We start from the raw sequence: 223,963 nt of genomic DNA on the forward strand, positions 1-223,963 counted from the left end.
TTTCGTCATAACGCGCCTCGACCTTGTTCCATTCCGACAGCGCTCCGTCCTGCACAGTCACACCGTGTTTGGCAAATTCACCATACCCCGGAGTGATCTGGCATTTCGAGCAAATACCACGCCCACCGCAGACCGAATCCAGGTCAACGCCCAGCTGTCGCGCAGCTGTCAGAACAGGCGTGCCCACCGGAAAATGCCCGCGTTTGCCCGAAGGCGTGAAGACAACAAGAGGATCAGTGTCGGGCATCTTCGATTCCTATCAGCCGTGTTTCGCCGGAACATAAGCTATCGCGACGGATGAAACAGCCTGCAACCGTCAGAAAATGTCGGCCTAGCGTCATCCATCGCATTGCCCCGCGCCGCCAATCCGCCTATCACCGCGCAAGACTGAGGGAGACGGATAATGGCGAACGCGGCCATCCTACCCAACCACATGAAACTGGGCTTGCGTCCTGCGCGGCTGGCACTGGATGATCTGATCTGGCCAATGGGCCAGCCATCAGAGTTGCGCGGCGGACAACTGGGCGATCTTAGCCGCGAGGATCACCTGATCTGTTTCCCGCGCTCCACGCTGCATATGCGCCCCAGCTTCGGTACGCGCGCGCAGGTTTCCATCATGGTACTGGAACCCGGGGCCATCCATGCCCGCCATCTGACACGGTTGCGAAGCAGTTATCGCCGCTTCCACCGCGTGCTGACTGCCAATAGGACCCTTTTGGATGCAATCCCCAACGGAATCTTCTTTCCATTTGGCGGCACATGGGTGGAAAACTGGCGTGACCTAAAAATCGAAAAGTCGCAAATGTGCTCACTCATTGCCTCGGCCAAACGCTCGGAAACCGGCCATGTGCTGCGGCATGAAATGGCTGACTGGATCGCAACCGAGGGACACGCGATTGACGTGATGGGTGGGGGTTATGCGCCTTTCAAGCGCAAATCGGACGGTCTGGCCCCCTATCGCTATTCGCTGGTGATCGAGAACGTTCAGGAACCGAATTACTTTACCGAAAAACTGGTGGATGCGATCCTCTGTCAGTGCGTGCCGATCTATTGGGGTTGTCCCAACATTGCCAACTTTATCGACCCTGCCGCGATGATCATTACGAACTCTATCCAAGAAATGCAGGACGCAGTGCGTAACATGTCTAAGGCAGATTATGCCGCCCGACTGCCCACCCTGCTGTCTCAACAAGAGAAGGCAGCACATTGGGGTGATGTTTACACCCGTGCGGCCTGGGCAGTTTTGGACCCCGCTTCGGGCCAAATGCCATAGCGCGTTGCCATAAGCGTAGCGCATCGTTGATTTGCCGCGGCCCGGTTGTGCCCCTCCGTGACCTGATCTTGCAGCCCATAAGCGTCGTCATAGGCAGGCGTGATGGCACTTCTTGCCAATGGCGCTTCACGAATGCCGATGCCCTTGGCAGCCAAATGCGCAGAGAGCCAGATATCATCGACAGATCGCGCTACTGGATCAGATGGGGGCTGTGCATCCGCAAGCCAATCCGGATCGACCAGCACTCCGGCAAAGCCCTGCGCGATATCGCAAAACCCGTCGGCACTGGGCGAAACACGACACAAACGATCCACATCAAAGCCCTGGCCGGTCACGGCCTCTCCGTTTTGCTGAGACTTCAACAGATGCGCCGCCCATCCAGGAGCCATCAGCCAGTCGTCGTCGCAATAGATCAGCGTGTCGAACCGCCCCTTCAGGTGCTGTGCCGCCACGATCGCTTTTGAGCCTGGCCCATGATCCGTGTTGCTCTCCAAAATGCTCACACACTTGGGCAGCGCGGGCAGGTCGAAGGCTCCGGGAAAGCGCTCATATTGTTTGGGAACAGAAAGGAAAACCTCCGATGGCGCAGGCCGTTGCTTGAGAAGCGCATCCAACACTGGCCACAGTCGGTCGAAGCGTGGCGGAATCGAGGTGAGAGAGATCGCATAGGGCACCATTCGCAATCCACCTTAACCAGAATATCCAGAACTGACTCACAAAACGACAAAGCGGGCCACCCGGAAGGCAGCCCGCGATGTTGGCCCCATCATAGCGGGTCTAGTTTTCTTTCGGTGTCGGGTTAGCCCCACCAAACCGACGGCGCAGGTTTTGCATCAACGGTTTGTAGGCCTTTGGTGTGAACGCATAGGTGATCTGGCTGCGCAGCGTTGGTTGCATATCGTCATGCACACCCAGCGGGCCATCGCATGGGCCCGGCAGATAATATGTACCAAAAGCCTGATCAAAAACGCAGAAGAACTCGCCGAAGTTTTTGTCAAAGGCCTTTTCTTCTGCCGAATGATGCCAGCGATGCATCGCGGGCGACACCAGGAATTTACCGAACCAACCATAGGTCCACGGCACATCCGCGTGAATAAAATAGCCATAAAGACCACGCATCATTCCGTTGAACAGGATGGCGTAGACCGGAAAGCCCATCAGCAGCATGGCACCAATCCCAATTCCACGCATGGTTAACAGGTTAATCGGGTGCCAGCGTGCCGAAGTCAGCCAAGTCACTTCGGTGTCTGAATGATGCACGGCATGGGCCGGCCAGAACAACTTGGTATGATCCAGGCGATGACGCCAGTAATGAAAGAAATCTCCTAAGAACACTGCCAGGAACAGAACCACCACCATCGGCACACCGTCCCAGAACTCAGGCGTAATCAGGAAAAGGTTGTTACCTGTCAGAAACCCATGAATAGCGGTCACGTAGATGGCCACAAAGGGCGAAGAGAATAGGATGTTGAAGGCTTGGATCTTTATATTCAAAATCGTTTCCGGCAACGCGCGCAGAAAATCGTTAATGCTGTCGCGACCTTTGACGATATAGGCCAGACATATAAAGAACAGCGTCGGCACCATCATCACTTTGAGTGCGCCGTAAAGATTCAGCGCGCTCTCGATAAGTAGGTTTGAAATCCAATCCATTATCTTGTCCCTCTTTCGCGGTCTGCACCAGCCGATACGATTGTTTCGTTAGTGGTGACATTGTTTTGGGGCCGAAATAGGGCTGGGATCAGGTGAATTGCAGCAAAAAGGGCCCGAAGCGTTAAGCTTCGGACCCTCTTACTTTTAGCATTGATGTGGAATTTGATCAGCCAGCGATCAAACCCATCTGCTCAAGCTTAAGGATCACCTGATGGGCGCAGTTGTCCACTTCGACATTCTCGGTTTCAACGCGCAACTCAGGGGCCTCGGGAACATCGTAAGGGTCTGAAATCCCAGTGAATTCCTTGATCTTGCCTTCCCGCGCCAGCTTGTACAACCCTTTGCGGTCGCGGCGTTCACATTCCTCGATGCTGGTCGCCACATGCACTTCGATAAAGGCTCCGAACGCTTCGATATCCTCGCGCACGGCCCGCCGGGTGGTGGCATAAGGCGCAATCGGCGCACAAATAGCGATGCCACCATTCTTGGTGATCTCTGAAGCCACATAGCCGATCCGGCGGATGTTCAAATCGCGGTGTTCTTTACTGAACCCAAGTTCCGAAGACAGGTTCTTGCGCACGATATCCCCGTCCAGCAAAGTCACCGGACGGCCACCCATCTCCATCAGCTTGACCATCAGGGCGTTGGCAATGGTTGACTTTCCCGAGCCAGAGAAGCCAGTGAAAAACACGGTGAACCCCTGGTTTGACCGTGGCGGGCGCGTCCTGCGCAGCTCGGTCACAACCTCGGGGAAGCTGAACCATTCGGGAATTTCCAGGCCTTCCTGCAAACGACGGCGCAATTCGGTACCGCTGATGTTCAGGATGGTGACATTGTCCTTGTCCTTGATCTCGTCATTCGGCTCGTATTGCGCACGTTCCTGCACATAGACCATGTGTTTGAAATCGACCATTTCACAGCCGATTTCCGATTGGTATTCGCGGAACAGATCCTGCGCATCATAGGGTCCGTAGAAATCTTCACCTGCCGAGTTCTTACCCGGACCGGCGTGATCGCGGCCGACGATGAAATGCGTGCAGCCATGATTGGCGCGGATCAACCCGTGCCACACCGCCTCGCGCGGGCCTGCCATGCGCATCGCTAGGTTCAGGAGGCTCATCGTTGTGGTCGAGCCCGGATATTTGTCCAGCACCGCCTCGTAGCAGCGCACGCGTGTGAAGTGATCGACATCGCCCGGTTTGGTCATGCCGACGACCGGATGGATCAAAAGGTTGGCCTGTGCTTCGCGGGCGGCACGGAAGGTCAGCTCTTGGTGCGCGCGGTGCAGCGGGTTACGGGTCTGGAAGGCCACAACCTTGCGCCAGCCCAGCTTGCGGAAATAGGCGCGCAACTCGTTCGGGGTGTCGCGACGACCGCGGAAATCATAATGCACCGGTTGCTGAATGCCTGTGACCGGGCCGCCCAGATAGACCTCGCCCGCCGTGTTGTGCAGATAGTTCACTGCCGGATGCGCATCGTCATCCGCCCCAAACACCTTTTTGGCCTCATTGGCTTTGTTGGGCGTCCAGCGATCCGTCACGGTCATGGTGGCAAGGATCACCCCTTCCTGATCGCGCAGGGCAATGTCCTGTCCCAGTTCCAGCCCTTCGGCAAATTCGGCGCTGACATCCAGCGTGACGGGCATCGGCCACAGCGTGCCATCGGCCAGACGCATGTTGTCCACAACGCCGTTATAGTCCTCTTCGCTCAGGAACCCTTTCAACGGGTTGAATCCGCCATTCATCAGCAGTTCCAGATCGCAAATCTGGCGCGGAGTCAGATCGTGGCTGACCAGATCGGCGGCTTCCACCTTCAGCTTTTGCGCGCTGTCATACGAGACATAGAGTTCGGGGATGGGGGCAAGATTATTCTGCACGAGTTTGGTCCTGTGTTTGAGCGGCTCAAGTCCGCTGGTGGTTCCTGTAAGTTCTGCATGAAGCGCGTCATATTCGGCAAATTTACGCGCGAGGAATTGATCGGTAAGCCGGTTCTTTTCAGCCGCACCCTTGGTGGTGATTGCATAGGCAAACCGTTGGCGTTTGTCGGGTCCGGCGCGGTCGCTGATCTTGACCAACCCCGACTCGGTCGCGCGGCGTAAAAGCGCATTCAGGCGACCCAGCGAAATCCCGATAGCAGTCGCTGTTGCACGTTGAGACGCCTCCGGCGCCAGATCTAACTGGCGCAACAAGCGGAAAAGCTGATCCTGCTCATCAAGATTCGGTTTTGCTTCCGGTGCAATCATCACTGGCGACTCAAAGTGTGTTCACTCGTGAACAAATGTCATGTCTCGCACGGTCTGAAAAGCCCCAAACGGCCAAGATCTCAAACCGTTGCACGCAGGTCACGTCAGAAATTAGGCCACTCCAGGCAATGTCGGTAACGCGGACGAAGCGGACGTTCGGACCAGCCGCGCGATGGCCAGACCGCGGGATGGCGATCCAACGTTTATTTGACACGCTTTATGCCTGCCAAATCCGCAAAAGATCAAAACGATGCGCCTTACTCACCAAATCGCCAGCCCTTGCGGGCGGTCGGGCTGTCGCGCGGCGGCCTGCGGCCTTGATACCGCGCGGTGGGATGACCGCAAAGGGCTCAAAGCCGCCCTTGGGCAACTGCGGTTTCAGCCTTCTTGCTCAGCCAAAAACTTCTCGGCATCCAGCGCCGCCATACAACCCATTCCGGCGCTGGTGACCGCCTGGCGATACGTATGATCGGTGAGATCACCCGCAGCAAAAAGGCCCGGGATCGAGGTTCGGGTACTGCCTGCCTCGACCTGCACATATTCACCGTGATGCATCTCGACCTTGCCTTTCACCAACTCGTTGGCAGGCGCATGGCCGATAGCAATAAAGACGCCCTTGCAGGGAACTTCTTGTGTCTCGCCGGTCTTGGAATGCTTCACCCGCACGCCGGTAACGCCCTTGGGATTGTCATCGCCTAGCACCTCGTCCAACTCGTGGAACCACAGCGGCTCGATCTTGGGGTGCTTCAGAAGCCGGTTCTGCAAAATCTTCTCGGCGCGCAACTCGTCCCGGCGGTGGATCAGGGTGACTTTCGATGCAAAATTGGTCAGGAACAGCGCCTCTTCCACGGCCGTGTTGCCGCCGCCCACCACAACGATCTCTTCGCCGCGATAAAAGAAGCCATCACAGGTGGCACAGGCGCTGACACCAAAGCCTTTGAACGCTTCTTCCGATGGCAAACCCAGCCATTTGGCGCGCGCGCCGGTGGCAAGGATCACCGCATCGGCGGTATAGACCGTTCCGCTGTCGCCCTTGGCGACGAACAGGCGGCTGTCGGTGTCCAGTTCGGAGATAATATCACCAATGATCTCACAGCCCATCGCCTTGGCGTGCGCCTCCATCCGCACCATCAGGTCAGGGCCCTGCACCTCGGTATCGCCGGGCCAGTTTTCGACCTCTGTGGTCGTGGTCAACTGGCCGCCCGGCTCGATCCCCTGCACCAGAATGGGGCTTAGCATCGCCCGGCTGGCATAGATGCCCGCAGTATATCCAGCGGGGCCTGATCCAATGATCAGCACTTTGGTGTGGCGGGTTTCGGCCATGGTGCGGTGTCCTTTGTCAGCAGCAATCCGGGACACATATATCTGCGCATCCCGGGGCTTGAAACCCCCGCAATCCGGCATTGCACGCACAACATGCAGCTTTTTGGTGATGAAACGATGTTGCGCTGTAACGAAATATTATTGCGCACGTTCAGCCATTGGTATAACAATCGCGAAATCACAGCCGCTTCCCACGGAGAGTCCCATGGCCACGTCCCGTTTGGACGAGATTGATCGCAAGATACTGGCCGAATTACAGGCCGATGGCCGCATGACCAATGTCGAGTTGGCCAAGCGTGTGGGCATCTCCGCACCGCCCTGCCTGCGTCGTGTGCGAACGCTTGAGGATGCAGGCTATATCCGCGGATATCATGCCGATGTCGATCCCCGCGAGTTGGGGTTCGAGGTGCAAGTCTTTGCCATGGTCGGGCTGCAAAGCCAGGCCGAGGTTGACCTGTCGGCCTTCGAGGCGCTGTGCGACAGCTGGCCACTGGTCCGCGAATGTCACATGCTGAATGGCGAAGTGGATTTCATTCTCAAATGCGTCGCGCCCGATCTGTCGACATTCCAGACCTTCCTGACCGAGCAACTAACCGCCGCTGACAACGTGATCAGCGTCAAGACCTCGCTGGTGATCCGCGGTGCGAAGGATGATCCCGGCGTGCCCTTCGACGTGCTTGAAGAGCGGCTGAGCCAGCTGGCTTAAGCCAGTTCCAGTCCTGCCGGCGACACCAAGGGTTCACGCAGATATGTCATGGCGCCGAAATCCTCGGGGCGGGTGATATGCGGGAACATCGACAGGAACAGTGACAACATGTTCTGCCCCATGTTGCGTTCGAACCCGATGCCGGGGTGAAAGCTTTCCATTTCCAGCCCGTTGACCAGAACCGTTGCGTGTTTGCGCAGGCACAGATGGTACACCATCACCGGGCTGGGCGGGACAATGTCAATGACCTGCACACCATCTGACAGGTGGCGCACCGGCACCAGCATATCAGGTCCATCACCTACGCCCTTACGCAAAATCCGCGCGCCCGGGCCGGCCATCAAATCACGCTCGGGGCGGGTAAAGCCGAAGGCATTCGACATGATCCGGGTCATCCGCGCATCATGGGCCGATGTCTCGGTGGCCTGCGGGACCAAACGCATCGCGCCGATCCACTGTATCGGCTGACTGCCGTGTTCACGGGTGATCAGCTTCATCCCAGGTTCCAGGTCTTCGACCGCAATCGGACCACGCGTGGTGGTGACCAGGCTGCCATGCGCGAAGGCAGAGTAAGCTGCCTCGAATGCCGGAACCGCCGGACCGATGTGATCACCGCGCCGAATCGAGCCATCTGATCGCTGATGAATAACTTCGAACTTGCGCATGACCAATGGCATACGCTCGCCACCGGATTTGCGGAACGGCCGTTGCTCGCGCGTCTGAAATGAAGAACGGACAGTTGGCAGGTCATCAAGACCCAGTTGGGAGCGAAGAACAGACATCGTGCGTCACCTTTTACGGATCGTCACAACCGCGTCGGCCCCCACCGACAACGACAGAAGGACTGTCATGAGCGTAATTGCTGATCAATACCTGCAGATTGCCCGGGATTTGGTCAAGAACTTATTGTCATTGTTCCATGGCCCGATGCAATGCGCCCCAATACCGCTACATTGTACCACGCCACGAAACCAACCTGACACAATTGCGCCCCATTTCCCGAATCAAAATGGGTCACTCCGGTGTGGAGTGACCCATATGAACTGATACTTTGGAAGTACTGATACTAGGCGGTAGGGGGGGCGACCGCCTTAGGCGCTTTTGCGCATGACCGGGGCTTGTTGCCGGTTGATGCGGCGATTACCGCGTTGAAACGGAAGGACCACTGTCTCGGACTTGCTGGCCTCGATTACCGATGTCATCCAACGCTTTTTCATGTCTCGTTCCTCGTCTTTTATTATCTGCCCGATAGCTCGGACCTGTGTTGCTCTGACACTTAATATGACCCGTCTTTCGGGCATTGTTTTGACAGGGAAGAATGAATTTGAAGTTTATTCCCACTTTGTTTAGCCCGATTTGGGCAATGACTGTATTCGCGCCAAATTGGCTAAAAATAAGTGTATTGAGCAAGGTTTTGCGAACAAAGCCGGTGAAATTCACCCGATTGTTTCCTTAATTGAGGCAATCGCGTGGCAAGTTCGGCCCAAAACCTGCCGCGATTCAGGGACGAATGACCGAAATCAGCCGCCCATAATCAGCTTCACCCGCATGGGTCGCCCGACGGTAGGAAAAGAACCGTTCAGGATCGCCGTAAGTGCAATGGCGCGTCCAAATCGCATCCTCGACACCTGCCCGCCGCAACCGGTGCAGCCCGAAACCCGGCAGGTCAAAAAGATATCGATCTCCGCTGCCATTTACAAAGAACCGGCTGTTATCCGGATCATCCGCCATGAAATCATCCAGAAACTCCGGGCCGACCTCGTAATTGGCCTGGCTGATCGAGGGGCCGATCACGGCGCTGATCTGTGCACGCTTGGCTCCCAAGGCCTCCATTGCATCCAATGTCGCCTCAAGCACCCCGTCGCGTGCGCCCCGCCATCCGGCATGGGCGGCGCCCACGACGCCTGCCTCGGCATCGGCAAACAAAACCGGCTGGCAGTCGGCCGTCAGAATCGCCAGCGCCACACCCGGGGTCGATGTGACCATGGCATCCGCCTTAGGGCGTTCGGTAAGTGGCCCATCAACCACAACAACATCAGGCGAATGTACCTGATGTACGGTGATCAAATGCGCCGGCGGCACCTCCATCGCACCAGCCACACGAGCGCGGTTGATCGAAACCACTTCGGCCTGGTCGCTGGATCCGGCGCCACAATTCAACCCGCCGAACACACCCGAAGAGGCCCCGCCCTTGCGGGTGAAAAACCCGTGCCGAAACGGCATCAGGCTGTCAGAGGTCAGAATTTCCAGTGTCATGGCAGCGCGCTCAGGCCTCCAAACCCGGGGGTGGGTGCCCTCCTTCGGGATAAAGGCCAAGCACCTTGAACAGCGTCCCCATTTCACCCGGGTGGGTCAAGCGGTGATGTGCCGCGATGTGTTGATCCAGCGCATCACCTTGCAGATGTTCGGCCAAAGCCTGTGCCCGCGCCGTAATCCCCAAACGCTCCAGAAACACACCCTGCGGGGTCAATCGGCTATAGGCCGAGGGGGTGGCCAGAGCCAGTGCCTCGAAATCCACATGTGCGGTCAGATCGGCCTGACCGGGCTCGGCCAGAGGATCGGTGCTTTGATGGCCCTGCACCGCCTGAAACGTATCGCCCTGTGCACGCCAATCGCCGTAATCCACGATAAGCGCCGCGCCGCCATGCGTTTTGATACGCGCGCCAAGCGCCTCGGCCACCATCGTTGCCACCGGGCTGAATTCGACAACATCGCCGTCTTTCGTATCCTCCAGCCGATGCTCCAATATCGGCAGCGGCATGGGCCCACTCAAACCGAAGCTGAGCGTGTCGTCCTTCACTCCGATCAATCGTTCGCGCCACTTCGGCCCATCACGCACCACCTGCCGGATGGGCAACGCATCGAAAAACTCGTTCGCCACCAGAAACAGTGGCAGATCAGGCAAGCTTTCGACCGTGTCATGCCAGGCCACTTCAGTGCCTCTCAGAGTCGCCTCCTGCACATCACGCAAATGCGGCGAGACCTCGACCAGATGCACCTGCGCCGCCGCGTGGAACTCTGGCACGGTTTTCGTCGCGCGCAGCATATCGGCCATCAATGTGCCGCGGCCTGGCCCCAACTCGGCCAGGGCAAACGGTGACGGCGCCCCCTGATCGAGCCAGCTTTGTGCGAGAGACAGGCCCAACAGTTCGCCAAACATCTGGCTGATCTCGGGGGCTGTGGTAAAATCTCCGGCTGCGCCCAACGGATCGCGGGTTGCGTAATAGCCATGTTCAGGATGCATCAGGCAGATGCCCATGTATTCCGCCAGAGTCATTGGGCCACCGGTCACGATCCGCGCCGTCAGATCATCCTTGAGGTTCATGCAGCCCTCTGCGCGCGCAGTACAAAGAACAGTCCCAACGCAATCATCGGCAGAGACAGGATTTGCCCCATGGTCAGCCCCCAGTCGCCGAGTTGCAGCGCATAACCCAGCGGATTGCCCGGACCGGTGAATTGCGAATCCGGCTGGCGCACGAATTCGACAGCAAACCGGGCCAGCCCATAGCCGGTTAAAAACACGCCCATGATCCGCCCTGGCGCTTTGAGTGAGTCGCGGCGATACACCATGACCAGCAGAACAATCCCCAACACCAACCCTTCCAGCGTCGCCTGATAGAGTTGTGACGGATGCCGCGCCACCTCGGCCCCGGTGTAGAACCACTCGCCCAGCACCTCGCAGCCCTGATAGGCCGCGTCACGACACATGGTGGGGAATTTCACAGCCCATGGCACGTCCGTCGCCCGCCCCCACAGCTCGGCATTGATGAAATTTGCAATCCGGCCAAGGAACAGCCCGGCAGGCACCGCCAAGGCCAGTGAATCACCCATGGACAGTTTGGAAATGCCGTCGCGCCGGGCAAAGATCCAGGCGGCAATGATCACGCCCAGAAGGCCACCGTGAAAGGCCATCCCACCATCCCAGACCCGCAATATGGCCATCGGATCCTGCAGATAGCGGCTGGGATTATAGAACAGCACAAAGCCCAGACGCCCGCCGACGATGATCCCGATGATGATCCAGGTCAGCAGATCCTCGACCTGCTTTTCGTTCATCGGGCTTTGGTTGTCTGGCCACAGCGCAGGGCGGCGCACCGCCGCCACGATCAACCGCCAGCCAATGAGAATGCCGACGATGTAAGCCAATGCGTACCAGCGCAGAGCAAACTCCATGCCAAAAAGCGGTATCGAGAAAATCTCGGGCGAAATCTCGGGGAAGGGGATCAGGGCCTGCATATGCGTCTCTCTGCCTCTGCTCTACGGGCAAAGTCAACCTTGAGACCGCCCGCATTCCACCCCATATAAGGAGGAACTGGCGAAACCGGAGACCCCTATGCAAACCCGTAACAAAGTTCTCGACGATATCTCGCAGCTGATGACCAATGCGATGGGCGTGGCACAGGGTGCCAAGACCGAGGCCGAAACCGCGATGAGTTCAATGATCGACCGCTGGTTGGCGGATCGCGATTTTGTGACGCGCGAAGAATTCGACGCCGTGCGCGCCATGGCCCAGAAGGCCCGCGAAGAGAACGAGGCGCTCAAGGCCCGGCTGGATGCGCTGGAAGCCAAAGGCAGCTAAGCGGCTTACTCGTCGGGCGTGAACTTCAGGATGTCGCCCGGCTGACACTCCAGATACTCGCAGATCGCGTTCAGTGTCGAAAACCGAACGCCCTTGATCTTGCCGGATTTGATCAGCGACAGGTTGGTTTCAGACAGCCCGATGGCCGCAGCCAATTCGCGCGAAGAGGTCTTGCGCCGCACCAACATCAGATCAAGCGTGACTTCGATGGCCATGGTCCGCCCTCCTTACAGGAAATGCTGCACTTCATCTTCGGCCGCCCAGGCGCGCTGCATGGTGCGCCCGATCGCCAGAACGGCGGTGCCGATGATGAAGAACAGAATATCCAGATCCAGAGGATCCCAGCCAAAATCGAACCCCTCTGTGTTGTTCAGATGAAGCACGATCAGGTGCTGCACGGCCCCCGACAGCACATTGTAGCCCAGCCAGAACCCAATCAACCCCAGCCCAAGCCGCTTTAGGTTTTGCGCCAATTGACGAAAATCCTGGTCAGGACCTCCGCTGAGAATGCGCCACACACCAATGTAAGCCACCCCCAGGCTAGCCAGGGCCGCGGCACTGATCACAAGCCCGGCAACCAGCGCCCAAGCCGGTGGAGAGCCGGGCTGTATGGGAAAATCGTAGAACTCCCAGATATCATTGTGCCATCCAAGAAGCTGCCCAAGCCAAATTCCGCCGATGGCCAGAATGTAATAGCTCAGGCTCAATATCATCGCAGCTTTTGCAAATAAATTCAGCACGTTACCGGACTCCACTTGCCAGTTTGTCTTTAGTGATTTCATTAAAAGATATAGCCTTTTTCATTAATTATTTTACCTGAAACATAAAACTATTGTTGAATAAATTAAATATGCACCCTAATTGCCACACCACCCGAGACTGGGAACGATATTTGAAAAAGGAACCAAGATGTATTCTGTTGCTAAAATCGCCGGCGTTTCGATGCTGGGTCTCTTTGCCGCTGGCTGTTCGAACACCCCTTACGAACCCATCGTGGACGGCCCGCGCGGCGCGACCTATCAAAACGATCTTGCGCAATGCCGAACTCTGTCCACTCAAAAGCCAAAAACCCATGAAGGCGCGACAGCGGGCGCGGTGATTGGCGGGCTTGCCGGAGCGGAGGACGATGTCGAGGGCGTTGTTGCCGGGGCCGTGATCGGCGGACTGATTGGATCGGCAGCGGACAAATCCGAGTTGACGGATGAGCGCGATGTCATCGTCTTCAACTGTATGCGCGGCCGGGGCCACAATGTTGTGGGGTGATCCAGACAGGGCACAGCGTGACCTGCACATGGTCGCGCTGGCGCTTTTGATTGTCCTTGGCTACCTGGCCTGAGCCATCCGTGCCGAGATCACCCTGAGTGCAGCGCCACATACAGTCAAAACCTCGGATCACACGTCTTTCTAAACAGGATCGGCCGGCCATCGTTCGGGCAGTTCTGGCCATGGATCAGGGAATTGCCAATTCAACAGACAAAGCCGCTAAGTATCGTTATCAGGGGCAAGCCATCCACAAGTTATTGCGGTTATCCACAATAAATAGCTTTACAGGTTCTCCGAATAGCCCCACCATATCTAGTATGGGCGGTGGGACTAGCCCCCGTTCCTAGAGCAGGCACCTAGTGTTTGGGGCCGGGCAAGGCCCCCGCGCTATAGCAAAAAAGAGGTGGCGGCATGGCATTGTCCGAGCAGTTTTATCAAGAAGACCTTCATCCCATTGATATCGTTGAACATCTGGCCGAGCATCACGAGTGGGATTTTGATCGTATCGCCGATGATCAAATCGCCATGGCGGTCGAGGGGCAGTGGCGCACCTATTCCATCACCCTGGCTTGGTCCGGCTATGACGAGACCCTGCGCATGGTCTGTACCTTTGAAATGGAACCCCCCGAGGATAAATTGCCCGCGCTCTATCACATCCTCAACGATGTGAACGATCAATGCTGGGCGGGGGCCTTCACCTATTGGAAAGAACAGCGGCTGATGGTTTACCGCTATGGTCTGGTCATGACCGGCGGTCAGGGCGCAAGCCCCGAACAGATCGACACACTGATCAACGCCGCCGTGATGAGCGCCGAGCGGTACTACCCGGCCTTCCAACTGGTAGTCTGGGGAGATCGCACTCCGCAGGATGCCTTGCAAGTGGCCATCGCAGAAGCTTACGGGCGCGCATAACCAACCGGGTTTGATCCAAGGGAATGCCTTCGGCATACAGGTTTTGATTGGGGTCCGCCCCTAGCCCCGGGATGTTTTTGACACGAAGAAACTGGGCCATCGCGCAAAACATCGCCGGTTGGCTTATCCCCCATTGCCCCTTATCGCCCGCCCCCGTATCTGTTGAAAAAACAACAAGAGGGGGACATCATGGACATGACACATGTCGCGCAGAACGGATTGGTTCTGCTGGGCTGTGGCAAGATGGGATCGGCCATGTTGCAAGGCTGGTTGGAAGGTGGTTTGCCTGCCAGTTCAGTCCGGGTGATTGACCCTAAACCGTCGACCTGGCTGCAAGGCACCGGGGTGACCATCAACGCAGACTTGCCCGATCATCCCGCAATCGTCCTGATTGCCGTAAAACCTCAGATGATGGGCGATGCCCTGCCCAGTATTGCCGCCATGGGGGGAGGACAGACCTTGTTTGTCTCCGTCGCGGCAGGCACGCCAATCGCCGCCTTCGAGGCTGCATTCGGCGATGACAGCCCGATCATTCGCGCCATGCCCAACACCCCGGCTGCCGTCGCAAAAGGGATCACCGCCATCGTCGGCAACACGCAGGCCACGCCAGAGCATTTGGATTTGGCAGAAACGTTACTGTCTGCCGTCGGCCAGGTCGTGCGGCTTGAGAGCGAAGAACAAATGGATGCTGTCACAGGCGTCTCGGGCTCGGGGCCAGCCTATGTCTTTCACATGATCGAATGTCTGGCCGCCGCGGGCGAGGCCGAAGGGCTGGCCCCCGATCTTGCGATGCAACTGGCCAAGGCGACCGTGGCCGGGGCCGGTGCCCTGGCCGAAACCGCCGACGAAGCCCCTGATCAACTGCGCGTCAATGTCACCAGTCCCAATGGCACCACGCAGGCCGGGCTTGAGGTGCTGATGGACGCTGCGAACGGGCTACCACCGCTGATGAGGGCCACTGTCGCCGCTGCCACCAACCGCTCGAAGGAGCTTCGCAATGGCTGAGGAAATCGCTTTTGACGACTTCCTGAAGGTCGACATCCGCGTGGGCCGCGTGGTGCGGGCAGAACCTTTTCCAGAGGCACGCAAACCGGCAATCAAGCTGTGGGTGGATTTCGGCGACGAGATTGGCGAGCGGAAATCAAGCGCCCAGTTGACCGCCCATTACACGCCCGAATCCCTGATCGGTCGTCAGGTCTTGGGCGTGGTCAACTTCCCACCGCGTCAGATCGGGCCGGTGCGTTCGGAAGTTCTGGTACTGGGCCTGGCGGATGAAGATGGTGGCATCGTTCTGATTGGCCCGGACCAGCCAGTGCCCAATGGCGAAAGGATGTGCTGAGATGCGCGTGCTGATGACGCGACGCTATCCGGATCGGGTGGTCTCAGAAGCTCAAATTCACTTTGAGGTCGAAATCCGCGAAGACACCGTACCCCTGAAACCCGGCCAGATGCGCGGCGCACTGGCGCTTTATGATGGCATCATGCCGACGCTGGGTGATGCGTTTGATGCCGAGGTTTTTGACGGGGCCGAAAACCCACGCTGCAAGGTGCTGGCCAATTTTGGGGTGGGGTATAATCACATTGATACCGCGGCAGCTCGGGCCGCTGGCGTGACTGTCACCAATACCCCCGGTGCGGTCACCGATGCGACCGCCGATATCGCCCTGACCCTGATCCTGATGAGCGCGCGGCGCGCAGGCGAAGGCGAACGGCTGGTGCGTGCGGGGGATTGGAAAGGCTGGGAGCCGACCCAGATGCTGGGCCTGCATGTGACCGGGAAAACCGTCGGCATCGTCGGGATGGGCCGCATCGGGCAGGCCGTTGCGCAACGCTGTCACATGGGGTTTGGCATGAAGGTGGCCTATTTCAACCGCTCGGCCAAAGAACTGCCATTTGAGGCACATCGCTGTGACACGCTGAACGAATTGGCGAACATGGCCGATATCGTGGTGATCGCCCTGCCCGGCGGATCCGAAACCAAACATGCCATCGCCGCGCCGTTCTTTCACGCCATGCGCCCCCACGCCCATGTCATCAACATCGCGCGCGGTGATGTGGTGAACGAAGTGGCCCTGATCACTGCTCTTGAGCGCGGCGAAATCGCGGGCGCAGGCCTTGATGTTTACGAGCATGAACCAAAGGTGCCCGAAGCCTTGCGTGCGATGGAAAACGTCACGCTTCTGCCGCATTTGGGAACGGCAGCATTGGAAGTTCGTGAGAAGATGGGACTCATGGCAGTTGCGAACCTGCGCGCCGCGCTGAGTGGGGAAACACCGCCCAATCTGGTAAACTGACCAAGAAACCCAAGGATAACATTGCCCATGACAGCCCAAACTGCAGGACTGATCTGGGCGCTGGCCTTCGTTGTGCTGGAGGCAGCGCAATTCGTGTTCTTTGGCGGCACGTTCCAGAGGATGGACTCGTTCCTTTTCGGGTTCCTTGTCCTGGGTTTGACGGTGATCACCTTTGTCGGGGCCGCGATCCTGCGCAGCCCGGGTCAGGTACGGGCCGCCTTTGCCAATCCGTGGCTTTTGTTCAGGATCAATGCGATCGCGACTCTCGGCTGGATCGCCTATCTTGGCTCGGTTCAGCTGATCGAGCCGGCAGTGGCCTATACGATTGGTGCGGGCGTGATGCCCCTGACCGCCGTGGCCCTGCATTATCTGGGCTGGTCCGAGGGCGAAGCGTTGCGCAACCGGCTTGAAATTCTCGGAAACATCCTGATCGGGTTGGCCATTCTGAGCCTGATCCTTGTCACGCTCATGGACTTGTCCGGCTTTGTGCGTGGCGGCATAGGAGCCGCCCTGCTTGGTGTTGCACTGGCGATTGCCGATGGTGTCCTCTTCACGTTGCTGCTGGTCTATTGCCAACGGATGGACCGTAAGGGCGTTGGGCCTTCGGCCCTGTTTGGCATGCGGTTCATGCTTTATGTTCTGACTGCAGGTGTTCTGGCCGCAACACGGGTCAATCCCGCGCCTGTGCCGGAGGTCAGCGAGATGATCTGGATCATTGTAGCGGGTTATGCGCTGATCGTTCCGCCGCTTTATGCGCTGCAACGAGCCGTAGCACTGATCAGCACGCTGACACTGGGCACACTCACGGCAACCGGCCCATTTGTGATTTTCCTGCTGCAAATCTTCGAGGGGCGGGTTGCACAATCGGGGCCAACATTGATCGGACTATGCCTGTTCTTCGCAGGCGCTATTGTGGCGGCGACCGGTGCCACCAGGGCCGCAATACGCGCAAGCTGACCTGCTATTGCCGCATCGTTACGCTTGACGAAGCCGCCAGCTTGGGATGATCTGGTTGAACCCTTATCCGGAGCGCGCCCATGCACACCCCCGCCATCACCGGCACCGGTGTTTTCACGCCAGAGCAAGTCATCACCAATGACGAGTTAGTCGAGACCTTCAATGCCTATGCCGAGCAATTCAATGCGAACAATGCCGAGGCAATTGCCGCAGGAGAGGTCGAGGTTAAGGAGACGTCGTCATCGGAGTTCATCGTCCACGCCTCGGGGATCGAACAACGATACGTGATGAACAAATCCGGCGTACTGGACCCAAATGTGATGCACCCCCATCTGCGCCCACGCGGCAATGACGAGCCGGGGATCATGGCGGAAATGGCGTTGGATGCCTGTGGCAAGGCGCTGGCGCAGGCCGGGCGCGAGGCGGGTGAGATTGACCTGATCATCTGTGCTGCCTCAAACCACGAACGCCCCTATCCGGCGATTGCCATCGAAATCCAGCAGCTCTTGGGCTCTGGCGGCTTTGCTTTTGACATGAATGTCGCCTGTTCTTCGGCGACATTTGGCATTCAGGCGGCGGCGGACATGGTACGGGCCGGGTCGGCTAAACGGGCGCTGGTGGTCAGTCCCGAAATCTGTTCGGGCCACCTGGAATGGCGCGACCGGGACTGTCACTTCATATTCGGCGATGTCTGCACCGCTGTGGTGATCGAACGCAGCGATGACGCACAAGGTACCCATTTCCTGATCCATTCAACCCGCTGCGCCACGCAGTTTTCCAACAATATCCGCAACAATAACGGCTTCCTGCGCCGCACGCGCGAGGGCCACATGGATGACCGGCGCGATATGCTGTTCGTGCAGGAAGGGCGCAAGGTGTTCAAAGAGGTGCTGCCGCTGGTCTCAAAACACATCTCCGCGCATCTTGAGGAAGCGGGCATTAGCGCGGACAATCTCAAACGCCTCTGGCTGCATCAGGCCAATAAAACAATGAATGATTTCATTGGCCGCAAGGTCATGGGTCGGGTGCCCGAGCCAGAAGAACAGCCCAACATTTTGCAGGATTATGCCAATACGTCCTCGGCCGGATCGATCATCGCATTTTGCAAGTATTCCGACGATCTGGTGCCCGGTGACACCGGGCTGATCTGTTCCTTTGGAGCAGGATATTCCGTGGGCTCGGTGCTGGTTGAACGCGCCTGACGAAAACGGCAGGAAACCCCTTGCCTAAAGCGTGATCCCGGCGTATACGCCACTCTTCACCGCCCGACCGGCCCAAGTGGCATGCCGAGTCGCGCGCAATCGACCGAACCTTTAGAGGAGCCGGAAATGCCCAAGATGAAGACCAAATCGAGCTGCAAAAAGCGGTTCAAAGTGACGGCCAAGGGCCGCGTGGTGGCCGCTCAGGCCGGCAAGCAGCATGGCATGATCAAGCGTACCAACAAATTCAACCGTAACGCCCGTGGCACCACCACGCTGAGCAAAGCCGACGAAGGTATCATCAAACCGATGATGCCTTACGCACGCTAAGGAGGGATTGAGATATGGCACGTGTAAAAGGTGGAACCGTCACCCACGCCCGTCACCGCAAAGTCGTCAAGGCCGCCAAAGGCTATTACGGCCGCCGCAAAAGCACCTTCAAGGTTGCCACGCAGGCCGTCGACAAGGCCAACCAATACGCCACGCGCGACCGCCGCAATCGCAAGCGGAACTTCCGCGCGCTGTGGATTCAACGGATCAACGCCGCTGTGCGCGCGCATGACGAGGCGCTGACATATTCGCGCTTCATCAACGGTCTGGGCCTTGCCGGGATCGAAGTGGACCGCAAAGTCCTGGCCGATCTGGCCGTGCACGAACCTGCCGCCTTCGGCGCAATCGTGGAACAGGCCAAAGGCGCCCTGGCCCAGTAAGCCAGCCGTAAGTCAATGAGATTTGAAGACCGCTCGATGGCGACATCGGGTGGTTTTTTTTGTTGCTTCCGGGCTGCGCTATGCCACATCGAAACAGTGGGGCGATCCGGAAATGAGCGAAGACAAGTCCGCTTCGGACACCGGTTTGCAAAAGTAGTACCCTTGCGCAAACCGGCATCCAAGCCGGCGCAATGTCTCGACATCGCCATCGGTTTCCAAGCCCTCTGCGATGATATCCACGCCAAGATCCTGACCCAGCGTGACAAGCATTTTCACGATGCTGCGTGAGACCGGGTTATCATGGGCATCGGCTACAAACGCACGGTCGATTTTCAAAGACGTGATCGGTAAAGACTTGAGATAGGCAAGATTGGAATACCCCGTTCCGAAATCATCAATCGAGATTCCGCAGCCCAGCGCCCGAAGCTGTTTGAAATTCTTGTCCGCGATATCAAAGTCGGGGATCAGCGCCGTTTCAGTCACTTCAAGCTTTACATGCTTCGGCTCGATGTTGTTGGCATCCAGCAAGAAGGCCAGGAATTCGACGAACCCATGTCGGCCAATGTCCTGACCCGATACATTGACCGAGGCGAAAAGCTGTTCAGGCGCACCGTCCAACGCCCGAAGACGCTGAAGCGTCGCGCAGGCCTCGACCACCGCGAACTCTGTGATCAGCTTGATCGACCCGGTTGTTTCGGCAACATCAATGAAACGATCCGGGGGCACATCGCCAAACTGTGGGTGTGTCCAGCGCATCAAGGCCTCAAACCCAACGATACCGCCATCCAAAAGCCGAACAATTGGTTGGTAAACCAATGAAAACTGCCCATCAGCGACACCCTTAACAATATCTGTTTCCAGCCTGAACTGCTCAATCAACTGGTCAGAGTTACGCAGTGTGCTTTCGGCAATAGGCACCTGTTCGGACGGGCCGGTGGTTTGTTTGACAAAAGTCGTCGTGAAGTGGATCGACGTTTCAATACAGGCGCGCAGGACGGGATCCAACTTCTCAAACCGGTTCAAGATCTGTTCAGCAGAAATGCGATAGACCGTACAGGGTGTCAGCGCCTCAACCGTCACTGCCCGGGGTTGACCGGTGAGAATGGACAACTCACCAATAATGGATCCCGCGCCCCGTCGCTCCACATCGGTGCGCTTGCCGACAAGTTTACTGTAAAGAATGACCTCGCCACATTCTATGACATAGGCATAGTCGTTGGCATCGCCTTCGCGATACAACAGATCGCCCGGAGACAGCTGAATTTCGACGACGGATGTCATTCCTGGATGTCCTGTCCGTGGGGCCCTGGGCATGCGCTGCCCCACATTCTTGCCCGAAAGAGTTTCGAAACCGCTGCGCGGCGAAGGGCATTTTGAGAACAATTTTAATTGAGTTTTCAGCATACTTTTAACCGTGATCGCTCTGCCAGCTGCGCAACAATTCCCCGGTTCTGCCCTTTTTTGTCCACAAATCACCGTCAATTTCGAAGCTCAGGATCCAGACAAAGCCATATGATCCGACAGGAGAGCAGAATATGAGCACCCAAGTGAATCAAGCCGACCCCGCCCAGCAAAGCCTGAGCGAAAAGGCCCGCCGCCTTCTGGCCGCCCATGACCGCGAAGTATCGCAGATGACTCGTGAAATAGTGCGTGAGCCCAGCGGCCAGACCTACAGGATGGCTGGATAACTCCGATCATCACCCGCGCGGAAACGATGTTTATCCGCCGCGCGAAATAGACTATTCCTGATCTGTCCCAGCTGAATGGGCCGGATGACTCATGGATCACAAAGCCTTCATCGCCGCTCTGTCGAAAGAGCGTCTTGCAAGCCTGAACACACTCAGCGACGCCGCAGGCCTGCGCCATTTGGCAGGCCATGCAGGCCTTATTATCATTTTTGGAGTCTGGATCGCACAGGGCTGGTGGCTATGGCCTTTGGCCGTGGTCGCGCAAGGCATCTGCATTTGCTTTCTGTTCACACTGCAACACGAAACAACACATAAAACACCGTTCGCCACCGTTTGGCTGAACGAATGGGTCGGCCGGATCACGGGGTTATTGATCCTCCAGCCGTTTGAATGGTTCCGCTATTTTCACCTGGCCCATCATCGATACACCAACATACCGGACAAAGACCCCGAACTGATCAGCGGCGCCAAACCGGAAACCTGGCGTGCCTACATCACACATGTCACGGGCCTGCCATATTGGTGGGGGATGGCCGCTCAGACCGTTCGCAATGCGCTAGGCCGCGATCCGGGCGGTTACATTCCCGACCGCGCCCGCGCCCGCGTGATCAACGAAGCGCGATGGATGTTAACGCTTTATGGGTTGGCCGCGTTTAGCCTGCTGTTCTCTCCGCTGTTGTTCTGGGTCTGGCTGCTGCCTTGCCTTTTGGGTCAGCCATTCCTGAGGCTGTATCTTTTGGCCGAGCATGGCCGCTGTGCCTTTGTGGCCAATATGTTTGAGAACACCCGCACAACCCTGACCAACCGTGTGATCCGGTTTCTGGCGTGGAACATGCCTTATCATATCGAGCATCACAGCCTGCCAATGGTGCCCTTCCATCGCCTGCCCGACCTGCACGCCGACATGCAAGGGCATCACGGCGTGCTGGCCAATGGCTATGGCGAATTCACCAGGGACTATACCGCCACCCTGAGGTAAGGACAGAGAACCTGTTATCGTTGCGCCTGCAGCACGGTTGCGCAATGGCGCCCGGCAGGGGGTTGGCCGATATGGTGAGGGTTTCTGATCAGGACCCACATCGTTGCATATCCCGGTGCCTTGGCCCGAGAATAAGAACACCCATCCGGCGTAGTGTACCACTGACCCTGATAGCTTTCCGATGGGGCGGCAGGGGCGGTGCGCTTGGAGACACCAATCGCATCTGCTTGCGTAGCAGCAAACGCCAAAGCAACAGCAGGTAGAACCAGCAGTTTCTTGATCATATGCATCTGAAAGATCCTTTCGGGCTGAGAATGATTGCCCTCAAAAATCGCCAAAGCTCCGGGCTTTGGAGCGGCACAATTGCGGCGTCATGGTGGGGTTTGGTTCGGGTTTGACTCAAAGGCCAAAATACCCTGTCTCTTGCAATCACCACCCCACCCCGCTAGCACAGCCGCAACCACATTCGAGGACGCATCATGGACGATCTGCGCGACAAATATATCCGCCTGATTGGCGAGGCTGGCGACGAGGCCACGTTGGAAGACCTGCGCGTACAGGCCGTGGGCAAGAAGGGCGAAGTTAGCTTGCAGATGCGCGAGCTGGGCAAGATGACGCCCGAGGAACGCCAGGTCGCAGGCCCGGCGCTGAACGCTTTGAAGGACGAGATCAATTCGGCGCTGGCCGCCAAGAAAGCCGCCCTTGCTGATGCCGCGCTGGACGAACGCCTGCGCACCGAATGGCTGGACGTGACCTTGCCGGGTCGTCCCCGTCGCGCGGGCACGATCCACCCTGTGTCCCAGGTCTCCGAAGAGGTCACCGCGATCTTCGCCGATATGGGATTCTCGGTTGCCGAAGGCCCGCAGATCGAAAGTGACTGGTATAATTTCGACGCGCTGAATATCCCGTCGCACCACCCCGCGCGGGCCGAGATGGACACATTCTACACCCACCGCGCCGCGGATGATGACCGCCCGCCGCATGTGCTGCGCACCCATACCTCGCCCGTACAAATCCGTACCATGCAGGCCCATGGCGCGCCCTTGCGGGTGATCGCGCCGGGCCGTGTTTACCGCGCGGATTACGACCAGACCCATACGCCGATGTTCCATCAGGTCGAAGGGCTGGCGATTGACCGAGATATCTCGATGGCGAACCTGAAGTGGTGTCTTGAGGAATTCGTTAAAGCGTTCTTCGAGGTGGATGACGTCGAATTGCGCTTCCGCGCCTCGCATTTCCCCTTCACCGAACCCTCGGCCGAGGTTGATATCCGCTGTTCCTGGGAGGGCGGCACGCTGAAGATTGGCGAGGGCGATGACTGGCTGGAAATCCTTGGCTCCGGCATGGTCCACCCCAAGGTGCTGGAAGCGGGCAATATCGACCCCGACGAATGGCAAGGCTTTGCCTTTGGCGTCGGGATCGACCGGATTGCCATGCTGAAATACGGCATCCCCGACCTGCGCGCCTTCTTCGATTCCGACCTGCGCTGGCTGCGCCACTACGGCTTTGCTGGGCTGGACGTGCCGACACTGCATGGTGGGTTGAGTAGGTGAATACATACTTAAAGGTAATTGCCGCGATCGGGTGGACCGCGATTTGTCTGGTATTGGCCGATATAGCAGTGTCATCGTTGGCGAGAGTGTATTCGGGACAATCATTCGGGTCTGCTATCACACTTGAATTAAGCAATATCTTAGGATCTGGCGATATGCGCTATGGGTACCGCTTCTACACCATCGTTTTGGGACTTGGGTTTCTAGCGAAGACGCGCTTGATCCGGAATCTGATGGTCAAGTCGATAAAAGGTGAATAGCAAGTGTAGGGTGGGATTTCACCCTACCACCATTGCGCCAAGCGCTTGCAAAGTATGACGAGGTGCAATCCCGCCCTACTAACCTATTCGTGACATGACATCCCGGCCTTGTTTCGTATGGTCCGGCACATGATGATACGCCTGCTACTCTTCCTCGGCCTTCTAGCCCTTCCCGCATTGGCGGCCCCGGACTGCCACGCCGAAATCCCCTGCCCATTGGGGGACCGATCATACCATGTCAAAGAGCCGGATGAGTGGGATGGCAAAAGCCCGCTGCCGGTGCTGTTGCATTTCCACGGTTGGGCACGGCAGGGCGATCTGATCGTTAAGCACTCGCGGATTTCCGGGGCCACGCGGCGACGGGGTGTTTTGCTTTTGGCCCCGAACGGACAAAACAAAACCTGGAACTTCTGGACACAAGGCAGCGCCGACACGGGTTTCGCCGCACGTGTGATCGAAGACGCCGCCAAACGATACCCGATTGACCGCGCGCGTATCTATGTCTCGGGTTATTCCTTCGGGTCGGCCATGGCGTGGCGCTATGCGTGCGACAATGGCGACGGGGTTGCCGCCCTTCTGGCCGTATCCGGAACGCTGCAACAATCCGAAATCTGCGCCACCGCGCCGGACGAAATCCGCCATGTGCATGGGACCCGTGACAACGTCATGGACTTCCCCTTTGGTCCCGATGGCGATACCACGCACCCTGTGCGCCTGTGGCGGGATCGGCTGGGCTGTGGGGCTGGCAAGACGGATGGCACCTGGCAGGTCACCAAATATGATGTATTTGATCGCACGGTCTGGGACGATTGCGCCGAAGGGCGCGTGGTGCTGGATGTGCACGCGCGCGGCCATTTCATCCCCCGCGGCTGGATCGCACAACAGCTGGATGAACTGCTTGGGAACACCCCGTAGAACACAGCATGCACCACCTGTAGTAAATATCCACATTCAAACCGTCCAAGCCTTCCCCCGGGGTGCGGCATGCGTTAAAGCCCCTTTGACCTATGAATAAACGGATTTGGTGCCATGAAATTCACACTGTCCTGGCTGAAAGACCATCTGGAAACCAACGCCTCGGTGGATGAGATCACCGAGGCGCTGACCGACCTTGGGTTGGAAGTGGAAGAGGTTCAGGACCCAGCCGCGCGCCTGTCCGAATTTACCATCGGCAAGGTCACCCATGCCGAGCAGCATCCCGATGCAGACCGGCTGCGCGTCTGTCAGGTTTTGACCGACGAGGGCAGCCTGCAGATCATCTGTGGCGCGCCCAATGCCCGCACGGGAATTACCGTGGTTGTGGCCAAACCGGGCGTCTATGTCCCCGGCATCGACACCACCATCGGTGTTGGCAAAATCCGCGGCGTCGAAAGCTATGGCATGATGTGTTCCGAGCGTGAAATGGAACTCAGCGAGGAACACGACGGCATTATCGAGCTGCCTTCTGGTGAAGTGGGTGAGCGGTTCATCGATTGGCTGGCCGAGAACGATCCCACCAAGGTGGACCCGGTGATCGAGATCGCCATCACGCCGAACCGCCCCGATGCTCTGGGTGTGCGCGGTATTGCCCTTGATCTGGCCGCGCGGGGTTTGGGCACGATGAAACCTGCCAAGGAAGCAAAGGTCGAAGGGCAGTTCCCCTGCCCGATCAACGTGACCATTGACGAAGATACCCGTGAAAACGGCTGTTTCGTCTTTGCCGGACGCCTGATCCGCAATGTCAAAAACGGCCCCTCTCCCGAGTGGCTGCAAACCCGCCTGCGCGCCATCGGGCTGCGGCCAATCTCGGCGCTGGTCGATATCACCAATTTCTTCACCTATGACCGCAACCGCCCCTTGCACGTCTTTGACGCCGACAAGGTCACCGGCAATCTGCGGGTGCACCGCGCCAAGGGTGGCGAGACATTGATGGGTCTGGACGAGAAGGAGTACACCTTCTTGGACGGGCAGGTCGTGATCTCGGATGATAACGGCATTGAGAGTATCGCAGGTATCATGGGTGGTCTGGAAACAGGCTGCACCGAGGCGACCACTAATGTGTTCCTTGAGGCGGCTGTCTGGGATCATATCCAGATCGCCCATACCGGTCGTGCGCTGAAAATCAACTCGGACGCGCGCTATCGCAACGAACGCGGCATCGACCCGGAATTCAACATGCCCGCGCATGAGTTGGCGACGCAAATGATCCTCGATCTTTGCGGTGGTGAACCCTCCGACGTGGTCGTCGCAGGCGAAGTGCCGGACGTGTCGCGCGCCTATCAGCTTGATCCCGCCCGCGTGCAATCGCTGGTGGGCATGGATATTCCCGAGACCGAGCAACGTCAGACCCTGACCGCGCTGGGCTTCCGCATGGAAGGGTACATGGCACACGTGCCGTCTTGGCGGCCCGATGTTCAGGGTCAGGCCGATCTGGTCGAGGAAGTCGCGCGGATCGCATCGCTGACCAAGCTCAAAGGCCGCCCGATGACCCGCACTACCGATGGGGTGCCCCAACCGATCCTCTCGCCCGCGCAAAAGCGCGAACAGATCGCGCGACGTACCGCTGCGGCGTTGGGATATAATGAATGCGTCACCTACAGCTTTATTGATCGCGCCAGCGCCACGCTGTTTGGCGGCGGTGATGATGCCACGATGCTGGCCAATCCGATCAGTTCGGAAATGAGCCATATGCGCCCCGCCCTGCTGCCCGGCCTGTTGCAAGCTGCGGCGCGCAATCAGGCGCGCGGGTTCATGGACCTTGCCCTGTTCGAGCTGGGCCATGCCTTCCACGGCGGTGAACCGGAAGAACAGCATGTGCAAATCTCCGGCCTTCTGGTCGGGCGCACCGGACCCAAGGATGTGCACGGGGCAAGCCGCGCGGTGGATGTCTACGACGTCAAGGCCGACGCCGAGGCGGTACTGGCCGCGATCGGCGCGCCTGCCAAAGTACAAATCCTGCGCGGCGCGCGCGAATGGTGGCATCCGGGCCGTCACGGCATGATCTGTCTGGGGCCCAAAAAGGTGCTGGGCGTGTTTGGCGAATTGCACCCCAAGGTGCTGAACGCGATGGATGTCAAAGGGCCTGCCATGGCGTTTACCCTGTTCCCTGCCGAAATCCCACTGCCTCGCAATGCCTCGGCCAATCGCGGGGCTCTGGGCTTGAACGACCTGCAAGCGGTCGAGCGGGACTTTGCCTTTGTCGTCGATACGGATGTCGAGGCGCTGACCCTGATCAACGCCGCCGCCGGGGCCGACAAGACCCTGATCGACGAGGTGCGTGTCTTTGATGAATTCATCGGCGGCAGCCTGGGAGAGGGCAAGAAATCGCTGGCCATCACTGTGCGCTTGCAACCCACCGATGCCACGCTGAAAGATGCCGATATCGAAGCGGTCTCGGCCAAGATCGTCGAGAAGGTCACCAAAGCGACCGGCGGCACCCTGCGCGGGTGAGCAATGTCAGCATCACCTTGCGGTCAGCCCAGCCCGAAGAGGCCCCGGCCCTGACCGCCTGCATTGATGCGGCCTATCAATCGTATCGGGATGCAGGGATCGATTTACCCCCCGTGGCGGACGGCATTGCCGAGGATATCCGGGATAACCACGTCTGGTTGGTTGAAGATGCACAAGGTATTGCGGGCGGCGCGATCCTTCTTGCCGGACCCGAGGGTGCAAAGCTGGCCAATATCGCCGTACATCCCAACCGCGTGGGCCAAGGTATCGGCAAGGTGCTGATGAACCACGTGCTGAATGCCGCCAAGGCTCTGGGTCATTCGCAGATCACTTTGGTCACCCACCGCCTTATGCCGGACAATATTGCTTTGTATCAGCATCTTGGCTGGGCGATCACTGATCGGACCGACGACAAAGTGACGATGAGCCGCGGCCTGTAAACCCGGCAGAAGCTGCTTTAAGCATTACATATGCAGCGCGGCCCTCTATCGTTAGTTGTGATTTCCAAAGGTAGGATGCCATGAACCTATCGACCAGCATCTGCGCAACAGTCATCATCTGGCTGGCCTCAGCCGTTCAGGTAGCCGGCTGGTGCCTTAAGCCCGTTGAAGGCGGTGAACCCCAAGGTGTTGAAATAGAACAACCCTATCGGATGGTCCGTGAGGCGCTGACCATTCCCGGCTATCCGTGGCTGATCCTCAAGCCGACAAACCGCTTTCCCCTGCACACCATCCGCAACGGACGGTTCGAAGAACTGGGTGCTGAGTACCCTTACGCACAACTATGGTCCTACCGGGACCACTATGTACTCAGCGATGGGACAGTTTGGGGCGTTCGTTCTGCGAAAAACAGCATCTATGTGCTGCACCCCGGTCAGTCCGAATTCGAGCCAACCGGGATCGACGGGTTTCTGACCCACGTATTTGACCCCAACCGCGAACGGCTTTTGCTGCTCTACGAACATCAGGGACTGATGGAATGGGACGGGCAGAATCTGATCCCGTCGCCTCTGGCGGGGGAACCTCTTGGACTGAACGACTTGCTGCCGCGATACGTCCCCGACCTCGGGATGTACGTCGCGGGAACAGACGGATGGCTCTACACTCTCACGGGGACACCACCACACATATGGAAAAAACTGGATGTCGTCCAACGCCTAAAATCACGCGACGTCTACAGCGTCCGCGCCACCGATTTTCGTGTCTCGCATGACGCGGGGCTGGCTGTCTTTGCTCACAATGGCACAAACCATATCTACGATATTTCGGATGGCTGGACACTGAGACGCATGAACCAGTACCATATATACGGGAGCCTATTTGTGCCAGAGACCGGCCCGTTTTTGCAGCTTGCCCGCAATTCCGCCGGAGAAAGACTCATGTTTATAACGCATGACGGGTTCGTTGATGTCGATCAGGATCTGGCGGTAACCCCCATACCCGAAACCGGGCTGAGGATTACGGGGCATAGGCGCTCAATTAAAACAGAGCAGCAAACTCTTCCTTTCGTGCGGATGGGCCAAACCATAAGATATTATGGCAATGGTCATTTCTACGCCGTTCCTCAGGATACAACGGCCGCGCTGAATGTCACTAGCACCAACTGGTACAAGGTCGCGGGCAGCTTCTTTGCGATTACATCCAATGGCCATTACCGCCTGAACTCAGACCTGACCGTAACTCGCCTGCTCGCCACCAAAGAGACGCCCTCCTACCAACTCGAAAGCCCTGTGCACAGCGCCACCTTCAATGGCGTGTTTCTACAAGGTCATGGGCTGGACCTGTGGCATGTCGATGGCGACACGGTCGAAATGGTTCAGGCCGCCGATGGCAGTCAATTGAACCGTTACATCTCGGACATACCCGGTACAAATTCCGGGCTTATTCTGCGCGACGATGGGTTGCATCTGCTGAGCCGCTCCTGTGCTGACTAAGCCATGTCTTGCACATTGCAATGCTGACAAAATACTCTGACGTGAAACAAACTTATCAAGGAGCGCCCGCATGACCCTGTCCATCTACCTCTCCGGCGAAATTCACACCGATTGGCGCGACCAGATCATCGAAGGGGCGCGGGGACTGAACGTCAGCTTCACAGCCCCGGTCACCGATCACGCCGCCTCGGACGATTGCGGTGTGGCGATCCTGGGTGAAGAGTCCGACAAGTTCTGGCATGATCGCAAAGGGGCTATGGTTAATGCTATCCGCACCCGCAAGGGAATCGAAGAGGCGGACGTGGTCGTCGTGCGCTTTGGCGACAAGTACAAACAATGGAATGCCGCCTTTGATGCCGGCTATGCCAGCGCGCTGGGCAAATCCCTGATCATCCTGCAACCGCCCGAACATGATCATGCCCTCAAGGAAGTGAACGCCGCGGCCCTCGCCATGGCCCGCACCCCCGAGCAGGTGGTGCAGATACTGCGCTATGTGCTGGAGGGCACGCTGCCGGGGTGACGCCGCGTCGCACTTGGGCACGCTGAGCGATCCACGCTAAACATGAGGCAGCAAGGATGGCCTGCCCATGGAGTATGACTATATCATCGCCGGTGGCGGCTCGGCCGGATGCGTTCTGGCTACGCGGCTGAGCGAAGACCCTGACACGACCGTCTGTCTGGTCGAAGCCGGAGGGGGAGGCGACAGCATCCTGATCCGCGCACCTGCCATGGTCGCTTCGATGGTCTCGGGCTTGCCGCCAATCAACAACTGGGCGCTGCATACGGTACCACAGCCGGGCCTGAACGGGCGGCGGGGCTATCAACCACGCGGCAAAGCATTGGGCGGATCATCCGCCATCAATGCGATGCTCTATGTGCGTGGTCACCGGCGCGACTACGATGAATGGGCCGATCTGGGTTGTGAGGGTTGGGATTGGGACAGTGTGCTGCCGTGGTTCAAACGCACCGAACGCAATATGCGGGGCGCGGATGATCTGCATGGCGGCAACGGTCCGTTGCAGGTGGGTGATCAATCCAAACCGCGCGACATTTCACATGCGTTTATCGAGGCCGCCAAGGCGCTGCAAATCCCCGCCAACGACGACTTCAACGGCCCCCGACAGGAAGGCGCAGGGCTGTACCAGGTTACGCAGTTTTTCGATGGCCCCAGGCGCGGCGAACGGTGCTCGGCGGCTGCGGCCTATCTTTTTCCTGTGCTCAACCGCCCCAACCTGACCGTCCTGACCCGCGCCCGGGCGCTAAAGATTACCTTCGACGGCAGCCGTGCTACCGGTCTTGTGGTCCGGCATCGGCGCCGCACCATGCATCTTGGAGCGCGCGGGGAAGTGATTATCTCTGGCGGTGCGTTTGGATCGCCGCATTTGCTGAAACTCTCGGGCGTCGGCCCGGCGGACGAGCTGCGCGCCCATGGGATCGACCCGGTGCATGACCTGCCAGGTGTGGGCGAAAACCTGCAGGATCATCTGGATCACATCCTGTCCGACACCTCGAAACGCGATGATGTGGTCGCATTGCACCCCAAGGGCTTGATCCAACTCGGGCGTGCTGCAGTCAAGTGGCGCAAAAGTGGCAAGGGGCATTTTGCCTCTCCCTTTGCTGAGGCGGGCGTTTTCTTGCGGTCCGCGCCCGGATTGGACAGGCCCGATCTGCAAATCCATTTCGTGATCGGTATCCTGGATCAACACATGCGAAGGCCGCATTTCAAATACGGCTATTCGGCCCATGTCTGTGCGCTGCGCCCGCACAGCCGGGGACGGGTCACACTGGCCTCGGCCAATCCGCGCCATGCGCCTCTGATCGACCCGCAGTTCCTGTCTGATCCACGCGACCTGAAGACCCTGATGGCAGGCACACGGATCATGGAACAGATTATGGCCGGCAAGGCATTTGATCCCTGGCGCGGTCGCCGCCTTTATCCTCACGATGGAAGCGATGCCGCGCTTGAAGCCGATATCCGCGCCCGCGCCGATACGATCTATCACCCGGTGGGCACCTGCCGAATGGGCGCGGATGACATGGCTGTGGTCGACCCCGATGCGCGGGTGCATGGGCTAACCGGCCTCAGGGTGATTGATGCCTCGATCATGCCGCGCCTGATTGGTGGAAATACCAATGCGCCCACCATGATGATGGCCGAGAAGCTGGCACATTCCATCCGGAAGACATAGTTCGGGGGGAAATCCGCCGAACGTTCCCATGAAAAATCTACGCTGATTTGATAAAGCCGTGCTAGACCGTTGCTGCGGACGCGGACAGGCCGCATGTGACACTGTGAAAAGGGACAGAAATGATACAAGAATTTAAGGATTTCATTGCCAAGGGCAATGTCATGGACATGGCCGTCGGGATCATCATCGGCGCGGCCTTTACCGCCATTGTCAGCTCGCTCGTGGCTGACCTGATCAATCCTGTGATCAGCCTCTTCATGGGTGGCACAGATTTCTCATCACTCTTTGTCATCCTGGGAGATGGTGAATTTGCCTCGCTCGCCGCTGCGGAAGAAGCTGGCGCAGCCGTCTTTGCCTATGGGCGCTTCATCATGGCGGTCATCAACTTCCTGATCATCGCATGGGTGGTGTTTCTGCTGGTCAAAGCTGTGAACAAGACTAAGAAGGTCGAAGAAGAGGCCCCGGCAGAAGACCCCGGACCGACCGAGCTGGATATCCTGATGGAAATCCGCGACGGGCTGAATAAGTAAGCTTCATCGCATGGTTGCTGAAAGGCCCGTCGGATCTCGGCGGGCCTTTTTATGTCAGACACTGGGCAGCACAAAACGAGCCGCCTTAGAACACCATGCCCGGCAGCCATGTGGCCAGTTGCGGAACCGCCCATATCGTGGCGATCCCAAGTATCTGGAGGACAATGAACGGAGCAACGCCCGCATAAATCATACCAGTGGTGACTTCCGGTGGGGCGGCCCCCCGCAGGTAGAACAAAGAAAACCCGAACGGTGGGGTTAAAAAGGAGGTCTGCAAATTGATCGCGATCAGGATCGCCAGCCAGACCGGGTCATGGCCCATCAGGATCAGCACCGGGGCCAGCAGCGGCAGCAAGATGACCGTGATCTCGACAAAGTCGAGGAAGAACCCAAGGACAAAGATCAGCAGCATGGAAAAGATCAAGGCACCGGTGGCCCCGCCCGGCATGGACTGCAAAATCTCGGCGACATGATCCTCGCCACCCAAACCGACGAAAACGAGACTGAACACCGAGGCCATCAGAATCGTCGCAAAAATCATCGCCGTAACGGTCATCGTTGTGGTCACTGCCCCTGCCAACACATCCTTGCGGTGCAGTTTTGCAAGTGAGGCAAAGATTGCCCAGAACCCAATCAGCATAAGCCCGCCGTAAATGGCCCCCAGCGCCCAGGCGCCGATCCCTGCATCCGAGCGCTGCAAACGCACCGGGGCAATCCCGGCAGCCACCGCCAGAACGAACAACGCACCTGCGCCCGCAATGATCAACCGCCGGTCCACGCCCTGACGCGCACCCGCCATCAGGATTGCACCCACAGCCCCGACCGAAGCCGCTTCGGTCGGCGTGGCGATCCCCCCGAGGATTGCGCCCAGCACCGCAACGATCAACAGAACCGGTGGCACGATCGCGCCCGCCACTTCACTGAAATGGGGACGCCCGTCTGGGGTTGGTGCGGGCGGCATGTCATCGGGGCGAATGAGGCCCCGGATCAGAACATAGAGGATGTATATCGCCACCAACGTTAGCCCCGGGATCAGGGCACCTGCAAAAATCTGACCCACTGAAATGGTCTCGACCGAGAATTTGCCCTGCTCGTACTGCGCCTGTTGATAGGCGCTGGACATGACATCGCTGAGGATGATCAGCAGTGTCGAGGGCGGGATGATCTGCCCCAAGGTGCCAGCGGTGCAGACCAGCCCCGAGGCCAGACGCGGATCATACCCAGTGCGCAGCATCGTCGGCAGCGCGATCAGTCCCATGGCGATGACAGTGGCACCGACAATACCGGTTGAGGCTGCCAGAAGTGCGCCGACGAGGATGACCGATATGCCCAATCCTCCGCGCAATTGGCCAAAAAGCCGGCCCATCGTATCGAGCAAATCCTCGGCAATGCGGCTGCGCTCCAGCACCACACCCATAGTGACAAAAAGCGGAATCGCGATCAGGACGTCATTAGTCAGCACGCCGAACACCCGCTGACCCAATGCACCAAGCAACCCGAGGTTCATCACCCCCGTGGCCCAGCCGAGATAGGCAAAAAACACGGCTGTCCCTGCAATCGCGAATGACACAGGGAACCCCAGCAGGATCACCCCCATCAGCGCGGCAAACATCATCAAGTCAAGATATTCGGCGATCATGCGCGCAGCCTTAGAAGGTTGCGCAGAAGGCAGGCCAGCGATTGGATCACCAGAAGGATGCAAAAGGCAGGGATCAGGGTTTTCAGCAGGAAGACAGCCGGAATACCGCCCACGGAAATTGCCCCTTCATAAATTGCCCAGGCATTGCGCACGGACGGGAAGGACCAATAAAGCAGCACCAGCATGGAAGGGATCAGCAGGACAATATGACCAAAGACGTCGATCCACGCTTTGCCTAAATCTCCGGCTTTCGCTTGAAAAATATCGACCCTGACATGGTCATCCACCAGCAGGGTATAGCCCGCGCCCAGCATGAACAGACTGGCATGCATGTATAGGACGGACTCGTTTAGCGCGATGGAACTAAAGCCAAAAACATAGCGCAGCAGGACAATGCCAAACTGCACCAACACCATGATCAGGGCCAGCCACCGGACGGTACGCCCGACGGTGCGGTTGATCACATCAAGCCGGTCGGCCAGCCGCTCCATAAACCTGCCCCCTGAACAAAGCGGCCCGGCATTGTGACCGGGCCGCTTGTTATCTTAGTAACCCAGCACCTTGGCGCGGGCGTTCATCTGACCATTGTCAGCATAAACCATATAGCGACCAATTGAATCGCGATAGGCAAGGAAGCTTTCGGTGATGCGTTGGGTCAACTCATCACTGTCCTCGCGCAGTTTGCCAATCACGGTATCGGCGGCCTTGCCCATTTCCATCACGATGCTTTCGGGCAGTTCGCGGACCATCACGCCTTCATTTGCCACCAGCTCGGCCAAAGCGCGGGCATGCTTGGTCTCATATTCGGTCCAAACATCGTTATAGAGGCTGGAACAGGCCGTTTTGACCACCAGTTTCAGATCGTCAGGCAGGGCATTATAGGCCTCTGCATTCACACCACATTCTTCGGCCGAAGACGGCTCGCCGATGCCTGGCCAGTAATAGTTCTTGGCGATCTGGTGATACCCCAACGCACTGTCCGTCCACGGCCCGATGAACTCGCCCGCGTCCAACGCACCCGATTGCAGAGCCTGGAACATCGCAGGGCCGGACATTGCCTGCACGGCCATGCCGATTTCGGCGCACATCTCCGAGGCCAGACCAGTCGAGCGATACTTCATCCCCTTCAGGTCATCGACCGAGTTGATTTCATCCCGGAACCAGCCAAACCATTGCGGGCCGGAATTGCCACACAGGAACGGCTTGATACCAAAGCGGCCATACATTTCATCGTAAAGCTCCTGACCGCCGCCATGGACCATCCAGCCCACTTGCTCATCCGCGCGCAGACCAAAGGGCTGTGATCCAAACAGCAGAATGCCTTTTGACTTTGATCCCCAGTAGGCAGGCACCGCATGATAAAGATGCGCAGTGCCCTCGGAAACGGCATCAAACACACCGCGGCCGGGGACGATTTCACCGGCGGCAAACAGTTTCACCTGCAAGCGCCCGCCGGACAAGGTGGTGATTCTATCAGCCAATGTTTGTGCGGCCACACCCGGCCCGGGCAGGTTTTTCGGCCAGGCGGTGACCATGGTCCATTCCGTCACATCCTGCGCAATTGCAGGACTGGCCAATGCCGTTGCAGCGGTCCCAACGGCCCCTGCCTTCATGAAATCACGTCTTTTCATCTTATCTTTCTCCTTCTGTTTAATACCGTAGGGTGGGGTTCACCCCACCATCCTTCATCCCAAAATACCGGGCAGTTTCAGCCCATGTTCCACCGCACAATCCTTGGCGATATCATAGCCTGCATCGGCATGGCGCATCACCCCCGTCGCCGGATCATTCCACAACACACGTTCCAGTCGGCGCGCGGCATCATCCGTGCCATCGGCACAGATCACCATGCCCGAATGCTGCGAAAATCCCATGCCGACACCGCCACCGTGATGCAGGCTGACCCATGTCGCTCCGCTGGCGCAATTCAGCAAAGCATTCAACAACGGCCAATCCGACACCGCATCGCTTCCATCCTTCATGGCTTCGGTTTCCCGGTTGGGTGAGGCGACCGAGCCGCTATCCAGATGATCGCGCCCAATCACAACAGGCGCTTTTAATTCACCACTACGCACCATTTCGTTAAAGGCAAGACCTGCGCGATGCCGGTCCCCCAACCCGATCCAGCAGATGCGCGCGGGCAGGCCCTGAAACGCGATGCGGTCCTGTGCCATGTCCAGCCATTGATGCAGGTGGGTATCGTCGGGGAACAGCTCTTTCATCTTGGCGTCGGTTTTGTAGATATCCTCGGGGTCGCCAGACAGGGCGCACCAGCGGAACGGCCCGACACCGCGACAAAACAGCGGCCGAATGTAAGCGGGCACAAAACCCGGGAAGGCAAAGGCGTTTTCCAAACCTTCTTCCAAGGCCACCTGCCGGATGTTGTTGCCGTAATCCAGTGTCGGGACACCGGCATTCCAGAAATCCACCATAGCGGCCACATGGACCTTCATGCTGGCCCGGGCGGCCTTTTCCACGCCCTTCGGATCGCTCTCTTGTTTGGCGCGCCATTCGGCGACGCTCCAGCCTTGGGGCAAATAGCCATGCACCGGGTCATGGGCGCTGGTCTGGTCGGTGACGATGTCAGGATGCACGCCGCGTTTGACCAGCTCGGGGAATACATCGGCCGCGTTGCCAATCAGGCCCACAGATTTGGCTTCGCCCGCCTTGGTCCAGCGGTCGATCATCTCGAGCGCCTCGTCCAGCGAATGAGTGATCTCGTCCAGATAACGGGTGCGCTTGCGGAACTCGGCGCGGGTTTCATCGCATTCCACCGCCAGACAGCAGGCCCCGGCCATGACCGCCGCCAAAGGCTGCGCACCGCCCATACCGCCCAAACCCCCGGTTAGAATCCAGCGCCCCGTCAGGTTGCCGTCGTAATGCTGTCGTCCAGCCTCCACAAAGGTTTCATAGGTGCCCTGCACGATGCCTTGCGTGCCGATATAAATCCATGACCCAGCCGTCATCTGACCGTACATCATCAGGCCCTTCTTATCGAGCTCGCTAAAGTGATCCCAATTGGCCCAATGTGGCACCAGATTGCTGTTGGCTATCAGCACGCGCGGCGCATCTGTATGCGTCTTGAAAACCCCTACAGGTTTGCCCGATTGCACCAGCAATGTTTCGTCCTCTTCCAGCCCTTTCAGGCTGTCGACGATGCGATCAAAATCTTCCCATGTGCGCGTCGCCCGCCCAATGCCGCCATAAACGACCAACTCATGCGGATTCTCGGCCACATCCGGGTGCAGGTTGTTCATCAGCATCCGCATCGGCGCCTCGGTCACCCAGCTTTTCGCGGTGATCTCGGACCCGGTGTCTGGGTATACATCACGAATGTTATGGCGTGGATCGGTCATGTCAGATCTCCGTTGCGTGCGATTGCATCAATCGCTGTCAGTATCTCTTTCAGATGCACGCGCAGCCGGTCGGCGCGGTCGTGCAGATAGGGCCAGGGCGAGGCCTCTTCCATGTAGGTGGATTGCGCCAGCTCCATCTGGATCGCGTGCCATCCCTGCTCGGGGCGCCCATAATGGCGGGTCGTCCAACCGCCTTTGAAGCGTCCATCGGTGATGGATGTGTATCCTTCGGCAGTTTGACAAATATCTTCGACTGCCTTGGCAATCATCGGTGCGCAGGTCGTACCGCCGTTGGTGCCGATATTGAAATCTGGTAAGGTGCCGTCGAACAGAAACCCAATACGTGATCGTATGGAATGGCAGTCATACAAGATCGCAACACCGTGCCGCTTTTGGACGCGGGCCATCTCGGCCTCTAACGCGGCATGGTAGGGCGCATGAAACAGTTCCCGGCGATGCTCGATCTCGCCGCCGGATGGTGCCTGCCCCCAGATGTCGTCGCCTTCAAAGTCAGTCAGAGGGACTAACCCGGTGGTGTTCTGACCTGGATACAGGCTGGCCCCCGAAGGATCACGATTGGCGTCAATCACGTAGCGATGAAACGTAGCGCGTACAGTTGTCGCGCCGGGCAACAACCCGTCATAAAGCTTGTGAATATTCCAGTCCGTGTCTGCCAGTGCCCGCCCGCGCGCGTTGAGTTTTGAGCGCACATCAGCCGGAACATGCGTACCCGTATGTGGCAGGCCCAGGATAACCGGACTGTCGCCGCGATGGATTTCAACAGGGTCCGTCATAGCACCATCTCTAATCCTGAGGCGTTGACCAAATCACCGTCGCGTATCAATGCGGCAGCGGCGGTCAGATCGGGGGCCAGATAACGATCGGCATCCAGCGCAGGCACGTCCTGACGCAGCCGGGCCATGGCCGCTTGCAAGGGTGCGCTGGTCTGCAGCGGTGCACGGAACCCGATACCTTGTGCGCCGCAAATCGCCTCGACCCCCAGAATGGTGTTCAGGTTGGTGTTCATCCGCGCCAGCCGTCGCGCCGCGTGGGCCGCCATGCTGACATGGTCTTCCTGATTGGCAGAGGTTGGTGTGCTGTCAGTGGTACACGGATTGGCCAGATGCTTGTTCTCGCTCATCAAGGCCGCGGTTGTGACCTCGGCAATCATCAACCCGGAATTCAGGCCCGGCGTCGGGGTCAGGAAGGGGGGCAGATCAAAGCTGAGCGTTGGATCGACCATCAACGCCACGCGCCGCTGGGCAATCGCGCCAATCTCGGCAATGGCCACGGCAATCTGATCAGCGGCAAACCCAACCGGTTCGGCGTGGAAGTTCCCCCCCGAAACGATGCGCCCTTCGTCTACCAGAACCAAAGGGTTGTCGGTTACCGCATTTGCTTCGATCTCAAGCACTTCGCCAGCGCGACGTAACAGATCCATCGCTGCACCCGTGACTTGCGCCTGACAGCGGATGCAATAGGGATCCTGCACACGGGTGTCGCCATCGCGGTGGCTTTCGCGGATTTCGCTGCCCTCCATCAGGGTGCGTTGTGCGCGGGCCGCATCAATCTGCCCGCGATGCCCCCGCAACGTATGGATCGCATCGACCAATGGTGCCGTTGATCCCATGATCGCATCGGTGGACAGGGACGCGGTCACGACAGACGCTTGCGCGTTGCGCCAAGCACCCCAAAGACCAACCAGCGCGCAGGCCGTCGAGAACTGGGTGCCGTTGATCAGGGCCAGACCTTCTTTCGGGCTCAGCACAATCGGGGACAGGCCAGCCTTCTTTAATGCCTCGGCCCCGCCCATTCTGACGCCTTCGAACTGCGCTTCGCCCTCGCCCATCATCGCGGCGGCCATATGCGCCAGCGGTGCCAGATCGCCAGACGCCCCGACCGACCCCTGATCCGGCACCACAGGCGTCACGCCACGATCTAACATGCCCTCAATCAGCTCAATGGTTGCCCATTGCACGCCCGAGGCCCCCCGGCCAAGCGACAGCAGTTTCAGCACCATCATCAACCGCGTGGTCGGTATGTCCAATGCCTCGCCCACACCACAGCAATGCGACAGGATGAGGTTGCGCTGCAACTGCTCCGTATCTTCCGCAGGTATCTTGACGCTGGCCAGTTTGCCGAAACCAGTATTCACACCATAAACGGCCTCATCACCCTCGGCAGCACGGCGAACCAGATCAGCCGCCGCCTCGACCGCAGGCCGCACGGACCGGTCCAGCATCACCGCATGTTCACCACGCCAGATCACCTCAAGCTGGCCTAGAGTGGCAGCGCCGGGTGTCAACACGTCGCTCATCCTGCACCTCCGAAAATCCGTTTTTTCAGGGGGTTGTACCCAATGCGGTAGGCCAGTTCGGCAGGTGTTTCGACATCCCATACCGCCAGATCGCCGCGTTTCCCGACCTTGATGACGCCGGTATCGTCCAAGCCGAGGGCGCGGGCAGCGTTGCGCGTGACGCCTGCCAAAGCCTCTTCCGGCGTCATGCGAAATAGCGTGCAGCCCATGTTCATTGTCAGCAAAAGCGAGGCCATCGGAGACGAGCCCGGGTTGCAATCGGTCGCCAAGGCCATCGGCACGCCGTGATCGCGAAACGCCTGAATTGGCGGCATCTGCATTTCTCGCAATGTGTAAAAGGCACCCGGCAGGATCACCGCGACACTGCCCGACTTGGCCAAGGCCCGCGCATCCTCCTCGGTGGCATACTCCACATGATCCGCAGACAGCGCACCATATTTCGCAGCCAGCTGCGTGCCGCCGATATTACTCAGCTGTTCGGCATGCAGTTTGACAGGCAACCCAAGCTCTTTGGCCTTTGCGAAAACCGGCTCAATCTCGTCAACAGAAAAGGCAATGCCTTCGCAAAACCCGTCCACCGCGTCCACCAAACCTTCGGCCATAGCCGCCTCAAGCGCGGGGATGCAGACCTGTTGGATATACTCCATCGCACGGCCCGCATAATCAGCAGGCACCGCATGGGCACCAAGAAAGCTGGTTTTGATCCGGACAGGACGAACACCTTCAATCGCCCGCGCGGCGCGCAGCATTTTCAGCTCGGTGTCGATATCCAACCCGTAGCCCGATTTCACTTCGATCACGCTGACACCCTCGGCCAATAGCGCATCGACAAAGCGCAGCGCGCCTTGCAACAGCTGATCCTCGCTGGCCTCGCGCGTGGCGCTGACTGTCGAGACGATCCCGCCCCCCGCGCGCGCCACCTCTTCATAGCTGGCCCCGTTCAGGCGCATTTCGAATTCGCCCGCGCGATGGCCGCCATGCACGATATGCGTGTGGCAGTCGATCAAGGCGGGGGTAATCAGCCGCCCTTCCATATTTTCAGATGGGCCGTCCGGGGCGTTGGCATCGGTCCCGACCCAGGCTATCTGCCCGTCTTCAATCAACACAGCCCCGTTGGGGATCAACCCATAGGGCGCATCCCCCGCCATCGTGGCAAGTGTCGCATTTCGCAGCAGCATAGGTTCACATTCAACTTGATTTCCCGAGTCGTGTTTGAGAATATGTCTAGACATAATAATCTGTCAATATGGGAAACGCTGCCAATGGAAACGCTCTGGTCCCCCCACGCTTTGCTGCCTGACGGTTGGGCGCGCGATGTGACGGTGACGATTGATGCCGCAGGGCAAATTGCATCGGTTACACCTGATACCGAATGCACAGGTCAACGCGTTGGCATTCTGCTTCCGGCCCCTGCAAATGCCCACTCCCACGCGTTTCAACGCGCCATGGCCGGCCTGACCGAACGGCGCGGACCAGACCCCAGCGATACGTTCTGGACATGGCGGCAGCTGATGTACCGATTCCTGGATCAGCTGACCCCCGAACAGGTGCAGGCCATCGCCGCCCTGGTTCAGATGGAAATGCTGGAGGCCGGATATGCCACCAATGTCGAGTTTCATTATCTCCATCATCAGCCGGGCGGTGTGCCCTATGACACCCTATCGGAAATGGCGCAGCGCATCGTGGAAGCGACAAAACAAACCGGCATCGGCCTGACCCTGCTGCCAGTGCAATACCAGTTTGGTGGTTGCGATAAATCCGGCCTTGGGCCGGGGCAGATCCGTTTTGGCAATGATCCTGATCGTTTTGCCAAGCTGGTCGAGGAAAGCCACGCGGCGCTGTCGGCCTTGCCCGAAGATGCGAGGCTTGGTGTTGCGCCTCATTCCCTGCGCGCCGTTGCGTCCGAGGATATTGCCCAAGCCCATACGCTGGCGAATGGCGGGCCGATCCATCTGCATCTGGCCGAGCAGGTCAAAGAGGTGGAAGAGGTGCAGGCCGCATGGGGTGCGCGCCCCGTGGAATGGTTGCTGGCCAATGCCGAGGTGAACAACCAATGGTGCCTGATCCACTGCACCCAGATGGAGCCACATGAAACCAAGGCGCTCGCCCAGACCGGCGCAGTCGCAGGCCTGTGCCCGATCACGGAAAGTAGCCTGGGCGATGGGATTTTTGACGGTGTACGGTGGCTGGATCACAGCGGTCAGATCGCCATCGGATCGGATTCCAATATCCGTATCTCGCTATCCGAAGAGCTACGTACGCTGGATTATTCGCAACGCCTGCGGGATCGATCCCGTGCCGCCCTTGCCACGCCTGAGTTCTCGACCGGTCGCAGGCTGTTTGACGCCATCTGCGAAGGGGGCGCTCAGGCGGCTGGGCGGCACTCGGGGCAGATTGCGCCCGGCCACTGGGCCGACCTGATGACGTTGGACGACGGGCACATTGATCTGGACGGGCAGTCCGGTGATACCCTGCTGGATACCTATATTTTCGCCGGTGATGACCGCATGGTCCGCGATGTCTGGTCCGCCGGTCGCCACCTTGTTCAGAACGGTCGCCATATCGCCCGTGATCAGATCACCACAGCCTATTCAGAGGCCATGAAACCCCTTCGGGACCTCGCATGACCCAGCCACAGATCAACACCTGGCAGGCCATTCAGGCCGAAGTGTTGCGCCGCATTCATGCCCGTGAATGGGTTCCGGGGCAGACCATACCGGGCGAGGTTGATCTGGCCCGCGAATTTGGTTGCGCCCGCGCCACCGTGAACCGTGCGATGCAGGCGCTGGCCGATGCCGGCATCCTTGAACGCCGCCGCAAGGCCGGCACACGCGTGGCCCTACACCCGGTCAGCAAGGTAACGGTCGATATTCCGGTGATCCGTCAGGAGATCGAGGAGCGCGGCGCGACCTATGGGTATCACCTGATCAGCCGCAAACCCGGCACGCATCCTCTGTTGGGTGCGCAGGCGTTGCATGTCACGGCCCTGCATCTGGCTGACGGCGCCCCGCTGGTGTTTGAAGATCGCTGGATCAATCTTGCCGTAGCCCCGGAAGCGGCCCACCAGAGCTTTGAAGAGATCAGCGCCAACGAATGGCTGATCACCCATGCACCCTATACCAAGGGTGATATCGCCTTTGCCGCCGCCACGGCCACCAAAGGCCTGGCAGACCGTCTGAACACCGCCGAAGGTGCTGCGATCTTTGTGATCGACCGGACCACTTGGGATCATGACAATGCCATCACCATCGTGCGCCTGTCCTATGCGCCGGGCTATCAGATCCGCACCGTGATCGGCGGAACGATCTAACCCAGCTGCCCGGCAAAAAACGCCTCAGGGCTGTCGACCTCGATCAATCGCTTACGTTCAATCTGCCAGAACCGCGTGCCAACGTTTCGCACGAATGTGCGGTCATGGCTGACCAGCAGGGCAGTGGCATCATGCTCCAACAGCTCGTATTCCAGCGCCTCCTGACCTTCGATATCCAGATGGTTTGTCGGTTCATCCAGAATATAGAAATTGGGGTTCAGCAGACGCAAAAGCAGCATCGCCAGACGGCTTTTCTGTCCACCGGACAGAACCGATATCGCCTGTTCCTGCACACCAATCCGCACCCCGGCCCCGGCCAGCAAGGCACGAGCGCGTTGATCGCCCACCTCCGAACTGCGCGTGACCGCGTCCATGGGCGAGCGGAAGTGATCCAACTGGCTGAGCGCCTGATCCGATACGGCAGGCATCACCGACGGCGCAACACGGATCGTCGGATGCACCCCTTCCAGCGCCGCAATCACCTGTGACAGCAGTCGGGTCTTGCCGGTGCCGTTTGCGCCCAGCACCACCACGCGATCCCCGGGATTGATCCACAAAGCCTCGGTGCGAAACAGGGGCGTTCCGTCAGGCATCGTAATCTCCGACGGCTCAATTGTCACAAACGCCTTGGCGTGCGCCCCGGAATTGACCAGCTTGATCTTCCCGGCCGAGCGGTCCTGAAACGCCGGGCGCGCGGTTTCTTCGATCTTGTCAGCGCGGTCCTTCAGTTTCTTGGTCTTCTTTAACAGCAGATCAGAGCCCGAGTTGATCCCGATATTCTTCAGCTTGGCAGCCTGGCGGCGCAGTTGATTGGCCTTGGCGACCTCGTTTTCAAACTGACGGGCGGCGGCGATATCAATCTCGTCCAGCGCATCGCGGGCCGCCGAATACGGCAGGGCAAACATATGCGAGGTCTCGGCGCGCAGAAAAAACGTGCGATTGGTGACGGCATCCAGAAAGGCGCGATCGTGGCTGACCACCAGCAGGGGCGTCCCGCGAGCAACCGTTTTCAGCCAATTCTGCAGGATGCCAATCCGACCCAGATCAAGATGGTTGGTCGGTTCATCCATCAGCAAGACATCCGGCTCGGACACCCAAATGCACGCCAGCAGAGTGATGCGCTGCCAGCCGCCGGACAAAGCGTGCAACGGTCTTTGCCAAAGTTCATTCGGGACGTGCAGATCCTCTAACGCGATATCAACCCGCCAGCTTTCGGTTTCGGCCTGTTCTGCATCCAGACCAGAAAGAACGGCATCATAGAGGGACAACTCCAAAAGCGCCTCTGGAACAGCTTGAGACACCAACCCAACGCGCAAGCCGCGCGCGGTGGTGATCTCGCCATGAGTTGTTTCAGCCTGCCCGGCGATAGCCGCCAGCAGGGTGGATTTGCCCCGCCCATTGGCCGCAACCACACCAATGCGGTCGCCTTTGTCGAGGGTCAGGTTAAGGTTGGAAAACAGCGGCTCGGCAAGGGTTATGCCAAGATTGCGCAGGTTGATTAAAGTCATATGTCACATCTTTCAGGCCAGTGTGCACAGCCATATCAGGCTGCCATCAGGGCAGATCGTCGTGACAGAAGTGTTTCGGGAAACGCTTTGGAATGTCCTTCGATCAGCCCCACAAACGCATTTGTGAGGCATGAACAGGGCCACGGGTTCGGTCGTGATAGCGAAATATATACATGCGACCCCTCCCTTGGATGATGTGGTCCAAGAACAGCTTAGGCGGTCTTTGCCCGGGGATCAATCATGCCCTCTCGGCCAGCAGGGCAGCCAATCCGGTACGATAGTCAGGATAAAGCAACTCGACTCCCAGTTCTTCTTTGATTCGTGTGTTGTCCACCCGCTTGGACTCGGCATAGAAACTGCGCGCCATGGGCGTCATTTCGGCCTCCTCAAAGGGAACATCCGGCGGAACCGGCAAACCCAGAAGCTCGGCCGCATGGGCGATCACGTCTTCAGGCGGAGCGGGGTCATTGTCGCAGACATTATAGGCACGGCCTGGATTTGGCCGGTTGATCGATGCCTCAAGCACCTGGGCAATATCCGCGACATGAATGCGGCTGAAAATCTGATTTTCCTTGATGATCCGTCGCGCTTTGCCGCTTTTGACCTTCTGAAAAGGGCCGCGCCCTGGACCGTAGATTCCGGCCAGCCGGAAGATATGCAGGGGCAACCCGTCAATGGCACCCCATTGACCTTCGGCCACCACCCGCGCCTGACCGCGTGGCATGCCGGCCCGCAACGGCGTATCTTCCGTTACCCAGCCACCCTGATGATCGCCGTAAACACCCGTTGTTGACAGGTAACCAGCCCATTTCAAACGCGGGGCCAGGTCTTCGATTTCGGCCCGAAACAGGCGCAGAACCGGATCGCCCTCGTCGTCCGGCCCTGCAGAAATCAGAAGATGAGTGGCCTCGGCAAACGCCGGTTCGAACTCGCCATCTGACCACAGAATCGGGATCACCCCCTCGTCCCTGAACAAGTCGAGCTTTTCGGAGTTTCGGGTGGTTCCATAGACGGTCCAGCCCTGCGGGATCAGACGCCTCGCCAAAGCGCGTGCAGAATAGCCATGACCGAAAGAGAGGAGTGTATTGCTCATACCCCTTTTTGCGACGCGTTTTACTTGGTGTACATCTGTTTCTTGAAAGCGCGGGTGCGCTCCGTCGCCGCGGCGGTCCCATCGTGATAGGTGCCGAACCACTTATCAAACGGGATTTCCGAGGTGCCATAATTGCATTCGAAATACCGGTGATGCAGCTGGTGGAAGAAATCCCCGGCGCGTGCGGCAGGCCGATCCTTCGGGATCAGCTTTTCAAAGCCGCAATGCGAAAACACCGGGCTGATCTGTTGAAAATAGACATGGAACAGCACATGCAGCGGGTGTGATGCCACGATCAGGTGGACGAAATAGGTTGTGAAATAGAGGAAGTTTTCAAACCAGTGGTTCGAAATGCCCGACCACGGCCCCACATTGACATTGCGGTGATGCACGGCATGGACGTGTTTATAAAGCTTGGGGTGATGTTCCAGCCGATGCACCCAATAGAAATGCAGGCCTGACCACATCGGAATGAAGGCCATCCAGACAATGAACCACACAGGCGCGCTGGCCCATGTGATCGTCGGGGCCCAACCGTTGGCCATCGCCCAGAAGATGCCCCATTGATAGATCGTGGCCACGGTCATCGCGCTGCCAAGGGTCCACCAGATATTGTCCCAAACCTGATTGTTGAAGGTGAAGACACCGTTGTTGCGGGTCAGATCACGGCGGTCGAACTTGGTCTTCATGTCCTGCCCACGCCGGATGTAAAGCCACCAATGCAAGCCCCCTGCGACAAGGATCTGGGGCACCATGTTCAGCAGCCAGATGGTGATCATCCAGCCCGGCTGAAACGTCGTCATCTGATCCAGCCCGGGGAAGAATAGCACGTAGGCAATCACGGCGATCATGAACGGCACGGACAGCGCTGTGATCTGCAACCAGGCACCGCGATACCAGGACAATACGGCCCCGGGCCGGGGTGGCCAACTGAATAGGGGGTTCAGACCAATCAGCCCTTCCGGGCGATGGTTCCAGCGGTCTGATTCCGGATCATATGATATGTCGCTCATCGCTACGTCCCTTGCTTGCGCCTGCCTCAGCTGGCGTAGTCCGAACCTTCGTCATCCAGAATGGCCATCAGTTCGGACAGGTGGCGATCGGATTGGCCTGGATAGTCTTCAAGCTCATCCGCTGTCTTTTGGGCGATCTCATCCGAAAGAACGCGCAGCGGCTGTCCGGTCCAGAGCGCCTTGATGTAAGTCTCCGCAGCGCGCTCGAAGTAGTACATTCGGTTGAAAGTCTCAGCCACGGTCTGACCGATCACCATGATGCCGTGATTACCCATGACCAAGACGGTTTTGGACGGATCAGACAAGGTGGAACAGCATCGCTCGGCCTCTTCCTCAAACGCTAGCCCGCCAAAGTGATCATCGACTGCGACGCGGTTGTAAAAGGTCGCCGTGTTCTGGTCGATCGGAGGCAGCGTGCTGTCGGCCAACGAGGCCAGAACAGTGGAGTAAATCGGGTGTACGTGCATCGCACAGCGCGCATGTGGACACATCCGGTGCAACGCCCCGTGCAAACCCCAGGCCGTGGGATCGGGCGCATCGGGGCGATCCAGTGTCTCGGGGTCATTGGCATCCAGCAGCAACAGGTCAGAGGCTTTGATCCGGCTGAAATGCGCCTGATTGGGGTTCATCAGGAACTGTGTGCCATCTTCATTCACAGCAAGGCTGAAATGGTTCGCCACCGCTTCGTGCATATTCAACCGTTCCGTCCAGCGGAAACTGGCGGCCATTTCGACCCGCTGGGTCCAGTGATCCATATTGGGCTGCAGTTTGGCGACAGACATGACGGTTCCTCCTCTTGGCATTTCAAAATCTGCCTCATGACGGGTCCTCTTTACCAACGAAAAAATCGTAGTTATGCCATAAGTATTGCTAATGGATAGGTTATGATATGCCCAAACCTCTGCCCCCACTGAACTGGTTACGCGCGTTTGAAGCGGCCGCGCGGCACCTGTCTTTCACCGGGGCTGCAGGCGAATTGAACATGACCCAAAGCGCCGTCAGTCAGCAGATCAAATCCCTTGAGGGGCATATGGGCCGCGCCCTATTTCATCGCCGCCCCCGCACGCTGGCCCTGACTGAGACAGGATCAGCCTATCTGCCCATCGTGCGCGATGCGTTTCGCACCCTTTCGCGCGGCACAATGGCCGTGACGGGATCAGGCGAAAACATCGTACAGATTTACACCAACATGAGCTTTGGCACCTTCTGGCTGGCCCCGCGTCTGGGCCGGTTTTATGCGCGTCATCCCGATGTCCGGCTGAACATCATCGCCGAACAATGGGAACCACAGGAAGGCATCGTGTCGGGCGCCGATGTGGAAATCCGCTATTCCGTGCGTCCGTTCGAGGGGGTCGCCGCCGAAAAGCTGTCGCAGGATTACTACTATCCGGTCGCCCATCCAGATTGGGCCGGAACAATTGATGATCTGGCAACGGAGACTCTGTTTGACGTCTCAAACCTGCTCAGCACATGGTCAGCCTGGGCCGAAGATTACGGACTCGATTGGCCTGATCCGCCCATCACCTATGGCACCACCTACGCAATTTCGCTGAACGCCGCTGTGGCAGGGGCGGGACTGTGCATGGCCCATGATACGATTGCCGGGCGGTTGATTGCCGAGGGCCGGGTGAAACCCCTTTTCGATCACCGCGCCAAAATGCAGGAAGCGTATTACCTGATCACCGCGCCCCATATAGCTGACGTCCCCGGCGGCGAGGCGTTCGTGACCTGGCTAAAAGAAGAAGTGGCTTTGGATCAAAGCGGGCGTGACGCCACCCAAGCATAGCCGTTTTCGCACAAAATATAGGTCTCACGCAGGCCGTGGGGCTTGTCGGTCGGGGCCTGCAGTATATGCGCACCAAGGGCCTCGGCCCGTTTGGCTGCGGCATCGGGATCTGTCTCGTAAAGGCGGAACTCCGCCCCTGCCCCGCGCGCGCCGGCCTTGGGCAACAGCCCCAAGAGCGGGTTGGCCCCATAGGTTGGATCGCTGTGCAGCTGAAAGACCTCGCCATGATAGGTCATGATCGCGAAATCTTCGTTGACCCGGTGCGCCTCCATCTCGAATACCTCTGTCAGAAACGCCGCCAGCGCCTTAACATCGCGCACCAGAATGTTCAAACCGATCCCGCGCAGTGATGCGCCGAAGTCTTCCGCGCTGACCGTTTCAAAATCCATAAGCCATATCCCGTCTGCCACGCTTGCATCAGCTTGAATGCCGCTGTCCGGCGTGTCAACGTGACTGCATCCATGAGGCCGCGCAATGAACAGGATACGACCGTGACAGATACCGAAATTCGCTCGCCTGACCACCCCGGCCCGCAGGAATTTAGCGACGCCAAGGCGGCGGTGACCCATCTGATCCTGCTTTATGAGCAAGCTGTGACATTTCTCTGCGCCGAATTCGCCGAGGCCATGCAGGGCCGCAGTACCCCGACCACTCGCATCCGTGCCTACTACCCCGAGGTGCGCATCACCACGACCAGCTTTGCCAGCGTCGACAGCCGCCTCAGCTTTGGCCATGTGGCCGAACCGGGCACCCATGCGACCACGATTACCCGGCCCGACCTGTTCCGCAATTATCTGGAACAGCAAATCGACCTCTTATTGTGCAATCACGGCGTGCCGGTCTGCGTGCAGGTCTCGGATACGCCGATGCCAGTGCATTTCGCAGTAGCCAATGATCCGGGCATCTCGGTGCCCCAGGAGGGTGCGACCGATTTCACCCTGCGCGATGTGTTCGACGTGCCCGATCTGCGCACCACCAATGATGACATCGTCAACGGCACCAACACGCCTGCCCCTGACGGTGCCGAACCGCTGGCACCGTTCACCGCTCAGCGGGTGGACTATTCGCTGGCCCGTCTGGCCCATTACACCGCCACCGATCCAGAGCATTTTCAGAACCACATCTTGTTCACCAACTACCAGTTCTACGTGTCCGAGTTTGAAGCTTATGCCCGCAAGATGCTGGCCGATCCCGAAAGCGGCTATACCGAATTTGTCGCCACCGGCAACGCGACGATCTCAGATGCCGAAGCCGTGCTGGATACCCCAGCGAAACTGCCGCAAATGCCGACCTATCACCTGAAACGCGCTGATCGTTCAGGCATCACCCTGGTCAATATCGGGGTGGGGCCCTCAAACGCCAAAACCGCAACAGATCACATCGCCGTGCTGCGCCCACACGCATGGCTGATGGTTGGCCATTGTGCGGGCTTGCGCAATTCACAATCACTGGGCGACTTCGTGCTGGCCCATGCCTATCTGCGCGAGGATGGCGTGCTGGATGATGATCTGCCGGTCTGGGTGCCGATCCCGGCGCTGGCCGAGATACAGATCGCGTTGGAACAGGCCGTAGCAGAGGAAACACAGCTGGAAGGCTACGAGCTGAAACGCGTAATGCGCACCGGCACCGTGGCCAGTTTCGACGATCGCAATTGGGAGCTTCGAGAGCATTCCGGTCCAGTCCAGCGGCTTAGCCAATCACGGGCCATCGCACTGGATATGGAAAGCGCGACGATTGCCGCTAATGGCTTTCGCTTCCGGGTTCCCTATGGCACTTTGCTTTGTGTCAGTGACAAACCGCTGCATGGCGAGTTAAAGCTGCCCGGAATGGCCAGCGACTTTTACAAAGCCCAGGTTTCACGGCATCTGATGATCGGGATCCATGCCATGGAACGACTCAGTGAAATGCCTCTGGAACGTATCCATAGCCGGAAATTACGCAGTTTTGACGAGACTGCCTTCCTCTAACCCGGCGTAAACCGGCACAAAATACATTAAATCGCCCATTGTCATGCCGCTATTTGTTGTGTTTACACACAATATAGCGTTAAATTACTGGCGTGAGGCCCTATTCGCGGGCAGTTTAAGGAGACCACAAAATGGCAAAACCGATGACCAAGACCCAACTCGTGGCCGCACTGGCCGAAGAAATGGGCAGCGACAAGAAATCTGCAAGCGGCGCGCTGGACGCGGTAATTGCAATCATCACGCGCGAAGTTTCGGCAGGCGGTGCAGTCACCCTGCCCGGCGTTGGCAAAATCTATTGCCGTGAACGCCCCGAGCGTATGGTGCGCAACCCTGCCACAGGCGAGCAGATTCACAAGGATGCCGACAAAGTGGTGAAGATGACCATCGCGAAGGCCCTCAAGGACAGCGTGAACGGCTGATCTTGTAATCCTTCAGAGTTTCGGAAAGGGTCGCCTTCGGGCGGCCCTTTTCATTTTTGGAGATAAGGCATGGATACCCGGGCGATCACGATGGGTCTGGCCTTTGCGGTCATGTGGTCCAGCGCGTTCACCTCGGCGCGGATCATCGTGGCCTCGGCCCCGCCTTTGACCGCATTGTCGATCCGGTTCCTGATCTCGGGCCTTTTGGGTGTACTGATCGCGCGGATGCTGCGCCAAAGCTGGAAGCTGACCCCGGCCCAATGGCAGGCGACCATCATCTTCGGAATTTGCCAGAACGCGCTTTATCTGGGCCTGAACTTCGTGGCCATGCAAACCATCGAGGCATCTCTGGCCGCCATCATCGCCTCGACCATGCCGCTGTTGGTGGCGCTGGCGGGTTGGATCCTCTTTGGCGAACGCGTTGCCCCCTTGGGCATCATTGGGTTGATCGCCGGGGTTGTGGGTGTGGCCGTCATCATGGGCGCGCGTCTTCAGGGTGGTGTGGACATGTATGGGCTTGGCCTGTGTGTGATCGGGGTGATCGCGCTGACCTTTGCCACCTTGGCCGTCCGCGGGGCGACGTCCGGAGGAAATTTCTTGATGGTCGTCGGCCTGCAGATGCTGGTGGGCAGCGCGGTGTTAAGCGTCGCGGCGCTTGCCACTGAAACCATAGAAGTGACGTGGAGCTGGCAGCTTGTCGCGGCCTTTGCCTATACCACGTTGATCCCAGGGTTGGCGGCCACCTTGGTGTGGTTCCTGCTGGTGCAGAGGATCGGAGCAACACGCGCCGCCACTTTCCACTTTCTCAATCCATTCTTCGGGGTGGCCATCGCAGCCCTCATTCTCAGCGAGACCTTACGCCTGAACGATGTGATTGGCGTAGTGGTGATCATGGCTGGTATCCTGGCGGTGCAACTGTCGAAACAGCGGGTAAATAGCAACGCTTCCAACTCACCAAAGTAGCCAAATACTCTGATGTCCGGTATGAGCCCTTGGTGGTCGTCGCTGTTAAGCACCAAGCCGGTTAACAGCCGCGCAGCGGCCCGGCCAGCGTCAGCCCTGGGCTGGCGATTACTCTGACGCAGGCGCTGCGTTCGTTCTGTGGACGTATTTGGCAGCCATAAAGCGCCCTCAAGCAAATGGTGGGTCGCCACCCCAGGGCTGACGCTGGCCTGCTGTGGCTGGCACATAGCGAAGGTCCGCTTCGTCCCGCAAAGCGGCGAGTCCGCTGCCACCGTTGTTTGGGAATGATCCAGTTTAACCGATCACACCGCGCGGCCCGTCGCCCACCTGCCCACGATGCAGCAACAGGTGATCCAGAATCACACAAGCCATCATTGCCTCGCCCACAGGCACGGCGCGAATGCCGACGCACGGATCGTGGCGGCCCTTGGTGACCACCTCGGTCGGGCTGCCATCCAGGCGGATCGACTTGCGCGGGGTGAGGATGGATGAGGTGGGTTTGACCGCAAAGCGTACAACAACATCCTGCCCGGTTGAGATACCGCCCAGGATACCGCCCGAATGGTTCGACGAATACTCGGGGCCGTCCGGACCCATGAAAATCTCATCGGCGTTTTCGGTACCTTTCAGTCGGGCAGCGGCCATGCCTTCGCCCACTTCCACACCCTTCACCGCGTTGATCGACATCATCGCGGCGGCCAGATCGGTGTCCAGCTTGCCATAGACCGGCGCGCCAAGGCCGGGCGGCACATTGCGCGCCACCACCTCAATCTCGGCCCCGACCGAGTTATGATCCTTGCGCAGCTTTTGCAGATACGCCTCCCATTCGGGCGCGGCCTTGGCATCTGGCACCCAGAAATCGTTGCCGTCAATCGCGTCCCAATCGAAACGCTCACGATCAATCTCCATCTCGCCCATGCGGGTCATATAGCCCTTGATCTCGATCCCCGGCGCCAGCGTGTTCAGCGCGGCACGGGCCAACCCACCAGCGGCCACACGCGCAGCCGTCTCGCGGGCCGAGCTGCGCCCGCCGCCGCGATAGTCGCGAGTCCCGTATTTCAGGTGATAGGTGATGTCTGCGTGGCCGGGGCGGAAGGTCTGGGAAATCTCGCCATAGTCACGGCTGCGCTGATCGGTGTTCTCGATCATCAGTTGCACAGGCGTGCCCGTCGTCTGCCCCTCAAACACACCCGACAGGATTTGCACCGCGTCCGGTTCATTGCGCTGGGTCATGTTCTTGTTCTGACCGGGGCGGCGCTTGTCCAGCCATTGCTGCAGGAACGCCTCGTCCACCGCCACACCCGGAGGGCAGCCATCGACCGTCGCCCCCAAGGCCGGTCCGTGGCTTTCACCCCAAGTGGTGACGCGGAAAAGATGTCCGTAACTGTTGACGCTCATGACTGCGGCTCCTTTGGCGGCTGGTCTAGCGGCGCATCCCGTCCGCCTCAAGAGAATTCATTGTAACCGGCGGCTCACGCTGCCATCCTGCATGGCACAATGCCAAAGAACATTCTCTTCATAATGTGCGATCAATTGCGGTTCGATTACCTCGGCTGCACCGGGCATCCGCATATCAGGACGCCGCATATTGATGCGCTGGCAGCACGCGGCGTGCGGTTTAACCGCGCATATGTGCAATCGCCCATCTGCGGCCCCTCGCGGATGAGCTTTTACACCGGGCGCTATGTGCGCAGCCATGGATCGAACTGGAATGGTGTGCCCTTGCGGGTGGGCGAATGGACGCTGGGCGATCATCTGAACGATCTGGGAATGCGCACCGTGCTGTGCGGCAAAACCCATATGAACGCCGACACCGAAGGGATGAAGCGGCTGGGGCTTGATCCCACCTCTGGTATCGGTGCGCGGGTGGCCGAATGCGGGTTCGAGGTGTGGGATCGTCTGGATGGCGTCCATCCCAAAGGCGCACCCCCACCCTCACACTACAACGACCATCTGACCGGGCTGGGCTATGACGGGCCAAACCCGTGGGAGCAATGGGCCAATTCAGCGGACGGAGACGATGGAGAAATCCTGTCAGGCTGGCTGATGGAACATGCCGGCAAACCCGCCCGGATTGATGAGCAGGACAGCGAAACGCCCTACACCACCAGCCGCGCGATCGAGTTTATCAACCAGGCCGGCGATCAACCCTGGTGCTTGCATCTGAGCTACATCAAGCCGCACTGGCCCTATATTGTGCCCGCGCCTTATCATGACATGTACGGCCCCGAGCATGTGATTCCGGTGCAGCGCAATGAGGCGGAACAGTATGACCCACATCCGGTTTTGGCTGCCTATCACCAGCACCGTTTCTCTCAGGTCTTTGCCCGCGACGGGGTGCGAGAACATGTGATCCCGGCCTATATGGGCCTGATCACGCAGCTGGATGATCAGATCGGGCGGCTGATCGGATATCTCGACAGCACGGGCCTGAGCAATGAGACGCTGATCGTCTTTACCTCGGATCACGGCGATTATCTGGGCGATCACTGGTTGGGCGAGAAAGAGCTGTTTCACGACCCTTCGGTACGCATTCCAATGATCGTGGTGGATCCATCGGCCGACGCGGACAGCACGCGCGGAACGGTGAATGATGCACTTGTGGAAGCGATTGATCTGCTACCGACTTTTCTGGAGGCGGCAGGCGGTGAGGCAAAACCGCATGCGCTGGAAGGACAGTCCTTACTACCGTTGATCCGAGGGCAGGATACACCATGGCGACATCATGTGATCAGTGAGTACGACTATTCCGGTCGCCGCGCGCGGACCCTATTGGATCACCCAATGGACGATTGCCGCCTGATCATGGTGCATGACGGGCGCTGGAAATACATCCATGCCGAGGGCTTTCGCCCGATGCTCTACGATTTACAGACCGATCCGCACGAGTTTACTGATCTGGGAAATGACCCGGCCTATGAGGATACGCGCGACCGTCTGGAAGCCGTGATGCACCGCTGGACCCGCCACCCGCGCAACCGCACCACCATCACCGATGCCGAGTTCCAGCGCAAAGCGCAGAGCGAGTTACGGGGCGGTTTTTACATCGGCTTTTGGGATCAGACGGATATCGCCGATGCCGAGGCGGATGGGTTTAGCGGGAATTGATCGCTTAGGCCTCGTGACGATTGCTGAACAATTCCAACTGGAACCGGGCGCGCACACCAATATCAAGGAACGGGCGCGGGGGCAGGATGTCGGGCTCTCCCAAGGACTGCATATCCGCGATTAGGGGGTTGTCACGCTCACACGCCATATCCGCCGCCAGAATGCCGCTGAACGTGCCCTTGGTCACACCCACCGCGTTTTGACACACAGCCGACCAGATGTTAGGTGCCAACTGCCCAAAGCCCGGTGCGCCATTGCGCGACAGACACACATAGCCTGTCCACGTATGCTCCATATCCACGCCCTTGATGGTGGGGAAGCGATCCTCAAACAACGCCTTGTGATGCGCCCTGATCTTCGCCTGCGCCTCGGCACTGGTGCGTTGGGACGGGCAGTAGTTCAAACCCTGCCGCAGCAGGATACGATGATCGTCGGTATAGCGCATGGTGATCCCGGCAAAGGCATTCACCGGCGTCAGTCCCCAGCTTTCAGTGACGCCGTAGGCCACGCGTTCCTCCTCGGTCAGGGGTCGGGTCAGCGTGGCATAGGCGGCCAGATGCAGGAACTTGCGGTTGTAAAACCCGAACTGCTCGGAAAACCCGTTGGCGGCCATGATCATCCTGGGCGCACGCACCGATCCGCCGGGTGTCGTCATGTGGATGCCATTCTCAAAAACCACCTCGGTCACGGGGGAGTTCTCAAAGATCGTCACGTTCTCAGGCAACGTATCGGCCAAGCCGCGCACCAGGGCGGCGGGGTTCATCAACACACAATGCGGCGTGTAAACGGCCGCAGTGAAATGCGGTGATCCCAGCTTGTAGCGCAGCGCGTCGCCCTCGAACCACTCATAGGGTTCGTTCAACGCCTCAAGCTCTTCACGGAAGGGCTCAAGCACGTCCCTAGTGCCGCGCGGCGACACGGCGGTATGGTACTTGCCTGCGCGCTTCCAGTCGCATTTCACATCATGTGTGGTCACAACTTCCTCAAGATGATCCAGCGCCATGCGTGCCAACCGCATGAACCGGTGCGAGCCTTCCAGCTCATCCAGTGACGACCCCACGTTATGCGGCAAGTCGATGCCAAAGCCCGAGTTGCGCCCCGATGCATTCTCACCACTCTCGCCTGCCTCGATCAGAACAATCTGCTGATCCGGGCAATTCTCGGCCAGACGGCGCGCCGCGGCCAACCCGGCATATCCCCCGCCCAGCACCAGCCAGTCGACAGTGATATCGCCTTTGACCGGGGCATGCGCTTGGCGTGGCGGCAGAATGGCACTCCACCCGTTGGTTTTGTCATCCTTGGGAAGACGGTTGATTTTCATGGCTCAGCCCTCCGCCCAGTTGGTCGGTTGGATCGCGTAAAACACCAGCGCATCCTCGGCAACATAGGTCAACTCGGTTCCCGAGGGCAGCCAGATACACTCCCGCGGCCCGGCTGTCAGATCACCCTGAGCAGTGCGGACCGTCACCTCGCCATCCAGCACCAAAAGCACCTCGTCATATTTCACCGTCCAGGGAATTTCCGCATTGGTGAAATGTCCAAACCCCGTGCCTAAAAGCGAGCCATCCCCGGCACCCGACACCTCGGTCACCTTCGCCATATGGCCGTATTCAAAGCGCGGCGTAAATTCCAGATCGTCAAACCGGGTGACGCGGGCGGGGGCAAGATCGGCCATGTCGCTGGCTCCTGTTGAGAGGCGTTGACGGACAACATACACCTCTGTATGTTTCCATTCAACCCTGTATGGAAAATGCCCTCATGTCCCTTCTCTCTTTGCAAGGAAAACCCAACGCACCGTCACGCCTCAGCGCGTCAGACTGGGTGCGCGCCGGCTTGGACATGCTGTCGGATCAGGGAATCGATGCGGTGCAGATCACGGCGCTATCCCGCACACTCAACGTGACGCGCGGCAGTTTCTATTGGCATTTTGAAAACCGCGAGGACCTTCTTGATGCGCTGTTGGCCGAATGGCGTGCGCGCAATACCGGCGTGATGGTCGAGGCGATTGCCGACACCGAAAACCTTGATCTGGGTATTCTGGCGCTGTTTGAGGTCTGGGTGGATCACAGCCGGTTTGATCCGAAACTGGATCAGGCCATCCGCGATTGGGCCCGCCATGACGAGGCCCTGCACAAAGCGGTCAACGCCGAAGACGCCGCCCGCATCGCAGCCATTGCCGCCTTCTTTGAACGTCACGATTACGACCCGAGCGAAGCGTTCATTCGCGCCCGCGTCATCTATTTCACGCAGATCAGTTATTACGCCATGCGCGTCGAAGAAAGCGAAAGCTTTGCCGAGCGCATGGGATATCTGGCCGATTACTTCCGCGTCTACACCGGGCGCGAGATCAACAAGGACATCGCCGATGCCTACCGCGCGGCCAATCTGAACGGAGACCGTCAATGAACAAGCAACGCGTCGGTGGACGTCGGGGACGTGCCGCAAAACGGCAAAGCGAGGCGGTCAAACAATTCGATATTGCCTGGCGGCAGTGGAAGAACCCCTATCATCCGGTCGAACAGTTTAGCGCCGATCAGATCGAGGCGATTCATAACGCGTCGATGCGGGTGCTGTCGGATGTTGGCATCAAGGTGCTCAGCGACGAGGCGCGCGCGCTGTATCTGGGTGCGGGCATGACCGATGGGGGTGATGAGATCATCCGCTTTGATCCCGATGCGCTGATGGAGTTGATCGGTAAAGCGCCCTCTGAGGTGACGTTGAAGGGCCGGGGGGAGAACCGCGAAGTCACCGTGGGTGGGCGCAATGTGGGCATCTGCACCACCGGTGGCACGCCCAATTTCTCGGATATGCAACATGGCCGCCGCCCCGGCACCTTGGCCGCGCTGGATGATTTCTGTCGCGTCGCGCAGGCCTTTGACGTGATCCACATGATCGGACCCTTTGTCGAGGCACAGGATATCCCGCCCAATCTGCGCCACTACGCGATGACAAAATCGGTTCTGACCCTGACTGAGAAAGTGCCGTTTGTGTTCTTCCGCGGTACCGAGGCGGTGGCCGATGCCTACGAGATGCTGCGCATCGTGCATGGGCTCAGCCACGAGGCGTTTGCCAACACGCCGGTCAGCTATTCGGTGGCCAACTCCAACTCGCCCCTGATGCTGGATCTGCTGATGTGCCGGGGCATCATCGATGCGGCCAAGGCTGGGCAGATGATGGTGCTGACGCCCTTTACCTTGGCCGGGGCCATGGCACCTGTCACGGTGCAAGGGGCCTTGGTGCAACAAAACGCCGAGGCGCTTGCCGGGATCGCCCTGTCCCAGATCGTACGCCCCGGCGCGCCGGTTTGCTATGGTAGCTTTACCTCCAACGTCGACATGAAGTCAGGTGCACCGGCCTTCGGGACTCCTGAATATGTTAAGGCCGCCTTTGCCTCGGGACAATTGGCGCGGCGCTATGGACTGCCATTGCGATCGTCGGGCGTGACCGCCTCAAACGCACCGGATGCGCAAGCGGCCTATGAGACACAGATGTCACTTTGGGGCGCATTGATGGGCGGCACCAACCTGTTGCTGCATGGCGCGGGCTGGCTGGAAGGCGGGCTGACCGCCTCGGCCGAGAAATTCATCATTGATGTCGAGATGCTGCAGATGTTTGCCGAGCTGTTCAAACCGCTGGAAATCAGTGAGGACACGCTGGGCGTTGATGCGATCACGGATGTTGGCCATGGCGGGCATTTCTTTGGTACGCAGCATACCCTGGACCGGTTCGAAACGGCCTTTTATTCACCGCTTCTGTCGGATTGGAGCAATTTCGAGAACTGGACAGATCGCGGCTCGGTCGATGCCACACAGCGCGCCAGTCGGATATTTGCCGAAACTGTCGAAGCGCACGAACCTCCTCCCGTTGAGCCCGCGCGGCTCGAGGAAATGGAGGCGTTTATCGTCCGGCGCACAGCCGAGGGCGGCGCGGATATCGATCGGTAAGATCGGCCCAAACGCTCACCCTTCGTTTTGCAATCCGTCCCGCAGTTTGAACAAAAGCGTCTGAAGGCGGGTCAACTCGTCCAGTGACAGGCCGGTCCCGTCGATCATGCACCGCGTGATCGACGGCGCGGCCTTGCGCAACGCCCTACCGCTGGGGGTCAGGTGAATCGTTACGGCACGCCGGTCTGTCTTGCTGGGGGTCCGGGTGACATGGCCCAAGGCCTCAAGCCGTTTGACCAAGGGGGTGACAGTGTTGGTCTCCATCCGCATCAGCCGGGCCAGATCATTGATCCTCTGACCGTCCTTCTCCCACAGAAGGGTCAGGGTGATATATTGCGGATAGGTCAGGCCAAGTGCTTTCAAATGCGGGGTATAGGCCCGGTTCACGGCGTGTGATGCCGTATAGACCGCAAAACAGAACATCTCTTCTGCGCGGGTGGGAAGATCCTCGTCTATCACGTCAAAGCCTCAATTACATCGTGTGCGATATAATTTTGTTGACATGGCGCCTCTGATCAATCAAGCATGAATTTATATCGCACACGATATAAATAGGAGGAAGCGATGTCCTGGCTACCCAGCTTACAAACCCAAACCCCTGAAGAGGGGTACGAACTTGCCATCAAACTGTCCCGTATGGCGGTAAAGATCACCCAACCGGATGATGCGGCCCGTAGCCGCATGCGACCCGATTATGCGAATTCGGCAGATAGCCTGACGATGGTGTCCCATGTTGTGGCGGTCAATTTCCAGACCGTGTCACAGGCCAACAATTACTGGCGCGACTAAGCCACCAGACAGAAAAACGCCCCGTCGGATAACGAGGCGTTTTCAATTCAGGTTGTTAGCTTTTGACCACCATTTGCGGTGAGATCACGTCGATCCCCAGCGCCTTGCCAACCGCATAGTAAGTCAGCTGCCCGGCATGAACGTTCAACCCGTTCAGCAGATGTTCGTCATCGGCACAGGCCTGTTTCCAGCCCTTATCGGCCAGCGCCAGCATGAACGGCATGGTCGCATTTCCCAAGGCAAGGGTCGAGGTACGGGCAACCGCACCCGGCATATTGGCCACGCAGTAATGCATGATCCCGTCGACCTCATAGATCGGATCGGCATGGGTGGTGGCCTTGGAGGTTTCAAAGCAGCCACCTTGGTCAATCGCCACGTCCACAAGAACGGCACCAGGCTTCATGGAGGCAAATTGCTCACGACGCACCAGTTTGGGCGCTTCGGCTCCGGGGATCAGAACCGCGCCGATGATCATGTCGGCCTGAGTCAGATGCTCGGCCAACAGACCAGCCGAGGAATAGCCGGTGTTGAACTGCTGCCCAAAAACATCATCCAGATAGCGCAGGCGCGGCAACGAGCGATCCAGTACGGTCACATCCGCCCCCATCCCCGCGGCAATCTTGGCCGCATGGGTGCCAACAACGCCGCCGCCGATCACCAGCACCTTGGCCGGACCAACACCGGGCACACCGCCCATCAAAACACCCCGACCGCCATTGGCCTTTTGCAGCGTGTAGGCTCCGACCTGCGGCGCCAGACGCCCGGCCACTTCCGACATCGGGGCCAGCAAGGGCAGGCCGCCATTGCGGTCCGTCACGGTTTCATAGGCAATTGCTGTACAGCCAGATTCGATCAGATCGTGGGTCTGATCCGGATCGGGAGCAAGGTGCAGATAAGTGAACAACAGCTGACCTTCGCGCAGCATCTTGCGCTCGACCGCCTGAGGCTCTTTCACCTTCACGATCATGTCAGCCGTGGCGAAAATCTCCTCGGCGGTGTCAATGATCACGGCCCCAGCCGCCACATAATCGGCATCGGTAAAGCCCGCGCCATTGCCGGCACCGGCCTGAATGATCACGTCATGACCATGGGCCACCGCCTCTTGCGCTGCGTTGGGCGTCATGCCAACGCGAAATTCTTGTGGTTTGATCTCTGTCGGGCATCCGATTTTCATGGCGTGTCTCCTCCGCTCCCAATTGCTCACAGAATGTCGCACATCCCACGCAATAGGCTTGAAATATCCCTCGCCAATCCGATAGAAATATGAATAATCTTCGAACATATAGCCAGTAGTTCGAATAGGCTTTCATACATGTCACTTGATTCGATGGATCGTCGCCTTCTCTCGACCCTGCAAAAACGCGGGCGGATTTCCAATGCCGAATTGGCCGAAGCCGTGAACCTGTCCGCTAGCGCCTGTCACCGCCGTGTGCAACGGCTGGAGGCTGATGGTTATATCCAAGGCTATGTCGCCCTGCTCGACCCGCGCAAGATGGGTGTGCCCGCCACGGTATTTGTTGAGATAACCCTGTCCACCCAGGCCGATGATGTGCTGGAGGCCTTTGAGACCGCAGTTTCCCGAATTCCCGACGTGCTTGAGTGTCATCTGACAGCGGGCAAAGCAGATTACATCCTGAAAATCGTCGCCGAGGATACTGAAGACTTCGCCCGTATCCACCGTCAATACCTGACGCGACTTCCCGGCGTTGCCCAAATGCAAAGCAGCTTCACCCTGCGCACAGTGTTCCGCACCACCGCGCTGCCTGTCTAAGAAAAAACCCCGGTGTTTCCACCGGGGCCTACTGGGTACGCGCTCCGTGAGTGATGGCGCACCATAGTCAACTCGTCACCGCAAACTACGTTCACTACCAATTATGATTGGTTCGACTATCGCGTTTGTTCCTGACGCGGTCATGGGGAAAAACAGCCCGTTTGTCCCGTATGGAAAACCTTACCTTTTGGCGGGATTCGAAAGTGACGTTACGTCACGAAAAAGGCCCCGAAGTCTCCTCCGGGGCCTTTTCCAATTCAATGTGAGCCAGATGCTCAGTCGTCAGCCTTCTCTTCTTTCTTGGCCTCTTCGCCGGTCTCCTGATCGACAACCTTCATCGACAGGCGCACCTTGCCGCGATCATCAAAGCCCAGCAGTTTGACCCAGACCTCCTGACCTTCCTTCAACACATCCGACGGATGGTTCAGGCGGCGGTTTTCGATCTGGCTGACATGAACCAGCCCGTCGCGCTTGCCGAAGAAGTTCACAAAGGCACCAAAGTCTACGATCTTAACAACCGTGCCTTTATAGACCTTGCCTTCTTCCGGCTCGGCAACGATCGAATGGATCATGTCATATGCTTTCTGGATGGCTTCGCCGTTAGGCGAGGCAATCTTGATGATACCATCGTCGTTGATGTCGACCTTGGCACCCGACACTTCGACGATCTCGCGGATCACCTTGCCGCCCGAGCCGATCACTTCACGGATCTTGTCGGTGGGCACCTGCATGGTTTCAATGCGCGGCGCGTGGACCGAGAAATCGCCTGCTTCGGTCAGGGCGTTGGCCATCTCACCCAGGATATGCAAACGGCCTGCCTTGGCTTGTGCCAGCGCCTTCTGCATGATCTCGGGGGTGATGCCTGCGACTTTGATGTCCATCTGCAGCGAGGTGATGCCGTTTTCGGTACCCGCAACCTTGAAGTCCATATCGCCCAGGTGGTCTTCGTCACCCAGAATGTCGGTCAGAACCGCATAGGATCCGTCTTCTTCCAGAATCAGACCCATGGCGACACCGGCCACCGGTGCTTTCAGCGGAACACCCGCGTCCATCATCGACAGCGAACCGCCACAGACAGATGCCATCGAGGACGAACCGTTGGATTCAGTGATCTCGGAGACAACACGGATCGTGTAGGGGAAGTCGGTTGCCGCAGGCAAAACCGCCTGAAGCGCGCGCCATGCCAGCTTGCCGTGACCAATCTCGCGGCGTCCCGGAGGGCCCACGCGACCAGCTTCACCCACCGAATAGGGGGGGAAGTTGTAATGCAGCAGGAAGTTGGATTTGAAGTTTCCGTGCAATGCGTCGATGAATTGCTCATCATCGCCGGTGCCCAAAGTGGTCACAACCAGACCCTGGGTTTCGCCACGGGTGAACAGGGCCGAACCATGTGTCCGCGGCAGAAGACCGGTTTCCGAAACGATCGGACGAACAGTGTCCAGATCACGCCCATCAATCCGTTTGCCGGTTTTCACAACGTCGCCACGCAGAATGCCAGCTTCCAGCTTTTTCATCGCCGAGCTGAGGTTGGGGTCTTCCAACTGCTCTTCGGTCAGCGCCTCCTGGATCGCAACGCGGGCTTCGCTGACCGCAGTGGTGCGCTCTTGCTTGTCGGTAATCGCAAAGGCGGCGCGCATCTGCTCTTCGCCTGCCGCTTTCACAGCCCCGTACAGATCGCTGTAATCGGGCGGTTGGAAGTCAAACGGCTCTTTGGCGCATTCTTCGGCCAGTTCGATGATCAGGTCGATCACCGGCTGGATCTGCTCATGCGCAAAGTTCACCGCACCCAGCATTTCCTCTTCGGTCAGCTCGTAGGCCTCGGATTCAACCATCATGACGGCGTCTTTGGTACCAGCCACAACCAGATCAAGACGCTGATCGGGGTTGTTGCGCAGCTCGTGCATGTCATCGACGGTCGGGTTCAGAACGTAATCGCCATCTTCATAGCCAACACGGCAGGCGGCAATCGGGCCCATGAACGGCGCGCCCGAAATGGTCAGCGCGGCAGAGGTCGCGATCATTGCAACCATGTCCGGGTCATTGACTAGGTCGTGGCTGAGAACCGTACACATCACCAGTATTTCGTGCTTGAAACCGGGCACGAACAGCGGGCGGATCGGACGGTCGATCAGGCGCGCGGTCAGGGTTTCTTTTTCGGTCGGGCGCGCTTCGCGCTTGAAGAAGCCGCCGGGCACTTTACCGGCCGCATAGTATTTCTCTTGGTAGTGAACCGTCAGGGGGAAGAAATCCAACCCCGGCTTTGGTTTCTTGGCATAGGTGACGTTGGCCATAACGCTGGTTTCGCCCAGTGTCACGATGACCGAGCCATCTGCCTGACGGGCAACCTTGCCTGTTTCCAGTGTCAGCGTTTCTTCGCCCCACTGAATGGATTTTTTCACTTCATTAAACATATATCGTTTCCTAGCTGGAAGCACTCTTGGGCGTATCCCAAGTCTTCCGTTTCATTGGCGGCCCCATTGCCGCCGACCCCTCTATCCTGTCGTCATGCGCCGGGGTCTAGGGCGTCACGTTTCAGATGGGCGCGGCTTACAGGAGTTTCGATGCGATTGGAAGCAAAGATAGTTGCACCTGCGTAGTGGTGAAGCAAAATGGCCGGGTTCAGATCCAGATTTGTCCAAACTCAGTCGGTCACCGACTTCTCGACACGGCGGCTGGCGCGGCTATCGGCGCCCTCACCCAGCATCGGCTCACCCAGTTGGCCGCGAATCCAATCCTGAAACAGGAACACCTCGTATTCCTCCTGCATAAGAACCCCCCGCTGAAAGCCACCGGCCCGCAGCCCCGCCTGATTAAGCTCAGATGCGGCGCCATCCTGGTCGAGCACCAGTGTCGCGAAATCAGTGATCCGCGCCATGTCGAAATCGGGTTGGGCCAGCATGTCAGGATGGAACAGCCAGTCGGTGGACAGTTCCATCTCTGTGGCCGAGACAGGCGTGATCTTCACGCTGCGCACATAGTCGACATGATGGGCAATAAAGACCGACGGCACCACCGTGACATAACGCTGTCCACTGGCGGCGTCCTCGTCTGTCAGCCCAGGCAACCGCCCTTGCGCCTGACCGTCCATAGACCAGCTTTCGGCGCCTTCGCGCAGCCCCCCTGAGATATGCGGCGCGGTCTCGCGCGCCGTGGCCGCCCAACCGGGATCATCCCGGCGCGCCATGATGGCCCGGCCATAGATTGGCACAAGACTGGAAAGCTCAGGATGAATGTTCGGACAGTGAAGGCATTCGTTGAAATTCTCCCAGAAGATCTTCCAGTTACAGTTCAGGCGCTTGGTGTAGGTGTGCCCGACCACGAGCTCTTGCAGCGGCCAATTGGAAACATAGCCCGTTTCCGCGCCGTACTGCGTTTCAAACGGAACGGCATCAGGGTCCAGATTAACAAAGACAAAGCCGCCCCATTCCGCCACGGCCACCTTAAGCAAGGGGTGGTCCTCACGGTCAAACCCCTGCACCGGCCGCATGGGTCCCGTCGCGCGGAGTCGGCCGGAAAGATCGTAGGCCCATTGGTGATATGGGCAGGTGATCAATGGTTTGGCCAACCTGCCTTGCGCCTGCGTGCAAAGGATCGAGCCCCTGTGTCGGCACGTATTGAAAAAGCCCCTCAACACGCCCTCCGCGTCACGCAGCAGAATGATGGGTTGGCCTGCAACCTCGAACGTGCGGAAGTCTTGCGGGTTGGCCAAGGTGCCCGCCCGGCACAGATATATCCAGTTTCGGCCCCAGATTTCGGCCTGTTCTCGGGCGTGATGGTCCGGATCGTAATACCAGGCTGCCGGAAGGGCAGGCATCGCACGCGAAAGGCCGTTGAAACCGGTTTCCAGGACACCATCATCCGCCATCACTTCGCTCCTTCGGTCAGCGTTCACCCCAAGGAATGCTAGCAGGAAAGCAAAAATCCGTTAATCTATTTTGCCCAATCGCGTCGCGACTGCCTTTTCGGCAATCACGATGCGTCGGGATCATTCCTGTCCCAACTCAGCCAATCGGGCCTTGAGCGCAGTATTCTCGGCCTCAAGCGCCCCGATCCGTCGACCAATGACATTCTGCACCACATCAGCGGGATAGAGTTGGGGAATGTATTGCGGACAGTTCCAATCCAGTGCGGTGATCTCAATACTCAAAACACGCTCGGCCGTGGTGCCCTCGGGCGCAAGCTGCCGCACGAGCGCGGGATCAGCATCGGCCAATGACACAAGGCTCGCATGCCCCTGTATCTTGAGCCGGGCGGAGTTCATGTAATCCATCAGGAACAGCGAGACCCGGCTGTCAGTGGTCAAATGTCCCATGGTGATAAACTGCTGATTGCCGCGATAATCCAGGCACGCCAGCTTGGTGTCGCCGATAATGCTCAGAAACCCCCGCGGTCCGCCGCGATGCTGGATATAGGGCCATCCATCGGGGCTGGTGCTGGCGATGTAGAAACTGTCGCGCTCCCGGATGAACGCCTTGTCTTGTTCACGCAGGCCGTCCTGCGTGCGGTGGGGATACAGTTTTTGATACTTCTCGAAACTGCCTTCGGCCTTTTGTAACTCTGCAACCGCACCTTGAAACAGCAGATCAGCGTAGTTTTCCATCGGTGTCATCCTCTTCAGCCATGACAGGCAGCTAAGCCCGCTGACGCAGAGTACAACATAAAACGCCCGCCTCTTGCGAGACGGGCGTTCACTGTTCCGCGAGGAACGAAACCTTTAGCGGCGGATGCCAAGGCGCTTGATGAGGTCCTTGTACCGGTCCTCTTCCTTGCCGCGCAGGTAATCCAGCAGCTTACGACGCTGAGCAACCATTTTCAGAAGGCCACGACGACCGTGGTTGTCTTTCTTGTGGGTCTTGAAATGCTCGGTCAGGGTGTTGATCCGCGAGGTCAGAATGGCAACCTGTACTTCGGGCGAACCGGTGTCGCCGTCCTTGGTGCCGTATTCTTTCATCACGCGGGCTTTTTCTTCAGCAGTGATCGACATCGGGGTCTCCTTTTATCAAAGGGTTGCGGGCACAAGCCGGGATGTCGTCCAGCAAGGTCCATGGAGAATATCCCCGGATCACCCGGGGATGGCGCCGTATAAGAGGTATTGATCAGAAAGAAAAGAGAAAACCACGACCGTGACAACACGGTCGGATCAGGCTGCGGACAGGCTGGTCAACGTGCTTTGACCAATCAGCACGATGTGATCCAACGTCAGTTCATCCGCGTTGGCAATTGCCGCTATGCGAATGCCGTTCACAACCACATGTTGACGTGCGGGATCATCGTCGTCCTGTTCCAGCGTGATGTCAGGATCATCATCCGTCAGATCATCGTAGATCACCATCAGGCTGTCTTCGGCGGCGGCGAAATCAAGGATTTCCGCCTGATGTTCCTCACTCAGCCAATCGCCCAGTGCGATGCTGTCCGCCCCTGCGCCAGCAGTGACGATATCGCTGGCCCCGGCAATGATCAGGTCATCACCGCCACCGCCATTCAGGTAATCAATATCGTCATCCGATTGACCACCGGGTGCGCCATTGATGACATCATTCCCCCAGCCGCCAAACAGGGTGTCGGCGCCCGCGCCGCCCTCAAGCGTGTCGTCACCGATATCGCCATGCAGGGCATCGTCACCATCATCGCCAAACAGCACGTCATTGCCCGCACTGCCAACAAGGCTGTCATCACCGTCTTCGCCATGAAGCGTGTCGGTGCCGTCATGACCAAACAGGGCATCATCGCCCACGCCCCCATTCAGAACATCATCCCCTTCTTCACCATGCAGGGTATCATCCCCTTCATCGCCGTTCAGCGTGTCATCACCCCAATCACCATGAATCCAGTCGCTACCACCAAGGCCTGACACCACATCGTCACCTGCGTAGCCATTCAATTCATCAAAGCCGTCGGTGCCACTGACCAGATCATCCGCATCCGTCCCAGCCGAAACAATACCGGGTACTTCGGTTTCGTCATTTTCGCCATCATCGGAAAACTCGTCTTCCGGCCCTCCCTCGTCCAGAAGGTCGATCAGACCGCTTGTGTCGTCAGGATTCTCGGGGCCGTCGCCGGTTTGCACATCAGGTTCGGCAGTGTCCTCGTCTTCGTTGGTGCCTGCATCCAGACTGTAAACCGCTGTCGCCCCCACAGCCATCAGGCCCATCAAACCAACCAAGAACATCATCGTCGTAACCTAACCATTCAACGCGAGGATTCAGCCACAGCGCGATGCGCAGGTCAAATGAATCCTCGTATTAAGGTTAACAGGCACAGATGAACCGCCGGGAACCCGAAGGATCCCGGCGTCATCTATCTGATGATCTCAGGCCCCATCAGCGCATTGGGCAAGGTGGTCGAGATCGCCGGGATGTAAGTGATCATGATCAGGAAGATGAACAAAACACCAAGGAACGGCAGCGCCGCGCGGACAACGCCCATCATCGGCATGCCCGCCACGCCCGAGGTGACGAACAGGTTCAGCCCCACAGGTGGCGTGATCATCCCGATCTCCATGTTCACCACCATGATGATGCCCAGATGGATCGGATCAATGCCAAGCTCGATCGCAATCGGGAACACCAGCGGTGCCACGATGACCAACAGGCCCGATGGTTCCATGAACTGCCCACCGATCAGCAGGATGATGTTGACGGCCACCAGGAACATCACTGGTCCGAATCCGGCGGACAGCATGGCGTTGGCCACAGCCTGCGGGATTTGCTCCTCGGTCAGAACGTGTTTCAGGATCAGCGCGTTGGCGATCACGAACATCAGCGTCACGGTCAGCTTGCCCGCTTCAAACAGCGTGCGGCGCGTGTCTGCGTGGAAGAACGCGGTGATAATGGCCTGTGGTTTGGCCAGCAGGCTTTTGCGTTCGCCACCCGGCTGAGCAGCCAGCGGCCCCATGTCGCGATAAATAAAGCAGGACACGAAGAACGCATAAACCGAGGATACAGCCGCCGCTTCGGTCGGTGTGAAAAACGCGCCGGTCACACCAGGGATGCCATAAATCCCGACCATGATGATCACGATCAGCAACATGCCCCAGGCCGCATCGCGGAACGAGGCGAAGATCTCGCCCCAGCCCAGCCAGTCGCCCTTGGGCATCTTCTTGACACCCGCCATGATGTAGATGGCAATCATCAGCATCAGACCGGCCATGATCCCCGGGATCACCCCGGCCAGGAACATCCGGCCCACGGACACCTCGACCGCGGCGGCGTAAACCACCATCACGATGGAGGGCGGGATCAGAATACCCAACGTACCTGCGTTACAGATCACGCCAGCGGCGAATTCCTTAGTGTATCCCGCCTGTTTCATAGCCGCGATCACAATCGAGCCGATGGCAACCACGGTTGCGGGCGACGAACCGGATAAAGCGGCAAACATCATACAGGCAAACACACCCGCGATGGCCAGCCCACCGCGCAAGTGGCCAACGCAGGCGATGGAAAACCGGATGATCCGTTGCGCCACGCCGCCGGTGGACATGAAACTGGAGGCCAAAATGAAGAACGGAATGGCCAGAAGGGTGTAGTGCCCCTCAAACGCCTCGAACAATGTCTGCGCAATAGAGGCCAGAGAGGTGTCTGAATACCACAGCAGGAACAGAACCGAGGACATGCCCAGCGATACGGCGATTGGGACACCGATCAGCAGGAAGCCGATCACCATCACAAAGAGAAGGACAACTGACATTAGGACTGCTCCCCGCGCTGCTCACGCACTTCTTCGATTTCATCCTCGACCTCGTGGCTGGCCACGATCCGGTCGACCTTGCCGACCCAGACGGCCACGCCCACCTGAATAAAGCGATAGAGCATTAAGGCGGTGGATATCGGCAGCACCAGATAAGGGATCACACGAGGCAGCTTGGAATAGCTTTCGCCCTCGTTAAACACATCCTCCATCCATTTCAGGAAAGCAGGGTGCGGGATATCATCGACCTCGTACCAGCCCTTGGCGAGGAACTTGTCCTCGAAACCGGTGGGGAACCACCGTCCTTCGGTCGCCGGCAAGTTGGCAAAGTTAGCCCAGTAATCCCAAGAGCCTTTGAGCAGTAGAAACGAAAACCCGATACACACCCCAACCGCGATCAGTGCCAGAATACGGCGCGTCGGGACCGACACGATGTTAAGGATCGCATCGACCCCCAGATGGGCGCCCTTCTTGATTGCATAAGCCGCACCCAGAAGGACCAGCCAGCCAAACAGGAACACTGTCAGCTCGAGTCCCCAGAGAATGTTCGAGTTGAACACCTTACGCGCAACCACGTTGCAGAAGGTGATCAGTGTCATCGCCCCAAGCAGGATCGCGATCAGGTTCTCTTCTAATCTGTCGACGAAGGTTTCACCGGGTTTCGGATGCATGGATGCCCCCCTGACCAGAACGGCCGGTTACGAATAGAATAAAGTGGGCCCGGTCTGTTGGTCCGGGCCCTGTTATTTTGGCTTACATGCCTGCGTTGATCGCTTGTGCGGCGTCAATGTTCTCTTGGCCAACATCTTCTGCGAACTGCTCCCAAACGGGCTTCATCGCATCAACCCACGCCTGACGCTGTTCCGCGCTCAGCTCGCGCACAACACCGCCCGAGTCGATCACAGCCTGACGGGCCTCCTGGTTCACTTTGAAGGACTCACCATTCCGTGTGGCGGTCACTTCAGACAGGATGGTCATGAATTGATCGCGTGTGTCAGGTTCCAGCGAGTCGAGCCATTCCACCGACGTCACGACCATATAGTCGATGATTCCGTGGTTGGTTTCGGTGATCCCGTCCTGCACCTCGAAGAACTTCTTGCCGTAGATGTTCGACCAGGTGTTCTCCTGACCATCCACAACCTTTTGTTGCAGCGCGCCATAGACCTCGGAGAAGGCCATTTTCTGGGGGCTGCCGCCGATGGCTTCCATCTGTGCCACCAGCACGTCCGAGCTTTGTACCCGGAAGCGCAGACCATTGGCATCCGAGGGTTCAATCAGCGGCACGTTGGCTGACATCTGCTTCATGCCATTGTGCCAGAAGGCCAGTCCTTGCAGACCGCGCCGTTGCATCGAGTCTTTCAGCGCCTGACCGGCGTCCGAGGCCTGGAATGCATCCACGGCTTCGATGTTCTTGAACATGAAGGGCAGATCGAACAGGCGATATTTCTTGGTGAATGCCTCGAACTTCGACAGCGATGGCGCAGCCAGTTGCACGTCACCCTGCAGCAGGGCCTCAAGCACTTTGTTGTCGTCATAAAGCGTCGAGTTGGGGAACACTTCCATGCAGGCCTTGCCGTCCATCTCGTCATTGACGCGCTGCTCAAGCAGCGAGGCGGCAATCCCTTTGGGGTGTTTGTCGGTGTTGGTGACGTGGCTGAACTTGATGACAACTTCGCCATCGTCACAGGCGGCCAGTGCGGTGGTCGTGGTTATGCCGACAGCCAGGGCAGCGGCGGCAACAGCGGTGAAAAACTTCATGATTATCCTCCCGAATTGATCGTTTTTAGAATCCAAGCGCGCTCCAAAGGCGCAGCCGTTACAGAAAAGCGCGCATTGCATGGATCAACAAGGGGAAGGCCGGACGCATATCGTATTTTTACGAAATACAATATTATCAGTCAGTTAGAACATGATCACTGGACTCGACATTCGCCAAGTCAAGTAATGTGAGTGGATTCCCGCACAAGTGACAGAACCGCTTGTGCGGAAATCCGCACACTTGTTTGTGGATCAAAAGACCCGTCTTGTCGCCAGAAATACACCCACGAGAACCAGGCCCAGGGCAATCCAGTTCACGCCAAAGGCCGTGTTTGCCCCCACTCCGCTCAGCGCCATCATGATCAGGCCCCCGCAGGTGAGTATTGCGCCGGGAATGGCCTGCCAAGGTCCGGGCACCGCATTGCTGTTACCCCCACCACCGGATTCAAAGCGCACGAATATCAGAACCAACGGCACCAACGCCGCGAAAAACAGCCCCAGCCAGATCGGACGCATCGACCACCATGGCCCGGTCCCCGGCTCGACAGACAGGCCAACACCGCCCGCCAGCATGGCCAGCCCGACAACAAGGATCATCGCTGTCATATGCCACAGGTAGATGGTCATGATCATCTGGTTGAGAAGGATCACCCAGGCCCAGGGCCTGGTCCGTTGCAGCCATGCCGAAATCGGGGCCGTCAGCAATAGGATCACCCCGATCTGGACCGATCCGACCGCCAGCATAGCAGTGGTCGGCGGACGCGTGTTGGACATCTCTGCCCCCGGCACGCTGACCATCGCCACCGGAAAACCGAAATGCCGGATCAGCACGTAAAGCCACGTCACGCCCAGCGCGATCAGGCCCAGTGCAACCGGTCCGGGCCGTCCGGCACCTTGCCACCAGTAGCCCAGCTGATGCACAGCCAACCAGACAAAGCCGTAATTGATCCAGCGCAGCCAACCCTGGTCAAATCCAAATGCGATCGTGTCAACGGCAACCGCACACAAAGCAAATGCGACCACGGACCAGACACCGATCCTGTCCCAGAGCCAATAGGTGACCGGCACCACCATGGTAATGACGATATAGACGGCCAGGAACCAGATCGGCACGAGGGCCGCCTGCGATACCGCCACAATGTGCTCGGACGGTACGCCCAGACGTGCAGCGACAAAGGCGCCAAGGCCCCACAGCAGAACCAGCGGCACCGTCGGTTTCAACAACCGCGACAATCGGCCCGAGGCCCAGGTACGTCGTTTTTCAACATCTTGTCGGGCCGATCCCCAGGACAGCGCATTGGCAAATCCACCGACGAAGAAGAACACCGGCATGACCTGAAACAGCCAGGTCAGGTACTGCGTCCAGGGCTGTTCAGCCAGGATAATCGTCAGCTCGATCTGCTCGTTGCGAATGACCGGAGCCACCAGGAACCAATGACCCAGAATGACAAAGGAAATGGCAAGGGCCCGATAGAAATCGACAGCCCTGTTGCGTTTGGCAGGCGTATTTTCAGCCGCCCAGATTGCGCGGGCCATCATGCCTTTCGGCATTTCGGTATCCGGGGTGTTGGATGCCATTCTCACTGCTCCTCGATGCCACCTGAGGTGGTCATTTCTGCTTTTGACCATCAGCCTAGCATCGCCGACATTCCCAGTCGACCCGCCAGACAGAGCTCATCCCCGATAAGCCTCGGCGCGAATGGCGTGACGAGCCAGCTTGTCATAAAATGTCTTGCGTGGAAGCTTCAGCGCAGCCGCGGCCTCGGTCGCGTTGCCGCTATGCTGTTGCAGGGCCTGGATCAGCAGTGCCCGCTCGACCTGCATCATCTGCTCGGTCAGGCCCGGCGTGGCATCGCCGGGTTCTTCGGACAGACCAAGCGCAAAGCGGGTAGCGGCATTCATCAGGTCGCGGCTGTTGCCGGGCCAATCCCGCGCCATCAGGCGGGAAATCACATCAGGCGAAATATCTGGCATGGCGATCTGCGCCTGCTCGCAAGCTGATTGCACATATTGACGGAACAGCACCGGAATATCCTCGGGCCGTTCGTTGAGCGCGGGGATGTAGACCCCCATGACGCTTAGGCGATAATAAAGATCAGGGTTAAAGCGACCCTCGCGCGCCTCGTCCTCAATCGCACGAAAGCTACCCGACAGCACCCGCGCCGCAGGTCCGGCTTCCAAGTGTTCCATCAAAGCCAGTTGCGCGTCTGGTGTCATCGCCGAAACCTCGTCAATCAACAAGGTACCGTTACGAGCTGCCTCAATCGCCTCTCCCAGTGACGCAGGCGTCAGTGAAACACCTGCGCGTTTTTCGAAAGGTTCGGTCGGGCGCGACAGGAGGTGGATCACGTGCGCAACCTTGGAAATACCAGTGCCCGGCGCACCGGTGATCAGCACGTCGGTATTGGCCCGCGCCGCCGCCCTGACCCGATCCCGCAGACCCTGCGCCTGTGCCGAGGTACCAAACAGCATGCGTTCCGCGACGTCGTCACTGTTCAATTCCCGACGCAGTCGCCGGTTCTCCAAAACCAGCGCACGGGTCTTGAGCGCCGTGGCAACCACCCCCAAAAGATCCTTTGGGGGGCAGGGTTTCTCGAGAAAGCTGAACGCGCCCTCCGACATGCCCCGCACGGCCATCGGGATATCCCCCTCACCGGTCAGCAGGATCACCGGCAGATCAGGATCCACCTCGCGCGCATGGGCCAGCAAGGCGAACCCATCCTTGCCCGGCATCCGGATATCCGAGATCACGACGCCATCAAACTGCGCGCTGATATGATCCTTGGCCTCGATGAAGCTGGCCGCGGTGGTGACATCGTGATCGGCCAGCATCAGGGTCTGGCCCAACGCCTCGCGCACGGATCGATCATCATCCACCAACAACACGCCATTGGTCATGCCGCCACCTCCTGCTTCGAAGCCGCGGCCAGTTCGACGTTGAACACCGCGCCGCCCTCGGGATGATTGCGTCCGCTGATCGCGCCACCAAAGCTTTGCACCAGCCCGTAGGAAATCGACAGGCCCAGGCCCATACCTTCGGACTGTCCGACCTCTTTAGTGGTGTAGAACGGATCAAAAATCTTGTCCGGATCATCCAGTCCCGGTCCGGTATCGCGCACGGCAACGCAAACGGTGCCGTCGTTCTCGGTGACAGAGATTTGCACCTTTTTGTCGGCTCGACCTGCCATGGCGTCAATCGCATTGGTCACAAGGTTCATGATCACCTGTTGAAGGCGCACTTCCCCACCCTGCACATAGACCGGCGCAGTTGGAGTCTGATACTCCACGCTTACCGCTTCCGAACGGACGCGCGGTGCTGTCAGTTCCAGAACAGCCTCGATCACCGACACAATGTCCACCCGCGTCATGGGCTCATGCTCTTGCCGGGCAAAGGCGCGCAGGTTCTTGATGATCCGCCCCATGCGGCGGGACAGCTCGGCAATGCGGCCCAGATTGGTGCGCACCTGATCCGGCTTGTCCTTGTCCAAAAACAGCTGTGCATTCTCCGAGAAAGACTGGATCGCCGTCAGCGGTTGATTCAATTCATGGCTGATCCCGGCCGACATCTGACCCAACGCCGACAATTTACCGGCTTGCACAAGGTCGGCTTGCGCCCGGCGCAGGGCGGCTTCGGCCTCTTCCCGTTCGCCGATTTCCTGACGCAGATGGGTGTTGGCTTGGGTCAGTTCCTGCGTGCGTTCCGACACCCGCGCCTCAAGCCGAGCATTAGCCAAGGCAAGCGTACGCCGCCGCTCTGTGGCCAGAAACAGGAACGCCCCGAAGGCCAGACACAGGGCCGCCGTCACCGCGGCCTGCAACCCCGCAATCCGTTCCGCAGGCGCGGTGCTGATCAACGCGTGACCCGTCATGCCGATGATGGGCAACGGCAGAGTGCTGTAAACCGCGCGCTCCGGGAAATACCGGTTTTCGTCCAGCGACCACAACGGAATGTCCCGCAACGTCCAGTGGTGTTCAGGCCCAAACCCGTCGCCCTGCCCCTCCGGGTCGAAGGCGCGGAACAGCAGTTCCGACCGGTTGGTGACAAAAATGGTGCCCGCCTCGTCAGTAAACAACACCACCTGCGGGACGCTGCGCCAATCGGATTCCTCGACCGCTTCCATATCGACGCGCACGGCCAACGCACCCGCCACCCGGTCGTCTACAAGTACCGGAGACATGAAGGTGAAATAGCGCAGCGCCTGATTGGCGACTTTGCCGTGACTGAACCCCAACGCGCCGGTCATGGCGCGGGCCAGGGCCTGTGCATCGCTGCCCCGACGCGCCGCCTCGTCGCCCGCTGAACTGGCAATGCGGGTGCCATCCGGCGCGACAAACGCAATCTCAAGCGCACCGCTCAGGTCGGCAGTGGCGCGCAGTAGACTCTCGATAGCTTCGGGCGATCCGTCCCCGTCTGCCAATGTACGAATGTCCGGATGGTCACCCAGCACGACAGCCATCAGCCGATATCGGCTCAGTTGCCCCACCAGTCGATCCGACGCAGAACTCAGTACCGCATCGCCCTGTTCGGCCACCTGAACCACGGCTGCACGATACCCCACCCACCAGACCCCGGCGGTGAAAATCGCGACAGCGGCCAGAAAGGCCAGTATGACTTGGACCCGGTGCATGACTGTTCCCCTTGGCCCCAGACTACGTCGCCTTGGAAACGGTGGCAATTGCGCGGGCCATACCCGAAATCCCTTGCCCTTTCGGCCCACAGCCGCCATCATATTCAATAAATCGAATTTAATGCCGGGGGGAGATATACAGATGAACAGACGTCATGTTCTGGCGGGGCTGGGGGCCAGCGCGATTGCCCCGATGATCAGCGGGCCTGCTTTCGCCAATGTCACCCTGGGCGAGATCACGGTGACCTCGGTCAGCGATGGCAATCTTATCCTGCCCGGCGATTTCGCCTTTGGCGGCCTGCCGCAAGAGGACCTTGCCCCGATCCTCAACGATCACAACATTCTGCGCGATCAGATCACCCCGCCCTGCAACGTCACGCTGATGCAGGATGGCACCCGCACCGTTCTGTTTGATGCGGGCTCCGGCACCGGGTTCATGGACAGCGCCGGACAGCTGGTCGACACGTTGGACGGGCTGGGCATTGCGCCCGAAGACATCACCCATGTGGTGCTGACCCATGGCCATCCCGACCACCTTTGGGGCGTGCTGGATGATTTCGATGATCCGATGTTTGCAGAGGCCGAGTATTTGATCGGCCAGACCGAATGGGACTATTGGACAGACCCCGACACGATCAACACAATCGGTAACGACCGCGCCTCGTTCGCTGTGGGTGCGGCCCGTCGGCTTGAGGCGATTGCCGAGCGGATGAGTTTCATCAAAGACGGGCAAGAGGTGCTGCCAGGTGTCATGACCCATGCCAGTTTTGGCCACACACCGGGACATATGTCCTTTGAAATCCGATCAGGGTCGGACGCGCTTCTGGTGGTCGGCGATGCCATCGTCAACGGGCATGTCGCATTTGTGCGCCCCGACTGGCCCAGCGGGTCGGATCAAGACGCCGAGACCGGGATCGCCACGCGCCAACGCCTTTTGGACATGCTTGCCACCGACCAGACGCAGATCATCGGGTTCCACCTGCCGAATGGCGGGCTGGGTCGGGTCGAGCGCGCCGATGGAGCCTATCGTTTTGTGGAAGGAGCCTAAGATGATCCGCACCAGCCTGATTGCCATATTGCTCACACCCGGGGCCGCGCTGGCCCATGAGGATATCGCCGACAAATATCCCGACTCCATGCTTTACAACAAACCCGTCGAGGTGATCCCGCATATCTGGTCGGCCATCGGCGCCACTGCCCCGCCGACCTATGAAAACGCGGGCCATAACAACAACCTTAGCTTCATCATCACCGGCGACGGCGTGGTGGTGGTCAATGGCGGTGCGGCCTACGGGCTGGCCAAGGCGCTGCATGACGAGATCAGGGCGATCACCGATCAGCCCGTCAAACTGGTCCTGAACGAAAATGGTCAGGGCCACGCGATGCTGGGCAATTCCTATTGGTCCCAACAGGGCGTGCCCATCGTGGCCCATGAAGAGGCCGCGGCGGAATTCGAGGAATATGGCGGCTCGATCCTGTCGGGGATGGAACGCTATAACCGCGACAAGGCCGAAGGCACCACGGTGCAGGGACCGACCGAAACCTTCGCGGATGAATACATCATCGAAATGGGCGATTTCCGGATCGAGGCCCTCTATCTTGGCCCTGCGCACAGCCCCGGCGATATCGTGGTCTGGCTGCCCGAGCAGAGTCTGGTGATCTCGGGCGATATGGCATTTCACGAACGGATGTTACCGATTTTCGAGCATACCTACACGGCAGACTGGGTCGAGACCTGGGAAAACGAATTCGAAGCCCTGAACGCCACCTACGTCATTCCGGGTCATGGCCATCCGACCAATATGGATCAAGTGCGGCGGTACACGTATGACTATCTGGTCTACCTGCGCGGTAAGGTGGGCGAGCATCTGGAGAATGGCGGCGATCTGGCCGATGCCTACTATGTCGATCAATCACCCTATGCTCATTTGGACACATTTGAGGAACTGGCCACGAAAAACGCCGGCCGCGTTTACGAGCAGATGGAGTTTGAATGATGGGTCAGGCCAGCGCCTGACCATGCGCAGCATCAAACCTGCTGAGCACAACATGGGTTAACATCGCGCCGATCCACATGAAGAACACCGCCACCCAGGCGGTCAGCGAAAACACCGCGCCACCTGACATGCCCGCGCCAACGGCACAGCCTCCGGCTAGCATGCTGCCAAACCCCATCAGGGTTGCTCCAATCAGATAGCGTTCCATTGGAGTGTCAGGGCCAAAGCGTTGAATTTGGAATTCGCGCGTCAGAAGGGCAGTCACCGCCGCGCCGATAAACACGCCGGGCACCAGCCCCACGCCAAAACCAAGTGGCAGGTTGGGGCTGTTGACCAAGCCCATCAATGTATCCGCCGAAGGCCCTGTAAAGGTAACCGAGGAAATCGCGACCACCTCGAACGAGGTATGGGCGATCTGGTAGGTCAGCATCCAACCCAGAGCAACGGCCAGCCCGACCACCGCACCTGCGATGATCTGGGTCACCGGAACTCCACGCGAAATTGCAAGCCAGAGGCCAATGCCAATACCAACCGCAAAGATGATTGCCGCCGTGCCATGCCCCACGCTGATCAGCGCCAGAATATCGCGCGCTTCACCACCGTTGACTGTCCAGAAGCTGCCAATCCCTTCACGCGCGGGAGACAGCACACCGCGCAACGCCGATTGTGCCACAAGGGTCAGAACCAGCCCGCTGACCACTGCGCGCAGATTGCCCGTGGCCGACAGGATCAGCAATCGGCTGGCGCAGCCCCGCGCCAGGATCATGCCGCAGCCAAACATCAACCCGCCGATGATCGCGCCTGACAGGCTGCCGATCGCGGAGAGCTGACGGCTTTCCGTGACATCCAGTATCTCCAGCGCAATTGCGGCCTGCACGACGGCCACGCCGGTACAAAAGGCAATCAGCCAGATCGACAGGCGCGGGCCGAACTGGCGGCCGGACACCTCGACCGAGGCTGCGCGCAGACAGAACCGGGAATGCTGTGCAGCAGCGCCAAAGATCAGACCCACAAGCGCCCCGGCCATCATCAGGACGGCCCCGTCGCCATAGGTGTCAATCAGTGTCTCGATCATTCTGGCCGCCTTTCAACGCCACGGCACCGGGGCTATCACGCCCTCATTCCGGACACCTTGATATCCGTCAAGAAAAGCGGATCGCTCTATTCCAGCGCCTCTTGTACGATCTCATCCAACATGGCCTGAACCTCTTGCATTGGGCCCTCCGGATAGGTGCGATACCCGATCATCACCGCGCCGTCCTGATCGGCAACAAAGATACCATAGGGGCAATGGGCGATGTTCATGATGTCCGCTTCCATGACCTTGCGCGACAGACTGGCCGAGCAGAACAGGAAGATGTCCGCCTCGTTAAACAACTCAACCTCGCTGCCCACATCAGCTGCGGTCCGGGACAGCATTTCGCCAGTGTGACTGACGTAATCGATCACCAGCCCCTTGCCGACGATCGCACTTTCGACGGCAAAAGCTGCATCCTCAAAGCTGCCTTCAAACGGATAGATCACCGCCTGATCCGCTGCCATGGCAGGCAGGGCAAATGTGCAAAGGGCGGCTGTAAGAAATAGATTCTTCATAGGCTTAACTCCTCCTGATCCGAAGTATGCAGGGATGCGATGCGCGGGCCTTGATACAAGTCAGGCCCGCACCGTTTTTTTAGCCGAACATGTCCGACGTGATACCCGCATACCAACCCAGCGATTCCTCGTAAGTGGCCTTGCGAGTGGCCGCGTCCTCGCCGGTTTCCGAGATGAAGCCGTCGACCTTGGCGATCTTTTCTTCCGTAGGCTCGTAAGTGGCACCGACTTTGACACCGTTATCCGTGTCGATCAGCGACCAACAGGTGTTCGAGAACTTGCCTGGGAACACTTTCGATCCGGTCAGTGCGCCGCGCACGGCATTGGCACAGACCTTGGCCTGTGAATTGGCCGAAAACCCGGATTTCGGCATATCGCCCTGCTGGCTGGCATCGCCCAGAACATAGACATCCGGATCGGCCTTGGTGCTCATGTCCACGGCATTGACCGGAGCCCAGTTGCCATCGGTGACGCCCGCCAATTCGGCAATACGACCGGCCTTTTGCGCCGGGATGACATTGCAGGCATCGACCTTGATCTCTTCGCCATCAATTGTGACGGTCATCGCGGCGGGATCAACCGAGACATTGCCACCGCCGAAATCTTCACCGATCCAGTCGATCATACCGGCATAAAGATCGCCCCAGCCTTCCTGAAACAGACCCATCTTCGAGAATTTCGGCTTGGGATCGGCAATGATGATCTTGGCGGTCGGATTGGCTTTCTTCAGCACATGGGCGACCATCGAAACCCGCTCATACGGGCCCGGGGGGCAACGGTAGGGATTAGGCGGGGCCACCATGGCATAAGTTCCGCCTTCAGGCATCGCCATGATCTGTGCCTTCAGCAAGGTCGCTTGTGTGCCGCCCTTGTACGCATGGGGCATCATATCCTGATCGGCCATGCTCCACCCCGGGACCGAGTCTTCGATGAAATCAATGCCGGGGCTCAGGATCAACTTGTCATAGGGCAGGCTGCCACCGCCGGCGAGTGTGACCATCTTGGAATCACGGTCCACGCCAATCGCCCAGTCGTGCACAACATTCACGCCAAATTCGGCGGCCAGTGTGCCGTAATTGTGGCCCAGGTCATCCATCTCCTGGAACCCACCGATATAGAGGTTGGAAAAGAAGCAAGTGAAATAGGTGCGCGTGGGTTCGACCAGCGTCACGTCAATCGCACCCTCGCTGTCCTTGGCAATGTAACGCGCGGCGGTGGCGCCACCGGCCCCGCCCCCGATCACAACCACTTTGGATTTACCGTGACTGTCCGCCAGAACGGCGGGCGCGGACAAGCTAGCCGCAGCAGCCGCGCCCGTTCCGATAAAGGTACGTCTGTTCAGTTTCATAGTCGTCCTCCCTGAAATGCGCTGTTAGTTAAGCGTTTTGAAGTAGGCCGCCAGCGCCGCGATCTCTTCATTATTCAAACGGCCCGCCATCATCTGCATCACAGGGTGGGGCCGCAATTTGGACTTATAAGCATGCATGGCAATCACGAAATCTTCTTCCGGCCAAAGCGTAATCGACGGAATGCCCTCGGCGCTGCCATCCGCCTGATGACAGGTCAGGCATTCAGTCGCCAAGTATTCACCATATTCCGGGTCACCTTCCAGCGCCAGAATAGCCGGATCAAGATTGTGATCCGTCGCAAGCGCGGTCGGTTCCGCCTCGGGGATGTCCGCCGGATTGTCGGAATAAATGCGTAAGTAAGCCATCAGATCGGCGCGTTCTTGCGGATCTTCGAGACCATCAAAGCTCATCCGGGTCTTCGATACCAAGGCGCGAGGATTCTCGATGTAGGCGTCGAGGGTCGTAATGGTCCAAATCAGACCATCTATGCCCGCACGCTGCATCGATTCCGAATAGACAAACCCTTCATGTGCACCCGCCTCACGGCCGAAGATACCGTTCAGATGGGGGCCAATTCCGTCAATCGCGCCTTTCCCAACCTGGTGACAGCCCGAGCAATACGTGAACACTTCGCGCCCCGCTTCGGGATCGCCCAAGGCCTCGGCCCGCGCAGCGCCAGCGGCCAGACCGAGGGCAAGAACCAAACCGAGGAAGGCGTGCAGATACCTCACAGATCAGTCACCATAGCTGGAAAGATACGCAATGATCGCTGACAGGTCTTCGTCTTTCTTCAGGCCCGCAAAGCTCATCTTAGTGCCCTTCATGAAATCGCGGGGTTTAGCGAGGAAGGCGGTCAGGCTTTCTTCGTCCCAGACCAACCCGTCCTCGGCCATTTGGGTCAGAACCTTGGAGTATTTGAACCCCTCTACGCCGCCTGCCGCACCACCTACAATCCCAGTCAGTATTGGACCGACCTTGTTGGTCGCATCTTCACCAATCTGATGGCAGGCTTTGCATTTCTTGAACACCTTCTCACCCGCCGCGATCAGTTCGGCGTCCAATGCCGCGACCGCTGGTTCCTCCTCCGCGACAGCCGCCACCTCAACCACGTCTTCTGTAGCCGCAGGTTCAGCGGCCGAAGCTTCTTCCTCGGGCGTCACATCCAGAACCATCGCGCGCATGGTGATCTCGACACTGTCTTTGCAGTTCTCCATGCAGGGCTCTGCGTTCCAGAAATGGCTTTCGGCCTCAAGCCGGTCATCGACGATGAACCCCTCGGCATTGGGCAGAACCACATCGGTGAAGTTTTCATTCGACAGAACAAAATCTTCATCCACCAGATCGTTGGAATAGAGGATATAGGCGACAATCGCATAGACCTCGTCAGTCTCCAGCGTCTGTGCGCCGCCAAAGGGCATCGACCGGTTCACGTAATCCCACGTAGTCGACAGATGCGGCCAGTAGGACCCAACGGTTTTCACCGGGTCCTTATCGGCCAGCGTGTCATCACCCCCGGCCAACTTGGGCCAGTTATCGACACCCTCGGCAAACTCGCCATGGCAGATCGCACAGCTATCCGAGAACAACTCTTCCCCGGTCAGAACATCACCCGAGCCAGCGGGTAAGCCCGTGCCATCCGGGCGGACCTCCAGATCCCACGCCGCGATCTCTTCCGGCAGGGCAGCGCGGCCAAGGCCGAATTTCCCGGCAAGGGCGGGCGTTGTGCACAGCGCCAGCGACAGGGTGATGGCAGTGGCCTTAAGATACTTCGACATTTTCGGCCTCCCCGGTCTCGCGTACCCACCAGGTTTGAATGCAATTGTTGTGATAGATCGAGTTTTCGCCCCGCACCTCGCGCAGCTGCGCCTTGGTGGGCTGGACATAACCGGTGTCATCCATGGCCCGTGATTGCAGCAACATCTCTTCGCCATTCCACTCGGTATCCAGATAGAAGCGTGTCAGCGCCATCTTCTCTCCGGGCTTGGCAAGCCGCGCGGTTTCCCATGTCTTGCCGCCATCCTTTGACACATCAACGCGGGTGATTGCGCCACGTCCGGACCAGGCCAAACCAGTGATCACCAGCGGGCCGTGCCCGTGGGCAATCGGTGCTTGCGGGCTGGGCGAGGTGACAACCGATTTGGCATCCATCGCCCAGGTCCATTTGCGCGCGATCCCGTCTTCCAGAACGTCGGTGTATTTGCTGGTCTCTTCACGGCTTTCCACCGGGCCATCCATCACCTCGATCCGGCGCAGCCATTTGACCCACATGTTGCCTTCCCAACCCGGCACGACCAGGCGCACCGGGTATCCGTGCTCTTTACGCAAAGCCTCGCCATTGGCCTTGAACGCGACAAGCACATCGTCCAGCGCCTTTTCCATTGGGATTGAACGGCCATTTGAGGACGCATCAGCCCCCTCGACATAGACCCATGTGCCCGCCGTGTCGTAGCCGGCCTCTTCCAGCAGGGTGCGCAGAGGGATCCCAGTATATTCCATGTTGTGAATCATGCCATGGGTGAACTGTGCCCCGTTCAGCTGCGCACCAGCCCATTCCATCCCGGTATTGGCCGCGCATTCGCAGAAATAAACGTGGTTCTCACGTGGGAACCGTTCCAGATCCTCATAAGTAAACACCAGAGGGGTCTCGACCATACCGTTTATCATCAGGCGATAATCGGCCTTGGCCAACTCAATCGCGCCCGAATGGTGCCGCTCAAACGCACAGCCCTGTGGTGTGATCGTGCCGTCCAGCGCGTGGATCGGTGTGAAGTTGATCGAACTGATCGTATCGGCGGTCAGCCACTCGACATTGCGGCGGACCACATCACTTTCAAACTCGATTGGCAGGCCATAAGGCGTTGCATCCACGCCATCGCCCAGCCCGCTGGCCCATTCCTGCACCTCGGTGATCAGCGGGTCGGGGGTGGCCGCCTTGGCGCTGCCTGCGGCCATCGCCCCTGCGGCCATCGCCGCGCTACCGCGCAGAAACGCACGGCGGGAGGTGGGTTTGCGTGTGAAGCTCTCTGACATTGAGATATCTCCTTCTCGCGAAAATTTACGCGCCGATCACTTCGACGCTGGTATTGGGATCAAGGGTGATGGTGCCTTGCTGACTGATATGGTTTTCGACCACATCCCAGATCATCGGCCCTTCGGTGTCTTCATTGACGGATGCCCATCCGGCGACAACATACGACCTTGAAGGATCGATCCCTTCTCCGGTTTTCAGCAGGGTCATATCGCTGATCCGTTCGCCCTGCGGCTTGGTGACGTCGATGCGATAGCCCATGCCGCCGATCCGCACCATGTCACCACCTTGTTGGTAATAAGGGTCCGGGTTGAAGATGTTATCGGCCACATCCTCCATGACGACCTTCAGAAACTCGCCAGTCATTTCCGTACGATAGGCCTCGCCATAGGTCATCGAGGTGACGTTCCAGATATCTTCGCGGGTGATGTCCTGACCGGGCAGGATACTTGGCCCCCAGCGTACACCGGGCGACAGGGCGATATCCGCCTCACGCTCGGATATCAGCGCATCACAGATCAGATCATCCCACGAACCGTTAAAATTGCCGCGCCGGTACAACATCGTATCGGTCTGCCCGATCACCTCGGTCAGCTTATCCTCATAAGGCGCGCGCTGTTCATCAATCAACGCGGCCACATCGGCGTCCGGCGTGATCACATCCGAGAAGATCGGGATCAGCTTGTGACGGAAGCCCAGCATCTGGCCATTGCGCACATCCAGATCAACGCGACTTACGAATTTGCCGTTCGAGCCCGAGGCAACGATCAGCGTCTCTCCGATCAGAACCGGTTCAGGCAGCGCATCGTGGGTATGGCCCGACAGGATCACGTCGATGCCGGTCACGATCCCGGCCATCTTCTTGTCGACGTCAAAACCGTTATGGCTGAGCACCACAACCAGCTCGGCGCCTTGGCCACGCACCTCGTCGACCATTTCCTGCATCCGCTCGTCGCGAATGCCGAAAGAGTATTCGGGGAACATCCAGCCCGGATTGGCGATGGGCATATAGGGGAAGGCCTGACCAATCACCGCCACTTTCACGCCACCACGTTCAAAGAACTGATAGGGTGGGAACATCTCGGCAGGTTCGTCCCATTCGGCGTCAAAAATGTTCTGACCAAGGGCGGCGAAGGGCAAGCTCTCGACAATCTCATGCACACGGTCGCTGCCCAGCGTGAACTCCCAATGGAAGGTCATCGCGTCGGGCTTGAGCGCGTTCATCACGTTGACCATATCCTGGCCTTCGGTGTGATAGCAGGTGTAGCTGCCGTGCCAGGTGTCGCCTCCATCCAGCAGCAAGGCATCGGGGCGGTCGGCGCGGATCGAATTGATCACGGTGGCCACACGGTCAAGACCCCCAACCCGGCCATAGCCCTCGGCCAGTGCCGAGAAATCATTGTGGGTCAGCGCGTAATGCGACGGGCTGCCATCCTCGATGCCATAGGCCTTGCGGAAATCCGCACCGGTGATGTGCGGCACAGCCCCGCGATTGTCGCCCACGCCGATATTGATCGACGGTTCACGGAAATAGATCGGCTTCATCTGCGCATGGATATCCGTCACATGGATCAGAGAGATATTTCCGAAACTCTCAAACTCCAACAACTGATCCTGCGTCAGGGCCTGCTGCGCGGCCAAGCGGCCCCATTGCCCATAGCTGGACGCCCCAAGGATGGCGCTGGCGGCCATGCTGGTCTGAAGAAAATCGCGGCGCGAGATCATGTAGGGGCCTCTTTCTTATATGCCGTTTCTTGAATGTTTCTAGGTAGAGAAAACCCCGCCCCGGAAAACCCGGAGCGGGGCAGACCTTAGTTACGGATCGACGGGCCTTCGACCGACAGACCGTTGCCGCGCGAGGCGACATAAAGCTCAAGCGCGATAAACTCGGGGCTGCCGGGTTTGTACGTCTCGGCGCGGGTATCGCGCACACACCCCTTAAAGCGTGCATGCACCGCGTTCAGCTTGGTGTTTTTCAGACGATACACGGGGAAGCCGTTGATCTGACCCTGGCTGAGGTGATCCGCGCGGATCATCATGCCATAGCTATCTTCGTGGCAGTTGGCACAGCTGAGTTCCAGCTGACCGGTGCGGGTATAGTAAAGTTCCTTGCCCGCCTCCCATGTCGATTGCGCGGGGCCGTCAATAGCCACGTTGATCGGCAAACCACGCGAGACCGAGGCGATCAGTGCAGTCATATTGACCATATCACCGCCGGTGTACTTCCACTTTTCAGCGCCCATGCGGTTTTCGCGGCAATCGTTGATTTGCATCTCAACGGTGCGCACTTCGCCCGCGGCCTCGTTCCACTTCGGGTACGTGGCGCGAACACCAACCATGCTGTCCTCGGCGGCCTCGTGACAGGACGCGCAGGACTTACCCTCGGTCCCATCCACCGTCTCCCAGGCGTCCATCGCCTGTTCGACAAAGATCATGCCGGGGTTGTCGAAGTCATCTTCCTGCATGCGGCGGGTTTCCTCGCCACGGAAATGCCAACCCGAATAGATCGTCTCGACCGCATCCGCCATGTGGGCAGGCGCGGTCGTGGTCGTAACCATTTCAACCTCTTCATTCAGCGTCAGCGTATCATCCACCGGGCCGGCAAAAGCCGCGCCAAAGGCAATGACGGATGCTACGGCGGTACTGGCGACAAGTCTTTTTGTTATATTCATTTGTATCCCTCCCTACGTTGCCAGAATTCAGCCGACGCTGATCGACTTGGCGGTCTCGTAGACCGACCCGTCATCGTCATACCAAGTGAACTTGAACTCACCGGCTTCGGGCACGGTGGCCTCGAATTCGAAATACGGGTTGGTCGAGATCGCCGGTTCCATCGTAACATCAATCACGTTCTCACCGTTAAAGTCACAGGTGAAGCGATTGATGATCGAACGCGGGATCAGATTGCCCTCTTTGTCCTTGCGCTGGCCTGATTCCATCTTGTGGCTGATCAGGGTTTTCAGCGTAACGGCTTCGCCTGCGGCTGCCGTTTTCGGAACTTTGACGCGGGGTTTTACACCTTTTGCCATCTTGAATTCTCCTTATGCCTTAGCCGCCGCAGCCGCCGATTGTTACTTTGACGGTGGCCGATGCCTTCGCGAACGAACCGTCTTCCATCTTGGCAACAGCAAGAATTTCCTGCGTCTGTGCCAGGCGAATGCGGGTCGAGGCGCTGCGTGACGCCGACAGCGGCCCAAACTTGAACGTCGCCACCGGCGGGGTCGGGTTGCCAAGTGCCAGCACCATGATCTCGGCAGCACCTTCGGCGCTGACTTCGATCGGAACGGTGTTGCCGTTCTCAGCAATTTCCGGGGCGTTCAGCGTCACACCGCCATCAGCGATATCTGCACCACCGGTAAATGCCGCGATCTGCTCTTCGCCTGCCGCCATTGCCGTCACGGGCAAGCCCGCGATCACAACCGCACCGGCGCCCAAGGCGATGGCGTCTCTTCTGGTCAGTTTCATGTCAATTTCTCCTGATCTGTGCAGCCGGAGCCCACTTAATACTCTTTGAGCGTCACCAGGTAGGCGACCACGTCTTCGATTTGCTGAGCCGACAAGAGCGGGCCAAACGTGTCATCCGCGGCCTCGCCAGTATAGGCGTTGCCGGGGCGGATGAACCCTTCGGTCTTGTAGAACGAGGGCATCATCGTACCATCGAACATAATCTTGGCGTTGGCCACGATGCCGCGAAGCTCGGCTTCGCTCCAACGCTCACCAGCCCCATCAAGAGCCGGTCCGATTTCGCCGTGGAAGGGAATATCAGCAAGGTCAGTTACCGCATGGCAGGCCACGCAATTTCCAAGGGACTTGTTTCCGACAATCTCGCGGCCGCTGGCCACATCCCCGGGCGCACCGGAAAGAGATTGTTCTATCGCGCCTTCGTTGAAGGCGACATCAGTCGGGGCAATTTCTCCGGCTGAGACGGCAAATGCCGACACAGCAACGGTCACAATACTGGCGATGGCTAGCTTCATGCGTCCTCCCAAAACACATTCATATTTTTGTATATCATAGGATACGGAATCTGAACGAGGCAAGGATAAATTCGCATCTTTGAATTTGTCGGCCCGGATCCGACGGGTAAGTCCGTGATTATCAGTCGTAAGTTCCGTCACTTCGTTCCTGAATCATGCGGGCATGGTAGCGTTGAAAATCTTCGCCATTGTCCAACTCGTACCGCTTCTCAGCAACCCAGGTCAGCATATCCAGCGTTGTGCCCTTGCCAAAGGCCCCAGGCATCATCGCCACTGCTGCCTGCATCGCGGTCTGCCCTTCAGGAACATCTTCGGGCATAAACAACATCGAGGGTGTGAACAGCATGCCCCATTTGCGGGCAGCGTTCTTTTCGGTCAGCACCTCGCCGTCGAAATCGGTCACTTCGATGTCGCCATAAAGGTTCAGCTGCACGACAAAGAAATTCTCTTTCAGGTAAGTATTCAGCGGCTCGGTCGGGAACACCTCTTTGTGCATCTTGGTGCAATAAATACAGCCGCGTTGCTCAAAGATGATCATCAGGCGCTTGCCCTCGGCATTGGCCTCGGCCAGATCCTCGTTCAGATCCTTGAACGTGTCGCGCATCCAATCCGTCTTGTGCAGCCCGTCATCGCCCAGTTCGGCGGCCATCGCCGTCAGGGGCAGTATCAGAAGGGCCAAAATTCCCAATACCTGTCTCATATCTTTCCTCCTCTATCCGATCTGCTGAAAGACGGGGAACGCCTCCAGCATCCATTGCGCGATCACGTTGACACTGTCAGTGGCGATCAGCGCCGCAAAGACGATCAACAACAGCCCCATCGCCTTTTCAACCTTGGGCAGGTGGCGGCGAAACCGGGCCGCAAACCGCAGGAACGGCCCAATGAAAAGCGCGGCGATCATGAACGGTGTGGTCATGGCAAAACCAAAGACCAGCAACAGAACCAACCCGCGCATTGCTGTCGCTTCGGTGCTGGCGGTGAACACGACCGCCGTCAAAACGCCGCCGACACAGGGAGTCCAACCTGCGGCGAAAGCCAGCCCAACAACGTAAGCGCCCAGCACCGACATATTCGTCGTCTCACCCGCCTCGACCTGAAAGGCGCGGTTCAGGAAACCGATCCGAAGGATTCCCAAAAAATGCAAACCCATGAGGAACACGACGATGGCGGCGAACAGGCGAAACTCGGTCTGGTAGCTGCGAAAGGCCTGGCTCAGCCCAAAAGCCGCCGCACCAAGCAGAACGAACACCGTGATGATCCCCATCGAAAACATGACCGAGGCCAGAAAGGCACGCTGCCGCAAACCGGGGGCCAACGTGCCATCCTTGCTGATCTCGGACATCGACGCGCCCGCCATGTAGCTGAGGTAGAAGGGCACAATCGGCAACACGCAGGGCGAGAAAAAAACGATCAAACCGCCCAGAAAAGCGCTGAAAAAAGAGACATCAAACATCACAGCGCCCTCTGCCCGGTTGATCCGGATTCATATTCAAACTATTATATATGAAACCAATTCGTCAAACGGTAACCTGATGCGATTCCTGACCCAAGCCTTCTCGACAGCATTGGCCCTGATCGTCTCGGCCACAGCAGCCTTGGCCGCAGAACTGGTCATGGTCGAGCAGGATGGTTGTCACTGGTGCGACAAATGGAACGCGGAAATCGGCGAGATTTACCCAAAGACAGAGGAAAGCGAACGCGCCCCATTGCGTCGGGTCAATCTGCGCGCGCTACCGGATGATATCACCTTTATCTCGCGTCCGATCTATACGCCGACCTTCGTGCTGGTTGAGGAGGGTCGGGAGCTGGGCCGGCTTGAAGGTTATCCGGGGGCTGACTTCTTCTGGCCGATGCTGGACGCGCTGCTGGATCAGCATCTGATCACCAAACCTCTTCCCTCTGCGGCCGTTGAACCGGCCCCAGATACCACGACACCAAAGCTATGACACTGGATTTCAAAGCAACACATCCGCGTCATAATTCCCACGGTGCATTGCTTTTGGCGCTCAAGAGGCGTTTATCAGAACTGCAAACCTTCACGACCCAGGCTGTCTACTGATGAGCTTACCTGTCATCACGCCCCATATGGAAAAGTCGGAAATCGACGCGATGATGAAAAACGCGTGCGATGCCTCGAACTTTCTCAAGGCGATCAGCCACGAAGGGCGGTTGATGATCCTGTGCCACCTCTCCACGGGTGAAAAGTCAGTAACTGAGTTGGAGGAACTGCTCTCGGCCCGCCAGGCCGCGGTGTCCCAACAGTTGTCCCGACTGCGCAGTGAAGGATTGGTTGCGCCAAGACGTGAAGGCAAGACGATCTATTATCGTTTGACAGACCAACGCGCGGTTCAGATACTTGAGGTGGTCTACGATCTCTTCTGCAAAAACTAGGCCGCGCGAACAGTATCTAGGGTGATCCAAAGTGTTGGAAGGCATCTCGGACGCAGCACTTGTTGCGCTGATCGGCTTTGGTGGCGGGCTGCTTCTTGGCCTGGCCGCGCGGATCGGCCGATTTTGTACGCTCGGCGCAATTGAAGACACGCTTTATCAGGGCAGTTCCATTCGCTTGCGCATGTGGGGTGTCGCCATTGGCGTGAGCGTCTTGGCGGTCTTTGCGCTCACCGCAGCGGGGCAGTTTGACCCCTCTCAAAGCATCTATCATCTGGCCCCGTGGTCACCCTTTGCCAGTATCTTTGGCGGGCTGCTGTTCGGCTATGGCATGTCGCTGGCAGGCACCTGCGGGTTTGGGGCCCTTGCGCGTTTGGGCGGGGGTGATCTGCGCTCGTTCGTGATCGTTCTGGTGATGGGAATCGCGGGATATGTCATGCTATCCGGCCCCTTGGCCGGTATGCGCGTCAGTGTTGTCGCTGCAACCGATCTGCAAAACGGCCCCGTGGCCTATTCCGATCTGCTGAGCCGCATCACCGGTTTGGCCCCCCCGGGCGCGGGCCTGCTGATCGGCGTCGGTATACTTGTGACTGCGCTGTGGTCCGCTCCATTCCTGACCAACAGGTCGGCGCTGTTCTGGGGCACCGTCGTTGGGTTAACGATCGTGTCGGGATGGATCGGCACACAGTGGGTCTCCCAACACGGCTTTGCAGCCCAACCCGTCTTGTCTCACACCTTCGCCGCCCCACTGGGGGAAACAACCCTGTTCCTGATGACGTCCAGCGGCGGCGGGTTAAGCTTTGGGGTGGGCTCGGTCTTTGGAGTATTGGCAGGGGCGTTTTGCGGCAGCCTGATAAAGGGGCACTTCCGCTGGGAGGCCTGCGAAGACCCGCGCGAATTGAAACGCCAAATCCTCGGCGCGGTCTGCATGGGCTTCGGCGCGGTGCTGGCCTTTGGCTGTACTATCGGTCAGGGCATCTCGGCTTTTTCGGTTCTGTCACTCAGTGCACCGATCACCTTCGCCGCAATCTTTGCCGGGGCCGCCCTTGGCTTGCGCCAGTTGATCACCGGATTCGCGTCATCCTGACGTGATGCGGACAAATGCTTGCGTGTCTTCATTCCTGCAATTGATTGCTTCAGAACCACGCCACCATCACAGTGTTTTGTGAGCGATTAATCGCATGCGTTACCTGGCCTTGTTTTGAACTCGCCTCTGCAGCCCTATATTTCAAGCTGAACAGAAGATCGCGCGTGTGACGCTGCTTATGCGTGAGACGCAGAAACCGACATTCGATTGGAGATTTTCAGATGAAGCCCAAACTGCTCACACGTCGTACTCTTCTTGCTTCGGGCAGCGCTGTCGCGGCGACTGGCTCTCTCGGTCTACTGACCCCTGCCCGCGCACAAACGCTCGCACCGACACCTTCAATGCGGGGTGGTGCCAACAACTACCGCCCGGGCGCGCCCATCGTGGATCGCATCGGTGGCGGGGGCTTCTGGATGTCAGGCACTGTGCGACGTGCAGGCGACGGCGCACCCCTTGCCGGTCAACGCATCCAGATCTGGGCACATACGACCGAAGGGCATGAACGTGACCCACAAAGCCATGGTGCCACGCTCACGGATGAGAACGGCGCCTTTCGGCTTGAGATGCCCCAGATTGTCCCTGCTTTTGGCCAACCCCATGGCCACCTTGCCTATGATGACGACGCGTTTGAGACGGTCTTCCTGCGCCCGGTGATGCCAAGCGCCAGCGATACAAGTCTTGAGGCGCATTTCGTCCTGCAACCGGTCTGACGACACTAGGGCAACGGATATGAGCCGAACACGCAAGATCCTTGTCTGGGCGGCCCTTTTTGTCGTTGTTGTCATCCCGCTTGCTCTTGCAGCAAATAGCCCACTATTGGCATGGCGCGAGCCTGTCTATATCGCGGCGGGGTTCGCTGGAATCATAGCGATGACCGTTATGCTGCTTCAGCCTTTGCTGGTGGCAGGATACCTGCCGGGAATCCCTGCCAACCGTGGACGACGCATCCACCGCGTCACCGGCAGCGTTCTCGTTCTTGCGATTCTCTTGCACGTCGCAGGCCTTTGGATCACCAGCCCGCCTGATGTTGTCGATGCCCTGCTTTTTGCGTCGCCAACCCCCTTCTCCGCATGGGGCGTTATCACGATGTGGGCCGTATTTGCGGCAGCCCTGCTGGCGACCCTGCGCCGCCGGCTGCGGCTGCGCTGGCGCACCTGGCGTTTTGGCCACATGAGTCTTGCCGCGATAACCGTAATAGGCACCGTCATCCACGCCGTGCAAATCGAAGGAACGATGGAGACTATCTCCAAGTTTTTACTCTGCGCGGCCCTGATTGCGGTGACGGCAAAGACTCTGTCTGACCTGAGCGGGTGGACCTTATTTAGACCTCGCCGTTGAGCGGTCTTTACACAACATGGCAACCCTCAATATCGGCGCACCGGATCGACGATATTGAACAACGGTTTTCCGGCCCGCCAGTTGCGCAGGTTCTCAAGGAACAACTCGAACGACTCACTGGCCCATTCCGCATACACGCTGGAACAATGGGGCGAGATGATCACGTTCTCCAGATCCCAGATCGGGCTGTCGGCAGGCAATGGCTCGGTCTTGAACACGTCCAGCGCAGCTGCCGCGATCGATCCGTTGCGCAATGCGTTGATCAGCGCATCAGCATCCACCACGCCCCCACGCGAAACATCAACCAAAATGGTGCTTTCCTTCATCGCCGCAAAGGCACGCGCATCCACCAAACCGCGTGTGCTGTCCAGCAAAGGCACCGAAAGCACCACAACATCCGCCTGCTCCCAAAGGTCCGGCAAATCGCCACTGGCGTGGACAGCATCGACGTTATCCATCGGCACCGGACGGCTGCGCGTGCCGATCACCTGCATGCCAAACGCTTTTGCGCGCGCTGCCACGGCCTGTCCGGTCTGACCCAGCCCAACGATCAGCATCGTCTTGCCTTTCACTGGGGTCATCGACCGGGTGCTGTCCCAGCGGCGGGCGTTTTGATCAGCCTGCAGCCCTGCGATATCCAGGGTAAAGTGAAGGGCCGCGCCAAAGGCATATTCCGCCATCATCCCCGCCGCGACGCCAGCCGAATTGGTAACGGTGACGTCGTCAGGGTTCCAAACCTCCAGGTGATCGACGCCCGAACCGCCCACCGCAATCCATTCGGGTCCTTCAGGGCCAAGCACAGCCTCGCTGGGATAGCCCACACGCCCAGCGAACGTGATCGAATAAAGCACATCAGGTCTGAACTCCGAAATCATCGTGCCTGCCGCGACGTAGCTGTCACAGCCCTTCACGCTGACGTCCGGCATCACCTCGGACAGGCGGGCGGCAAGCGGTGCGGGATCACGATCAAGGATCATCACGCGGGCAGGTTTGGTCATGAGCAGCCCTTTCCGGCACGTACAAGATCGGCCAGTTGAGAGAATTTTGTGTCCGGGTCCAGCAGCCCATCACGCATCGCCCAGATGGCACGGGCGCGGGCATCCGGCAAGGCATCGGCGCAGAAATTGAGGAATTTCTGTTCGACTTCACCATCACTCATCCACGCATCCGGCCCGCCCCGCGCATCCACGACACCCGATTGCAAAACGGTACCATCGGTCAGCGTCGCATCAACTTCCGAGCGGCGATAAAGCGGGAAATCGGCATTCATCGCATCCGTCGCGGTGACGTTGATCTTTGGGGTCAGCGCCGCAACCGCAGGATCGCGCAATCCATCGCCAGCGATATGACCCGGCGCGATCTGCCCGTATTGCAGCATCACCGATAACGCGAAATGCATCGAATACTGCGCCTGCGTGGTTGTTTCAGGCATCCCGGCAAACAACTGCGCCGCCTCGTCAAAGGTTCGCACATCGATGCGCGCAACCGTCTCTGGCGTCACCCGGCCGTCTTGGATCAACTCATGCAGCGCGTCGATTGCCGCATGACCCCACCGGCAACAGGGATAGGGTTTGATGTAATTCTCGGCCACTGTCCACCGCTGGCCCAGATCATCCCAATGGGCGGCGACCTCAGGCGCTTCGACGGTGATCGCCGGGGCACCGGTAAACCCTCGCATCGCCAGCAAGGCCGCATTGCAACCCACCAAGGCGCCCATACCCGAGCCATCATGCAACATGGTTGGGGTATTGATCTCGCGCATCATCTGGCTGCGGGGACCATGATATTCGGCAATGCCCAGTGCCTCGCGCAAGGTGACAGGATCACACCCTTCCAACCGGCAGCCCAACGCCGCCACGCCCAACGCATTCCACGCCCCGGATGTGTGGTAATCGCTAACCGTGGCGTGCAGGGATATCCCCGCCCGCGCCGCAACCTCATAGGACATCGCCAAGGCCGTCAGTGCCTGCCGGCCGGTCAAACCGGGGTGATGCTCGGCAAAGGCAAAAAGCGCGGGCACAACCGCACAGCCAATGTGGCCCTTGGTAGGGTTGTACCCGTCATGCCCGTCCAGATTGTCGATCTGCGTGGCCAACGCCCAGGCCGCACCCGGCAGGCTGACGCTGCGGCCATCAAACAACATATGGGCCGCGTTCGACGGCGACCCAGCCCCATGAAAATCCGCTGCGAAATCGCGGGCGATCTCGCCCACCTCAAGCATCGTGGCCCCCGCTGCAACGCCAAGCGTGTCGATCAACAGAGTCGCGCAGTGTCGCAACGCAGTCTCGGGAACGACGAGATCAGGATCCAGAGTAAATGCGGCAATCTCATCAAATTGCGGTGAAACAGTCTCTGTTTTCATTGTTCAGAGTCTCTCAAACAGTTGGCCAAAGCCAGGGGTCACATCAACGATTCCCAGCATTTGCAGCGCCTGAAACATCATCGCCTGATTGGACGTCACAACCGGCTTACCAAGCGCTTGTTCCAACCGCTCAATCACCTCAAGGCTGCGCATATCCGTGCAGGACAGAACCATCGCCTCGGCCTCTGGCGCATCGGCGCGCAGGCCCAGCGCGAAGACGTCGTCGGGCATCAGCGCCCCTTGCCCGTCATTGCTCAACTCCCCTTCGACATCCGCACGCGATACCGTCTCGAACCCTTCGTCGCCCAGAAACGCAATCGCGCGGTCATTCAGGCTGGCCACATAAGGCGAGGCAAAGCCGATCCTGCGCACGCCCAGCACCGTCAAAGCATGCACCAGCGCGCCCGCTGCGGTCACCGTCTGTGCGCCACTTTGAGTACGGATCGTCCCGGCCAGCTCGCGGTCAAACGCCGGGCCATGAGCCAATGTGGCCGAGGTACAGCCATACATCACCACGTCCGGTTTCACCCCCTGGATCATTCGCAAAGGCTCGGCCATATCGGACGCTCCAAGGGACGCCATCTGATCTTCATCCGGGATCTCATCTTCGTCATAGCCGCCGATCCGCGCGACATGCACCGACACCCCATCGGGGCGCATCATGGCAAGGTCCGGCTCAAGATTGCTGTTGGTAAAGGGCACAAAGACGCCGATGCGCGCACGCCCACGGGAAGACACAGTCATGAATAACCCTTTCTGCTGATCCAATCCTCGATCAAACTGGCGGCAAAATCCATGTCCTGCGCGACACTGACTGTCGCCCGCAGACACTCGGGCAAGCCTGCACCGCCTTGTGCGCGCAGAAAAACTCCCTCACTGCGCAGATGGGCGTCTAGCTCTGCAGCACTCTCAACCGAGGGGAACCGCATCAGCACGAAGTTGGTGAAACTGTCTGGCACAACCAGCCCAAGCGCCCGCATTCGTTGCGCAAACGCGTCTCTGATCCCGCTGCTAAGAGCACAGGTTCCTTGCATATAGGCCTGATCCCCCAGCGCGGCCAAGGCGGCCATCTGTCCGGGTGAGGCAACGTTATTGGGGTTCAGAAGTTTACGGATATGCCCCGCAATCTTGGTTGGAAACAGGCCCCAACCCACCCGCAACCCGGCAAGCCCATAGGCCTTGGAAAAGGTGCGCAAGACAATCGTGTCACCGCGCGCGACCTGATCAAACATCGGCTCGTTCAGATGATCCGCGAACTCGCCATAGGCCTCGTCAATCACCAACAGGACATCGCCCGGCAACCCATCGCGCAGGCGGATCAACTCGGATCGGGGCAACCGCGTGCCCGTGGGGTTACCGGGATTGGCGACAAAAACGATGCGAGTCTCTGGGGTCATTGCAGAGAGCAACGCATCGACATCGACGATCAGATTGTTCTCTTCTGCAGTATCAAACCGCGCGCCTGTCATCTGCGTGGCGACGCGGAAAAACGGATAGGCATGGGCGGGAGCAAGCGCGGCGCGGCCCGGTTCGAGATAGGCCCGTGCCAACGCCCAAATCAGATCAAGCGAGCCATTGCCGCATACAATCTGCGCGGGGTCAATTCCATGCAACGTGCCGATCCCTTGCCGCAGATCGCTCCAATCCGGGTCGGGGTAAAGATGCGGCGCATCCGCCGCCTGACGCAGTGCGTCGCTCACCATCGGGCTGGGTGCGCGCAGGCTTTCGTTTTGCGACAAGGACACCAACCGCTTGCCCTCGGGCGCGGACAAATCCGCCAGTTGGTAGGCCGCCATGGCCGCGACGTGGGGAACCGGGGGGATCATTCCTGCATCTCCGCCAGTTGCGCCGCATAATGTCTGCGTGCTGTGTCGTCACTGATCAAACCTTCGCTCAGATCGCGGTGAACCAACTCCGGTCGGCGCTGCTCAGCCGGGCCAAACCCACCGCCGCCTGGCGTTTCAAGAATGAGGGGCTTGTCCTTCGGCACACGCACAGTGCCTTTGCTGCCAAGATCAGCGCCATCATGGCCCACACGAATCCGCCCCCTGGCACCGGCACCGCCGCCATGACGGCCTTGGGCGGCAAAGGTGACACGTTCAACCGACAGGAAAGCCAGGAAATCATCCTCGCCCGCCGCAGCAATCTCGATATGTTGACCATGCCCACCCTGATATTTGCCCACACCGCCGCTATCCACACGCAGCTCGCGGCGGGTGATCAGAACCGGCGCGACCGCCTCGGTTGGTTCCACCTGACTGCCCCAGACCCCGCTGGGAAAGGCCGTGGCCGACAGCCCGTCCTTTTCAGGCCGCGCCCCGGTTCCACCGTTGAACACCAGCTCGAGCGCGAAGTGCTGGCCCCCGTCGCGGGCCGTTTCCGCCGTGTGGCGCAAAGGTACATCGTAAAGGCACGAGGCCCCTTCGGCGGGTACGCGATCCGGCAGGGCCTGAGACAGACAGCCATAGACCAAATCGGGCGTCATCTGCCCAATCGAATGACGCATAGCCACGGGCGCGGGCGGTTGTGCATTGAGGATACATCCCTTGGGGCCAATCACGCGAAACGGCTCAAGCGAACCGGCATTGTTCGGGATATCCGCCCCGATGATACAGCGCAGGGCAAACACCGAATAGGCCGTCGCATAGTTCAGCGGCACATTGATGCCCTTGGGCGAACAGGGCGAGGTACCGTCGTAATCCAGCAGCACATGGTCATCGGCCACAGTCAGCGTCGCTTTCAACGTAATCGGCGCATCATAGCCATCGACCTGTAATTCACTGCGGTAAACGCCCTTCGGCACCTCGGCAATCGCCTCGATCGTGCCGCGACGCGACGTCTCGATAATGTACTCGGCCAGCGGATCAAGATCGTCCAGGGCGAACTCTTCCATCATCCCGGCCAGCCGCGTTGCTCCGGTCTCGCAACAGGCAATCAGCGCATAGATATCGCCCTCATTCGCAATCGGTTCGCGCGAATTGACCCGCACGATCTCCATCAGAAAGGCGTTCAACTCACCCTGATCCACCAATTTACAAGGCGGAATCATCAACCCTTCGTCAAACACGTCCGACCCGTCCGGCCCCATGCCAAGACCCCCCAGATCGGCCAGATGCGAGGTGCAGGAGGTGAAGCCAATAACGCGATCCCTGAAGAACACCGGCTGCATCAGCAGAAAGTCGTTCAGATGCCCCGAGGCGAGCCAGGGATCGTTGGTCATGTAGATATCTCCCGGCAACATTTCTTGCGTCGGAAACCGTTCCATCAGGTTTTTCACCGCCTCAGCCATCGTGTTGATATGGCCCGGCGTACCGGTGACAGCCTGGGCCAGCATGCGACCATGGCGATCAAATACCCCGGCAGAAATATCGCCGCTTTCGCGGACAATCGGGCTGAACGCGGCGCGGATCAAAGCCTGCCCCTGCTCTTCCACCACAGCCAACAGGCGGTTCCACATCACTTGCAATCGGGTTTGGGAAATCGGGTTCATGCCTGCCCCTCCTGACGGTCCAGAATAATGTTGCCATCGCCATCCATCATGGCGGCGAAATCGGCGCTTACATAGGTTGTGGTTTGCGGCTCGACGATCAGGGCGGGACCGGTCAGGGTATCGCCCGGGCTTAACATGTTTCGGTCAAACACCGGCGCCTCGCGGCGTTGGCCCGTGACATCACACAGGATGCTGACCTGTCTCTGCGGTGTCGCCGCCTGACGCTTTGAGCCATCCACAATCTGCCCGGCAGGTTCTGCAGCCGAGGCCACACGCACCGACCAGTTCAGCACCTCGATCACCATGCCTGGCACGGCGCGGGAAAACTGATGAATATATTCCGCCTCAAACAGCTGACGCAACTGATCAAGGTCACCTTGTTCCAACGCGCGGTCCGGCAGGGTGATTTCAATCTCATGACCTTGCCCGTGATAGCGCATGAAGGCGGTGCGATGCCGGGTCAGCGCAGCGTCGGGCGCACCGGCGCGCACCACCTGTTCGGCCTCGCCTAGCATCGTATCGAAGAACGCATTCAAGCCGTCGACATCGAGCGTATCCAAAGTGGCATACCGGCTGCGCACGATTTCGAATGACACCGGAGCAAACAGGAACCCAACAGCCGAACCGACGCCTGGATCACGCGGGATCAGGATGCGTGACACACCGGCGCGCCGTGCCACACGGGTGGCATGCAAAGGTCCATTGCCGCCAAAGGCGATCATCGTGCGCCGGCCCAAATCCTTACCTGATTCCACCGCGTGCATCCGGCCCGCGCCTGCCATGCTTTCATCTACAATCTCACTGATCCCGGCGGCGGCCTCATCCGGGGTCAGGCCCGTCTTGGCCCCCACCGAGGCAGTAATCGCATTGGATGCTGCCAGTGTATCAATCTGCAGCCGCCCCTCGGCAAAGCTGGCCGGTTCGATCAACCCTTGCTGCACATCGGCATCCGTGACCGTGGCGTTCTGCCCACCCTTGCCAAAGGCGGCGGGCCCCGGCTCGCTGCCCGCGCTTTGCGGGCCGACCTGAATGCGCCCCAGCCGATCAATCGCCGCGATTGATCCACCCCCTGCGCCAATCTCTATCATCTCAAGCACCGGAATGCGCACGGGCATGCCGCTGCCCTTGATAAACCGCTCTGCGCGGGCGATTTCAAAACGGCGCGCGCTTTGAGGTTGGTAATTGTCGATCAAGCACAGCTTGGCCGTGGTGCCGCCCATATCGAACGACAGAACCTCTTTGGCCCCGGCCCGCTCAGCAATACGTGCGGCCAGAATGGCACCCCCGGCAGGACCGGATTCGACCAGTCGGATCGGCAGTGCAGCGGCGGTTTCGATGGTTGTCATCCCGCCGCCTGCCGTCATCATCAGAATCGGGCATTGCAAGCCTTCCGCAGCAAAACGACGGGCAAACTCGGCCAGATACTCGGACATCAGGGGCTGGATATAGGCATTTGCGATAGTCGTGCAGAGCCTGTCAAACTCGCGTGCCTCCGGGCTGACATCGCTGGAAATCGAGATCGACAGACCGGGCAAAGCCTTGACAATCAGATCGCGCAAACGCCGTTCATGGGCAGGGTTAGCGTAGCTGTGGATCAGACAGATTGCGACCGCCTCGGCCCCTGACGCACGCAGGTCGTCCACCAGCCGCCCCACCGCCGCTTCATCCAGCGGCGTCAGTTCAACGCCCAACGCATCCATCCGCCCCGCGATGGTGAAGCACCGCGCGCGCGGCACGATCAGATCGGGCTTTTCAATATTGATGTCATATTGGCTGTAACGGCGCTCATAGGCAATTTCCAGAATGTCGCGAAAGCCTTCGTTGGTGATGCTGGCCACCCGGGCGCCGCGCCGTTCGATCAGGGCGTTGGTCGCCAGGGTGGTGCCATGAATAAACCCTTCGATATCGCCCCAGGCCGCCTTGGCCGTCTGCAGCACGTGCTGCACGCCCTCCATCGCGCCGGTGGTTGGGTTTTGCGGAGTGGTTGGTGTTTTCGCCGTGGCGACAACAGCACCAGTGCCATCCACCAGAACAGTGTCGGTGAAGGTGCCACCAATATCGACAGCCACACGAAAGCCAGCGGTTTGAGCCATTTGGGTTTTCCAGAAAGTAAGAGGTGCAGGAACAGGACAACAGGATGCGCCACGCGCATATCAGGCGCGTCTAGATAACCAGATCGGTTCCGGTTGCGCGGCGGCCAATGCGCCGGTCTGTTGTCTGATGAGTCATCAACTCATGCCCTTGAACATCTCTGTCCCGACGCTGTGTCCGGTTCGGAATTTTGTCAAGAGCTTTGGTAAACCTGCCTCACGCGCCAGTTGACGGCGCAGGGGCGTCAAAAATCTGATCGGCGTGCTGATCCAGATAAATCCGCAGCCAGGGCGAGAAGAGGTCTGGCGCCCTACGGGTTTGCTGTGCCAACTCGTCCATGTCGATCCAGCGTGTGTCCATGACCTCATCGGGGTTTGGCACCACCGCGATACGCCGGGCCACGCGTGAGAGGTAGATATCGACCAATTCATGCTCGATAAGCCCACCCCCGACATCAGCGCGATAGGTCACCTGATCGCGGTGCGACAGGGTCAGGCCAGTGATCCCCAGTTCTTCATTCAAACGACGATGGGCGCAATCCTCGGGGGCCTCGCCCCATTTGGGATGGGTACAGCAGGTGTTCGCCCACAGGCCCGGCGTGTGATACTTGCCCAGCGCCCGGCGCTGGATCAGCACATCATTGTCACAGAGCACAAACACCGACACGGCCTTGTGCAACAGCCCGCGCCGATGTGCCTCAAGCTTTTCAACGGCAACCAGATCGCCGTCAATCCAGGTTGGAATCATATGCTGCATTCAGGCCTCACCCAAAAATCCCGGGCGCGTTACTCGCGTGGTCAGCCCGCGATATAGCCTTTTCAAACATGCACTCACAAGTCACATGAAGTGGTTTCACCGAACCAAGCGAAGTTTTGTCGTAAACGACACCGTTTGACGTTTTCAAGATATTGACTTTGAAACCACAGCGCGTCTGATCAAAGCAACCAACCGCCCAATTCGGAAGAGCCTTCGCGATGATCAAAGACAACCCGGCCCTTGTTGCGTCCATTCGCGACCGTTTTGCCCATGTGGACAGCTGCCCCTTTTCCGGCCCCCGCATCTTTTTCGAAAACGCCGGTGGCGCGCTGACATTGAAATCGGCAGTGGAAACCTCGGCCAAATTCGCCGCGATCCCGGACAATCAGGGGCGCGACAATATCGGAAGCCATGCTTTGGTGGATATAATCAATCGCGCCAAGGCGGATATGGCGGTGTTCATGAATGCCTCGTCCGGGCAATTCTTTGTGGGCGAAAGTGGGACCGAGTTGTTGTTTCGCATGATCCGCACGGCTTGTGTGAACGCGCCCAAGGATGCCAAGGTGATCGGGTCGTCCATCGAGCACCCCGCCAGCCGAAGCGCCGCGCGCCGTTGGGCGGGCATCGCCGGTTTGGATTACGTGAACGTGCCCCACGATGACGCTACCGGCATGGTGACGGCAGATCAGTATCGCGAATACCTGACCGCCGATGTGGCCGTCGCCACGATCCTGCATGCCTCGCCCGTGACTGGCATGGGCATGGACGTCACCGCAATTGCAGCCGCCATTCGCGAGGTGGCTCCTGACTGTTTCATCATCGTCGACGGCATTCAACATGCCGCGCATGGTCAGCTGGATATCGACAGCTACAACGTCGATGGCTATGCGATCTCGCCTTATAAAGTGTTCTCGCGGCACGGTTATGGCGTGGCGTGGATCTCCGACCGGCTGACCGCCCTACCCCATGACATGCTGATCGACGCCCCGGCAGAGGCTTGGGAATTTGGCACCCGCGACACCGGTGCCTATGCCACCATGTCGGATGTGGTCAGCTATTTCGACTGGCTGGGCGGAGAGGTCTCGGACGAGGTCGAGCCGCGCGCCCGGATCGAAGCGGCGGGTCGCGCGATCCACGCCTATGAACAGCACCTGACCACCGCGATGATCCACGGCACCGGCAACCTGCCGGGCCTTTCCGAGATGGAGCACGTGACCGTTCTGGCGGGTGAAGATAACCCGGCACGCGAGGGGCTTGTTTCAATCGTGGTAAAGGATATGCCTTCGGCCGATGTGGTGACCCGCCTGAACAATGAGGGCATCCGCGCCCATACCCGCAAGGCCGATCACTATAGCGGCAATGTGCTGAACCCGCTGGGCCTGTCGGATTGTATCCGTATCTCGATGTGCCATTACAATACCGAGGCCGAGGTGGCGAAACTGCTGGCGGTGATCAAAGAACTGGGTGGCTGAGCGGCACGATTTTGCCGGGCAAATGACCGGGGCTTGTTTTGACGCCCCGCCATCCCAACCTTGAGCCTCAGACGCCTATGGTTTTCCTGACTTTGCCAGACAGGGCCAATCAAAGTATAGGCAGGCCATTCCCCTGCGGCGTCGCTGCATCTATAGCCGGGGGATGAATAGGCTAACGAAGGGGCATCCCATGGCGAACCACCTCTATCAGAACGATCTGCCCGATGGGCTGGATCTGGGGCCTGTTGTGGCCATCGATTGCGAAACGATGGGTCTTAACCCGCATCGCGACCGTCTGTGCGTGGTGCAGATGTCAGGTGGGGATGGTGATGCGCATCTGGTACAGATCAGCAAGGGCCAGACCAGCGCCCCCAACCTGGCGGCGATGCTGGAAAACCCCGAGGTGCTGAAATTGTTTCATTTCGGACGCTTTGACATCGCGGCGATGTACAACGCTTTTGGGGCTCTGACCGCCCCCGTCTATTGCACCAAGATCGCCAGCAAACTGATCCGCACCTACACCGATCGCCACGGGCTGAAAAACCTGATTCAGGAATTGATCGGCACGGATATCTCGAAACATCAGCAATCCTCGGATTGGGGCGCGTCGGAACTGACACAGGACCAGCTGGACTATGCGGCCTCGGATGTACTCTATCTGCATCGCCTTCGGGACAAACTGAACATCCGGCTGGAACGGGAAGGGCGCACCGAGTTGGCCCAGGCCTGTTTCGATTTCCTGCCCACCCGCGCCAAGCTGGACCTGGCTGGCTGGCCCGACATTGATATCTTTGCGCACTAGATGACCTGGACCGGAGATTTCTACTCGCAGCTTGTGGCCTGGATGAAGATCATCCTGCCACTGGCCGCGCTTGGTCTTCTCTCAACCCTCTTCCTGATCTCGCGCACCATTGATCCCACCCAACAGCCCGCAACGGTCGAGGTGGATTTGGAGCAACGCGCCCATGAACAAGGGGCCACCAAACCGTCTTTTGCCGGTGTTACCGGTGGCGGCGATGAAGTTTCCTTTCTGGCGGATCGTGCGCGCCCTGATCTGCGTGACCCCGAACGTCTGATTGCCGATGAGATCACGTCCGAACTGCGCCTTCTGGGCGGCACCGTGATCGACATCACCGCAGATCATGCCGATATGCATCAACGCCATTACACCGCCTCGATGGAGGGGCGCGTGAATATCGTCACGACAAACGGCTATACGTTGACCACAGACCGCCTGAATACGCGGTTTGATGTCCTCTATGCCTCCAGCCCCGGACCGGTGCAGGGATCCGGTCCGCCAGGTGAAATCAAGGCCGGCCGGATGGTTCTGAGCACAAACGAAGACACCGGAGATGCAGAAATGGTGTTCACCGATGGCGTTAACCTGATATACCAACCCAATAACCCCGAGGAATAATCTACGTGTCGTTGTTTTACCGTCTTGCTGTTTGTCTTACCCTTTTGCATGGCCTGCCTGGTCTGGCACTGGCTCAGACGGCACAGGTGGCCTTTGGCAACACCCAGCAGGACAGTAACCTGCCTGTCGAGGTGACTGCGGATAATCTTGCGGTAAATCAGAATGATGGCACCGCGGTGTTCACCGGCAATGTGCTGATCGGACAGGGCGCGATGCGGCTGTCCGCACCCCGCGTTCTGGTGGTTTATCTTGAAGATCAAAGCGGGATCGAACAACTCAAGGCCAGCGGTGGTGTCACCCTTGTCAGCGGCGATGACGCCGCCGAAGCCGCAAACGCCGATTACAATATCGAAACGGGCCTGATTGAAATGCAGGGTGACGTTCTTCTGGTGCAGGGCCCCAATGCCCTGACGGCCGACAAGATGTTTGTCGATACCAAAGCCGGTACAGCCCGGATGAGCGGGCGGGTCAAAACCGTGCTTCAACCCGAGAACTGAACCATGGCCAAACCCGACCTTCATATCGCCCATGAAAACACCGGCTTGCGTGTCGAAAACCTGCGCAAGAGCTATAACAAACGCGTGGTGCTGCGCGATGTCTCGTTAGAGCTGCAGCAGGGCGAGGTGGTTGCCTTGCTGGGCCCTAATGGCTGCGGCAAAACCACGTCTTTCTATGCCATTGCCGGGCTGATCTATCCCGAAGGTGGGAAGGTCATGATCGAAGGGCGGGACGTCACCAACCTGCCGATGTACCGCCGTGCCAAGCTGGGTATTGGATATCTCCCACAGGAAATGTCGATTTTTCGCGGTATGTCCGTGGAAGACAACGTGCTGGCGATTCTGGATATCTCCTATCCCAACCGACACAAGCGCCGCGAACGGCTGGAAGAACTGCTCTCGGAGTTTTCGATCGAGCATCTGCGCCGTGCCCCGGCGCTGGCCCTGTCCGGCGGGGAACGCCGCCGGGTCGAGATTGCGCGCTGTCTGGCTGCAAATCCGCGCTACCTGTTGCTGGACGAACCCTTCGCCGGGGTCGATCCGATCTCGGTCGGAGACATCCGCCATCTGGTGGCCGACCTGAAGAAACGCGGGATCGGCGTTCTGATCACCGATCACAATGTGCGCGAGACACTGGAGATCGTTGATCGCGCCTATATCCTGCATGACGGTCAGGTGTTGATGTCAGGCTCGCCCACCGATGTGGTTGAAAACGAAAACGTGCGCCGTGTCTATCTCGGTGACAATTTCCGCATCTCCTGAGCCGCTCTGGAAAGATCGCCCAACGGTCAGGTATCGACGGGATCGCCATTGACAAATCCACGCGAAAGGGCGTCAAATATGGGAATGACAATTGTGGATCACGTGCCGTTTGTGACATGGCCCGCCAATCGTGCGGCCAGTCCTGCGCAAACAGACCACATGTCAATTTTCCATTTCTGGTTGTAAACTATGCAAGGTGCAATAAGCACTGGAATTCCGGCCGGAAATCCAATTCTAAGGAGACAAGATGCGCTATCAAATCAGTGGTAAACAGATTGATATCGGCGAAGCCCTGCAGACCCATGTGAAGGATGAGTTGAGCGGAATCGTCACCAAATATGCCGAGCGCCCAACCGATGCCCATGTCATCTTTTCCAAAAGCGCCAGCGAATTTGTCTGCGAGACCATTGTGCACCTTTCGACAGGTCTGACCACGCAAGCCAAGGCAAAAGCCCATGAAATCTATGCAGCTTTTGACCAGTGCAGCGACAAGATGGAAAAGCAATTACGGCGTTATAAACGGCGACTGAAGGACCATCATCGCGACCGCGCGGAACCGGTTGAAATCATGGGCGCGTCCTCGTATATCCTCGCCTCTGAAGCGGACGATCAGGAATCAGAACCTGATAGCTTGCAACCGATGATCGTGGCCGAGATGGAAACGCCTATTCCCTCTCTCAGCGTGGGCGAAGCGGTGATGCAGATGGAACTGGCAGGCGCACCTGTTCTGGTCTTCCGCAATGAGGGAAATGACGGACTGAACGTCGTGTATCGCCGTGATGATGGCAATATCGGCTGGATCGACCCGTAAAAGAAATCAGGCACGCGCATTGCGCAAATGATGTTTTGGAGCACAGCTGTTTCCATGGAAATGACTAAAATACTGCGTCCCGAGGCCGTTCGAATTCTCTCGGCAGCGTCGAGCAAGAAACGTCTGTTTCACGAATTGGGCGGTATTGCCGAAAGCGTCTATGGCCTCAATCAATCCAAGGCGATCGAGGCGTTGCAAGAGCGTGAAGCCCTTGGACCAACGGGTGTGGGCAACGGAGTTGCCCTGCCCCATGCCCGCCTTGCCGGGCTGGATCATGTCGTGGGGGCTATGGTCATCATCGACACCCCGATTGATTTCGATGCGCCCGACCGTCAGCCCGTTGATCTGGCCTTTGCGTTGTTTGCCCCCGAGGATGCAGGGGTAGAGCATCTCAAGGCACTGGCGCTGGTCTCGCGCACGCTGCGCAGTAAATCCATCTGCGCCAAACTGCGGGCCAATAACGATCCCGCAACGCTGTTCACGATCCTGACAGAATCACAATCCGTTCAGGCAGCCTGAAGCCCGTTCAGGCCCAACTGCCAAACCCAAACATCATGTAATCGCGCTGGTAAATCTCGCTAACCAGCGCCTCGATCTCATTGTCGTAAATTTCGGACAATGGGATTGGCCCCGTGTCTTGTGCCATCACAGGCTTGGCTGGTTTGGCATACCCAACCTGTCGCGCCAGGGCGGGTAGATAGCTGGCCATATCCTCTTCGCGCACGATCATATCGGGCAGGGCAAACACCCCCATTCCCTGAATGACCGAGGCTTGCGTGGCCCAATGGGCATCGACGCGAATACCAGTCTGCCCCGCCAGATTGGCGCGCACGAACTCCAGAAATCCGACAAACGCCGCACGATGTGCGCGCCTGTCATAGTCCGCATCCGGACCACCGCCCGGAATCGGCACCTTATAGAAATTCCGCAAGGTCTTGCGAATCTCGGAAAACGTGCCGGGGCCTTTCATCAGGATCTTGTCGCAAAAAGCTGCATGGGCGCGGAGCACAGGGTGGCGCAGAACGGTAAAGCTGCGATGTCCCTTCTTGCGGCGCTTCCACTGGCGCAGGGATTTTTGAGTGTGTTTGAACGGCAGCGTCTCGGCATCGACACCATCAAGCGCGGCAAGCCAGTTCAACACTTCGGCCTCCGGCCCCGAGCGTACCGGCATATAAAGCAAACCCGCCCGCGCCCCGGTCACATAACCCGGCACGCCGGGGCCGCGCCGGGGTTCAAAATTCGGAGTCCGGGTTAGGTTGAACGGATCTGCGCCACTCAGCGCATTTTCCATCTCTTTAAAATTCGAGACCTTATCAGACAGCGAACTTGGATTCTGCTTTTTCAGCGACGAGTCCAATTCTTCAAGCCGCTCTTCCGAGCCCAGAAATCGTGCCAGCCCGTTCATCACATCAGTACTCTGCAGATCCTCATAAGCGATGTAGAATGCCGTTTGCCCGCTGGTCTGCAGCCGGTTCAGCAAGAGGACCTGAAATTCCTGAAGCTTGGCGATATGGTCTTCGAATTCGACCCCGTCAAAGCTGATCTTGCTGTCCTTGCGTCGCTTCACATTGGTCAGCTTCCACTGTCCCGTGGCCTGCGCGATTTTCCAGGACACGTAGCTTTCCAGCGGATTGCGCGTGAGGATGATCTTGGCACAGCGCGGATCATCCAGCGCGATGTCCAGCACCCTCGGATCGTGATCATGAAAGAAACGGAAGCCACCCAGACCGTCTGATCCACCCTTGATCACGTTGATCAGGCGGGCCGGGTCGGCGTCACGCTGGGCCTGGGTGACGTCCAGGATTTCGGTCTTGTTTGGATAGCCGATAAAATGCGGATTGAACGCCTCGCCATGGCACTGGAAACTGTCAAAGGCGTTCAGATTGGACTCGAGGAAATTCGAGCCGGTGCGCATTTCTGCAAACACGATGAAATAGTCGAACTGACCGGACATGGCAGGTTACCGGACCAGATAGGGTTTGCGTTTGGATTGCTGCGACTCGACCTCGCTTTGCGAGACGGGAAAATCACCCATCAAATACGGGTGCATGCCCTGATTTTTCAGGTTTTGCAGGAACTGCCCAAACCCGGTCAGATCGGACATCCGCGGCACCTCGGCCAGACCGCGCAGGTTTTGTTGGCCAATCTCGTCGATGATCGTCTGCAACGGTTCCATCGGGGCCTCGATAAACTCGGCCATGGTCCAGATACGCACCCGCGCCTTGGTCCAGGATGACCGCAGGCATTTCAGATGCTCGCTTTCGATCTGTTGTAATTGCGCCGCCTCTTGCCGGATATCCGAAAAGTTGCGGTTTGACTTGAACAACGGTACGGCCCAGGCCCCGGTGATCACCGACACTTGGGCGTTGGGATCCTTGGCAATCTCCCACTCTATCTTCTGATTGTCACGCGGGCCAAACTGAAAACACTGGCGTTGTCCGCGTGTGTTCCAGATCAGGTTGGCCAGAAAGGCGCGGGGGTTGTAATCGCGCAGCGCGGCACTGTCACTCAGCGCGCCATTCAGCACCGTCTGCCCTTCGGAAAACTCGGCTCGGTCCGGTCCGAAAAGATGACCATGCACCCGTGTGCCAGTGGTTTTGGTCAGCCATTCCTCGAAATTCTCAAAAAGATCGCTGAACCCTTCGAACACCGAATACTGCGCACAGGTCAGCCCGTTTTCACGCGTCTCGACGGGGAAACGACTTTGCATATAAAGGCCGGGGCGTCCGCGCGTGCGGCGCTCAACCGCCTTGGCAAAGATACGGTCGATCTTGCCCGGGTTTGGCTCGGTCCGGTTCATCGCCGCCGAGGCATCTGTTAGAAAGGCATCGTAAAGCCGATTGGCAAAGGGCCAGATTTTGCGCGCCACAAAGCAGTCCGAACGGCGCAACAACTGAAGATGGTCATCATAAAAGATATGCGGCTTGCCCTGGTAGTCGAATTTGGACAGGGTCAGAGAGCGGCTTTCGATCTGGCGCGAATAAAGCCGCGCGAGGGTCTGAAAATAGCTTTCATCCGGGATCCAGACCTTGCGGAAATAGTCATCATAGATTTTGCGCTCTGGGTCTTCCAGAATGGCCGACAGGGTTTGACGCGTCAGGCACCACCACTGGCTGCCCATGTGCGGCACGATGCCGTTGGGAATGCGACGCTTGTAGCGCAGGGTGCGTTGCAGGGCGACGTACTTATCGAACATCCAGCGATTTTTGCGCCATGAAAACGGAAAACGCAGGGTAAAACGTTCCTGATCCAGCCCACCAATGGTCCAGGGCACATCGGCGGTGGTGGCGGATTCGATGAAATCCGTATGCGGGCGATCACTCAGATACTCGATCAACTCATGCACCGGGCGCAACGGCAGACAGGACCCGGAGGTCAGATAAACATGCCGCACATCGGGAAACGCATCCAGCATGATCTGCGAGGCTTCCTGCGTCGCGGCCACAAGCCCCCAAGTGCCCCATTCACAGCGATGGCGCGTAGCAAAACGCACGTCGGGCAAATCAGACAGTGCCTTTACAAAGGCATCGTAAGCTTTGCGCGGCACAGATTTGTCGGCATGGATTACCAGGGGGCATCCGGCAGCAGACCAGTGACGTGCGATCTGCTCGGCCCGGCCAAAGGCCGTATGCACCAGCATGATGATCCCGACACGCATGTCCGACTGCCCTTTCCTCACGCCCAGTTGCCCTTAGACATCAGCCCAAGGATCTCTAATTGCCGCCAGTTTATATACTTTTCCGACCATTTGCACCAAAGGTCTGGTGTGTCCGAAAATCTTTCAGCGTAGGCCTTGTATTCGATGCTGGCGGCATAGTGCTGTTTGCGGGTCAGTTCCTCGGCGGCCTTGACCGCAAATGTGTCCAGGAACTTGGCATGAAGCAGCACCCCGCTCGCGCGTTCCCCGCCCCATTCATCATAGGTCAGGTTCAACCCGCGTGGCAGCAACATATGGGTCGAACTGACATAGCTGTAGCGCTTGTTCCATTTCACAAGAGGGATCTTGTTCAGCGCTGGTGACTTCTTGGGCTGGTTGGGGAAGAACACACGTGACCGAGGCCCGCCTTGAATCCACAGGTTTCCGTATTTCTTGTTCTTCTCGATCATGTAGTTGCCCGGATCGAACCACGATGCGATCTCAAGCGGGTCTTGCCCGGGGCGATAGGGCACCGCATCAATCCGCCCTTTGGGATACATATCGAGCAGCATTGCACCAAAGGATTTCACCTGACTGACATCCAGCCAGTCGGTCAGCGCACGAATGGGGCGCGTATCGCAGAACGGGTAGACAAAAAACTCGTCCGGATCGACCACAAGAGTCCAGTGTCCATGACCATATTTCTGTTGCAACCAGTTCAGCCAATCCACGCCAAACCGCGCGCGTTTATAGCTGGCGGTGGTGCTCCACAGCGATACGTCTTCCTGATCAGCAAGGTATTCGCGCCCCCCATCGGTGCTGCCATTGTCCACCATCAGGAAATGCGACACGCCCAGATCGCGGTAATACTTCATAAAGTAGGGCAGGCGCACATATTCATCGCGGAAGGTCGAGAACAGCAGGATATCACCGGGTTGGATTCTCTGGGTGCGGTCCTCAACACTATTCAGCGAGAAATGCTTGCGGAACGCACGCACTTTCGCCCGTTTCCGGCGCAGTCGCATTCGATATGACTGCCACACGCTCACCCTGCATCTCCTAACCCAAACCGCGTTTTCAACTCACTGTTTAGTCTCTGACACTTAATCAATTCTTTTTCGAGGAGAATTGTTACGAATTTGGAAACAAATATGCTCCAACCCCCCGGAAAACCAGTATTTCTACCAGCGCTCACACCCAGTTTCCTTTCGACATCAGGCCCATCGCCTCAAGCTGTCGCCAACTGATCAGGCGCGTGGAGCCTTCGCACCACAGATCGGGATTTCCGATCAGGCCGTCGTAATAGGTCTCGTACAGGGTGGAGTTGGCAAAATGTTCCTGCCGGTCTTTTTCTTCGGCAGACTTCTCGACAATCGTGTGCAGGAACTTGGTGTGCAGCAGAACTCCCGAGGTTTTTTCACCCCCCTCTTCGTCATAAACATGGTTCAGGCGACGCGGCAGCAACGAATGCGTCGAGCTGACATAGGCATAGCTGCGCCGCCACTTGACCAAGGGGGTCTTACTCATCGTCGGGGCGCGGCGCGGGCGATCGGCAAAGAAATGGCGCGCACGTACGCCGCCTTGAATCCACAGGTTTTGCAGGTCGGGCTTTTTCTGGATCATATAGTTGCCGCCATCAAACCAGTTGAGAATCTCAAACGGATCTTCGCCTGTTTCATAGGTCTGTGCGTTCAGAGGTCCCTTGGGATACATATCCAGCATCAGCGCCCCGAATGATTGCCGCCCATGGGTATCAAGCCATTCGACCAGCGCGGGCAAGGGTCGCGTGTCATAATGCGGGTAAATCAGGATTTCGTCGGCATCCACCGTCAGGCACCAATGCCCACCTGCATATTGACGTTGTAACCAAGTCAGCCAGTCCATGCCAAAGCGCGACAGCTTGTAACTGTCCGGCGTGCTCCACAATGACACGTCGGGTTGCGCTGCCAGATAATCGGCTGTGCCATCATCGCTGGCGTTGTCGACGATCAGAAACTGCGCCACGCCCAGCGCGCGGTAATGGTCCAGAAAATGTGGCAGGCGCACCATCTCGTTGCGCACGGTCGCAAAGGCCAGAATATCTTTTGGCGCGATTTGCGCTGCCCTGTTGATGACAGGGGTGATTTGCCGACGTTTACGCAGGGAACGAAATAACAGGCGGCGGCGCTTCCAACGCAACCGGTAAGCCAGTGCAAGCTCGTTCAGCCTGTCCATATCAGCGCCTGTGTTCTGCCGCCCTGATACGCAGACTCGGCGTTATTTGTCATAATGTCCAGTTTGGTGCCACCGCCACGCATCCGCGATCATCTGATCCAGCGTCGAGCGTGTCGGTTTCCAGCCCAGCTCGGCCTCGGCCCGTGTGGATCCCGACACCAGCTTGGCGCAGTCGCCTGCCCGTCGCGGCCCTTCGACCATCGGCACGTCCTTGTTGGTCACAGCAGCCGAATGATCGACGACCTCGCGCACCGAGAACCCGGTTCCCGTACCCAGATTGAACACCCGGCTGCCCTTGCCCTGTTGCAGCCAGTTCAGGCCCAGAACATGCGCCTCGACAAGGTCCATCACATGCACATAGTCCCGTATGCATGTGCCGTCGGGTGTGTCGTAATCGGTGCCAAAAATGGTCAACGCATCACGCTTGCCATCAATCGCATCCAGCATCAGGGGGATCAGATGAGTCTCGGGCTGATGAAACTCGCCCACCTCGCCTTCGGGGTCGGCACCGGCCACGTTGAAATAGCGAAAGATCACATGATTGAGGCCATAGGCCACCTCAAAATCGCGCAGAATATCCTCGATCGCGCGTTTGGAGGCACCGTAAGCGTTGATCGGATGTTGTGCGCTGGATTCGTCCAGCACCACATTATCCTGATCGCCGTAGGTGGCGCAGGTGGATGAGAACACGACATTCTTGCACCCCGCGGCCACCGCCGCCTCGAACAGACACAGAGACCCGGCCACGTTGTTGTGCCAATACATCGCCGGTTCGCGCATGCTTTCGCCCACCTGGCTAAGGGCGGCAAAATGCATGATCGCCTCGGGTTGATAGGCGGCAAAGACCTGATCCAGCCGGGCGCGATCCGTCAGATCCCCTTTCTCGAAGGGGCCGAACTTGACCGCATCCTCCCAGCCAGTGCACAGATTGTCATAGACGACCGGCGTGAACCCGGCCTGCTTCAGTACTTTGCAGGCATGCGAGCCGATGTAACCCGCGCCGCCTGTAACCAGTATATTTGTCAAAGACAGCCCCCCGGAAGACTACTGCGCGGCGCTCTGGGCGTGAATGACATCGTTCAGATAGCCCCACAGATCGTCGCGCAAATCCTCGCGGTCCAGCGCAAAGGCCACGGTGGCCTGAAGGAACCCGGCCTTGGAGCCGCAGTCAAACCGCTGACCCTTGAAGCGGAAGCCAAACACCTCTTCACCCTCTTCGCGCGCATCTGCGATGGCATCGGTCAGCTGGATTTCACCACCCGCACCGGTCTTTTTCTTGTTCAGCTTTTGCAGTACCGTGGGCGTCAGGATGTAGCGGCCAATCACGGCCAGATTCGAGGGCGCATCCTCTGCTTTGGGTTTTTCAACCATGCCCTTGGTCGACACCAATGCGCCCATGTCTTCCTTGATATCCAGAACACCATAGGACGAGGTTTGTTCATCCGGCACTTCCATGGCGGCGACCATATTGCCCGGATTTTCCTCGAACGCCTCGACCATCTGCGCAAGGCATGGTTTTTCGGCGGCGATCACATCATCGGGCAGGATCACGGCAAAGGGTTCGTTGGCAATCAGACGGCGGGCACACCACACCGCATGGCCCAGCCCCAGCGGTTTGTGCTGTCGCATATAGGCAATTTCACCGCTGTCCATGTTGGTGCTTTTGAGGATTTCCAGTAGGTCATCCTTGCCCTTGCGGCGCAGTTCCTGCTCCAGCTGCGGTGCATTGTCGAAATAGTCTTCCAACGCGCCCTTGCCGCGCGACGTTACAAAAATGAATTCCTTGATCCCAGCCGCGCGCGCCTCGTCGATGGCATATTGCACCAGCGGACGGTCCACCAAAGTCATGATTTCTTTTGGAACCGACTTGGTTGCTGGAAGAAACCGTGTACCCATACCAGCGACAGGAAAAATCGCTTTGGTTACCTTGTTACGCATTGCCTGCTCCTCGCGTATATTTTTGGACACAATACACCAAAACAATGAAAGGTGAATTTCGATCAGGGGAAAAACCTGAATTTTAGTCCATTTTTGGCCGTGGTGCCGCACTCCTCACAGCGATGTAATCAGTTCATGCCCATTTCGGCCATCATCTTCTCAAGTCGCGGAACGTCCTCGGGATTGTTCAGCTCCCAGAACTGCCGCCCACGCGCATCGACCTCGACACACAGGATTGACCGTCGGTTTTCCAGAAACCGCAGCTGCTCCAACCCCTCCAGTTGCTCCAACGGACCAGCAGGCCAAGTACGATACGCAGCCAGCGCAGCGGGGCGATAGGCATAGACGCCAACATGATGAAAAACAGGCGTTTCGTCCTGTGCCTGATAGGTTTTCCCGGTGTAGGGGATCACCTCTTTCGAGAAGTAGAGCGCATGATTGGTGCGGCCAAAGACGGCTGTGGTGCCGCCGACGCGGCCATTGGCGCGATCCTCCAGAAACCCGTTCAGGGCCTGACCATCCGTGCGCAAAACCGGCGTGGCCATATCGGCATCCGGATCACCGCGCAGGCCGGTTACAAGGTCTTCGACAAACCAATGCGGCGTCAGCGGTGCATCGCCTTGCAGGTTGACCACGATGTCGTGAACTTCACCAAGCCGCTCCATCGCATCGGCACAGCGCTCGGTTCCGTTGGCGCAATCCTCTGAGGTCATCACTACCTCGGCGCCGAACCCCTTGGCCGCGTCGCCGATCCGATCATCATCCGTGGCCACCACAACCCGATCGACACCGTTGACCTCTACAGCAGCCTCCCACGACCGCTGGATCAGGCTTTTCGCCTGACCCGATGCACCGGTCAACGCCACCAAAGGCTTGCCGGGATAGCGGGTCGAGGCATAGCGCGCGGGGATGACAACCAGAACGCTCATGTTGCTGGCTTCAGATCAACAGTGGGTGAATAGGCAATGAAAAACGGATTGGCATAACCGTCCTTGCCATAGGTCAGCGGGCTGTGGTCATCAAAGCGAACGACCGCGCCGCCCGCACCATTCAACACCGCGTGCCCGGCGGCAGTGTCCCATTCCATCGTGCGGCCGACCCGTGGATAGATATCCGCCTCACCCGTGGCAATCAGGCAGAATTTCAGGGACGACCCCGCGCTTTTCATGTCCTTCACCGCGTATTTTGCGATGTAGTCATCGGTGGCCTGATCGCGGTGCGACTTACTGGCCACAATCATCAGGGCACCGTTGTCAGGGTCGGACACCTGGATTGCCTTGGTCGGCCCCATCACATCCCGCTCCAAAGCGCCGGTTTCCTCGACGGACGCCCCATCGGCGAGGGTGAAGAACATCCGATCCTTGGCGGGCGCATAGACCACCCCACGCGTTGGCACGCCATTTTCCACATAGGCGATGTTGACGGTAAAATCGCCGCGACGGTGAATGAATTCCTTGGTTCCATCCAGCGGATCAACAATCAGGAACGTGTCGGCCTGCTCGGAATGCGAGGCGGATTGCTCTTCGGTGATCAGCGTCACATCCGGGAAAGCCGCGCGCAGCCCGGCCGAGATAATCGCATCAGCCGCTTCGTCCGCTTCGGTCACCGGGCTGTCATCCGACTTGACCTTGACGTCGAAGTCATCGGCCGAATAGATTTCCATGATCTTGTCGCCCGCTTCCAGCGCCAGTTTGCGCATCACAACAACCAGTTTTTCGTAATCCAAGACACTGCTCCTGTAATTAAACGCGCCGAAACACGCATGTGTTGCCCGGTGAGGTTTGTCCCCTTATGATACGCTGGTAACGGGACAGCAAGAAATCCGTGCCACAAAGCCATCCGAGCGGACCAGAGCAGGTTAACCATGTTTCACAACGTTCAGACGCGATCGACCCTGCAATCGGTGATCACCACCGGTGAGTTGATTTATCACGCGACTGTTCGCGAAGTCCGCAAGGGCCATAACAACGCCTTTGTGGCCCTGGCATCCAACATCCTGGTGGCGGTGCTGTTTGTGATGGCCTTCTACATCATGTTCGTCATGCTTGGCATCCGCAGCGCGGGTCTACGTGGCGATTTCCTGCTGTTCATCATGTCGGGCATTTTCCTGTTCCTCACCCACACCAAATCGCTTGGGGCGGTCGTGGGCGCCGAGGGTCCAACCTCGGCGATGATGTTGCACGCGCCTTTGAACACGATCATCGCGATCAGCGCTGCTGCCCTGAGTACGCTTTATATTCAAACACTCACCCTGATTATCATCCTGTTTTTCTACCATGTGATCTTTACGCCCATTACCATCGAACAGCCCATTGCGGCCTATGGGATGTTCCTCCTGTCATGGTTCTCGGGTGTCGCCCTGGGCTTGGTGCTTTTGTCGATCAAACCCTGGGCTCCGGGCCTCGTGGGGGTATTCACCACGGTCTATCAACGCGCCAGTATGATTGCCTCGGGCAAGATGTTCGTGGCCAACACGCTGCCCGGTTTCATGATTGCCATGTTCGACTGGCATCCCCTGTTTCACACGATTGATCAGGCACGGGGGTTTGTGTTCATCAACTACGTTCCGCGCAATTCGATGTGGGAGTACCCCCTTTACCTGGCATTGACGCTGATCATGATCGGGCTGATGGGCGAGTTTTACACCCGTCAATTCGCCTCGGTCAGTTGGAACGCCAAGCGGTAAATCTGCGCCACTCAGGCGACATTCACCAATACCAGACCCGCGTCCCGCAGCTCACACGCCTATCTGGAAATCTGCCGACATAATCTGTGTTTTTCGCAATAACCCGCGCGCGGGTCGGCCATCTGTTGCCACCGGTTGTTGACCCATTCCTGCCTTGCCAAGTGTGCGCCCCGAGGCCCCGCAGAAAAGGAATCGAAAAATGTCACAACCAAATGCACTCGAAACTCTCATGCTTGAGTTGATCAACGAAGAACGCAGTGCCGCAGGCTTGTCCCCGTTGCGGTTCAACGGTGATCTGAACGAAGCCAGCGAAGACCACAGCGAATGGATGCTGGAAAAGGATATCTTTTCGCACACCGGCGAAAACGGATCGTCCGCGGGCGACCGCATTCAATCTGCCGGGTACGAGTTGGAAGGAAACTGGACCTGGGGCGAAAATATCGCCTGGCAATCCGAGCAGGGTGACCCCGGTCTGGAAGATGATGTGCGCGATCTGCACGAAAGCCTGATGGAAAGCCCCGGTCATCGCGCCAATATTCTGAACCCGGACTATGACGAGATCGGCATTGGCATCGAACAAGGTGACTTTGGCCGCTTTGACAGCGTCATGGTCACCCAGAACTTTGGCGCGACGGACGCAACATCCGAGCCAGACACACCTGTTACCCCCGAACCCGACACCCCGGTGGTCGAGACCGATCCTGACACCCCCACGACCCCGGTATCGGATCCCGAGACAGACGATCCTGTCGAGGTGCCGACATCGCCCGACACACCGACAACGCCGCCAACTTTGACTGAGCTTCTTGAGGATTTCTTCGACACGTTCTCATCAAGCCCGATAAGCGAGGATTTCTTTACCGACCTGTTTATGTTCGTGCCTCAGCCCATGCCGACGCCGACAGATCCCGATACTCCAAGCGATGTGCCCAGTTACGATGAGTTCTACGAGTACACCTGCGCACCAATCCAATCTGACGGGCTAGAGTTCATTTAGAATTCAGAGCCTGACGCAGGCACCCGGCGCCGTCCTCCCTCCGTGCCGGGTGCCTGCTCACTCCACCACGCGCAAGGTCAGATTGATCCGCCCGCCCTTGGGCATCAGGGCCGAGCTTTGAAAACGGATGCGATCCACCCCGTGATAGGTCAGACGCGCATCGCCCCCCATGCGCACCACATCGCCCGACCCCAACCAGAGCGAGCTGGTTTTGCCGCCGCGCTCCGTATTACCGATCCGAAACAGGCCTTCATCACCCAACGATATCGACAGAACCGGCCAGGAGAAATCGGCTTCGTCACGGTCCTGATGCATCCCCATGCGCGCCCCTTCGCCATAGAAGTTGATCAGGCAGCAATCAGGGTCGCGGTCCTTGCTGACCAGCGCGCGCCAGATCGCCAGCACGCGCTCGGGAATCGCAGGCCACGCCATACCCATGGGATGCGCGGTCTCGTAGCGATAGCCGCTGCGATCCGCGTACCAGCCATATTTACCCGCCGAAGTCATTTGTACCGACATCGGTTTGCCATACGGCGTTTGCGGCGAAAACAGAGGGGCCGCAGCGACCACCGCGCGCAAATCGCCCAGCAGCGCGGCCTGTGCAGCGCAGTCCAGATACCCTTGGTAGATATCAAAGCCGCGTATGCGAAGCGTCGGTTCAGACATCGGATTCTCATCTTTCTTTGCCCTCACCTGATGCATTTAGGGCAAAATTGCAAAATCCACCGCTTTCCAACGCTTGCAGGGTCAGTTTGGCCTGCCTATATACGCCGATGAAGCGCGGTCGCCCTCGCGGCACCCGTTCTGTCTATCGGGTCCCGGATGCCATAACGGGTCAGGGCCCCGCACAATCGCCTTAAGGAAAAGGGATCGCAAACATGGCTAAAGTCATTGGTATTGACCTCGGAACCACAAACAGCTGCGTCGCCATCATGGATGGTAGCCAGCCTCGCGTCATCGAAAACTCGGAAGGTGCGCGTACCACACCCTCAATCGTCGCCTTCGCCGATGATGAGCGTCTGGTCGGCCAGCCTGCAAAACGTCAGGCCGTCACCAACCCAACCAACACCGTCTTTGGCGTCAAGCGCCTGATTGGCCGCCGCGTGGATGACGCGGATCTGGCCAAGGACAAAAAGAACATGCCGTTCAACGTCATTGATGGCGGCAACGGCGACGCCTGGGTCGAAGCCCGCGGCGAGAAATACAGCCCCAGCCAAATCTCGGCCTTCATCCTCGGTAAGATGAAAGAGACCGCTGAAAGCTATCTGGGCGAAGACGTGACCCAGGCGGTCATCACCGTTCCCGCGTACTTCAACGATGCCCAGCGTCAGGCCACCAAAGACGCCGGCAAAATCGCCGGTCTCGAAGTGCTGCGGATCATCAACGAACCGACAGCCGCTGCTCTGGCCTATGGTCTGGACAAGGAAAACACCCACACCATCGCTGTCTATGACCTTGGCGGCGGTACGTTTGACGTGACCATCCTGGAAATCGACGATGGCCTGTTCGAAGTGAAATCCACCAACGGGGATACGTTCCTTGGCGGTGAAGACTTTGACATGCGCATCGTCAACTACCTCGCTGACGAGTTCAAAAAAGAGAACAGCGTCGACCTGACCAAAGACAAGATGGCTCTGCAGCGTCTGAAAGAAGCCGCTGAGAAAGCCAAGATCGAACTCTCGTCGTCCTCTCAGACTGAAATCAACCAGCCCTTCATCTCGATGGGCTCGGACGGTCAGCCGCTGCACATGGTCATGAAACTGACCCGCGCCAAGCTGGAAAGCTTGGTGGGCGACCTGATCAAAGCGTCGATCAAACCGTGTCAGGCGGCTCTGAAAGATGCGGGCCTGTCGGCCAACGAGATTGACGAGATCGTTCTGGTCGGTGGTATGACCCGGATGCCGAAAGTGGTTGAAGAGGTCACCAAATTCTTCGGCAAGGAACCCCACAAGGGTGTGAACCCCGACGAGGTGGTTGCCATGGGTGCCGCCATCCAGGCCGGCGTTCTGCAGGGCGACGTGAAAGACGTGGTTTTGCTGGACGTGACTCCGCTGTCCCTGGGTATCGAAACCCTGGGCGGTGTGTTCACGCGCCTGATCGACCGCAACACCACGATCCCGACGAACAAATCCCAGATCTTCTCGACCGCCGAAGACAATCAGTCGGCCGTGACGATCCGCGTGTTCCAGGGCGAACGTGAAATGGCCGCCGACAACAAGATCCTTGGTCAGTTCAATCTGGAAGATATCCCGCCTGCCCCGCGCGGTATGCCCCAGATCGAGGTGACGTTCGACATCGATGCCAACGGTATCGTGTCGGTCGAAGCCAAGGACAAGGGCACCGGCAAAGAGCACAAGATCACGATCCAGGCTTCGGGTGGCCTTTCCGACGAGGACATCGAAAAGATGGTCAAGGACGCCGAGGATAATGCCGAGGCCGACAAGGAACGTCGCGAACTGGTGGAAAGCCGGAACCAGGCCGAAAGCCTGATCAACTCGACCGAGAAGTCGATGGAAGAGCATGGCGAGAAAGTCGACCCGACCACCATCGAGGCGATCGAGTTGGCCATTGCAGCCCTGAAAGACGATCTGGAAAAAGAAGACACCACCGCTGACAAGATCAAGGCAGGCATCCAGAACGTCACCGAGGTTGCCATGCGACTGGGCGAGGCGATCTACAAAGCACAAGCCGAAGAGGCCGAAGACGAGCCGGTAGCCGCCGACGAGGCCGCTGCCGGTGACGACGACATCGTCGATGCCGACTTCGAAGATCTCGACGACGACAAACGCGCCTAAGGTGCGTGACGGAACGCAAACAGGCCGGCCCGGGTATCGGGCTGGCCTACGCCGTTCCGACCAAGGAGAGTCCTGATGGCCAAACGTGACTATTACGAAGTTCTTGGGCTGTCCAAAGGCGCGTCGGCGGATGAGATCAAGAAAGCCTATCGCAGTAAGGCAAAAGAACTTCACCCCGATCGCAACAAAGACAACCCAGACGCCGAAACCCAGTTCAAGGAAGCGGGCGAAGCGTATGATGTTCTGAAAGATGCCGACAAGAAGGCAGCCTATGACCGGTTTGGTCATGCAGCCTTTGAAGGTGGCATGGGCAATGGCGGCGGACGCCCCGGTGCAGGCTTTGGCAACCAGGGCGATTTTGCCAGCGCGTTCTCGGACGTGTTCGACGACCTCTTCGGCGACTTCATGGGCGGCGGCGGTGGCCGTGGTGGCGGGCGTCAACGCGCCGCGCGCGGGTCCGACCTGCGCTATAACCTGCGCGTGACGCTGGAAGACGCCTATACCGGCCTGCAAAAAACGATCAACGTACCCACTTCTGTCGGCTGCACATCCTGCGATGGCTCGGGCGCCGAAGGCGGGGCCGAACCTTCGACCTGCCCGACCTGTTCGGGCATGGGCAAGGTCCGCGCGCAACAAGGGTTTTTCACCGTTGAACGCACCTGTCCCACCTGTTCGGGCATGGGTCAGATCATCTCGAACCCCTGTAAAGCCTGCGGTGGACAGGGCCGGGTCGAGAAAGATCGCGCGCTGAGCGTGAACATCCCCGCCGGGGTCGAAACCGGCACTCGCATCCGTCTGGCGGGTGAGGGTGAGGCCGGCATGCGCGGCGGTCCTCCGGGTGATCTTTACATCTTCATTGATGTGGCCGAGCACAAACTGTTCGAGCGCGACGAGAACAACCTGTTTTGCCGCGTGCCCGTGTCGATGACCGCGGCCGCATTAGGTGGCGACATCGAAGTGCCCACCATCGACGGCGGCCGCAGCCGCGTGAAAATCCCCGCCGGAAGCCAGTCAGGCCGCCAGATGCGCCTGCGCGGCAAGGGCATGCCTGCCCTGCGCGGCGGCGGAAGCGGCGATATGTTCATCGAACTGGCCGTGGAAACCCCGGTGAACCTGACATCGAAGCAAAAAGAACTGCTGAAGGAATTCGAGGCCCTGTCCGAGGATAACAATCCCGAAAGCAAAAGCTTTTTCTCGTCTGTCAAAAGCTTTTGGGACAGCATGAAAAGCTGATATGATGCGGGGGCGTAGAGTGCCCCTGCGTTAATCCTCTGCCAATCTTAACCAATCGCTAACCAAGCTCTGCCACTTTGGCGGCATGAGCGCGTCAACCCAATTTGGTGAATTGCCCCTGCCCCTTTTCGACGAGGCGCAGACAACCGAAGCCCTTGTGCCCGGCAAGCAGCCTTCCTACATCCGCGACCATCGCAAACGCCTGCGCGCCCGGTTTCTGGAGGGCGGAGCACAGGCGATGCCTGATTATGAACTTCTTGAACTGGTCCTGTTCCGCGCCATCCCGCGGCGCGACGTCAAACCGCTGGCGCGGGACTTGCTGGATCGGTTCGGTGATTTCAACAGCGTGATTTCGGCCCCCGCCGATCAGCTAACCCAAGTCGGCGGTGTCGGCGAAGCGGTGCTGTGCGAACTGAAAATCGTCGAAGCGACAGCGCACCGGCTGGCCCAGTCCCGCATCCTGCAACGCCCGGTTATTTCATCTTGGGACAGTGTGATCGACTATTGCCACACCACAATGGCGCATCGCGACACAGAACAATTCCGCATTTTTTTCCTTGATCGCAAGAACGTCCTGATCGCCGATGAAGAACAGGCCCGCGGCACGGTCGATCACGTACCGGTTTACCCCCGAGAAGTGGTTAAGCGCGCGCTACAACTGAATGCCAGCGCGTTGATCCTGATCCACAATCACCCGTCGGGCGATCCAACGCCTTCAAACGAAGACATTTCGATGACCCAGAAAGTGCAGGACGCCTGCGCCACGTTGGGCATCACCCTGCATGACCACATCATTGTCGGAAAATCCTGTGAACTCAGCTTTCGCAGCCAAGGCTATCTTTAACGCACCCACACCTCGACCCGACGATTCACCTGGCGGCCCCATTCGCTGTCGTCACAGGCCATCGGCATCGCCTCGCCAAAAGCAATCGCCTCGATGTCAATGCGCGCCAGATTGGCGGTTTCCGCCGCGCGGGTCACCGCAGTTCTGACCGCCTCGGCACGTCGCTTGGCGATTTCAAGGTTACCAGCAGATGGCCCCTGCCCATCGCTGAACCCGACGAAAACCAGTCGGCGGGTATCATATTGTCCCAATTCCATCGAGCGGGCCAATTGCAACACGTTCGAGCGGGACTGCGCGTCCAGACGGACCGACCCGGGTTCAAACCGAAACGTCGTGGTCAGCCGTTTCAGAGGCGCCAGCGTCGCAACCATCTGCTGTAATTGCGGCAAGGTGATATCCTGACCAGCCCGCGCGATCGCGTTGGCGAACCTGTCGCCTTGCGCATTGATCTCGATCTCTTCCGGGGTCTGATCGACAAACCCGGCACGGCGGATCACCAGCTGGGCCGACGGGTCGCGCAGGTAGGTCAGGAATTCACGCACCAGTTTGGGAAAACGTCGTGCGGGCATGTAAAGGAACAGTGGCGCGGTCAGGGGATAATCCTCGGTCTTCACGCTGCGGCGGGTGGCATTCAACTCAAACCCGCAGCCGCCGCGCAGGGCAAGCGGCCAGGTATTGCCCGTATCCGACCGGCTGGTGACACCAACCGCAAAAGGATTCTCGGCAACCGCCGCCAACAGCTCGGGCTCGGTCGCGTGACGCACGGCCCCGGCAACCAAAGGCCGCCCGGTAGGACGCAGCAGTCGATCTTCGGTGGCTTGTCCCAGCCCCGAGGCACTGTCGAGCAGATGCACATCGATAGGAGCATCCGGGCCACCCAAGGCATCCCAGCTATCAATTTCGCCTGACAAAACTTGTGCCAACTGGGGCGTGGTGATGCCCTGGATCGGGTTGGTGGGTGACACCACCGGCACCAGCGCATCCAGCGCCAGAACCCGGCTGCGGCCCTTGTCAGTCAGATCGCCAAGCCCGGCCTCGCGGGCACGGGCGTTTTCATCGGTGTGGACCTCGCGCAGGGACATGACGATATCGGCCTCGTTGGCCAACAGATCGGCAAAGCCCTCATCTGTGTTTGACAGGCGAAAGGTGAATTCACCAATCACCTGCCCGGTGTCTTTTTCGGAAATCGCATAGATAAAACTGCGTTGATCATCAGTTTGCCGGTCCAGATCGTAACCGTTCTTGATCGCAAACGCCTCAAGCAGCCCCGGCATCAACACGCGCCCAATCGTGGGCGCCCCGGCCAGTGTAAGGCGGGCGACATACTGATCAAGATTGGGACAGCCCGGTCCTTCGCAATTCACGCCCGACCCGTCGACAGTCAACTCGCCATAGATGGTATCGACGCGGTAAAACTCGCCGTCAAAACCCAGCAGATTTCCCGAGATCTCGACCGCGCCATCCCGCGACGACAAGGTGACGTCCTGCGCCGTGGCCGCAGACGCAGCGCTAAAAAGGAAAAGTGCGGCGAAGATCGCCGCACGTGTCTTTGTCATAAGATGACCTCTGAACGCCGCGGATTACTTGGCGGCGATTTTCAGGTCATTCAGCAGATTATTCAACACCAGAAAGTCACCAATCGCATTACAATCTGGCATCGCCAGAACCAGATCCTGGGTTTTCAGCGTGCCGTCGGCCCCGGTCTGGATCGATTGTGCCTCGACATCGCGGCCACAATTGGCGGCTGTCACTTCGGCTTCAACGCGCAGGGCGACATCACCGTCACGTTTCATCACGCCGGTCGGGAAGGTGTAGACCTCGGCCACAAGGGCCTCATCCAGATCACTTGCCCCATGGCGCGTAATGAACCCGCCCTGACCAAGCGCTGCGACGGATTGATCGCGAGCGACCTTGGCCGAGACGTGACCCTCAGCGCCGTAATCGGCCCCGAATTCAAGTGCATGAATCTGCATTCCGCCGTTACCACGCCATTGCAGCACGGCACGGTCGTAATAGGCCAGCGACGTCACCTGTGCATTGGCCACCGCACCTTCACCATTGGGGAAGGCCACGATAAAGGTCGCGTTTTCGGACAAGGCCGGAACGACAAGTTCGCTGGCACCGTCTGCATCTGTCACTTCACTGATCATCATGCCGTTGTGGTGCAGCGTGAAACGCTCGTTGGCCATGCAAGGCGCCGACAGTGTCAGGCGCACCATCGCAGCGGCTTCGGACTTGGATGTCAGCGCGTATTCACATGCCAAATCGGGTTCAGCTTCAGCCTCGGCTTCGGGGGTGTCAGTTTGTTCGGCAGGCGTATCATCAAGAGCGGCCTGCACGACAGGTTGCGTCGGCAATTCAGGCACAACGGGCACGTCGGACGTGGCCGGGGCCGCCGAGGTCAACGTCACATCGCCCAGATCAACAGATTGATCTGCGGGCTTCTGTATATCCTTCGTCATCGCCTCTGGCGCGGGTTGCGCGGAACCGCCAGTCACACCGGCGGTGACAACAGCAGTTTGCGGGGCTGAGGGGGCTTGGCCGCTTTGCATAAAGTAGCCAATGCCAAGCGCGCACATCAATGTCCCACCAGCGGTAATCAAGCGTTTTTTCTGCATATTCTCGATCTCCACACCTTTTTAGGTATGGAAGCCGTAACCGAGAAATCAGGCCGTGTTGTGACCCCAACAAGGTGTCATTCAGGCGCAGATGTGTCGGAGAAACCGGTCAGGCAAGCCGCCCGTGGCAGTGTTTGAACTTCTTGCCGGACCCGCAAGGACAGGTTTCGTTGCGCCCGGGATTGCCCCACGTGGTCGGGTCATTTTCATCAAACCCTTCCTTGGCGTTCTCGGGATTGCCAACAGGTGCCGGGTCAGCCGCCGCCTGCATCGCGGCCCGTTGGTCCTGCATTTGTTGCACCATGGCCTGCTGTTCTTCTTCGGTCATGGGTCGGATTTGGGCCAGCTTCTGGGTCACTTCCTGACGCAGACTGTCCAGCATGGTTTCAAACAGCTGAAACGCTTCGTTCTTGTATTCGTTCAACGGATCGCGTTGCGCATATCCCCGGAAACCCACCACGCTGCGCAGATGTTCCAGCGTCAACAGATGCTCGCGCCATTTGCCATCGATGGTTTGAAGCAGAACCTGTTTCTCGATCAGGCGCATGTTTTCCGCACCAAACATCTCGGTCTTTTCAGCCATCATCGCATTGGCCGCCTCTTCCAGACGCTCGATCACATGTTCGTCGTCAACGCCCTCTTCATTAGCCCACTCGATCACAGGTACATCGAGGTTCAGTTGCTCTACGACGGCGTCGTGCAAACCTTGAGTATCCCATTGATCTGCATATGTTTTTGGCGGCATGTAGGTGTCGATCATATCATCAATAACCTCACCGCGCATGTCCTGAATGATCTCGGACAAATCCGCAGCTTTCATGATATCCAGACGCTGTTTGAAGATCACCTTCCGCTGATCATTCATCACGTCATCGAATTTCAGAAGTTGCTTACGAATGTCAAAGTTGCGCCCCTCGACCTTGGCCTGGGCACGTTCCAGCGACTTGTTCACCCATGGATGGATGATCGCCTCTCCTTCTTTCATGCCCAGCGTGGACAGCACTTTTTCCAGTCGCTCTGACCCAAAAATGCGCATCAGATCGTCATCGAGGCTGAGGAAGAACGCCGAGCGCCCCGGATCCCCCTGACGGCCCGACCGGCCGCGCAGCTGATTGTCGATACGGCGGCTTTCATGGCGTTCGGTGGCCAGAACGAACAAACCGCCCGCGTCTTTCACGGCCTGCTCGCCAGTGGCATGTTCCGACTCGATCCGCTGACGAATTTCTTCCGGGTCAGCGTCGGGATTGGCCTCAATCGCCTCCATGATGGCGAAATCGACATTACCACCCAGTTTGATATCGGTCCCGCGCCCGGCCATGTTGGTGGCGATAGTCACCGCGCCCAATTTACCGGCATCGGCAACGATCTGCGCCTCTTTCTCGTGCTGGCGCGCATTCAGAACGTTATGTTTGATCTTCGCATTGGTCAGCATCTGGCTGAGCATCTCGGATTTCTCAATCGAAGTGGTGCCAACCAAGACCGGCTGTTTCTTTTCGTGTGCTTCTTCAATCGACTCGATCACCGCTTTGAATTTCTCTTCAGCGGTGCGGAAAACGGCATCGTCCTCATCCACCCGCGCGATGGGGCGGTTGGTGGGTACTTCGACAACGCCCAGACCGTAAATCTCGCGGAATTCCTCGGCCTCGGTGGCCGCCGTACCGGTCATGCCCGCCAGCTTGTCATACAGACGGAAATAGTTCTGGAACGTTACCTGCGCCAATGTCACGTTCTCGGGACGAATGTCACAGCCTTCCTTGGCTTCAATCGCCTGATGTAGCCCCTCGGACAGACGCCGCCCGGCCATCATCCGACCGGTGAATTCATCGATCAACATCACCTCGCCGTCGCGGACAATGTAATCCTTGTCACGGGCAAACAGCTTGTGCGCACGCAGGCCTTGGTTGACGTGGTGCACAATCGTGGTACTTTCGGGATCGTAAAGTGATTGACCCTCGTCCAGCAGCCCGTTCGAGATCAGCAGGTTTTCGAGAAACTCGTTACCTTCATCGGTGAAGGTGACATTGCGGTTCTTTTCATCCAGCGTGAAATGCTCGTCCGTCAGTTCCGGGATCAGCTTGTCGATAGCGATATAGAGATCGCTGCGATCCTGCGCCGGACCGGAAATGATCAGCGGCGTCCGTGCCTCATCGATCAGGATCGAATCGACCTCGTCGACGATGGCAAAGAAATGGCCGCGCTGACTGACCTCGGTCAGTTCGGACTTCATGTTGTCGCGCAGGTAATCAAATCCAAGTTCGTTATTGGTGGCATAGGTGATGTCAGCCGCATAAGCGGTCTTTTTCTCATCATCCGGCTGCTGCGGGTACACCACGCCAGTGGTCAGGCCCAAGGCGGAATAGACATTACCCATCCATTCACTGTCGCGGCGGGCGAGATAGTCGTTGACCGTCACGATATGCACCGCACCGCCAGTCAGCGCGTTGAGGTAGGCCGGGAAGGTGGCGACAAGGGTCTTACCCTCGCCCGTCTTCATTTCAGCGATATTACCTTCGTGCAGGAAAATCCCACCCATCAACTGCATGTCAAAGGCCCGCAGGCCCAAGGCACGGCGCGCCGCCTCGCGGCAATTGGCAAAGGCTTCGGGCAGAAGGGACGCCAGGTTTTCACCACCAGACACGCGGGCACGAAACTCAGCCGTTTTCTCGATCAGGCCTTCGTCCGAAAGCGCTTCAAACTCAGGTTCCAGTGCGTTGATCTTTTCGACCAGAGGGCGCGTCGCCTTGATCTTGCGGTCATTTGGAGTGCCAAAAATCTTTCTGGCAACTGTTCCCATACCCAGCATTTGTGTTCCGTTCCGGTGTTTCGCTTTATCGTGAAAGGCTATTGCTTGCCCCGCCTGTCACCGCACCCTAAAACATGTGCAACGTGGCGTCCTTGCCTTGATCTTAAGGCGATGTAAGGGGCCGCTGTAACAGTGTCAACGTTGCGCGCCCCTGCGGTGCTTCACATGTGCTCCTAAAGGAACCAATTATGCCTCTCATGCCTCGCCGTCTTTTGACCCTGCCAGCCATTGCGCTTGCCGCAACGCTGCCTTTTGCCACGATGGCCCATGCGCAGGATGCCGTTTCGGCCGATACGGTCGTGGCCAGTGTGAACGGCAAGGACATCACCGTTGGTCACATGATCGCGCTGCGCGAGGGCCTGCCACCGCATTACAGTCAGCTTCCGCCGGATCAACTGTTCAAAGGTATCCTTGATCAACTGGTGCAGCAGGCCCTGCTGGCAGAGACGCTGAAGGATGATCTGCCATCGCGTGCACAGTTGTTAATCGAAAATGAGACACGCTCCATTATGGCGGGTGCAGCGTTCCAACGGTTGCAACCCAATGCTGCCAGTGAGGAAGATATCCAGGCCGCTTACGACGCCAAATACAATCCGGATACGCCCGTCACTGAGTACCGGGCCGCCCACATCCTGGTGGAAACCGAGGATGAGGCCAAGGATCTGATCTCGAAACTGGACGATGGCGCCGATTTTGCCGTGCTGGCCCGTGAGTTTTCGACAGGCCCGTCGGGGCCCAGCGGCGGCAGCCTGGGCTGGTTCGGTCCCGGCACGATGGTGGAACCGTTTTTCGATGCGGTTCTGGCTTTGGAAGCGGGCGAAGTATCGCCCCCCGTCGAGACACAATTCGGCTGGCACGTCATCACGTTGCAAGAGACCCGCTCAAAAGACCTCCCGAAGCTGGAGGATGTTCGGTCGCAATTGGAAGAAGAAATTTTCCAACAAGCGTTTGAAGATATGATGAAAAAGCTTGAGGCACAAAGTGACGTTGTGCGGCCTGATCTTTCCGGCATTGAGCCTGATATCATAAGCAATTCCGACCTTCTGGAGCAATGACATGGGGCAGGTGACCGACAAGTCTCCACTGGCCCCCGCAGGTTTTCCTGAACTGCCGGTGATTGGCGGGGTCCGCTTTGCCACCGCCAGCGCCGAGGTCAAATACGAGGGCCGCACCGATGTGATGCTGGCCCATCTGGCCCCCGGTACCGCGATTGCAGGGGCGTTTACCCAGTCCTCAACCCGCTCGGCTGCGGTGCTGGATTGTCAGGACAAGATCACCAACCACAGCGATCAGGGCGCAGCCATCATCGTCAACTCGGGCAATGCCAACGCCTTCACCGGGCGCAATGGCCGCAAGTCGGTCACGGCCATCACCAAGGCCGTCGCCGATACCCTGTCCGTGCCCGAGACCCGGGTGTTTTCATCGTCCACTGGTGTGATTGGCGAACCTCTGCCGCATGACCGGATCAACGCCAAACTGACCGAGCTTTCACAGGGGCTGGATGAAACGGCGATCGAGGCAGCAGCACACGCCATCATGACCACCGACACCTTTGCCAAGGGGGCCGGAACAACCGTCACGATCGACGGCCAACAGGTCAGGATTGCGGGCATCGCCAAAGGCTCGGGCATGATCGCACCGGATATGGCCACCATGCTGGTCTATATCTTCACCGATGCCATGGTGGACCAGCCAGCGCTGCAAACGGTCGTTACGGCACTGAACCGCGCGACGTTCAACTGCATCACTGTCGATAGCGATACGTCCACATCCGATACCTTGTTGGTCGCCGCGACAGGGGCCTCGGGTGTTCGGGTGACGGAAGACAGCGTCGGCTTCATGGAAGGGTTGCGGCAGGTGATGCTGGACCTTGCCCACCAGGTGGTACGCGACGGCGAGGGCGCGACCAAGTTTATTGAGGTTTCAGTCACGGGCGCCTCCAGCGACGCCGACGCCCGCACCCATGCATTATCTGTCGCCAACTCACCATTGGTGAAGACGGCGATTGCGGGCGAAGACGCGAATTGGGGTCGCGTGGTCATGGCTATTGGCAAATCAGGCGCGCCGGCAGACCGTGATACTTTGTCGATCCGGTTTGGTGACATTCTTGTGGCGGAAAATGGCTGGGTGAACCCGGATTACGACGAGGCCGAGGCCTCAGCTTATATGAAAAATCAAGAGCTTACGATCCAGGTCGATCTGGGTCTTGGCGGGGGTACCGCGCGGGTGTGGACCTGCGACCTGACCCATGGCTACATCCAGATCAACGCGGATTACAGATCTTGAAGACGATTCTGGTTTCTGCTGTCGCACTGATCGACGTCGATGGGCGCATCCTGCTGACCCAGCGCCCCGAGGGCAAATCGATGGCTGGTCTGTGGGAGTTTCCCGGCGGAAAGATCGAGCCAGGCGAGACACCTGAACACGCCTTGATCCGCGAGTTACACGAAGAACTGGATATCGACACCTGGGCCAGCTGCTTGGCCCCGCTGACATTCGCCAGCCACAGCTATGATGATTTTCACCTTCTGATGCCGCTCTTTGCCTGCCGAAAATGGGAGGGTACCCCGCGAGGGAAAGAGGGGCAAAACCTGAAATGGGTGCGTGCCCGGGATCTGCGCGACTATCCAATGCCAGCCGCAGACATCCCCTTGATCCCGATCCTGCGCGACTGGCTGTGATGCGGAAAGTTCTCTTTTTCACCGCATAGCTGAAATAAAGTTACTCGCTCATCCCTCGAATCGGTTACTGTTAACCAATCGTGATCAATGGCTGCCACCAGATCATGCATATCAAACGTGTCAACTGGGGAGAGGGCACATGCTCAGAACAATTCGGCTTGGAAAGTATATTTCCGTTCAGGGGATTTGCGTACGCACGCTGCCCAACGGCAAGATGGAAGTGCGGGTTGGGGATCGCATTTTCTCGGGGGTGCCGGTCAGCAGGGCAGCTTGACTGAAGGGTAAACGAAAAACGGCGGCCAGTCTGTGAAGGACCTGGCCGCCGTTTTTTGTTTATCGCATCTGAAGATCAGTCCAGCTGACGTTCGATCTCTTCCCGCTCGAAAATCTCGATCACATCATTGGCGCGAATGTCATCATAGTTCTCAAACGCCATCCCGCATTCCTGACCGGATTGCACTTCGGGAACTTCATCCTTGAAGCGTTTCAACGTCTTGAGCGTGCCCTCATGGATCACGACATCATCGCGCAGCAGGCGCACACCTGCCGAACGGCGCGCGACCCCTTCGGTCACCAGACAACCGGCAACCTTGCCAACACCGGTGACCTTGAAGACCTCTTTGATCGTCGCATAGCCGATAAAGTTCTCGCGAATCTCGGCACCCAGAAGGCCCGAAGCCGCCGCTTTGACATCGTCCACAAGATCATAGATCACCGAATAATACCGAATCTCGACGCCCTTCTGATTGGCTGAATTGCGCGCAGGCGCGTTGGCCCGGACGTTGAAGCCAATCACAGGCGCACCTGACGCTTCGGCCAGGCCGATATCGGATTCTGTGATCGCGCCGACGCCCGAATGCAGCATGCGCACGCGCACCTCTTCGTTGCCGATTTTCTCCATCGCCTGAACGATGGCCTCGGCGCTGCCTTGCACGTCGGCTTTCACGAGAATCGGCAATTCCTTGACGTTCTCGTTCTCTTTTGCCTGAGCCAGCAGTTGCTCAAGTGATGTCCCGGCACCCGCCGCCGCGCGGCGTTCCTTCGCCGCTTTTTCGCGATATTCCGCGATCTCGCGGGCCTGCGCGTCGGTCTCAACCACGTTCAGAACATCACCCGCTTCGGGCGTACCGTTCAGACCCAGAACCTCGACAGGGACCGACGGGCCCGCTTCTTTAACACGCTCACCACGGTCGTTGATCAGCGCACGGACCTTACCGTACTGCTCACCCACAACGAAGATATCGCCCTGTTTCAGCGTGCCTTTTTGCACCAGAACGGTGGCAACCGGGCCACGGCCCACATCCAGCTGTGCCTCGATCACGGCACCTTCGGCGGCGCGTTCGGGGTTGGCTTTCAGTTCCAGAATCTCGGCCTGAAGCGCGATGGCTTCCAGCAACTCATCAAGACCCTGACCTGTGATCGCCGACACCTCGACATCCTGCACATCGCCGGACATCTTCTCGACGATAACTTCGTGCTGCAACAAGTCAGTGCGCACTTTGTCAGGATTGGCCTCGGGCTTGTCGATCTTGTTGATCGCCACGATCATCGGCACTTCGGCGGCCTTGGCGTGGTTAATCGCCTCGATTGTTTGCGGCATCACGGCATCGTCGGCGGCCACAACCAGAACCACGATATCCGTCACCTGCGCCCCGCGGGAGCGCATCGACGTAAACGCGGCGTGACCGGGCGTATCAAGGAAGCTCAGAACCGAACCGCCCTCGGTGGTCACCTGGTAAGCGCCGATATGTTGCGTGATCCCACCGGCTTCACCGGCCACAACCTTGGCATCGCGGATCGCATCCAGAAGCGAGGTTTTGCCGTGGTCAACGTGGCCCATGATGGTGATGACTGGCGGACGCGGTTTGAGGTCGTCATCAGAATCATCAACCGTATCGATCACGTCTTCGACGTCAGCATCCGAAACGCGGACAACATTGTGGCCAAATTCTTCGATGATCAGCTCGGCTGTGTCGGCATCAATGGTCTGGTTTTGAGTGACCATCATGTCATTGTTCATCAGTGTCTTGATCACGTCAGCCACACGTTCAGCCATACGGTTGGCCAACTCGGACACAACGATGGTTTCCGGCAGCTGCACGTCACGGATAACCTTTTCACGCTCTTGCGTCCCGCCCATCGCCTTTTGGCGTGCACGTTCCTGTTTCCGCTTCATCGCGGCCATCGATTTCTGACGGCCACCTTCGCCACCAGACAAGGCCTGGTTCAGCGTCAGCTTGCCCGAGCGGCGACCATCATGCTGGCCTTTGCCACGACCGCGCTGATCGCGATCCTTGGATGGTTCTTGCTTGCGTGGGGCCGGGGCCTGGCGTGCAGGCGCAGCGCGACTGGCGGCAGGCTCTTCAGGTACTGCGGCGGCAGCAGCTGCTGCTTGCTTGGCCGCATCTTCGGCCTCGCGGCGCTTGCGATCTTCTTCGTCAGCCTTGGCTTTTGCCTTCTCAGCGCGCTCTTTTTCCTCAGCCTCTTTGGCTTCGGCTTCGGCGCGGCGACGCATACGATCCGCCTCGCGTTCTTTCTCTTCGGCCTCGCGCTTGGCGGCGTCGTCGGCCTCGCGTGCTTTTGCGGCCTGAAGCGCCTTCAAACGGCGCTCGTGCTCGGCATCGGAAATGCCTGCAGGCCGTTTGCCCGGATCGCCCGCCGTCTTGGGTTTACCCGCAGCGCCGGGTGCCGCGCCCGGCTTGGGCACAACAACGCGCTTACGCTTGGTTTCCACCACGACGTTCTTGGTCCGGCCATGGCTGAAGCTTTGCTTCACGTTCCCCGCACGGGGACCGCCACGCACACCCAAAGTTTTCTTTCCGTCGTTGTCGCTCATCTATCTCAACTTCCTTTCCGGCGGGTCTTTTCGCCGTCCGAGACGCGCAGGCCTTTCAGCCTTGCCGCCTCCTCTACAACACGTTGGGACAAACCGCCAGCACCCAGTGCCGCGTGAATTGTGGTTTGTCGCCCAAAGGCCCGGCCCAGCTCGTCCGCTGTGAGCCAGCCTATGAATGAGCCGCGGTGAGGCGTGCTCAGTTTGGATTTACCGCGTTCTGATCCGTCACTTGCCTGAATCAGTACCGTCGCTTCCTCTTTGCTCAGCCAGTCCTTGACCTTTTCGTATCCGGCAACCGCGTGGCCGCCTTTGCGCGCCAGGCTGATCAGGTCCACGACCCGCCGCGCCAGCATGGTTTCGATCAGGTCAGACAGGCCCTCGGGCAATGTCACCGGTTGGCGCGCTGCCCGGGCAAACAGACCCTTGCTTGCGGCCGTATCAATGGCGGCGCGATCCGCCGAAATCCAGACCCCGCGGCCCGGCAGTTTTTCGGCAATATCGGGCACCATCTGCGCATCCGGGCCGACCACAAAGCGGATCAGCCCAAATTTCGGCTGTACCTCACCCGTGGCAATGCACTTGCGTTCAGGACCGTTTTCCCGGTCTTTGGATTGCCCAGCGCGACCCATCAGGAACCTCAGAGGCCTGAAGAATCAGGCCTCGACCTCCTGCTCGTCTTCACCGGCCTCGGTCTCTTCTTCGGCCGTTTCCAGATCGGCGGGATCAACCCAGCCCAGCATGATACGTGCGGTCATCACAAGATCCTGTGCCTCTTCCAAAGACACATCAAAGGGTTCCAGCAGACCGTCATCCTTGACGCGCTCTCCATCCACGGTGGTCCAGCCGCCCGCCAGTTCCCAATCGGCGCAGGTGGCGAAGTCTTCCAGCGTTTTCACGCCATCTTCGGCCAATGCCTGTACCATTTGGGGTGTCAGGCCTTCAAAATCAATGAGGCTGTCCTCGGCGCCCAGCTCGCGGGCTTTTTCGAGCGCCTCTTTTGCTTTCGCCTCAAGCACATCGCGGGCACGGGCCTGCAGTTCCTGGGCGGTGTCGTCATCAACACCGTCGATGACCAGCAGTTCGTCGATTTCGACATAGGCGACTTCTTCAAGGTTGGTGAACCCTTCCGAGACCAGAAGCTGGGCAAAGAACTCGTCCAGATCGAGGGCGGCCATGAACAGGTTGGTGCGCTCTTCGAATTCCTTCTGGCGGCGTTCCGAATCTTCGGCCTCGGTCATGATGTCGATATCAAGGTTGGTCAGCTGGCTGGCCAAACGCACGTTCTGACCACGACGGCCAATGGCAAGGCTCAGCTGCTCCTCGGGCACAACCACTTCGATCCGCTCAGCCTCTTCGTCCAGAACCACCTTGCTCACCTCGGCAGGTTGCAGGGCGTTCACAAGGAAGGTCGGCTGATCTTCGTTCCACGGGATGATGTCGATTTTTTCACCCTGCAACTCGTTCACGACGGCCTGCACGCGGCTGCCGCGCATACCAACGCAGGCCCCGACAGGGTCAATCGAATTGTCGTAAGAAATCACGGCGATCTTAGCACGACTGCCGGGATCACGGGCCACTGCCTTGATCTCGATGATGCCATCGTAAATCTCGGGCACTTCCATCTTGAACAGTTCTGCCATGAATTCCGGCGCGGTGCGGCTGAGGAAAATCTGCGGGCCGCGGGCCTCGCGGCGCACATCCTTGATGTAGCAGCGGATACGATCATTCGGGCGATAGCTTTCGCGACCGATCTTTTCGTTCCGGCGCAGCATTGCCTCGCCACGGCCCACATCGACAATGACGTTGCCATATTCCTCGCGCTTAACCACACCGTTGATAATGGTCCCGGCACGATCCTGGAATTCCTCGAACTGGCGATCCCGTTCGGCTTCGCGCACCTTTTGCAGAATCACCTGCTTGGCCGACTGGGCGGCGATCCGGCCCATTTCGACCGGGGGCACTTCTTCGACAAAGGTGTCGCCGACTTTGGGATCGTCCAGGTATTGCTTGGCCTGCTCGACGGTGAATTCGGCCTGATAATTCTCCAGCTCTTCGTCCTCAACCACGGTACGCACGCGGGTGAAGGTGGCTTTGCCGGTCTTGCGGTCGATGGCCACGCGAATGTCCATTTCCGAGCCGTAGCGGCTTTTCGCAGCCCGGGCGAGGCTTTCTTCCATCGCCTCGACCACCAACGCGGGGTCGATCATCTTTTCGCGGGCCACGGCCTCGGCGGTTTGCAGCAGCTCAAGCTGGTTGGCTGATGTGATTGCCATGGGTCAGTCCTCCTCGGAACCGGTTTCGGTTTCTATCTCGTCAAAATTGTCTTCATTCAAAGCGCCTGCATCCTTGCGCGCCTTCAGCATGTCCTTGATCAGCTCGTCGGTCAGAACCAGCTTGGCCTCGGCCAGCCAATCGATTTGCAGACCAATCGTGCCCTCGGCCACGTTGATCAGAACTTCATCGCCCTCGATCCCGGCCAGCTGGCCCTTGAACCGCTTGCGCCCGTCGATCAGCTCGGCTGTTTCCAGCTTGGCCTCATAGCCCTCGAACATCTCGAAATCCTTGAGACGGGTCAGCGGCCGGTCGATCCCGGGGCTGGAGACCTCAAGGTTATAGGCCTCAACAATCGGGTCCTCGACATCCAGAACGGCGCTGACCGCGGTGCTGATCGCGGCGCAATCATCCACCTCGATGCCACCTTCGGGCTTGTCGGCCATGATCTGCAGGGTCGCCGTTTCGCCCCCCATCAGGCGCAGACGCACCAGTTCATACCCCATGTCCTCGATGACAGGGGTGATGATCTCGGCCATCCGGCGGTCAATCGCAGCTTTGGCAATCAGGTCGTTTGACATCGTATCCAAGCACAAAAAAACGGGCGCGCGGCCCGTTGGAATTTCCGGTGGAGCCTTCGGTTTGGACCCGAACGCGCCGCTGTTATGGGTCATATAGAGAGGGTGGGGTGAGTCTGCAAGGCCTCAAATCTTGCCATCTCAAATTGACAAAGTGGTCGCCGGATTAGCTAAGTAACCTATCCAAGTCCAAGACCAAAGGAATTTGCATGGCCCCGAAACCAGAAGCCGTTCACAACTTAATCAAGAACCATATCGCAGCGTGGTGCGCCAAATCCGCGAATGACGTCGCCGCCTCCTACATGTCTGATGCAGTCTTCAGCATTAATCGTGGGGATGCGATGGTCGGCCATCAGGACATCGCGGATATGGTGAACGGCTTTTGCGACGAGTTCCCGGACGTTGTGCTGACACTCGATCACAGCTTTGTTGCAGGTGATCATGCCGTCTATGTCTGGACCTTCACAGGGACGCATGCTGAATCGGGCAAGGTCGTGAAATTCCAGGGTTGGGAGGAATGGGAACTGACGGATGCGCCCAAGGTCAAATCATCTCTTGGTTGGTATGACGCCGACGATTACGAACGCCAACTCGCTTGACGTCTAGTCCAGACCCGCCAATTGCGCCGAGGCCCGCCGCGTGAGCACCATGCGGCGAATAAAGGCCATGATAAAGATCATCGTCATGATCAGGACGATGGTCGGCGCCGGGGCGCTGTCGATAAAGAAGCTGGCATAGGTGCCCAGCAGCATGGACGACATACAGACCAGAACCGACACCCATAGCATCGTGCTAAACTTGCGCACGATCAGGAAGGCAATCGCCCCCGGCGCGATCAGCAATCCGATGGCCAGGATCAGGCCCACAGCCGCCAGCGTGGCGACGATGGTCAGCGACAAGGCGGCCAGCAATCCGTAATGCAGCCACCCCACCGGCAACCCGGCGGCCTGCGCCTGTGCCGGGTCAAAGCTGTGCAGCAGCAGGTCTTTCCATTTCAGGATTAGGATCGCCGCCACGCCGAGGGAAATCAGACCGGCGGTCCAAAGCTCATCCGTTTCAACGCCCAGCATGTTGCCGAACAGGATGTGATCAAGATGCATATTGGTGTCGATCGACACGTAGAGAACAATGCCGATGCCAAACATGCCCGAGAACACAACGCCCATCACCGTGTCCTGTTTCACCCGGCTGTTGCCCGCCAGATAGCCGGTGGCCAATGCACAGGTCATCCCCGCCGCAAACGCCCCGATGATCAACGGCAAACCGAGAATGTAAGCTAGCACGATGCCGGGCAGCACCGCATGGCTGACCGCGTCCCCCATCAGGGCCCAGCCTTTCATGACCAGAAAGCAAGACAGCAGCGCGGTGGGCACCGCCACGATGATCGAGATCAGAAAGGCGTTCTGCATGAAGGCGAACTGAAAGGGCAGAAGCCAGTCCATCACGCGGCCTCCAACGGGTGGCGTGTCATTGCCTCACGCGTCCGGCGTTTGGAGGCCAAGAGCCCGTGCTTGGGAGCAAAGACGAACGCAATCAAGAAGATCAGCGTTTGCAGAGTCACGATGATCCCGCCCGTCGCTCCATCCAGAAAATAGCTGATATACGCGCCAAAAAAGCTGGTCAGCGATCCGATCAGAACCGAGGTCAGGATCAGTCGCGGAAACCTATCACATAGTAGGTAAGCGGTGGCACCCGGAGTCACGACCATGGCGATGACCAGAAACGCACCGACGGTTTGCATCGCGGCCACGACCGAGGCGGACAGCAGGATAAAGAACACGGTCTTCAAAAGATCAGGCCGCAATCCAATGGTCCGCGCATGGCTTTCATCGAAAAACGTCACCATCAGGTCGCGCCATTTGAACAGTAGCACGCCCAGCGTGACAAAACCGATGATGGCCAATTGCAACGTGTCCTCAGGCGTGATCGCCAGGATATTACCCATGGTGATCGTCTGGATCGAAATCGCGATGGGATTGATCGACACCATGAACAGACCCAGCCCAAAGAACGACGTGAAGATCAGCCCGATGATCACATCCACCTTCAGCCCCGAGCGTTCCGACAGAAACAGCATCGCCCCGGCCGCCAACCCGCCCGCGATAAATGCGCCCAGCGCAAAGGGCAGGCCCAACATGTAAGCTCCGGCCACACCCGGAACCACCGAATGAGACAGCGCATCGCCGATCAGGGACCAGCCCTTCAACATCAGGTACGCCGAGAGAAATGCGCAGACCCCGCCAACAAGTGCCGACACCCACATGGCGTTGGTCATGTAGTTATAGGCGAACGGTTCAAGCAGGGTGCTCATTCATCATCGCCTTTGGTGGTCTGGGTCTTTTCGTCATATTGCACGAACGGACGCTCATCATCCGTCAGGATGGTCACTTCGCGGGTATCGCCGTCTTCGTGCAGCGCATCGCCGCCCAGCGTGAAGCGGCGCAAGACCCCGCCAAAGGCCTGTTCCAGATTATCGCGGGTGAACACTGTTTCGGTCGGGCCATAGCCCAGCACCGTGCCTTTGACCAAGATCGTCCGATCACAAAATTCAGGAACCGAGCCAAGGTTGTGGGTGGACACCAGCATCACCCGCCCTTCTTCCTTTAGCTCGCGCAGCAGGGCGATGATCTGTTCCTCGGTTTTCACATCGACGCCGGTAAAGGGCTCGTCCAACAGGATCACCTGACCGTCCTGCGCCAACGCGCGGGCCAAGAAAACGCGCTTGCGCTGACCGCCCGACAGCTCACCAATCTGGCGCTTGCGGAACTCTTGCATGTTCACGCGTTCCAGCGCCTGATCGACGGCTTCATGATCAGCAGCACGGGGTCGACGCAGGAACCCCATATGTCCATAGCGGCCCATCATCACGACGTCTTCGACCAGCACGGGAAAAGCCCAATCAACCTCTTCCGCCTGCGGAACGTAAGCCACCAGATTGTTGCGAAGGGCGTCTTTGACCTTGCGGTCCAGAATGCGGATATTGCCGCTGGCTGACGGCACGAAACCCATAATCGCCTTGAATAGGGTCGATTTGCCCGCCCCGTTGACCCCGACCAATGCCGTGACCGTGCCGCGCGGGATTTCAAAGCTGGCGTTCCACAACGCGGTGTGCCCATTGCGATAGGTGACCGTGACGTCCCGCGCCTCGATCCCCAGGGGCGTCTTTGCTAGTCCGGCTTCGGGCGCTGTCAGATCGCTGGTATCAAGCATGGCACATCTCGCTTTTCATCGTCGGCCTTAAATGGCGATACCCTCGCAGCCAATGGATGCGAGGGGTCGTTGGTACGGGTATCACACCCGCGATTTAGTTCGTGGCGGCAGTCAGTCCATCGGCCACGGTCTGGGACGTCACTGTCAGCAGGTCCAGATAAGTAGGTACTGGCCCATCCGCTTCGCTGAGTGAATCGACGTAAAGTTCACCGCCATAGGAAGCGCCGGTTTCGCGGGCGACCTGTTTCGCAGGCGCGGTATTGACGGTGCTTTCGCAGAACACCACGGGAATGCTGTTGTCGCGCACCCCGTCAATCACCGCACGCACCTGTTGCGGCGTGCCGTTTTGGTCAGCGTTCATCGGCCAGAGATACAGCTCTTTCATCCCGAAATCCCGCGCCAGATAGCTGAACGCGCCTTCGCAGGTCACCAGCCAGCGGCGATCGGCAGGAATATCCGCTACGGCGGCGCGCAGGGGTTCAATCGTCTCGCGCAGCCGTTCCTTATAGGCCTCGGCATTGGCCATATAGACTTCGGCATTTTCAGCGTCCTGCGCAGACATGGCCGCGGCAATGTTGTCGATATAGATGATCGCGTTGTCCAGACCCATCCAGGCATGGGGGTTTGGCTTTCCCTCGTAAGACCCAGAGCCGATGCTGATCGGATCGATCCCGTCCGTCAGCGTGGCCGAGGGGATATCGTCCATGTTGGACAGAAACTGTTCGAACCACAGCTCAAGGTTCATCCCGTTCCACAGGATCAGATCGGCATCAGACGCGCGCACGATATCCTGCGGCGTGGGCTGATAGCCATGGATTTCCGCGCCCGGCTTGGTGATAGACACCACGTCGGCGGCATCGCCCGCCACGTTCTGCGCCATGTCGGCCAGCACGGTGAAGGTGGTGACAACTTTCATCCGATCCTCGGCAAACGCCGGGGCCGAGGCCAGTGCAACAGTACAGCCAATTGCAAAAGACGTCAGACGTAAATCGGGCATGAACCTCTCCATCAAAGGGTTACTGAAATCGTTCTGCGAACCATTCGCAACTTTACCTGATGTAAATGAGAGTCATTCGCAACATGTCAAGTCAAAATGAGAATAAGTCGCAATAATAATGTGCTTTGACAGGTCGAATCGAAACAACACAGCTCAATTGCGGGCGAGCTTGTCCATGATCCGCACCAACTCGGCGCTAATCCCCGGCTCGGATAGCGCGTGACCGGCCACCGGGATCATCCGCAAATCGGCATTTCCCCAAGCCTGCGCTAGGGAATAGGCCCCCTGTGGCGGACAAATCATGTCATAGCGACCTTGCACAATGGTACCGGGTACAGTGTCAAGCCGGTCAATATGCTTCAGGATATGGCCATCCTCGTTCAGAAAACCGCCATGGGTGAAGTAATGGTTTTCAAGCCGGGCAAAGGCGTGCGCATAATTCGGCGGGCTTTCCCCGCCGCGCCCGCTGGACGTGACCGTGGCCAGCGCATTTTCCCAGCTGGACCATGCCTTGGCATAGCGCGTCTCATCCGCCTTATCGCCGGAAAACAGCCGCCGGTGATAGGCACCGATCATGTCGCCGCGTTCATCCTCGGGGATCAGATCCTGAAACCGCGCCCATGTTTCGGGCCAGAACCGCGCAGCACCACCGCCATAGAACCAGTCCAGCTCGGCCTGGGTCATCAGGAACACACCGCGCAACACAAGATGGCGCGCGCGGTCCGGATGCGTCTGCCCATAGATCAACGCAAGCGTCGCGCCCCAGCTGCCGCCAAAGACGATCCAGTTATCGATGCCGAATCGCTCTCTGATCCGCTCGATGTCGGCAACCAGATGCCACGTCGTATTATTCTCGACCGACGCATGGGGTTTTGAGCGTCCACAGCCCCGCTGATCGAACAGGACGATTCGGTAGACTGAGGGATCAAAATAGCGCCGCATCGCCGGGCTACACCCTCCACCGGGCCCGCCATGCAGCACAACCACCGGAATCCCGTCAACGCGGCCCGATTGTTCCACATAAATCGTGTGCCCATCGCCCACATCCAGCATTTGCCGGTCGAAAGGTTCGATCGGGGGGTATAGATACTGAAGTGCCGATTTTTGGTCCGCGATTTTATCCATGACCGTCCTATATCGAATGTTGAACCCAAAAGAGCACATGGAGAGCAGAATGCAAACCGCTCAGACAACGATTGATCCTGGGGAAGTTGCCAAGTTCGAGGCGATGGCCGCCGAATGGTGGAATCCGAATGGCAAATTCAAGCCATTGCACATGCTGAACCCCTGTCGGCTGGACTATATCACAGGCCAGATCGCGGCCGAGTATGATCGTGATCTGACCGGGCCAGAGGCGTTGAAGGGCCTGCGCATTCTGGACATCGGCTGTGGCGGTGGTTTGCTGGCCGAACCAATGGCACGTTTGGGGGCTGAAGTCGTCGGCGCCGACGCCGCGCCACGTAATATTCCGGTGGCGCAGGTGCATGCCGAGCAATCAGGCTTAGACATCGATTATCGCCACACCACTGCCGAAGACATGGCCGCCGCAGGCGAACAGTTTGACGTGATTCTCAACATGGAAGTCGTTGAACATGTGGCTGATCCGCTGGCCTATCTGACCGCTTGCCGCCAGTTATTGAAACCTGGCGGGCTGCACATCTGCTCTACGATCAACCGCAACGCCAAAAGTTTCGCCATGGCCATTGTTGGCGCGGAATACGTGATGCGCTGGCTGCCCAAGGGGACGCATGAGTGGAACAAGTTCATCACCCCGGACGAGTTGTTTGAACTGATGCGCAACGCCGGTCTGACCCCAGTGGATCGCAAGGGGTTCGTGTTCAATCCCGTAAGCTGGCGGTGGTCACTGTCCGACAAGGACCTGAGCGTGAATTATGTCACCGCCAGTGTGAATCGTGGGTAAGGCTAACATTCTGGGGTCAGTCGGTTTTCTGCGCTTGGCCCATTTTGAATGAAGATCGCAACAGCGCTTCTTGCTGTTCTTAGGTCAGCTTTGAGCCCTTTGCGGTCATCCCCCCGCGCGGAATCAAGGCCGCAGGCCGCCGCGCGATCGCCAGACCGCCCGCAAGGGCTGGCGATTTGGTGAGGAAGGCGCATCGTTTTGATCTATTGCGGATTTGGCAGGCATAAAGCGTGTCAAATAAACGTTTGATCGCCATCCCGCGGTCTGGCCATCGCGCGGCTGGTCCGAATGTCCGCTTCGTCCGCAAAGCAGACCCTTGAAGAAGGCATGCGATGGCCGCAACCCATAAAAGAGGCCTAACCCTCATCCCCCAGTTTCGCGCGCAGTTTGCGCATCACCGGCAAGGTGGCTCGCACTTTCTCCTCGCCCAACTCACTCACCATTTCCGAGATCAGCGGAGTGATCGCGGCCAATGCCACATCCCGCGCCTGCCGCCCTGCCGGGCTGATCGCGATCATCTTACGGCGCGCATCGTCCCAATCGGGGCGAATATGCACATAGCCCGCCCATTCCAGCTTGCTCAGTGTATTGGTCATCGCCCCGCGCGTGACGTGAAACACCTTGGCCAGTTGCGCCGGTGATTTCTCATCCCCCGTGCGGGCCAAATGATTCAGCACCGAGAAATGCGAGATTTCCATACCCTTCGGCAGCACCCGCCCAAGACGGTTGCGCAGCAATTGCTCGTTCGTGAGGATTTCACTGAACAGGGCAACAGCGAGGGAGTTGCTGTTCTGGTCGCTCATTCAGGGCCATCAACTTTCATCATCTGCGTCATCGCAGGGATGCTCTGCCGGGATGTTGCCACTTCTGCAAGGTCCAGATCAACGGATATGATGCCACAGGCTGTGCCCCCATCGGCCAGAACCCGTCCCCAGGGATCAATCACAAGGCTATGACCATAGGTTTGACGTGCGCGACCCCGGCTGGCGCTGTGCTGTCCCGTCTGGGCGGGGGCAAGAATATATGCGCCACTTTCGATGGCCCGCGCCCGTAGCAGGGTTTCCCAATGCGCCGCACCGGTCACCGGTGAAAATGCAGAAGGTACGGTGATGATCTGAGCGCCGGCCCCAGACAGCTGTCGATAAAGCGCGGGAAAGCGCAGATCATAGCAAATCGTCAGGCCCAGACGGCCGAAACCCGTGTCGGCCACAACCGCGCGCTCACCGGGGCGATAGCCTTCCGATTCGCGGTAGGTCTCCGTCTCGGATACGGCGACGTCGAACATGTGGATCTTGTCATATCGTGCGGCGATATTACCGTCGGGCGTGATCAGGAACGAGCGATTGGCAAAACGCCCGTCCGGATTATCGGTTTTCAACGCCAGCGAACCGATCAGCACCCAGACGCCATGATGCTTCGCCCGCGCTTTCAAAGCGGCCAGCGTCGGATCATCCGCCTCAGTGTGCAGCACCTCGGCCTGTCTTGTGCGGCTGGCTGAGACACAATTGGTCACCTCGGGGGTCAGAACGAACCCGGCACCATCCGCCACGGCACGGTCCAGCAAGTCACAGGTAACAGGCAGGTTGGCCAGTGGGTCATCACTGCTGGTCAGTTGAAGCAGGGCGGTTTTCATGGCCAATCAGGCCTGCAAAAGCGCGTCCAGCTTGCCCGCACGTTCCAACGCGTAAAGGTCATCGCAACCACCGACATGGGTTTGGCCCACAAAAATCTGTGGCACCGTGCGCCCGCCATTGGCGCGCTGGATCATCTCGGGCTTGCGGCCCGGATTGGTCAGTACGTTGATCTCGGAAAAATCAACGCCCTTTTCTTTCAGCAGCCGCTTGGCCGCACTACAAAAACCGCAAAGTGGCGAGGTATAGATTTCAACTGGTTGCATCGGTCAGGTCTCACTGGTGACATTTCCGACCTACTTAACCATCCTTGGTCACCCGCGCCAGTGTCAGCACACAAACCCGTGATGCCCCTGCCCCATGACATGCCTGCGTCGCCGCCGACAGGGTCGCCCCGGAGGTCATCACGTCATCCACCAGCAACACATCACGCCCTTTGATACGGTTTTTGCGCTTCGGGTGTACCGTTATGGCCCGGTCCAACGTGGCGAATCTTTCATCATGCCCAAGGCCATTCAGGCTGCGCGTTTGATGTGGGCGCTGCAGAAGGTCAGGACAATGAGGTCGGTCAACCTCGCGAGCCAGCGCCGTAGACAGCAAGGCCGCCTGATTGTAGGTCCGCTTCATCATCCGCAGCCAGTGCAAGGGGATCGGCGCGATCAGCATATCGGGTGTCAAAAGTGACTGAGCTGCACGGGCCATCCACTTGGCCGCCGGGCGCAGAACCTCGTGCCGGTCGCCATGTTTCAACGCCAGAACCAGTTGCCGGCCCCGATCTTTATAGACCAGCGCCGCGCGGCCGCTGTGCCAGGGTCGGGCGATGCGCATGCAATCATCGCAATGCTCCACCTCGCCCTGATCTTCACCAGGCAGGGGCACACCGCAACTGTCACAGCACAAACCGGTAATAAACGGCGTATCGCGCCAGCAGGGGCCACATAATCCAAACTCGCTATCCACCTGAGTGCCACAGGTCGTACAGCGCGGCGGATAGATCAGCCGCAATGCCGTTTGAAGCGCCCCCACCTTCACCCTATTGTCCCCGACATGACACTTCCTTTGACAGATCGCAGCGCCCTGATCCGCAACCGGACCCGCGCAGCCCACGCCCCGGCGCTGTTTTTGCACGAACAGGCCGTGGACGAGATCAAGGATCGTCTGGAACTGGTTAACAAAACATTTACCGCGACGGGCATTGTCACTGGGATGCCCGCGCTCTGGCAGACTGCCTTTCCCAATGCGATCTGCGTTGCGGATGACGAGACACTCGCCCTGACCGAAGCCGCGCATGATCTGGTGATCCACGCCATGGCCCTGCATTGGGCAAATGATCCGGTGGGCCAGATCATCCAGGCACGGCGCGCCCTCAAACCCGATGGTCTGTTTCTTGCGGCGCTGTTTGGCGGCGAAACCCTGCATGAGCTGCGCGCCTCGCTGGCCCAGGCGGAGGCGGATTTATACGGCAGCCTGTCCCTGCGCATCGCACCGATGGGGGAAATCCGCGATCTCGGCGCATTGCTGCAACGTGCCGGCTTTGCGCTGCCAGTGGCGGACAGCCTGCCCCTGACGACCAGCTATGCCAGCCCCTTGCATCTGATGCGCGAGCTGCGCGCCATGGGTGAGGCGAATGCCCTCGCGGGCCGCGTTCGCAAACCGATGCGACGCGCCCTGTTGATGCGCGCCTGCGAGATCTATCAGGACAGCTTTGGACAGGAGGACGGGCGCATTCCGGCCACGTTCGAGCTGATTTTCCTGACCGGGTGGAGCCCGGATGACAGCCAACCCCAACCCCTGCGCCCCGGTAGCGCCACCGCGCGGCTGGCCGATGTGCTGGGGGCAAAAGAAACACCGTTGAAAGATTGACGATCCGGCGGGAACAGTTATGTCCAGTCCCAACAACGACATGCAAGGACGTTAAACATGCTCGATGCGACAGCAGCGGCCCGGCCCAGCCACGCTCAGGCAGACCACCCCGCGGTGCCTGCGGCCAAGACCGGTGTTTTGCTGGCCAATCTGGGGACACCTGACAATTATGATTACTGGTCGATGCGCCGCTATCTGAACGAGTTTCTGTCAGATCGCAGGGTGATCGACTACGCGCCATGGAAATGGCAACCCTTGCTGCAGACTATCATCCTGTCGCGCCGTCCCTTCACCAGCGGTGCAGCCTACAAGTCCATCTGGAACGAGGACAAAAACGAAAGCCCGTTGATGACAATCACACGGGATCAAACCACGAAGATGTCCAAGGTCTTGAAAGATCGTTATGGCGACCAGGTCATGGTTGATTTCTGCATGCGCTATGGAAATCCTTCAACCAAGTCCAAGGTCCGCGCGATGGTCGAAGCCGGATGCCGCCGCATCCTGTTTTTCCCACTCTATCCACATTACGCCGGCGCCACCTCGGCCACGGCAAATGATCAGTTTTTTCGCGCTTTGATGGACGAGGCGTGGCAACCGACGGCGCGGGTGGTCGAGCCTTATTTCGAGAACCCGCTCTATATCGAGGCACTGGCCCAGTCTGTTGAGAAAGCCTATGGCGAGGCCGAAACCAAGCCTGAGATACTGGTGGTGTCCTATCACGGAATGCCAAAACGCTATCTGATGCAGGGCGATCCCTACCATTGCCAATGCCAGAAAACCACGCGGCTTCTGAAAGAGCGGCTGGGCTGGGGCGACACCGATATCAGAACCACGTTCCAATCGGTTTTTGGTCCCGAAGAATGGCTAAAGCCTTACACTGTCGAGGAAGTCGCGCGGTTGGCAGAAGAAGAAGGCAAAAAGCGAATCGCCGTGATGGCGCCCGCCTTTTCCGCCGATTGCATTGAAACGCTGGAAGAGATCAACGAAGAGATTCGTGAGAGCTTTGAAGAGGCAGGCGGCGAAGAATTCACCTATATTCCATGCCTCAACGATCAGGACGCCCACATCGCGGCATTGGCCGATGTCGTTCAGGCGAACCTGAAAGGGTGGCTGGACTGACGTGCTCGCTTAATTTTTGATATCGCGACCAGAAACGCAAAATCACATAAAATCCGGCCACAAAAAAAGGCAGTGGAAAACCACTGCCTTCTTAACTTTAGCTGTGCCGGGATTAGTCAGCAGCAACTACCGCAGCAACCACTGCAAGCAGAACCAGCGGAATCCAGATGCCAGCAGCCGAAGAGCTTGCAGCTGTATCTTCAACGATAACCGGAGCTTCCATTACGGGCTCTTCCATGTTGCCGGCATAGCCAGTTGTGGCTGCAGCGGCAAAAGCGGCGGCGAGAACGAGTTTCTTCATATTATCCTCCAGATGAAGGCCTGCTCACATTCCCATGCGACAAGCACCCAAGACTTAACCTCGTAGGGTTTTCTAATCAGCTATCAAGAGCCAATGCAAACGCTTCTTGAGGTAATTCAGCCACAAGCCGCCAAATTATCGTCAAATTAGCAACACTTGGGTGCCAATCTTCGACAGAGCGAAGAGTTCGGAAATGTGCTGGTTGTAGAGACCGATGCAGCCATTGGACGATTGCCGCCCGATCTTGCGCGTATCATGGGTGCCATGAATCCGGTAATAGGTCCAACTCAGGTACAGCGCATGGGTGCCCAGCGGATTGTCCGGACCCGGGCCGACATAGGCGGGCCAATCCGGATTACGCTGCAACATTGACGGAGTCGGACGCCAGCTTGGGCCCTCGACCTTGCGAGTCACTTTGGTGCGGCCACGGCGCGTGAGTTCCTCGGTCAGGGGAACGCTGGACGGGTAAAGCTTGTAGGTGACGCCATCCTCACCCCAATAGTGCAAAGCCCGCGAGTCGATATCCACCAGGATCGCGCCTTTATTGAGGTTTGAGAAATATGGCCGCCAATCCAGCGCCCGAAAACTTGAGATATTGCGCCGGATCGTGGTGTCGATCTCGCGCTCAAACTGAACGGTCCCATCGCCATCGATATCCTGTGCAAAGGCCGGTGCACCAATAGCAGCCGCCGTTCCCGCCAGGAACGCGCGCCTGTTGAACCCCATTTTATCTTCGCCAGACATGGCCACTCTCCTGAACGTCATTCACAATCTCGTTAGAATATATGGCGCGAAAGACGCAGTCGCAATTCAAACAAGCGTTATTCAGCAATGTTACGCGCAACTGGGTTTGAAAGACGACACAAGCCGGGCTAAAGCAATATCGTCAATGAATTTGGTGAGGCACTGTCATAATGCGTATTTTTGTCTGGCTGTTCGCGGCTCTTCTGACGTTATCGGCCTGCGCCGCGCCAGCACCACAAATTGGTACAGACGGTAAACCGCTTCCAAAACTCTACAAGATTCGTTCGGGTGATACCGCCAGGATTCAGTTCCGGATGCTTGATTCGATTAACTCACTTCGCCAGGCCGCCGGTCAGGCACCTGTCGTTCTGGATTCCAAGCTGACCGCCGCCGCCGCCACGCATTCGCGCGACATGTCGATCCAAAACCGTCCATGGCATTTTGGCTCGGACGGATCTTCGCCCATCGACAGGATCAATCGCGTTGGGTATCCGGGCAAACTGGTGGGCGAAAACATTTCGGAAACCTACGAGACCGAGCTTGAAACCCTCGCTGCATGGATGGACAAACCGGACACGCGACGCGTTATCCTGTCACCGGATGCACGGAATATGGGCTTCTCGTGGCTTCAGGAAGACAATGGTAAAATCTGGTGGACCCTGGTCCTGGGCAGTTAAGCCCCTTCCGGAAATGCTGGCAAATCGATGTAGGCGTTTGGCCTAGGGCTTGATCGTCACCCAGGTTTCGTTTTTCACCATCGCGTAAATCTCCTCCATCTCGCGGTTGGTCACCGAAATGCACCCGGCAGTCCAGTCGGGTCGGCCCACACGCCTCTCGCCATTGGGTTGGCCGTGGATGAAGATATCGCCACCGGGGCTTTTGCCGTGCGCCAGGGCAAAGGCAATGTCCTTCTCGTTCGGATATGAAATACCGATCGACAGATGGAACGCACTGTTGGGATTGCGCCGGTCAATGCGATACACCCCCTCGGGCGTTTTGCCGTCGCCTTCAAACTGCTTGTGTCCCTCGGCCGTGAAGCCCAAATCCACATCGTAGGATTTCAGCACCCGATCCTTGTGGAACAGGTACATTTTGCGATTCTCTTTCTGGATGAGAACGTGGGTGACTTCCGGGCCGTTATAGCTTTGGAACTTGCTTTTTGCCCCGCATCCCGCAAGACCAACAACCAACAAAACGGCCGCGACGAACTTGAAGATGTTCATTTCTGCTTACCTGAATTAACTGCTCGGCAATGGTATAGCCCAGTTCGGGCCACTTTAGGTAGTGTTTTCGCATCAACTGGCTGTGACAAATCTGAACTCGGCCACCAACTCTACATGAGCAGACCAGCGGAACTGATCCACCACCCTGAGACGGCTCAACCGGTACCCGGAATCACAAAGCGTTCTGGCATCGCGCGCAAAGCTTGTCGGATTGCACGACACATAAGCCAGCACGGGAATCGACGCCTCGGCCAGCCGTGCCACCTGTGCTTCGGCCCCCGCGCGCGGTGGGTCAATCACGGCGGCATCGAACGGTGCCAATTCATCGGGCTCCAGTGGACGACGGAACAGATCGCGCGCCTCGGTGGTCACCGCGCGCAAACCTTCAACCCCGCGCCAGGCTTTGTCCAGCGCCTCGGTCATCGTCGCATCACCCTCGACCGCATGCACCGCGCGATCTTCTGCCAGAGGCAACGCAAAGGTGCCGCACCCGGCGAACAAGTCCACCACATGACCAGCCCCGCCGACAATGCTCGCGACCTCGTTTTGCAAGGCTGCTTCGCCCTCAAGCGTTGCCTGCAGGAACGCTCCCGGTGGGGGTTCAACACTGACCTTCCCGAATATCTGTATCGGTGCACGCTGCGTGACAATCCTTTCACCGTCCCAACTGAGCCGCGCCAGATCATGTGTCTGGGCCAATCCTGCCAAGGCGATCCGCAAAGGTCCGTCCAGCGGCTTGCCGCCTTGAACTGCTGCATCAATCCCCGCACTGGATCGCGTCAGGGTCACCGATAACGCGTGCTTTCGGCTGGCTCCAATCTGAGCCAGCGCCTCGACCGCAGGTCGGGCGGCAATCAAGTCAGGATGCAGCAGAGTACAGTCAGGTATCTCGACAATCACATCCAATCCCTTGGCATGAAAACCGGACATTGCCCCTTTTTTGGTCCGCCGTGCCGACAGCGTTGCGCGCCTGCGTGATCGGGGCGGCGAAATGTGCATCGGAGCGAATTCAGTCGCAAGCCCATGCGCCTCAAGAGCAGTGCGTACGATATCCGTTTTCCACTGCGCCAGAAACGTATCCGAGGCGTGTTGAAGCTGACACCCACCGCAGGATTTGAAGTGCCGACAGGGCGGCGAGACCCGATCCCCGGAGGGCGTCGTAATCCGGATGTTTGTCAGGACCTGCCCGTCCAGATCCCCGGTTACCACCTCACCAGGCAGGGTGAGCGGGGCATAAACCGGACCGTCGGCGATCCCGTCGCCCTTATGCCCAAGTCGGCGGATCGTGACCTCGGTCATGATCGACCTAACAACACGTCACGCGACAGCGTGCATCCCGAAGCAAGCCACTCGTCCTCAAGCGCCTTGATCCTCTTGCCCAAAGCAGGGCCGGAATAGTCCGGCATCAGATCAGCAGGCTTGATCGGAAAAACCGCTTTGGCCCCGGTCATCAACTTCGCGATATCCGCAGGATCAAACGGGCTTTCCAACAAGGCAGCGCCCAACAGCAGAACCGACAGCCCGGTGTCATGCCCCAAACGGTAACCCAGCTCAATCGCCGGGGTCAGCGCCCCGACCTGATCGCGCAACAAGGTCAATTTCCTGGCTTCTGCTTTGCTCAGCCTCAGGCGGTCCGCCACATCCTGCCCGCCAATCACCGCGAGACGGCGCATCGCATCCGGGGTCAGCTCAATCTGTTGCTCCAAATGCACAAGCAGAGCCAGCGCATGATCCTCGGCGCCCGGCAATACCGCGTTCAGAACACCCGTGGCACGCATCGCCGCCACAGCCGGTGCCGGATCAGGGGCGGCTAGAAGGCGTGTTATCTCACCGCCCACGCGTTCGCGCGACAGTGTTTCCAGCCCCTCAAGATGGCGGGCAATGGCATCCAGCGCCTCGGCGTCCATGCCAGCCTCGGGATCACCATACCATGCGTGAAACCGGAAAAACCGCAAGCTGCGCAAATAGTCTTCCCTGATACGCTGCACAGGGTCTTCGATAAACCGAACCCGGCGCGCCTTCAGGTCATCCAGCCCACCAAGCGGGTCGATCACCTCACCATCTGCGCGGGCGTAAAGTGCATTCATCGTGAAATCCCGACGGCGCGCATCCTGAGTGATGTCCCTGGCAAAGGCGACAACGGCATGGCGGCCCGTGGTTTCAACATCTTCGCGGAAGGTGGTGATCTCGTGCGGAATACCACCCGACACGACCGTCACAGTCCCATGATCAATTCCCGTCGGAATCGCCTTAAGACCAGCGGTGCGGGCCAGTTTCATAACCTCCTCGGGATGGGCATCGGTGGCGATATCGATGTCCTTGACCGGTGTGTTCAGCAATGCGTTGCGCACGCATCCCCCGACGAAAAGCGCCTGATGGCCTGCATGCTTCAACGCCGCGAAAACTGCTTGGGTGGCCGGGTCCTCAATCCAATTGCCGCTGATTTTCATGATCGCTCCACCGCATCGGCCAGCGCCCATAAGATGCGCGCGGTGGCGCCCCAGATGTAATAAGGTCCGAATGGAACCGTGTAATAGCGCCGCAAACTGCCCCGCCAGCGCCGCGCCTGAATCGAGTAGTTGGCGGGGCGCATCACGTGATCCAGAGGCACCTGAAACACCTCGGCCACTTCGCCCGCTTCCGGCACCGGATCGAAATCACTGCGCACACGCGCCACCACTGGCGTGACCATAAATCCGGTGACGGTTTCATGGGCGGGCATAGTGCCCAACACCTCGACATTGCCGGGATCAAGGCCGATTTCCTCATCCGCCTCGCGCAGGGCTGCGGCGATCACATCGACATCGCCCTCGTCCTGCTTGCCGCCCGGAAAGGCAATTTGCCCCGGGTGATGTTTCAGTGCCGACGACCGTTTGGTCAGAATCAACCGCGCCTGATCACCCTTCATCTCCAAAGGGACCAACACACCAGCCGGACGCAGTCTGCGACCGGCTGGCAGCACAACATCAGTGTTCAGATCGTAATCCGACGACGGCATGCCGGACGAGGCCGCCAGCGCAGCGCGGATTGGATCCAGCGGATTAGCCATCCTCGCCCGCAGGTTCCTCGGCTTCAAACCCCACAGTTTTGGGGTCCATCCGATAATGCGCACCACAGAATTGGCAATCGGCGGTCACAAGACCTTCGTCCGTGGTCATCTTTTCGATGTCACGGGCCGAATAGATCGACAGGCTGTTGCGCACGCGCTCTTCACTGCAGGTACAGCCGAATTTCACCGGCTGCATATCAAACACACGCGGGCTTTCTTCATGGAACAAGCGCACCAACAGATCGGTCGGAGCCACCGACGGGCCAATCAGTTCCAGCTGTTCAACCGTGTCCAGCAGCATGTTGGCACGGTTCCAGTTTTCGCTTTCATCCCCTTCAAGGATGTCACTGGCCTCAAGCAAGCCGCCCTCTCCAGACCCGCCGCCGCTTGCGAAGGGCGACGCCTTGGGCATGTGCTGCAACATCACGCCCCCGGCCCGCCAATGCTCGCTACTGCCCGCCTCGGTCGACCGGCCGAAGCTGAGGGCAAAGCGCGTTGGCAGCTGTTCTGACTGCGCAAAGTAAGCCTCGGCACAGGCGCTCAGGCCAGAACCGGCAATCGGGGTGATCCCTTGGTAGGGCGTGTTGCCTTTGCCCTGATCAATCAGCACGGCGAAATACCCTTCGCCCACCTGGTCAAACGGAGCGCCATCCGTCAACCGGTCAGCATCGAAACTGGCATAGGCACGGATACGCGCAGGCTCACCCTCGCCTTCGGGAGCAAGGTAATCGGTGGCAATCATGCGCACCGGGCCTTTGGATTGCACCTGCAACGACAGCTTCCAGCGCAGTTTGATCGTCTGACCGATCAACGCGGTCAGCAGGGCCATTTCGGCCACCAACGCCTCGACCTGCGGAGGATAATCATGCTGTTCTAGAATTCCATCCAATACCCCGTCCAGCCGTGCCACGCGGCCACGGATATCCGATGCGTCCAGCTGGAACGGCAAAACGGTGTCGTCCCAGGCGATTTTCTGTCCAAGTGTCATGGGGTTTCCTATTGCGCCGGTTCTTGGCATATCGCGTCCATATAGGCAGGGCAAGACAGACTCCAAGGGTGACAGGATGATCAAACGTTACGGCAAAAGCCCCAAAACGGGGATACGATACCAACGACGGCCCGGCGTCTATGCGATCCTGCCGCGCGCTGGACAGCTGTTGCTGACCTATCAGGGCGACCCGCATTTTGAAGTGCAACTGCCCGGTGGCGGTATTGATCCGGGCGAGTCGCCCATTCACGCTTTGCACCGCGAAGTGATGGAAGAAACCGGCTGGACCATTGGGCAACCGCAGCGTCTGGGCGCGTTTCGCCGGTTCACCTATATGCCGGAATACGACATGTGGGCCGAGAAGCTGTGCACGATATATCTGGCGCGCCCCGCGCTACGAATTGGCCCGCCAACCGAGCCGGATCACACGCCGCTTTGGTTCAGCCCAGCGCAGGCGATAAAGGATCTTTACAACGACGGGGATGCCGATTTTGTCAGGCAGTTATTTCGCTAGAAGGTGTGGGGGCTTGGTTTGAACTCCAGCAAAACGGCCGAGACATCATCGCCGAAATCCTGATCTCCGGCGAATTCCGTCAGCTTCCAGACGATGGATTCCAAACAGGCCATGCTGTGGGTCTGGCGCAGTTGACCCATCATGTCTGCAAGGCCTTCGTCACCGAACAATTCACCCTGAGGATTGGCGCATTCGACAATCCCATCCGAGTGAATCATCAACCGATCCCCGGCTGACAACCTCACCTCAAACTCGTCATATTCAGCACCTTCGATCAGCCCAACGGGCAATCCGCCGACACCGATTGTTTCAACATGACCATCGGCCCGCTGCAATGCCGGACAGGGATGCCCGGCCTGCGCCATCACGATCCTGCCCGTGTCGAGGAAAACATCAGCCAGCAGCATGGTAAAATAATGCTCGGTCTCGATCTCGTTCAGGATCAGTTGATTGAGCAACGCGATGGTTTCCGCAGGGGGGCGCGGCACATATAGTCCCGAGGATGTGCGTGTCAGGGCAACATTCTGATCCGGAGCACTGGCCGACAGATATCCGGCCAATCGCGCGGTCATCAGCGCCGAACTGATTCCGTGACCCGACACATCGATCCCGTAGATCCCGATGCGCGTGTCACTGACCGGGAACATACCGACAAGATCGCCGCCGACGTGGCCACTGGAATGCAGCATCAATGACAATTCGGCATAGCCAAAATCGTGATGCCGGTCCCGGACCAGCGATTGTTGCAGCTTCTTGGCCTCGATCAGATCGTTGTCCAGCGAGTCATACAGCGTTTGCAACTCGTCAAGGGTGGATTTGACCAACCGGTTCTTCTCGGTCAGCTCCCGCTCCATCCGCAGGATACGCTCACCCGCTGCAATACGCGCGCGCAACTCGGCAGCATTGATTGGCTTGGTCAGAAAATCATCGGCCCCCGCATCAAGGCCATGGGCAATGTCATTCTTTTCGCTCTTCGAGGTCAGAAGAATGAAATATCCATAGCTGTCATGCGACAACGCTCTGAATTCGCGGCAAAACTCAGGGCCGCTCATTCCGGGCATCATCCAGTCGCTCAGCACCAGGTCAGGCTGAACATCACGGCACATTTCTAGCGCGGAATCGGCGCAATCCGCCTCACGCACGGAAAACCCCCAGCGTTTGAGGAATGCGCTTACGATCCGACGCTGCGAGCGGCTGTCATCCACAACCAGAACATCCCGAATAGCACCGGGATCGTCGAGAGGTCGGGCGGGGATTGTAACCGGGCTTTGCACGCTAATCACTCTTGCATTTCTGCCATGCCTAGACAGTCAGATTTAACGACAGGTAAATGGTAAAATTGCGCAGAGTTTTGCGAAGGTTCGGCAGGATTTCTTTACCTTCTGACGCCACACTCTCCCCTGGTTTGACGGAGAAGACAGGATGATCAACTGGGCCCGCGTCTCTGAATTACGCGATGAAATTGGGGCAGAGGATTTCGGTGAGGTTGTCGAAATCTTTCTCGAAGAGGTCGAGGAGGAGATTGCCGCGCTGCGCGATGGAATTGAAACCCGGGCGCTTGAGTCAAAGCTACATTTCCTCAAAGGAAGCGCACTCAACCTCGGGTTTGCTGACTTCGCCGCGATCTGTCAGGCCGGAGAACGGGCAGCGGCAAGCGGACACTATGACGCCATTGATTTGCCTGCGGTCTTAGGATGTTACGCAGATTCAAAGACAGACTTCCTGGGCGCACTCGACTCGCTATTTGCCGCTTAGATCAGAAACTCTGACAAAACCGGATCATTGGTGATATCGCGATACTCAAACCCGCCGGACTCCAGCCGCGTGAACAATTGTTCGAAGTTAGCCGGGTCCTTGGTTTCGATCCCGATCAGGACCGAACCGAAATTGCGCGCGGATTTCTTGAGATACTCGAACCGGGCGATGTCATCATCCGGGCCGAGGCTGTCCAGAAAGTCCTTTAGCGCGCCAGGGCGCTGGGGCATGCGCAACACGAAATACTTCTTCACCCCGGAATAGCGCAACGCGCGCTCTTTCACCTCGGGCAGGCGCTCAAAATCGAAGTTCCCACCGGAGGTAACACAGACAACTGTCTTACCACGAATCTCACCGGCCATGTCTTTCAACAGATCGACCGACAATGCACCTGCGGGCTCAAGCACGATCCCTTCGACGTTCAGAAACTCGATCATCGTGGTGCACAGACGGTCTTCGCTGACAACACGGGCCTCGGACGTCGGCAAATCCGCCAGCCGCGCAAATGTCTTCTGCCCGATCTGCGCCACCGCCGCACCATCGGCGAATGTATCCACATGGGGCAGTTTCACAGGTGTTCCGGCCTCCAGCGCCGCTTTCAGACAGGCGCCTCCCGATGGCTCGACCAAGGTAATCCGACATCCATCGCCCACGTAGCTGCGCACCCCGGCGGATAACCCTCCACCGCCGACAGGCATGATGATGTGATCCGGCATCCCGCCCAGCGCCTGTTCGATTTCAACCGCGACAGAGGCCTGACCCTCGATCACATCCTCGTCGTCAAACGGCGACAGGAAATGCCCGTGCGTCTCGGCGCAGTAGTCCTGCGCTGCGTGCAATGTGTCATCAAAGTAATCCCCGGTCAGGCGAATTGTCACGGCATCGCCACCAAAGGTCTGGGTCTTCATCACCTTCTGCTGCGGCGTGGTGATCGGCATAAAAATAACGCCCTTCACTCCAAGGTAGCGGCACATATAGGCCACGCCCTGCGCATGATTCCCGGCGCTGGCACAGACGAACTGAGAGGTATCGGGATGCGCCGCCAGATGCTTGCGCATCGCGTTGAACGCCCCGCGCAGTTTGTAGGATCGCACCGGTGTGAGATCTTCACGCTTCAGCAAAATCTCGGCGCCATAATGTTTCGACAGATGATCATTGCGCTGCAACGGCGTGGCATCAAACACGCTGCGCATGGCGGCCTCGGCGGCGCGGGCTTTGTCCTGAAAACTGGTCATCACCCGTCTCTGGCGCAGCCTGACCGCTCTTGCAACCCCTCTCGGTCTTGCGGGGACACTCAAAACCCGATAAGCGCCAAGCCGTTATCCATAAGGAGATTTCCCATGTCTGCGCCCAAGAAAGTTGTCCTTGCCTATTCCGGTGGTCTGGACACGTCGATCATCCTGAAATGGCTGCAGACCGAATATGGCTGCGAGGTGGTTACCTTCACCGCCGATCTGGGCCAGGGAGAAGAGTTGGACCCGGCCCGCCAGAAAGCTGAACTGCTTGGAATCAAACCGGAAAATATCTATATCGAAGACGTGCGCGAAGAATTTGTGCGTGATTTTGTCTTCCCGATGTTCCGCGCCAACGCGGTCTATGAGGGGTTGTATCTGCTGGGCACCTCCATCGCGCGCCCGCTGATCTCGAAACGTCTGGTTGAGATTGCCGCCGAAACCGGGGCCGACGCCGTGGCCCATGGCGCCACCGGCAAGGGCAATGATCAGGTGCGGTTCGAACTGGCCGCCTATGCCCTGAATCCCGAGATCAAGGTGATCGCCCCCTGGCGTGAATGGGATCTAACCAGCCGAACCCGATTGATCGATTTCGCCGAAAAGAACCAGATTCCGATTGCCAAGGACAAACGTGGCGAAGCGCCGTTTTCGGTGGATGCGAACCTGCTGCACACGTCGTCCGAAGGCAAGGTTCTGGAAGACCCGGCCGAGGCCGCGCCCGATTACGTTTATCAGCGCACCGTTCATCCCGAAGACGCGCCCGACACCCCGGAATTCATCGAGATCGGCTTTGAAAAAGGCGATGCCATCAGCATCAATGGCGAGGCGATGAGCCCTGCGACCGTGCTCACCAAGCTGAACGAACTGGGCGGCAAGCACGGGATCGGGCGACTTGATCTGGTGGAAGGGCGCTTTGTTGGGATGAAGTCCCGCGGTATCTACGAAACCCCGGGCGGCACCCTTCTGCTGGAGGCGCATCGTGGGATTGAGAGCATCACCATGGATCGTGGTGCCATGCATCTGAAGGATGAGCTGATGCCGAAATATGCGGAGCTGATCTATAACGGTTTCTGGTACAGCCCCGAGCGCGAGATGCTGCAGGCCGCGATTGATGCCTCGCAAGCCCACGTCACCGGGACTGTCCGGCTGAAGCTCTACAAGGGGTCCGCCCGCACCTTTGGCCGCTGGTCGGATCATTCGCTCTATTCCGAGGCGCATGTGACGTTCGAAGAAGATGCCGGCGCTTATGATCAGACCGACGCTGCCGGGTTCATTCAGCTGAACGCACTGCGACTCAAACTGATCGCGGCGCGGGATCGGCGGCTGAAGGGCTGAGCCCCCGAAACCGGCATTTTGTACAAAATGGGTTAAGTTTCGGACCCCGAAAACCCATTTTGTACATCTTGCTCAGCGCGTGTTTCAGAGAGCGTTTCGTCCGGATCAGGGGGCGTTGCGGTCAGCTCTGTCTCTTCTGCATCCGCTTCTTCGTCCGGATCAAGCAGGTCATGAACAGCCTCTTTGGCCTTGTCCGTTAACGTATCGAGCGGCCCTTTCACCACGTAGCCGCCCGCCGGATTATACTCCACGACCTGCGGCACGATCCGTTGCAATGGCTCGGCAAGACGCGCCATGCCGTGGCTGTTCGGGGCATCCACCACGCCGTTTTTCACCAGTTTCGAGAAGAGTTGCCGCGCGGTGCCAGGGCGGATTTTGAAAGTTTCCGAGATCATCTCGGCCGACACATCCGTTTTCGCATGGGCCAGCGCCACCGCGAAAATGTACTTGCTGCGTTGTGCCTGCACCGCAGCGGCCCCGGCCATGCCAGACACCGGCACCGCAGCAGCAACGCCCGTTCCGACCACCATTTTTCCAAAATCACGTCTGTTCATGAGATTGATATGGGGATAGGCCCTCGCCTTTTTACGGGGAAAAGATCAGATTTTATACCGCTTGAGGTGCTCATAGGCAGGCATCGCCGCATCGCAAAGCGCCTGTTGATCCGTCTCTAACACGGGCAAATCACCTTCTGCGGCGGCGAATCCGGTCGAGCGATGAACTGCACCGTACCAATGTGCCGCCCACACCCCGTCCTGGGGATGACCACCGGCAGGCCAATGCAGCATTGATGCGTCCCAGGGCAAGCCCAGCGCATCGCAAAGACGCCGCAACATCTTTTCGGGATCATCCCGGATATCATGGCTGTCGATGACAATCGGGTTGCTACCCGCATCTGTCAGTTGATTAAACAATTCGGCCTGCTGCACGAACCCGATATCGGCCAGCGTTGGGCGATCGTACTTGGCTGAAAAGCTGGCCGCGACGCGGGCGGGGTGGCGGATCAGAAAGACGTTTGAGACCTGATCAATCCAGTCTCGCGGTACCCCCGGTATCATGTGCTGAGACATGTGTTTTTGGTAAAAATGAGGCTTTTGGGCCGGAACAGACCCTAACAATCCATCGACCACCTTTGCCGGATCGTCGGGCTGAGAAGCCAGAATATCGTCGCGCATTGGATGATCGAGTCCAGTCTTTGCAAGATAAGCCGCATAGAATGGCTCATCCACAACGGCAAAATCCGATCTTGCTCCGAAGCTGTACATCATCGCGGTCGACAAATTGCGCGGACCGGACCACATGGCGATACGCATCTTAGGTCGATTCCTGCTGAATGAGGGCTTTGTAAAGGCTTTGGATACGGGTCGTGACCGGCCCTTGTTGCTCCTCTCCAATCACGCGCCCGTCGATTTGGCCAACCGCAGTTTGCGCCCCGAAGGTGCCGGTCAGGAACGCCTCGTCAGCTCCATATGTGTCGACAAGCGAGTAATTCCGCTCAAAAACCGGAATGTCGTTGGCCCGGCACAAATCGATCACCTTCTGACGAGTAATACCGTTCATGCAGTAATCCCCGGTGCTGGTCCAAACCTCTCCCTTTCGAACGATGAAAAAGTTACAGGCGTTGGTGGTGTTCACGAATCCATTGATGTCCAGCATCAGTGCCTCATCCGCGCCGGCCTTTTCGGCGGCAATGCAGGCCAGGATGCAATTCAGCTTGGAATGTGAATTCAGCTTTGGATCCTGCGTCATCGGCAAGCCACGAATGTGCGGCACGGTGGCCAGGTTGATCGGGCGGGCAATCCTGGGCTTGGAATGCTCCATGATGATGGTCATCGTCGGACCTTGCTGCGACAGGGATGGGTGTTGAAACGGGCGGGTTTTGACACCGCGTGTCACCATCAGGCGGGCATGGGCATCCGTGGTCATGCCATTGGCCGATTGTGTGTCCAATACGGCCTGAAACACCTCGTTCCGGGTCATGCCAATATCCAGATCAATCGCCTTGGCCGCCTCAAACAGACGATCAAGATGCTCATCCGCGAAAGCCCATGTGCCGTTATAGAGGCGCAGCCCTTCCCACACGCCATCGCCCAGCATGAAACCACTGTCATACACGCTGACCAGCGCCTGATCCTTGGGCACGATCCGACCATTCAGCCAGATCAGAATGCTGTCATTGCGCGCATCTTCCGCCGCTTGGTGAGTTGTCTGATGGTCGCTCATCATGTCCCCTTTTTGCCGCAACGCTACGGGCCGTAACAAACCATGCCAAGAGATAAAATCGCTTCACCAAGCCGTGACATCGCGGGGATGTGCATTTGCCGCAGCAGAATTTCAGGGCAGATAGAAGATGTAAACGGAGGGTTGTTTCATGGAATTCAAATTTCGGGACATCAAAGCCGCGATGCTGGCAGGCCTGATCGCCATCGGACTTCTGGCCCATGGCGGAGCAGCCAAGGCGGCAGGAAGCGAAGAACTTGTGGTTGCCGGTGGCTGTTTCTGGTGCGTGGAATCGGATTTCGAATCCGTCCGCGGCGTAAAAGAAGTGGTGTCAGGCTATACTGGCGGGATCAAGGACAATCCAACTTACAAGCAGGTGACCAAAGGCGGGACGGGCCATTACGAGGCCGTGAAAATCACTTTTGACTCGGGAAAAGTGTCCCGGGATCAATTGCTGAACCTGTTTTTCCGCTCGGTTGATCCAACAGATCCAGGTGGTCAGTTCTGTGACCGGGGGGATAGCTATCGCACGGCGATTTTCGTCTCTAACCCGGCAGAGAAAGCTTCGGCAGAGAAAGCAAAAGCCGAAGCACAGGCCGCCTTGGGCCGAAAGATTGTCACCCCGATTTTGCAGAAATCAACGTTCTACAAGGCCGAAAAATACCACCAGGATTACTACAAGGGCACCAAGCTTGTCGTGACCCGGTTTGGACCCAAAAAGCAATCCTCTGCTTACAAAGCCTATCGTGTTGCCTGTGGTCGCGATGCGAAAGTGAAAGCATTGTGGGGCGCGGATGCGCCGTTTGCCAACAAGTACACGAACTAGGCCAGAAACGAAGCGACTTCGGTCGCGGTCGGGATCGCCTCGGCCGTGCCGGGGCGTTGCACCTGAAGCGCCGAGGCTGCAGCGGCGCGGCGCATCGCATCCTTTGGCGACAGCCCCTGATCCAGACCCGCCGCGACATAACCGGTAAAACAATCCCCGGCCCCTGTCGTGTCAACCGGAGTTACCGCAAAGGCCGGGCAATGGGTCTTCTCACTATTCTCGATCCAGTCTGCCCCATCGGCACCACGGGTGATCAAAAGCTGACGAACAGGGATGTCTTCAAGTGACAGCCCCAGCGCCGTGGTCAGCTGTGTCGCCTCGACCGCGTTCATCACCAGAAGATCAAGATAGGGAAGCACTGCCTGCACGGCTTCGGCCGAGAATGGCGCGGCGGAATAGACCACATGTAAGCCGGACTTGTGGGCCATTTCCGCAGCTTCGACCTGTAGACTGGTTTCGTTTTGAAGCAGCAGCAGATCACTATGGGATGCGATGGAAAGTGCCGTTTCAAGCCAGCTTAGAGACTGTTCATGGTTCGCACCGGGATAGATGACAATGGCGTTTTCTCCCGCGCGATCGACATTGATGATGGCATGCGCCGTGGGTGTATCCACCGTGGCGATCTGGCTGGTGATAACACCGTAGCCCATCAACGCCTCGACCGCCCAACCGCCGTCAGGGCCAACGGCGCCGATATGGGTCACCTGTGATCCGGCAAGGGCGGCAGCGACGGATTGATTGGCCCCTTTGCCGCCCAAACCGCGGGTCATGTCAGAAGCCGCAAGCGTTTCGCCGGGCGCAGGCAGGTGAGGCACACGGTAGATGTAGTCAGCGTTGATCGAGCCCAGGTTAAAGATCATCGCCGCCCCCTGCTTCCTACTCGACCTTACAGGCCGCCAGTACGGCCATGTTCAGAACATCGTTGGACGTCGAGGTCAGCGAACAGATCTGGATCGAGGCATCCACGCCGGTCAGGATAGGGCCAATCACAGTTGCCCCCGCCATTTCCTGCATCAGTTTGACCGAGATCGAGGCCGAGTGCCGCGCGGGGACGACAAGAATGTTGGCCGGGCCGGTCAGGCGCTGGAACGGATAATTGTCCTGCGCTGCCTGCATGTTCAGCGCCACATCAACCGTCATTTCACCCTCGAACTCAAAATCGACGCCGCGCTGTTCCAGAACCATAGGCGCCAGGCGCATCTTTTCAGCGCGCTCGGATCGGGGATATCCAAAGGTCGAGAAACTCACGAATGCCACACGCGGCTCAAGCCCCAGATGACGGGCGACCCCGGCAGAGCGTTCGGCGATGTTCGCCAGATCGTTCTCGTCCGGCCATTCATGCACCAATGTATCGGCGATCAGAACGATCCGCCCCTTGTGCAACAGCGCCGTCACCCCGACCGCGCCCTGCTCGGCATCGGCATCAAAAACGTGATTGATCAGGTCCAGCACATAGGCCGATTTGCGCGTCGCCCCCGTGACCAAACCGTCGCCATGACCATGCGCCAGCATCAGGGCCGCGAACACATGGCGATCCCGCGCGGCAAGGCGATGCACGTCGTGACGGTCGAACCCTTTCCGCTGCAGCCGTGAATAGAGGAAGCGTTTGTAATCTGCCAGATACTCGGAATTGGCGGCGTTGACGATATGCAGTTCGGATGCGGCATCACCCATGCCGACGGACTCAAGCTTGGTTTGCACGTCCGCCTCGCGCCCGACGACAAGCGCCTCGCCCAGACCATTGCGTTGGTATTGCACCGCGGCCCGCAACACGCGCGGGTCATCCCCCTCGGCAAAAATCATCCTCGCCTGCGCATTGCGCGCCCGCGCGTTGATTGACCGCAGCACAGTTGCCGTTGGATCAAGCCGCGATTTCAACGCCAGTTCATAGGCTTCCATATCCACAAGCGGACGCCGCGCCGCGCCGGTATCCATGCAGGCCTTGGCCACAGCGGGTGGAATGGTGTGAATCAGGCGCGGGTCGAATGGCGCGGGAATAATGTAGTCGCGCCCAAAGCTGAGTTTGCGGCCATAAGCCATGGCCACTTCGTCAGGCACATCCTGACGGGCCAGCTTGGCCAGCGCCTCGGCACAGGCGATCTTCATTTCGTCATTGATCGCCCTTGCGTGTACATCCAATGCACCCCGGAAGAGATAGGGAAAGCCCAGGACGTTATTGACCTGATTGGGGTAATCTGAACGCCCGGTCGCCACGATGGCGTCTTCGCGCACGGCATGGGCCTCTTCCGGTGTGATCTCGGGGTCGGGATTGGCCATGGCGAAAATCACCGGGTTGTCGGCCATCGAGGCCACCATTTCCTCAGTGACCGCGCCTTTGACGGATACCCCGAGGAAAACATCGGCACCTTTCATGGCCTCTTCCAGCGTACGCAGTTCAGTGTTCACCGCATGGGCCGATTTCCACTGATTCATGCCCTCGGTACGGCCCTGATAGATGACGCCCTTCGTATCACAGGCGATGCAGTTTTCATGCCGTGCGCCCATGGATTTCAGCAATTCGATACAGGCAATCCCGGCGGCCCCGGCACCATTGAGAACAATTTTCACATCCTCGATGGCCTTGCCTGAAATATGCAACGCATTGATCAGACCGGCCGCACAGATCACGGCTGTCCCGTGCTGATCATCGTGGAAGACGGGGATATCCATTTCTTCCTTCAGCTTCTGTTCGATGATGAAGCATTCCGGCGCTTTGATGTCTTCCAGGTTGATGCCACCAAATGTGGGCCCCATCAGGCGCACGGCGTTGATAAAGGCGTCCGGGTCTTCGGTGTCCAGTTCGATATCGATCGAGTTCACGTCGGCAAAGCGTTTGAACAGAACCGACTTTCCCTCCATCACCGGTTTACTGCCCAGCGCGCCCAGATTGCCGAGGCCCAGAACGGCGGTGCCGTTTGAAATCACTGCAACCAGGTTGCCCTTGTTTGTGTAGTCATAGGCCGTTTCCGGATTCTCGGCGATGGCCATACATGGCACGGCAACACCCGGCGAATAGGCCAGTGACAGATCCCGCTGCGTGGTCATCGGCACGGTCGCTGTTATCTCGAACTTGCCCGGCGTCGGCTCAAGATGGAAGGCAAGCGCCTCTTCGGGTGTGAACTTGGGATTGGACATCGATGCGCCTTTGCAAAACGGGATTTCGTCATTGCATAGCGGGCCTTTGGCACAGGCTCAACCGGATCGCGGTTTTGGCTTTCGCAGGCGGTCCAGCGTTTGTAAGGTTTGCATCATTGCATAGGGGGCGCATGTGACATCTGCCAAATCTGCCGTAACGCCAATGATGGCACAGTATCTGGAGCTTAAGGCAGGCTATCCCGATGCTTTGCTGTTCTACCGGATGGGCGATTTTTACGAGCTGTTTTTTGACGATGCCGTTGCCGCGGCCGAGGCGCTGGATATTGCGCTCACGAAACGCGGCAAACATCTGGGCGAAGACATCGCCATGTGCGGCGTGCCGGTTCATTCTGCCGAGGGGTATCTTCTGACGCTGATCCGCAAAGGGTTTCGCGTCGCCGTGTGCGAACAGATGGAAAACCCGGCCGAGGCGAAAAAGCGCGGATCGAAATCGGTGGTCAAACGCGATGTGGTGCGGTTGGTGACCCCGGGCACTTTGACAGAGGAAAGCCTGCTGGACGCGCGGCGGCACAATTACCTGGCGGCGTTTGCCGAAGTGCGCGGCGAGGGGGCACTGGCATGGTCTGACATTTCCACCGGCGCGTTCCACGTAACACCCCTGGCGCGTGTCCGGTTGGGGCCGGAACTGGCGCGGCTGATGCCGAGCGAGGTGGTGGTTGCCGATGGTTTTGATGCAGATTTGGGCGAAATAGTTTCTGAATCCAGTGCTGCCTTAACCCCGTTGGGGCGCGCGGCTTTTGACAGCACCGGCAGCGAAGAACGCCTTTGCGCCCTGTTTGGGATCGACACGCTGGATGCCTATGGACAGTTCGACCGCGCCGAAGTGGCGGCGATGGGCGCTATTGTCGAGTATCTGGAGATCACGCAGAAGGGCAAATTGCCACTGCTTCGCCCACCCCAGCGCGAAGCGCAGGCAGGCGTCATGCAAATCGACGCTGCAACCCGGCGCAATCTGGAGCTGACCCATGCACTCAGTGGCGGGCGCGCAGGATCGCTTTTGTCGGCGATTGACCGAACGGTCACAGCGGGTGGCGGGCGCTTGCTTGAGCGGCGATTGTCCAGCCCATCCCGTAACCTGGGCGTTGTACAAAACCGTCTCGATGCAGTCGGGTTTGCTGCGGACCAGAACAAGATTTCCGCCGATTTGCGCGAGGCCTTGCGCAAGGTTCCCGACCTTGACCGCGCCCTGTCACGGTTGGCGCTTGACCGGGGTGGGCCACGCGACCTCGCCGCGATCCGCAATGGGCTGGAACAGGCTGAGCATATCGCAGGCGGCCTGGCGGGGGCGGACCTGCCGCAAGTTCTGGATGACGCCGCATCCGGATTGCGGGGGCATGAGCAACTTCTGACCCTTCTGGACGAGGCGTTGATTGCCGAACCGCCGCTGCTGGCTCGCGATGGCGGGTTCATCGCCCCGGGCTATGACGCCGAATTGGACGAAACCCGCCAACTGCGCGATGAAGGGCGCGGCGTGATTGCAGGCATGCAAAGCGAATATGCCGAACAGACCGGCATCCAAAGCCTCAAGATCAAACATAACAATGTGCTTGGCTATTTTGTCGAAGTGACCAGCACCCATGCCGACAAGATGTTGTCCGCCCCCCTGAACGAAACCTTCAAACACCGCCAGACCACGGCCAATCAGGTGCGGTTTACCACGCTGCCGCTGAGCGAGATGGAAACCAAGATCCTGAACGCCGGGGGCAGGGCGATCGAGATCGAAAAACGGCTCTATTCAACGCTGAAAGCCGCGATCTTGGGTCAATCTGCCGAGATCGCGCAGGCCGCACGCGGGCTTGCGGAACTTGACCTCAGCACCGCGCTGGCCGATCTGGCGAGGGGCGAAAACTGGTGCCGTCCCAAGGTCGATAACAGTCGTGCGTTGCAGATCGAGGGCGGCCGGCATCCTGTCGTGGAACAAGCGTTGCGACGGACGGGCGAGCCTTTCATTGCCAATGATTGCGATCTTGGCGGCGAGAGCGATATCTGGCTGCTGACCGGGCCGAACATGGCCGGCAAATCGACCTTTCTGCGCCAGAACGCGTTGATCGCTCTGCTGGCACAGATGGGCAGTTTCGTTCCCGCAACCTCGGCGCATATCGGAATGGTCAGCCAGTTGTTCAGCCGGGTTGGCGCCAGTGATGATCTGGCACGGGGACGGTCCACGTTCATGGTCGAAATGGTGGAAACTGCCGCGATCCTCAATCAGGCAGAGGATCACGCTCTGGTCATTCTGGATGAAATCGGGCGCGGGACCGCCACCTATGACGGGCTGAGCATTGCCTGGGCGACGCTGGAACATCTGCACGAGGTCAACGGCTGTCGGGCACTGTTTGCCACGCATTATCACGAGATGACCAATCTCAGCGACAAGCTGGACAGGGTCGACAACGCCACTGTGGCCGTGAAAGAGCATGAAGGTGACGTGATCTTCCTGCATGAAGTGCGGCGTGGTGCGGCGGACCGAAGCTATGGCGTGCAGGTTGCCAAGCTGGCCGGGTTGCCCAGCGCCGTGGTCGAACGGGCGCGGGTTGTCCTGGATGCTTTGGAAAAGGGCGAACGGGAGGGCGGGCGCGCACGGGAGGCTTTGATTGACGATCTGCCTCTGTTTGCAGCGACTCCCCCACCGATGTCTGCGCCAACACAAGAGTCAGAGGTGGAGGCGCGCCTGCAAAGCGTTCTGCCGGATGAGTTGACCCCGAAAGAGGCGCTCAGCCTGATTTACGATCTCAAGGCCATGCTGAAATGATCATTGATCGCGATTTCGGCATCCCACTGCCCGATGGCACGCGTTTATCGGCCAAGCTGTGGATGCCGAACAGTGCAAAAACAGACCCTGTTCCGGCCATAATCGAGTATTTGCCCTATCGCAAAACCGATGGCACCGCCGCGCGGGACGATACGATGCATCCCTGGTTTGCCGCACAGGGCTATGCCTGTTTGCGGGTGGATCGGCGCGGATGCGGCGACAGCGAGGGGCTTTATGATGACGAGTATTCCGAGCAGGAGTTGCAGGACGGCGTCGATCTGATCCATTGGGTCGCGGACCAGCCCTGGTGTACCGGACGCATTGGGATGCAGGGTATTTCTTGGGGCGGGTTCAACAGTGTTCAGATTGCAGCGCGGGCGCCTGAGCCGTTGAAGGCCGTGATCAGCATTGGCACCACTGCCGACCGGTATCATGACGATATTCATTACAAGGGCGGCATCCAGCTGGGCGAAAACATTGGCTGGGCGGCGACGGCAAGTTCATGGTTTTCCACACCCCCTGATCCTGAACTAATGGGCGGCAATGCGTGGCGCGATACCTGGTTAAAGCGGTTGGAAAATACGCCTTTCGTCGCGGAACGCTGGACCCGGCATTCCGATCGGGATGAGTATTGGAAACACGGGTCGATTTGCGAAAGCTATGACACGATCAAGGCGGCTGTTCTGGTGATGGGCGGGCTGCATGATGGGTATCGCAACGCGATGGCGGCCATGGTCGAGGGGATTGATGCGCCGGTGCAGGGAATCCTTGGTCCTTGGGGGCATAAATATCCGCATATCAGCCATATCGCGCCTGCGATTGATTATCTGAATATCGCGCTGCGCTGGTGGGATCGTTGGCTGAAACAAATCGACAATGGGGCCGAAAATGATCCCGCGTACCGCGCCTATGTGATGGACAGTATCCGGCCTGACCCCGCCCTTAAAGAACGCCCCGGTCGATGGATCGCCGAACCGACATGGCCATCGCCCGATATCAGCCTTGAAACACTGCCGCTTGGGCATGGGGTTTTGGGTAAGGAAGAGGCATTTTCAGCCGAGATAGAGACTGATATGGCCTGTGGGCGTGCGGCAGGTGAATTCTTTCCCTTTGGCTTTGGGCCCGGCGAATTGCCAGATGATCAGACCCATGATGACGCCTTGTCGGCCTGTTTTGAAACGGATGTTTTGGCCGAAGAGCAGATCATTCTGGGCGCGCCGACTGTCACACTGCAGCTTTCGGCGGACAAGCCACGGGCACAAATCGCGGTGCGATTATGTGATATTCGCCCTGACGGCACATCGAACCTGATCACCTTGGGGCTTCTCAATCTGCGACACCGGGACGGGTTTGAGGCCAAACGCGATCTGGTGCCGGGTGAGATGATCGACGTGTCTCTGAAACTGGATCAGACGGCCTATCGCCTTCCGAAAGGGCATCGATTGCGGCTGGCCATTTCAGGGAGCTACTGGCCATTTTGCTGGCCCGAGGGCGAGCCATTTAAGCTTACGTTGACGGGCGGCGCCTTGAGCCTGCCCATCCGACAAGGCAATTCAGGCGGATGGCAATTTGATCCACCGATCAAAATCGCCCGGCGCGCCTATCGCGACCTGAAACAGGGCCACGAAGAAAAGTCATGGCACGAGGATTCTGATACGGGCCAGATCACCCTTGAGATTGTGGGCGAGCATCCGCGGCTGGAAGATGAAGAAACCAAAATCATCACCGAAAGTGCGATTCATGAGCGGTGGGACATCACGCGGGGTGACCCCACCTCGGCCAAGGTTGACATGGTCTGGACCCGTCATTTTGGACGTGGAGATTGGGAAGTACGCACCAAGGTAACCGCCCGCATGACCGGCACGCGCGACGATTTTATCATCGATCAGCGGTTGGAAGCCTGGGAAGGGGAGACGCCGGTGTTTGAAAAAAGCTGGCGCGCGAAAGTACCGCGCTAGATGTTACCAGCTGCCTGACGCGCCGCCGCCCGACGAAGACCCGCCGCCAAAAGACGAACCGCCGCCCGAGGACGAGCTACTGGATGATTTCGACACTTTCGGGATCACCTTTTCGACGGCATAGGTGGCGTGGCAATTGTGGCAGTTGTAATCAATACGCCTGCGGCCGGTGCTGCTGGTGGTTGCGTGCTGCAATGTGGTCGATTCACCTTCCAGGGCGCGATAGCTACACTCGCGGCAGGCACCATATTTGGATGACCACGCTTCGTAGGCCTCGACCTTTCGGTGCGCACATTCCGGACACTCCCAGACATCGTAATCGACGGATTCGAGCTGTTCTTCGCGCACTTGCCCGGGCTTTAGATACTGATCATCCCAGTGTTCGGCGAGCAATTGCATCTTGGTCCCATCATTTGGACAGATGCGCGGGCGATACCGTTTGCGACGCCGGTAAAACCAATAGCCAAAACCGGCAAACACGCCCCCAATCGGAACCAGAAAAAACCCCAAGGCATCAATCACACGACCGGTTGTGCCCCTGGCCTTTTGCATGAACGTATCTTCGCCGGGCCACGCCCCCGTCAGATCGTGGATTACAGCGGCAACACCTTTCTCGATGCCCACGCCGTAATCATCCTGCTTGAAATACGGGATGATGGTTTTGTCGATGATCCGCTTCATTGGTGCGTCTTTAGCGGCACCATATCCTGAACCCACTTCGATCCGCATTTCACGGTCATATCGCGAAACCAGCATCATCACGCCGTCATTGCGCGCCGAATTCCCGATACCCCAGTAATTGAACAGACCCGTGGCGAAGGGCTCGATCGCGCCGACATGCCCGTAGTCGGACATCAAGCCGATCGTGACGACCGTGAATTCGATGCCGGTTTCATTGCGCAGGTCTTTGAGCTGATCACGGATCGAGCGCTCCTGTCCGATGGTCAGGAGGTTGCCAAAATCGTTTACATAGACTTCGTCATAATCAGGATAGATCTGGGCAGTGAGGGGCAGGGCGGGAAGAAGCAGGGCAAAAAGAAGAACCAGAATGCGAGTCATGAAAGTGAGCCTTGATGTAAAAAGGGGCCAAAACTGGCCCCTCCTGACTTATCCCGGATTTGACGACACGCCCACCTGCGCCGGGCGAAGAATGCGATCATGCAGCATAAAGCCTTCGGCCGATACCTGAATGATATCTCCGGCCTTGGTGTCAGGCAGAGGCGCCTCGAACATTGCTTCGTGATGCTGCGGATCAAACCGGTCGCCAACTTCGGGCGAAATGACGGTGATTCCATGCTTGGCAAACACATTGCGCAGCTCGCGCATGGTCAACTCGATCCCCTCGATCAGCGCCTTGGAAATCTCGCGCTGCTCATCGGTCGCGGCCTCAAGCGCACGCTTCATATTGTCATAGACCGGCAACATGTCACGGGCCAGTTTCGACCCGCCGTAATTCTCGGCCTCGCGGCGGTCCTTGTCCGACCGCTTGCGCGCGTTTTCGGCATCGGCCAATGCGCGCATGAATTTATCCTGAAAAGCGTCACGTTCGGCACGTAACGCATCAATCTCGGCCTGCTCATCCGTGATCTCGGCCATCTCGGCTTCAAATTCTTCTTCTTCTGCCTGGTCAATATCGTCCAGAAACTCGTCTTCTTTGCGCTCTGCCATCTTTACCCTCTAGCTTCGGTCGGCGATCATTTTGCCCACCAACTGCGCCGTGTAATCCACGATCGGCACAATCCGTCCGTAATTCAGGCGGGTCGGGCCAATAACGCCCACCGCACCAATGATCTTTCGATCAGCGTTCATATATGGAGAGACCACCAAAGAGGAACCCGAAAGTGAGAAAAGTTTGTTCTCAGAGCCAATAAAAATGCGTACGCCTTCGCCTTCGTCGGTGAGTTCGAGAAATTCGGCGATGTCCCGCTTGCGTTCCAGCTCGTCAAACAGGCTTTTGATGCGGTCCAGCTCTTCTTCTTCGGCCTCGGATGTCAGCAGATTCGACCGGCCCCGCACGATCAGACGTTCGTAGTTTTCATCGCCTTTGTCCCAGACGGCCAGACCGCTTTCGGCCAGCTGATGCGCCAGTTGATCAATTTCCTGCCGACGAGCGTTGATCTGACTGGCGATATCGGTTTGCAAATCGCTGAGGGTTTTGCCTTCGATCAGCGCATTGAGGAAATTCGCCGCTTCGCGCATCGAGCTGGGGGTTTGCCCCGGCGGTGGGGTGAAAATGCGATTCTCGACATGGCCATCGGCAAAGACCAACACGACAAGCGCACGGTCATGGCCCAGCCCGACAAACTCAATATGTTTGATCGGAGCCTCATGTTTGGGGGCCAGAACCAGCGATGCGCCTTGCGTCACGCCGGATAGGGCCGAGCCAATCCGATCCAGCGCGCCGCTTACGTCATCCGAATTACTGCCCAAAGTGGCATCAATCATCCGCTGGTCGGTACCTTCCAGATCGCCCACTTCAAGCAAGCCATCAACAAACATGCGCAGACCTTGCTGTGTTGGCACGCGGCCCGCGCTGATATGCGGGCTATCGAGCAGGCCCAGATATTCCAGATCCTGCATCACGTTGCGGATCGTCGCGGCGCTGACTTTTTCGCTCATGTCCCGGGTCAGAGTGCGCGAGCCCACGGGATCACCCGTTGCCAGATAAGATTCGACCACGCGGCGAAACACCTCGCGCGAGCGATCATTCATCTCGTCCAGAATTTTGCTTGCGTCGTTCATTGGCCGGGGTGTCCTGTCTGGGATGTCATTAAAACCGGGTGTTCTGAAAGGTCAATCGGGGTTGCGAAAGGGCGGGTGCCCTTCTATCCCCGTGAGCAAAGCATGAAAGGACACGAAGATGCGCCCCTCTGGTAGAGATTTAAGCGAAATGCGCCCCGTTTCAATTGAGACAGGCGTGACAAAACACGCCGAAGGGTCTTGCATGATTCGGATGGGCGACACCCATGTGCTGTGCACTGCGACGATTGAAGATCGCGTACCACCTTTTATCAAAGGATCGGGCCTTGGTTGGGTGACGGCGGAATACGGCATGCTGCCCCGGTCCACCACGTCGCGGATGCGTCGCGAAGCGACCGCCGGCAAACAGGGCGGGCGTACCGTTGAAATCCAACGCCTGATCGGGCGGTCCCTGCGCGCGGGCATAGATCGCGTGGCTTTGGGCGAACGTCAGATCACAGTTGATTGCGATGTCATTCAGGCCGATGGCGGAACGCGCTGTGCATCGATCACCGGGGGTTGGGTCGCCCTGCGCCTTGCGGTGAACAAGCTTATGAAGGCTGGCGATGTGACCAGCGATCCGATGGTCGATCCCGTTGCCGCGATTTCCTGCGGGATCTATGCGGGGCAGGTGGTGCTTGATCTGGATTACCCAGAGGATAGCGAGGCCGGGACAGACGGGAATTTCATTATGACCGCGTCGGGCCAGTTGATCGAAGTGCAGATGAGCGCCGAAGGATCGACCTTTTCCCGCGATCAGATGAACCAGCTGATGGACATGGCCGAGAAGGGTGTTGGCGAATTGGCGGCGATGCAGCTGGCAGCGGCCAATGCGTAAGTTCACGGGCGATACACTTCTGGTGGCCACGCATAACGCGGGGAAACTGGAAGAAATCGCCCATCTGCTTGAGCCGTTTGGTGTTTCGGTCGTGGGAGCCGCCGAGAAGAATCTCGCCGAACCGGATGAGACCGAAGACAATTTCGTCGGCAATGCCCGGATCAAGGCACATGCCGCCGCCAAGGCCACGGGATTGCCCGCCTTGTCGGATGATTCCGGAATTGAAATCGACGCGCTTGATGGTGCTCCGGGCGTTTACACTGCCGATTGGGCCGAAACCGGTCAGGGCCGGGATTTCAGGATGGCAATGACGCGGGCCCATGATGAGATCATAGCCAGCGGCACGCCCCAGCCCTGGACTGCGCGATTTTGTTGCACTCTGGTTCTGGCCTGGCCCGACGGCCATGACGAGGTGTTCCCCGGCAAGATCGAGGGACAGATCACCTGGCCGATGCGCGGAGATCAGGGCCATGGCTATGACCCGATTTTTGTCCCGGATGGGTATGACATGACTTTTGCCGAGATGGATCGTTGGGAGAAGAACAAGATAAGCCACCGCGCCGATGCTTTCGCAAAATTCGTGAAGGGGTGTTTTGGCTGAGGATTGGCAAGCAAGGGGGTTTGGCCTCTATATCCATTGGCCGTTTTGCGAGGCCAAATGCCCCTATTGCGACTTCAACAGTCATGTCGCACGCGAGATTGACCATTCCCGCTGGGCCAAGGGCTATCTGACTGAAATAGAACGCTATGCTGAAAGGTTGCCGGGCCGTGTGCTGAATTCCGTGTTTTTCGGAGGCGGCACACCCAGCCTGATGGACCCAGACACAGTCGCCTCGGTTCTGGATGCGATCAAATCGGCCTGGCCAACGGCAAACGATCTTGAAGTCACGCTTGAAGCCAATCCCGGTTCGGTAGAGGCGGGGCGATTTCAGGCTTTTGCTCAGGCCGGGGTCAGCCGTATTTCAATGGGTGTGCAGGCGTTGAATGATCGTGACCTGCACCGCCTCGGACGCATTCACTCGGTTGCCGAGGCAAAGGCGGCGTTTGACATTGCACGGCGGCATTTTGAACGGGTCAATTTTGATCTGATCTATGCACGGCAGGATCAAACCGTGGCGCAGTGGCGCGTCGAGCTGAAAGAAGCGCTGGACATGGCGATTGATCATTTGTCGCTTTACCAACTGACGATCGAACCCGGCACCGCTTTTGGGGATCGCTATGCCCGAGGCAAGCTAAAAGGCTTGCCTTTGGAAGACAGTGCGGCGGACATGTTCGAGGCGACCCAGGAGATTTGCACCGCCGCCGGACTGCCCGCCTATGAGGTATCAAACCATGCCCGACCCGGTGCGGAATCCCGGCACAACATGATCTATTGGCGATATGGGGACTATATCGGGATCGGCCCGGGCGCGCATGGCCGGATCACACGAGATGGGCAACGCATCGCCACCGAAGCGTGGTCAATGCCGCAACGTTGGCTTGAGGGGGTTGAAACGGGTAGAAGCGAAAAGCCTTCTTTGCCTCTGACCCGGCCCGAGCAGGCCAGCGAGTTTCTGATCATGGGGCTGCGACTGCGCGATGGGATTGATCTGAAACGATTTGAGACACTCGCGGGAAAACCAATACCCTTCGAAAAGGTCACGCATCTGCAAGACATTGGAATGATCGAAGTGAATGACACGATTTTGCGAGCAACAGATCACGGACGTATGGTGTTGAACTCGGTCATTGATGCATTGATGCCGGACACGTGATGCGCACGGTCTGGCTTTTTCTCGGCATGACCTGTCTGGGCCTCGGGGTCATTGGGGTGTTTCTGCCTCTGCTCCCGACGGTACCCTTCATGCTTCTGGCCGCATTCTGCTTTGCCCGCTCATCCGAGCGTTTGCACAATTGGCTTTTGTCGCATCCGCGGTTTGGCCCGTCGATCGTCGACTGGCAGGAACGCCGCGCGATCCATCCAAAGGCAAAGCGTCTGGCGACGCTCTCGATTGCGCTGGTCTTCGGAATATCGCTAATCGCTGCGTTTCCCTTGAAAATTATTATAATTCAAGGTGTTACGCTTGGCGCGGTGCTGATCTTTATCTGGACACGGCCTAACTACTAGAGCTGAGCATCCGGCAAATCGTGTCCAGTTGATCCAGGTTTTCATAGCGGATGGTCATCGCGCCACCTTCCTGACCCGGCTTGTGATCAATCGCCACTTTCATACCCAAATTGGCCGACAGATCGCCCTCAAGCGCCTTGGTGTCCGCGTCTTTCTCGGGGGCGCTTTTCTTTGCAGGGGTCTTGCCATCGGCAAAGATGTTGGCCATCGCAGACTTCGCCAGCTTTTCAGTGTCCCGCACCGACAGGTCTTTCTTGATCACCATTCTGGCCAGGGCGACAGGATCTTCTGCCGTGATCAGAGCACGGGCATGGCCTGCCGACAGTTTCCCATCGCGCAGATAGTCACGCACTTCTTTGGGCAAGCCCAGCAACCGCACAGAATTGGCGATGTGGCTGCGGCTTTTGCCCAGCACCTCGGCCAGCTTCTCCTGCGTATGGCCAAACTTTTCCATCAACTGGCTATAGCCTGCCGCCTCTTCCACCGGGTTCAGATCGGCACGCTGGATGTTTTCGATGATCGCGATTTCCAGAACCTCGGTATCGTCGAATTCGCGCACCAGGACCGGAATTTCATGCAGTTTGGCCATCTGGGCCGCACGCCAGCGGCGTTCACCCGCAACAATCTCGTAGGCTTCCTTTTTGCCCGGCCGCGCCCGGACAATCAGCGGCTGGATAATTCCCTTCTCTCGAATTGACGCCGACAGGTCGTTCAGGGCGTCTTTATCAAAGGTTCGGCGCGGCTGATCCGGATTGGGCGAAATCTTTTCAATGGGAACCATCAAGTCAGGACGGCGCGGGGTGGTATCATTTTCGGCGCTTGGCTCTGACACATCCGCCATTAAGGCAGACAAACCACGGCCCAAACCCCGTTGTTTTGATTTCTTCTCGGCCATGTCCTGTCCTTTCCCTGATTATGCCGCGACGCGCGTCTGATTTTCCATCAGTTCAATCGCAAGATCGCGATAGGCTTGCGCCCCTTTCGAGGTGGAATCGTAACTGATTACGGGCATTGCAAAAGATGGCGCTTCGCTCACCCGTACATTACGCGGAATGCGGGTTTGGAACACCAATTCTCCCAGGTTGTCGCGTGCATCCTGTTCAACCAGCGTTGATAGATTGTTCCGCCCATCAAACATGGTCAGCACGATCCCCTCAATCCGCAAATCGGGATTGGCCGTCTGGCGCACTTCGCGAATGGTCAACATAAGTTGTGACAGACCTTCGAGCGCAAAAAATTCGCTTTGCAACGGTACCAGAACGGAATGGGCGGCCACCATGGCATTGACCGTCAACAGATTTAACGACGGCGGGCAATCGATCAGGATGAAATCCAGCGCGTAGTCGTCCATCGCCGGCTGACGCAACGCATCATGCAGCAGGAAGCTTCTTTTTTCGTTTGAAATCAATTCCATATCGGCAGAACTCAGGTCGACCGTGGCCGGGATAATCGACAGATTCCTGTTCGATGTTGGTTGAATAACGCGGCTGAGTTCGATTTCTTCCAGTATCAGCTCATAGGTGGTGTATTCCCGGCTGTCCGCTTCGATTCCAAGGCCCGTCGATGCGTTCCCCTGCGGATCAAGATCAACGATCAGAACTTTTGCGCCCGCTTCGGCCAGGGCTGCACCCAGATTGATTGTTGTTGTCGTTTTTCCAACACCGCCCTTCTGGTTGGCAACAGCGATGATCTTGGGGCCTCGCGGGCGGGTGGGATCAGACACGGGACACTCCTGTAACGCTCAAGACAACGGGACCGGTTTCAGTCTGACTCTTAGCAATCCGGTGGCTGAAATTCCACAGGGATTGCGCCGCCTGAAGCTCTTTTTCCCAAGCTGCACCTTTTAGAAGCAGCGCGGTTCCAGATGGAGACAAATGGCGCTGTGACAGATCAAGCAGCGTGGACAGATCGGCGAGCGCACGCGCTGATACGACATCCGCATTCAAAGGCTCGGCCACTTCTATTCGCTCGCTGATCACACGAGCAGGGGCGCCGGTTTCGCGAATAACCGTCCTCAAGAAAGCCGACTTGCGCGCATCGCTTTCGACAAGCGTTACACGAAGCGGGCTTGCCTTCTGATCTGCCATAATCGCAATCACAAGCCCTGGAAAACCGCCGCCCGATCCAAGATCGGCCCAATGCGCTACGGGATGCGGCGCCAGGTCAAATATCTGCGCAGAATCAAGGATATGGCGCGCCCAGAGGTCGGGAAGCGTGGATTTCGCCACAAGGTTAATACGTGGATTCCACTTGGTCAGCAGATCGGCATAAATACGAAGCCGGGACATTGTTTCACGTGAAACATTCAGGCCGTCCGGAACCGTCACGCTGACTTTTCCCGTTGCTCGTGCTTGATCCGGGCCAGCAAGAGAGTTAGCGCTGCGGGCGTCATCCCATCAATGCGCGCTGCCTGCGCCAGATTTGCAGGTTGAACGGTCGACAGCTTGGATTTCAGCTCGTTGGAAAGCCCTTCAATCGCTCCATAGTCGAAATGCGGTGGGATTTCCTTGTCCTCATCCCGGCGCATGGATTCGACATCCCGTTTCTGCCGATCAATGTAATTCGCATAAAGCGCATCTTTCTCAAGCTGCGCGCGGGTTTCCTGGTCAAGGTCCGATAAGGTTTCATCCAACTGAATCAAGGTATCAAAGGTGATGTCCGGGAATGAGAGTAGCTGAAATGCCGTCCTGCGCGCGCCATCCTGGTTCACGGCCAGGCCGATATCTTTCAGTTGCCGCGGCGTGTAGCTGTCTGCATTCAAGCGCTCAAGGCCGGCAGCAAGACGATCCATCTTATCATCAAAAACCGCCTTACGCCGCGAGCCAACGCAGCCCAACTGTACGCCAAGCGCCGTAAGCCGTTGATCCGCGTTATCTGCCCGTAAGGAAAGCCGAAATTCGGCGCGCGATGTGAACATCCGATAGGGTTCGGACACGCCGCGCGTCGTGAGGTCGTCAATCATGACGCCAATATAGCTTTCTGAGCGGCCAAAGGTTACAGGGTCTCTGCCTTTCACAGCCAGCGCTGCGTTCAACCCGGCAACCAGCCCTTGCGCTGCAGCTTCTTCATAGCCAGTCGTGCCATTGATCTGCCCCGCCAGATACAACCCCGGCACCGACCGAACCTGCAATGTGGCGTCCAAAGACCGCGGATCGACATAATCATATTCGATCGCATAACCCGGCTGCATGATCTCGGCCCGCTCCAGACCTTCGATAGACCGCACGTAATCCACCTGCACCTCTTCCGGCAGCGAGGTGGAGATGCCATTCGGATAAATCAGATCATCAGACAGGCTTTCGGGCTCCAGAAAGATCTGGTGCGAGGTTTTGTCGGCAAAACGCACGATTTTATCTTCAATCGACGGGCAATAGCGAGGGCCTATCCCATCGATATGCCCCCCATACATCGCCGAACGATCCAGATTTTCGCGAATGATATCATGGGTTTTCGCATTCGTATGGGTGATACCGCAAGATATCTGGCGCGCAGAGGGGCCATGCGACAGGAATGAAAACATCACCGGATCATCATCACCCGGCTGATCCTGTAAGGCGTCCCAATTGATGGTCTTGCCATTCAGCCGGGGCGGGGTGCCCGTTTTCAAACGCCCAAGGGATAAATCAAAGCTGTCGATACGTTCAGCCAACTTGACCGAAGGCTTGTCGCCCATACGACCGCCGGGGCGCGACACATCCCCGATATGGATAACGCCGCGCAAAAAAGTGCCCGTGGTCAGGATGACCGCAGCGGCGCTCACCTCGGAGCCGTCCTGCAGAACAATGCCAGTAACCCGTTCTCCCTGCATAACGAAGTCACACGCCTCGCCTTCCAAGATGGTCAGGTTTGGCTGTGCCTCGGTCATGGACAGCATGGTTTCGCGATAAATCTTGCGATCTGCCTGTGCTCGCGGGCCTTGTACAGCAGGGCCCTTGCGGCGGTTAAGCAGCCGGAATTGGATGCCGGCGGCATCCGCGACACAGCCCATCACACCATCCAGCGCATCAATCTCTCGCACCAAGTGGCCTTTGCCCAAGCCGCCAATCGCCGGGTTGCACGACATCACCCCGATACCATCGCGCGACAAGGTCACAAGCGCGGTCTGCACCCCCATCCGGGCCGCAGCATGGGCGGCCTCGGTACCGGCATGTCCTCCGCCGATGACAATGACGTCAAAATGTTTCACGTGAAACACTCCTCATTTGCCAAGGCAGAAGCTGGCAAAAATCTCATCCAGAATATTCTCGATATCGATGCGGCCTACCAGAGAATCAAGGGCGCGAATAGCGGTTCTAAGCTCTTCCGCTGCAATATCGGCGTGGCTTTCCCCGTGAGGGATTAAATTCTCAGCAGAGTTCAAGGCGCAAACCGCGCGTTCCATCGCGAGCTTGTGGCGCAGGCGCGTTGCAATACCAACGTCAGTTGAGCGATTCCGCAGCGTTTCGGTTATCTGCTCGATCAGCTCGGAAACGCCTGCGCCCGTCACCCCCGAGATACCTCCGGTGGGATCATCCAACAGATCGGCTTTCGCCAGTAAAACAATGTCTTCCTCTTCGATAAGCCCATCTGGCTGATCACCATCAGCCAACAAAAACACGCGCAGATCCGCTGTGGCTGCCCGTTGCCTGGCGCGGTCAATCCCGATGTTTTCAACCACATCATCGGTTTCGCGCAGACCTGCCGTATCAAGAAGCGTCACGGGCAAGCCGGACAGGTCCATCCTTACTTCGATCACATCCCGGGTGGTGCCGGCATACTCGGACGTAATCGCCGCCTCGCGCCCGGCCAGTGCATTCAACAGTGTGGATTTACCGACATTGGGCGCCCCGATAATGGCCACTTCAAATCCAGCGCGAATACGTTCAGCCGTTTTCACGCCCTCTATCTCGCGCTGCAGGCTGGTTTGCGTGATCCTGATGAGCTCAGAAACCTCCGGCGACACATCAACGGGCACTTCTTCATCGGCAAAATCAATTGTCGCCTCAAGCAAGGCTGCAGCCCTGATCAAAGACTTGCGCCAGAGCTCGGCCTGCTTCCCAAGGTCACCAGAAAAGACACGCAATGCCTGACGGCGTTGCGCTTCGGTTTCGGCTTCGATCAGATCGGCAAGGCCTTCGACCTGGGCAATGTCGAGACGGCCATTCTCCAAGGCGCGTCGCGTGAATTCACCGGGTTCAGCCGGACGCAGGCCAGGGATACCCGAAAGCTCTGTCAAAATGGCAGAAACCACCGCTGGGCTTCCATGGCATTGAATTTCAACGGTTTTTTCCCCGGTAAAGCTGTGATCATCCGAAAACACCAAAATCAGGGATTCATCAAGCCTCGTCCCATCAGCCCCGCGTAAAAGGCGCAGGGATGCCAGCCGAGGCGTCGGGATCTCAGGGTTCAACCGAGCCAGAGCGTCCCAGGACTCAGCGCCGGAAATACGGATGACTGCCACTCCGGATTTGCCGGGAGCGGTGGAGAGCGCAAAGATTGTATCCATCGGGGCCACCCCCGTCACAGATCAGGTGTTCATCGAGTCGAAGAAATCCGAATTCGTCTTGGTTTGCTTCAACTTGGAAATCAGGAACTCGATCGCATCCGTGGTGCCCATCGGATTGAGGATGCGGCGCAGGACAAAGGTTTTCTGAAGATCGATCTTATCGACCAGAAGATCTTCTTTCCGCGTGCCGGACTTGAGAATGTCCATCGCCGGGAAGACGCGTTTGTCGGCGACTTTGCGATCCAGAACGATTTCCGAGTTACCCGTACCTTTGAATTCTTCGAAGATCACTTCGTCCATCCGCGACCCGGTTTCGATCAGCGCGGTGGCAATAATGGTGAGCGATCCGCCTTCCTCGATATTCCGCGCCGCGCCAAAGAACCGCTTGGGGCGTTGCAGGGCGTTGGCATCCACACCACCTGTCAGAACCTTGCCCGAAGATGGAACAACTGTGTTAAACGCCCTACCAAGCCTTGTGATCGAATCGAGAAGAATAACAACATCTCGTTTATGTTCGACCAAACGCTTGGCTTTCTCGATCACCATTTCCGACACCGCGACGTGCCGCGTGGCCGGTTCATCAAAGGTCGAGCTGACCACTTCGCCCTTTACCGAGCGCTGCATGTCCGTCACCTCTTCGGGGCGTTCATCGATCAGCAGCACGATCAGGTAACATTCAGGATGGTTCGCCTCGATACTGGCGGCGATGTTTTGCAGCAGAACGGTTTTACCCGTCCGCGGCGGGGCCACGATCAACGACCGCTGGCCTTTCCCGATCGGGGCCACCAGGTCGATGATTCGGGCGGACCGGTCCTTGATGGTCGGATCCTCGATTTCCATCGTCATCCGTTCATCGGGGTAAAGCGGCGTCAGGTTGTCAAACGCGATCTTGTGCTTGGCTTTCTCAGGCTCTTCGAAATTGATCTGCGAGACACCGGTCAGAGCAAAATAGCGCTCCGTCTCAAGCGGCTGTTTGATTTCCCCCACGATGGAATCCCCCGTCCTCAACGAATAGCGGCGGATCGTTTCAGGCGAAACATAGATGTCATCGGGGCCCGGCAGATAGTTGGCTTCGGGCGAGCGCAGGAAGCCAAAGCCATCTTGCAGCACTTCCAGCACGCCATCCCCGTAAACAACCCAGCCATCCTCGGCGCGTTCTTTCAGGATCGAGAACATCATCTCGCCCTTGCGCATGGTCGAGGCGTTTTCGATCTCAAGCTCTTCGGCCATGGACAGAAGATCGGCGGCGGATTGCGCCTTGAGGTCAGACAGGTTCAGACGGTCTTGGGACATGGTGATACCTTTTCACGGGCCGGTCTACGGCACAGTGATATATAGCAATGGGGAAACAAGCCTCCCGGACGGGAAGTTCGAAAACATGTAAGCGCTTACTTAAGTCGAGTCAATGAACGCCTAGAAACGCAGTACGACGGCGAACACGATCAACAGCATCATGATGGTCGGAACTTCGTTCATCAGCCTGTAGGTCCGCCCCGAGCGCGTGTTGGTGCCTCTCATGAACTCTTTGCGCCGCAATCCCAGCCAGTGATGATGCCATGTCATCACCGAGACGCCGACAATCTTGACGTACGGCCAGATCGCCGTCCAATCGACAATCCCCGGAGTAAAGACCAGCATGAGGCCAAAAACCCATGTCGCGACCATCGCCGGGTTCATGATCAGGCGAAGCAGTTTACGTTCCATTTCCTGAAACACCACATCCCGGCTGTCACCCGGCTCGGATTGCTCAGCGTGATAGACAAAGAGACGGGGAAGGTAGAACATACCCGCCATCCACGAGATCACCGAGACGATATGCAACGCCTTGGTCCAGGGATAGAGAGACGCGAGAAAGTCGGCCATTCATTCACACTCTTTGTTTTCTTCTCTCTATAAATAAAAAGAAAGATTAAAAAGGATGATGTTTAAGTAGGGACAGGCCTTTCTGTGGATTACTTGGAAGTCCACAGATTTGCCAACAGAAACAAGGGCTGTGCACAGGCCTGTTGAGAACCGTCTTACAAAATCAAGAAGACATGAAAATAGTAATTAATTCAATTATTTAATCAAGATATCATCGAGTTGAACTGGGGATGAAACTGACAGTATTGTCGAGCGGGTTTGACCATACACATTATTGGTTTATTCAAATCCCCAAGGGACAATCTATCGCATGCTTGATCCAGATGACGCGGTTCCGGGGAAAAGCCAGCTTGGGATGGATTTCTTGCCAAACTGTTCTTAAACACTTGTTAATTTTTACACTCGGTTATCCACATGCGCCCATCTGTTATCCTAGCGTCCAGTTCTGAGATCCGGAAAACATTGCTGACCTCGGCACGTGTCGAATATGATGCCATTCCGGCCCGTGTCGATGAGGATATGGCAAGGGACTCTTTGCTGGCGGATGGCGCGTCACCCCGCGATATTGCCGATGCGCTGGCCGAACTGAAAGCCCTCAAGATCAGCGAAAAAAACCCCCAAGCGATTGTCATCGGGTGTGACCAGGTGCTCGATTTCGAGGGTCGGATCATCAGCAAATGCCCCACCAAACAGGATTTGCACGCCCTGCTGTTTGAAATGCGCGGCAAGCGGCATGATCTGTTGTCTGCTGTTGTTATCTGCGAAGCGGGCCAACCCGTCTGGCGGCATTGTGGCAAGGTACGGATGACAATGCGTACAATCACAGATAGCTATCTGGATGATTACATCGAGCGGAACTGGGACAACATCCGCGACTCGGTTGGTGGATACAAGCTGGAGGAAGAAGGTGTGCGTCTGTTCGCGAATATCAGTGGCGACTACTTCACTGTTCTTGGCCTGCCCTTGGTCGAACTTCTGTTCTATCTCGGGCTACGTGGAGTGATTGACCAATGAGTGACGCAAAAATACCGCTGGCTGGTGTGATTGGATCACCCGTGGCTCATTCCAAGTCGCCGCAACTGCATACTCATTGGCTAAAAACGCATGGTCTGCCGGGGCATTACATCCCGATGGATGTGGCCCCCGATGATCTGGCTGACGTCATCCCCATGCTGCCCAAGATGGGGTTCGTCGGCGCCAACATCACCGTCCCGCATAAGGAAAAGGTGATGGAGCTGGCCGATCTGGTGACAGACCGCGCGATCCTGATCGGGGCGGCGAACACGCTGATCTTCCGCAAGGATGGCAAGATTCATGCTGACAACACGGATGGATACGGGTTCGTTCAAAACCTCAAGCAAAGTGCGCCGGGCTGGAACCCAAAGGCCGGGCCTGCCGCTGTGCTGGGTGCCGGTGGTGCGGCGCGTGCCGTCGTTGCGTCGCTTCTGGATGTCGGTGTGCCCGAGATTTTGATTTCCAATCGCACCCGTGTCCGCGCCGAGGCGCTGCAATCTGAATTTGGCAAACGCCTGCGCGTGTATGACTGGGTACAGGCTGGCAATATGCTTGAAGAGGCCGCAACCGTTGTGAACACCACATCGCTGGGCATGATGGGCAAGCCGCCTTTGCGTGTTCCGCTTGATGGTTTGCGAAAAGGCGCGTTGGTGACAGACATTGTCTATGCGCCTCTCAAAACCCGCTTGCTGATCGAGGCCGATCAAATGGGCTGTGTCACGGTTGATGGGTTGGGCATGTTGTTGCATCAGGCGGTTCCGGCGTTTGAACGCTGGTTCGGCGTGCGCCCGCAGGTCGACAGTGCCACGCGGGCTGCGGCACTCAGATGACCTATCGACTGGGTCTGACCGGCTCAATCGGGATGGGCAAATCCACCACTGCGCAGATGTTTGTCGATGAAGGATGTGCGCTTTGGGATGCCGACGCGGCTGTTCACCGGCTTTATGCAAAAGGGGGTGCAGCTGTTGTGCCAATGGCTGCGGCTTTTCCCGAGGCGGTGATAGATGGTGAAGTGTCGCGCGATCGCCTAAAACAAATCATAACGAACGATCCTACGGCACTTTCGCAGATCGAAGCGATTGTGCATCCGCTGGTCACGACGGATCGTGCGAGATTTCTGGAAAACTGTCCCGCTGACATTACCGTTCTCGATATCCCCCTGCTTTTTGAAACCGGGGCCGATGCGCAGATGGATGCGGTTGTGGTGGTCAGCACCGATGCTGACACACAAAAGGAGCGACTGATGCAGCGTGGTCAGATGACGCCCGCGCAGGTTCAGGCGATCCTGGAGAAACAGATGCCGGATGCCGAAAAACGTGCGCGGGCCGATTACGTGATCCTCACTGACACGCTTGAGCATGCCCGCGAACAGGTGCAAGCTCTGGTCAAGCAGATCAGGGCAGGGCTGTAACATGCGTGAAATCGTACTTGATACCGAGACCACGGGATTTGAACCCGAGCAGGGTGACCGGATTGTCGAGATTGGCGCGGTCGAGCTTTACAATCACATGCCCACGGGCCGCACCTATCATCAATATATCAACCCCGAGCGCGCGATGCCCAACGAGGCGTTCGAGGTGCATGGTTTGGGCGACGATTTTCTGCGCGACAAACCGGTTTTTGCCGAGATCGCACAGGCGTTCGTGGATTTCGTGCAGGATGCCAAGCTGGTCATCCATAATGCCAGCTTTGACATGAAATTCATCAATGCCGAGCTGGGTTGGGTGAAGATGCCTGCCATCCCGTTTGAACAGGCAATTGATACGCTGGCCATCGCGCGCAAGAGATTTCCCGGCTCGCCCGCCTCGCTGGATGCGCTGTGTCGGCGCTTTAACATCGATAATTCGGCGCGGACGCTGCACGGCGCTTTGCTCGATTCCGAAATCCTGGCCGAGGTTTACCTGGAACTGATCGGCGGGCGACAACCTGACTTTGCGTTGTCTTCCTCGGGGTCGAATGCCGCAAGCGATGCCGGAGGTGCGGGCGACTGGCGCCCGGTGCCCCGGCCAAACGCATTGCCGCCCCGTATCAGTGAAGACGAGGCGGCCGCGCATCGTGCCTTTGTGGAAACACTCGGCGATGATGCGCTGTGGAATAAGCTGTCTTAGGCCTGCGGGGTAGCAGGTTCTTCTGACGCTGCCGCCTGGCGACGGGCAATCTCGGTACGGTAAAGCTGTACGAAATCGATGTTTTCCAGGTTCAGCGGCGGGAAGCCGCCATCGCGGGTGACATCGCTGACGATACGCCGGATGAAGGGGAACATCATCCGCGGGCATTCAATCATCAGGAACGGGTGCAGCTGATCTTCGGGCACACCTTCAACGTGGAACACGCCGACATAATCCATCTCAAGCACGAACAGGGCGTCTTCTGTGCCCTTGTTCTTGGAATTGATGTTCATCTTGGCGGACACTTCATATTGATGATCGCCGCCGCGCTTTTTCGGCTCAAGCTTGACGCCGATGGTAACGTCAGGCTGCACTTCGCCGCCTGTGCCGCGCTGGGCCAGAACGTTTTCAAATGACAGATCCCGCACGAACTGGGTCAGAATGTTCATTTTGACCGAAGGCGTCCGCTGTTCAGGTTGTGCGCCGTTGGGTGCTGCGTCTGCGGCGCCGTTTTCGTTCTCAGCCATGAGGAAGTTCTCCGAAGGTAAGGATGTCTGTTGGCGCTCCCTTAGCAGGAAGGCCGGGGGGCCTCAATGCTTGGTCCAGCCCGAGGGCCTGTGAGAAGGAGATTTCGGGGAGTCGACCTCGGTATATTCGGCGTCAATCACGCTGTCATCACCGGGCGTGTGGCGTGGGTGTTGCGGATGCCCCCCCATATCGAAGCGCTGCACCGTGATCCGTTTGCGCAGGTATCCAAACACCGCGCTGCGCACCGGGGGCATCAGAAGCGCGAAACCAACCGCATCGGTGAAAAACCCCGGTGTCAGCAAAAGCGCGCCGGAGACAAGAATCATTGCGCCATGGGCCAGCGGTTCGGATGGATCTTCCAGCCGCGAAAACGAGGCGCGCAGGTTGTTCATCGCCATGGCACCTTGGGTTCTCACCAGAAAAGTCCCGAGAATGGCGGTCAGCACGACAATTCCCAATGTCGGCCATAGCCCGATCAGCCCGCCGACCTGAATGAAGAGGGCGATTTCGATCAATGGCACGGCCAGAAAGGCCAGAAACAGCCACATGGGCATTCCTCCTTGGTTTTCCCGGTCCAGTGGTGGACTTGACAGGGACACTCACCTACATAAGTCCCAACAACACATGTTACCATGCCCAGCCTGAGATGAGGTACTTATGAATTCGCCATTGCTGCAGCTACTGGTTCTTGCCGGCATCGCTGTATTCCTGATTCTGCGGCTGAAAAGCGTGTTGGGCACCCGCGACGGATTTGAGGCGCCGCCCGACCGTCAAGGCCCAGCAGATGACACGGCCAGCCGTCGTGCCGATTTCGAGGTGATTGATGGCGGCCCTGATCGCGATATCGTCGATCACGTGGAAGAAGACAGTGACGCGGCGGGTGCGCTTGCCGATATGAAGCGCGTTGAGCCGGGCTTTGGCGTGACGGATTTTCTGGGAGGCGCGAAAGGCGCTTATGAGATGATCCTGATGGCGTTTGAGAACGGCAAACTGGATGAGGTTACGCCCTTCCTGTCCGAGGACGTGTACGAGGCCTTTGCGCAGGTCATTGATGCCCGGCAGGAACAAGGCCTGACAATTGACGCCGAGTTCGTCGGTTTGCGCGAAACATCTTTGGCGGACGCCAAATTCGATCAGGACACTAACACCGCTGAGATCAGTGTGAAGTTCGTGGGCGAATTGATTTCCGTCGTGCGTGATGGCACGGGCGAGATTGTCGAAGGCAAGCCCGGTCAATCCAAACGCCAGAAAGATATCTGGACGTTCGAGCGGAAAATGGGCACGGGCGATCCCAACTGGCGGCTTGTTGCCACGGGCGAATGACCAGGCTCTGGGCGGCGGCATCAGCGATCTGGCTGTCCCTTGCGGGCAGCCTTTTTGCCGAGGACACCACCCATACCATCCTGCGATTTGACGACCTGAACGGCTGGGAAGCCGATGATCACGCCGCCGCGCTGGACGTGTTTCTCAACACCTGTCCCGATATGCGCGATCCGGATTGGAGATCGCTTTGCGCGCTGGCGCAGCAGAAACCCGATGCGAAATCCTTCTTTGAATTGTTTTTTCGGCCCGTGTTGATTGAGAACGGCAGCCGGTCGCTGTTCACGGGGTATTTTGAGCCGGAACTGAATGGCGCGCTGACCCCCTCGGCACGCTATCGTTACCCGCTCTATCGCGAGCCGAATGTATCGAAGATCACCAACCCGTGGCTGACCCGGCGCGAGATTGAAACCGGGGATTTCATGACTGGCAAAGGATATGAAATCGCCTGGGTGGACGACCCGGTCGAGTTGTTCTTTCTGCAAATCCAGGGATCAGGGCGGATCAGGCTGCCCAGTGGAAATGTGATCCGGGTCGGCTATGGCGGGTCCAACGGTCATGATTACCGCTCGATCGGGGTCGAGCTGGTGCGGCGCGGAATTTATCAGGTGCATCAGGTGTCGGCCGAGGTGATCAAGAACTGGGTCAAGCGCAATCCGATCGAGGGGCAGGAACTGCTCTATCACAACCCGTCTTACGTGTTTTTCCGCCGTATCGATGATGTGCCCGCAACCCGCGGACCGTTAGGCGCGATGAACCGATCTATCACTACGCAGCGCACAATCGCTGTTGACCCGGCCTTTGTGACTTTGGGCGCACCGGTCTGGATCGAAAAGGGTGGGAAAGGTCCGATCCGTCGATTGATGATCGCGCAGGATACAGGTTCGGCCATCAAAGGCCCGCAGCGGGCCGATATCTTTTTTGGCACTGGTGATCAAGCCGGTCGCGAAGCTGGCCGGTTGAAAGACCCCGGTCGCATGTTGGTTTTGCTGCCGATTCAGCGTGCCTACGCGATGCTGTCGGAGCAGCTCTGATGAGCCGTCGCCGGTTGCGCCCTGACGAGGTTGAACTGTGGCGCAAAGTGGCAGATACCACGCACAAGCTGCATCCTGATCGCAAGGTGACCGATCTGCCTTTGCCCAAACCCAAGCCGGTGAAAACGCCTCGTGCTCCGGTGGAGCGGTTCGCACTGGGCGAGCGCGTGAATGGCCCGGTGCGGATGCATGATCTGTCGCCCGGTATTCGGGATCATGTTGCTGCCGCACCTTTGCAGATGGACAAGAAAACCTTTGGCCGCCTCAAGCGTGGCAAGCTGGTGCCCGAGGGAAAGCTGGACCTGCACGGCATGACGATGGATCAGGCGCACCCGGCCCTGACACGATTTATCCTGAGCGCACAGGCCAGTGGCAAACGTCTGGTTCTGGTGGTGACCGGCAAGGGCAAACATCGTGATGACGGTGGCCCGATCCCCACACGGTTGGGTGTTCTGCGCCATAACGTGCCGCAATGGTTGGCCCAGCCGCCACTGGCACAAGCCGTCTTACAGATTAGTGAGGCGCATCTGAAACACGGCGGCGGCGGGGCGTATTATGTTTATCTGCGGCGCACGCGGTAGAGCGCCACCTACCCCAACGCTGTCCGGTATCGGCCGACACCGATGGCCATCATCACCGTGGCAAACACGAAATATGCCGCCACCCACAGATATTGCGTTTCGATCCCCATACCCAGATCGATCCCCATGCCGGTAACCCCCGGACCGATGGCCGAGCCCAGCACCATGACCGCCGCGGCCATGGCCTTGATCGATCCCAGATGCCGCGTGCCGAAAAACTCGGCCCAGAACGCGTTTGGCAAGGTGGTGTTCGCCCCCGTGGTTATCGCGAGAAAGAAGAAGCCCAGCAACATGCCGAAGGTGCTGTTGGCATAGGCAAATACCGCAAAAGACGCGACCATCGGCAATTGGAACCACGGGATGAGGCGCGGGGTACCGAACTTGTCCAACGCCCAGCCCGACAGCACCATCGCGATGATGCCAACCACTGTATAAAACGGGAACATGGCGACGAACTCGACATGAGTGATCGCCTTGATTTCGGCGAAATGCACCTGATGAAAGAAGAAGGCCGTGTTGAACGCGCCGGGACCCAGCAACGCAGGCACCATGAACCAGAACAGCGGAGTCCTGAACGTCTCGTTCCGGGTCCAGTGACGCGCGTCCATACCCAGCGACTGATCGGATTGCGCCATGGATTGCGGCGTGCGTTCTTGCCGAAGCAGCGCCAGCAGGACGGGGATACCCAGCACCGCAATCATCGCCGCCACCCCCCACAGCATCCGCCAATCGTAGATTGCCATCAGTGCGACGAAGATCAGTGGCAACACCGCTTCGCCCACCGCGAATCCCAAAGTGGCGACCGACAAGGCCTTGCCCCGGGAGGCGATGAACCACCGTCCCATGGCAACGACGGCGATGTGGCTGGTCATGCCTTGCCCGGTGAAACGCAGGCAGAAAATCACCAGGGGTAAAAGCCACCAGACCGGGTTCAGGGCCATGAACAGACAAGACGCCATGAGCATGATCAGGATGATCGCCCCCAAGGCGCGCACGCGAAACCGATCCGTCAGCCCTCCGGCCCAAACCATGACCATTGCCGAGGCCGTGGTGCCAAGGGCATAAATTCCACCCCACTGACCATGGCTGATCTGGAACCCCTCCCGGATTTCACCGGCAAAGATCGAGATAAAAAACGTCTGCCCAAAGCTGCTGAGAAAGGTCAGCAACATGCCAGCAGACAGCCAGGGCGCATTTTCACGGAGAAAGGCGAGAATGGTCATGATCCTCTGTCGCGTGAATTGTTGAAATTGGAAAGTGAATTTACAAAGACACCATTGGAATTGTTATGAACATCTGTAATCGCCGAAGCAGGACAGACGGGATTTTTCCACAGGGGTTGATATAAAATGCCAAGCAGAATTGCCGCCATTACATTTGAAGTTGCCAATCCGGAAGCGCAGGCAGCGTTTTATCAAAACCAGTTGGGAATGACGGTGCATGATCGGTGTGATGGTGTTCGCGTTGGTTATCACGGTGACGATGCTGATCTGATATTTCGTCAAGGAACTCGGGGGATCTCGTATTGTCACAGTCGCGATGACAGATACTGGAAAATCGGGATCACCTTGCCAAATCTGGACCTGGCCTGCGACAGGCTAAAGCGGGACGGCGTTGCGGTCAGTGCGCCGCACCAATTTCAGGATATTGGCTATATGGCACATCTGACCGATCCGGAGGGCTTTCAGATTGAACTTCTCCAGCACACATTTGAAGGAGAACCGAGGACGTCAGAAGGTGATCCGCTGATTCCGCTGGGCGGTGGTGCAACCGTGGGACAGGTGACCTATAGAACGGCGGATATTTCGTCAGAGCTAAAGCAATATCGCGATAAGTTGGGCATGCGTCTCATTTCACTTCAGCCGGTTCATTCATATGGCTTTGATCTCTATTTTCTGACTTTGAGTGCAGATCAGCCACCGGAAAAGGATATCGAATCTGTGACGAACCGCCCATGGCTCTGGCAACGGCCCTACACCCTGTTGGAATTTCAGCATTTTCCCGAGGGCGACCCTGATCTGTTTGTTAACGATCTGGGCGCCGTGCAGGGCGAGATCACTATCGCCTGATCACTGCTGATGTTACAGGACGTAGCGGCTGAGATCAGCCGACTTGGCCAGTTCACCGAGGTTGTCCTCAACGAACTTCACATCCACCGTCACCTTGTCACCGGAGCGATCCGGCGCGGTGAAGCTGAGCTCTTCGAACACCCGTTCCATCACCGTGTAGAGGCGACGGGCGCCGATGTTTTCGACCGACTGGTTCACCTCGGCGGCGATGCGGGCGAGGGCTTTGATGCCGTCTTCGGTAAAGCTGACCTCGACCTCTTCTGTGCCCATCAGGGCGGTGTATTGCAGGGTCAGGGCATTGTCGGTTTCGGTCAGGATGCGCACGAAATCTTCTTCGGTCAGGGCGCGCAGCTCGACCCGGATGGGCAGGCGGCCCTGCAGTTCGGGCAGCAGGTCGGACGGTTTGGCGATGTGGAAGGCGCCCGAGGCGATGAACAGCACATGATCAGTTTTGACCGCGCCGTATTTGGTGGACACGGTCGTCCCTTCGATCAGCGGCAGCAGGTCACGCTGCACCCCTTCGCGGGACACATCCCCGCCGCGCGCATCAGTTCGGGCGCAGACCTTGTCGATCTCGTCGAGGAAAACGATGCCGTTCTGTTCGACCGCTTCGAGCGCGGCCTTGTTGACGATCTCGTCATCCAGCAGCTTGTCGGCTTCATCGCTGATCAGAATTTCATAGCTTTCGGCCACGGTCATCTTCTTGCGAACCGTGCGCCCGCCAAAGGCTTTGCCGAAGATATCACCAAGGTTCATCATCCCCGCCTGGCTGCCGGGCTGGCCAGGAATATCCATCATCCCACCCATCGGGTTGGAATTGTCGGCCACCTCAAGTTCGATCTCGGTATCGTCCAGCAACCCGTCTTTCAGTTTCTTACGGAACATATCGCGGGTGCCTTCGCGCGCTTCCGTCCCGGCAATTGCGTCGATCACGCGCTCTTCGGCCTGCGCATGGGCCTTGGCCTTGACGTCTTCGCGCATCCATTCACGGGTTTCGATGATCGCGGCATCCACCAGATCGCGGATGATCTGTTCCACATCGCGGCCGACATAGCCGACTTCGGTGAACTTGGTGGCCTCGACCTTGATGAAGGGCGCGCGGGCCAGTTTGGCCAGACGGCGGGAAATCTCGGTCTTGCCGACACCGGTGGGCCCGATCATCAGGATGTTCTTCGGGTACACCTCGTCCCGCAGATCGTCAGACAGCTGCTTGCGCCGCCAGCGATTGCGCAGGGCCACGGCGGTGGCGCGCTTGGCGTCTTTCTGGCCGATGATGAACCGGTCCAGTTCCGATACGATTTCGCGGGGGGTCAGATCAGTCATGGAGACTCCGAGTAAGGCGGCAGGCGATCCTTGCCGGGGAAGTTGGGCAATGCGTGCATCAGCTTGACGCGCAGTGACGTCCAGAAGGTGCCGAGATAGGTGACGATGCCACCGAGGACAAGCATCAGGGTTGGAATCGACAGATCGCCATCGCCCTGTTGCAGAAAGCTGAAGATGATGGCCGCGAGATAGCCCAGACCGGCTGTCAGGAACGAGCGCCGGTCAATAATCAGCGCGAACATGGTGACCAGCGTCAGCCCGATGATGGTCAGCAAGGTGCCGATGCCGCCCTGCGTATTATAGGCCGTCATCATGATCGTGTTGACGAGGGCCGGGGCGGCTAGAACATGCAGCCAAAAGGCGGAGCGCGCCATGCGCCCCACGCGGTGTGGGTCCTGCATGTCAAACCACAGGCCCGCGACCAGGGCGAGCATCCCAAACACAAGCGTCGCAATAGCAAAACTGTTGCCCTGTCGCAGGTCAAACAGGCTTTCCCAATCATTTGTGAACATGTCGTCAAGGCTGACCTCGGCGGTGAAACCGAACACCACGAACAGGCCATAGACACCTGCGATGAACATCGAGAACGGCACCCGGAAGGTGCGGAAATGAAACAGCATTGCCACGATGCAGATCAGGCCAAAGACGACGATGGCAAAGCCGCTGTCATCCATTCCAGCCACATCAAGGGCCCAGCCGACAAAGCCGCCAATCCCCATGGAATACCCCGAAACCAGAACGATGGAGGGCAAGGTCATCCGGCGTTTCAGGGTGAAATAGGTTCCGGCAAACCAGCACAGCGCGGCAAGCCCCAGCGTGATGGCAAAGATTCCTCCGATTGCGGTGGCAAAGGCAACCGCGCTGCCGATCAGAAGGACCAGTCCGAGCGAGACAAAGATCTCGGCAAAACCCTTGAACAGCTCGAACGGTTCATCCTCGGGCAGGCCTTTGGCCAGACGCCCGGCCCGTTGATGGGCCAGCGCGCCCAACCGTGCCGCCTGTGCTTCGTCCAGAATACCGGCGGCCGTGGCAGCGCGCAGATCGTCTTCGGTGATCATGACTTGGTGATCTTTTCGACAGTCAGGTTGCCATTGGTGTAAACGCAGATATCGGCGGCAATCGCCATGGCATCGCGGGCCACCTCTTCGGCGTTGCGTTTGCTGTCCATCATGCCGCGCGCGGCAGCCAGCGCGTAATTCCCGCCCGAGCCGATGGCGGTCACGTCATGTTCGGGCTCCAGAACATCGCCTGCCCCGGTGATCACATAAAGCTCGGCCCCGTCCGAGACGATCAGCATCGCCTCCAGCTTTTGCAGGTATTTGTCGGTGCGCCAGTCCTTGGCCAGTTCCACGCTGGCGCGCTGTAACTGACCGGGCGTGGCCTCGAGTTTGCTTTCCAGCCGCTCCAGAAGGGTGAACGCATCCGCCGTTGATCCGGCAAAGCCAGCCACCACGTCATAGCCGCCGGGCGATAGGCGGCGCACTTTGCGGGCGGTGCCCTTGATCACGGTTTGGCCCAGGCTGACCTGCCCGTCGCCCGCGATGACAACTTCGCCGCCCTTGCGCACACCGATGATGGTGGTGCCGTGCCAGCCGGGGAACTGATCCTCTGCCATAGATATACCCTTTCTTGCTTGGGCCTATATGGCGTTTGCGCCCGAAGGCCGCAAGGGAAAGGGTTTTCGCGGGGGGTTAGCCCGGTTAACAGGCGCGCAGCGCCCAGGCCATCGGCAGCCCCCCTACCAAGGCTGGCGATTTGGATGGGCTTGGCGCTTCGTTCATTCTGAGTACGGGTTTGGCAGGGATAAAGTACATCAGAACATCCGTTGGGATCGCCACCCCGAGGGCTGCCGATGGCCTTCCTTACGAATACAAAAAAGGGCACCCGAAGGCGCCCTTTGAAATCTCTATGCCGATAAGTGTTAGATCGATTCTTCGATCCAGCTTTGCAGGGCGGCCTTGGGCGCGGCACCGGCGCGGTTGGATACCACTTCGCCATCCTTGAAGATGAACAGCGCGGGGATGCCACGCACGCCCATGGCAACGGCCGAATTCGGGTTGCTGTCAACGTCAACCTTGGCGATCTTGATCTTGTCACCCATCTCGGCGGCCAGCTCTTCAAGCGCGGGGCCGATCTGTTTGCAGGGGCCACACCATTCGGCCCAGAAATCCACCACGACGGGGACATCGGAATTCTTCACTTCGGCATCGAAGGTATCATCGGTAACGGCAACGGTGGCCATGGACTCTCTCCTAAAGGGGGCGTGTTTCGGATGTTGAACCTAGGTAGGCGCGGGCGCAACGTCAAGATATCTGGGTGGTCCGCAGGGCATCTGTCACAAGATCGTGTGGCAGAGGCATAAGCGTCGCGGTGCGCGTCCACAGGATTGCCGTGTCGATCTGGCGGTCTGGATAGATGATCTGCAGCGCATGGGCATAGGCCCCCATCTGCCGCAGAAGACCATCGGGGCAAGTGGCGGGTGTTTCAGGCGTCACGGCATTGGTTTTGAAATCAATCGCGGTGACATGGGTGTCGGTGATGATCAGCCGATCAATCACGCCGTGAATGCGCCGATCCTGCAAGGCTGGCAGGCTGGCCGTGATCGGAACTTCGGCCAGGGCGTTGCCGTCAAAGATATGCACCAGAGACGGGGCCGTCAGCACCCTCGCCGCCTCGGACAGAAGCGTTGGATCGGCCCCCTGGCCAAGGATCTGGACGGCGGTGCCCGGCCACGCGTTCTGTGGCAAATCGGGCAAGATTTCCAACAACTGGTGGATCTGACGGCCACGCAGTTTCGCAGCGTCTTCATCCAAACCTTCGCCGGGCAGTGCTTTGGCCCCGCCCAGATCAGATGGGCTGAGCGTCTCGGGCTTGGGATCAACATGCGGCGCGGGCTGCTCAAACAACGAGGGCAGAGGCGGCAAGGCCACTTCCTTTGTCGCGCCCGACTCTGTCTCTGTTTCGGCCCAATCCCCGTGGGACAGGCGTAATCCTTCGCCAAGGCTGAATGCATGCGGTGTCGCGCCTGCTTCTGTCATTCCGTTGCGAATCTTGTCATGCCAGCTATCGCCGTTTTTTCCCAGATCGCCGGCCGCGGCGACGATCAGCCATTTCTCGGCCCGGGTCATCGCGACGTAAAGCAAGCGATCCCGTTCTGCGCGCTCGCGGGTCTTGGCGTCTTCATTGGCTTCAAGAATGGCGCTGGGCGCTTCATCCGAAGATGTCCGCCAGAGAGGCGTCCCGTTCGTGATCACCATTTGATCGCGCAGGCGGACATCGCGCTTGCCACTGTCGGGCAGGATCACGATTGGCGCTTCCAGCCCCTTGGCCCCGTGCACGGTCATCACCCGAATGCGGTTTCCCGCGCTGTCCATCTGGCGTTTGATTTCCAGGTCATCGGTTTCCATCCAGATCAGGAACCCGGTCAGGCTGTCGACGCTATGGCGCTCATAGGCCATGGCCTGAGCCAGCAGCGCATCAATGCCATCTTCGGCTTCGGGGCCCAGCCGCGACAACAGGCGATGCCGCCCGTGATGGCGGGTCAGAATACGCTCGATCAGATCATAGGGGCGCAAGAAATCGGCCTGTTGCAACAGATCACGCAGGATCGGCATCGTGTCGGGAAACTCATCAGCACGATCGCGCATTTCGGCCCAGAGGTATTTCTGGTTCCGGCCTTGGGCGAGGTCATAAAGCTGCGCCTCGCTCCACCCGAACAGTGGGGATTTCAGCGCAACGGCCAGTGACAGGCTGTCTTCGGGCGTGGCAAGGAACGACAGCAAAGCGGCCAAATCGCGCACGGCCAGTTCCGCGCCGACCTTCAACCGATCTGCCCCGGCGACAGCCAGGTCGTGGTTTTTGCATTCGCGGATGATCTCGTGAAAGAGATCGCTGCGCCGTTGCACGAGGATCAGGAAATCGCCCGGCTGCACGGCGCGCCACCGATACGGTCCGCCATCTTCGGGATTTTGCGGCAATGGCATGCGCGCGTCGATCATTGCCTTGATCGAGCTTGCGATCTCGCGAGCCAACAGAACAGACGGATCATTGGCGGCCTTCACATCTACCGGATCGTGCCAGTCTGGCTTGTCTTCCTTCTCGGGCGGCGGGATTACCGGCCATAAATCCACCCGTCCCGGCATATCCGACTTGAAGGCTTTGTGAGACTGTTCCGGCGTAAAACCGCTTTTTTCACTTTGACTGAAGGTCTTGTCCACCAGCGATAGGATCGCGTGGGAGGAGCGGAAGGAATAGGCCAGCTCCATCTGTTGCAGGGGTGTTTCGCTGGCCGAAAGGCGCTGGGCAAATTCGCTCTGCATCCGGTCAAATTCGCGCGGGTCCGCCCCCTGGAAAGAATAGATCGACTGTTTCTTGTCCCCGACCACAAAGATCGTGCGCAACACGTCGGTTCGCGCACCTTCCCCGCTGGTGAATTCCTGCGCCAGCCGTTCGATCACCTGCCATTGCACCGGGCTGGTATCCTGCGCCTCGTCCACCAGAATGTGATCAATGCCGCCATCCAGACGGAACAGAACCCAGGCGGCAACATCCGGATCGGTCAGCAGATCACGGGCGCGCAGGATCAGGTCGTCGAAATCCAGCCAACCGCGTGCCTGTTTGGCGGCGTCATAGGCGGGCAGGAAAACCTGTGCAAAAGCATGCAGGGCTTGGGTTTTGGCGATGGCCTGTTGGGTCAGACGTGCGGGGCGTGCGGCCTCGACCCGGCGCATCCATGCCTCGATCCCGGGCATATGTGCGGCCAGTAAACTCTGTCCGTTCTTGGTGGGGAAACTGCCCATCTTTGCGGTAAAGGGTTCTTTGGCGGATGGGCCGGTCAGAAACACGCTTTCCAGACGAGGCAGGGCGCGGGCATCCAGTTCCGCGATCTCGGCCAGCTTGGCAGCGGCCTTCTGATCATTTGCACTGCTGGACTCAAGCGCGGGGATCATCGCGTCAAGCAAAGGTTGCTCGTCACCGATGAAGGCAAGATCGGCGATGTCGTCCAGTGTCAGATCGGCGGGCTGGCCAAACTGGTCTTCCAGAACGGCATCGGTGAGCGTTTCGGCGAAATGGCTGCGGTGGCGGACGATCTCGGCGGTCAGGTCGGCAAAGCTTTCGCCGGTGTAGTGCCGCGCCATGGTGTAGAGTGTGTCGGCCTCAGGACCCGATGCGATCTCTTCGACAATCTCGCTGCGCAGCAGGCTGGCGGTCCGCTCTTCCATCTCGGTGAATTGCGGGGTGACACCGGCCTCTAACGGAAAACGGCGCAGAAGTGCGGAACAGAATGAATGAATCGTTTGAATTTTCAAGCCGCCGGGCGTCTCGATTGCACGGGCAAACAGGCGGCGGGCGTGGCGCAGGTCGTCCGGCCCAAGACTGGCCTCGATACCAAGCTCGCGCAATTGATCGCTCAGCTCACTGTCGGGCAACATCGCCCAATCCCCAAGCCGACGGAATAATCGGTTCTGCATCTCACTGGCGGCGGCCTTGGTGTAGGTGAGGCAGAGGATGTGTTGCGGATCGACGCGATCCAGCAACAGCCGGGCGACCCGGTCGGTCAGAACCCGGGTTTTGCCCGATCCGGCATTGGCCGACAGCCAGGTGGACCGGTGCGGTTGCGCCGCTTTGATCTGGTGGTTTGTTGCCTCGTTGCGCTGCATCTAGCCCACCCCGCTTTTGTTGGGGTCGGTGGTGATGTCCCATTCACCAAACCGCGCAAGTTGATCGTAATCGCTGACCGCATCTTTGTTCCGCATGGCGCGGCGCGCGGTATAGCCGGTGGTGGGGGCCGCATAGGTGGTGATCAGCGCCTCGAATTCCTGCCAGACCTTTTCGGGCGGTTCTTCGGTCAGTGGGGCCGCCACTTCCTTGCCGCCCGAGGCAAGTCCGATGAAAATCGCCCGCGCCACACGGGCCGCTGCCAGATCGCCAAAGCCGGACTGTTCGGCAATTGCGGCTTCCAGCAGAAGCTGGCGATCAAAATGGAGTTGCTCATCCCTGCTTGGGGGTGTGCCGGTTTTGTAGTCATAGATGTGCAGGCCGCCGGCGTCATCCATGTCAATCCGGTCCGCCGTGGCGGTGAGCGTGAAATCGAGCCTATCGATTCCGGCGCTTCCCCTGGCTTCAAATGCTGTCGGGGTGGCAAGCAAACGCCGCGCCGCTTCGGTTTCAACAAACCAGTCAGCCACACGATCCAGACGGGCCAGCCATGTCGCGCGCGCCTCGGCCCAGGGAACGTTTTCCGCCAGGTCAGAGACTGCTTTTTGCATCAGAAGATCCTTGGTGCAGCGTTCGGGCGCATCTTTGGTTTCGCGAATGAAACTCTCCAGAACACCGTGCAGAACGATCCCCCGCAACAACGCATCCGGGGCCTGCATCAGTGGATCAAGCGGGCGCAGGTTCAGCACATGCTTGGCATAAATCGCATATGGATCACGGATCAGGCGCTGAATTTCGGTCACTGAAAGCTGGCGAGGCCGCGCCTTGGCGGGTGGGCAAGGTGCCGGGCGCGGGGCCGGATCGATTGGATCAGGGGCCTCCAATGCGCGGGCGAGGGCCAGCCATTCGGCACCCCGCGCGCGCATATCTTTCAGGGCTGCAACACCCCCTTGCGCCGACAAGCCCGATAAGAGATTGGTCAACCGGTTGACCCACCGCGACGGTACCGTTTCGGCATCATCCGAGCGGATCGAACGTGTCAACCAGACCTCGGGCGCGGCGGCTGCCTGTTGGAAATCATGTGCCGACAAACCGATGCGCCGCTCGGGCAGCAACAGCCCCGCCTGATGGCGCAAGGCCCGGTTCAGCCAGGGATCAGGATCGGGCATCCCCGGCCAGGTGCCTTCGTTCAGGCCCGCGAGGATCAGCAAATCGGCACCCTGCACGCGCGCCTCAAGCGTGCCCCAGATCAGGATATGAGGATGCGGTGTATCCGGGTTGCGCACCTCGTGGCGGGACAGGATGGCGTGAAACAGGCTGGCGTAATCGCGCGCGCTGAGCGCCCCTCCATGGGGGGCTTCGTCTGTCAGCGTTGTGGTGGCACTCAGCGCTTCGCGCCCTGCCGTGTCTTTCCACAGCTCGCTGTCACCTTCGGGCTGGCACCCGGCAGAGATTTTTTCGGCGATATCCAGATGGGTGGAAGCGCGCGTCGCAAGGGCCTGATCCTCGCGGATTTCGTGACCACAGAAACAAGCCGACAGCCACGCAGCCCATGTTGCGGCCAAGGGGTCTTTTTGCCCTGCGGCCCAGGTGGTGAAATCCGATGGCTCGGGAAAGGGCGGGCCATTGCGGCGCAGGTGCAGTTCCAATTCCCGGGTCAGTCGCAAATGATCGCCTCGCGCGCCGCCGCTATGGGTCAATGGATGTTTGAGCAGGGTCAGCAGAGTGCCTGCGGTCAGCGGTTGTCCAAACAGATCGGCCACGTGACGCAGGAACCGTCCCGGTGGCGACAGGTGCAAGGGTTGCCCGGCGCTGTCGTCTGGCAGAATGGCCCACCGATCCAGCGCGGCAGTAACCTGTCGGGTCAGGGTCCGATCCGGCGTGATCAGGGCGGCGGTTTGTCCATCTTCGGCAGCCTTGCGCAGGCGCATGGCGATGGCCAGTGCCTCGGCGCGGGAGGACGGTGCTTCGATCAGGGTCACATCCTGCATGGCCGGGGTAAGATCCCCCAGATCAGGCCCGTCGCTCAGCCATTGATCGGTGACCGGCGCGGGACGCAAGGCAAGCGACAGCACCTTGTTTCGGGCTGGATTGGCGGGTGGCGTGTCATGCCAGCGCGGAACCTGATTGGCGGGCATGTTCAGAGCAGAGAGCAACCGATGAAAACGGTATTGCGGGTGATCTTCGGACAGCATCGCATCGCCCAACGCGGTCCAGACCGGGGCGGGCATGTCGAAATCAAATCCGGGCAAGACCAGCGCCCCTTGCGGCAGTCGCGCAACGGCCTGCATCAACAGTTGCGTTGCTCCACGCGATCCGGTGGACCCGGCGACAATGATCGGGTGATCAGGTGCCGTATCCTGCCATTTTGCAACCAATCGCTCGATCACCAGACGCTGGCGTGCTTCCATATCCGGTTCATCGGATTCAGCATCAAAATAGTGTCTGACAATGCCCAAAAAGGTCTTGATCCGCGCCCAATGCCCCGATTGGTCAGTGATATCCAGTGCCTCGATCGCATTGGGCGAGACGCCTTCCCCCTGCATTTCATCCATCAGGCTGGCAAGGCTGTCCGCCAGATCAAACAGGGATGATCGCGGGGCCAGATCAGGCTGTTGTTCCAGCAGACCCGCCACAAGCTGGGTCAATTCCAGCCTTCGGCGAAGCGGCGGAATGGCGGGTGGGATTTGGCCAATGCCCCAGTCTTCGCCTAGATCAGTGACCAGATTGATCCGCGGCAACAGGCCGGGAGAGCCCTGATCAAAGAGCGTGCGGATGCGCCGGGCCATACGCCGGGTGTTCACGATCAGCTGCACGCGGGCCATTTGCTCGGGGGGGTGCCCTTCGAGAAAGGTTTGCAGACCGGCGATCAACGCCTGGGGGAAATCCACGCCGGGTGGCAGGCCGAAAACCCGGGGGGTGTCCGAGGGCTCAAACATCGGGCGCATCCAGCATCGCTTCGGCCACTTTGATGCCCTCGGGCTGTCCGACGTCGCACCACTTGCCCGGGTATGGCAGCGCGAAAAGGCGACGATCTGCAAGCACCCTGTCCCAGAGCAGGTTCAGGGAAAAGGCACGGTCGGGAATGTCATGCAGGCCCTCTGTCTTGAGGATCTGTACGCCGGAGTAAATCAGGCCGGGACCACGGCTGGCCCGGCCTTCGGCGTCGATCAGGAAATCGCCCGTACCAGTGTAGCCCTCGGCGTGATTCAGCGGGATGCACAGCAAAAGCGCATCCATCTGCATCGGGTCCCAGGCGTCTGCCAAAAGTTTGAATGGATTAGGACCGCGCCAGATAGCATCGGTGTTTGTCGTAAAAACCGGGCCGCCCCCCAAAAGCGGCAAAGCATGGCGCAGCCCGCCGCCGGTTTCCAGAATATCGGGCTGTTCATTTGACAGCAAAACATCGCGCCCCGCCAGATGACGCTCAAGCTGTTCGGGTTTGTAATGCAGGTTCGCGACAATGCGCAGTGTGCCAAACCCATCGACCAGATCCAGTGCATGGTCGATCAACGGCTTACCTGCCACCTTGATCAGCGGCTTGGGCTGGTCTGCCGTCAAGGCACCCATGCGCGTGCCAAAGCCTGCGGCGAACATCATGACTGAGATGGGATTGTCGCGCATTTGTCTTTCAGGGTTTTCAGGAGTGAATTGGTGGGTGCGGGAAGGTGGGTATGCACCAGAGCGGAGAGATTTTGCAGGGCAGGATGTGTCAGATCGCGTTGCAAAAGGTCCCAGACGCGGGGGATCAGGTCAACATAATGCGCCTTGCCATCGCGCACGCAGAGCCGGGCAAACACACCCAGGATCCGCAGATTTCGCTGAGCGCCGAGGGCGTGATAGGCGGCTGTGAAAGCGTCGTGGTCTTGTTGGGTGTTCTGCACATAGCGCGCGATCATCTGTGACTCGATATCGGGCGGCACATAGCGCCGGGCATCTTGCAGAAGCGAGACCAGATCATAGGCTGGATGGCCCAGCATTGCGTCCTGAAAATCCAGAAGCCCGACGCGTGCTACGCCACGGCGATCGGGCAGCCAGAGCAGGTTTTCGGAATGATAATCGCGCTGGATCAGCACAGTTTGCATGGGCGTCAGCGTGTCAAGAACAGCCGTTATGGCGCCATGGAACTCCGCACGGGCAACTGTGTTCTCGCCCCGAGCGGCGGTGAGGTACCAGTCAAAGGCCAGTGCCGCCATATCGGCCATGATCGCAGCATCATAGGGCGCAAGATCAGGGGGCGGAGCATGCCGATGCAACTCGGCCAGAAGGTCAGTTGCGCAGGCATAGAGACTGTTTTCCATCTCCGGGTGCTTTGGGATCACCCGGGCAAACAGGTCATCGCCAAGGTCTTCCAGCAGGATGAACCCCTGCGCCTCATCCGAGGCCAGAATGGCGGGGGCGCTTAGGCCAATACCGCTGAGGTAGCCCGCGATGTGCAGGAAGGGGCGAATATCCTCGCCCTTCTCTTTCGGAGCATCCATCACCACGGCGGTTTCACCCTCGCGCGTCAGGCGCAGGTAGCGCCGGTTCGAGGCATCTCCTGCCAGAGGGCCAACCGTGGCATCGCCCCAGCCTGCGCCCTGAATGAATGCATGAACGGCAATGTCGCGATCAGACATCGGCAAGCCCTTCCAGCATGTCGCGCCAACGCGGATCGTTCCAGCGCAGATCAATTCGACGCGCGTTATCATGATCCCCTGAAGACAATGTTATACCAAGTGCTTGCGACGGGGCGAGATCGTCCAGACGGTCGGGCCATTCCACCAGGCAAATTGCCTCGTCAAAGGCCTGCAACAGGCCGAGTTCTTCAATCTCCTGCGTGCTGGTCAGGCGGTAGAGATCGGCATGCCAAATCTCGCCCCACTGGCCCGGATAGGTCTGAACCAGCGTATAGGTGGGGGATGGCACATCTTCGAGAATATCCAGTGAGGCCTGAATGATCGCGCGCGCAAAATGGGTCTTCCCAGCCCCTACATCCCCGGACAACAGAATGGTGTCGCCCGTGCGTAAATGCGGGGCGAGGGCACAGGCCATCCGGCGGCTGTGTTCTGGTGATGAGGAGGAGAGTGTAAGCGTGTGCTGATCGGGCATGGCCCAACACTACACGCGCGCCTCCGGCCCGCAAGCGGGATTACGAAGCGGCCTTGATCTCCAGATCAGTGTGGGTGTGCAGGAGCGGAGAAAAGATCAGCATCTTGATCCCGCCCGACAGAAGTTTGAGTTCGCACAGAAGCGGTTTGCCCTCGGGATGATCCAGCGTGACATGCTCCGGATTGCTGGCGCGGTCGTTCAGAAGTTGCTGTTCGAATTCCAACCATGGCTCACCCGCCTGCAAACTGTCACGACAGGCGGAAAGAAGATCGCGCAGCGACATATCCGCAAAGCTGGTGTCAGGGTCCACACGCAGCAAATCCGTGCATGGCCGGTTGCAGAACATCAACAGGTTGTTGGGTGAGATGACGGCAATAGCTGCACCCATGTGATCCAGAACCGATTGGCGCAGGTCGATCTGGGTGCGGAACCGCCGTGTCAGGGAAATCTCGGCCGAGATATCTTCGAACAGAAAGGCCACGGCGCCATCGGGATGGGGCCGCCCGGTGACCTTGTAAGTCAGCCCGGTCGGCAGGGTCCAAATCTCCTGGTAAAGCCCGGTATTGGCTTGGGCGACGACATCGCGGATCTGCGCGCGCCAGTCGGCGTAATTCTTTGGCTCAGGCATCACCTGTTGTTCGCGCAGCTGATCGAATACATCCATCAGATCGGGCCGTGCGCTTAAAAAACTTACCTGCACGCCGGTCAGGTCAATCAAAGCCGGATTGAACAGCGCCAGTTGGCGGTTTTTGTCAAAGATCGCCAGACCAATGGTGAGGTTCGCGAACGTTTTGGTCAGGGTCTGCACAAACTCACGCTGCGCAGTTTCGGCCTGAATGATCGGCGTGATGTTGGTGGCGAAATGCAACCGTTGATCACCATCTTCGCGCGTACGTAATTCGTACCAGCGGGGCGCGTCATCTTCTTTGTCCTGCATAGAGATGCGCGTATCGCTGACATCTTTAATGTTGGGCATCCTGCCATCTGCATCCTCTAGCTCAGCGCAGGCCTTGTTATGCCACAAGACAGCGCCATCAGCCCCGGTACGCCAGATCGGGTCGGGGGCCGTTTCGAGAATCGATCCGGCACTATGTTCTGATTGGATTACACTTATTGTATCGTGCCATGCGGCGGCCGAATGGGCGGTTTCATCCGCCAGAAAGATACGTATTTGCCCACCCGTGCGCGCAAGATGCAGGGACGATCTTTCGGTCTGAAAAACCACCTGTTCGGTCTCGGGAAGGGTGTTTAGATCATCGGGTAGATTGTCAAACCGTGAGGACAGCCAATCGCGTAGTCCAGACCAGTCTTCGATTTCATCAAAAGCTTTGGATGGGGCGACGATGTCATGATCAACCAGCGTGTTGCCATCAAACAGGAAATGGTTTCGCGGTGCTTCTGCCGTCAGGTGCCCTTGCCCGGGCTTGCGGCGGGCGGCCAATATGCCCGTCACCCACAGAACAAAAGCAGCCGCTATAGTTGAGACCAGTAAGAGCGCCGCCCAGTGCGGCAGGGTTACCAAAGTCATCCCCAGTCCCCTTGAGGTGATTAACCCTCATAAGGTGCGCTGCCTTGGTTAAGAGATGGTTAAGATAACGGGTTAAACTTCGATTTGCCGGTTCTCACCCAAGGCCCGTCGCGCGGTGTGATCGGTGTTTTCCAGCACGGCGCGGGGCCATGTCACTTCGACAAAAGCACCCGTGCGTTCAGAGTGGCTTGTTATCGTGGCAAAAGAGTCCGAGCCATTGGCAAAGCTCAGTTCGGCGCCTGATCGCTCCAGCAGCGTTTTGGCGATAAACAATCCCAAACCCATGCCTTCATATTCGGGGCGGCGGGGATCGTTGTAATGTCCCCGGCGGCGCACAAACGGTTCGCCGATGCGGCCCAACAGGTTTGCCGGGTATCCAAGCCCGTCATCCATGATGCGCACGTCAATCGTATCGGCATCCCAGGTGCTTTCGACCCAGACATTCTTGTCGGAGAAATCGACAGCATTCTGAATCAGGTTCCGCAACCCGTGGATCACCTCGGCCTGTCGCAGCACGCTGGGCTGTGATTGCAGAGAGCCGGACTCGACGCCGTGATCAAAATGAATGGTCTTGCCACGCTCAAGATGCGGATCGGCAGCCTCTTCTATCAGCGCGGTCAGGGGAACCTCGCGCATGTGCAGATCATCCTTACCCGCGCGCCCCATCGACTGCAGGATATCGCGACACCGATCCGCCTGTTCGCGGATCAGAAGGGCATCTTCGCGCAAGTCTTCGTGGTCTTCCAGTTCCTCGGCCAATTCGGAGCTGGTCAGCTTGATGGTGGCCAGTGGTGTGCCCAGCTCATGCGCGGCGGCGGCCACGACCCCGCCCAGATCAGTCAGCTTTTGCTCGCGCGCCAAGGCCATTTGCGTGGCCTGCAGGGCGTTGGACATCGCGTTGATCTCGGTGACGATCCACCGCGAATAGACCCCGAGAAATATCACGGCAATCACGATTGCCACCCAGTTTCCAAACAGGAACACAGTCGGCACGCGCAGGATAAAGCCCTCGGCGGTGCGCAACGGCATATAGTATTGCGTCAGCGCCGTGGCGATGGCGATGGTGATCAATCCCAGCAGCAGCGTCGAGCGGGGCGAGACTGCCGAGGCCGAGACAATCACCGGCCCGACAATCAGCACCGAAAACGGGTTGTTCATCCCACCGGTCAGATACAGCATCAACCCCAGTTGAAGCATGTCGTAAAGGACGATCATCAGCGTCTCACGCTCGGTCAGGCGCTTGTTTTCCGGATAGATAAAGCTGGCCACAAGGTTGGTGATCACCGACACGCCGATCACAAGATAGCACAGCCCGACATCCAGCGTCAGATCGTACAAACGCTGTGCAATCACCAGCGCCGAAATCTGACCAATAATCGCCCACCAACGCAGCAGGATCAGCGTGCGCAGCCGAATCCAATTGTCAATTCGCGGAGATTTGATCAGGCCTTGAAAGATTTCGCTCATCTGCGTCTACGCGTCCCGTTGCATGTTTCCAAAGCGATGTTAGATGTGCGCAAGACACCCGCCAAGGGCAAAGCATCCGGAGATCAAAATGACCCGCATTATCGCTATCGCTGCAAGTGTGACCGTTATTGGCCTTTTGATCGGGGTCTATCTGATCTCAAACCAGGATGTGGCCAGTGATGACCCATTTGGCCAATGCCGTTCGGCCCAGGTGGCGGGGGGATCGTCGCAGATCGGTGGCCCGTTCGAGCTGGTGTCTGAAACCGGCGAGACGGTGACCGACAAGGACGTGATCGATCAGCCCTCTCTGATCTATTTCGGCTATACGTTCTGCCCTGATGTTTGCCCGCTGGACAATGTCAGGAACGCCGAAGCGATCGATATTCTGGAAGAGAAGGGTGACATCGTTAAACCGGTCTTCATCTCGATTGATCCCAAACGCGACACGCCCGAAGTGATGGCCGAGTTCACGGATTACATGCACCCCCGCATGCTGGGTCTGACCGGAAGCCCCGAGCAGGTGAAGGCTGCCAGCCAGGCATACCGGACCTATTATCAGGCGCATGAACCCGAAGATGGCGATGACGAGTTTTACCTGGTCGATCATTCCACCTTCACCTATCTGGTACTACCCGAGCAGGGCTTTGTGGAGTTCTTCCGCCGCGAGATCGGCGCCGAACAAATGGCCGAAACCGTTTCGTGTTTCGTGAACGCCGCCAGCTGATCACAGCCTGTGTTTGACGGGTGAGTCAGGCCGGGATAGAACGGTCTGGCGCAGGGACGGCGAACAGGAGACCTCATGAGCGGGTACGATCTGAATATTGGCAACGACCGGTCGTTGCTGCTTGTCGATGATGATGAACCTTTTCTGCGACGCCTTGCCAAGGCTATGGAAAAGCGTGGTTTTGATGTTGAAACCGCCGGATCCGTTGCAGCCGGACAGGCAATTGCCACGGCACGCCCCCCGGCCTACGCGGTCTGTGATTTGCGGCTTGAGGATGGCAACGGGCTGGACGTGGTGGAAACCATCCGCGAAAAACGCCCGGACAGCCGTGTTGTCGTCCTGACAGGCTATGGCGCGATTGCGACGGCCGTGGCAGCGGTAAAAATCGGCGCCACGGATTACCTGTCAAAACCGGCGGATGCTACGGACATCTGTAACGCGCTTCTGGCCAATGGGGACGAGCTGCCCCCGCCCCCGGAAAACCCGATGAGCGCGGATCGTGTGCGTTGGGAGCATATTCAGCGGGTTTACGAATTGTGTGATCGCAACGTATCCGAGACAGCGCGTCGGCTGAACATGCATCGCCGCACCCTGCAGCGGATTTTGGCGAAACGATCGCCGCGATAAGCCTCATTTTCAAAGATCATAGCGCTTGCTGATCTTGTCCACGACTGTGCCGTCATCCAGCACGACATCCCGGTCCAGCTTGTAATCCTCGAACCCACGGCTTTGGTAATAGGCCAGCCCGCCGGAATTGTCGGCGCGGATGGTGGCGTTGATCCATGCATATCCCAGCTGCCGAGCGGCTGTGCAGGTCCGATCAAACAAGGCCGATCCGATACCCATCTTGGTGCGCCCGACCTGGGTAAAGGTGCCGATGTCGCAGGCGTTGGCGGGCAGCTTTTCATGCGGTTCGATCAGCTGAAATCCGAGCAGCGCGCCGTCGTCATCTTCGGCCACCAGCCATGCTGCTTTGCCCGGATATGACCCCATGAATTCCAGTACATCGGATTTGGACACTGGTACGGTGTGCGCCGTGGTGCCGCCCTTGGCGATGATCGCATTGAGCAGGTCAGCCATCGGGGCTGCGTCCAACGCGCCAGCGTTGCGAATGTGGATCATGCGATTTGGTCCAGTAACTCACGGTGTCGCGCGGTGAACCCTGCGCGCACCTGCATCGGCGGACGCAGGATGATATCAAGATCGGCGATCATCTTGGCATCCGGGGCACCGAAGAACTTGTTGGCTTCTTCCACCGTGAACCCGGCGATCTGTGTGGCCTCCATCCAGGCGCTGATCCGGTCGGCCTTCTTGATCTGGCGTTTGATCTGGGTCGGGATCGAAGCGGGCAGACCAAAGCGGATGTGGATCGCCGCGGTCAGACGCTTGTCCAGATCATCATAGCCCGGGCCGACCGCGGATTTCACCGGCGAGATCATATCCCCGATCACATATTCGGGGGCGTCATGCAGCAGTGCGGCCAGTTGCCATTTTGGCTGAGCTTTGTGTGTTAACCGGGTGTAAATCTGTTCCACCAGCAAGGAATGCTCGGCCACTGAATAGGCGTAATCGCCCATGGTCTGCCCATTCCAGCGCGCAACAAAGCTGAGGCCGTGGGCGATATCTTCGATCTCGATATCCATCGGCGTGGGATCGAGCAGATCAAGACGTCGGCCAGACAGCATCTTTTGCCAGGCGCGGGGGGGCTTGGGGGGCATGTCGATTTCTCCTGCAGATATGACCTGAATAATGACCTTGCGCAGGACGCGCAATCTGTCGCGATGGCGGCACAGACCGGCCGCCCAGAAGATTCGCGCATTGCCGTAAGGCAGGTGCAGTGCTATCTGCCGCTCAAACAGTTATTTTGAGGAGCCGAGTGATGGCGAAAGACTATGTGGTCAAGGATATCGCACTGGCGGCGTTTGGCCGTAAAGAGCTGGATATCGCTGAAACCGAAATGCCGGGGCTGATGGCCCTGCGCGATGAATATGGTGACAGCAAGCCGCTGAAAGGCGCACGGATCGTGGGCAGCCTGCACATGACCATCCAGACCGCTGTTCTGATCGAAACGCTGGTGGCGCTGGGTGCGGATGTGCGCTGGGCCAGCTGCAACATTTTCTCGACCCAGGATCACGCGGCGGCTGCGATTGCCGAAGGCGGCACGCCTGTTTTCGCCGTCAAAGGCCAAACACTGGTTGAGCATTGGGATTACCTTGATCGTTCCTTCATGTTCCCGGAAGGCGCGAACATGATTCTGGATGACGGTGGCGACGCGACACTTTACGTTCTGCTGGGCGCGCGTGTTGAAGCTGATGAAACCAACCTGATCGAAGTGCCCACCTCGGAAGAGGAAGAGGCGATTTTTGCGCAGATCAAAAAGCGTATGGCCGAAAGCCCCGGCTGGTTCACCAAAACACGTGATGCGATCCAGGGTGTGTCGGAAGAAACCACCACCGGTGTGCATCGCCTGTATGACCTGCACAAGAAAGGTCAGCTGCCCTTCCCCGCGATCAACGTGAACGACTCGGTTACCAAGTCGAAATTCGACAACAAGTATGGCTGCAAAGAATCGCTGGTCGACGGTATCCGCCGGGCCACTGACACGATGATGGCCGGTAAAGTTGCCGTCGTGATGGGCTATGGCGACGTGGGCAAAGGCTCGGCCGCGTCTCTGCGCGGTGCCGGTGCCCGTGTGAAGGTGACCGAAGTCGACCCGATCTGCGCCCTGCAGGCCGCCATGGACGGGTTTGAAGTTGTCGTTCTGGAAGATGTTGTATCGGACGCTGACATCTTCATCACCACGACCGGCAACAAGGACGTGATCCGCATCGAGCATATGCGCGAGATGAAGGATATGGCGATCGTCGGCAACATTGGCCATTTCGACAATGAAATTCAGGTGGCAAGCCTGAAGAACCACAAATGGACCAACATCAAGGAACAGGTGGACATGATCGAGATGCCCTCGGGCAACCGTCTGATCCTGCTGTCCGAGGGCCGCTTGCTGAACCTTGGCAATGCCACCGGTCACCCGTCTTTCGTGATGTCTGCGTCGTTCACCAACCAGGTGCTGGCCCAGATCGAGCTGTGGCAGCGGGGCGATGAGTATGACAACCAGGTCTACATTCTGCCCAAGCATCTGGACGAGAAAGTCGCCCGGCTGCATCTGGACCGGATCGGTGTGAAGCTGAGCAAACTGGACCCCGAACAGGCCGCGTATATTGGCGTTAGCCCCGAAGGCCCCTTCAAGCCCGAGCATTACCGCTACTAGGGATACTCGTCGCTATATCTGGTAAGACAATGAACACCGCGCGCCATATTACCGGGCGCGCGGTTTTCTTTGCTCTCCAGCCTGCGTGGTCGATATCTTGCCGAAGCTTGCGGCCAAGGTGACCCTTCGCTTGCATCTTGATCCTAACGCCGTGAAGCTGATCAAACTGGTTCTGGAATTAACAGGGTATATCGGGGTCGAAGGTATGGTTGGGTCAAACCGGAACACACATGTTGTCAAGCTTGCTTTCGTTCTTGGTACCTGTCTTGCACTTACCGCTCCGGCCAATGCTGAACCCAGGATCATCGTTATTGAGCAAACCTATCCGGTCGATGCCACAACTGCCCGGGGTCTGGTTCGGCAAATGAGCACCCGTGGACGGATCGGGTTTTGGGCCTTCACGCGTGGCTGGGTGTCCTGGAAAGGGCAATGCGAGGTGACGGTCAAGATCAGGTACACGCTGCCCGAACACACCAACCCAGGCGCCATGAGTCCCGAACTGCGCGCCAAGTGGGAGCGGATGAAGACGGCCATGCGACGCCACGAAGAAAGACATGGCCAGCACAGCATCAATGCCGGACGCGAGATTGAGCAGGCTGGCTGCAGGGGGGGGAATGCGATTCTGAGGAAATGGCGGCAACAGGACAAGGCCTATGATGCGCGCACACGTCATGGCAGAACTGAAGGCGTCATTCTGAAGTGAGGCATCTGTTCAAGGCGCTGTTTGCGGTTGCGTTGATTGCAGTGATTGCGGCGGTCTTTCATCCCGAAACCCCGCTTCCCGATGAGTGGAATCCGACAACGCCTTTGCGCGTTGATGCCCCGGTGACATCGCTGACCGGCTGGAAACTGCGCGCAGCACTTGAGGATGATGCGCAATGTCTGGCCATTCTGGAAGATGCCGCCACGTTTCAGGCGCTGCCCCCGCTTGAGGATAGCGAAAAGTGCTTCATCAACCCGCGCGTTTCCCTTAGCAAGGTTGGCCCGGTGTCGCTGGCTCCCGTGGAAACGCGATGCCAGACCGCTTTGCGCGTCGCGATGTGGGAACGTCATGGCCTTCAGGCGGCTGCGCGACGCCATATGCAGGCCGATGTGCGCGAGATCCGGCATTTTTCCAGCTATAGTTGCCGCCGGATGCGAACGGCTTCGGGCGATCAATCAAGGATGAGCACTCACGCCACCGCTGATGCGCTGGATGTGTCCGGCTTTGTTCTGGCCAATGGAGTGACGGTCGATCTCAAGCGCGATTGGCCGGGCAGCGGGCCAGGTGCGGCCTTTCTGAGGGATGCGTTTGAGGCGTCCTGCCTGTGGTTCCCGGTTGCCCTTGGACCGGAATTCAACGCATTGCACGCGGACCACTTCCATTTGCAAACCCGTGGCTGGGGCCTATGTCGTTGAGTTTTCACATTATATTTGAATCGGCAGGCAAGGCATCGCGCAGAGCGTATTTGGGGGGAGAAACTGGCCAAGTTTTCCCTTTGTGCGCACAGGTTCTGCCGTTATCTTCCTGCCAGCGCCTCGGGTGAGGCGGTATTTTGACAAATAGCCGGTGCGATACCGGCATAGCTGGGAGAAGTATGTATGGGACGTCGTGACGATCTGATCGCAACATATGCAGATGATCTGCGGAACAAATGTGGGATGCAGCCGGACATGGATCTGCTGACCAAAGTCACCATCGGGTGTGGGCCCGCGATTTATGATGCGGATGCCTCGACCGTTGCGGCCGGGCAAGAGCACGAGCTTGAGACCGTCAAGAACAACTTCCTGATCAAGAAACTGGGCCTGTCGGATGGTCCGCAACTGGACGAGGCGATCAACAGCGTCATCCAGACCTATGGCCAGTCCGAACGCAACAAGTATCGCGCCGTGGTCTATTACATGCTGACCAAGCATTTCGGCAAAGAGTCGGTCTACGGCTAAGCCGCGACCTTATCCAAGTTTTAAACGCCCGCCGATTTTGGTGGGCGTTTTTTATTTGTGCCTTGGATTTGCATCTGTTTTGAAGGGCATTCTAACGACTTGGAATTTGCAAAATTGCCCGCAAAAGCGTATCAAGTTCTGTAGCAGGCCAGGATGGCCGAGCCCTTTATCAGATACACGTGTGGTGCGTAGGGAGCACGTGGGGAAGTGGAGGGTTCGGGCAATCGCCTGAGCCCTCCACCATTTTCAGAACAGCGTCAGAACCGCGCCCATGATGGCACAGCCAAACGTGGCATAGCCCCCGTCAATGATCGTCAGCTTGAAGGGTCGCCCACCATAGCCATTGTTGATCATGATCCAGGGCGAGATAAAAAACAGCCCGATCCCAAGCCCCGACACCAAGCCTTCGCCAAAGGTATCTATACCGGACAGGTTAAACACATGGCGCATCATGCCCGCCACGATCAGCATGGCGATTCCGGCCATGACGAACGGCAGGGGCGATTGATCCACCGGTTTGCCGTTCTCGTCCACCTCGATCCCGGAGGCTTCGACCCAGGGCTTGGACAGTGTCATGTACCAGACCGCCCCAAAGGCAAAGCCTGCCACGGCGGCCACGATTACGTTCAGAAATTCCATTGCACATCTCCGTCCCACTTATCGGTGACCGGATGATGGCGTGTTTTATGGGCTGCGCCTAGCCTGAAACACCGGCCATCGTACAAACGATGCGCCATTCGTCTTCGGTCACGGGCTGAACCGAGAGGCGTGAGTTTTTGACCAGAACCATGTTTTCCAGCTCTGGCGTTCCCTTGATCATCTCAAGCGTGACAGGCGTTTTGACCGGGCCAATGGCCTTGATATCCACGCATTCCCAGCGGGGATCGTCGGTGGTGCTGTCGGGATGCGCCTCGGCGATCACTTCGACAAGGCCGACCACGGATTTCTCTTTCATGCTGTGATAGAAAAAGCCTCGATCGCCGATCTTCATTTCACGCATGAAATTGCGGGCCTGATAGTTGCGCACACCATCCCATTCTTCGCCCACCTCGCCCTTGGCCACCTGATCGTCCCAGCCCCAGGTGTTGGGTTCGGATTTGAACAGCCAATAGCGCATCCTCAGATCACCTTTTTCCACGGGATCAGTTCAACCGAGTCAAACAATCCGGCATGGCCGTAAGGATCATTCGCGGCCCAGTCACGCGCGGCCTGCATATCGGCGACGTCCAGTACGACAAGCGAGCCGATCATCTGTTCGGCGTCATCCAGCAGCGGCCCTGCCTGACTGACCACGCCACTCGATTTCAGATAGGCCACATGGGCATCGCGGTTATCAAGCCGGATTTGCAACGCGCCGGGCTTGTCCCGGCCAATCAAAGCGATCAGCATGTCTTGTCCTTTATCTGGTCTTGGGGGCGAGCATATCCGCAGGCTCACGAACCTGCAATTTGGCAATTGCTTCCTCCATTGAGTCCCTGACCGGGTATCGGGGTATCGCATCGTCGATCTGATTGATCATATTTACGTTTTGACCCAACTTGTGATTATCCGGGCCGACAGGTTTAGTGTAAAAGCTGCGAAGCGAAGAGGACACTATCATCGAATATGCCCTGATCCTGATTGCCGTCGTTGGCTTTGGCTATGCCCTGCTGGCTGAACGGCTAAGCGCCGGTATCATCACCCCACCGATGGTTGCCATCGGCCTTGGCCTGGCCTTGGCCGTGGTGTCGGGCGGTGAGCGTATCCATCTGGAAGAAACATTGCACTTGTTGGCCGAGATCACATTGGTCATCGTGTTGTTTTCGGATGCGGCCATGGTCAAGGCGCGCGCCCTGAAAGAGGGTTTTACGCTACCCCTGCGGATGCTGTTGATCGGTTTGCCCTTGGCGATGGTGTTTGGCTATCTGGTCAACCTGTTCCTGCTGCCCGGCTGGCCAATCTGGGAGCTGGCCTTGTTGGCGGCCATTCTGGCCCCAACTGATGCGGCGCTGGGCCAGGCGGTTGTGACCAACCAAAACGTGCCGGAACGCCTGCGCAATGCACTGACCGTTGAAAGCGGTGTGAACGACGGTCTGGCGCTGCCTGCCGTGTTGTTCTTTGGCTGTCTGGCCGTGGGCGGTGTTCATGACGATGTGCAAACCAGCTGGGTGGTGTTTGCTGCCAAGCAGATCGGTCTGGGCAGTCTGGCCGGGGCGGCGATTGGTGCTCTTGGCGCCTTTCTGATGACGCGGGCATTGCGCAGCGGCCTGACCAATGAACTGTTCGAGGGGATTGGCGTGTTGGCACTGGCCGCGTTGTCCTATCTGGTGTCGGTCGAGATTGGCGGCAACGGATTTCTTGCGGCGTTTGTTGGCGGCCTGACCTTTGGTTTGTGCTTTCAAAAACGCTGCAAATTCGTGCTGGAGTTTCTAGAGGCCGAAGGCCAGTTATTGGTTCTGGGCACCTTCGTTCTGCTGGGCATTGTTATCGCTCCCGATTTGCTGAACAGTCTCACGCCGACATGGATTCTGCTGATCCTGCTCAGCCTGTTTGTCACTCGGCCTCTGGCGATCTGGTTGTCCCTGACCGGGTCCCACACCACCGCCTCCGAGAGGTTGTTTTTGGGGTGGTTCGGTCCACGTGGGTTGGCAACGGCGCTGTTTGCCCTGTTGGTTCTACAGAGTTTTGAACGTCTGACCCATGGGCATGAAATTCTTCTGATCTGTTTTCTGGGAGTTCTGATCAGTGCGGTTCTGCATGGGGTGTCGGCCTCGCCCGTTGCAAATCGCTTTCGCAAGGCCGCCCCTGATGGCCCGGAGATATCAGAAGAAAGGGACGCATCATGATCCTTAACAGGTATGGAGCATTGTCATGACAGGCGCCGAAACCCTTATTCTTCTGGTGCAGATCTGGGGTGGGATCGGGGTGGTTGTCTCGGTCACCTTTCTCACTTTCGGTCTGGGACAGATCGATGAGGATGCGCGCGGCGCCATCACTTTTCGCCCGCTTCTTGTGCCGGGCATTCTGGTGCTGTGGCCTTTGGTTGTTTGGCGCTGGTGGGTGCTGGCCACCGGGCGGGACAAATGGCGCCTGCGCCACGCCCCACCACGGCGCAGTCACCACGTGGTGGCCATCATAATGGCGGTCTTGATCGCGCTGTCGCTGCTGACGTCATATTCGATCCGTCAGACCTGGCCATCTGACATTGCGCCGGTCCAACTGGAAGAAGGGGCGTCGCAATGAGCGTCAAATACATCCCTGTCCAGTGGAACCGTTTCAAATACATCTATGACGCCGTGGTGCTGGCGGCGATCATGGCATTCTTGTGGGTGTTCGTGAACCTGACCCCCGGCCTACTTGGCCATGATCCGGCGATCAACCCGCAGATCCACAACATGCGTGCCTTTGGGGCCTGTGCGTTTTTCCTGATGACGGCAATCTTGCTGATCGGGCCGTTGGCGAGATTGGACAGTCGGTTTTTACCACTGCTCTATAACCGGCGGCATCTGGGCGTGCTGACCTGCTTTGTCGCCTATACCCATGCCGGGTTTGTCATCGGTTGGTATTTCTCTTTCTCGCCTGTCGACAAATACGCGGCAGTCTTGGGCACCAACACTACTTATGGCCAGCTGCTGGGATTCCCTTTTGAGAGTTTCGGTATCTTCGCACTATTCAGCCTGACGATCCTGACCGTGACCAGCCATGACTTCTGGCTGAAGTTCCTGACCCCGAGAATCTGGAAGGCATTGCACTACCTGATTTATCCTGCTTACATTGCGGTCGTGGCCCATATCGGGCTGGGCGCGTTGCAGGATCAGCAAAATCAGACCTTTGGCATTCTGGTTGTGATCGCTGCCGGCAGCGTTGTGATTTTGCATCTGTTGGCCTCGCGTCACGAACGCACAGTCAGCGATCCAGCGGCGGTCGGGCAGGCCAACGACGCATGGGAAAGCATCTGTGCCGTCGGTGAAATCGACGAAGGACGCGCCAAGGTGGCCCGTCTGAGGAATGGCGATCGTGTGGCGGTGTTTCGTCATGACGGCAAACTCTCGGCCATCGCCAATGCCTGCGCGCACCAGAACGGGCCGCTGGGCGAAGGGCGCATTCTGGATTGTCTGGTGACCTGTCCGTGGCATGGGTTTCAATACGACGTCACCAATGGCCGCTCGCCCGCGCCCTTCACCGAAAAGGTGCCGACCTATAACCTCCGGCTGAACGGGGACATGGTCGAGGTTGACCCCGAGGCCAATCTACCCGGCACCCCGGTCGAGCCTCTGGTCATCACGACGGGGATGAGCGCATGAGCGATCACGGCAAACCTTTCTTCGTTGGATACCTGAGCGTTCCCAAAGGGCTGGTCGTGCTGCTGTCGGCTGTGGCGATCTGCACGGTAGCTGCCTTTGCCGCTTTGGCTTTGGCGGTCGGCGGCACGCAGGACGCGCCGGAAGACGCCCGCATCCGGGGTGATTTCGGGCGTCAGACCGTCACTGGTGTGCTCGAGTTGCAGCCCTATCCGATGCTGCACGTCACTTCCGGGTCAGACCAGATCAAGGTGGGCGAAACACTGATGATGTCCGGGGCGGGCAAATTCGGGATTGCTGAGGAGGCGGAAAATATTGGTGGTGCCGGGGCCGAGGTGACCGGTGTGATCCTCAACCGCGGCAGTATCCGGATGTTGCAGATCCCAAATCGCAACCGCCATATCAAGGCCGCTGATGTGAGCGAGCCGGTGCCTGACCCCGTCGATCTGGGCCGCTGGCGTCTTGCCGGTGAAATATGCGATGGCAAATGCCTGACAGGTGCGATGCGGCCCGGTCGTGGATTGGCGCACAAGGCTTGCGCCGAACTGTGTCTGGTCGGCGGTGTTCCCCCTGTCTTTGTCACCTCGCAGCCGGTTGAGGGGCAGGAGTTCCTGATGATCGGTTCGGCAGATGGCGGTCCGATCACCGATGCCCTGCTGGATCGGGTGGGGGTTTACATCTCGTTGGAGGGTCGGGTTGAAAAGCGTGGTGGATTGCTGGTGTTCCTTGCCGATGACACGACGTTGGAGGTGTTGCCATGAGACGCGCCCTCTCGATCCTGATCGTGCTCTGTGTTGCAACTGTCCTGCTTTACCTGTCGCGGTTCTGGCCGCTCGAACTGTGGGGAAGACGCAGCGCGCTGGGCGAGTTGGGGTTGCGGCCCGGCGGCGGTATGGTTCAATTCTGGCTGCGTGGCACACCGCTGGCTCAGTTCGATCTGATCATCTGGGTGGTTGGCAGTTTCATCACCCTCAGCCTGACCGAAAAGCTTGTGCAGTGGCTGTCCCCTACGAAGGCCTGAGCGCCCATTGCAACATTCCCACACGCGGAATTTAGTTGCGCACCGGCCTGCCGCGCCGCACTAACGCCCTGACTTGAACATGAGGATTCAGATGAGCGACACGGCGATGCGGGCCGCAGATGTTTTGGCCAGACGGCTTTATGCTGCCGGGTGCCGGTGGGCCTTTGGCATGCCGGGTGGCGAGGTTCTGACGCTGATTGATGCGTTGGAACAGGCAGGCATCACCTTTGTTTTGGCCAAACATGAAAACGCAGCCGGGTTCATGGCCGAGGGGACGTATCATCGCACGGGTGCCCCCGGTATCTTGGTGGCGACGGTGGGCCCCGGTGCGTTGAACGGGATCAACTCGGTCGAAAACGCGCGACAGGATCGTGTGCCTCTGATCGTTCTGACCGGCGCGGTCGATGCCGATACCACCCAAACCTATACCCATCAGGTGCTGGATCAGCCGCAGGTTTTTCGCCCGATCACCAAGGCCAGCTTTACCCTGTCCGCAGGTGCGGCGCATGTGATTGCCGACAAGGCCGTGACCCGCGCGGTCGAAGGACGGCCCGGTCCGGTGCATATCGATGTGCCGATCTCGGTCGCCGATGCCCTGGCGCAGGGCGAGGGTGTGTTGCGCCCCAAGGCGTTGCCGATGCGCCCCGCCGAAACGCCCGATTTCATTGCTGCCAAACAGGCGCTTGCCGGGGCCAAACGGCCTTTGATCATCTGTGGTGTCGATGCGATGACCGAAGGCGCGGAACAAGCTGTGCAAAATGCGGTTGAGCAGCTGAATGCGCCGATCATCACAACCTACAAGGCCAAAGGGATTGTGCCGGAGAGCCATCCCTTGTGTCTGGGCGGTGCCGGGCTGTCGCCCAAGGCGGACGCCACTTTGCTGCCTTTGGTAGAGGCGGCAGATGTCATCCTTGCGATTGGCTATGACCCGATTGAGATGCGCGTCGGTTGGCAGAATGCTTGGGATCCGAAAGCGCAGGTGGTGATCGACATCACGGCCGAACCAAACCACCATTATATGCATCAGGCGACCCATAACTTTATCGGGGACAGTGCCGCATCGGTTGCCGCCCTTTTACCTGAAACAGCTTTGTCGGGTGTATGGCCTGATGGCGAACCTGCCACCGCCCGCGCGGCCCTTGTGCAAAGCTTTGCGCGTCAGGATGAATGGGGGCCGGATGCTGTGATTTCCATCTGCCGCGAAGTCCTGCCCGCTGACACCCTCGCCACCGCTGACAGCGGCGCGCACCGGATTCTGCTATCTCAGATGTGGCAATGTGAGTTTCCCCGCGCTCTGACCCAATCCTCGGGGCTGTGCACCATGGGCGTTGCCGTGCCCTTGGCGATGGGACAGCAGATTGTCGAGCCGCACCGCACTGTCGTGTCCTTCTCGGGTGATGCGGGGTTCCTCATGGTCGCAGGAGAAATGGCCACCGCCGCTGAGCGTGGGCTGAAAACCATCTTTGTAGTCTTTGTCGATGCCAGCCTTGCCCTGATCGAGTTGAAACAGCGCCAGCGCCAGATGCACAATCGTGGCGTCGACTTCGGGCGGGTGGATTTTGCCAGCCTAGCGCGCAGCTTTGGCGGTGAAGGCCACTGCGTTACGGATGAGGACGCGTTGAGATCGGCACTGGCTGCCGCAAAATCGTCTGAGACCTTCACCATCATCGCCGCCGAGATTGACAGGAAATCCTATGACGGACGTTTCTGACACCAAAACCACAGGTGCTTTGGACGGGTTGGTGATCCTTGATCTGACCCGCATTCTGGCCGGGCCGACGGCAACCCAGATGATGGGCGATCTGGGCGCGACAGTGATCAAGATCGAAAACCCCAAGACCGGTGGCGATGACACGCGCGGCTGGGGCCCGCCCTACGCCGAAACGCCGGACGGGCACAGCGACCTCAGCGCCTATTTCATGTCTGCCAACCGCAACAAGTATTCGATCCCTGCCGATCTTTCGACCGAGGAGGGTCAGGCCCTTGTGCGCGCCATCGCGGCCGAGGCGGATGTGGTGATTGAGAATTACAAACCCAGCGGGCTGGTCAAATACGGGCTGGATCACGACACGTTGTGTGCGGAACATCCCGAACTGATCTACTGCTCAATCTCGGGTTTTGGACAGACCGGGCCCAATCGTGACACACCCGGCTATGATCTGATGGCGCAAGGCTATGGCGGGATCATGTCGCTGACCGGCGCGCCCGATGGGCCGCCGATGAAAGTGGGCGTGGGCATCGCCGATGTGATGTGTGGGATGTATGCGACAATCGGTGTATTGGCCGCGTTGCGCCACCGGGATGCGACAGGCGAAGGGCAACATATTGATCTTGCGCTGGTCGATGCGCAGATGGCGTGGCTGATCAATGAAGGTACTAATTTCCTCACCTCCGGCAAGCTGCCCGAGCGACGCGGCAATGCCCACCCGAATATCGTGCCTTATGATGTCTTTGCCACCAAAGATGGCCATGTGATCATTGCGGTGGGCAATGACCAGCAGTTTCAGCGCTTTTGCATCGCCCTTGATCGGGCTGATCTGGCCAAAGATGCGCGGTTTACCACCAACCCGGATCGCATCGCCAACCGTGCAGACCTGTCACAAACGCTGTCACAAACGCTGAAAACCCTCTCATCCGGGACGATTATTGAAACATTAGAGGGCGTTAAAGTGCCTTGTGGGCGGATTCATACCGTCGCTGAGGCGCTTGGATCGGATCAGGCCGAGGCCCGAGATGCAAAAGTCAGTATCCTGCATGATGAAACGACCAAAGGATCAGTGCAACTCCTTGGAAATCCATTGAAATTTTCCAAAACACCAGTGACGTATCGCCGCCCGCCACCCCGATTCGGACAGGATGCCAATGCCCTGAAACACCTGATCCCAGGGCTTAAGTTGCCTGTTTTAAAGGCAGATTGACGTAAGAAACCTCACAAAACGGTGACGCGTGATCACCTTCCCGAAGGCTAGCGGTTACGTGATGTGCGTTACCGTGATCGCGCGGGTAAATCTGAGGGGCCGCAGCAAGCCTGCGATCCGCCTTGTAGGATAGAACATGTATCACGATATTTGTACCGCTCCCGTTAGCTTGACCCGCCCCTCGTCAATAGACCACTGGAATAAGATGATCCGCGCATTCCTTGCGCATGGGATCCAAGCTCCTGTTCATCTGGGTGCCCTGCTTGAGGCCGAGCCTGATTATGCCATGGCCCTAGCAGCGAAGGGTTTGTTTTCCATGATGATGGGACGGCGCGAGCTGGTGGATGTTGCGCATCAGGCCCATGCCGATGCGGTTATCGCCCTGGCGCAGGGTGGTGCCAATGAACGCGAGCGCCTGTGGGTCGAGGCGCTGGGTCTGTGGCTGAACGAAAAACCAAGCGCGGCAATCCAGTGTATGGAACAGGCGCTAAGGCTGACCCCGGCAGATACCCTTTCGATGAAGGTGAGCCATGCGATCCGGTTTATCATGGGTGACAATCACGGGATGCGCCGATCGCTGGAACGCGTGATTGGGGCGCATGACGCCGATCACCCACTGCGCGGGTTTGCGATGGGATGCCTCAGCTTTGCACAGGAAGAAACCGGCAGCTACGCCGAAGCCGAAGCCTCGGGTCTGGAAGGGCTGACGCTGGCCTCGGATGATGCCTGGGGCATGCATGCGGTGGCGCATGTTTATGACATGACACACGATCCGGTGCGCGGGATCAAGTTGATCGAAGGGCACACCGCCGCCTGGGATCATTGCAACAATTTCCGCTTTCACGTCTGGTGGCACAAGGCGCTGCTGCATATGGATCGCGGTGAAATGGATCACGTTCTGGCGCTCTATGATACCAAGATTCGTGATGAGAAAACGGACGATTACCGCGATTTTTCCAATGCCAGCTCTCTGCTGATGCGGCTGGAGCTGGAGGGTGTGAATGTCGGAAGTCGCTGGGCCGAACTGGCCGATCTGGCCGAAAAGCGCAGCGAAGATGGCTGCCTTGTCTTTGCTGATCTGCACTACATGCTGGCGCTGTCGGGCGATAAACGCCCGGATGCGGCGGCGCGTCTGGTGGCGCGTGTGGCCCAAAGTGGCGGCCAAACCGGCGAGATGGCCGGTGTGATGAAACATCCGGGCCTTCTGGCAGCCGAAGGTCTCGCTGCGTTTGGCGAGGCAAAATATGATCTGGCCTATAAACAACTGGTCGCTGCCCAACCCGGTTTTCAGACCATGGGTGGCAGCCATGCCCAGCGCGACGTTTTTGAGCGCGTGACGATTGATGCGGCCCTGCGCGCGGGGCATCTGAGCGAGGCTGAACAACTGATTACCGCGCGTACTGCGCTGCGCAAAGGGGCGGTGGATAGTTTTGCCGAGACCCGGCTCGAATCGATCCGGGATTTGCGGGCCATTAGCGAATCGACGGCGGCCCAATAAGTTCTTATGAGTCTGACGATGTCACATAGCGCCCCAATACGCGCCACGACCGCTGTTCCACAGGTCACAACCCGCGATCCGCGTCTGGATTTCTTTCGCGGGATTGCGATGTTTATCATCCTGATTGCCCATGTGCCGGGCAACTGGCTGACCTTGTGGATCCCGGCGCGATTTGGCTTTTCCGATGCCACGGAAACTTTTGTGTTTTGTTCCGGCATGGCCTCGGCCATCGCGTTTGGAAAGGTGTTTCGCGAACGCGGCATGTTGCTGGGCAGTGCCCGCGTCGCGTTTCGCATCTGGCAGGTCTACTGGGCGCATCTGGGGCTGTTCTTTGCCATCGCGGCCACCATGGCGCTTTTGAATTCATGGTTCCCCGATGGGCGCGATTACATTGGACAGCTGAACCTCTATCCGTTTTTCAAACGTCCGATGGAGCAATTGCCTGCCCTCTTCACGCTGACCTATGTGCCCAACTACTTTGACATTCTGCCAATGTATCTGGTCATCCTTGCGATGATGCCAGTCATGGTGGGGCTGGCCCTGATCCATAAGGGTTTGGTGGCCGCGGCCGTGATTGCCCTTTGGCTGTTGGCCAACTTTGCCGGTCTCGCCTTCCCGGCCGAGCCATGGTCCGAGCGGGAATGGTTCTTCAACCCCTTTGGCTGGCAATTGGTGTTCTTCACCGGCTTTGCCTTCATGATCGGCTGGCTGCCCGCGCCGCCCAAAAGCAAGGTGCTGTTTGCCGTTGCGGTTGCGATCATTCTGATTTCGCTGCCATTTGCCTATTTCCGGATTTACCAGGAGTTTCCTGTCTTCCTGGAAGGCCGCAAGGAGATCGCGTTTCTGCGCGCCAAGACCGATTTTGGCATTCTGCGTTACGTGCATTTTCTGGCCACGGCCTATGTCGCGTGGATTTTGGTTGGCCCGAACGGTGACAATATCCGCGCGTCTGCCGAAAACGGTGTGCTGGCGTGGCTGTGGCGAAAGACGCTGGCGATCATCATGAAGGTGGGGCAGCAATCCTTGGCCGTGTTCATAGCGTCGATGTACCTTGCCCGCCTGCTGGGGGCTGCCCTGGATCAGGTGGGGCGTAGCCATCTGTCGATGCTTTACATCAACGCGCTCGGCTTTGCCCTGTTGATCACTGTGGCCTACGGTGCCGGATGGTTCAAATCGCACCCGTGGCGCAAGGCGAGGGTGTAACGATGCTGCGTCGCGAGTTTCTGACCGCACTTATCGCGCTCTCCGGCAGCCCTGTTTTGGCGTCGACCGGGGCCGGCAAACCATCCTCTGGTGGCTTGTCCCTGGGCGAGGCGCGCGCCTTTGATCCGGCCTATGTGACCGAGACGGCCCGGCTGCGCGCCATGCGCCCTTATGCCTTACGCCAGGCTGTTCCGGAGGAATGGCTGAACATCAGCTATGACGATTACCGCTCGATTTGGTTCAACACGCAGAATGCCCTGTGGGCGGATGAACCGGACACGCCTCTGCAGCTGGATGTGTTTGCACCGGGTCTCTACTTCCCAAGGCCGGTTGCCATGCATGTGGTGCAGGATGGCGCGGCAAGGCCGTTGAAATTCGACTTTGACGTTTTCGACAAGACCGACAAGTTTCCAGACCTGCCTATGGATGACAGCCTGGGCTATTCCGGTCTGCGCCTGCGGGCCGAGCTTGAGAAAAAGGGCATTTACACCGAGTTCGCGGTTTTTCAGGGCGCAAGCTATTTCCGTGCGATTGGGACGGGCGACATCTATGGATTGTCGGCACGTGGCCTGGCGATTGATGTGGCCGAACCGCAGGGCGAGGAGTTTCCCGATTTCGTTGCCTTCTGGCTGGAAAAGCCAGCGCCCGGAGATGAGCGATTTGTGCTGCATGCCTTGCTGGACAGCCCGAGTTGCGCAGGGGCGTACCGCTTTGTCATTCGCCCGGGCCAACCCCTTGTGATGGAGGTCGAGGCGACAATCTTCCCTCGCGAAGACATGTCCCATGTGGGGATCGCTGCACTGACCTCGATGTTTCAATTCGACGAAACCAATCGCGACCGGTTTTCGGATTTCCGCCCTGCGGTGCATGATTCCGATGGCCTCCTGATCCGCAATGGCGCGGGTGAAACCATCTGGCGACCTTTGGCCAATCCGCGCCGTTTGCAGATCAGCGCCTTTGCCGATAGCGATCCTAAAGGGTTCGGCCTGATGCAGCGCGCACGGCGTTTTAGCGATTTCGCAGATCTTGAGGCGCTTTATCATCGCCGCCCGGGTCTGTGGGTTGAGCCAGGCGAGGGTTGGGGCGCGGGCTCGGTTGTCCTGGTGGAAATCCCCACCGAGCAGGAAATCTATGACAATATCGTCACCTATTGGCGTCCGTCCGAGCCCTGGGAAAAAGGCAGCGCGCATCAGCTCAGCTATCGGCTGACCTGGGGGCAGGACAGCGATTACGGCAATGGGTTACGGGTGCTGAACACGCAGATCGGCAATGCGTTCGAGACGGGGATTATTGTTGCTATCAACTTTGAGCCGGGCGCAAACCTGCCCGAAGATCTGAGCCAGATTGAACGCAAGATCCGCGCCAGCGCCGGCGAGGTTTCCTCGGGCGTTCTGCAACGCAATCCCGAAACTGGCGGGCCGCGGTTGGCGTTCAAGTTTGAACCCGGCGATGCCGAGCTGATCGAATTCCGGGCCGAGCTGCGCCTGAACGGTGCCCCGCTTAGTGAAACCTGGCTTTATCGGTGGACGCCATGAGTGCCTACACCACCTGCATGATGCCGGACCGTGCACCGCTGGAGATGGCCGCGCAGGATTTCGCGGATCGCCCCACACCGCGCCGTCGGTTCCGTGCGTCGCTGAGTGATCGCCTTTGGCGTTTTGCCGCCTTCGCCCCGGCTGTTGCGGTGACGATCATGCTGATCCTCGGCTTTGTCGAATGGTTCCGCTCGGGCGGTGTGACCGCGCTGGAGACCAGTGCGATTGCCCTGATCGGGGTGACGTTCATCTGGGTGTCGCTGTCGGTCAGTACGGTGATCGTGGGGCTGCTGCGCCTGGCCATTTCGCCGCGTCGTTTGCATGAAACCCATGGCTCAGAGGCCAAGCAAAACGTGGCCCTTCTGGTGCCCGTCTATAACGAATCCCCCGCCGATGTGTTTGGCAACATACAGGCCACCCTGAAAGAGCTGGCACAGCGCGGAGGCGATGACCGCTATAGCGCCTTCATTCTCAGCGACAGTTTCGAGCCTGAGACCATCTATCAGGAGGAACAGGCCTTCCTGGCCTTGCGCGCCCATTGTCCGCCGAACATCGAGGTTTATTACCGCCACCGTGCGAAAAACACCGATAAGAAGGTCGGCAACCTGTCGGACTGGCTGGAAAACTGGGGTGGCGCTTATGATGCGATGGTGGTGCTTGATGCCGACAGTCTGATGAGTGGGGCGGCGATCCGTCATCTCACGCGGGCCTTGGCCAATGACCCGGATGCTGGTCTGGTGCAAAGCTATCCGCTGGTGATCGGGGCCGAG

The 223,963-nt window shown here is 58.4% G+C and carries 226 protein-coding genes (2 of these 226 running past the window's edge); 96 read left to right on the forward strand and 130 right to left on the reverse strand.

Annotated elements, in window-relative coordinates:
• A protein-coding gene (locus V6N02_RS06125) for an ASKHA domain-containing protein (RefSeq protein ID WP_371224634.1) crosses the window boundary here: on the reverse strand, positions 1-247 show its 5' end (the start). It extends 1,802 nt beyond the left edge of the window; 247 of the gene's 2,049 nt are visible here — the first part of the coding sequence; the start codon lies at positions 245-247; its stop codon lies off the left edge, out of view.
• Positions 248-403: 156 nt separating this feature from the next.
• On the opposite strand from V6N02_RS06125, the gene V6N02_RS06130 reads away from it, so the two are divergent.
• Positions 404-1,273, forward strand: coding sequence for a glycosyltransferase family 10 domain-containing protein (locus tag V6N02_RS06130; protein WP_371224635.1), 870 nt, complete (start codon positions 404-406; stop codon positions 1,271-1,273).
• Here the strand turns inward: V6N02_RS06130 and V6N02_RS06135 are convergent.
• From V6N02_RS06135 to trxB, 4 genes are all read right to left on the reverse strand, one after another.
• Positions 1,219-1,950 (reverse strand): hypothetical protein, encoded by a 732-nt coding sequence (locus tag V6N02_RS06135; RefSeq protein ID WP_371224636.1) that lies wholly within the window; start codon positions 1,948-1,950, stop codon positions 1,219-1,221. The genes V6N02_RS06130 and V6N02_RS06135 overlap by 55 nt on opposite strands.
• A 100-nt stretch (positions 1,951-2,050) precedes the next feature.
• The gene (locus tag V6N02_RS06140; RefSeq protein WP_371224637.1) at positions 2,051-2,926 is read right to left on the reverse strand and encodes a sterol desaturase family protein; all 876 of its coding nucleotides are present in this window, start codon (positions 2,924-2,926) and stop codon (positions 2,051-2,053) included.
• Between the two features lie 166 nt (positions 2,927-3,092).
• Complete coding sequence (locus V6N02_RS06145) at positions 3,093-5,168, reverse strand: bifunctional sulfate adenylyltransferase/adenylylsulfate kinase (RefSeq protein WP_371224638.1); 2,076 nt, start codon at positions 5,166-5,168, stop codon at positions 3,093-3,095.
• Positions 5,169-5,546: 378 nt separating this feature from the next.
• Entirely contained in the window at positions 5,547-6,491 is a 945-nt protein-coding gene (gene trxB, locus V6N02_RS06150) for a thioredoxin-disulfide reductase (RefSeq protein WP_371224639.1), read from the reverse strand.
• Positions 6,492-6,696: 205 nt separating this feature from the next.
• Between trxB and V6N02_RS06155 the strand changes: the two genes are divergently transcribed.
• A complete protein-coding gene (locus tag V6N02_RS06155; RefSeq protein ID WP_371224640.1) occupies positions 6,697-7,197 on the forward strand; it encodes an Lrp/AsnC family transcriptional regulator in 501 nt (166 codons plus the stop codon).
• On the opposite strand, the gene V6N02_RS06160 is transcribed toward V6N02_RS06155, so the two are convergent.
• The 5 genes from V6N02_RS06160 to lgt form a co-directional block, all read right to left on the reverse strand.
• The gene (locus tag V6N02_RS06160) at positions 7,194-7,979 is read right to left on the reverse strand and encodes a Hint domain-containing protein (protein WP_371224641.1); all 786 of its coding nucleotides are present in this window, start codon (positions 7,977-7,979) and stop codon (positions 7,194-7,196) included. The two genes, V6N02_RS06155 and V6N02_RS06160, sit on opposite strands and share 4 nt — an antisense overlap.
• Before the next feature lie 309 nt (positions 7,980-8,288).
• The gene (locus tag V6N02_RS06165; protein ID WP_371224642.1) at positions 8,289-8,414 is read right to left on the reverse strand and encodes a hypothetical protein; all 126 of its coding nucleotides are present in this window, start codon (positions 8,412-8,414) and stop codon (positions 8,289-8,291) included.
• A gap of 283 nt (positions 8,415-8,697) precedes the next feature.
• On the reverse strand, positions 8,698-9,453 hold the full coding sequence (pgeF, locus tag V6N02_RS06170) for a peptidoglycan editing factor PgeF (protein WP_371224643.1): 756 nt from the start codon (positions 9,451-9,453) through the stop codon (positions 8,698-8,700).
• Between the two features lie 10 nt (positions 9,454-9,463).
• Positions 9,464-10,522, reverse strand: coding sequence for a class I SAM-dependent methyltransferase (locus tag V6N02_RS06175; RefSeq protein WP_371224644.1), 1,059 nt, complete (start codon positions 10,520-10,522; stop codon positions 9,464-9,466).
• Positions 10,519-11,433, reverse strand: coding sequence for a prolipoprotein diacylglyceryl transferase (lgt, locus tag V6N02_RS06180; RefSeq protein WP_371224645.1), 915 nt, complete (start codon positions 11,431-11,433; stop codon positions 10,519-10,521). The genes V6N02_RS06175 and lgt overlap by 4 nt, the downstream gene beginning before the upstream one ends.
• A gap of 97 nt (positions 11,434-11,530) precedes the next feature.
• Between lgt and V6N02_RS06185 the strand changes: the two genes are divergently transcribed.
• Positions 11,531-11,776 (forward strand): accessory factor UbiK family protein, encoded by a 246-nt coding sequence (locus V6N02_RS06185; RefSeq protein ID WP_371224646.1) that lies wholly within the window; start codon positions 11,531-11,533, stop codon positions 11,774-11,776.
• A gap of 5 nt (positions 11,777-11,781) precedes the next feature.
• Here V6N02_RS06185 and V6N02_RS06190 read toward each other — a convergent pair whose 3' ends face one another.
• Complete coding sequence (locus V6N02_RS06190; RefSeq protein WP_371224647.1) at positions 11,782-11,991, reverse strand: helix-turn-helix domain-containing protein; 210 nt, start codon at positions 11,989-11,991, stop codon at positions 11,782-11,784.
• 12 nt (positions 11,992-12,003) lie between these two features.
• Positions 12,004-12,489, reverse strand: a complete 486-nt coding sequence (locus tag V6N02_RS06195) for a hypothetical protein (protein ID WP_371224648.1) — start codon at positions 12,487-12,489, stop codon at positions 12,004-12,006.
• A gap of 196 nt (positions 12,490-12,685) precedes the next feature.
• On the opposite strand from V6N02_RS06195, the gene V6N02_RS06200 reads away from it, so the two are divergent.
• The 9 genes from V6N02_RS06200 (at position 12,686) to rplT (ending at position 19,111) form a co-directional block, all read left to right on the forward strand.
• Complete coding sequence (locus V6N02_RS06200) at positions 12,686-13,039, forward strand: glycine zipper family protein (protein WP_371224649.1); 354 nt, start codon at positions 12,686-12,688, stop codon at positions 13,037-13,039.
• Between the two features lie 411 nt (positions 13,040-13,450).
• Positions 13,451-13,951, forward strand: a complete 501-nt coding sequence (locus V6N02_RS06205; protein WP_371224650.1) for a type III secretion system chaperone family protein — start codon at positions 13,451-13,453, stop codon at positions 13,949-13,951.
• 189 nt (positions 13,952-14,140) lie between these two features.
• Positions 14,141-14,956: a pyrroline-5-carboxylate reductase gene (gene proC, locus V6N02_RS06210; protein WP_371224651.1), complete on the forward strand. Its 816-nt coding sequence runs from the start codon at positions 14,141-14,143 to the stop codon at positions 14,954-14,956.
• The gene (locus V6N02_RS06215) at positions 14,949-15,290 is read left to right on the forward strand and encodes a tRNA-binding protein (protein WP_371224652.1); all 342 of its coding nucleotides are present in this window, start codon (positions 14,949-14,951) and stop codon (positions 15,288-15,290) included. Before proC ends, V6N02_RS06215 begins: the two co-directional genes overlap by 8 nt.
• 1 nt (position 15,291) lies before the next feature.
• A complete protein-coding gene (locus V6N02_RS06220; protein WP_371224653.1) occupies positions 15,292-16,245 on the forward strand; it encodes a 2-hydroxyacid dehydrogenase in 954 nt (317 codons plus the stop codon).
• 27 nt (positions 16,246-16,272) lie between these two features.
• Entirely contained in the window at positions 16,273-17,202 is a 930-nt protein-coding gene (locus V6N02_RS06225) for a hypothetical protein (protein ID WP_371224654.1), read from the forward strand.
• 80 nt (positions 17,203-17,282) lie between these two features.
• Entirely contained in the window at positions 17,283-18,404 is a 1,122-nt protein-coding gene (locus tag V6N02_RS06230; protein WP_371224655.1) for a beta-ketoacyl-ACP synthase III, read from the forward strand.
• Positions 18,405-18,530: 126 nt separating this feature from the next.
• Positions 18,531-18,731 carry a 50S ribosomal protein L35 gene (gene rpmI / locus V6N02_RS06235; RefSeq protein ID WP_371224656.1) on the forward strand — a complete coding sequence of 67 codons (201 nt, stop codon included), beginning with the start codon at positions 18,531-18,533 and terminating at the stop codon, positions 18,729-18,731.
• A gap of 14 nt (positions 18,732-18,745) precedes the next feature.
• A complete protein-coding gene (gene rplT, locus V6N02_RS06240; RefSeq protein WP_371224657.1) occupies positions 18,746-19,111 on the forward strand; it encodes a 50S ribosomal protein L20 in 366 nt (121 codons plus the stop codon).
• A gap of 78 nt (positions 19,112-19,189) precedes the next feature.
• Here the strand turns inward: rplT and V6N02_RS06245 are convergent, their stop codons facing one another.
• On the reverse strand, positions 19,190-20,392 hold the full coding sequence (locus V6N02_RS06245) for an EAL domain-containing protein (RefSeq protein ID WP_371224658.1): 1,203 nt from the start codon (positions 20,390-20,392) through the stop codon (positions 19,190-19,192).
• A 254-nt stretch (positions 20,393-20,646) separates the two neighbouring features.
• Between V6N02_RS06245 and V6N02_RS06250 the strand changes: the two genes are divergently transcribed.
• Together V6N02_RS06250 and V6N02_RS06255 are read left to right on the forward strand one after the other, a co-directional pair.
• Positions 20,647-20,799 carry a hypothetical protein gene (locus tag V6N02_RS06250; RefSeq protein WP_371224659.1) on the forward strand — a complete coding sequence of 51 codons (153 nt, stop codon included), beginning with the start codon at positions 20,647-20,649 and terminating at the stop codon, positions 20,797-20,799.
• A 91-nt stretch (positions 20,800-20,890) separates the two neighbouring features.
• Positions 20,891-21,778: a fatty acid desaturase family protein gene (locus tag V6N02_RS06255; RefSeq protein ID WP_371224660.1), complete on the forward strand. Its 888-nt coding sequence runs from the start codon at positions 20,891-20,893 to the stop codon at positions 21,776-21,778.
• Between the two features lie 14 nt (positions 21,779-21,792).
• On the opposite strand, the gene V6N02_RS06260 is transcribed toward V6N02_RS06255, so the two are convergent.
• Positions 21,793-22,068 carry a hypothetical protein gene (locus V6N02_RS06260; RefSeq protein ID WP_371224662.1) on the reverse strand — a complete coding sequence of 92 codons (276 nt, stop codon included), beginning with the start codon at positions 22,066-22,068 and terminating at the stop codon, positions 21,793-21,795.
• A 189-nt stretch (positions 22,069-22,257) separates the two neighbouring features.
• On the opposite strand from V6N02_RS06260, the gene pheS reads away from it, so the two are divergent.
• The 8 genes from pheS to mscL all read left to right on the forward strand — a co-directional run bounded on the left by pheS (position 22,258) and on the right by mscL (position 31,672).
• Positions 22,258-23,331: a phenylalanine--tRNA ligase subunit alpha gene (gene pheS, locus V6N02_RS06265; RefSeq protein ID WP_371224663.1), complete on the forward strand. Its 1,074-nt coding sequence runs from the start codon at positions 22,258-22,260 to the stop codon at positions 23,329-23,331.
• A gap of 389 nt (positions 23,332-23,720) precedes the next feature.
• Positions 23,721-24,506 carry a CE1 family esterase gene (locus V6N02_RS06270; protein ID WP_371224664.1) on the forward strand — a complete coding sequence of 262 codons (786 nt, stop codon included), beginning with the start codon at positions 23,721-23,723 and terminating at the stop codon, positions 24,504-24,506.
• A gap of 114 nt (positions 24,507-24,620) precedes the next feature.
• Positions 24,621-27,020 carry a phenylalanine--tRNA ligase subunit beta gene (gene pheT, locus V6N02_RS06275; RefSeq protein WP_371224665.1) on the forward strand — a complete coding sequence of 800 codons (2,400 nt, stop codon included), beginning with the start codon at positions 24,621-24,623 and terminating at the stop codon, positions 27,018-27,020.
• A complete protein-coding gene (locus V6N02_RS06280) occupies positions 27,017-27,460 on the forward strand; it encodes a GNAT family N-acetyltransferase (protein ID WP_371224666.1) in 444 nt (147 codons plus the stop codon). The genes pheT and V6N02_RS06280 overlap by 4 nt, the downstream gene beginning before the upstream one ends.
• Positions 27,461-27,540: 80 nt before the next feature.
• The gene (locus V6N02_RS06285; protein WP_371224667.1) at positions 27,541-28,953 is read left to right on the forward strand and encodes a hypothetical protein; all 1,413 of its coding nucleotides are present in this window, start codon (positions 27,541-27,543) and stop codon (positions 28,951-28,953) included.
• A 70-nt stretch (positions 28,954-29,023) separates the two neighbouring features.
• Positions 29,024-29,473, forward strand: a complete 450-nt coding sequence (locus V6N02_RS06290) for a YtoQ family protein (protein ID WP_371224668.1) — start codon at positions 29,024-29,026, stop codon at positions 29,471-29,473.
• 67 nt (positions 29,474-29,540) lie between these two features.
• Entirely contained in the window at positions 29,541-31,142 is a 1,602-nt protein-coding gene (locus V6N02_RS06295) for a GMC family oxidoreductase (RefSeq protein ID WP_371224669.1), read from the forward strand.
• 119 nt (positions 31,143-31,261) lie between these two features.
• Positions 31,262-31,672, forward strand: a complete 411-nt coding sequence (gene mscL / locus V6N02_RS06300; protein WP_371224670.1) for a large conductance mechanosensitive channel protein MscL — start codon at positions 31,262-31,264, stop codon at positions 31,670-31,672.
• An 85-nt stretch (positions 31,673-31,757) separates the two neighbouring features.
• Here mscL and V6N02_RS06305 read toward each other — a convergent pair whose 3' ends face one another.
• The 7 genes from V6N02_RS06305 to hutI are packed head-to-tail and all read right to left on the reverse strand — an operon-like array spanning position 31,758 to position 40,162.
• Positions 31,758-33,308, reverse strand: a complete 1,551-nt coding sequence (locus V6N02_RS06305; protein WP_371225268.1) for a TRAP transporter large permease — start codon at positions 33,306-33,308, stop codon at positions 31,758-31,760.
• Complete coding sequence (locus tag V6N02_RS06310) at positions 33,308-33,802, reverse strand: TRAP transporter small permease subunit (RefSeq protein ID WP_371224671.1); 495 nt, start codon at positions 33,800-33,802, stop codon at positions 33,308-33,310. The genes V6N02_RS06305 and V6N02_RS06310 overlap by 1 nt, the downstream gene beginning before the upstream one ends.
• Before the next feature lie 54 nt (positions 33,803-33,856).
• Entirely contained in the window at positions 33,857-34,942 is a 1,086-nt protein-coding gene (locus V6N02_RS06315) for a TRAP transporter substrate-binding protein (protein WP_371224672.1), read from the reverse strand.
• A 54-nt stretch (positions 34,943-34,996) separates the two neighbouring features.
• A complete protein-coding gene (hutU, locus tag V6N02_RS06320; RefSeq protein ID WP_371224673.1) occupies positions 34,997-36,667 on the reverse strand; it encodes a urocanate hydratase in 1,671 nt (556 codons plus the stop codon).
• A complete protein-coding gene (gene hutG, locus V6N02_RS06325; RefSeq protein WP_371224674.1) occupies positions 36,664-37,461 on the reverse strand; it encodes an N-formylglutamate deformylase in 798 nt (265 codons plus the stop codon). The genes hutU and hutG overlap by 4 nt, the downstream gene beginning before the upstream one ends.
• Positions 37,458-38,984: a histidine ammonia-lyase gene (gene hutH / locus V6N02_RS06330; RefSeq protein ID WP_371224675.1), complete on the reverse strand. Its 1,527-nt coding sequence runs from the start codon at positions 38,982-38,984 to the stop codon at positions 37,458-37,460. The genes hutG and hutH overlap by 4 nt, the downstream gene beginning before the upstream one ends.
• Positions 38,981-40,162 carry an imidazolonepropionase gene (gene hutI, locus V6N02_RS06335; RefSeq protein ID WP_371224676.1) on the reverse strand — a complete coding sequence of 394 codons (1,182 nt, stop codon included), beginning with the start codon at positions 40,160-40,162 and terminating at the stop codon, positions 38,981-38,983. Before hutI ends, hutH begins: the two co-directional genes overlap by 4 nt.
• Before the next feature lie 84 nt (positions 40,163-40,246).
• Between hutI and V6N02_RS06340 the strand changes: the two genes are divergently transcribed.
• Positions 40,247-41,611 carry a formimidoylglutamate deiminase gene (locus tag V6N02_RS06340; RefSeq protein WP_371224677.1) on the forward strand — a complete coding sequence of 455 codons (1,365 nt, stop codon included), beginning with the start codon at positions 40,247-40,249 and terminating at the stop codon, positions 41,609-41,611.
• Positions 41,608-42,294, forward strand: a complete 687-nt coding sequence (locus tag V6N02_RS06345; protein ID WP_371224678.1) for a GntR family transcriptional regulator — start codon at positions 41,608-41,610, stop codon at positions 42,292-42,294. The genes V6N02_RS06340 and V6N02_RS06345 overlap by 4 nt, the downstream gene beginning before the upstream one ends.
• Here the strand turns inward: V6N02_RS06345 and V6N02_RS06350 are convergent.
• From V6N02_RS06350 to V6N02_RS06365, 4 genes are all read right to left on the reverse strand, one after another.
• Positions 42,291-43,802 (reverse strand): ABC-F family ATP-binding cassette domain-containing protein, encoded by a 1,512-nt coding sequence (locus V6N02_RS06350; RefSeq protein WP_371224679.1) that lies wholly within the window; start codon positions 43,800-43,802, stop codon positions 42,291-42,293. The genes V6N02_RS06345 and V6N02_RS06350 overlap by 4 nt on opposite strands.
• Before the next feature lie 238 nt (positions 43,803-44,040).
• Entirely contained in the window at positions 44,041-44,895 is an 855-nt protein-coding gene (locus tag V6N02_RS06355) for an SDR family oxidoreductase (protein ID WP_371224680.1), read from the reverse strand.
• 20 nt (positions 44,896-44,915) lie between these two features.
• Positions 44,916-45,908, reverse strand: coding sequence for a sterol desaturase family protein (locus tag V6N02_RS06360; protein ID WP_371224681.1), 993 nt, complete (start codon positions 45,906-45,908; stop codon positions 44,916-44,918).
• Between the two features lie 26 nt (positions 45,909-45,934).
• Positions 45,935-46,690: a class II aldolase and adducin N-terminal domain-containing protein gene (locus V6N02_RS06365; protein WP_371224682.1), complete on the reverse strand. Its 756-nt coding sequence runs from the start codon at positions 46,688-46,690 to the stop codon at positions 45,935-45,937.
• A gap of 107 nt (positions 46,691-46,797) precedes the next feature.
• Here V6N02_RS06365 and V6N02_RS06370 point away from each other — a divergent pair, with 107 nt between their 5' ends.
• On the forward strand, positions 46,798-47,694 hold the full coding sequence (locus V6N02_RS06370; protein WP_371224684.1) for a LysR family transcriptional regulator: 897 nt from the start codon (positions 46,798-46,800) through the stop codon (positions 47,692-47,694).
• Here the strand turns inward: V6N02_RS06370 and V6N02_RS06375 are convergent.
• The gene (locus tag V6N02_RS06375) at positions 47,664-48,083 is read right to left on the reverse strand and encodes a VOC family protein (protein ID WP_371224685.1); all 420 of its coding nucleotides are present in this window, start codon (positions 48,081-48,083) and stop codon (positions 47,664-47,666) included. The two genes, V6N02_RS06370 and V6N02_RS06375, sit on opposite strands and share 31 nt — an antisense overlap.
• A gap of 102 nt (positions 48,084-48,185) precedes the next feature.
• On the opposite strand from V6N02_RS06375, the gene V6N02_RS06380 reads away from it, so the two are divergent.
• From V6N02_RS06380 to V6N02_RS06390, 3 genes are all read left to right on the forward strand, one after another.
• The gene (locus V6N02_RS06380) at positions 48,186-49,661 is read left to right on the forward strand and encodes an AMP nucleosidase (RefSeq protein ID WP_371224686.1); all 1,476 of its coding nucleotides are present in this window, start codon (positions 48,186-48,188) and stop codon (positions 49,659-49,661) included.
• A 131-nt stretch (positions 49,662-49,792) separates the two neighbouring features.
• Entirely contained in the window at positions 49,793-50,080 is a 288-nt protein-coding gene (locus tag V6N02_RS06385; RefSeq protein WP_371224687.1) for an HU family DNA-binding protein, read from the forward strand.
• A 69-nt stretch (positions 50,081-50,149) separates the two neighbouring features.
• Positions 50,150-51,043, forward strand: a complete 894-nt coding sequence (locus tag V6N02_RS06390; protein WP_371224688.1) for a DMT family transporter — start codon at positions 50,150-50,152, stop codon at positions 51,041-51,043.
• A gap of 294 nt (positions 51,044-51,337) precedes the next feature.
• Here the strand turns inward: V6N02_RS06390 and aroC are convergent, their stop codons facing one another.
• On the reverse strand, positions 51,338-52,441 hold the full coding sequence (gene aroC / locus V6N02_RS06395; protein WP_371224689.1) for a chorismate synthase: 1,104 nt from the start codon (positions 52,439-52,441) through the stop codon (positions 51,338-51,340).
• Between the two features lie 99 nt (positions 52,442-52,540).
• Between aroC and V6N02_RS06400 the strand changes: the two genes are divergently transcribed.
• Positions 52,541-54,151, forward strand: coding sequence for an alkaline phosphatase family protein (locus tag V6N02_RS06400; RefSeq protein ID WP_371224690.1), 1,611 nt, complete (start codon positions 52,541-52,543; stop codon positions 54,149-54,151).
• A gap of 4 nt (positions 54,152-54,155) precedes the next feature.
• Here V6N02_RS06400 and V6N02_RS06405 read toward each other — a convergent pair whose 3' ends face one another.
• Positions 54,156-55,472, reverse strand: coding sequence for an NAD(P)/FAD-dependent oxidoreductase (locus tag V6N02_RS06405; RefSeq protein ID WP_371224691.1), 1,317 nt, complete (start codon positions 55,470-55,472; stop codon positions 54,156-54,158).
• A 3-nt stretch (positions 55,473-55,475) separates the two neighbouring features.
• The gene (locus V6N02_RS06410; protein WP_371224692.1) at positions 55,476-55,826 is read right to left on the reverse strand and encodes an ethanolamine utilization protein EutQ; all 351 of its coding nucleotides are present in this window, start codon (positions 55,824-55,826) and stop codon (positions 55,476-55,478) included.
• Positions 55,827-55,909: 83 nt separating this feature from the next.
• On the opposite strand from V6N02_RS06410, the gene V6N02_RS06415 reads away from it, so the two are divergent.
• Both V6N02_RS06415 and V6N02_RS06420 read left to right on the forward strand, forming a co-directional pair.
• Positions 55,910-56,557, forward strand: a complete 648-nt coding sequence (locus V6N02_RS06415; protein WP_371224693.1) for a TetR/AcrR family transcriptional regulator — start codon at positions 55,910-55,912, stop codon at positions 56,555-56,557.
• Positions 56,554-58,095: a trimethylamine methyltransferase family protein gene (locus V6N02_RS06420; RefSeq protein WP_371224694.1), complete on the forward strand. Its 1,542-nt coding sequence runs from the start codon at positions 56,554-56,556 to the stop codon at positions 58,093-58,095. The genes V6N02_RS06415 and V6N02_RS06420 overlap by 4 nt, the downstream gene beginning before the upstream one ends.
• Before the next feature lie 15 nt (positions 58,096-58,110).
• On the opposite strand, the gene V6N02_RS06425 is transcribed toward V6N02_RS06420, so the two are convergent.
• Positions 58,111-58,554, reverse strand: a complete 444-nt coding sequence (locus V6N02_RS06425) for a MarR family winged helix-turn-helix transcriptional regulator (RefSeq protein WP_371224695.1) — start codon at positions 58,552-58,554, stop codon at positions 58,111-58,113.
• A 105-nt stretch (positions 58,555-58,659) separates the two neighbouring features.
• On the opposite strand from V6N02_RS06425, the gene V6N02_RS06430 reads away from it, so the two are divergent.
• Positions 58,660-58,884: a hexameric tyrosine-coordinated heme protein gene (locus V6N02_RS06430; RefSeq protein WP_371224696.1), complete on the forward strand. Its 225-nt coding sequence runs from the start codon at positions 58,660-58,662 to the stop codon at positions 58,882-58,884.
• 55 nt (positions 58,885-58,939) lie between these two features.
• Here the strand turns inward: V6N02_RS06430 and ald are convergent, their stop codons facing one another.
• Positions 58,940-60,058, reverse strand: a complete 1,119-nt coding sequence (gene ald, locus V6N02_RS06435; protein WP_371224697.1) for an alanine dehydrogenase — start codon at positions 60,056-60,058, stop codon at positions 58,940-58,942.
• A 138-nt stretch (positions 60,059-60,196) separates the two neighbouring features.
• Here ald and V6N02_RS06440 point away from each other — a divergent pair, with 138 nt between their 5' ends.
• Entirely contained in the window at positions 60,197-60,655 is a 459-nt protein-coding gene (locus V6N02_RS06440; RefSeq protein WP_371224698.1) for an Lrp/AsnC family transcriptional regulator, read from the forward strand.
• A gap of 275 nt (positions 60,656-60,930) precedes the next feature.
• On the opposite strand, the gene pnp is transcribed toward V6N02_RS06440, so the two are convergent.
• The 11 genes from pnp to V6N02_RS06495 all read right to left on the reverse strand — a co-directional run bounded on the left by pnp (position 60,931) and on the right by V6N02_RS06495 (position 74,730).
• Positions 60,931-63,066 (reverse strand): polyribonucleotide nucleotidyltransferase, encoded by a 2,136-nt coding sequence (gene pnp / locus V6N02_RS06445; protein ID WP_371224699.1) that lies wholly within the window; start codon positions 63,064-63,066, stop codon positions 60,931-60,933.
• A gap of 230 nt (positions 63,067-63,296) precedes the next feature.
• Positions 63,297-64,520 (reverse strand): aromatic ring-hydroxylating oxygenase subunit alpha, encoded by a 1,224-nt coding sequence (locus V6N02_RS06450; protein ID WP_371224700.1) that lies wholly within the window; start codon positions 64,518-64,520, stop codon positions 63,297-63,299.
• Positions 64,521-64,640: 120 nt separating this feature from the next.
• Positions 64,641-65,255, reverse strand: coding sequence for a pyridoxamine 5'-phosphate oxidase family protein (locus V6N02_RS06455; RefSeq protein WP_371224701.1), 615 nt, complete (start codon positions 65,253-65,255; stop codon positions 64,641-64,643).
• Positions 65,256-65,369: 114 nt separating this feature from the next.
• Positions 65,370-65,639 carry a 30S ribosomal protein S15 gene (gene rpsO / locus V6N02_RS06460; RefSeq protein WP_371224702.1) on the reverse strand — a complete coding sequence of 90 codons (270 nt, stop codon included), beginning with the start codon at positions 65,637-65,639 and terminating at the stop codon, positions 65,370-65,372.
• A 156-nt stretch (positions 65,640-65,795) separates the two neighbouring features.
• Entirely contained in the window at positions 65,796-66,827 is a 1,032-nt protein-coding gene (locus V6N02_RS06465; protein WP_371224703.1) for a calcium-binding protein, read from the reverse strand.
• A gap of 125 nt (positions 66,828-66,952) precedes the next feature.
• Positions 66,953-68,344, reverse strand: a complete 1,392-nt coding sequence (locus V6N02_RS06470) for a TRAP transporter large permease (protein ID WP_371224704.1) — start codon at positions 68,342-68,344, stop codon at positions 66,953-66,955.
• Complete coding sequence (locus tag V6N02_RS06475; RefSeq protein WP_371224705.1) at positions 68,344-69,015, reverse strand: TRAP transporter small permease; 672 nt, start codon at positions 69,013-69,015, stop codon at positions 68,344-68,346. The genes V6N02_RS06470 and V6N02_RS06475 overlap by 1 nt, the downstream gene beginning before the upstream one ends.
• Positions 69,016-69,097: 82 nt before the next feature.
• A complete protein-coding gene (locus V6N02_RS06480) occupies positions 69,098-70,102 on the reverse strand; it encodes a DctP family TRAP transporter solute-binding subunit (protein ID WP_371224706.1) in 1,005 nt (334 codons plus the stop codon).
• 252 nt (positions 70,103-70,354) lie between these two features.
• Positions 70,355-71,680, reverse strand: coding sequence for an acyltransferase family protein (locus V6N02_RS06485; RefSeq protein WP_371224707.1), 1,326 nt, complete (start codon positions 71,678-71,680; stop codon positions 70,355-70,357).
• A 96-nt stretch (positions 71,681-71,776) separates the two neighbouring features.
• Positions 71,777-73,000 (reverse strand): sigma-54-dependent transcriptional regulator, encoded by a 1,224-nt coding sequence (locus V6N02_RS06490; protein ID WP_371224708.1) that lies wholly within the window; start codon positions 72,998-73,000, stop codon positions 71,777-71,779.
• The gene (locus V6N02_RS06495) at positions 72,997-74,730 is read right to left on the reverse strand and encodes a sensor histidine kinase (protein ID WP_371224709.1); all 1,734 of its coding nucleotides are present in this window, start codon (positions 74,728-74,730) and stop codon (positions 72,997-72,999) included. The genes V6N02_RS06490 and V6N02_RS06495 overlap by 4 nt, the downstream gene beginning before the upstream one ends.
• Positions 74,731-74,872: 142 nt before the next feature.
• Here V6N02_RS06495 and V6N02_RS06500 point away from each other — a divergent pair, with 142 nt between their 5' ends.
• Both V6N02_RS06500 and V6N02_RS06505 read left to right on the forward strand, forming a co-directional pair.
• Positions 74,873-75,778 (forward strand): MBL fold metallo-hydrolase, encoded by a 906-nt coding sequence (locus V6N02_RS06500; protein WP_371224710.1) that lies wholly within the window; start codon positions 74,873-74,875, stop codon positions 75,776-75,778.
• A gap of 1 nt (position 75,779) precedes the next feature.
• Entirely contained in the window at positions 75,780-76,727 is a 948-nt protein-coding gene (locus V6N02_RS06505) for an MBL fold metallo-hydrolase (RefSeq protein WP_371224711.1), read from the forward strand.
• Between the two features lie 4 nt (positions 76,728-76,731).
• Here V6N02_RS06505 and V6N02_RS06510 read toward each other — a convergent pair whose 3' ends face one another.
• The 13 genes from V6N02_RS06510 to V6N02_RS06570 form a co-directional block, all read right to left on the reverse strand.
• Positions 76,732-77,802, reverse strand: coding sequence for a YeeE/YedE family protein (locus tag V6N02_RS06510; protein ID WP_371224712.1), 1,071 nt, complete (start codon positions 77,800-77,802; stop codon positions 76,732-76,734).
• Between the two features lie 86 nt (positions 77,803-77,888).
• Positions 77,889-78,320: a DUF302 domain-containing protein gene (locus tag V6N02_RS06515; protein ID WP_371224713.1), complete on the reverse strand. Its 432-nt coding sequence runs from the start codon at positions 78,318-78,320 to the stop codon at positions 77,889-77,891.
• Positions 78,321-78,399: 79 nt separating this feature from the next.
• Positions 78,400-79,668: an FCSD flavin-binding domain-containing protein gene (locus V6N02_RS06520; RefSeq protein ID WP_371224714.1), complete on the reverse strand. Its 1,269-nt coding sequence runs from the start codon at positions 79,666-79,668 to the stop codon at positions 78,400-78,402.
• Between the two features lie 24 nt (positions 79,669-79,692).
• Entirely contained in the window at positions 79,693-80,391 is a 699-nt protein-coding gene (locus tag V6N02_RS06525) for a c-type cytochrome (protein ID WP_371225269.1), read from the reverse strand.
• Between the two features lie 12 nt (positions 80,392-80,403).
• On the reverse strand, positions 80,404-81,444 hold the full coding sequence (locus V6N02_RS06530) for a c-type cytochrome (protein ID WP_371224715.1): 1,041 nt from the start codon (positions 81,442-81,444) through the stop codon (positions 80,404-80,406).
• Positions 81,428-82,699: a sulfite dehydrogenase gene (gene soxC / locus V6N02_RS06535; protein WP_371224716.1), complete on the reverse strand. Its 1,272-nt coding sequence runs from the start codon at positions 82,697-82,699 to the stop codon at positions 81,428-81,430. The genes V6N02_RS06530 and soxC overlap by 17 nt, the downstream gene beginning before the upstream one ends.
• Positions 82,700-82,724: 25 nt before the next feature.
• Positions 82,725-84,422 (reverse strand): thiosulfohydrolase SoxB, encoded by a 1,698-nt coding sequence (gene soxB, locus V6N02_RS06540; RefSeq protein ID WP_371224717.1) that lies wholly within the window; start codon positions 84,420-84,422, stop codon positions 82,725-82,727.
• A gap of 86 nt (positions 84,423-84,508) precedes the next feature.
• The gene (gene soxA / locus V6N02_RS06545) at positions 84,509-85,369 is read right to left on the reverse strand and encodes a sulfur oxidation c-type cytochrome SoxA (RefSeq protein ID WP_371224718.1); all 861 of its coding nucleotides are present in this window, start codon (positions 85,367-85,369) and stop codon (positions 84,509-84,511) included.
• A gap of 27 nt (positions 85,370-85,396) precedes the next feature.
• Entirely contained in the window at positions 85,397-85,726 is a 330-nt protein-coding gene (gene soxZ, locus V6N02_RS06550; RefSeq protein ID WP_371224719.1) for a thiosulfate oxidation carrier complex protein SoxZ, read from the reverse strand.
• Between the two features lie 19 nt (positions 85,727-85,745).
• On the reverse strand, positions 85,746-86,162 hold the full coding sequence (gene soxY, locus V6N02_RS06555; protein ID WP_371224720.1) for a thiosulfate oxidation carrier protein SoxY: 417 nt from the start codon (positions 86,160-86,162) through the stop codon (positions 85,746-85,748).
• Between the two features lie 35 nt (positions 86,163-86,197).
• Positions 86,198-86,674, reverse strand: coding sequence for a sulfur oxidation c-type cytochrome SoxX (gene soxX / locus V6N02_RS06560; protein WP_371224721.1), 477 nt, complete (start codon positions 86,672-86,674; stop codon positions 86,198-86,200).
• Between the two features lie 121 nt (positions 86,675-86,795).
• The gene (locus tag V6N02_RS06565; protein ID WP_371224722.1) at positions 86,796-87,374 is read right to left on the reverse strand and encodes a thioredoxin family protein; all 579 of its coding nucleotides are present in this window, start codon (positions 87,372-87,374) and stop codon (positions 86,796-86,798) included.
• Between the two features lie 12 nt (positions 87,375-87,386).
• Positions 87,387-88,127 carry a cytochrome c biogenesis CcdA family protein gene (locus tag V6N02_RS06570; RefSeq protein ID WP_371224723.1) on the reverse strand — a complete coding sequence of 247 codons (741 nt, stop codon included), beginning with the start codon at positions 88,125-88,127 and terminating at the stop codon, positions 87,387-87,389.
• Between the two features lie 79 nt (positions 88,128-88,206).
• Between V6N02_RS06570 and V6N02_RS06575 the strand changes: the two genes are divergently transcribed.
• From V6N02_RS06575 to V6N02_RS06595, 5 genes are all read left to right on the forward strand, one after another.
• A complete protein-coding gene (locus tag V6N02_RS06575; RefSeq protein WP_371224724.1) occupies positions 88,207-88,620 on the forward strand; it encodes a hypothetical protein in 414 nt (137 codons plus the stop codon).
• A gap of 112 nt (positions 88,621-88,732) precedes the next feature.
• Positions 88,733-89,065, forward strand: coding sequence for an ArsR/SmtB family transcription factor (locus V6N02_RS06580; protein ID WP_371224725.1), 333 nt, complete (start codon positions 88,733-88,735; stop codon positions 89,063-89,065).
• Positions 89,066-89,096: 31 nt separating this feature from the next.
• The gene (locus V6N02_RS06585; RefSeq protein ID WP_371224726.1) at positions 89,097-90,149 is read left to right on the forward strand and encodes a YeeE/YedE family protein; all 1,053 of its coding nucleotides are present in this window, start codon (positions 89,097-89,099) and stop codon (positions 90,147-90,149) included.
• Between the two features lie 221 nt (positions 90,150-90,370).
• A complete protein-coding gene (locus tag V6N02_RS06590; RefSeq protein WP_371224727.1) occupies positions 90,371-90,859 on the forward strand; it encodes a peptidase associated/transthyretin-like domain-containing protein in 489 nt (162 codons plus the stop codon).
• A 19-nt stretch (positions 90,860-90,878) separates the two neighbouring features.
• Entirely contained in the window at positions 90,879-91,487 is a 609-nt protein-coding gene (locus tag V6N02_RS06595; protein ID WP_371224728.1) for a ferric reductase-like transmembrane domain-containing protein, read from the forward strand.
• Between the two features lie 26 nt (positions 91,488-91,513).
• Here V6N02_RS06595 and V6N02_RS06600 read toward each other — a convergent pair whose 3' ends face one another.
• The 7 genes from V6N02_RS06600 to idi all read right to left on the reverse strand — a co-directional run bounded on the left by V6N02_RS06600 (position 91,514) and on the right by idi (position 100,186).
• The gene (locus V6N02_RS06600; protein ID WP_371224729.1) at positions 91,514-92,485 is read right to left on the reverse strand and encodes a D-2-hydroxyacid dehydrogenase; all 972 of its coding nucleotides are present in this window, start codon (positions 92,483-92,485) and stop codon (positions 91,514-91,516) included.
• Positions 92,482-93,849, reverse strand: a complete 1,368-nt coding sequence (locus V6N02_RS06605; protein ID WP_371224730.1) for an MmgE/PrpD family protein — start codon at positions 93,847-93,849, stop codon at positions 92,482-92,484. The genes V6N02_RS06600 and V6N02_RS06605 overlap by 4 nt, the downstream gene beginning before the upstream one ends.
• A gap of 3 nt (positions 93,850-93,852) precedes the next feature.
• Positions 93,853-94,593, reverse strand: coding sequence for a maleate cis-trans isomerase family protein (locus V6N02_RS06610; protein ID WP_371224731.1), 741 nt, complete (start codon positions 94,591-94,593; stop codon positions 93,853-93,855).
• Positions 94,590-95,675: a pyridoxal phosphate-dependent aminotransferase gene (locus tag V6N02_RS06615; RefSeq protein ID WP_371224732.1), complete on the reverse strand. Its 1,086-nt coding sequence runs from the start codon at positions 95,673-95,675 to the stop codon at positions 94,590-94,592. Before V6N02_RS06615 ends, V6N02_RS06610 begins: the two co-directional genes overlap by 4 nt.
• Positions 95,672-97,339: a hydantoinase B/oxoprolinase family protein gene (locus V6N02_RS06620; protein ID WP_371224733.1), complete on the reverse strand. Its 1,668-nt coding sequence runs from the start codon at positions 97,337-97,339 to the stop codon at positions 95,672-95,674. The genes V6N02_RS06615 and V6N02_RS06620 overlap by 4 nt, the downstream gene beginning before the upstream one ends.
• Positions 97,336-99,432, reverse strand: a complete 2,097-nt coding sequence (locus V6N02_RS06625) for a hydantoinase/oxoprolinase family protein (RefSeq protein ID WP_371224734.1) — start codon at positions 99,430-99,432, stop codon at positions 97,336-97,338. Before V6N02_RS06625 ends, V6N02_RS06620 begins: the two co-directional genes overlap by 4 nt.
• A 214-nt stretch (positions 99,433-99,646) precedes the next feature.
• Positions 99,647-100,186: an isopentenyl-diphosphate Delta-isomerase gene (gene idi, locus V6N02_RS06630; protein WP_371224735.1), complete on the reverse strand. Its 540-nt coding sequence runs from the start codon at positions 100,184-100,186 to the stop codon at positions 99,647-99,649.
• A 218-nt stretch (positions 100,187-100,404) separates the two neighbouring features.
• Between idi and V6N02_RS06635 the strand changes: the two genes are divergently transcribed.
• The 7 genes from V6N02_RS06635 to V6N02_RS06665 all read left to right on the forward strand — a co-directional run bounded on the left by V6N02_RS06635 (position 100,405) and on the right by V6N02_RS06665 (position 105,664).
• Entirely contained in the window at positions 100,405-101,658 is a 1,254-nt protein-coding gene (locus tag V6N02_RS06635) for an aminotransferase class V-fold PLP-dependent enzyme (protein ID WP_371224736.1), read from the forward strand.
• A 190-nt stretch (positions 101,659-101,848) separates the two neighbouring features.
• Positions 101,849-102,460, forward strand: coding sequence for a ribonuclease D (locus tag V6N02_RS06640; RefSeq protein WP_371224737.1), 612 nt, complete (start codon positions 101,849-101,851; stop codon positions 102,458-102,460).
• Positions 102,461-103,075, forward strand: a complete 615-nt coding sequence (lptC, locus tag V6N02_RS06645; protein WP_371224738.1) for an LPS export ABC transporter periplasmic protein LptC — start codon at positions 102,461-102,463, stop codon at positions 103,073-103,075.
• Positions 103,076-103,080: 5 nt separating this feature from the next.
• On the forward strand, positions 103,081-103,572 hold the full coding sequence (locus V6N02_RS06650) for an LptA/OstA family protein (RefSeq protein ID WP_371224739.1): 492 nt from the start codon (positions 103,081-103,083) through the stop codon (positions 103,570-103,572).
• 3 nt (positions 103,573-103,575) lie between these two features.
• On the forward strand, positions 103,576-104,334 hold the full coding sequence (lptB, locus tag V6N02_RS06655; protein ID WP_371224740.1) for an LPS export ABC transporter ATP-binding protein: 759 nt from the start codon (positions 103,576-103,578) through the stop codon (positions 104,332-104,334).
• A gap of 247 nt (positions 104,335-104,581) precedes the next feature.
• Positions 104,582-105,145, forward strand: coding sequence for a ribosome hibernation-promoting factor, HPF/YfiA family (gene hpf / locus V6N02_RS06660; protein ID WP_371224741.1), 564 nt, complete (start codon positions 104,582-104,584; stop codon positions 105,143-105,145).
• Positions 105,146-105,199: 54 nt separating this feature from the next.
• The gene (locus V6N02_RS06665; protein WP_371224742.1) at positions 105,200-105,664 is read left to right on the forward strand and encodes a PTS sugar transporter subunit IIA; all 465 of its coding nucleotides are present in this window, start codon (positions 105,200-105,202) and stop codon (positions 105,662-105,664) included.
• Between the two features lie 7 nt (positions 105,665-105,671).
• On the opposite strand, the gene V6N02_RS06670 is transcribed toward V6N02_RS06665, so the two are convergent.
• The 8 genes from V6N02_RS06670 to cysQ form a co-directional block, all read right to left on the reverse strand.
• A complete protein-coding gene (locus tag V6N02_RS06670) occupies positions 105,672-107,099 on the reverse strand; it encodes a sulfotransferase family 2 domain-containing protein (protein WP_371224743.1) in 1,428 nt (475 codons plus the stop codon).
• Between the two features lie 6 nt (positions 107,100-107,105).
• Positions 107,106-108,803: a DUF5927 domain-containing protein gene (locus V6N02_RS06675; protein ID WP_371224744.1), complete on the reverse strand. Its 1,698-nt coding sequence runs from the start codon at positions 108,801-108,803 to the stop codon at positions 107,106-107,108.
• Positions 108,804-108,820: 17 nt separating this feature from the next.
• Positions 108,821-109,807, reverse strand: a complete 987-nt coding sequence (locus tag V6N02_RS06680; protein ID WP_371224745.1) for a glycosyltransferase family 2 protein — start codon at positions 109,805-109,807, stop codon at positions 108,821-108,823.
• A 166-nt stretch (positions 109,808-109,973) separates the two neighbouring features.
• Positions 109,974-110,996 (reverse strand): glycosyltransferase family 2 protein, encoded by a 1,023-nt coding sequence (locus tag V6N02_RS06685; protein ID WP_371224746.1) that lies wholly within the window; start codon positions 110,994-110,996, stop codon positions 109,974-109,976.
• Between the two features lie 42 nt (positions 110,997-111,038).
• Positions 111,039-112,022: a UDP-glucose 4-epimerase GalE gene (gene galE / locus V6N02_RS06690; protein WP_371224747.1), complete on the reverse strand. Its 984-nt coding sequence runs from the start codon at positions 112,020-112,022 to the stop codon at positions 111,039-111,041.
• Positions 112,023-112,040: 18 nt separating this feature from the next.
• On the reverse strand, positions 112,041-112,934 hold the full coding sequence (gene galU, locus V6N02_RS06695; RefSeq protein ID WP_371224748.1) for a UTP--glucose-1-phosphate uridylyltransferase GalU: 894 nt from the start codon (positions 112,932-112,934) through the stop codon (positions 112,041-112,043).
• A gap of 128 nt (positions 112,935-113,062) precedes the next feature.
• A complete protein-coding gene (locus V6N02_RS06700) occupies positions 113,063-113,863 on the reverse strand; it encodes a 3-deoxy-manno-octulosonate cytidylyltransferase (RefSeq protein WP_371224749.1) in 801 nt (266 codons plus the stop codon).
• Entirely contained in the window at positions 113,860-114,660 is an 801-nt protein-coding gene (cysQ, locus tag V6N02_RS06705) for a 3'(2'),5'-bisphosphate nucleotidase CysQ (protein WP_371224750.1), read from the reverse strand. Before cysQ ends, V6N02_RS06700 begins: the two co-directional genes overlap by 4 nt.
• A 138-nt stretch (positions 114,661-114,798) precedes the next feature.
• On the opposite strand from cysQ, the gene V6N02_RS06710 reads away from it, so the two are divergent.
• Both V6N02_RS06710 and V6N02_RS06715 read left to right on the forward strand, forming a co-directional pair.
• Positions 114,799-115,620, forward strand: coding sequence for an ABC transporter permease (locus V6N02_RS06710; RefSeq protein ID WP_371224751.1), 822 nt, complete (start codon positions 114,799-114,801; stop codon positions 115,618-115,620).
• A gap of 199 nt (positions 115,621-115,819) precedes the next feature.
• Positions 115,820-116,617: a CAP domain-containing protein gene (locus V6N02_RS06715; protein WP_371224752.1), complete on the forward strand. Its 798-nt coding sequence runs from the start codon at positions 115,820-115,822 to the stop codon at positions 116,615-116,617.
• Positions 116,618-116,674: 57 nt separating this feature from the next.
• Here the strand turns inward: V6N02_RS06715 and V6N02_RS06720 are convergent, their stop codons facing one another.
• Positions 116,675-117,283, reverse strand: a complete 609-nt coding sequence (locus V6N02_RS06720) for an alpha-ketoglutarate-dependent dioxygenase AlkB family protein (protein WP_371224753.1) — start codon at positions 117,281-117,283, stop codon at positions 116,675-116,677.
• A 212-nt stretch (positions 117,284-117,495) separates the two neighbouring features.
• Between V6N02_RS06720 and dnaK the strand changes: the two genes are divergently transcribed.
• The 3 genes from dnaK (at position 117,496) to radC (ending at position 121,489) form a co-directional block, all read left to right on the forward strand.
• Positions 117,496-119,412: a molecular chaperone DnaK gene (gene dnaK, locus V6N02_RS06725; RefSeq protein ID WP_371224754.1), complete on the forward strand. Its 1,917-nt coding sequence runs from the start codon at positions 117,496-117,498 to the stop codon at positions 119,410-119,412.
• A gap of 75 nt (positions 119,413-119,487) precedes the next feature.
• On the forward strand, positions 119,488-120,645 hold the full coding sequence (gene dnaJ / locus V6N02_RS06730) for a molecular chaperone DnaJ (RefSeq protein ID WP_371224755.1): 1,158 nt from the start codon (positions 119,488-119,490) through the stop codon (positions 120,643-120,645).
• 85 nt (positions 120,646-120,730) lie between these two features.
• The gene (radC, locus tag V6N02_RS06735) at positions 120,731-121,489 is read left to right on the forward strand and encodes a RadC family protein (RefSeq protein ID WP_371224756.1); all 759 of its coding nucleotides are present in this window, start codon (positions 120,731-120,733) and stop codon (positions 121,487-121,489) included.
• On the opposite strand, the gene V6N02_RS06740 is transcribed toward radC, so the two are convergent.
• The 3 genes from V6N02_RS06740 to secA form a co-directional block, all read right to left on the reverse strand.
• Positions 121,486-123,045, reverse strand: coding sequence for a substrate-binding domain-containing protein (locus V6N02_RS06740; RefSeq protein ID WP_371224757.1), 1,560 nt, complete (start codon positions 123,043-123,045; stop codon positions 121,486-121,488). The genes radC and V6N02_RS06740 overlap by 4 nt on opposite strands.
• A gap of 24 nt (positions 123,046-123,069) precedes the next feature.
• Complete coding sequence (locus V6N02_RS06745; protein WP_371224758.1) at positions 123,070-124,107, reverse strand: hypothetical protein; 1,038 nt, start codon at positions 124,105-124,107, stop codon at positions 123,070-123,072.
• Between the two features lie 109 nt (positions 124,108-124,216).
• Positions 124,217-126,910: a preprotein translocase subunit SecA gene (gene secA / locus V6N02_RS06750; protein WP_371224759.1), complete on the reverse strand. Its 2,694-nt coding sequence runs from the start codon at positions 126,908-126,910 to the stop codon at positions 124,217-124,219.
• 188 nt (positions 126,911-127,098) lie between these two features.
• On the opposite strand from secA, the gene V6N02_RS06755 reads away from it, so the two are divergent.
• The 4 genes from V6N02_RS06755 to V6N02_RS06770 all read left to right on the forward strand — a co-directional run bounded on the left by V6N02_RS06755 (position 127,099) and on the right by V6N02_RS06770 (position 129,865).
• Complete coding sequence (locus V6N02_RS06755) at positions 127,099-127,965, forward strand: peptidylprolyl isomerase (RefSeq protein WP_371224760.1); 867 nt, start codon at positions 127,099-127,101, stop codon at positions 127,963-127,965.
• A 1-nt stretch (position 127,966) separates the two neighbouring features.
• Complete coding sequence (gene argJ, locus V6N02_RS06760) at positions 127,967-129,196, forward strand: bifunctional glutamate N-acetyltransferase/amino-acid acetyltransferase ArgJ (protein ID WP_371224761.1); 1,230 nt, start codon at positions 127,967-127,969, stop codon at positions 129,194-129,196.
• Positions 129,193-129,591, forward strand: a complete 399-nt coding sequence (gene mutT / locus V6N02_RS06765; RefSeq protein ID WP_371224762.1) for an 8-oxo-dGTP diphosphatase MutT — start codon at positions 129,193-129,195, stop codon at positions 129,589-129,591. Before argJ ends, mutT begins: the two co-directional genes overlap by 4 nt.
• Positions 129,592-129,730: 139 nt before the next feature.
• Positions 129,731-129,865, forward strand: a complete 135-nt coding sequence (locus tag V6N02_RS06770) for a hypothetical protein (protein ID WP_371224763.1) — start codon at positions 129,731-129,733, stop codon at positions 129,863-129,865.
• Between the two features lie 75 nt (positions 129,866-129,940).
• Here the strand turns inward: V6N02_RS06770 and infB are convergent, their stop codons facing one another.
• The 4 genes from infB to rimP are packed head-to-tail and all read right to left on the reverse strand — an operon-like array spanning position 129,941 to position 135,279.
• Positions 129,941-132,427 (reverse strand): translation initiation factor IF-2, encoded by a 2,487-nt coding sequence (gene infB / locus V6N02_RS06775; RefSeq protein WP_371224764.1) that lies wholly within the window; start codon positions 132,425-132,427, stop codon positions 129,941-129,943.
• A gap of 5 nt (positions 132,428-132,432) precedes the next feature.
• Positions 132,433-133,056, reverse strand: a complete 624-nt coding sequence (locus V6N02_RS06780) for an RNA-binding protein (protein WP_371224765.1) — start codon at positions 133,054-133,056, stop codon at positions 132,433-132,435.
• Positions 133,057-133,080: 24 nt separating this feature from the next.
• Positions 133,081-134,700: a transcription termination factor NusA gene (gene nusA, locus V6N02_RS06785; RefSeq protein ID WP_371224766.1), complete on the reverse strand. Its 1,620-nt coding sequence runs from the start codon at positions 134,698-134,700 to the stop codon at positions 133,081-133,083.
• 3 nt (positions 134,701-134,703) lie between these two features.
• Complete coding sequence (gene rimP, locus V6N02_RS06790; protein ID WP_371224767.1) at positions 134,704-135,279, reverse strand: ribosome maturation factor RimP; 576 nt, start codon at positions 135,277-135,279, stop codon at positions 134,704-134,706.
• A 206-nt stretch (positions 135,280-135,485) separates the two neighbouring features.
• Between rimP and V6N02_RS06795 the strand changes: the two genes are divergently transcribed.
• Positions 135,486-135,875 carry a nuclear transport factor 2 family protein gene (locus V6N02_RS06795; protein WP_371224768.1) on the forward strand — a complete coding sequence of 130 codons (390 nt, stop codon included), beginning with the start codon at positions 135,486-135,488 and terminating at the stop codon, positions 135,873-135,875.
• A 3-nt stretch (positions 135,876-135,878) separates the two neighbouring features.
• On the opposite strand, the gene V6N02_RS06800 is transcribed toward V6N02_RS06795, so the two are convergent.
• From V6N02_RS06800 to pip, 5 genes are all read right to left on the reverse strand, one after another.
• Positions 135,879-136,718 carry a metal ABC transporter permease gene (locus V6N02_RS06800; RefSeq protein ID WP_371224769.1) on the reverse strand — a complete coding sequence of 280 codons (840 nt, stop codon included), beginning with the start codon at positions 136,716-136,718 and terminating at the stop codon, positions 135,879-135,881.
• Positions 136,718-137,587: a metal ABC transporter permease gene (locus V6N02_RS06805; RefSeq protein WP_371224770.1), complete on the reverse strand. Its 870-nt coding sequence runs from the start codon at positions 137,585-137,587 to the stop codon at positions 136,718-136,720. The genes V6N02_RS06800 and V6N02_RS06805 overlap by 1 nt, the downstream gene beginning before the upstream one ends.
• On the reverse strand, positions 137,584-138,486 hold the full coding sequence (locus V6N02_RS06810; RefSeq protein ID WP_371224771.1) for a manganese/iron ABC transporter ATP-binding protein: 903 nt from the start codon (positions 138,484-138,486) through the stop codon (positions 137,584-137,586). Before V6N02_RS06810 ends, V6N02_RS06805 begins: the two co-directional genes overlap by 4 nt.
• Positions 138,487-138,580: 94 nt before the next feature.
• The gene (locus V6N02_RS06815; protein ID WP_371224772.1) at positions 138,581-139,483 is read right to left on the reverse strand and encodes a metal ABC transporter substrate-binding protein; all 903 of its coding nucleotides are present in this window, start codon (positions 139,481-139,483) and stop codon (positions 138,581-138,583) included.
• Between the two features lie 153 nt (positions 139,484-139,636).
• The gene (pip, locus tag V6N02_RS06820; RefSeq protein ID WP_371224773.1) at positions 139,637-140,608 is read right to left on the reverse strand and encodes a prolyl aminopeptidase; all 972 of its coding nucleotides are present in this window, start codon (positions 140,606-140,608) and stop codon (positions 139,637-139,639) included.
• Between the two features lie 49 nt (positions 140,609-140,657).
• On the opposite strand from pip, the gene ubiG reads away from it, so the two are divergent.
• Positions 140,658-141,404, forward strand: a complete 747-nt coding sequence (ubiG, locus tag V6N02_RS06825; RefSeq protein ID WP_371224774.1) for a bifunctional 2-polyprenyl-6-hydroxyphenol methylase/3-demethylubiquinol 3-O-methyltransferase UbiG — start codon at positions 140,658-140,660, stop codon at positions 141,402-141,404.
• A gap of 356 nt (positions 141,405-141,760) precedes the next feature.
• Here the strand turns inward: ubiG and V6N02_RS06830 are convergent, their stop codons facing one another.
• The 4 genes from V6N02_RS06830 to V6N02_RS06845 are packed head-to-tail and all read right to left on the reverse strand — an operon-like array spanning position 141,761 to position 144,061.
• The gene (locus V6N02_RS06830) at positions 141,761-142,207 is read right to left on the reverse strand and encodes a MarR family winged helix-turn-helix transcriptional regulator (protein ID WP_371224775.1); all 447 of its coding nucleotides are present in this window, start codon (positions 142,205-142,207) and stop codon (positions 141,761-141,763) included.
• A complete protein-coding gene (locus tag V6N02_RS06835; protein WP_371224776.1) occupies positions 142,204-143,037 on the reverse strand; it encodes a carbon-nitrogen hydrolase family protein in 834 nt (277 codons plus the stop codon). Before V6N02_RS06835 ends, V6N02_RS06830 begins: the two co-directional genes overlap by 4 nt.
• A gap of 6 nt (positions 143,038-143,043) precedes the next feature.
• On the reverse strand, positions 143,044-143,301 hold the full coding sequence (grxC, locus tag V6N02_RS06840; RefSeq protein ID WP_371224777.1) for a glutaredoxin 3: 258 nt from the start codon (positions 143,299-143,301) through the stop codon (positions 143,044-143,046).
• A 34-nt stretch (positions 143,302-143,335) separates the two neighbouring features.
• Positions 143,336-144,061, reverse strand: coding sequence for a double zinc ribbon domain-containing protein (locus V6N02_RS06845; protein ID WP_371224778.1), 726 nt, complete (start codon positions 144,059-144,061; stop codon positions 143,336-143,338).
• 21 nt (positions 144,062-144,082) lie between these two features.
• On the opposite strand from V6N02_RS06845, the gene V6N02_RS06850 reads away from it, so the two are divergent.
• Entirely contained in the window at positions 144,083-144,898 is an 816-nt protein-coding gene (locus tag V6N02_RS06850; protein ID WP_371224779.1) for a methyltransferase domain-containing protein, read from the forward strand.
• A gap of 57 nt (positions 144,899-144,955) precedes the next feature.
• The gene (gene hemH, locus V6N02_RS06855) at positions 144,956-146,017 is read left to right on the forward strand and encodes a ferrochelatase (protein ID WP_371224780.1); all 1,062 of its coding nucleotides are present in this window, start codon (positions 144,956-144,958) and stop codon (positions 146,015-146,017) included.
• A gap of 112 nt (positions 146,018-146,129) precedes the next feature.
• Here hemH and V6N02_RS06860 read toward each other — a convergent pair whose 3' ends face one another.
• Both V6N02_RS06860 and V6N02_RS06865 read right to left on the reverse strand, forming a co-directional pair.
• Positions 146,130-146,318 carry a hypothetical protein gene (locus tag V6N02_RS06860; protein WP_371224781.1) on the reverse strand — a complete coding sequence of 63 codons (189 nt, stop codon included), beginning with the start codon at positions 146,316-146,318 and terminating at the stop codon, positions 146,130-146,132.
• 141 nt (positions 146,319-146,459) lie between these two features.
• Entirely contained in the window at positions 146,460-147,062 is a 603-nt protein-coding gene (locus V6N02_RS06865) for a L,D-transpeptidase (protein WP_371224782.1), read from the reverse strand.
• 170 nt (positions 147,063-147,232) lie between these two features.
• Here V6N02_RS06865 and dalA point away from each other — a divergent pair, with 170 nt between their 5' ends.
• On the forward strand, positions 147,233-147,739 hold the full coding sequence (dalA, locus tag V6N02_RS06870; protein WP_371224783.1) for a divisome-associated lipoprotein DalA: 507 nt from the start codon (positions 147,233-147,235) through the stop codon (positions 147,737-147,739).
• A gap of 42 nt (positions 147,740-147,781) precedes the next feature.
• On the opposite strand, the gene V6N02_RS06875 is transcribed toward dalA, so the two are convergent.
• The 5 genes from V6N02_RS06875 to hslO form a co-directional block, all read right to left on the reverse strand.
• A complete protein-coding gene (locus tag V6N02_RS06875; protein WP_371224784.1) occupies positions 147,782-148,285 on the reverse strand; it encodes a L,D-transpeptidase family protein in 504 nt (167 codons plus the stop codon).
• A gap of 72 nt (positions 148,286-148,357) precedes the next feature.
• Positions 148,358-149,584 carry a class I SAM-dependent RNA methyltransferase gene (locus V6N02_RS06880; RefSeq protein ID WP_371224785.1) on the reverse strand — a complete coding sequence of 409 codons (1,227 nt, stop codon included), beginning with the start codon at positions 149,582-149,584 and terminating at the stop codon, positions 148,358-148,360.
• The gene (locus tag V6N02_RS06885) at positions 149,581-150,735 is read right to left on the reverse strand and encodes a CCA tRNA nucleotidyltransferase (protein WP_371224786.1); all 1,155 of its coding nucleotides are present in this window, start codon (positions 150,733-150,735) and stop codon (positions 149,581-149,583) included. Before V6N02_RS06885 ends, V6N02_RS06880 begins: the two co-directional genes overlap by 4 nt.
• Complete coding sequence (locus V6N02_RS06890) at positions 150,732-151,334, reverse strand: CoA pyrophosphatase (RefSeq protein WP_371224787.1); 603 nt, start codon at positions 151,332-151,334, stop codon at positions 150,732-150,734. The genes V6N02_RS06885 and V6N02_RS06890 overlap by 4 nt, the downstream gene beginning before the upstream one ends.
• A complete protein-coding gene (hslO, locus tag V6N02_RS06895) occupies positions 151,327-152,322 on the reverse strand; it encodes an Hsp33 family molecular chaperone HslO (protein WP_371224788.1) in 996 nt (331 codons plus the stop codon). Before hslO ends, V6N02_RS06890 begins: the two co-directional genes overlap by 8 nt.
• A 76-nt stretch (positions 152,323-152,398) precedes the next feature.
• Between hslO and V6N02_RS06900 the strand changes: the two genes are divergently transcribed.
• Positions 152,399-152,836 carry an NUDIX hydrolase gene (locus V6N02_RS06900; protein WP_371224789.1) on the forward strand — a complete coding sequence of 146 codons (438 nt, stop codon included), beginning with the start codon at positions 152,399-152,401 and terminating at the stop codon, positions 152,834-152,836.
• Here V6N02_RS06900 and V6N02_RS06905 read toward each other — a convergent pair.
• Entirely contained in the window at positions 152,833-154,110 is a 1,278-nt protein-coding gene (locus tag V6N02_RS06905; protein ID WP_371225270.1) for a PP2C family protein-serine/threonine phosphatase, read from the reverse strand. The genes V6N02_RS06900 and V6N02_RS06905 overlap by 4 nt on opposite strands.
• Positions 154,111-154,258: 148 nt before the next feature.
• On the opposite strand from V6N02_RS06905, the gene V6N02_RS06910 reads away from it, so the two are divergent.
• Complete coding sequence (locus V6N02_RS06910) at positions 154,259-154,591, forward strand: Hpt domain-containing protein (protein WP_371224790.1); 333 nt, start codon at positions 154,259-154,261, stop codon at positions 154,589-154,591.
• Here V6N02_RS06910 and ilvA read toward each other — a convergent pair.
• On the reverse strand, positions 154,588-155,826 hold the full coding sequence (gene ilvA / locus V6N02_RS06915; protein ID WP_371224791.1) for a threonine ammonia-lyase IlvA: 1,239 nt from the start codon (positions 155,824-155,826) through the stop codon (positions 154,588-154,590). The two genes, V6N02_RS06910 and ilvA, sit on opposite strands and share 4 nt — an antisense overlap.
• Positions 155,827-155,931: 105 nt before the next feature.
• Between ilvA and V6N02_RS06920 the strand changes: the two genes are divergently transcribed.
• Positions 155,932-157,158, forward strand: a complete 1,227-nt coding sequence (locus tag V6N02_RS06920; protein WP_371224792.1) for an argininosuccinate synthase — start codon at positions 155,932-155,934, stop codon at positions 157,156-157,158.
• 32 nt (positions 157,159-157,190) lie between these two features.
• Here V6N02_RS06920 and V6N02_RS06925 read toward each other — a convergent pair whose 3' ends face one another.
• Genes V6N02_RS06925 through V6N02_RS06935 form a run of 3 tightly spaced genes read right to left on the reverse strand, consistent with a single transcriptional unit; the run spans position 157,191 to position 159,381 of the window.
• Positions 157,191-157,712, reverse strand: coding sequence for a hypothetical protein (locus V6N02_RS06925; RefSeq protein ID WP_371224793.1), 522 nt, complete (start codon positions 157,710-157,712; stop codon positions 157,191-157,193).
• A gap of 45 nt (positions 157,713-157,757) precedes the next feature.
• Positions 157,758-158,471, reverse strand: a complete 714-nt coding sequence (locus tag V6N02_RS06930) for a sulfotransferase-like domain-containing protein (protein ID WP_371224794.1) — start codon at positions 158,469-158,471, stop codon at positions 157,758-157,760.
• 1 nt (position 158,472) lies between these two features.
• Positions 158,473-159,381: a D-amino acid aminotransferase gene (locus tag V6N02_RS06935; protein ID WP_371224795.1), complete on the reverse strand. Its 909-nt coding sequence runs from the start codon at positions 159,379-159,381 to the stop codon at positions 158,473-158,475.
• A gap of 148 nt (positions 159,382-159,529) precedes the next feature.
• Between V6N02_RS06935 and msrA the strand changes: the two genes are divergently transcribed.
• Positions 159,530-160,204 carry a peptide-methionine (S)-S-oxide reductase MsrA gene (gene msrA, locus V6N02_RS06940; protein WP_371224796.1) on the forward strand — a complete coding sequence of 225 codons (675 nt, stop codon included), beginning with the start codon at positions 159,530-159,532 and terminating at the stop codon, positions 160,202-160,204.
• Here msrA and V6N02_RS06945 read toward each other — a convergent pair.
• Positions 160,201-161,064 carry a ribokinase gene (locus tag V6N02_RS06945; protein ID WP_371224797.1) on the reverse strand — a complete coding sequence of 288 codons (864 nt, stop codon included), beginning with the start codon at positions 161,062-161,064 and terminating at the stop codon, positions 160,201-160,203. The genes msrA and V6N02_RS06945 overlap by 4 nt on opposite strands.
• A gap of 16 nt (positions 161,065-161,080) precedes the next feature.
• Entirely contained in the window at positions 161,081-163,339 is a 2,259-nt protein-coding gene (locus V6N02_RS06950; RefSeq protein ID WP_371224798.1) for an NADP-dependent malic enzyme, read from the reverse strand.
• 163 nt (positions 163,340-163,502) lie between these two features.
• Here V6N02_RS06950 and mutS point away from each other — a divergent pair, with 163 nt between their 5' ends.
• Together mutS and V6N02_RS06960 are read left to right on the forward strand one after the other, a co-directional pair.
• Positions 163,503-166,109 (forward strand): DNA mismatch repair protein MutS, encoded by a 2,607-nt coding sequence (gene mutS, locus V6N02_RS06955; RefSeq protein WP_371225271.1) that lies wholly within the window; start codon positions 163,503-163,505, stop codon positions 166,107-166,109.
• Positions 166,106-168,067 (forward strand): CocE/NonD family hydrolase, encoded by a 1,962-nt coding sequence (locus V6N02_RS06960; protein WP_371224799.1) that lies wholly within the window; start codon positions 166,106-166,108, stop codon positions 168,065-168,067. The genes mutS and V6N02_RS06960 overlap by 4 nt, the downstream gene beginning before the upstream one ends.
• Positions 168,068-168,070: 3 nt before the next feature.
• Here the strand turns inward: V6N02_RS06960 and V6N02_RS06965 are convergent, their stop codons facing one another.
• Genes V6N02_RS06965 through hrcA form a run of 3 tightly spaced genes read right to left on the reverse strand, consistent with a single transcriptional unit; the run spans position 168,071 to position 170,809 of the window.
• Positions 168,071-169,126, reverse strand: coding sequence for a TPM domain-containing protein (locus tag V6N02_RS06965; protein ID WP_371224800.1), 1,056 nt, complete (start codon positions 169,124-169,126; stop codon positions 168,071-168,073).
• Between the two features lie 48 nt (positions 169,127-169,174).
• On the reverse strand, positions 169,175-169,735 hold the full coding sequence (locus V6N02_RS06970; RefSeq protein ID WP_371224801.1) for a nucleotide exchange factor GrpE: 561 nt from the start codon (positions 169,733-169,735) through the stop codon (positions 169,175-169,177).
• Between the two features lie 9 nt (positions 169,736-169,744).
• Positions 169,745-170,809 (reverse strand): heat-inducible transcriptional repressor HrcA, encoded by a 1,065-nt coding sequence (hrcA, locus tag V6N02_RS06975; RefSeq protein ID WP_371224802.1) that lies wholly within the window; start codon positions 170,807-170,809, stop codon positions 169,745-169,747.
• 118 nt (positions 170,810-170,927) lie between these two features.
• Between hrcA and rph the strand changes: the two genes are divergently transcribed.
• From rph to V6N02_RS06995, 4 genes are read left to right on the forward strand one after another with little or no spacing between them, the layout of a single operon-like run.
• Positions 170,928-171,644, forward strand: coding sequence for a ribonuclease PH (gene rph, locus V6N02_RS06980; RefSeq protein ID WP_371224803.1), 717 nt, complete (start codon positions 170,928-170,930; stop codon positions 171,642-171,644).
• Complete coding sequence (gene rdgB, locus V6N02_RS06985; protein WP_371224804.1) at positions 171,637-172,245, forward strand: RdgB/HAM1 family non-canonical purine NTP pyrophosphatase; 609 nt, start codon at positions 171,637-171,639, stop codon at positions 172,243-172,245. The genes rph and rdgB overlap by 8 nt, the downstream gene beginning before the upstream one ends.
• On the forward strand, positions 172,238-173,398 hold the full coding sequence (gene hemW, locus V6N02_RS06990) for a radical SAM family heme chaperone HemW (protein WP_371224805.1): 1,161 nt from the start codon (positions 172,238-172,240) through the stop codon (positions 173,396-173,398). Before rdgB ends, hemW begins: the two co-directional genes overlap by 8 nt.
• A complete protein-coding gene (locus V6N02_RS06995) occupies positions 173,398-173,751 on the forward strand; it encodes a YbaN family protein (protein WP_371224806.1) in 354 nt (117 codons plus the stop codon). The genes hemW and V6N02_RS06995 overlap by 1 nt, the downstream gene beginning before the upstream one ends.
• Here the strand turns inward: V6N02_RS06995 and V6N02_RS07000 are convergent.
• The 7 genes from V6N02_RS07000 to hemJ all read right to left on the reverse strand — a co-directional run bounded on the left by V6N02_RS07000 (position 173,741) and on the right by hemJ (position 181,099).
• Positions 173,741-174,646, reverse strand: a complete 906-nt coding sequence (locus tag V6N02_RS07000; protein ID WP_371224807.1) for a ParB/RepB/Spo0J family partition protein — start codon at positions 174,644-174,646, stop codon at positions 173,741-173,743. The genes V6N02_RS06995 and V6N02_RS07000 overlap by 11 nt on opposite strands.
• Before the next feature lie 18 nt (positions 174,647-174,664).
• A complete protein-coding gene (locus tag V6N02_RS07005; protein WP_371224808.1) occupies positions 174,665-175,474 on the reverse strand; it encodes a ParA family protein in 810 nt (269 codons plus the stop codon).
• Positions 175,467-176,078 carry a 16S rRNA (guanine(527)-N(7))-methyltransferase RsmG gene (gene rsmG / locus V6N02_RS07010; protein ID WP_371224809.1) on the reverse strand — a complete coding sequence of 204 codons (612 nt, stop codon included), beginning with the start codon at positions 176,076-176,078 and terminating at the stop codon, positions 175,467-175,469. The genes V6N02_RS07005 and rsmG overlap by 8 nt, the downstream gene beginning before the upstream one ends.
• Entirely contained in the window at positions 176,075-177,937 is a 1,863-nt protein-coding gene (gene mnmG / locus V6N02_RS07015; protein WP_371224810.1) for a tRNA uridine-5-carboxymethylaminomethyl(34) synthesis enzyme MnmG, read from the reverse strand. Before mnmG ends, rsmG begins: the two co-directional genes overlap by 4 nt.
• A 12-nt stretch (positions 177,938-177,949) precedes the next feature.
• Entirely contained in the window at positions 177,950-179,236 is a 1,287-nt protein-coding gene (gene mnmE / locus V6N02_RS07020; protein ID WP_371224811.1) for a tRNA uridine-5-carboxymethylaminomethyl(34) synthesis GTPase MnmE, read from the reverse strand.
• Positions 179,237-179,257: 21 nt separating this feature from the next.
• Positions 179,258-180,529 carry a transcription termination factor Rho gene (rho, locus tag V6N02_RS07025; RefSeq protein WP_371224812.1) on the reverse strand — a complete coding sequence of 424 codons (1,272 nt, stop codon included), beginning with the start codon at positions 180,527-180,529 and terminating at the stop codon, positions 179,258-179,260.
• Positions 180,530-180,649: 120 nt separating this feature from the next.
• Positions 180,650-181,099 carry a protoporphyrinogen oxidase HemJ gene (gene hemJ / locus V6N02_RS07030; protein WP_371224814.1) on the reverse strand — a complete coding sequence of 150 codons (450 nt, stop codon included), beginning with the start codon at positions 181,097-181,099 and terminating at the stop codon, positions 180,650-180,652.
• Between the two features lie 414 nt (positions 181,100-181,513).
• On the opposite strand from hemJ, the gene V6N02_RS07035 reads away from it, so the two are divergent.
• The 4 genes from V6N02_RS07035 to dnaQ are packed head-to-tail and all read left to right on the forward strand — an operon-like array spanning position 181,514 to position 184,221.
• Complete coding sequence (locus tag V6N02_RS07035) at positions 181,514-182,113, forward strand: Maf family protein (RefSeq protein ID WP_371224815.1); 600 nt, start codon at positions 181,514-181,516, stop codon at positions 182,111-182,113.
• A complete protein-coding gene (locus V6N02_RS07040; RefSeq protein WP_371224816.1) occupies positions 182,110-182,943 on the forward strand; it encodes a shikimate dehydrogenase in 834 nt (277 codons plus the stop codon). Before V6N02_RS07035 ends, V6N02_RS07040 begins: the two co-directional genes overlap by 4 nt.
• Positions 182,940-183,524 carry a dephospho-CoA kinase gene (coaE, locus tag V6N02_RS07045; protein WP_371224817.1) on the forward strand — a complete coding sequence of 195 codons (585 nt, stop codon included), beginning with the start codon at positions 182,940-182,942 and terminating at the stop codon, positions 183,522-183,524. Before V6N02_RS07040 ends, coaE begins: the two co-directional genes overlap by 4 nt.
• Position 183,525: 1 nt before the next feature.
• On the forward strand, positions 183,526-184,221 hold the full coding sequence (gene dnaQ / locus V6N02_RS07050; RefSeq protein ID WP_371224818.1) for a DNA polymerase III subunit epsilon: 696 nt from the start codon (positions 183,526-183,528) through the stop codon (positions 184,219-184,221).
• Here dnaQ and secB read toward each other — a convergent pair.
• Together secB and V6N02_RS07060 are read right to left on the reverse strand one after the other, a co-directional pair.
• A complete protein-coding gene (gene secB, locus V6N02_RS07055; RefSeq protein WP_371224819.1) occupies positions 184,218-184,748 on the reverse strand; it encodes a protein-export chaperone SecB in 531 nt (176 codons plus the stop codon). The two genes, dnaQ and secB, sit on opposite strands and share 4 nt — an antisense overlap.
• A 63-nt stretch (positions 184,749-184,811) precedes the next feature.
• Positions 184,812-185,297 (reverse strand): FxsA family protein, encoded by a 486-nt coding sequence (locus tag V6N02_RS07060; protein ID WP_371224820.1) that lies wholly within the window; start codon positions 185,295-185,297, stop codon positions 184,812-184,814.
• A gap of 109 nt (positions 185,298-185,406) precedes the next feature.
• Between V6N02_RS07060 and V6N02_RS07065 the strand changes: the two genes are divergently transcribed.
• Genes V6N02_RS07065 through V6N02_RS07075 form a run of 3 tightly spaced genes read left to right on the forward strand, consistent with a single transcriptional unit; the run spans position 185,407 to position 187,684 of the window.
• Positions 185,407-186,072: a Tim44/TimA family putative adaptor protein gene (locus V6N02_RS07065; protein ID WP_371224821.1), complete on the forward strand. Its 666-nt coding sequence runs from the start codon at positions 185,407-185,409 to the stop codon at positions 186,070-186,072.
• Positions 186,069-187,103 carry a murein transglycosylase A gene (gene mltA, locus V6N02_RS07070; RefSeq protein WP_371224822.1) on the forward strand — a complete coding sequence of 345 codons (1,035 nt, stop codon included), beginning with the start codon at positions 186,069-186,071 and terminating at the stop codon, positions 187,101-187,103. The genes V6N02_RS07065 and mltA overlap by 4 nt, the downstream gene beginning before the upstream one ends.
• A complete protein-coding gene (locus tag V6N02_RS07075; protein ID WP_371224823.1) occupies positions 187,103-187,684 on the forward strand; it encodes a Smr/MutS family protein in 582 nt (193 codons plus the stop codon). Before mltA ends, V6N02_RS07075 begins: the two co-directional genes overlap by 1 nt.
• An 8-nt stretch (positions 187,685-187,692) precedes the next feature.
• Here the strand turns inward: V6N02_RS07075 and V6N02_RS07080 are convergent, their stop codons facing one another.
• Positions 187,693-188,907 (reverse strand): MFS transporter, encoded by a 1,215-nt coding sequence (locus V6N02_RS07080; protein ID WP_371224824.1) that lies wholly within the window; start codon positions 188,905-188,907, stop codon positions 187,693-187,695.
• Positions 188,908-189,033: 126 nt separating this feature from the next.
• Between V6N02_RS07080 and V6N02_RS07085 the strand changes: the two genes are divergently transcribed.
• Positions 189,034-189,753 (forward strand): VOC family protein, encoded by a 720-nt coding sequence (locus V6N02_RS07085; RefSeq protein ID WP_371224825.1) that lies wholly within the window; start codon positions 189,034-189,036, stop codon positions 189,751-189,753.
• 12 nt (positions 189,754-189,765) lie between these two features.
• Here the strand turns inward: V6N02_RS07085 and hslU are convergent, their stop codons facing one another.
• From hslU to regB, 11 genes are all read right to left on the reverse strand, one after another.
• Positions 189,766-191,076: an ATP-dependent protease ATPase subunit HslU gene (gene hslU / locus V6N02_RS07090; RefSeq protein ID WP_371224826.1), complete on the reverse strand. Its 1,311-nt coding sequence runs from the start codon at positions 191,074-191,076 to the stop codon at positions 189,766-189,768.
• Positions 191,073-192,134, reverse strand: a complete 1,062-nt coding sequence (locus tag V6N02_RS07095; RefSeq protein WP_371224827.1) for a hypothetical protein — start codon at positions 192,132-192,134, stop codon at positions 191,073-191,075. The genes hslU and V6N02_RS07095 overlap by 4 nt, the downstream gene beginning before the upstream one ends.
• Positions 192,131-192,691, reverse strand: a complete 561-nt coding sequence (gene hslV, locus V6N02_RS07100) for an ATP-dependent protease subunit HslV (protein ID WP_371224828.1) — start codon at positions 192,689-192,691, stop codon at positions 192,131-192,133. The genes V6N02_RS07095 and hslV overlap by 4 nt, the downstream gene beginning before the upstream one ends.
• 306 nt (positions 192,692-192,997) lie before the next feature.
• Positions 192,998-193,318 (reverse strand): thioredoxin, encoded by a 321-nt coding sequence (gene trxA, locus V6N02_RS07105; protein ID WP_371224829.1) that lies wholly within the window; start codon positions 193,316-193,318, stop codon positions 192,998-193,000.
• Positions 193,319-193,379: 61 nt separating this feature from the next.
• Entirely contained in the window at positions 193,380-196,736 is a 3,357-nt protein-coding gene (gene addA / locus V6N02_RS07110) for a double-strand break repair helicase AddA (RefSeq protein WP_371224830.1), read from the reverse strand.
• Positions 196,737-199,673 (reverse strand): double-strand break repair protein AddB, encoded by a 2,937-nt coding sequence (addB, locus tag V6N02_RS07115; protein WP_371224831.1) that lies wholly within the window; start codon positions 199,671-199,673, stop codon positions 196,737-196,739.
• The gene (locus V6N02_RS07120; protein WP_371224832.1) at positions 199,666-200,358 is read right to left on the reverse strand and encodes a nucleotidyltransferase family protein; all 693 of its coding nucleotides are present in this window, start codon (positions 200,356-200,358) and stop codon (positions 199,666-199,668) included. The genes addB and V6N02_RS07120 overlap by 8 nt, the downstream gene beginning before the upstream one ends.
• Positions 200,331-201,353, reverse strand: a complete 1,023-nt coding sequence (locus V6N02_RS07125) for an aminoglycoside phosphotransferase family protein (protein ID WP_371224833.1) — start codon at positions 201,351-201,353, stop codon at positions 200,331-200,333. Before V6N02_RS07125 ends, V6N02_RS07120 begins: the two co-directional genes overlap by 28 nt.
• Positions 201,346-201,825: a tRNA (adenosine(37)-N6)-threonylcarbamoyltransferase complex ATPase subunit type 1 TsaE gene (gene tsaE / locus V6N02_RS07130; protein WP_371224834.1), complete on the reverse strand. Its 480-nt coding sequence runs from the start codon at positions 201,823-201,825 to the stop codon at positions 201,346-201,348. The genes V6N02_RS07125 and tsaE overlap by 8 nt, the downstream gene beginning before the upstream one ends.
• Positions 201,826-201,865: 40 nt before the next feature.
• Positions 201,866-203,353 (reverse strand): PAS-domain containing protein, encoded by a 1,488-nt coding sequence (locus V6N02_RS07135; RefSeq protein ID WP_371224835.1) that lies wholly within the window; start codon positions 203,351-203,353, stop codon positions 201,866-201,868.
• A gap of 72 nt (positions 203,354-203,425) precedes the next feature.
• Positions 203,426-204,820: a sensor histidine kinase RegB gene (gene regB, locus V6N02_RS07140; protein ID WP_371224836.1), complete on the reverse strand. Its 1,395-nt coding sequence runs from the start codon at positions 204,818-204,820 to the stop codon at positions 203,426-203,428.
• A gap of 88 nt (positions 204,821-204,908) precedes the next feature.
• On the opposite strand from regB, the gene V6N02_RS07145 reads away from it, so the two are divergent.
• Both V6N02_RS07145 and V6N02_RS07150 read left to right on the forward strand, forming a co-directional pair.
• Positions 204,909-205,544 (forward strand): SCO family protein, encoded by a 636-nt coding sequence (locus V6N02_RS07145; RefSeq protein ID WP_371224837.1) that lies wholly within the window; start codon positions 204,909-204,911, stop codon positions 205,542-205,544.
• Between the two features lie 75 nt (positions 205,545-205,619).
• Positions 205,620-206,171: an ActR/PrrA/RegA family redox response regulator transcription factor gene (locus tag V6N02_RS07150; RefSeq protein ID WP_371224838.1), complete on the forward strand. Its 552-nt coding sequence runs from the start codon at positions 205,620-205,622 to the stop codon at positions 206,169-206,171.
• A 9-nt stretch (positions 206,172-206,180) separates the two neighbouring features.
• Here V6N02_RS07150 and V6N02_RS07155 read toward each other — a convergent pair whose 3' ends face one another.
• Positions 206,181-206,666, reverse strand: coding sequence for a GNAT family N-acetyltransferase (locus V6N02_RS07155; RefSeq protein WP_371224839.1), 486 nt, complete (start codon positions 206,664-206,666; stop codon positions 206,181-206,183).
• Positions 206,663-207,262 carry an HD domain-containing protein gene (locus V6N02_RS07160; protein ID WP_371224840.1) on the reverse strand — a complete coding sequence of 200 codons (600 nt, stop codon included), beginning with the start codon at positions 207,260-207,262 and terminating at the stop codon, positions 206,663-206,665. The genes V6N02_RS07155 and V6N02_RS07160 overlap by 4 nt, the downstream gene beginning before the upstream one ends.
• 161 nt (positions 207,263-207,423) lie before the next feature.
• On the opposite strand from V6N02_RS07160, the gene ahcY reads away from it, so the two are divergent.
• From ahcY to V6N02_RS07180, 4 genes are all read left to right on the forward strand, one after another.
• Positions 207,424-208,815 carry an adenosylhomocysteinase gene (gene ahcY / locus V6N02_RS07165; RefSeq protein ID WP_371224841.1) on the forward strand — a complete coding sequence of 464 codons (1,392 nt, stop codon included), beginning with the start codon at positions 207,424-207,426 and terminating at the stop codon, positions 208,813-208,815.
• Between the two features lie 118 nt (positions 208,816-208,933).
• On the forward strand, positions 208,934-209,518 hold the full coding sequence (locus tag V6N02_RS07170) for a DUF922 domain-containing protein (protein ID WP_371224842.1): 585 nt from the start codon (positions 208,934-208,936) through the stop codon (positions 209,516-209,518).
• On the forward strand, positions 209,515-210,213 hold the full coding sequence (locus V6N02_RS07175; RefSeq protein WP_371224843.1) for an extensin-like domain-containing protein: 699 nt from the start codon (positions 209,515-209,517) through the stop codon (positions 210,211-210,213). Before V6N02_RS07170 ends, V6N02_RS07175 begins: the two co-directional genes overlap by 4 nt.
• A gap of 183 nt (positions 210,214-210,396) precedes the next feature.
• A complete protein-coding gene (locus V6N02_RS07180; RefSeq protein ID WP_371224844.1) occupies positions 210,397-210,738 on the forward strand; it encodes a DUF2853 family protein in 342 nt (113 codons plus the stop codon).
• Positions 210,739-210,984: 246 nt separating this feature from the next.
• On the opposite strand, the gene V6N02_RS07185 is transcribed toward V6N02_RS07180, so the two are convergent.
• The 3 genes from V6N02_RS07185 to V6N02_RS07195 are packed head-to-tail and all read right to left on the reverse strand — an operon-like array spanning position 210,985 to position 212,127.
• Positions 210,985-211,377, reverse strand: a complete 393-nt coding sequence (locus tag V6N02_RS07185; protein WP_371224845.1) for a DUF1761 domain-containing protein — start codon at positions 211,375-211,377, stop codon at positions 210,985-210,987.
• A gap of 58 nt (positions 211,378-211,435) precedes the next feature.
• Positions 211,436-211,855 carry an EVE domain-containing protein gene (locus V6N02_RS07190; protein ID WP_371224846.1) on the reverse strand — a complete coding sequence of 140 codons (420 nt, stop codon included), beginning with the start codon at positions 211,853-211,855 and terminating at the stop codon, positions 211,436-211,438.
• A gap of 2 nt (positions 211,856-211,857) precedes the next feature.
• Positions 211,858-212,127, reverse strand: a complete 270-nt coding sequence (locus tag V6N02_RS07195; RefSeq protein WP_371224847.1) for a YciI family protein — start codon at positions 212,125-212,127, stop codon at positions 211,858-211,860.
• Positions 212,128-212,426: 299 nt separating this feature from the next.
• Here V6N02_RS07195 and V6N02_RS07200 point away from each other — a divergent pair, with 299 nt between their 5' ends.
• The 11 genes from V6N02_RS07200 to mdoH all read left to right on the forward strand — a co-directional run.
• Positions 212,427-213,563, forward strand: a complete 1,137-nt coding sequence (locus V6N02_RS07200) for a cation:proton antiporter (RefSeq protein ID WP_371224848.1) — start codon at positions 212,427-212,429, stop codon at positions 213,561-213,563.
• Between the two features lie 25 nt (positions 213,564-213,588).
• Positions 213,589-213,960: a hypothetical protein gene (locus V6N02_RS07205; RefSeq protein WP_371224849.1), complete on the forward strand. Its 372-nt coding sequence runs from the start codon at positions 213,589-213,591 to the stop codon at positions 213,958-213,960.
• Entirely contained in the window at positions 213,957-215,021 is a 1,065-nt protein-coding gene (locus V6N02_RS07210; protein WP_371224850.1) for a Rieske 2Fe-2S domain-containing protein, read from the forward strand. Before V6N02_RS07205 ends, V6N02_RS07210 begins: the two co-directional genes overlap by 4 nt.
• Complete coding sequence (locus V6N02_RS07215) at positions 215,018-215,779, forward strand: hypothetical protein (RefSeq protein ID WP_371224851.1); 762 nt, start codon at positions 215,018-215,020, stop codon at positions 215,777-215,779. Before V6N02_RS07210 ends, V6N02_RS07215 begins: the two co-directional genes overlap by 4 nt.
• A complete protein-coding gene (locus V6N02_RS07220; RefSeq protein WP_371224852.1) occupies positions 215,776-216,039 on the forward strand; it encodes a hypothetical protein in 264 nt (87 codons plus the stop codon). The genes V6N02_RS07215 and V6N02_RS07220 overlap by 4 nt, the downstream gene beginning before the upstream one ends.
• Positions 216,040-216,130: 91 nt before the next feature.
• The gene (locus V6N02_RS07225; RefSeq protein WP_371224853.1) at positions 216,131-217,750 is read left to right on the forward strand and encodes a thiamine pyrophosphate-binding protein; all 1,620 of its coding nucleotides are present in this window, start codon (positions 216,131-216,133) and stop codon (positions 217,748-217,750) included.
• The gene (locus V6N02_RS07230) at positions 217,734-218,957 is read left to right on the forward strand and encodes a CaiB/BaiF CoA transferase family protein (RefSeq protein ID WP_371224854.1); all 1,224 of its coding nucleotides are present in this window, start codon (positions 217,734-217,736) and stop codon (positions 218,955-218,957) included. The genes V6N02_RS07225 and V6N02_RS07230 overlap by 17 nt, the downstream gene beginning before the upstream one ends.
• Positions 218,958-219,093: 136 nt before the next feature.
• Entirely contained in the window at positions 219,094-220,455 is a 1,362-nt protein-coding gene (locus V6N02_RS07235; protein ID WP_371224855.1) for a tetratricopeptide repeat protein, read from the forward strand.
• Positions 220,456-220,473: 18 nt separating this feature from the next.
• The gene (locus tag V6N02_RS07240; protein ID WP_371224856.1) at positions 220,474-221,658 is read left to right on the forward strand and encodes an OpgC family protein; all 1,185 of its coding nucleotides are present in this window, start codon (positions 220,474-220,476) and stop codon (positions 221,656-221,658) included.
• Positions 221,619-223,193 carry an OpgD/OpgG family glucan biosynthesis protein gene (locus V6N02_RS07245; protein ID WP_371224857.1) on the forward strand — a complete coding sequence of 525 codons (1,575 nt, stop codon included), beginning with the start codon at positions 221,619-221,621 and terminating at the stop codon, positions 223,191-223,193. The genes V6N02_RS07240 and V6N02_RS07245 overlap by 40 nt, the downstream gene beginning before the upstream one ends.
• Positions 223,190-223,963 carry the beginning of a glucans biosynthesis glucosyltransferase MdoH gene (gene mdoH / locus V6N02_RS07250; RefSeq protein ID WP_371224858.1) on the forward strand. Its footprint extends 1,107 nt past the window's final position, so only the first 774 of its 1,881 coding nucleotides appear in the window; its start codon is at positions 223,190-223,192; its stop codon lies beyond the right edge, outside the window. The genes V6N02_RS07245 and mdoH overlap by 4 nt, the downstream gene beginning before the upstream one ends.

This window comes from Roseovarius conchicola (genome assembly GCF_041403425.1).
Taxonomy (GTDB): Bacteria; Pseudomonadota; Alphaproteobacteria; order Rhodobacterales; family Rhodobacteraceae; genus Roseovarius; species Roseovarius conchicola.

What these genes read in the sequence shown, in the direction of transcription:
- secB (WP_371224819.1), bottom strand. Translation starts at nt 184,748, where the DNA reads ATGGCTGAGAACGAAAACGGCGCCGCAGACGCAGCACCCAACGGCGCA.
- V6N02_RS06270 (WP_371224664.1), top strand. Translation starts at nt 23,721, where the DNA reads ATGATGATACGCCTGCTACTCTTCCTCGGCCTTCTAGCCCTTCCCGCA.
- rpsO (WP_371224702.1), bottom strand. Translation starts at nt 65,639, where the DNA reads ATGTCGATCACTGCTGAAGAAAAAGCCCGCGTGATGAAAGAATACGGC.
- V6N02_RS06880 (WP_371224785.1), bottom strand. Translation starts at nt 149,584, where the DNA reads ATGACCGAGGTCACGATCCGCCGACTTGGGCATAAGGGCGACGGGATC.
- mnmE (WP_371224811.1), bottom strand. Translation starts at nt 179,236, where the DNA reads ATGGATACAATCTTTGCGCTCTCCACCGCTCCCGGCAAATCCGGAGTG.
- V6N02_RS06565 (WP_371224722.1), bottom strand. Translation starts at nt 87,374, where the DNA reads ATGAGACAGGTATTGGGAATTTTGGCCCTTCTGATACTGCCCCTGACG.
- V6N02_RS06960 (WP_371224799.1), top strand. Translation starts at nt 166,106, where the DNA reads ATGATCATTGATCGCGATTTCGGCATCCCACTGCCCGATGGCACGCGT.
- V6N02_RS06835 (WP_371224776.1), bottom strand. Translation starts at nt 143,037, where the DNA reads ATGAAAACCGCCCTGCTTCAACTGACCAGCAGTGATGACCCACTGGCC.
- V6N02_RS06230 (WP_371224655.1), top strand. Translation starts at nt 17,283, where the DNA reads ATGCACACCCCCGCCATCACCGGCACCGGTGTTTTCACGCCAGAGCAA.
- trxB (WP_371224639.1), bottom strand. Translation starts at nt 6,491, where the DNA reads ATGGCCGAAACCCGCCACACCAAAGTGCTGATCATTGGATCAGGCCCC.
- aroC (WP_371224689.1), bottom strand. Translation starts at nt 52,441, where the DNA reads ATGAGCGTCAACAGTTACGGACATCTTTTCCGCGTCACCACTTGGGGT.
- V6N02_RS06340 (WP_371224677.1), top strand. Translation starts at nt 40,247, where the DNA reads ATGGAAACGCTCTGGTCCCCCCACGCTTTGCTGCCTGACGGTTGGGCG.
- V6N02_RS06360 (WP_371224681.1), bottom strand. Translation starts at nt 45,908, where the DNA reads ATGAGCGACATATCATATGATCCGGAATCAGACCGCTGGAACCATCGC.
- idi (WP_371224735.1), bottom strand. Translation starts at nt 100,186, where the DNA reads ATGCAGCATATGATTCCAACCTGGATTGACGGCGATCTGGTTGCCGTT.
- V6N02_RS07240 (WP_371224856.1), top strand. Translation starts at nt 220,474, where the DNA reads ATGTCACATAGCGCCCCAATACGCGCCACGACCGCTGTTCCACAGGTC.
- V6N02_RS07080 (WP_371224824.1), bottom strand. Translation starts at nt 188,907, where the DNA reads ATGACCATTCTCGCCTTTCTCCGTGAAAATGCGCCCTGGCTGTCTGCT.
- V6N02_RS06350 (WP_371224679.1), bottom strand. Translation starts at nt 43,802, where the DNA reads ATGACTTTAATCAACCTGCGCAATCTTGGCATAACCCTTGCCGAGCCG.
- V6N02_RS06965 (WP_371224800.1), bottom strand. Translation starts at nt 169,126, where the DNA reads ATGACTCGCATTCTGGTTCTTCTTTTTGCCCTGCTTCTTCCCGCCCTG.
- dalA (WP_371224783.1), top strand. Translation starts at nt 147,233, where the DNA reads ATGCGTATTTTTGTCTGGCTGTTCGCGGCTCTTCTGACGTTATCGGCC.
- rph (WP_371224803.1), top strand. Translation starts at nt 170,928, where the DNA reads ATGCGCCCCTCTGGTAGAGATTTAAGCGAAATGCGCCCCGTTTCAATT.
- ilvA (WP_371224791.1), bottom strand. Translation starts at nt 155,826, where the DNA reads ATGACCAGTTTTCAGGACAAAGCCCGCGCCGCCGAGGCCGCCATGCGC.
- V6N02_RS07160 (WP_371224840.1), bottom strand. Translation starts at nt 207,262, where the DNA reads ATGCCCCCCAAGCCCCCCCGCGCCTGGCAAAAGATGCTGTCTGGCCGA.
- trxA (WP_371224829.1), bottom strand. Translation starts at nt 193,318, where the DNA reads ATGGCCACCGTTGCCGTTACCGATGATACCTTCGATGCCGAAGTGAAG.
- V6N02_RS06875 (WP_371224784.1), bottom strand. Translation starts at nt 148,285, where the DNA reads ATGAACATCTTCAAGTTCGTCGCGGCCGTTTTGTTGGTTGTTGGTCTT.
- V6N02_RS07095 (WP_371224827.1), bottom strand. Translation starts at nt 192,134, where the DNA reads ATGATCACCGAAGACGATCTGCGCGCTGCCACGGCCGCCGGTATTCTG.
- V6N02_RS07040 (WP_371224816.1), top strand. Translation starts at nt 182,110, where the DNA reads ATGAGTGACGCAAAAATACCGCTGGCTGGTGTGATTGGATCACCCGTG.
- V6N02_RS06290 (WP_371224668.1), top strand. Translation starts at nt 29,024, where the DNA reads ATGACCCTGTCCATCTACCTCTCCGGCGAAATTCACACCGATTGGCGC.
- V6N02_RS06680 (WP_371224745.1), bottom strand. Translation starts at nt 109,807, where the DNA reads ATGCGACTGCGCCGGAAACGGGCGAAAGTGCGTGCGTTCCGCAAGCAT.
- V6N02_RS06605 (WP_371224730.1), bottom strand. Translation starts at nt 93,849, where the DNA reads ATGAAAACAGAGACTGTTTCACCGCAATTTGATGAGATTGCCGCATTT.
- lgt (WP_371224645.1), bottom strand. Translation starts at nt 11,433, where the DNA reads ATGCAGGCCCTGATCCCCTTCCCCGAGATTTCGCCCGAGATTTTCTCG.
- hslV (WP_371224828.1), bottom strand. Translation starts at nt 192,691, where the DNA reads ATGGCAGAGGATCAGTTCCCCGGCTGGCACGGCACCACCATCATCGGT.
- V6N02_RS06205 (WP_371224650.1), top strand. Translation starts at nt 13,451, where the DNA reads ATGGCATTGTCCGAGCAGTTTTATCAAGAAGACCTTCATCCCATTGAT.
- lptB (WP_371224740.1), top strand. Translation starts at nt 103,576, where the DNA reads ATGGCCAAACCCGACCTTCATATCGCCCATGAAAACACCGGCTTGCGT.
- V6N02_RS06135 (WP_371224636.1), bottom strand. Translation starts at nt 1,950, where the DNA reads ATGGTGCCCTATGCGATCTCTCTCACCTCGATTCCGCCACGCTTCGAC.
- V6N02_RS06950 (WP_371224798.1), bottom strand. Translation starts at nt 163,339, where the DNA reads ATGTCCAATCCCAAGTTCACACCCGAAGAGGCGCTTGCCTTCCATCTT.
- V6N02_RS06755 (WP_371224760.1), top strand. Translation starts at nt 127,099, where the DNA reads ATGCCTCTCATGCCTCGCCGTCTTTTGACCCTGCCAGCCATTGCGCTT.
- V6N02_RS06430 (WP_371224696.1), top strand. Translation starts at nt 58,660, where the DNA reads ATGTCCTGGCTACCCAGCTTACAAACCCAAACCCCTGAAGAGGGGTAC.
- V6N02_RS06345 (WP_371224678.1), top strand. Translation starts at nt 41,608, where the DNA reads ATGACCCAGCCACAGATCAACACCTGGCAGGCCATTCAGGCCGAAGTG.
- V6N02_RS06510 (WP_371224712.1), bottom strand. Translation starts at nt 77,802, where the DNA reads ATGATCGAGACACTGATTGACACCTATGGCGACGGGGCCGTCCTGATG.
- V6N02_RS06490 (WP_371224708.1), bottom strand. Translation starts at nt 73,000, where the DNA reads ATGACCAATGGCGTGTTGTTGGTGGATGATGATCGATCCGTGCGCGAG.
- V6N02_RS06385 (WP_371224687.1), top strand. Translation starts at nt 49,793, where the DNA reads ATGGCAAAACCGATGACCAAGACCCAACTCGTGGCCGCACTGGCCGAA.
- secA (WP_371224759.1), bottom strand. Translation starts at nt 126,910, where the DNA reads ATGCTGGGTATGGGAACAGTTGCCAGAAAGATTTTTGGCACTCCAAAT.
- V6N02_RS06745 (WP_371224758.1), bottom strand. Translation starts at nt 124,107, where the DNA reads ATGCAGAAAAAACGCTTGATTACCGCTGGTGGGACATTGATGTGCGCG.
- V6N02_RS06285 (WP_371224667.1), top strand. Translation starts at nt 27,541, where the DNA reads ATGAACCTATCGACCAGCATCTGCGCAACAGTCATCATCTGGCTGGCC.
- rpmI (WP_371224656.1), top strand. Translation starts at nt 18,531, where the DNA reads ATGCCCAAGATGAAGACCAAATCGAGCTGCAAAAAGCGGTTCAAAGTG.
- V6N02_RS06400 (WP_371224690.1), top strand. Translation starts at nt 52,541, where the DNA reads ATGCCAAAGAACATTCTCTTCATAATGTGCGATCAATTGCGGTTCGAT.
- V6N02_RS06670 (WP_371224743.1), bottom strand. Translation starts at nt 107,099, where the DNA reads ATGTCCGGTCAGTTCGACTATTTCATCGTGTTTGCAGAAATGCGCACC.
- V6N02_RS06215 (WP_371224652.1), top strand. Translation starts at nt 14,949, where the DNA reads ATGGCTGAGGAAATCGCTTTTGACGACTTCCTGAAGGTCGACATCCGC.
- V6N02_RS06530 (WP_371224715.1), bottom strand. Translation starts at nt 81,444, where the DNA reads ATGTCGAAGTATCTTAAGGCCACTGCCATCACCCTGTCGCTGGCGCTG.
- hemJ (WP_371224814.1), bottom strand. Translation starts at nt 181,099, where the DNA reads ATGGCCGACTTTCTCGCGTCTCTCTATCCCTGGACCAAGGCGTTGCAT.
- mscL (WP_371224670.1), top strand. Translation starts at nt 31,262, where the DNA reads ATGATACAAGAATTTAAGGATTTCATTGCCAAGGGCAATGTCATGGAC.
- V6N02_RS06865 (WP_371224782.1), bottom strand. Translation starts at nt 147,062, where the DNA reads ATGTCTGGCGAAGATAAAATGGGGTTCAACAGGCGCGCGTTCCTGGCG.
- infB (WP_371224764.1), bottom strand. Translation starts at nt 132,427, where the DNA reads ATGAGCGACAACGACGGAAAGAAAACTTTGGGTGTGCGTGGCGGTCCC.
- V6N02_RS06185 (WP_371224646.1), top strand. Translation starts at nt 11,531, where the DNA reads ATGCAAACCCGTAACAAAGTTCTCGACGATATCTCGCAGCTGATGACC.
- V6N02_RS06850 (WP_371224779.1), top strand. Translation starts at nt 144,083, where the DNA reads ATGACACTTCCTTTGACAGATCGCAGCGCCCTGATCCGCAACCGGACC.
- hrcA (WP_371224802.1), bottom strand. Translation starts at nt 170,809, where the DNA reads ATGAACGACGCAAGCAAAATTCTGGACGAGATGAATGATCGCTCGCGC.
- V6N02_RS06470 (WP_371224704.1), bottom strand. Translation starts at nt 68,344, where the DNA reads ATGTCAGTTGTCCTTCTCTTTGTGATGGTGATCGGCTTCCTGCTGATC.
- V6N02_RS06710 (WP_371224751.1), top strand. Translation starts at nt 114,799, where the DNA reads ATGTTTCACAACGTTCAGACGCGATCGACCCTGCAATCGGTGATCACC.
- V6N02_RS06720 (WP_371224753.1), bottom strand. Translation starts at nt 117,283, where the DNA reads ATGTCTGAACCGACGCTTCGCATACGCGGCTTTGATATCTACCAAGGG.
- hutH (WP_371224675.1), bottom strand. Translation starts at nt 38,984, where the DNA reads ATGAGCGACGTGTTGACACCCGGCGCTGCCACTCTAGGCCAGCTTGAG.
- galU (WP_371224748.1), bottom strand. Translation starts at nt 112,934, where the DNA reads ATGCGTAACAAGGTAACCAAAGCGATTTTTCCTGTCGCTGGTATGGGT.
- mutS (WP_371225271.1), top strand. Translation starts at nt 163,503, where the DNA reads ATGATGGCACAGTATCTGGAGCTTAAGGCAGGCTATCCCGATGCTTTG.
- V6N02_RS06685 (WP_371224746.1), bottom strand. Translation starts at nt 110,996, where the DNA reads ATGGACAGGCTGAACGAGCTTGCACTGGCTTACCGGTTGCGTTGGAAG.
- pip (WP_371224773.1), bottom strand. Translation starts at nt 140,608, where the DNA reads ATGGATAAAATCGCGGACCAAAAATCGGCACTTCAGTATCTATACCCC.
- soxX (WP_371224721.1), bottom strand. Translation starts at nt 86,674, where the DNA reads ATGAAGCTAGCCATCGCCAGTATTGTGACCGTTGCTGTGTCGGCATTT.
- V6N02_RS06575 (WP_371224724.1), top strand. Translation starts at nt 88,207, where the DNA reads ATGCGATTCCTGACCCAAGCCTTCTCGACAGCATTGGCCCTGATCGTC.
- V6N02_RS06195 (WP_371224648.1), bottom strand. Translation starts at nt 12,489, where the DNA reads ATGATATTGAGCCTGAGCTATTACATTCTGGCCATCGGCGGAATTTGG.
- V6N02_RS07215 (WP_371224851.1), top strand. Translation starts at nt 215,018, where the DNA reads ATGAGCGATCACGGCAAACCTTTCTTCGTTGGATACCTGAGCGTTCCC.
- V6N02_RS06860 (WP_371224781.1), bottom strand. Translation starts at nt 146,318, where the DNA reads ATGAAGAAACTCGTTCTCGCCGCCGCTTTTGCCGCTGCAGCCACAACT.
- dnaK (WP_371224754.1), top strand. Translation starts at nt 117,496, where the DNA reads ATGGCTAAAGTCATTGGTATTGACCTCGGAACCACAAACAGCTGCGTC.
- V6N02_RS06260 (WP_371224662.1), bottom strand. Translation starts at nt 22,068, where the DNA reads ATGCATATGATCAAGAAACTGCTGGTTCTACCTGCTGTTGCTTTGGCG.
- V6N02_RS06175 (WP_371224644.1), bottom strand. Translation starts at nt 10,522, where the DNA reads ATGAACCTCAAGGATGATCTGACGGCGCGGATCGTGACCGGTGGCCCA.
- V6N02_RS06620 (WP_371224733.1), bottom strand. Translation starts at nt 97,339, where the DNA reads ATGAACCCGATTTCCCAAACCCGATTGCAAGTGATGTGGAACCGCCTG.
- V6N02_RS06920 (WP_371224792.1), top strand. Translation starts at nt 155,932, where the DNA reads ATGTCTGCGCCCAAGAAAGTTGTCCTTGCCTATTCCGGTGGTCTGGAC.
- V6N02_RS06225 (WP_371224654.1), top strand. Translation starts at nt 16,273, where the DNA reads ATGACAGCCCAAACTGCAGGACTGATCTGGGCGCTGGCCTTCGTTGTG.
- V6N02_RS06410 (WP_371224692.1), bottom strand. Translation starts at nt 55,826, where the DNA reads ATGGCCGATCTTGCCCCCGCCCGCGTCACCCGGTTTGACGATCTGGAA.
- V6N02_RS07150 (WP_371224838.1), top strand. Translation starts at nt 205,620, where the DNA reads ATGAGCGGGTACGATCTGAATATTGGCAACGACCGGTCGTTGCTGCTT.
- hpf (WP_371224741.1), top strand. Translation starts at nt 104,582, where the DNA reads ATGCGCTATCAAATCAGTGGTAAACAGATTGATATCGGCGAAGCCCTG.
- pgeF (WP_371224643.1), bottom strand. Translation starts at nt 9,453, where the DNA reads ATGACACTGGAAATTCTGACCTCTGACAGCCTGATGCCGTTTCGGCAC.
- V6N02_RS07220 (WP_371224852.1), top strand. Translation starts at nt 215,776, where the DNA reads ATGAGACGCGCCCTCTCGATCCTGATCGTGCTCTGTGTTGCAACTGTC.
- soxB (WP_371224717.1), bottom strand. Translation starts at nt 84,422, where the DNA reads ATGATCTCGCGCCGCGATTTTCTTCAGACCAGCATGGCCGCCAGCGCC.
- V6N02_RS06640 (WP_371224737.1), top strand. Translation starts at nt 101,849, where the DNA reads ATGGCGAACCACCTCTATCAGAACGATCTGCCCGATGGGCTGGATCTG.
- V6N02_RS06200 (WP_371224649.1), top strand. Translation starts at nt 12,686, where the DNA reads ATGTATTCTGTTGCTAAAATCGCCGGCGTTTCGATGCTGGGTCTCTTT.
- V6N02_RS06370 (WP_371224684.1), top strand. Translation starts at nt 46,798, where the DNA reads ATGCCCAAACCTCTGCCCCCACTGAACTGGTTACGCGCGTTTGAAGCG.
- V6N02_RS06160 (WP_371224641.1), bottom strand. Translation starts at nt 7,979, where the DNA reads ATGTCTGTTCTTCGCTCCCAACTGGGTCTTGATGACCTGCCAACTGTC.
- V6N02_RS06910 (WP_371224790.1), top strand. Translation starts at nt 154,259, where the DNA reads ATGATCAACTGGGCCCGCGTCTCTGAATTACGCGATGAAATTGGGGCA.
- V6N02_RS06365 (WP_371224682.1), bottom strand. Translation starts at nt 46,690, where the DNA reads ATGTCTGTCGCCAAACTGCAGCCCAATATGGATCACTGGACCCAGCGG.
- V6N02_RS06500 (WP_371224710.1), top strand. Translation starts at nt 74,873, where the DNA reads ATGAACAGACGTCATGTTCTGGCGGGGCTGGGGGCCAGCGCGATTGCC.
- V6N02_RS07035 (WP_371224815.1), top strand. Translation starts at nt 181,514, where the DNA reads ATGCGCCCATCTGTTATCCTAGCGTCCAGTTCTGAGATCCGGAAAACA.
- ubiG (WP_371224774.1), top strand. Translation starts at nt 140,658, where the DNA reads ATGCAAACCGCTCAGACAACGATTGATCCTGGGGAAGTTGCCAAGTTC.
- V6N02_RS06310 (WP_371224671.1), bottom strand. Translation starts at nt 33,802, where the DNA reads ATGGAGCGGCTGGCCGACCGGCTTGATGTGATCAACCGCACCGTCGGG.
- V6N02_RS07000 (WP_371224807.1), bottom strand. Translation starts at nt 174,646, where the DNA reads ATGGCCGAGAAGAAATCAAAACAACGGGGTTTGGGCCGTGGTTTGTCT.
- V6N02_RS06355 (WP_371224680.1), bottom strand. Translation starts at nt 44,895, where the DNA reads ATGAGCAATACACTCCTCTCTTTCGGTCATGGCTATTCTGCACGCGCT.
- V6N02_RS06945 (WP_371224797.1), bottom strand. Translation starts at nt 161,064, where the DNA reads ATGATCTTTAACCTGGGCTCGATCAACGCTGACTACATCTACCGTGTG.
- V6N02_RS06475 (WP_371224705.1), bottom strand. Translation starts at nt 69,015, where the DNA reads ATGCATCCGAAACCCGGTGAAACCTTCGTCGACAGATTAGAAGAGAAC.
- tsaE (WP_371224834.1), bottom strand. Translation starts at nt 201,825, where the DNA reads ATGCCCGATCAGCACACGCTTACACTCTCCTCCTCATCACCAGAACAC.
- V6N02_RS07180 (WP_371224844.1), top strand. Translation starts at nt 210,397, where the DNA reads ATGGGACGTCGTGACGATCTGATCGCAACATATGCAGATGATCTGCGG.
- V6N02_RS06155 (WP_371224640.1), top strand. Translation starts at nt 6,697, where the DNA reads ATGGCCACGTCCCGTTTGGACGAGATTGATCGCAAGATACTGGCCGAA.
- V6N02_RS06900 (WP_371224789.1), top strand. Translation starts at nt 152,399, where the DNA reads ATGATCAAACGTTACGGCAAAAGCCCCAAAACGGGGATACGATACCAA.
- rimP (WP_371224767.1), bottom strand. Translation starts at nt 135,279, where the DNA reads ATGTCAAACGACCTGATTGCCAAAGCTGCGATTGACCGCCGGATGGCC.
- V6N02_RS06590 (WP_371224727.1), top strand. Translation starts at nt 90,371, where the DNA reads ATGAAGCCCAAACTGCTCACACGTCGTACTCTTCTTGCTTCGGGCAGC.
- V6N02_RS06455 (WP_371224701.1), bottom strand. Translation starts at nt 65,255, where the DNA reads ATGGAAAACTACGCTGATCTGCTGTTTCAAGGTGCGGTTGCAGAGTTA.
- V6N02_RS07125 (WP_371224833.1), bottom strand. Translation starts at nt 201,353, where the DNA reads ATGTCTGATCGCGACATTGCCGTTCATGCATTCATTCAGGGCGCAGGC.
- V6N02_RS06780 (WP_371224765.1), bottom strand. Translation starts at nt 133,056, where the DNA reads ATGGGTCGCGCTGGGCAATCCAAAGACCGGGAAAACGGTCCTGAACGC.
- V6N02_RS06700 (WP_371224749.1), bottom strand. Translation starts at nt 113,863, where the DNA reads ATGAGCGTTCTGGTTGTCATCCCCGCGCGCTATGCCTCGACCCGCTAT.
- V6N02_RS06165 (WP_371224642.1), bottom strand. Translation starts at nt 8,414, where the DNA reads ATGAAAAAGCGTTGGATGACATCGGTAATCGAGGCCAGCAAGTCCGAG.
- V6N02_RS06405 (WP_371224691.1), bottom strand. Translation starts at nt 55,472, where the DNA reads ATGAAAATCAACCGTCTTCCCAAGGATGACAAAACCAACGGGTGGAGT.
- V6N02_RS06830 (WP_371224775.1), bottom strand. Translation starts at nt 142,207, where the DNA reads ATGAGCGACCAGAACAGCAACTCCCTCGCTGTTGCCCTGTTCAGTGAA.
- V6N02_RS06805 (WP_371224770.1), bottom strand. Translation starts at nt 137,587, where the DNA reads ATGAGCACCCTGCTTGAACCGTTCGCCTATAACTACATGACCAACGCC.
- V6N02_RS06420 (WP_371224694.1), top strand. Translation starts at nt 56,554, where the DNA reads ATGAACAAGCAACGCGTCGGTGGACGTCGGGGACGTGCCGCAAAACGG.
- V6N02_RS06795 (WP_371224768.1), top strand. Translation starts at nt 135,486, where the DNA reads ATGGCCCCGAAACCAGAAGCCGTTCACAACTTAATCAAGAACCATATC.
- V6N02_RS06570 (WP_371224723.1), bottom strand. Translation starts at nt 88,127, where the DNA reads ATGTTTGATGTCTCTTTTTTCAGCGCTTTTCTGGGCGGTTTGATCGTT.
- V6N02_RS07120 (WP_371224832.1), bottom strand. Translation starts at nt 200,358, where the DNA reads ATGCGCGACAATCCCATCTCAGTCATGATGTTCGCCGCAGGCTTTGGC.
- V6N02_RS07075 (WP_371224823.1), top strand. Translation starts at nt 187,103, where the DNA reads ATGAGCCGTCGCCGGTTGCGCCCTGACGAGGTTGAACTGTGGCGCAAA.
- V6N02_RS06520 (WP_371224714.1), bottom strand. Translation starts at nt 79,668, where the DNA reads ATGAAACTGAACAGACGTACCTTTATCGGAACGGGCGCGGCTGCTGCG.
- V6N02_RS06390 (WP_371224688.1), top strand. Translation starts at nt 50,150, where the DNA reads ATGGATACCCGGGCGATCACGATGGGTCTGGCCTTTGCGGTCATGTGG.
- V6N02_RS06675 (WP_371224744.1), bottom strand. Translation starts at nt 108,803, where the DNA reads ATGCGTGTCGGGATCATCATGCTGGTGCATACGGCCTTTGGCCGGGCC.
- V6N02_RS07245 (WP_371224857.1), top strand. Translation starts at nt 221,619, where the DNA reads ATGGTTCAAATCGCACCCGTGGCGCAAGGCGAGGGTGTAACGATGCTG.
- addA (WP_371224830.1), bottom strand. Translation starts at nt 196,736, where the DNA reads ATGCAGCGCAACGAGGCAACAAACCACCAGATCAAAGCGGCGCAACCG.
- V6N02_RS06665 (WP_371224742.1), top strand. Translation starts at nt 105,200, where the DNA reads ATGGAAATGACTAAAATACTGCGTCCCGAGGCCGTTCGAATTCTCTCG.
- V6N02_RS07190 (WP_371224846.1), bottom strand. Translation starts at nt 211,855, where the DNA reads ATGCGCTATTGGCTGTTCAAATCCGAACCCAACACCTGGGGCTGGGAC.
- V6N02_RS06375 (WP_371224685.1), bottom strand. Translation starts at nt 48,083, where the DNA reads ATGGATTTTGAAACGGTCAGCGCGGAAGACTTCGGCGCATCACTGCGC.
- argJ (WP_371224761.1), top strand. Translation starts at nt 127,967, where the DNA reads ATGGGGCAGGTGACCGACAAGTCTCCACTGGCCCCCGCAGGTTTTCCT.
- nusA (WP_371224766.1), bottom strand. Translation starts at nt 134,700, where the DNA reads ATGGCAATCACATCAGCCAACCAGCTTGAGCTGCTGCAAACCGCCGAG.
- V6N02_RS06610 (WP_371224731.1), bottom strand. Translation starts at nt 94,593, where the DNA reads ATGACTGTGTCTTCCCGTGGGCGTGCGCGCATCGGCGTCTTTGTGCCC.
- soxA (WP_371224718.1), bottom strand. Translation starts at nt 85,369, where the DNA reads ATGAATATAACAAAAAGACTTGTCGCCAGTACCGCCGTAGCATCCGTC.
- V6N02_RS06800 (WP_371224769.1), bottom strand. Translation starts at nt 136,718, where the DNA reads ATGGACTGGCTTCTGCCCTTTCAGTTCGCCTTCATGCAGAACGCCTTT.
- V6N02_RS07200 (WP_371224848.1), top strand. Translation starts at nt 212,427, where the DNA reads ATGGTTGCCATCGGCCTTGGCCTGGCCTTGGCCGTGGTGTCGGGCGGT.
- V6N02_RS06935 (WP_371224795.1), bottom strand. Translation starts at nt 159,381, where the DNA reads ATGAGCGACCATCAGACAACTCACCAAGCGGCGGAAGATGCGCGCAAT.
- grxC (WP_371224777.1), bottom strand. Translation starts at nt 143,301, where the DNA reads ATGCAACCAGTTGAAATCTATACCTCGCCACTTTGCGGTTTTTGTAGT.
- V6N02_RS07185 (WP_371224845.1), bottom strand. Translation starts at nt 211,377, where the DNA reads ATGGAATTTCTGAACGTAATCGTGGCCGCCGTGGCAGGCTTTGCCTTT.
- soxZ (WP_371224719.1), bottom strand. Translation starts at nt 85,726, where the DNA reads ATGGCAAAAGGTGTAAAACCCCGCGTCAAAGTTCCGAAAACGGCAGCC.
- pheS (WP_371224663.1), top strand. Translation starts at nt 22,258, where the DNA reads ATGGACGATCTGCGCGACAAATATATCCGCCTGATTGGCGAGGCTGGC.
- V6N02_RS06925 (WP_371224793.1), bottom strand. Translation starts at nt 157,712, where the DNA reads ATGAACAGACGTGATTTTGGAAAAATGGTGGTCGGAACGGGCGTTGCT.
- V6N02_RS06885 (WP_371224786.1), bottom strand. Translation starts at nt 150,735, where the DNA reads ATGAAAATCAGCGGCAATTGGATTGAGGACCCGGCCACCCAAGCAGTT.
- msrA (WP_371224796.1), top strand. Translation starts at nt 159,530, where the DNA reads ATGGAATTCAAATTTCGGGACATCAAAGCCGCGATGCTGGCAGGCCTG.
- radC (WP_371224756.1), top strand. Translation starts at nt 120,731, where the DNA reads ATGAGCGCGTCAACCCAATTTGGTGAATTGCCCCTGCCCCTTTTCGAC.
- hslO (WP_371224788.1), bottom strand. Translation starts at nt 152,322, where the DNA reads ATGACACTTGGACAGAAAATCGCCTGGGACGACACCGTTTTGCCGTTC.
- V6N02_RS07085 (WP_371224825.1), top strand. Translation starts at nt 189,034, where the DNA reads ATGCCAAGCAGAATTGCCGCCATTACATTTGAAGTTGCCAATCCGGAA.
- dnaJ (WP_371224755.1), top strand. Translation starts at nt 119,488, where the DNA reads ATGGCCAAACGTGACTATTACGAAGTTCTTGGGCTGTCCAAAGGCGCG.
- V6N02_RS06810 (WP_371224771.1), bottom strand. Translation starts at nt 138,486, where the DNA reads ATGCTTGATACCAGCGATCTGACAGCGCCCGAAGCCGGACTAGCAAAG.
- pnp (WP_371224699.1), bottom strand. Translation starts at nt 63,066, where the DNA reads ATGTTTAATGAAGTGAAAAAATCCATTCAGTGGGGCGAAGAAACGCTG.
- V6N02_RS07155 (WP_371224839.1), bottom strand. Translation starts at nt 206,666, where the DNA reads ATGATCCACATTCGCAACGCTGGCGCGTTGGACGCAGCCCCGATGGCT.
- V6N02_RS06255 (WP_371224660.1), top strand. Translation starts at nt 20,891, where the DNA reads ATGGATCACAAAGCCTTCATCGCCGCTCTGTCGAAAGAGCGTCTTGCA.
- V6N02_RS07135 (WP_371224835.1), bottom strand. Translation starts at nt 203,353, where the DNA reads ATGACTTTGGTAACCCTGCCGCACTGGGCGGCGCTCTTACTGGTCTCA.
- lptC (WP_371224738.1), top strand. Translation starts at nt 102,461, where the DNA reads ATGACCTGGACCGGAGATTTCTACTCGCAGCTTGTGGCCTGGATGAAG.
- V6N02_RS06930 (WP_371224794.1), bottom strand. Translation starts at nt 158,471, where the DNA reads ATGCGTATCGCCATGTGGTCCGGTCCGCGCAATTTGTCGACCGCGATG.
- V6N02_RS06770 (WP_371224763.1), top strand. Translation starts at nt 129,731, where the DNA reads ATGCTCAGAACAATTCGGCTTGGAAAGTATATTTCCGTTCAGGGGATT.
- coaE (WP_371224817.1), top strand. Translation starts at nt 182,940, where the DNA reads ATGACCTATCGACTGGGTCTGACCGGCTCAATCGGGATGGGCAAATCC.
- regB (WP_371224836.1), bottom strand. Translation starts at nt 204,820, where the DNA reads ATGAGCGAAATCTTTCAAGGCCTGATCAAATCTCCGCGAATTGACAAT.
- V6N02_RS06970 (WP_371224801.1), bottom strand. Translation starts at nt 169,735, where the DNA reads ATGGCAGAGCGCAAAGAAGACGAGTTTCTGGACGATATTGACCAGGCA.
- mltA (WP_371224822.1), top strand. Translation starts at nt 186,069, where the DNA reads ATGACCAGGCTCTGGGCGGCGGCATCAGCGATCTGGCTGTCCCTTGCG.
- hslU (WP_371224826.1), bottom strand. Translation starts at nt 191,076, where the DNA reads ATGACTGATCTGACCCCCCGCGAAATCGTATCGGAACTGGACCGGTTC.
- rdgB (WP_371224804.1), top strand. Translation starts at nt 171,637, where the DNA reads ATGCGTAAGTTCACGGGCGATACACTTCTGGTGGCCACGCATAACGCG.
- V6N02_RS06145 (WP_371224638.1), bottom strand. Translation starts at nt 5,168, where the DNA reads ATGATTGCACCGGAAGCAAAACCGAATCTTGATGAGCAGGATCAGCTT.
- V6N02_RS06600 (WP_371224729.1), bottom strand. Translation starts at nt 92,485, where the DNA reads ATGACCAAACCTGCCCGCGTGATGATCCTTGATCGTGATCCCGCACCG.
- V6N02_RS06515 (WP_371224713.1), bottom strand. Translation starts at nt 78,320, where the DNA reads ATGAAGAATCTATTTCTTACAGCCGCCCTTTGCACATTTGCCCTGCCT.
- V6N02_RS06245 (WP_371224658.1), bottom strand. Translation starts at nt 20,392, where the DNA reads ATGACATCCGTCGTCGAAATTCAGCTGTCTCCGGGCGATCTGTTGTAT.
- dnaQ (WP_371224818.1), top strand. Translation starts at nt 183,526, where the DNA reads ATGCGTGAAATCGTACTTGATACCGAGACCACGGGATTTGAACCCGAG.
- V6N02_RS06715 (WP_371224752.1), top strand. Translation starts at nt 115,820, where the DNA reads ATGTCACAACCAAATGCACTCGAAACTCTCATGCTTGAGTTGATCAAC.
- V6N02_RS06480 (WP_371224706.1), bottom strand. Translation starts at nt 70,102, where the DNA reads ATGAAGTTTTTCACCGCTGTTGCCGCCGCTGCCCTGGCTGTCGGCATA.
- V6N02_RS06450 (WP_371224700.1), bottom strand. Translation starts at nt 64,520, where the DNA reads ATGGCGGATGATGGTGTCCTGGAAACCGGTTTCAACGGCCTTTCGCGT.
- V6N02_RS06295 (WP_371224669.1), top strand. Translation starts at nt 29,541, where the DNA reads ATGGAGTATGACTATATCATCGCCGGTGGCGGCTCGGCCGGATGCGTT.
- rplT (WP_371224657.1), top strand. Translation starts at nt 18,746, where the DNA reads ATGGCACGTGTAAAAGGTGGAACCGTCACCCACGCCCGTCACCGCAAA.
- proC (WP_371224651.1), top strand. Translation starts at nt 14,141, where the DNA reads ATGGACATGACACATGTCGCGCAGAACGGATTGGTTCTGCTGGGCTGT.
- V6N02_RS06130 (WP_371224635.1), top strand. Translation starts at nt 404, where the DNA reads ATGGCGAACGCGGCCATCCTACCCAACCACATGAAACTGGGCTTGCGT.
- V6N02_RS06415 (WP_371224693.1), top strand. Translation starts at nt 55,910, where the DNA reads ATGTCCCTTCTCTCTTTGCAAGGAAAACCCAACGCACCGTCACGCCTC.
- V6N02_RS07235 (WP_371224855.1), top strand. Translation starts at nt 219,094, where the DNA reads ATGTATCACGATATTTGTACCGCTCCCGTTAGCTTGACCCGCCCCTCG.
- V6N02_RS07210 (WP_371224850.1), top strand. Translation starts at nt 213,957, where the DNA reads ATGAGCGTCAAATACATCCCTGTCCAGTGGAACCGTTTCAAATACATC.
- V6N02_RS06315 (WP_371224672.1), bottom strand. Translation starts at nt 34,942, where the DNA reads ATGAAAAGACGTGATTTCATGAAGGCAGGGGCCGTTGGGACCGCTGCA.
- V6N02_RS07230 (WP_371224854.1), top strand. Translation starts at nt 217,734, where the DNA reads ATGACGGACGTTTCTGACACCAAAACCACAGGTGCTTTGGACGGGTTG.
- V6N02_RS06190 (WP_371224647.1), bottom strand. Translation starts at nt 11,991, where the DNA reads ATGGCCATCGAAGTCACGCTTGATCTGATGTTGGTGCGGCGCAAGACC.
- hutU (WP_371224673.1), bottom strand. Translation starts at nt 36,667, where the DNA reads ATGACCGATCCACGCCATAACATTCGTGATGTATACCCAGACACCGGG.
- pheT (WP_371224665.1), top strand. Translation starts at nt 24,621, where the DNA reads ATGAAATTCACACTGTCCTGGCTGAAAGACCATCTGGAAACCAACGCC.
- V6N02_RS06495 (WP_371224709.1), bottom strand. Translation starts at nt 74,730, where the DNA reads ATGCACCGGGTCCAAGTCATACTGGCCTTTCTGGCCGCTGTCGCGATT.
- rho (WP_371224812.1), bottom strand. Translation starts at nt 180,529, where the DNA reads ATGTCCCAAGACCGTCTGAACCTGTCTGACCTCAAGGCGCAATCCGCC.
- V6N02_RS06505 (WP_371224711.1), top strand. Translation starts at nt 75,780, where the DNA reads ATGATCCGCACCAGCCTGATTGCCATATTGCTCACACCCGGGGCCGCG.
- hutG (WP_371224674.1), bottom strand. Translation starts at nt 37,461, where the DNA reads ATGACGGACCCTGTTGAAATCCATCGCGGCGACAGTCCGGTTATCCTG.
- V6N02_RS06595 (WP_371224728.1), top strand. Translation starts at nt 90,879, where the DNA reads ATGAGCCGAACACGCAAGATCCTTGTCTGGGCGGCCCTTTTTGTCGTT.
- V6N02_RS06815 (WP_371224772.1), bottom strand. Translation starts at nt 139,483, where the DNA reads ATGCCCGATTTACGTCTGACGTCTTTTGCAATTGGCTGTACTGTTGCA.
- V6N02_RS07225 (WP_371224853.1), top strand. Translation starts at nt 216,131, where the DNA reads ATGAGCGACACGGCGATGCGGGCCGCAGATGTTTTGGCCAGACGGCTT.
- V6N02_RS07065 (WP_371224821.1), top strand. Translation starts at nt 185,407, where the DNA reads ATGAATTCGCCATTGCTGCAGCTACTGGTTCTTGCCGGCATCGCTGTA.
- ahcY (WP_371224841.1), top strand. Translation starts at nt 207,424, where the DNA reads ATGGCGAAAGACTATGTGGTCAAGGATATCGCACTGGCGGCGTTTGGC.
- V6N02_RS07060 (WP_371224820.1), bottom strand. Translation starts at nt 185,297, where the DNA reads ATGTGGCTGTTTCTGGCCTTTCTGGCCGTGCCATTGATCGAAATCGCC.
- V6N02_RS06140 (WP_371224637.1), bottom strand. Translation starts at nt 2,926, where the DNA reads ATGGATTGGATTTCAAACCTACTTATCGAGAGCGCGCTGAATCTTTAC.
- V6N02_RS06625 (WP_371224734.1), bottom strand. Translation starts at nt 99,432, where the DNA reads ATGGCTCAAACCGCTGGCTTTCGTGTGGCTGTCGATATTGGTGGCACC.
- soxY (WP_371224720.1), bottom strand. Translation starts at nt 86,162, where the DNA reads ATGAAACTGACCAGAAGAGACGCCATCGCCTTGGGCGCCGGTGCGGTT.
- V6N02_RS07195 (WP_371224847.1), bottom strand. Translation starts at nt 212,127, where the DNA reads ATGCTGATCGCTTTGATTGGCCGGGACAAGCCCGGCGCGTTGCAAATC.
- V6N02_RS06890 (WP_371224787.1), bottom strand. Translation starts at nt 151,334, where the DNA reads ATGGCTAATCCGCTGGATCCAATCCGCGCTGCGCTGGCGGCCTCGTCC.
- V6N02_RS07205 (WP_371224849.1), top strand. Translation starts at nt 213,589, where the DNA reads ATGACAGGCGCCGAAACCCTTATTCTTCTGGTGCAGATCTGGGGTGGG.
- V6N02_RS06615 (WP_371224732.1), bottom strand. Translation starts at nt 95,675, where the DNA reads ATGATCCCCCCGGTTCCCCACGTCGCGGCCATGGCGGCCTACCAACTG.
- V6N02_RS07145 (WP_371224837.1), top strand. Translation starts at nt 204,909, where the DNA reads ATGACCCGCATTATCGCTATCGCTGCAAGTGTGACCGTTATTGGCCTT.
- V6N02_RS06995 (WP_371224806.1), top strand. Translation starts at nt 173,398, where the DNA reads ATGCGCACGGTCTGGCTTTTTCTCGGCATGACCTGTCTGGGCCTCGGG.
- hemH (WP_371224780.1), top strand. Translation starts at nt 144,956, where the DNA reads ATGCTCGATGCGACAGCAGCGGCCCGGCCCAGCCACGCTCAGGCAGAC.
- soxC (WP_371224716.1), bottom strand. Translation starts at nt 82,699, where the DNA reads ATGTCAGAGAGCTTCACACGCAAACCCACCTCCCGCCGTGCGTTTCTG.
- V6N02_RS06740 (WP_371224757.1), bottom strand. Translation starts at nt 123,045, where the DNA reads ATGACAAAGACACGTGCGGCGATCTTCGCCGCACTTTTCCTTTTTAGC.
- ald (WP_371224697.1), bottom strand. Translation starts at nt 60,058, where the DNA reads ATGAAAATCGGATGCCCGACAGAGATCAAACCACAAGAATTTCGCGTT.
- V6N02_RS06580 (WP_371224725.1), top strand. Translation starts at nt 88,733, where the DNA reads ATGAGCTTACCTGTCATCACGCCCCATATGGAAAAGTCGGAAATCGAC.
- addB (WP_371224831.1), bottom strand. Translation starts at nt 199,673, where the DNA reads ATGTTTGAGCCCTCGGACACCCCCCGGGTTTTCGGCCTGCCACCCGGC.
- V6N02_RS06465 (WP_371224703.1), bottom strand. Translation starts at nt 66,827, where the DNA reads ATGATGTTCTTGGTTGGTTTGATGGGCCTGATGGCTGTGGGGGCGACA.
- V6N02_RS06250 (WP_371224659.1), top strand. Translation starts at nt 20,647, where the DNA reads ATGAGCACCCAAGTGAATCAAGCCGACCCCGCCCAGCAAAGCCTGAGC.
- V6N02_RS06635 (WP_371224736.1), top strand. Translation starts at nt 100,405, where the DNA reads ATGATCAAAGACAACCCGGCCCTTGTTGCGTCCATTCGCGACCGTTTT.
- V6N02_RS06220 (WP_371224653.1), top strand. Translation starts at nt 15,292, where the DNA reads ATGCGCGTGCTGATGACGCGACGCTATCCGGATCGGGTGGTCTCAGAA.
- hutI (WP_371224676.1), bottom strand. Translation starts at nt 40,162, where the DNA reads ATGCTGCTGCGAAATGCGACACTTGCCACGATGGCGGGGGATGCGCCC.
- V6N02_RS06485 (WP_371224707.1), bottom strand. Translation starts at nt 71,680, where the DNA reads ATGGCATCCAACACCCCGGATACCGAAATGCCGAAAGGCATGATGGCC.
- V6N02_RS06440 (WP_371224698.1), top strand. Translation starts at nt 60,197, where the DNA reads ATGTCACTTGATTCGATGGATCGTCGCCTTCTCTCGACCCTGCAAAAA.